This window comes from Klebsiella planticola ATCC 33531, from assembly GCF_000735435.1.
In the GTDB taxonomy this organism is placed as follows: Bacteria; Pseudomonadota; Gammaproteobacteria; order Enterobacterales; family Enterobacteriaceae; genus Klebsiella; species Klebsiella planticola.
In genome coordinates this window covers 113,310-309,355 of record NZ_JMPP01000067.1, presented here as the reverse complement: position 1 = coordinate 309,355, position 196,046 = coordinate 113,310, and the positions used below count along the sequence as shown (strand labels likewise).

Annotated in this window: 183 protein-coding genes, 1 tRNA gene and 1 pseudogene (1 of these 185 only partly in view); 87 read left to right on the top strand and 98 right to left on the bottom strand. The window is 55.0% G+C overall.

The annotated features are described in order from the left end of the window. Positions 1 to 37: 37 nt before the first annotated feature. Genes GRPL_RS00785 through GRPL_RS00840 form a run of 12 tightly spaced genes read right to left on the bottom strand, consistent with a single transcriptional unit; the run spans position 38 to position 13,612 of the window. Positions 38 to 544 (bottom strand): serine acetyltransferase, encoded by a 507-nt coding sequence (locus GRPL_RS00785; protein WP_032700750.1) that lies wholly within the window; start codon positions 542 to 544, stop codon positions 38 to 40. 2 nt (positions 545 to 546) lie between these two features. After that, positions 547 to 1,965, bottom strand: coding sequence for a DUF4832 domain-containing protein (locus GRPL_RS00790; protein ID WP_032700749.1), 1,419 nt, complete (start codon positions 1,963 to 1,965; stop codon positions 547 to 549). A 2-nt stretch (positions 1,966 to 1,967) separates the two neighbouring features. Continuing rightward, positions 1,968 to 2,375 carry a hypothetical protein gene (locus GRPL_RS00795; RefSeq protein WP_032700748.1) on the bottom strand — a complete coding sequence of 136 codons (408 nt, stop codon included), beginning with the start codon at positions 2,373 to 2,375 and terminating at the stop codon, positions 1,968 to 1,970. Continuing rightward, positions 2,375 to 3,487: a glycosyltransferase family 4 protein gene (locus tag GRPL_RS00800; RefSeq protein WP_032689363.1), complete on the bottom strand. Its 1,113-nt coding sequence runs from the start codon at positions 3,485 to 3,487 to the stop codon at positions 2,375 to 2,377. The genes GRPL_RS00795 and GRPL_RS00800 overlap by 1 nt, the downstream gene beginning before the upstream one ends. Then, positions 3,484 to 4,698 (bottom strand): glycosyltransferase family 4 protein, encoded by a 1,215-nt coding sequence (locus GRPL_RS00805; protein ID WP_032700747.1) that lies wholly within the window; start codon positions 4,696 to 4,698, stop codon positions 3,484 to 3,486. The genes GRPL_RS00800 and GRPL_RS00805 overlap by 4 nt, the downstream gene beginning before the upstream one ends. Then, positions 4,679 to 5,704 (bottom strand): glycosyltransferase family 2 protein, encoded by a 1,026-nt coding sequence (locus GRPL_RS00810; protein WP_032700746.1) that lies wholly within the window; start codon positions 5,702 to 5,704, stop codon positions 4,679 to 4,681. Before GRPL_RS00810 ends, GRPL_RS00805 begins: the two co-directional genes overlap by 20 nt. Before the next feature lies 1 nt (position 5,705). Then, positions 5,706 to 7,079 (bottom strand): hypothetical protein, encoded by a 1,374-nt coding sequence (locus GRPL_RS00815; RefSeq protein WP_032700745.1) that lies wholly within the window; start codon positions 7,077 to 7,079, stop codon positions 5,706 to 5,708. Further along, entirely contained in the window at positions 7,070 to 8,287 is a 1,218-nt protein-coding gene (locus GRPL_RS00820; RefSeq protein WP_032689360.1) for a lipopolysaccharide biosynthesis protein, read from the bottom strand. The genes GRPL_RS00815 and GRPL_RS00820 overlap by 10 nt, the downstream gene beginning before the upstream one ends. Beyond that, entirely contained in the window at positions 8,284 to 10,380 is a 2,097-nt protein-coding gene (locus tag GRPL_RS00825) for a GumC family protein (RefSeq protein ID WP_032700744.1), read from the bottom strand. Before GRPL_RS00825 ends, GRPL_RS00820 begins: the two co-directional genes overlap by 4 nt. A gap of 1 nt (position 10,381) precedes the next feature. Next, complete coding sequence (locus tag GRPL_RS00830; protein WP_032700743.1) at positions 10,382 to 10,936, bottom strand: polysaccharide biosynthesis/export family protein; 555 nt, start codon at positions 10,934 to 10,936, stop codon at positions 10,382 to 10,384. Then, a complete protein-coding gene (locus GRPL_RS00835; protein WP_032700742.1) occupies positions 10,933 to 12,219 on the bottom strand; it encodes an outer membrane beta-barrel protein in 1,287 nt (428 codons plus the stop codon). Before GRPL_RS00835 ends, GRPL_RS00830 begins: the two co-directional genes overlap by 4 nt. Further along, positions 12,209 to 13,612, bottom strand: coding sequence for an undecaprenyl-phosphate glucose phosphotransferase (locus GRPL_RS00840; RefSeq protein WP_032700741.1), 1,404 nt, complete (start codon positions 13,610 to 13,612; stop codon positions 12,209 to 12,211). The genes GRPL_RS00835 and GRPL_RS00840 overlap by 11 nt, the downstream gene beginning before the upstream one ends. 506 nt (positions 13,613 to 14,118) lie before the next feature. On the opposite strand from GRPL_RS00840, the gene GRPL_RS28380 reads away from it, so the two are divergent. Further along, entirely contained in the window at positions 14,119 to 14,484 is a 366-nt protein-coding gene (locus tag GRPL_RS28380) for a hypothetical protein (RefSeq protein WP_032696601.1), read from the top strand. A gap of 66 nt (positions 14,485 to 14,550) precedes the next feature. Here the strand turns inward: GRPL_RS28380 and gabD are convergent, their stop codons facing one another. After that, complete coding sequence (gene gabD, locus GRPL_RS00850) at positions 14,551 to 15,999, bottom strand: NADP-dependent succinate-semialdehyde dehydrogenase (protein ID WP_032689354.1); 1,449 nt, start codon at positions 15,997 to 15,999, stop codon at positions 14,551 to 14,553. Positions 16,000 to 16,565: 566 nt separating this feature from the next. Between gabD and GRPL_RS00855 the strand changes: the two genes are divergently transcribed. The 4 genes from GRPL_RS00855 to GRPL_RS00870 all read left to right on the top strand — a co-directional run bounded on the left by GRPL_RS00855 (position 16,566) and on the right by GRPL_RS00870 (position 20,908). Then, positions 16,566 to 17,522, top strand: a complete 957-nt coding sequence (locus tag GRPL_RS00855) for a TRAP transporter substrate-binding protein (RefSeq protein WP_223306609.1) — start codon at positions 16,566 to 16,568, stop codon at positions 17,520 to 17,522. A gap of 74 nt (positions 17,523 to 17,596) precedes the next feature. Next, on the top strand, positions 17,597 to 19,471 hold the full coding sequence (locus tag GRPL_RS00860; RefSeq protein ID WP_032689352.1) for a TRAP transporter large permease: 1,875 nt from the start codon (positions 17,597 to 17,599) through the stop codon (positions 19,469 to 19,471). A 207-nt stretch (positions 19,472 to 19,678) separates the two neighbouring features. Then, the gene (locus GRPL_RS00865; RefSeq protein WP_032700740.1) at positions 19,679 to 20,443 is read left to right on the top strand and encodes an SDR family NAD(P)-dependent oxidoreductase; all 765 of its coding nucleotides are present in this window, start codon (positions 19,679 to 19,681) and stop codon (positions 20,441 to 20,443) included. Positions 20,444 to 20,488: 45 nt separating this feature from the next. After that, the gene (locus GRPL_RS00870) at positions 20,489 to 20,908 is read left to right on the top strand and encodes an RbsD/FucU family protein (protein ID WP_032700739.1); all 420 of its coding nucleotides are present in this window, start codon (positions 20,489 to 20,491) and stop codon (positions 20,906 to 20,908) included. Between the two features lie 60 nt (positions 20,909 to 20,968). Here GRPL_RS00870 and GRPL_RS00875 read toward each other — a convergent pair whose 3' ends face one another. Further along, the gene (locus GRPL_RS00875) at positions 20,969 to 22,018 is read right to left on the bottom strand and encodes a LacI family DNA-binding transcriptional regulator (protein ID WP_032700738.1); all 1,050 of its coding nucleotides are present in this window, start codon (positions 22,016 to 22,018) and stop codon (positions 20,969 to 20,971) included. 424 nt (positions 22,019 to 22,442) lie between these two features. Then, on the bottom strand, positions 22,443 to 23,036 hold the full coding sequence (locus GRPL_RS00880; RefSeq protein WP_032689348.1) for a TetR/AcrR family transcriptional regulator: 594 nt from the start codon (positions 23,034 to 23,036) through the stop codon (positions 22,443 to 22,445). Positions 23,037 to 23,177: 141 nt separating this feature from the next. Between GRPL_RS00880 and GRPL_RS00885 the strand changes: the two genes are divergently transcribed. Genes GRPL_RS00885 through GRPL_RS00895 form a run of 3 tightly spaced genes read left to right on the top strand, consistent with a single transcriptional unit; the run spans position 23,178 to position 26,047 of the window. Continuing rightward, complete coding sequence (locus GRPL_RS00885; protein WP_032700737.1) at positions 23,178 to 24,233, top strand: sugar phosphate isomerase/epimerase family protein; 1,056 nt, start codon at positions 23,178 to 23,180, stop codon at positions 24,231 to 24,233. Between the two features lie 25 nt (positions 24,234 to 24,258). Then, the gene (locus GRPL_RS00890; RefSeq protein ID WP_032700736.1) at positions 24,259 to 25,155 is read left to right on the top strand and encodes an alpha/beta fold hydrolase; all 897 of its coding nucleotides are present in this window, start codon (positions 24,259 to 24,261) and stop codon (positions 25,153 to 25,155) included. Continuing rightward, entirely contained in the window at positions 25,145 to 26,047 is a 903-nt protein-coding gene (locus GRPL_RS00895) for an alpha/beta hydrolase (RefSeq protein ID WP_032700735.1), read from the top strand. The genes GRPL_RS00890 and GRPL_RS00895 overlap by 11 nt, the downstream gene beginning before the upstream one ends. Before the next feature lie 319 nt (positions 26,048 to 26,366). Here GRPL_RS00895 and GRPL_RS27940 read toward each other — a convergent pair. Continuing rightward, positions 26,367 to 26,528, bottom strand: a pseudogene (locus GRPL_RS27940) (Arm DNA-binding domain-containing protein); the annotation flags it as partial. 261 nt (positions 26,529 to 26,789) lie between these two features. Between GRPL_RS27940 and GRPL_RS00900 the strand changes: the two are divergent. Next, positions 26,790 to 28,052, top strand: coding sequence for a tyrosine-type recombinase/integrase (locus tag GRPL_RS00900; RefSeq protein ID WP_050500338.1), 1,263 nt, complete (start codon positions 26,790 to 26,792; stop codon positions 28,050 to 28,052). A gap of 60 nt (positions 28,053 to 28,112) precedes the next feature. On the opposite strand, the gene GRPL_RS00905 is transcribed toward GRPL_RS00900, so the two are convergent. From GRPL_RS00905 to GRPL_RS00940, 10 genes are all read right to left on the bottom strand, one after another. Further along, positions 28,113 to 29,939: a hypothetical protein gene (locus GRPL_RS00905; RefSeq protein WP_032700734.1), complete on the bottom strand. Its 1,827-nt coding sequence runs from the start codon at positions 29,937 to 29,939 to the stop codon at positions 28,113 to 28,115. Positions 29,940 to 30,313: 374 nt separating this feature from the next. After that, positions 30,314 to 31,333, bottom strand: a complete 1,020-nt coding sequence (locus GRPL_RS00910) for a major capsid protein (RefSeq protein WP_032700733.1) — start codon at positions 31,331 to 31,333, stop codon at positions 30,314 to 30,316. A gap of 39 nt (positions 31,334 to 31,372) precedes the next feature. Continuing rightward, a complete protein-coding gene (locus GRPL_RS00915) occupies positions 31,373 to 31,756 on the bottom strand; it encodes a hypothetical protein (RefSeq protein WP_032700732.1) in 384 nt (127 codons plus the stop codon). Between the two features lie 20 nt (positions 31,757 to 31,776). Beyond that, a complete protein-coding gene (locus GRPL_RS00920) occupies positions 31,777 to 31,980 on the bottom strand; it encodes a hypothetical protein (RefSeq protein WP_032700731.1) in 204 nt (67 codons plus the stop codon). Between the two features lie 485 nt (positions 31,981 to 32,465). Beyond that, complete coding sequence (locus GRPL_RS27935) at positions 32,466 to 32,729, bottom strand: hypothetical protein (RefSeq protein WP_155274648.1); 264 nt, start codon at positions 32,727 to 32,729, stop codon at positions 32,466 to 32,468. Continuing rightward, the gene (locus GRPL_RS00925; protein ID WP_032700730.1) at positions 32,713 to 33,003 is read right to left on the bottom strand and encodes a hypothetical protein; all 291 of its coding nucleotides are present in this window, start codon (positions 33,001 to 33,003) and stop codon (positions 32,713 to 32,715) included. The genes GRPL_RS27935 and GRPL_RS00925 overlap by 17 nt, the downstream gene beginning before the upstream one ends. Positions 33,004 to 33,029: 26 nt before the next feature. Continuing rightward, positions 33,030 to 33,389: a hypothetical protein gene (locus tag GRPL_RS00930; RefSeq protein ID WP_032700729.1), complete on the bottom strand. Its 360-nt coding sequence runs from the start codon at positions 33,387 to 33,389 to the stop codon at positions 33,030 to 33,032. Positions 33,390 to 33,403: 14 nt separating this feature from the next. After that, complete coding sequence (locus GRPL_RS26320; protein WP_050500337.1) at positions 33,404 to 34,873, bottom strand: DEAD/DEAH box helicase; 1,470 nt, start codon at positions 34,871 to 34,873, stop codon at positions 33,404 to 33,406. Between the two features lie 120 nt (positions 34,874 to 34,993). Continuing rightward, positions 34,994 to 35,173, bottom strand: a complete 180-nt coding sequence (locus GRPL_RS00935; RefSeq protein WP_032700728.1) for a hypothetical protein — start codon at positions 35,171 to 35,173, stop codon at positions 34,994 to 34,996. 936 nt (positions 35,174 to 36,109) lie between these two features. Further along, positions 36,110 to 36,547, bottom strand: a complete 438-nt coding sequence (locus GRPL_RS00940; protein ID WP_032700727.1) for a hypothetical protein — start codon at positions 36,545 to 36,547, stop codon at positions 36,110 to 36,112. An 858-nt stretch (positions 36,548 to 37,405) separates the two neighbouring features. Here GRPL_RS00940 and GRPL_RS00945 point away from each other — a divergent pair. From GRPL_RS00945 to GRPL_RS00950, 3 genes are all read left to right on the top strand, one after another. Beyond that, positions 37,406 to 37,963: a tyrosine-type recombinase/integrase gene (locus GRPL_RS00945; RefSeq protein ID WP_032700726.1), complete on the top strand. Its 558-nt coding sequence runs from the start codon at positions 37,406 to 37,408 to the stop codon at positions 37,961 to 37,963. Between the two features lie 4 nt (positions 37,964 to 37,967). After that, positions 37,968 to 38,174, top strand: coding sequence for a hypothetical protein (locus tag GRPL_RS28375; RefSeq protein ID WP_434799914.1), 207 nt, complete (start codon positions 37,968 to 37,970; stop codon positions 38,172 to 38,174). Between the two features lie 75 nt (positions 38,175 to 38,249). Then, the gene (locus GRPL_RS00950) at positions 38,250 to 38,534 is read left to right on the top strand and encodes a hypothetical protein (protein WP_050500336.1); all 285 of its coding nucleotides are present in this window, start codon (positions 38,250 to 38,252) and stop codon (positions 38,532 to 38,534) included. A 361-nt stretch (positions 38,535 to 38,895) separates the two neighbouring features. Here the strand turns inward: GRPL_RS00950 and GRPL_RS28135 are convergent, their stop codons facing one another. Then, entirely contained in the window at positions 38,896 to 39,045 is a 150-nt protein-coding gene (locus GRPL_RS28135; RefSeq protein ID WP_168157861.1) for a hypothetical protein, read from the bottom strand. A gap of 566 nt (positions 39,046 to 39,611) precedes the next feature. Then, a tRNA-Thr gene (locus GRPL_RS00955) sits at positions 39,612 to 39,684 on the bottom strand. 341 nt (positions 39,685 to 40,025) lie between these two features. Between GRPL_RS00955 and GRPL_RS0126095 the strand changes: the two genes are divergently transcribed. Genes GRPL_RS0126095 through GRPL_RS00965 form a run of 3 tightly spaced genes read left to right on the top strand, consistent with a single transcriptional unit; the run spans position 40,026 to position 43,379 of the window. Continuing rightward, entirely contained in the window at positions 40,026 to 40,400 is a 375-nt protein-coding gene (locus tag GRPL_RS0126095) for a GtrA family protein (protein ID WP_032700724.1), read from the top strand. Next, positions 40,400 to 41,359, top strand: coding sequence for a glycosyltransferase family 2 protein (locus GRPL_RS00960; protein ID WP_032700723.1), 960 nt, complete (start codon positions 40,400 to 40,402; stop codon positions 41,357 to 41,359). Before GRPL_RS0126095 ends, GRPL_RS00960 begins: the two co-directional genes overlap by 1 nt. After that, positions 41,349 to 43,379, top strand: a complete 2,031-nt coding sequence (locus tag GRPL_RS00965) for a hypothetical protein (protein ID WP_223849359.1) — start codon at positions 41,349 to 41,351, stop codon at positions 43,377 to 43,379. Before GRPL_RS00960 ends, GRPL_RS00965 begins: the two co-directional genes overlap by 11 nt. Positions 43,380 to 43,429: 50 nt before the next feature. Here GRPL_RS00965 and proA read toward each other — a convergent pair whose 3' ends face one another. Further along, positions 43,430 to 44,683, bottom strand: coding sequence for a glutamate-5-semialdehyde dehydrogenase (proA, locus tag GRPL_RS00970; protein WP_032700722.1), 1,254 nt, complete (start codon positions 44,681 to 44,683; stop codon positions 43,430 to 43,432). Positions 44,684 to 44,693: 10 nt separating this feature from the next. Next, entirely contained in the window at positions 44,694 to 45,797 is a 1,104-nt protein-coding gene (proB, locus tag GRPL_RS00975) for a glutamate 5-kinase (protein WP_004858334.1), read from the bottom strand. Positions 45,798 to 46,087: 290 nt separating this feature from the next. On the opposite strand from proB, the gene phoE reads away from it, so the two are divergent. After that, complete coding sequence (gene phoE, locus GRPL_RS00980) at positions 46,088 to 47,140, top strand: phosphoporin PhoE (protein ID WP_032689340.1); 1,053 nt, start codon at positions 46,088 to 46,090, stop codon at positions 47,138 to 47,140. An 89-nt stretch (positions 47,141 to 47,229) separates the two neighbouring features. Here phoE and GRPL_RS00985 read toward each other — a convergent pair whose 3' ends face one another. Then, positions 47,230 to 47,796 carry a C40 family peptidase gene (locus GRPL_RS00985; protein ID WP_032689339.1) on the bottom strand — a complete coding sequence of 189 codons (567 nt, stop codon included), beginning with the start codon at positions 47,794 to 47,796 and terminating at the stop codon, positions 47,230 to 47,232. A gap of 342 nt (positions 47,797 to 48,138) precedes the next feature. Here GRPL_RS00985 and GRPL_RS00990 point away from each other — a divergent pair, with 342 nt between their 5' ends. Continuing rightward, positions 48,139 to 49,083, top strand: a complete 945-nt coding sequence (locus GRPL_RS00990) for a LysR family transcriptional regulator (protein WP_032696594.1) — start codon at positions 48,139 to 48,141, stop codon at positions 49,081 to 49,083. On the opposite strand, the gene GRPL_RS00995 is transcribed toward GRPL_RS00990, so the two are convergent. Next, positions 49,080 to 50,147 carry an ABC transporter substrate-binding protein gene (locus GRPL_RS00995; protein ID WP_032700721.1) on the bottom strand — a complete coding sequence of 356 codons (1,068 nt, stop codon included), beginning with the start codon at positions 50,145 to 50,147 and terminating at the stop codon, positions 49,080 to 49,082. The two genes, GRPL_RS00990 and GRPL_RS00995, sit on opposite strands and share 4 nt — an antisense overlap. A gap of 220 nt (positions 50,148 to 50,367) precedes the next feature. Between GRPL_RS00995 and GRPL_RS01000 the strand changes: the two genes are divergently transcribed. The 3 genes from GRPL_RS01000 to GRPL_RS01010 are packed head-to-tail and all read left to right on the top strand — an operon-like array spanning position 50,368 to position 54,494. Then, a complete protein-coding gene (locus GRPL_RS01000) occupies positions 50,368 to 51,936 on the top strand; it encodes an ABC transporter permease (protein WP_032700720.1) in 1,569 nt (522 codons plus the stop codon). Beyond that, positions 51,933 to 52,676, top strand: a complete 744-nt coding sequence (locus GRPL_RS01005) for an ABC transporter ATP-binding protein (protein ID WP_032689335.1) — start codon at positions 51,933 to 51,935, stop codon at positions 52,674 to 52,676. The genes GRPL_RS01000 and GRPL_RS01005 overlap by 4 nt, the downstream gene beginning before the upstream one ends. Positions 52,677 to 52,700: 24 nt before the next feature. After that, positions 52,701 to 54,494 carry an aryl-sulfate sulfotransferase gene (locus GRPL_RS01010; RefSeq protein WP_032700719.1) on the top strand — a complete coding sequence of 598 codons (1,794 nt, stop codon included), beginning with the start codon at positions 52,701 to 52,703 and terminating at the stop codon, positions 54,492 to 54,494. 29 nt (positions 54,495 to 54,523) lie between these two features. Here the strand turns inward: GRPL_RS01010 and GRPL_RS01015 are convergent, their stop codons facing one another. Next, entirely contained in the window at positions 54,524 to 55,306 is a 783-nt protein-coding gene (locus GRPL_RS01015) for an AraC family transcriptional regulator (RefSeq protein ID WP_032689333.1), read from the bottom strand. A 102-nt stretch (positions 55,307 to 55,408) separates the two neighbouring features. On the opposite strand from GRPL_RS01015, the gene GRPL_RS01020 reads away from it, so the two are divergent. Beyond that, positions 55,409 to 56,218, top strand: a complete 810-nt coding sequence (locus tag GRPL_RS01020; RefSeq protein WP_032700718.1) for a sulfite exporter TauE/SafE family protein — start codon at positions 55,409 to 55,411, stop codon at positions 56,216 to 56,218. 178 nt (positions 56,219 to 56,396) lie between these two features. After that, positions 56,397 to 57,059, top strand: coding sequence for an HAD family hydrolase (locus tag GRPL_RS01025; protein WP_032696588.1), 663 nt, complete (start codon positions 56,397 to 56,399; stop codon positions 57,057 to 57,059). A gap of 61 nt (positions 57,060 to 57,120) precedes the next feature. On the opposite strand, the gene phnE (GRPL_RS01030) is transcribed toward GRPL_RS01025, so the two are convergent. The 6 genes from phnE (GRPL_RS01030) to GRPL_RS01055 all read right to left on the bottom strand — a co-directional run bounded on the left by phnE (GRPL_RS01030) (position 57,121) and on the right by GRPL_RS01055 (position 63,308). Further along, positions 57,121 to 58,002 carry a phosphonate ABC transporter, permease protein PhnE gene (gene phnE / locus GRPL_RS01030; RefSeq protein WP_032700717.1) on the bottom strand — a complete coding sequence of 294 codons (882 nt, stop codon included), beginning with the start codon at positions 58,000 to 58,002 and terminating at the stop codon, positions 57,121 to 57,123. Beyond that, on the bottom strand, positions 57,999 to 58,871 hold the full coding sequence (gene phnE, locus GRPL_RS01035) for a phosphonate ABC transporter, permease protein PhnE (RefSeq protein ID WP_032689330.1): 873 nt from the start codon (positions 58,869 to 58,871) through the stop codon (positions 57,999 to 58,001). Before phnE (GRPL_RS01035) ends, phnE (GRPL_RS01030) begins: the two co-directional genes overlap by 4 nt. A 67-nt stretch (positions 58,872 to 58,938) precedes the next feature. Then, the gene (phnD, locus tag GRPL_RS01040) at positions 58,939 to 59,880 is read right to left on the bottom strand and encodes a phosphonate ABC transporter substrate-binding protein (protein WP_032696585.1); all 942 of its coding nucleotides are present in this window, start codon (positions 59,878 to 59,880) and stop codon (positions 58,939 to 58,941) included. A gap of 23 nt (positions 59,881 to 59,903) precedes the next feature. Continuing rightward, entirely contained in the window at positions 59,904 to 60,746 is an 843-nt protein-coding gene (gene phnC / locus GRPL_RS01045) for a phosphonate ABC transporter ATP-binding protein (protein ID WP_032689391.1), read from the bottom strand. Positions 60,747 to 60,921: 175 nt separating this feature from the next. Continuing rightward, positions 60,922 to 62,103 (bottom strand): amidohydrolase, encoded by a 1,182-nt coding sequence (locus GRPL_RS01050; RefSeq protein WP_046853049.1) that lies wholly within the window; start codon positions 62,101 to 62,103, stop codon positions 60,922 to 60,924. 11 nt (positions 62,104 to 62,114) lie between these two features. Beyond that, positions 62,115 to 63,308: an MFS transporter gene (locus GRPL_RS01055; RefSeq protein ID WP_032700716.1), complete on the bottom strand. Its 1,194-nt coding sequence runs from the start codon at positions 63,306 to 63,308 to the stop codon at positions 62,115 to 62,117. Positions 63,309 to 63,441: 133 nt separating this feature from the next. Here GRPL_RS01055 and GRPL_RS01060 point away from each other — a divergent pair, with 133 nt between their 5' ends. Next, positions 63,442 to 64,350 (top strand): LysR substrate-binding domain-containing protein, encoded by a 909-nt coding sequence (locus GRPL_RS01060; protein WP_032689327.1) that lies wholly within the window; start codon positions 63,442 to 63,444, stop codon positions 64,348 to 64,350. Here GRPL_RS01060 and GRPL_RS01065 read toward each other — a convergent pair. From GRPL_RS01065 to GRPL_RS01080, 4 genes are read right to left on the bottom strand one after another with little or no spacing between them, the layout of a single operon-like run. Continuing rightward, a complete protein-coding gene (locus GRPL_RS01065; RefSeq protein ID WP_032689326.1) occupies positions 64,310 to 65,014 on the bottom strand; it encodes an amino acid ABC transporter permease in 705 nt (234 codons plus the stop codon). The genes GRPL_RS01060 and GRPL_RS01065 overlap by 41 nt on opposite strands. Beyond that, positions 65,004 to 65,756: an amino acid ABC transporter permease gene (locus GRPL_RS01070; RefSeq protein ID WP_032700715.1), complete on the bottom strand. Its 753-nt coding sequence runs from the start codon at positions 65,754 to 65,756 to the stop codon at positions 65,004 to 65,006. Before GRPL_RS01070 ends, GRPL_RS01065 begins: the two co-directional genes overlap by 11 nt. Then, positions 65,753 to 66,571: an amino acid ABC transporter ATP-binding protein gene (locus tag GRPL_RS01075; protein ID WP_032696583.1), complete on the bottom strand. Its 819-nt coding sequence runs from the start codon at positions 66,569 to 66,571 to the stop codon at positions 65,753 to 65,755. Before GRPL_RS01075 ends, GRPL_RS01070 begins: the two co-directional genes overlap by 4 nt. Before the next feature lies 1 nt (position 66,572). Further along, positions 66,573 to 67,382 (bottom strand): ABC transporter substrate-binding protein, encoded by an 810-nt coding sequence (locus GRPL_RS01080; RefSeq protein ID WP_032696582.1) that lies wholly within the window; start codon positions 67,380 to 67,382, stop codon positions 66,573 to 66,575. A 250-nt stretch (positions 67,383 to 67,632) separates the two neighbouring features. On the opposite strand from GRPL_RS01080, the gene GRPL_RS28130 reads away from it, so the two are divergent. Further along, the gene (locus tag GRPL_RS28130) at positions 67,633 to 67,809 is read left to right on the top strand and encodes a hypothetical protein (protein WP_015585065.1); all 177 of its coding nucleotides are present in this window, start codon (positions 67,633 to 67,635) and stop codon (positions 67,807 to 67,809) included. 106 nt (positions 67,810 to 67,915) lie between these two features. Here GRPL_RS28130 and eutC read toward each other — a convergent pair whose 3' ends face one another. The 3 genes from eutC to eat are packed head-to-tail and all read right to left on the bottom strand — an operon-like array spanning position 67,916 to position 71,469. Further along, complete coding sequence (gene eutC, locus GRPL_RS01090) at positions 67,916 to 68,695, bottom strand: ethanolamine ammonia-lyase subunit EutC (RefSeq protein WP_032700714.1); 780 nt, start codon at positions 68,693 to 68,695, stop codon at positions 67,916 to 67,918. Continuing rightward, the gene (locus GRPL_RS01095) at positions 68,692 to 70,080 is read right to left on the bottom strand and encodes an ethanolamine ammonia-lyase subunit EutB (protein WP_032689317.1); all 1,389 of its coding nucleotides are present in this window, start codon (positions 70,078 to 70,080) and stop codon (positions 68,692 to 68,694) included. Before GRPL_RS01095 ends, eutC begins: the two co-directional genes overlap by 4 nt. 9 nt (positions 70,081 to 70,089) lie before the next feature. Then, entirely contained in the window at positions 70,090 to 71,469 is a 1,380-nt protein-coding gene (gene eat, locus GRPL_RS01100; RefSeq protein WP_032689316.1) for an ethanolamine permease, read from the bottom strand. 223 nt (positions 71,470 to 71,692) lie between these two features. Between eat and mmuP the strand changes: the two genes are divergently transcribed. Together mmuP and mmuM are read left to right on the top strand one after the other, a co-directional pair. Then, on the top strand, positions 71,693 to 73,099 hold the full coding sequence (gene mmuP / locus GRPL_RS01105; protein ID WP_032689315.1) for an S-methylmethionine permease: 1,407 nt from the start codon (positions 71,693 to 71,695) through the stop codon (positions 73,097 to 73,099). Further along, positions 73,086 to 74,018 carry a homocysteine S-methyltransferase gene (gene mmuM, locus GRPL_RS01110; protein ID WP_032696580.1) on the top strand — a complete coding sequence of 311 codons (933 nt, stop codon included), beginning with the start codon at positions 73,086 to 73,088 and terminating at the stop codon, positions 74,016 to 74,018. Before mmuP ends, mmuM begins: the two co-directional genes overlap by 14 nt. 302 nt (positions 74,019 to 74,320) lie before the next feature. Here the strand turns inward: mmuM and fbpC are convergent, their stop codons facing one another. The 6 genes from fbpC to GRPL_RS01140 all read right to left on the bottom strand — a co-directional run bounded on the left by fbpC (position 74,321) and on the right by GRPL_RS01140 (position 82,314). Continuing rightward, complete coding sequence (fbpC, locus tag GRPL_RS01115) at positions 74,321 to 75,367, bottom strand: ferric ABC transporter ATP-binding protein (RefSeq protein WP_032689313.1); 1,047 nt, start codon at positions 75,365 to 75,367, stop codon at positions 74,321 to 74,323. Between the two features lie 11 nt (positions 75,368 to 75,378). Continuing rightward, positions 75,379 to 77,457, bottom strand: coding sequence for an ABC transporter permease (locus GRPL_RS01120; protein WP_032696578.1), 2,079 nt, complete (start codon positions 77,455 to 77,457; stop codon positions 75,379 to 75,381). Between the two features lie 75 nt (positions 77,458 to 77,532). Beyond that, the gene (locus tag GRPL_RS01125) at positions 77,533 to 78,564 is read right to left on the bottom strand and encodes an ABC transporter substrate-binding protein (RefSeq protein ID WP_032696577.1); all 1,032 of its coding nucleotides are present in this window, start codon (positions 78,562 to 78,564) and stop codon (positions 77,533 to 77,535) included. Then, positions 78,564 to 79,889 carry an MFS transporter family glucose-6-phosphate receptor UhpC gene (gene uhpC, locus GRPL_RS01130; RefSeq protein ID WP_265597017.1) on the bottom strand — a complete coding sequence of 442 codons (1,326 nt, stop codon included), beginning with the start codon at positions 79,887 to 79,889 and terminating at the stop codon, positions 78,564 to 78,566. Before uhpC ends, GRPL_RS01125 begins: the two co-directional genes overlap by 1 nt. Positions 79,890 to 80,143: 254 nt before the next feature. Then, positions 80,144 to 81,685 (bottom strand): MASE1 domain-containing sensor histidine kinase, encoded by a 1,542-nt coding sequence (locus GRPL_RS01135; RefSeq protein WP_032689309.1) that lies wholly within the window; start codon positions 81,683 to 81,685, stop codon positions 80,144 to 80,146. Beyond that, positions 81,685 to 82,314, bottom strand: a complete 630-nt coding sequence (locus GRPL_RS01140) for a response regulator transcription factor (protein ID WP_032696630.1) — start codon at positions 82,312 to 82,314, stop codon at positions 81,685 to 81,687. Before GRPL_RS01140 ends, GRPL_RS01135 begins: the two co-directional genes overlap by 1 nt. Before the next feature lie 300 nt (positions 82,315 to 82,614). On the opposite strand from GRPL_RS01140, the gene tauA reads away from it, so the two are divergent. The 4 genes from tauA to tauD are packed head-to-tail and all read left to right on the top strand — an operon-like array spanning position 82,615 to position 86,028. Then, the gene (tauA, locus tag GRPL_RS01145; protein WP_032689308.1) at positions 82,615 to 83,577 is read left to right on the top strand and encodes a taurine ABC transporter substrate-binding protein; all 963 of its coding nucleotides are present in this window, start codon (positions 82,615 to 82,617) and stop codon (positions 83,575 to 83,577) included. Positions 83,578 to 83,588: 11 nt separating this feature from the next. Then, positions 83,589 to 84,356 carry a taurine ABC transporter ATP-binding subunit gene (gene tauB, locus GRPL_RS01150; RefSeq protein WP_032689307.1) on the top strand — a complete coding sequence of 256 codons (768 nt, stop codon included), beginning with the start codon at positions 83,589 to 83,591 and terminating at the stop codon, positions 84,354 to 84,356. Then, positions 84,353 to 85,180, top strand: a complete 828-nt coding sequence (gene tauC / locus GRPL_RS01155) for a taurine ABC transporter permease TauC (RefSeq protein WP_032689306.1) — start codon at positions 84,353 to 84,355, stop codon at positions 85,178 to 85,180. The genes tauB and tauC overlap by 4 nt, the downstream gene beginning before the upstream one ends. After that, positions 85,177 to 86,028, top strand: a complete 852-nt coding sequence (gene tauD / locus GRPL_RS01160) for a taurine dioxygenase (RefSeq protein WP_032696575.1) — start codon at positions 85,177 to 85,179, stop codon at positions 86,026 to 86,028. The genes tauC and tauD overlap by 4 nt, the downstream gene beginning before the upstream one ends. A 57-nt stretch (positions 86,029 to 86,085) precedes the next feature. Here tauD and olsF read toward each other — a convergent pair whose 3' ends face one another. The 3 genes from olsF to ampH form a co-directional block, all read right to left on the bottom strand. After that, positions 86,086 to 87,804, bottom strand: a complete 1,719-nt coding sequence (olsF, locus tag GRPL_RS01165) for a bifunctional ornithine lipid synthase OlsF (protein WP_032700712.1) — start codon at positions 87,802 to 87,804, stop codon at positions 86,086 to 86,088. A gap of 173 nt (positions 87,805 to 87,977) precedes the next feature. Further along, positions 87,978 to 88,952, bottom strand: coding sequence for a porphobilinogen synthase (hemB, locus tag GRPL_RS01170; protein WP_004858446.1), 975 nt, complete (start codon positions 88,950 to 88,952; stop codon positions 87,978 to 87,980). Between the two features lie 115 nt (positions 88,953 to 89,067). Then, complete coding sequence (ampH, locus tag GRPL_RS01175; protein ID WP_032700711.1) at positions 89,068 to 90,225, bottom strand: D-alanyl-D-alanine-carboxypeptidase/endopeptidase AmpH; 1,158 nt, start codon at positions 90,223 to 90,225, stop codon at positions 89,068 to 89,070. Positions 90,226 to 90,446: 221 nt separating this feature from the next. Here ampH and GRPL_RS01180 point away from each other — a divergent pair, with 221 nt between their 5' ends. The 3 genes from GRPL_RS01180 (at position 90,447) to GRPL_RS01190 (ending at position 93,467) form a co-directional block, all read left to right on the top strand. Then, the gene (locus tag GRPL_RS01180; protein ID WP_463669585.1) at positions 90,447 to 90,959 is read left to right on the top strand and encodes an isochorismatase family protein; all 513 of its coding nucleotides are present in this window, start codon (positions 90,447 to 90,449) and stop codon (positions 90,957 to 90,959) included. A 119-nt stretch (positions 90,960 to 91,078) separates the two neighbouring features. Further along, the gene (sbmA, locus tag GRPL_RS01185; RefSeq protein WP_032689300.1) at positions 91,079 to 92,299 is read left to right on the top strand and encodes a peptide antibiotic transporter SbmA; all 1,221 of its coding nucleotides are present in this window, start codon (positions 91,079 to 91,081) and stop codon (positions 92,297 to 92,299) included. Between the two features lie 37 nt (positions 92,300 to 92,336). Next, positions 92,337 to 93,467: a DUF1615 domain-containing protein gene (locus GRPL_RS01190; RefSeq protein ID WP_050496808.1), complete on the top strand. Its 1,131-nt coding sequence runs from the start codon at positions 92,337 to 92,339 to the stop codon at positions 93,465 to 93,467. Here GRPL_RS01190 and GRPL_RS01195 read toward each other — a convergent pair. Continuing rightward, positions 93,464 to 93,766 (bottom strand): DUF2755 family protein, encoded by a 303-nt coding sequence (locus tag GRPL_RS01195; RefSeq protein ID WP_032700709.1) that lies wholly within the window; start codon positions 93,764 to 93,766, stop codon positions 93,464 to 93,466. The two genes, GRPL_RS01190 and GRPL_RS01195, sit on opposite strands and share 4 nt — an antisense overlap. Before the next feature lie 252 nt (positions 93,767 to 94,018). Between GRPL_RS01195 and GRPL_RS01200 the strand changes: the two genes are divergently transcribed. Further along, positions 94,019 to 94,228, top strand: a complete 210-nt coding sequence (locus tag GRPL_RS01200; RefSeq protein ID WP_004858472.1) for a DUF2754 family protein — start codon at positions 94,019 to 94,021, stop codon at positions 94,226 to 94,228. Between the two features lie 102 nt (positions 94,229 to 94,330). Here GRPL_RS01200 and ddlA read toward each other — a convergent pair whose 3' ends face one another. Further along, entirely contained in the window at positions 94,331 to 95,428 is a 1,098-nt protein-coding gene (gene ddlA / locus GRPL_RS01205; RefSeq protein WP_032689298.1) for a D-alanine--D-alanine ligase, read from the bottom strand. 303 nt (positions 95,429 to 95,731) lie between these two features. Between ddlA and GRPL_RS01210 the strand changes: the two genes are divergently transcribed. The 7 genes from GRPL_RS01210 (at position 95,732) to psiF (ending at position 102,747) form a co-directional block, all read left to right on the top strand. Beyond that, positions 95,732 to 96,931, top strand: coding sequence for a multidrug efflux MFS transporter (locus GRPL_RS01210; protein WP_004858477.1), 1,200 nt, complete (start codon positions 95,732 to 95,734; stop codon positions 96,929 to 96,931). A 179-nt stretch (positions 96,932 to 97,110) separates the two neighbouring features. Beyond that, a complete protein-coding gene (gene idnO / locus GRPL_RS01215) occupies positions 97,111 to 97,875 on the top strand; it encodes a gluconate 5-dehydrogenase (RefSeq protein WP_032700708.1) in 765 nt (254 codons plus the stop codon). Between the two features lie 104 nt (positions 97,876 to 97,979). After that, entirely contained in the window at positions 97,980 to 99,269 is a 1,290-nt protein-coding gene (locus GRPL_RS01220) for an MFS transporter (protein WP_032689295.1), read from the top strand. 65 nt (positions 99,270 to 99,334) lie between these two features. Next, on the top strand, positions 99,335 to 100,327 hold the full coding sequence (gene idnR / locus GRPL_RS01225) for a DNA-binding transcriptional regulator IdnR (RefSeq protein ID WP_032689294.1): 993 nt from the start codon (positions 99,335 to 99,337) through the stop codon (positions 100,325 to 100,327). Positions 100,328 to 100,556: 229 nt separating this feature from the next. After that, on the top strand, positions 100,557 to 100,817 hold the full coding sequence (gene iraP, locus GRPL_RS01230) for an anti-adapter protein IraP (protein WP_004858488.1): 261 nt from the start codon (positions 100,557 to 100,559) through the stop codon (positions 100,815 to 100,817). 87 nt (positions 100,818 to 100,904) lie between these two features. Beyond that, entirely contained in the window at positions 100,905 to 102,335 is a 1,431-nt protein-coding gene (gene phoA, locus GRPL_RS01235) for an alkaline phosphatase (RefSeq protein ID WP_032689323.1), read from the top strand. A gap of 91 nt (positions 102,336 to 102,426) precedes the next feature. Then, the gene (gene psiF, locus GRPL_RS01240) at positions 102,427 to 102,747 is read left to right on the top strand and encodes a phosphate starvation-inducible protein PsiF (RefSeq protein WP_032689293.1); all 321 of its coding nucleotides are present in this window, start codon (positions 102,427 to 102,429) and stop codon (positions 102,745 to 102,747) included. Positions 102,748 to 102,822: 75 nt separating this feature from the next. Here psiF and proC read toward each other — a convergent pair whose 3' ends face one another. Then, positions 102,823 to 103,632 (bottom strand): pyrroline-5-carboxylate reductase, encoded by an 810-nt coding sequence (gene proC / locus GRPL_RS01245; RefSeq protein WP_032689292.1) that lies wholly within the window; start codon positions 103,630 to 103,632, stop codon positions 102,823 to 102,825. 116 nt (positions 103,633 to 103,748) lie between these two features. On the opposite strand from proC, the gene GRPL_RS01250 reads away from it, so the two are divergent. Next, positions 103,749 to 104,207: a YaiI/YqxD family protein gene (locus tag GRPL_RS01250; RefSeq protein ID WP_032700707.1), complete on the top strand. Its 459-nt coding sequence runs from the start codon at positions 103,749 to 103,751 to the stop codon at positions 104,205 to 104,207. Here the strand turns inward: GRPL_RS01250 and GRPL_RS01255 are convergent. Then, the gene (locus GRPL_RS01255) at positions 104,204 to 104,905 is read right to left on the bottom strand and encodes a DUF2076 domain-containing protein (RefSeq protein ID WP_032689290.1); all 702 of its coding nucleotides are present in this window, start codon (positions 104,903 to 104,905) and stop codon (positions 104,204 to 104,206) included. The two genes, GRPL_RS01250 and GRPL_RS01255, sit on opposite strands and share 4 nt — an antisense overlap. Before the next feature lie 334 nt (positions 104,906 to 105,239). On the opposite strand from GRPL_RS01255, the gene aroL reads away from it, so the two are divergent. The 4 genes from aroL to ppnP all read left to right on the top strand — a co-directional run bounded on the left by aroL (position 105,240) and on the right by ppnP (position 107,387). After that, positions 105,240 to 105,797 carry a shikimate kinase AroL gene (aroL, locus tag GRPL_RS01260; protein WP_032689289.1) on the top strand — a complete coding sequence of 186 codons (558 nt, stop codon included), beginning with the start codon at positions 105,240 to 105,242 and terminating at the stop codon, positions 105,795 to 105,797. Between the two features lie 97 nt (positions 105,798 to 105,894). Then, positions 105,895 to 106,086 (top strand): YaiA family protein, encoded by a 192-nt coding sequence (locus GRPL_RS01265; RefSeq protein ID WP_004858514.1) that lies wholly within the window; start codon positions 105,895 to 105,897, stop codon positions 106,084 to 106,086. Positions 106,087 to 106,337: 251 nt separating this feature from the next. After that, complete coding sequence (locus GRPL_RS01270) at positions 106,338 to 107,015, top strand: AroM family protein (protein WP_099001304.1); 678 nt, start codon at positions 106,338 to 106,340, stop codon at positions 107,013 to 107,015. Positions 107,016 to 107,102: 87 nt separating this feature from the next. After that, positions 107,103 to 107,387 (top strand): pyrimidine/purine nucleoside phosphorylase, encoded by a 285-nt coding sequence (ppnP, locus tag GRPL_RS01275; protein ID WP_002890284.1) that lies wholly within the window; start codon positions 107,103 to 107,105, stop codon positions 107,385 to 107,387. A gap of 65 nt (positions 107,388 to 107,452) precedes the next feature. On the opposite strand, the gene rdgC is transcribed toward ppnP, so the two are convergent. Then, complete coding sequence (gene rdgC / locus GRPL_RS01280) at positions 107,453 to 108,364, bottom strand: recombination-associated protein RdgC (protein ID WP_032700753.1); 912 nt, start codon at positions 108,362 to 108,364, stop codon at positions 107,453 to 107,455. 91 nt (positions 108,365 to 108,455) lie between these two features. Here rdgC and mak point away from each other — a divergent pair, with 91 nt between their 5' ends. Then, positions 108,456 to 109,361, top strand: a complete 906-nt coding sequence (gene mak / locus GRPL_RS01285; RefSeq protein WP_032689286.1) for a fructokinase — start codon at positions 108,456 to 108,458, stop codon at positions 109,359 to 109,361. 46 nt (positions 109,362 to 109,407) lie between these two features. On the opposite strand, the gene GRPL_RS01290 is transcribed toward mak, so the two are convergent. The 3 genes from GRPL_RS01290 to sbcD form a co-directional block, all read right to left on the bottom strand. Beyond that, on the bottom strand, positions 109,408 to 109,770 hold the full coding sequence (locus GRPL_RS01290) for an NUDIX hydrolase (RefSeq protein ID WP_032689285.1): 363 nt from the start codon (positions 109,768 to 109,770) through the stop codon (positions 109,408 to 109,410). A gap of 325 nt (positions 109,771 to 110,095) precedes the next feature. After that, complete coding sequence (gene sbcC / locus GRPL_RS01295; RefSeq protein ID WP_032700705.1) at positions 110,096 to 113,254, bottom strand: exonuclease subunit SbcC; 3,159 nt, start codon at positions 113,252 to 113,254, stop codon at positions 110,096 to 110,098. Continuing rightward, complete coding sequence (sbcD, locus tag GRPL_RS01300; protein ID WP_032700704.1) at positions 113,251 to 114,453, bottom strand: exonuclease subunit SbcD; 1,203 nt, start codon at positions 114,451 to 114,453, stop codon at positions 113,251 to 113,253. Before sbcD ends, sbcC begins: the two co-directional genes overlap by 4 nt. A 209-nt stretch (positions 114,454 to 114,662) precedes the next feature. Here sbcD and phoB point away from each other — a divergent pair, with 209 nt between their 5' ends. The 5 genes from phoB (at position 114,663) to malZ (ending at position 121,861) form a co-directional block, all read left to right on the top strand. Continuing rightward, complete coding sequence (gene phoB / locus GRPL_RS01305) at positions 114,663 to 115,352, top strand: phosphate response regulator transcription factor PhoB (protein ID WP_004204861.1); 690 nt, start codon at positions 114,663 to 114,665, stop codon at positions 115,350 to 115,352. A 21-nt stretch (positions 115,353 to 115,373) separates the two neighbouring features. Beyond that, on the top strand, positions 115,374 to 116,669 hold the full coding sequence (phoR, locus tag GRPL_RS01310; RefSeq protein ID WP_032696562.1) for a phosphate regulon sensor histidine kinase PhoR: 1,296 nt from the start codon (positions 115,374 to 115,376) through the stop codon (positions 116,667 to 116,669). A gap of 414 nt (positions 116,670 to 117,083) precedes the next feature. Beyond that, a complete protein-coding gene (gene brnQ, locus GRPL_RS01315) occupies positions 117,084 to 118,403 on the top strand; it encodes a branched-chain amino acid transporter carrier protein BrnQ (RefSeq protein WP_032689281.1) in 1,320 nt (439 codons plus the stop codon). A 123-nt stretch (positions 118,404 to 118,526) separates the two neighbouring features. Continuing rightward, positions 118,527 to 119,900 (top strand): proline-specific permease ProY, encoded by a 1,374-nt coding sequence (gene proY, locus GRPL_RS01320; RefSeq protein WP_032689280.1) that lies wholly within the window; start codon positions 118,527 to 118,529, stop codon positions 119,898 to 119,900. A gap of 137 nt (positions 119,901 to 120,037) precedes the next feature. Continuing rightward, positions 120,038 to 121,861, top strand: coding sequence for a maltodextrin glucosidase (gene malZ, locus GRPL_RS01325; protein WP_032700703.1), 1,824 nt, complete (start codon positions 120,038 to 120,040; stop codon positions 121,859 to 121,861). Here the strand turns inward: malZ and GRPL_RS01330 are convergent. Further along, positions 121,852 to 122,754: a LysR substrate-binding domain-containing protein gene (locus tag GRPL_RS01330; RefSeq protein ID WP_032696560.1), complete on the bottom strand. Its 903-nt coding sequence runs from the start codon at positions 122,752 to 122,754 to the stop codon at positions 121,852 to 121,854. The two genes, malZ and GRPL_RS01330, sit on opposite strands and share 10 nt — an antisense overlap. A 337-nt stretch (positions 122,755 to 123,091) precedes the next feature. Between GRPL_RS01330 and GRPL_RS01335 the strand changes: the two genes are divergently transcribed. The 3 genes from GRPL_RS01335 to GRPL_RS01345 all read left to right on the top strand — a co-directional run bounded on the left by GRPL_RS01335 (position 123,092) and on the right by GRPL_RS01345 (position 126,354). Continuing rightward, a complete protein-coding gene (locus tag GRPL_RS01335; protein ID WP_032689277.1) occupies positions 123,092 to 123,733 on the top strand; it encodes a hydrolase in 642 nt (213 codons plus the stop codon). 182 nt (positions 123,734 to 123,915) lie between these two features. Continuing rightward, a complete protein-coding gene (locus GRPL_RS01340) occupies positions 123,916 to 124,461 on the top strand; it encodes an antibiotic biosynthesis monooxygenase (RefSeq protein WP_032700702.1) in 546 nt (181 codons plus the stop codon). A 24-nt stretch (positions 124,462 to 124,485) separates the two neighbouring features. Next, positions 124,486 to 126,354: an amidohydrolase gene (locus tag GRPL_RS01345; protein WP_032700701.1), complete on the top strand. Its 1,869-nt coding sequence runs from the start codon at positions 124,486 to 124,488 to the stop codon at positions 126,352 to 126,354. Between the two features lie 90 nt (positions 126,355 to 126,444). Here GRPL_RS01345 and fba read toward each other — a convergent pair whose 3' ends face one another. The 7 genes from fba to acpH form a co-directional block, all read right to left on the bottom strand. Next, positions 126,445 to 127,305: a class II fructose-1,6-bisphosphate aldolase gene (gene fba, locus GRPL_RS01350; RefSeq protein ID WP_032689274.1), complete on the bottom strand. Its 861-nt coding sequence runs from the start codon at positions 127,303 to 127,305 to the stop codon at positions 126,445 to 126,447. 17 nt (positions 127,306 to 127,322) lie between these two features. After that, positions 127,323 to 128,285 (bottom strand): carbohydrate kinase family protein, encoded by a 963-nt coding sequence (locus GRPL_RS01355; protein WP_032700700.1) that lies wholly within the window; start codon positions 128,283 to 128,285, stop codon positions 127,323 to 127,325. Positions 128,286 to 128,347: 62 nt separating this feature from the next. Next, the gene (gene ulaA / locus GRPL_RS01360) at positions 128,348 to 129,739 is read right to left on the bottom strand and encodes a PTS ascorbate transporter subunit IIC (RefSeq protein ID WP_004858563.1); all 1,392 of its coding nucleotides are present in this window, start codon (positions 129,737 to 129,739) and stop codon (positions 128,348 to 128,350) included. Positions 129,740 to 129,759: 20 nt separating this feature from the next. Continuing rightward, the gene (locus GRPL_RS01365; protein ID WP_004858566.1) at positions 129,760 to 130,047 is read right to left on the bottom strand and encodes a PTS sugar transporter subunit IIB; all 288 of its coding nucleotides are present in this window, start codon (positions 130,045 to 130,047) and stop codon (positions 129,760 to 129,762) included. Next, positions 130,041 to 130,496: a PTS sugar transporter subunit IIA gene (locus GRPL_RS01370; protein ID WP_032696557.1), complete on the bottom strand. Its 456-nt coding sequence runs from the start codon at positions 130,494 to 130,496 to the stop codon at positions 130,041 to 130,043. The genes GRPL_RS01365 and GRPL_RS01370 overlap by 7 nt, the downstream gene beginning before the upstream one ends. A 427-nt stretch (positions 130,497 to 130,923) precedes the next feature. Beyond that, a complete protein-coding gene (locus tag GRPL_RS01375) occupies positions 130,924 to 131,526 on the bottom strand; it encodes a peroxiredoxin (RefSeq protein WP_004858569.1) in 603 nt (200 codons plus the stop codon). A gap of 169 nt (positions 131,527 to 131,695) precedes the next feature. Next, positions 131,696 to 132,277, bottom strand: a complete 582-nt coding sequence (gene acpH / locus GRPL_RS01380) for an ACP phosphodiesterase (protein WP_032700699.1) — start codon at positions 132,275 to 132,277, stop codon at positions 131,696 to 131,698. A 292-nt stretch (positions 132,278 to 132,569) separates the two neighbouring features. Here acpH and queA point away from each other — a divergent pair, with 292 nt between their 5' ends. The 8 genes from queA to GRPL_RS01420 all read left to right on the top strand — a co-directional run bounded on the left by queA (position 132,570) and on the right by GRPL_RS01420 (position 140,690). Next, entirely contained in the window at positions 132,570 to 133,640 is a 1,071-nt protein-coding gene (gene queA, locus GRPL_RS01385) for a tRNA preQ1(34) S-adenosylmethionine ribosyltransferase-isomerase QueA (protein ID WP_032689270.1), read from the top strand. A 53-nt stretch (positions 133,641 to 133,693) separates the two neighbouring features. Then, positions 133,694 to 134,821, top strand: coding sequence for a tRNA guanosine(34) transglycosylase Tgt (tgt, locus tag GRPL_RS01390; protein WP_032689269.1), 1,128 nt, complete (start codon positions 133,694 to 133,696; stop codon positions 134,819 to 134,821). Between the two features lie 22 nt (positions 134,822 to 134,843). Continuing rightward, entirely contained in the window at positions 134,844 to 135,176 is a 333-nt protein-coding gene (gene yajC / locus GRPL_RS01395; RefSeq protein ID WP_004099423.1) for a preprotein translocase subunit YajC, read from the top strand. Positions 135,177 to 135,201: 25 nt separating this feature from the next. Continuing rightward, on the top strand, positions 135,202 to 137,049 hold the full coding sequence (gene secD, locus GRPL_RS01400) for a protein translocase subunit SecD (RefSeq protein ID WP_015585040.1): 1,848 nt from the start codon (positions 135,202 to 135,204) through the stop codon (positions 137,047 to 137,049). Between the two features lie 10 nt (positions 137,050 to 137,059). Then, positions 137,060 to 138,031 (top strand): protein translocase subunit SecF, encoded by a 972-nt coding sequence (secF, locus tag GRPL_RS01405; protein ID WP_032689268.1) that lies wholly within the window; start codon positions 137,060 to 137,062, stop codon positions 138,029 to 138,031. A 114-nt stretch (positions 138,032 to 138,145) separates the two neighbouring features. After that, positions 138,146 to 139,543, top strand: a complete 1,398-nt coding sequence (locus tag GRPL_RS01410; protein WP_032689267.1) for a M24 family metallopeptidase — start codon at positions 138,146 to 138,148, stop codon at positions 139,541 to 139,543. Between the two features lie 75 nt (positions 139,544 to 139,618). Continuing rightward, complete coding sequence (locus GRPL_RS01415) at positions 139,619 to 139,984, top strand: VOC family protein (protein WP_032689266.1); 366 nt, start codon at positions 139,619 to 139,621, stop codon at positions 139,982 to 139,984. Between the two features lie 25 nt (positions 139,985 to 140,009). Further along, positions 140,010 to 140,690: a helix-turn-helix transcriptional regulator gene (locus tag GRPL_RS01420; protein ID WP_032700698.1), complete on the top strand. Its 681-nt coding sequence runs from the start codon at positions 140,010 to 140,012 to the stop codon at positions 140,688 to 140,690. A 93-nt stretch (positions 140,691 to 140,783) separates the two neighbouring features. Here GRPL_RS01420 and GRPL_RS01425 read toward each other — a convergent pair whose 3' ends face one another. Next, complete coding sequence (locus GRPL_RS01425) at positions 140,784 to 141,668, bottom strand: nucleoside-specific channel-forming protein Tsx (RefSeq protein WP_032689264.1); 885 nt, start codon at positions 141,666 to 141,668, stop codon at positions 140,784 to 140,786. Positions 141,669 to 141,960: 292 nt separating this feature from the next. Next, positions 141,961 to 142,503 carry a SadB/YajI family lipoprotein gene (locus GRPL_RS01430; RefSeq protein ID WP_032696628.1) on the bottom strand — a complete coding sequence of 181 codons (543 nt, stop codon included), beginning with the start codon at positions 142,501 to 142,503 and terminating at the stop codon, positions 141,961 to 141,963. Positions 142,504 to 142,651: 148 nt separating this feature from the next. Here GRPL_RS01430 and nrdR point away from each other — a divergent pair, with 148 nt between their 5' ends. The 6 genes from nrdR to pgpA all read left to right on the top strand — a co-directional run bounded on the left by nrdR (position 142,652) and on the right by pgpA (position 146,881). Continuing rightward, positions 142,652 to 143,101 (top strand): transcriptional regulator NrdR, encoded by a 450-nt coding sequence (gene nrdR, locus GRPL_RS01435; protein WP_004858609.1) that lies wholly within the window; start codon positions 142,652 to 142,654, stop codon positions 143,099 to 143,101. Positions 143,102 to 143,104: 3 nt separating this feature from the next. Continuing rightward, positions 143,105 to 144,208 carry a bifunctional diaminohydroxyphosphoribosylaminopyrimidine deaminase/5-amino-6-(5-phosphoribosylamino)uracil reductase RibD gene (gene ribD / locus GRPL_RS01440; RefSeq protein ID WP_032689263.1) on the top strand — a complete coding sequence of 368 codons (1,104 nt, stop codon included), beginning with the start codon at positions 143,105 to 143,107 and terminating at the stop codon, positions 144,206 to 144,208. Between the two features lie 213 nt (positions 144,209 to 144,421). After that, a complete protein-coding gene (gene ribH / locus GRPL_RS01445; RefSeq protein ID WP_004858618.1) occupies positions 144,422 to 144,892 on the top strand; it encodes a 6,7-dimethyl-8-ribityllumazine synthase in 471 nt (156 codons plus the stop codon). A gap of 22 nt (positions 144,893 to 144,914) precedes the next feature. Next, entirely contained in the window at positions 144,915 to 145,334 is a 420-nt protein-coding gene (gene nusB, locus GRPL_RS01450) for a transcription antitermination factor NusB (protein ID WP_004858621.1), read from the top strand. A 76-nt stretch (positions 145,335 to 145,410) separates the two neighbouring features. Continuing rightward, positions 145,411 to 146,385 (top strand): thiamine-phosphate kinase, encoded by a 975-nt coding sequence (thiL, locus tag GRPL_RS01455; RefSeq protein WP_032700696.1) that lies wholly within the window; start codon positions 145,411 to 145,413, stop codon positions 146,383 to 146,385. Beyond that, positions 146,375 to 146,881 (top strand): phosphatidylglycerophosphatase A, encoded by a 507-nt coding sequence (gene pgpA / locus GRPL_RS01460; RefSeq protein ID WP_032700695.1) that lies wholly within the window; start codon positions 146,375 to 146,377, stop codon positions 146,879 to 146,881. The genes thiL and pgpA overlap by 11 nt, the downstream gene beginning before the upstream one ends. A 50-nt stretch (positions 146,882 to 146,931) precedes the next feature. Here the strand turns inward: pgpA and GRPL_RS01465 are convergent, their stop codons facing one another. The 4 genes from GRPL_RS01465 to xseB form a co-directional block, all read right to left on the bottom strand. Then, complete coding sequence (locus GRPL_RS01465) at positions 146,932 to 147,906, bottom strand: aldo/keto reductase (RefSeq protein ID WP_032700694.1); 975 nt, start codon at positions 147,904 to 147,906, stop codon at positions 146,932 to 146,934. A gap of 67 nt (positions 147,907 to 147,973) precedes the next feature. After that, positions 147,974 to 149,836 (bottom strand): 1-deoxy-D-xylulose-5-phosphate synthase, encoded by a 1,863-nt coding sequence (gene dxs, locus GRPL_RS01470; protein ID WP_032689259.1) that lies wholly within the window; start codon positions 149,834 to 149,836, stop codon positions 147,974 to 147,976. Positions 149,837 to 149,852: 16 nt separating this feature from the next. Beyond that, entirely contained in the window at positions 149,853 to 150,752 is a 900-nt protein-coding gene (gene ispA, locus GRPL_RS01475) for a (2E,6E)-farnesyl diphosphate synthase (RefSeq protein WP_032689258.1), read from the bottom strand. Beyond that, the gene (gene xseB, locus GRPL_RS01480) at positions 150,753 to 150,995 is read right to left on the bottom strand and encodes an exodeoxyribonuclease VII small subunit (RefSeq protein ID WP_032689257.1); all 243 of its coding nucleotides are present in this window, start codon (positions 150,993 to 150,995) and stop codon (positions 150,753 to 150,755) included. 302 nt (positions 150,996 to 151,297) lie between these two features. On the opposite strand from xseB, the gene thiI reads away from it, so the two are divergent. Further along, a complete protein-coding gene (thiI, locus tag GRPL_RS01485; protein ID WP_032689256.1) occupies positions 151,298 to 152,746 on the top strand; it encodes a tRNA uracil 4-sulfurtransferase ThiI in 1,449 nt (482 codons plus the stop codon). 68 nt (positions 152,747 to 152,814) lie between these two features. Here the strand turns inward: thiI and yajL are convergent, their stop codons facing one another. Together yajL and panE are read right to left on the bottom strand one after the other, a co-directional pair. Further along, positions 152,815 to 153,408 (bottom strand): protein deglycase YajL, encoded by a 594-nt coding sequence (yajL, locus tag GRPL_RS01490; protein ID WP_032696551.1) that lies wholly within the window; start codon positions 153,406 to 153,408, stop codon positions 152,815 to 152,817. Next, positions 153,371 to 154,282, bottom strand: a complete 912-nt coding sequence (gene panE / locus GRPL_RS01495; protein ID WP_032689254.1) for a 2-dehydropantoate 2-reductase — start codon at positions 154,280 to 154,282, stop codon at positions 153,371 to 153,373. Before panE ends, yajL begins: the two co-directional genes overlap by 38 nt. A 198-nt stretch (positions 154,283 to 154,480) precedes the next feature. Here panE and GRPL_RS01500 point away from each other — a divergent pair, with 198 nt between their 5' ends. Further along, a complete protein-coding gene (locus tag GRPL_RS01500; RefSeq protein WP_004858653.1) occupies positions 154,481 to 154,972 on the top strand; it encodes a YajQ family cyclic di-GMP-binding protein in 492 nt (163 codons plus the stop codon). Positions 154,973 to 155,039: 67 nt separating this feature from the next. Here the strand turns inward: GRPL_RS01500 and GRPL_RS01505 are convergent, their stop codons facing one another. The 9 genes from GRPL_RS01505 to GRPL_RS01545 all read right to left on the bottom strand — a co-directional run bounded on the left by GRPL_RS01505 (position 155,040) and on the right by GRPL_RS01545 (position 166,016). Next, entirely contained in the window at positions 155,040 to 156,404 is a 1,365-nt protein-coding gene (locus GRPL_RS01505) for an MFS transporter (protein WP_032696549.1), read from the bottom strand. A gap of 156 nt (positions 156,405 to 156,560) precedes the next feature. Continuing rightward, positions 156,561 to 157,739, bottom strand: a complete 1,179-nt coding sequence (locus GRPL_RS01510; protein ID WP_032696548.1) for a Gfo/Idh/MocA family protein — start codon at positions 157,737 to 157,739, stop codon at positions 156,561 to 156,563. A gap of 448 nt (positions 157,740 to 158,187) precedes the next feature. Then, complete coding sequence (locus tag GRPL_RS01515) at positions 158,188 to 159,216, bottom strand: Gfo/Idh/MocA family protein (protein ID WP_032700693.1); 1,029 nt, start codon at positions 159,214 to 159,216, stop codon at positions 158,188 to 158,190. Beyond that, entirely contained in the window at positions 159,213 to 160,577 is a 1,365-nt protein-coding gene (locus GRPL_RS01520; RefSeq protein ID WP_032700692.1) for an MFS transporter, read from the bottom strand. Before GRPL_RS01520 ends, GRPL_RS01515 begins: the two co-directional genes overlap by 4 nt. Before the next feature lie 10 nt (positions 160,578 to 160,587). Further along, positions 160,588 to 161,406: a sugar phosphate isomerase/epimerase family protein gene (locus GRPL_RS01525; RefSeq protein ID WP_032700691.1), complete on the bottom strand. Its 819-nt coding sequence runs from the start codon at positions 161,404 to 161,406 to the stop codon at positions 160,588 to 160,590. 66 nt (positions 161,407 to 161,472) lie between these two features. Further along, entirely contained in the window at positions 161,473 to 163,176 is a 1,704-nt protein-coding gene (locus GRPL_RS01530) for an FAD-dependent oxidoreductase (protein WP_032700690.1), read from the bottom strand. 10 nt (positions 163,177 to 163,186) lie between these two features. Next, positions 163,187 to 163,507 (bottom strand): NIPSNAP family protein, encoded by a 321-nt coding sequence (locus GRPL_RS01535; protein ID WP_032689247.1) that lies wholly within the window; start codon positions 163,505 to 163,507, stop codon positions 163,187 to 163,189. Next, entirely contained in the window at positions 163,504 to 165,198 is a 1,695-nt protein-coding gene (locus GRPL_RS01540) for an FAD-dependent oxidoreductase (protein WP_032700689.1), read from the bottom strand. The genes GRPL_RS01535 and GRPL_RS01540 overlap by 4 nt, the downstream gene beginning before the upstream one ends. Next, positions 165,195 to 166,016 carry a shikimate dehydrogenase family protein gene (locus GRPL_RS01545; RefSeq protein WP_032689246.1) on the bottom strand — a complete coding sequence of 274 codons (822 nt, stop codon included), beginning with the start codon at positions 166,014 to 166,016 and terminating at the stop codon, positions 165,195 to 165,197. Before GRPL_RS01545 ends, GRPL_RS01540 begins: the two co-directional genes overlap by 4 nt. A gap of 152 nt (positions 166,017 to 166,168) precedes the next feature. Between GRPL_RS01545 and GRPL_RS01550 the strand changes: the two genes are divergently transcribed. Beyond that, complete coding sequence (locus tag GRPL_RS01550) at positions 166,169 to 166,927, top strand: IclR family transcriptional regulator domain-containing protein (protein WP_032689245.1); 759 nt, start codon at positions 166,169 to 166,171, stop codon at positions 166,925 to 166,927. Positions 166,928 to 166,978: 51 nt separating this feature from the next. Here GRPL_RS01550 and cyoE read toward each other — a convergent pair whose 3' ends face one another. The 7 genes from cyoE to GRPL_RS01585 form a co-directional block, all read right to left on the bottom strand. Then, on the bottom strand, positions 166,979 to 167,866 hold the full coding sequence (cyoE, locus tag GRPL_RS01555) for a heme o synthase (RefSeq protein ID WP_004858694.1): 888 nt from the start codon (positions 167,864 to 167,866) through the stop codon (positions 166,979 to 166,981). A gap of 11 nt (positions 167,867 to 167,877) precedes the next feature. Beyond that, the gene (locus GRPL_RS01560) at positions 167,878 to 168,207 is read right to left on the bottom strand and encodes a cytochrome o ubiquinol oxidase subunit IV (RefSeq protein WP_004858696.1); all 330 of its coding nucleotides are present in this window, start codon (positions 168,205 to 168,207) and stop codon (positions 167,878 to 167,880) included. Next, on the bottom strand, positions 168,207 to 168,818 hold the full coding sequence (locus tag GRPL_RS01565) for a cytochrome o ubiquinol oxidase subunit III (protein ID WP_004129790.1): 612 nt from the start codon (positions 168,816 to 168,818) through the stop codon (positions 168,207 to 168,209). The genes GRPL_RS01560 and GRPL_RS01565 overlap by 1 nt, the downstream gene beginning before the upstream one ends. Continuing rightward, a complete protein-coding gene (cyoB, locus tag GRPL_RS01570) occupies positions 168,808 to 170,799 on the bottom strand; it encodes a cytochrome o ubiquinol oxidase subunit I (RefSeq protein WP_032689244.1) in 1,992 nt (663 codons plus the stop codon). The genes GRPL_RS01565 and cyoB overlap by 11 nt, the downstream gene beginning before the upstream one ends. Positions 170,800 to 170,818: 19 nt before the next feature. After that, entirely contained in the window at positions 170,819 to 171,766 is a 948-nt protein-coding gene (gene cyoA / locus GRPL_RS01575) for a cytochrome o ubiquinol oxidase subunit II (RefSeq protein ID WP_004858705.1), read from the bottom strand. A gap of 480 nt (positions 171,767 to 172,246) precedes the next feature. Further along, positions 172,247 to 173,722: a muropeptide MFS transporter AmpG gene (ampG, locus tag GRPL_RS01580; RefSeq protein ID WP_032689243.1), complete on the bottom strand. Its 1,476-nt coding sequence runs from the start codon at positions 173,720 to 173,722 to the stop codon at positions 172,247 to 172,249. 43 nt (positions 173,723 to 173,765) lie between these two features. Beyond that, positions 173,766 to 174,344: a lipoprotein gene (locus GRPL_RS01585; protein ID WP_004858708.1), complete on the bottom strand. Its 579-nt coding sequence runs from the start codon at positions 174,342 to 174,344 to the stop codon at positions 173,766 to 173,768. A 427-nt stretch (positions 174,345 to 174,771) separates the two neighbouring features. Between GRPL_RS01585 and bolA the strand changes: the two genes are divergently transcribed. The 9 genes from bolA (at position 174,772) to GRPL_RS01630 (ending at position 185,255) form a co-directional block, all read left to right on the top strand. Beyond that, a complete protein-coding gene (bolA, locus tag GRPL_RS01590) occupies positions 174,772 to 175,089 on the top strand; it encodes a transcriptional regulator BolA (RefSeq protein ID WP_015585028.1) in 318 nt (105 codons plus the stop codon). A gap of 342 nt (positions 175,090 to 175,431) precedes the next feature. Then, on the top strand, positions 175,432 to 176,730 hold the full coding sequence (gene tig / locus GRPL_RS01595) for a trigger factor (RefSeq protein WP_032696539.1): 1,299 nt from the start codon (positions 175,432 to 175,434) through the stop codon (positions 176,728 to 176,730). Positions 176,731 to 177,089: 359 nt separating this feature from the next. After that, positions 177,090 to 177,713, top strand: a complete 624-nt coding sequence (gene clpP, locus GRPL_RS01600; RefSeq protein ID WP_004858713.1) for an ATP-dependent Clp endopeptidase proteolytic subunit ClpP — start codon at positions 177,090 to 177,092, stop codon at positions 177,711 to 177,713. Positions 177,714 to 177,845: 132 nt separating this feature from the next. After that, a complete protein-coding gene (gene clpX, locus GRPL_RS01605; RefSeq protein ID WP_004858716.1) occupies positions 177,846 to 179,120 on the top strand; it encodes an ATP-dependent protease ATP-binding subunit ClpX in 1,275 nt (424 codons plus the stop codon). Positions 179,121 to 179,303: 183 nt separating this feature from the next. Continuing rightward, on the top strand, positions 179,304 to 181,658 hold the full coding sequence (gene lon / locus GRPL_RS01610; RefSeq protein ID WP_004858717.1) for an endopeptidase La: 2,355 nt from the start codon (positions 179,304 to 179,306) through the stop codon (positions 181,656 to 181,658). Between the two features lie 207 nt (positions 181,659 to 181,865). Next, positions 181,866 to 182,138 (top strand): nucleoid-associated protein HU-beta, encoded by a 273-nt coding sequence (gene hupB, locus GRPL_RS01615; RefSeq protein ID WP_002444653.1) that lies wholly within the window; start codon positions 181,866 to 181,868, stop codon positions 182,136 to 182,138. 213 nt (positions 182,139 to 182,351) lie between these two features. Continuing rightward, positions 182,352 to 184,226: a peptidylprolyl isomerase gene (ppiD, locus tag GRPL_RS01620; RefSeq protein WP_032700688.1), complete on the top strand. Its 1,875-nt coding sequence runs from the start codon at positions 182,352 to 182,354 to the stop codon at positions 184,224 to 184,226. Positions 184,227 to 184,374: 148 nt separating this feature from the next. After that, the gene (locus GRPL_RS01625; protein WP_032689233.1) at positions 184,375 to 184,743 is read left to right on the top strand and encodes a helix-hairpin-helix domain-containing protein; all 369 of its coding nucleotides are present in this window, start codon (positions 184,375 to 184,377) and stop codon (positions 184,741 to 184,743) included. 110 nt (positions 184,744 to 184,853) lie between these two features. Then, complete coding sequence (locus GRPL_RS01630) at positions 184,854 to 185,255, top strand: YbgC/FadM family acyl-CoA thioesterase (RefSeq protein WP_032696536.1); 402 nt, start codon at positions 184,854 to 184,856, stop codon at positions 185,253 to 185,255. A gap of 215 nt (positions 185,256 to 185,470) precedes the next feature. Here GRPL_RS01630 and queC read toward each other — a convergent pair whose 3' ends face one another. Beyond that, the gene (gene queC / locus GRPL_RS01635; protein ID WP_032689231.1) at positions 185,471 to 186,166 is read right to left on the bottom strand and encodes a 7-cyano-7-deazaguanine synthase QueC; all 696 of its coding nucleotides are present in this window, start codon (positions 186,164 to 186,166) and stop codon (positions 185,471 to 185,473) included. Between the two features lie 66 nt (positions 186,167 to 186,232). Beyond that, a complete protein-coding gene (locus GRPL_RS01640) occupies positions 186,233 to 187,933 on the bottom strand; it encodes an SgrR family transcriptional regulator (protein WP_032700687.1) in 1,701 nt (566 codons plus the stop codon). 461 nt (positions 187,934 to 188,394) lie between these two features. On the opposite strand from GRPL_RS01640, the gene cof reads away from it, so the two are divergent. Beyond that, on the top strand, positions 188,395 to 189,213 hold the full coding sequence (gene cof, locus GRPL_RS01645) for an HMP-PP phosphatase (RefSeq protein ID WP_032689229.1): 819 nt from the start codon (positions 188,395 to 188,397) through the stop codon (positions 189,211 to 189,213). Positions 189,214 to 189,257: 44 nt separating this feature from the next. Here the strand turns inward: cof and GRPL_RS01650 are convergent, their stop codons facing one another. Further along, positions 189,258 to 190,310, bottom strand: coding sequence for a PLP-dependent cysteine synthase family protein (locus GRPL_RS01650; RefSeq protein WP_032700686.1), 1,053 nt, complete (start codon positions 190,308 to 190,310; stop codon positions 189,258 to 189,260). Between the two features lie 115 nt (positions 190,311 to 190,425). On the opposite strand from GRPL_RS01650, the gene GRPL_RS01655 reads away from it, so the two are divergent. The 5 genes from GRPL_RS01655 to amtB all read left to right on the top strand — a co-directional run. Further along, entirely contained in the window at positions 190,426 to 190,884 is a 459-nt protein-coding gene (locus tag GRPL_RS01655; RefSeq protein ID WP_004858739.1) for an Lrp/AsnC family transcriptional regulator, read from the top strand. Positions 190,885 to 190,926: 42 nt separating this feature from the next. Further along, positions 190,927 to 192,699, top strand: coding sequence for a SmdA family multidrug ABC transporter permease/ATP-binding protein (locus tag GRPL_RS01660; protein WP_032700685.1), 1,773 nt, complete (start codon positions 190,927 to 190,929; stop codon positions 192,697 to 192,699). Beyond that, positions 192,692 to 194,470 (top strand): SmdB family multidrug efflux ABC transporter permease/ATP-binding protein, encoded by a 1,779-nt coding sequence (locus GRPL_RS01665; protein ID WP_004858742.1) that lies wholly within the window; start codon positions 192,692 to 192,694, stop codon positions 194,468 to 194,470. The genes GRPL_RS01660 and GRPL_RS01665 overlap by 8 nt, the downstream gene beginning before the upstream one ends. A gap of 242 nt (positions 194,471 to 194,712) precedes the next feature. Further along, positions 194,713 to 195,051 (top strand): P-II family nitrogen regulator, encoded by a 339-nt coding sequence (gene glnK / locus GRPL_RS01670; protein ID WP_004858743.1) that lies wholly within the window; start codon positions 194,713 to 194,715, stop codon positions 195,049 to 195,051. Between the two features lie 33 nt (positions 195,052 to 195,084). Beyond that, on the top strand, positions 195,085 to 196,046 hold the 5' portion of the coding sequence (amtB, locus tag GRPL_RS01675) for an ammonium transporter AmtB (protein ID WP_032689240.1). It continues 325 nt past the right edge of the window; the window shows 962 of its 1,287 coding nt (coding positions 1-962); it begins with the start codon at positions 195,085 to 195,087; its stop codon lies beyond the right edge, outside the window.

The following is a 196,046-nucleotide window of genomic DNA, read 5'->3' as shown; positions in this document are numbered from 1 at the left end:
TTTTTTTATCAGTCATCGGGCGGGACAGCGCGATGGTTTAGTCTGTTTTTAAAATACGATACGGCTGGCCTACGACAATCGCGCCGTCAGGCAGATCTTTGGTCACAACGGTTCCGGCGCCCACTTTGACATTATCACCCAGCGTAACCGGGCCAATCACAACCGCATGTGCACCGAATTCAACATTGTTACCGATGAGTGGGCTGATGCTTTCCTGCCCGTTGCTATCAGCGACGCTCCCGATCGTGACCCCCTGACGCAAAGTACAGTTGCTGCCAATGACCGTGTCCCGGTTAATTACGATGCAGTGTGGATGAAAGAGTTTTAATCCGTATCCTATACGTGCTTGCCAGGGAATTTCGACGCAAAATAGACATTCGTTAATGATCTTATTCAGGATCACAAACGGGAGAGCACACAGTTTCCAAATCGGATTGCGGCTGCGAAATAACGTTGCAAGACGATAAAGCAGGAGGGCGATTTTAGCTTTCATACCGCCGGCGTGCTTGATTTCCTCTCCAACCTGTCGAATGGATTCAAACATAGTTATTCCTTAATGTTAAATGAAGCCATCGGATACCATCCCTCGGCATTTCCACCTTCGTTGGCGAGGCGAATGCGCGGTGTACCCTGATCGTTGGTTAAAGCCACCTCCAGCTGGTATTTCCCGGAGGTCAGGGTTGCAGGCAGTGCAAGGGTGAACTGGCTCTGATAGCTGCCGGGCAGCCATTGGCGGATATCGTCCTGGGTTGTTTTCCGGGCAACGACCTCCCCCAGGGCATTAACGACTCGCCATTGCACCTGATAGGGGAGATAAACCGGCGCCACGCCGTCATTGTGCCACGTGGCATCCACGGTCAGGGGCAGGCCCGGTGGTACAGAGCTCTCCAGCTGAAGCTGGCTCACGCGGAAACGATAGCCGATGCGCAATAGCGCCCGATCGACGATATCGCGGTATTCCTCGGGGATCGGGCGGGATTTCAGATTCAACGTACTGGCATGTTGTTGTAAAGCCCAGTCAAAGGTTGCCTGAACCTCTTGGCGAGTGTAGTGCTGCACGCTTTGCCATTCGTGCATATAGCCGCAAATCTCCAGACTTACCGGTGCCTGTTGCCAGCGGGTTTGCAATCCAGAATATGCGGCCTGAGCTGCCGCCAGACGCTGGGGATAGTCATCGCGCATATGGCTCCATTCGGGCGTAAAGTTATGCCAGTCCCCCCAGCAGTCTGCGCGCCATCCTGCACCTTTTTGGCTTGCATAGGCCAGGGAACCACCGCCGCTGATGAGCATAATTTTGGGCGTTTTGGGAAAGCTGGAGAAGTGCATATCCACGTAGCGATTGAGCTGTTCCGGCGTATATTTTTCCAGTAAAGGCTGCACGTCGGTAAAATTGGAATTATGCCACTCGCCCCATGAACCCACGATACCAATATCGACGAACGCCAGTTCAGGATTGCCATCATAGCGGGCGCCCAGTGCGTTTAGCAGCTTCTGCACGTAGGCGACAAAGACGGGATCGCTGAGGTCCGGCACAAACGTTTTGCCGTTGGCGACCCACTGGCCTTTTATGCCTTTTGCAATTAGCCAGTCGGGTATTTTAGAACCTGACTGTGGTTCATCCAGCACCATAAAGCGCAGGCCGACGTTCATAGCCGGTTGATGGTATGCCGCGACGGCGAACGCATGGTCAATGAGATCAAAGTGATAGATCCCTTCCTGTGGCTCCAGTTCGTTCCAGTAAAAGCGATCGTATTCAAAGCCGGTTTCAGGATACTCCGCTGGCGTCGGTTTTTGCCCATAGCCATCATGAAAGCTGGCTACGCCCATACCGGGATTGGTCAATATGCCGTTGAAGGCAGGAAGAGAGACCGAGATCCGTTCAGCTTGCACGGGCAAAGAGGTGACTCCACCTGAGAGTAAAAGCGCCGCCAGGAGAGCTATCGCGCGAGGGGAAGTTACGGCCATCGTTAGTTCACTTTATCATGGAGGTTGACAAACCATGTCCAGATACCGACATGGAAGTTCTTAAAGAGGTCAATACCTAACGCGGACTTGAACATATACAGCATCAGCAGCACCGACAAAATACATATCAACAGGGCGATGGAGATCGCCAACGTCGAAAAAATACGCCCGAGGGTACTGTCCCGTGAAATTTTGCGCAGATCGCGGCCAAACAAAAACACCACAAAGTAACGTCGATGGAGAAAAGGAAAGCTGCGGCGAAAATCAATACGGTGGCGAGAAGAGAGCGTGGCTCTGACTAGCGCCTGCTCAATTCCGCGTTTTTGTTCCGGGGTCAACGAGGCTTCTACCTCCGCATCGAGCGAGGCATAGAAACGATCTACTACCAGTTCGGATGTCGGTTTCTCCACTATTCATTCCTGTCGGTCAAGCGCTGATACACTCGGGTGGTTTCAGCAGCAATTTCTGGCCAGCGATACTTCGGCATCAACAGGCTATAATCAACGGCGTCAGTAACGCTCCAGGCCTGCAGTTTTTGCGCCAGAGCTGTAACGTTGCCGACCGGGAAATAAACATCGGATGGCAGACCTATTTCCAGGTTTGCCGGAATGTCGCTGACCACCACCGGTAAGGACCACGACATCGCTTCCAGTAGCGCAATCGGCAGACCCTCATGGTACGAAGGCAGGACAAACAGCCCGGCTTGCGAAAATAACGTATGCAGAGGCTCGCCGCTGATAAAACCGGTCATGATTACATTCGGATTTGCCGCCGCCTGTGCTTTCAGCCGCTGGCTGTATTCATCAGGATGATCTGCGTCACCGATCAGCACCAGAGGAACCTGGCACTGTGCGGCTTCGTGGGCGGCTATCAGATCATGGAGGCCTTTTTCCTCAACGAAGCGGGCAACGGCCACAATATACTGACCTGTTTTCAATGCGTATTTATCCAACGTCGCAGCCAGAGACTCCGGCGAAGGCAACGCCTGCTGACGTACGCCATTGTAAATCACGTTAGCGTTGCTACGGCCATGTTTGCTCTTGATCAGATTGTTGATCACTTCTGAGATAACGATAACCTCGTTGGCATATTTAACGGCCCACTTTTCTCCCAGGCGTAACATCTCTTTGGCCATTTTTCCCCATTTCTGGCGATCGTAATCCGGGCCGTGATGGGTAAAAACGACGCGTTTGCCCAGCAGACGCAGCAGGGGAACAACCAGTCCTGGGCCAACGGCGTGGACGTGGACCACATTTGAACCATCAAACAGGGTGCTGAAAGCTGCCAGCGTCGAATGAATAATTGCCTCGAATTTCCGGCTCTTCGGCGCCCACAGGCTTTTCAGACGAACGCCTTTGTATTCACTATGGCGATAATTCACGTAGGGCGAACGGGCAATAACACAAATATCAGCATGACTCTGCTGATAAATTTCCGGATATAAATTCTGGCAATGTGTTTCTACGCCACCCTGAACGTCAGGAATTCCGCGGGTTCCAAGAACCGTCACTTTGAGCTTCATTGTTGTTCCCCCACGAGCTGCTGGTAGAGCGCTCGTAGCACCTGCATATGGTGGGCAAGATCGTATTTATCCTGCAAACGTTGGCGAGCATTGCTCCCCATTTCACGGGCTTTCTGCGGGTTGGCCGCCAGATCGTCCATCATCTGCGCCAGCGCATCGGCGTTTCCGGGTTCAAACAGATAGCCGTCAACACCATTACGGATCTGTTCAGGAATCCCGCCGATGTTACCGCCAACGACAGGCCGACCGAAGGCCATCGCTTCCAGGACAGACATCGAGCAGTTTTCATAGTATTCAGAAGGGACAATCACTGCCCTGGCGCCGCGTATCAAGTCGTTGAGGGCCTCTCCGTGGCGCATATAACCGAGGAATTCCGGGCCGGTGAACCGTGAACGCAGATCGGCATTTAATGGGCCATCACCGATGATTTTGAGCGGCATCTTTTGCTGCATTTTCTGCTGTGCTTGTGCCAGGGTGGCGACGCCTTTTTCCCGGCTCAGACGGCCAATATAGAGGAAATAATCTCCTGCGGTATCACCCGGGATGGTCGCGCTGGCATCGATTCCGTTGACGATGACGTCAATCCGCGCGTTGGGTAATTTTCGCAGCAGAGTCTGGCGCATAAATTCACTCGGCGCGACGATGGAATCGAGCATGGCGTAGTTTTTGGCAAATTTCTGCCAGTAGGCTTCCAGAGAGAGCAGCAGACTTTTACCAGTATCACCTTGCTGACAGCGATGACGGAAGGCATTCATTACTGAGCCAGTAATACAGTCATCGCAAACGTGACCATCACGCAACATCGTGTAGGAGGGGCAGACAATCTTATAATCGTGCGCGGTTAATACGGTTTTGCAGCCAAAGCGTTTGGCGATGCCAATGAGCGCTGGCGTGAGCTGATGATAAATATTGTGGAAGTGAACAATATCCGGCTGCTCCTGGAGCAACAAGGTATTGAGCTTTTCACATGCATCAGCATTATAAATAAAGTCGATACCGGCTTTTATCTTCCCCAGCAGACCATGACTACCATGATAATCTACGTTATGTACGAAAAACGGCTCCCAGGGCGAAGGCTTGTTCTCGGTATGTTTCATACTGAAATCAACAACCTGAAAACCAGATTGTAGCATGGCATCCCGTTCCTGGAAGAATACGGTTTCCGCTCCTCCTTTAATAAAGAAGAACTTATTAACGAATAATATTTTCATTTTCTGTCTTGATATGCTTTGGATTGGTAACGGTCACCGCCGGTCGTTTCATCGGATCTTTGGTTGAATTAATGACGCCGCGCAGCAGGCCCGCAGAAAAAAGCGATAAGTTGATGACGCTTTGTACTCCATCTCTCAGAGAGCGATTCTTGAGCGCTTTAAGGGCAATAAATGCCAGCAGAGGGAGGATAGCGATAGCGATCAGTTTGAGGTTCAAAGAAAGAAGGCAGATGAATAAGACGAGCAGATATACAGTAAATATCAGCTCATTGCGTACAATCCTAAACGCTGCCGGGAAATGGGGTTTTCCCCAGCAGTTACGCAATAACTCGCCTGGAGCCCATAAAAAACCATTTTTCCAGCGATAGGCGAGCATCTTAAACGTGGGCATGGTGTAAGAGGCATGGCTGAAATAGGGGACGGAAAGACGATGCAGTTTATAACCTGCCACCTGTAAACGAATGCCTAATTCCGCCTCTTCATAGCCATGCAGATTGAGGTTTGTCAGATAGCCAATTTTTTCTATGGCGGAGCGACGATAAAGACCGCCGCCGCCCAGATGGTCCGTGTCGCCCAGGGGATATATAAGATGCAGACGCTGCTTACGTGATTTGAATTCATAATTGGAAGCATCGTCCATTTCTACGCTACCGGCCACGCCCGCGTATTCCGGATGGGCCTCAAGAAAAGCGATCGCCGTGTCGAGGAAGCCAGGTTCCAGTTCCATGTCACCATCCAGCAGCAGCAGATAATCCCCTTCGCTGAAGAGCCAGCCCAACTGGTGGCCAATACCGCAGCAGCGGTCTTTGGCGTTATCCAGACAGACAACCATCGCATCTTTCGCCACCGCCAGTTCACGGGTGTTATCCGTGGAGAGGCTATCAGCGACGATGACCTGGTGAGGATAAGGCTGTAATTGCTTGCGCACGCTGTCGATCGTTTTTTCAATCCCCTGAGCTTCATTCAGAGTCTTAATGCTGACGGTAATGGAAGGAGTTTTATTCATATTAGATACCGGAATTCAAACGAACAGAGCGGTGGATGATAATCAGCGCCCCAAGGGCCAGCCATAATAAGAACTGTAGCATGGGAATGATCATCAGGATCTGGCTATAGGGAAGGCTAAGTAAACAGCCGATAGTAAAGACATAAAATGCCGGTGCTGAACTGAGAAGCTGTAAATCTTCCCGCTTCAGGTCGTATCGCGAAAATGTCTCTTTTGGCCGCATTGAGATAAGAATCGAGGTTATCATGGCAATAAAAATCACGACGCCAATAATGCCGACTTCCCAAAGCAGCATACTCAACGCCGTGGAGTCGAGAATTAAGTGGAACCAGGCGCCAATATAGCCAGGCGATACGGTACTCCCGCTGTTGGTGGCATTCAGGCCATAACCGAACAGCATTCCGCCGGGGCCGAAAAGTTCATTGTGCTGAAGCCAAAAGAAAATAGTGGTAAAGCGCCCCAGTTCACCGCTATCCATGATGTAGTTGGTGTCAAAAATATAACCGAGAGAGTCGATAAACACGGAGAATGCGCTTTTTGTCGGATCGCCGCCAAATGCGGCGGAATAGTTGGCGGCAAGAATGGTAATGGCAGAAAAAATTAATACCACCATTCCTGCGGCAATAATGAGCAGCGAACGCAGGCTGACTTTACTGACACCGCTGACATAGCCTGGCATGATCCAAAGCAAGACCAGCAGGAAAGGGGAGAGCAGAATAACGAATTTAACTTCACCAATGATACAGAGTACAAAAGCCAGCACGATATGTATGGACATGGATTTAAAGGAGCAAATGCCGTGCTTAAATTCGGACACTTTTAACAACATGATCAGCAGGCAAAACATCCCCATGGCCGCGGTATTCCCACCGCCCATCGGATCGCCGCCGAAGGTACCGACAACTGAATCCCACTTTTCATCTTCCCCGCGTATGGCAACCCGCTGTGGCACTACAAACAGAACCTGATAGATAGCAATCGGAAACTGTATGTAAAACAGCCAGTAAAATAACTGAATTAAGCGGTACAGTTGAGATTCACGGAACATACCGAGCAACATGCAAAACATGACCAGCGACAGCGCCAGCTCGTTCTTAAAACCAACGACAGTGGTCACGACTCCGGATTGCAAAACTGTCGAGGAAAGGCTCAGGATAATAAATGTCAGATAGAGGACAAGTACCAGCTTTTCACGTGTGCTGAGCCTCAGAGGCTGCGGATTGCTCTGCATCATCAGCAGCACAACCATGATCAGCACCATAAAAAACGGTATCCACAGTACCGCTACAATACCGGTGAAATACTGCACGGTCCCGCAGAAGACGATGGTCATCAGGGCGAATGCTTCCAGATAACGACCGGTATTCAGCTGCATGCCTTCTGCTCCTGCAATGAGAGTTTCTTCGCCCGGGCGTTCATTTTTAGCAGGATGAACAGGTAGCGTACGCTGGTGAGCAACGAAAAGGCCAGCAACGAAATGTCATAACCAATGCCCATTTTTGGCATCACGACAAATGCCACGCCGATGATCAGCAGCTGTTCCAGCTGGATGCGCAGGAAGTAACGTTTTGAGCCAAAAATCAGCTCAATGACGGTCAATGGACTGACGGCCAGGGCGGCAAACAGATAGGGCAGCATGTAGCGTGATGTCGGGATGGAGTTGAGCCATTCCTGGCTGAAGCCCAGGCGCATGACCAGAGGATAGAAAATCCAGATCCCCATGATGCAGACCATCGCCGCAGCCATCAGTAATAAACGAACCTTTTTATATTCATGATAATTAAAGGTATTGTTGCGAAAATCCATCGACCATTTGGAGAAGATAGAGTTACGTACCGCATTACCAATGATCATGACCGGCGACAGGCAGAAGCGGCTGACAACGGAAAAATAGCCGGCAACCAGCGGTGAAAACCAGACGTTAATCAGCATGGTTGGCAGGTTGTTGCTGGCCATGGCCAGTACTTCAGCGCTGCCAACCCGGCTGACATGCTGCCAGTGTTCGCGAAGAAAGCGACCATTCATGGTGGGAGAAAAGTGCGCCAGCGTCAGCGTTCTGAAGTTGAACAAACGTAGCAGGCAGGCGCCCAGGAGCAGCAGAATTCCCACCATCCACGCCAGATAGAACAAGGTGGTATTGGGCATGATCAGCAGTGCGATCGCCACTACCAGCGAGACTGCGATACGCTGAAAGGTCAAAAACTGATAATTTCCGCCTCTCAGCGAGAGGTTTTCCGCAATCAAGACCAGCGCATAGCCAAACGTCATCAGATAGAGAAAGGCGATATTTAGCTCAAAAATCAGCCCGGTGATGACCGCCCACGGAATTGCCATGATAAGGCTTTGCAGCAGGCAAAACACCACATTTTGCCCGAGCTCATAATCTTCCTGGCGGGGGATTAGCAACTGCGAAGCAAAGGTACAGACCTGCGCGCCAATCAGCACGTTACTGTAAATCATCGCGTAATGCCCCACTTCGGCCATGCCGTAGCGATGGGAGATCAGCCAGACAGAAAATGCACCGATCAGTTGTGACAAGACGGAAGAGCTCGCGATGGATGAAATGCTTTTTATTAAATTCATAGGCTCTGCTTCGGTGAGATAAGTTCGCGCATACCGCGTTCAGGCAGGCGTCGACCTTCCTGAGTTTGCAGATTTTCTTCTGTCACCTGGTTGAGCATACTGGCTACCTGCAGGCTTCCCGCTGCACGCAGTCGACTGTCAGCATCCCGGATTCGCCCCGCCTGTTCAGCAGCTTTGACCACCAACAGCACCACATCGACATGCGGGGCCAGCAGCAGGCTGTCCTGAGCCTGGCTCAGCGATGGCATATCGAGGATCAGCGTGTGGTACGTCTGCTGCAATGATTTCAGGAGGTCAGGGATCTTCCCGGACGACAGTAGTAATAAAGAGGAGTCGCTGAGCTCGCCGCGTGGCATTACATCAAGGTTTTCCCCCAACGCAATCACCGCCTGTTCCAACTGGCATCGCCCGTTAAGATACTGACTAAAACCGTCTTTATGCTGCGGCCATCGGGCTGATAATCCCGTATTCGTGAGGTAGTCCAGATCAATCAGCAGGGTTTTGTGGGCTTTACTGTTGGACCAGGCCAGCAGTTCGGCAATGAGGCTACTGCCCGATGGTGAACGAACGGCCGTGATCAGAATGGTGCCCGGGCGATCGAGTTTGTTTAGCAGCGCCAGGCGCAGACTGTGGATCATGTCGGCGTACACCACGTCGCGGAACGTTGCCAGCGCACTGTCCAGATGAGGCAGCCGCGGGAATTCACCGCTGGCATCAAGCATGGCTTTGGTTTTCAGTTCGCTGATGCTGTTCACCGTTTTATCCAGTGCGGTGCTGACTATCAGGTACATGACATACACCGCCAGCGCCATCATGGCTACCATGACAATCAGTAAGCCGCGGTTCGGTTTCGACGGTAAATCTGGCAGAACGGCGGCATCGTAAATAACTTCATCCGCAACGGAGAATTGTTCGGATAACTTTTGCTCATTGGCGCGCTGATACAACGACTTATACAGCTCTTCGGTTTTGTTCAGCTCCGTGGTCATGGTGTTGTACTTATCGCGTTTCGCCGCCAGTTCCTGGAAGTTACCTTTCTGTGCATTGAGCATCTGCTGATAACGTTGCTCATCATCCAGCGCAATCTGGTACTGCTGGCGTAAACCGTTTAACAACTCGCCGAGAACCTGCCCTATCTGGCTGTTGACCACCTGCAGCTGCGCTTGAGCCTGACGATATTTTGGATGATCGGGACCATAGTGTTTTGCCGCTTCCGAGAGGTTACGACGCGTCTGGGTTAACGCAATTCGCAAATCCTGAATTTGCGGGTGGCCAGAGATATCCGGCAGTGAAATGATCTCTTCCGGCGTTTTTCCCTGCTGGCGGCGGACTTTATCCCAGATTGTTTGCGCCTTAAGGCGACGCTGGGTGGCGTCGGCAAGATGGTTAATGGTGATACCGAGCTGCTCGGTTTCATAACCGTCCATACTTCGAAACGTTAATAATCCGTTCTGTTTCAGGAAATCATCGATGTCAGCTTTTTGCTGCGTCATCTTGTTTTTCAGGTCATCCATCATTTTTTCGTTCCAGCCCTGGGCCTGGAGTAACGATTTCTGCTTCAGCAGCAGACTGTAGTCGATGAATGCCTGGGCAACGCCGTTAGCGATGATCGCTGCTTTCTCAGCCGATTTGGCTTCCATAGAAACCGACACCAGCTGGGTGGTTCTCACGCCAGAAATGGTAATCCCTTTTTGCAAGGCGCGGATGGCGTTGTTCAGTTTTGTCGCGTCGTCGAGGTTGTTACCGCCATTAAATTCCTCATCCTGGTCGAGCTTCAGGTTTTTGATCGCGGATTCAAGAACAACCCGCGACTTCATTAACGCATACTTTGTTTCGTAGTAATCGCTACGAGTAGAATCATAGTTTTCTAGCCGCGGTAACGGTGTCACATCCTGGGCCTGAGCTTTAAACAGCACCGTCGCCGTCGCCGTATAGCTGGATGACATAAAACGCGTCAGGATAAAGGCAGCCGCTCCCGCCAGGATAACCACCAGCAGGCACCAGATAAGCTTGTGCTTAATTTTGTTGAAATAGGGTGTAAAGTCGATAACACCTTCTTTCTTCTTTCCATTTTCTACTAATGAAATTGCCATATCAGAAGAAGCTCATTCCAATAATAATGGTATCTCCGGCCTGAACGGCGGAGTCGGCGGCGACATTCTCCAGCAGCTTACCGCTGCGTACCTGGCGAATGCGGATATCCTGGCGGTCGGCGCGATCGGTGAATCCACCGGCCAGCGCAATGGCTTTTTCAGCTGTTAGACCGGGCTCCCAGGCATAGCCGTCGGGTTTCTTGACTTCTCCTAACAGGTAGATCTTACGGTATTCAGCAATGCTGACGGTCACCATTGGCGCCTGCAGATAACTGCCGCGCAGCTTGTCGGCTATCTCCTGACTAACCTGTTCTGGTGTTTTACCCTTCAGCATCAGGGAGCCAATGTAGGGATACGCAATGTTGCCGCTGCTATCGATTTTAACGCGCATTGTCAGATCCTGTTCACCTGAGACTGTAATGTTGACTTCATCCCCTTGATCCAAATGATAGACGGCATCCGGCGGGTTTTTGACCGTTTGTGGCGGTGTCGAGCAGCCTGTCAGCAGCCATGCCAGAAGAGGAATCACTGCCAGTTTCCTGCTAGTTAGGATCATATCTGTACCTGCGTCATAAAAATAATTGCCGAATCGTTGTAGCCCAGCGTGCGCTCGACGGCATGGTCGTAGTTCGGGCCAATATAAAAGACATCCGTATCTTTATTGGAATGCATCGTGTTCCATTGCAGCTTCAGCTTAAAATTAATGGATGGACGATAGTCATAGTTAAAGGTAAGCGACAAAAGATTTGACTGGTCTTTTCGCCCATTCGATTGATGTTTATAGTCTTCGGTGATGTAAGAATAATCTACCAGGGTTGAAAAACGATCCACCAGCCAGTGATGTTCATAACCGAGACCGAAATTAGAGACCAGGATATAGCCACCGGAGTCAGAAGGGTCCTTAATGCGTTGTGAACTGTGCAGGTTCAGCTTAATCTGCTCGAGTGGCTTCCAGTCGGCATTAATATCCCAGTTCAGGCCGTTAAATCCCTGTGAATCAGGGTTATGGATAAAATCTTTGTACAACCAGGCGACGTTGCCATTCACCTCAGTTTTACCGGAAAGACGGTTTTTCATACCGACCAGCAGATAGTATTCGTTGGTATCTTTTAAAGGATTAAGTTCATAGCGACGTTGGTTGGTGATAAAACTGTAGCGATAGCGCAACGTTTTGGCTTTCTGGTCAAAAATCTCAGCAATCAGGCTGTTCTCATGCCATTCCTGATCGTGCATATAGTAATAAAAGTCAGCATCGGCAGCTTGAATGTCAGAGAGATCGCGAAAGCGGAGCTGTTTATGGAGCAGCGCCAGTTCTACCTTACCGCGTCCCTCCGGAGCACCGTAGCTGTAGCGTAATTCGCTATTGAAAAAACGCGTACTGAGCGGTTTATTGATGCCAAACTCTTTAAACTGTTCCGGTAAAAAGCCCAGCGTGGTATCCAGTCCGCGCTCTTCATGACCGTATGTTTCATCAAGATCCAACGACAGACCGTGCATTTTTCCATAGCGCCAGCTGCCATTGAACATGAAAAAATGGTTACTGCGGTTGTCTGCGCTATCGCTGGTGTAGTTGCGATAATCCCCCGAGTACATCAGCAGATAGCGATCTTCATAACGCTGGCCAATAGCTTTCAAGATCGGTTTGATATTCTGATAACCTGAGGCAATCTTATTGTGGTCTGCGCGCTGCCAGGTCACGTTATCATTGTAACCGACGTCATAGCCTATCTGGCTCTCGAAATCGATGCCAGCGACGCCCGTATGCGGTTTTGCTTGTAGGTCAGCATATCCGTACGGGAGATACAGCAGACCGGCCAGAAAGATGAGCCTAGAACGCATTTTTCCCCACAAACCCTCGGAAAAAGGTCAGGAAGATAATTTTCAGATCGAGAAATAACGACCATGACTGGATATATTCCAGATCGTAGTGAATGCGTTTCTCCATTTTATCCAGGGTGTCCGTTTCGCCCCGGAAGCCACTGATTTGCGCCAGTCCGGTGATTCCCGGCTTCACTTTATGGCGAATCATATAGTTATCGACCAGAACACGATATTCCTCATTATGAGCAACCGCATGAGGACGGGGGCCGACAATCGACATTCTTCCTTGCAGGACATTGATAAATTGCGGCAGTTCATCGAGTGAGGTTCTGCGTAAAAATGCGCCAAAACGGGTAACGCGCGGATCTCCCCGGGTGGCCTGCTTAACCACGGCATTGTTTTCCATAACCCGCATCGTGCGGAATTTCCAGACCTGAATCTGTTTACCGTTCAGGCCATAACGGTTTTGCTTAAATAAAACCGGCCCGGGTGATGTTAACTTGATTCCGATGGCGATGAGTAGCATTGCCGGTAAGCTGAGCAGGGTGAAAAATGTACCGAGAATGATATCTTCGATGCGTTTTAGCAGCGCGCCATCACCATCAAAAGGTGACGTAAAGATACTGATTGTCTGAATATTGCCAAACATACGCAGCTGTGAGATATGCGAGCTATATGAAAACAGATCCGGAACCAGAAACACATCAACGGTGGTATCGGAAAATTCGTTAAGGAACTGACGGATGCGCTGTTGAGCGACCATGGGTAGGGCAATGTAGATTTCATCAACCTTATCCGCCTTCGCCAGCGCAAGTAAATCGCGTGAGTTGCCCTTTTGCTCAATGTTGATGAACCGACTATCGCGCTGAATATTCCGATCCTCAAAGTAGCTGATTTCGATGCTTTTCTTTGAAAACTCATGCAACAGAGCTTGTTCAATTGCCAGCCCGGCAGGGGTAATTCCCAGGATCGCTACATGGAGTTTTTTGCGGTTGAAAAAACATCTGATAATTAACCGGACGACCAGTACGCTGCTAAAGATAATAATTGAACATTGGCTAAGGGCTTTGGCCAGAAGGAGGGTATTTTCCGTTGAGTGTTTATTCAACAGTATCTCGGAGAGGACAAAAAATATGAACGAGAGAAGACTGCTTAAGCAAACGCTCAGAAACAGACTCACCGATTTCCTGAGTAAATTTTCTCTGAACTGACTTGCGTAAAGACGGAAATACTCATTACCGTGGATGAATATTAACGAGTAGATAACGCCGAGAAGGGCAGAGGCAGTTGATGGTTCGGTGTAAAAATACTTTAGATAAATAAATATCAGAGCGTTGACTGTAAAAAAATCCAGAAGCTTCATCAACTTGCTATAGCGGACGTTGTAAATTTTTATTTTGCTATCTGCCATTTTTTTCTCGTTTAATAGAGTTAATTAAACAAAATAATACATGCTTTAAATTAGTGACTGATATTCGATAATCATTCATATAATTAATGAATGATCAGCCCTTATCATTATAGCTTATAGTTCATATCATGTCGAATAGATGCGTATTTAAATTGAAATTTGTTTTGAAAAAAATGCTGTGAATTAAATGTAAATATATTTCACTATCAGCGTTATTTATAAACATGTTGTCTGTTTTATCATTCCATAATGGAAATAATTGGGTGCTAATAATAACAGTGTTATTTCGATGACGTATTGTGTCCGGGGGACTGGTTTACCCAGGCTGGTGGAAACCGCAGCATCAGAGGCGTGCTGCCCGTTATTGCAGCAAAAAGATCAACAAAAGAAAAGAGACAGGATTGTTCTTAGAAGCGCGCTGTCCCGAGAAAATGTGCTCCGCGAGAATGCCTGAACAGGCTATCCGTGTTACCGTCACCACATGGATCTGTAAACTAAAGATATTTATGAAAATTATATTACTAATGAGTCTGGTAAGCCTGTTTCTTTCTCCGGCATTTGCGGGTACTGCAGTGAAATTGTCCTGCTCGTTACGCAAAAGCGTGACGATCTCAAAATTCCATTACAAGCTGTCGACGATGAAATGGGGCGATCACTTCCAGGTTGCTTCCGGAATCAGACAGGCGCAAACCACAGGCAATGTCCCGTTTCGCGTGACGCGTTTTCAAAATGGCGATGATCTGGTCTTTTTCCCGGACAGCGAGGCCTATTATTTCTTCTATTCCGGGATGGCGACACCTGACCGCTGTATTGTACAGGAGACCTATTCCTACCCGGTTGTTGAGCTACCGCGCTATAAGAAAAGCGAGTAACCGGCGGCGCAAACGGAGCCCGAAGGGTTACCCCATCGGGACTCCGTTGCCCGGAACGGACGTGGATTAAAGGCCAATACACATGTATTTGATTTCTAAATAGTCTTCAATACCATACTTCGAGCCCTCGCGACCCAGACCGGAAGCCTTCACGCCGCCAAACGGGGCGACTTCGTTGGAAATCAGCCCGGTGTTGATGCCCACAATCCCATACTCCAGCGCTTCGCCGACGCGGAAAACGCGGCTTAAATCACGGGCATAGAAGTAGGCGGCGAGACCAAATTCGGTATCGTTGGCCTGGCGGATGACATCCGCTTCATCTGTGAAGCGGAACAGGGGAGCCAACGGGCCGAACGTCTCTTCTTTCGCCACTTTGGCGCCGTCGGGAACATCGACCAGAATAGTCGGCTGAAAGAAGTTGCCGCCGAGGGAAGACACCTTCCCGCCGGTGATGACCCGGGCGCCTTTTCCGACGGCATCGGCAATATGCTCTTGCACTTTGGCAATCGCTTTCTCATCAATCAACGGTCCGGTTGTGACGCCCGGCTGTAGGCCATCGCCGAGGTGCAGCTGCTCCACCGCCTGCTGCAGTTTTTCGGCAAAGCGCGCATACACCCCGTCCTGCACGTACAGGCGATTGGCGCAGACGCAGGTCTGCCCGGCGTTACGAAACTTCGACGCCATGGCGCCTTCTACCGCTTTATCCAGATCGGCATCATCAAACACGATAAACGGCGCATTACCGCCTAGCTCAAGCGAAACTTTTTTGATGTCCTGAGCACACTGTGCCATCAGCTGGCGGCCGATTTCCGTGGAGCCGGTAAACGACAGCTTACGCACCAGCGGGTTGCCGGTCAGTTCATTACCCACCGCGCTGGCGGAACCGGTCACCACGTTAAATACGCCGTCAGGGATCCCGGCGCGTCTGGCCAGTTCGGCCAGCGCCAGCGCGGAAAAAGGGGTCTGGCTGGCGGGTTTGAGAACCATTGTGCAGCCGGCCGCTAACGCCGGGCCGGCTTTACGGGTGATCATCGCCGCCGGGAAATTCCACGGCGTGATCGCGGCGGTAACGCCAATCGGCTGTTTAATCACGATCAGGCGCTTATCGGCCTGATGACCGGGAATGGTATCGCCATAAATGCGTTTTCCCTCTTCGGCAAACCATTCGATAAATGAAGCGGCGTAGCTTATCTCGCCTTTTGCCTCTGCCAGCGGTTTGCCCTGCTCCAGGGTCATCAGCCGGGCCAGATCGTCCTGGTTTGCCATCATCAGATCGAACCAGCGGCGCAGGATCGCGGCGCGCTCTTTCGCCGTGAGCTGTCGCCAGGCGGGAAGGGCGCGATGGGCGGCCTGGATCGCGTCGTGCGTCTCTTCTGCGCCCATTTTAGGTACTGAGCCCAGCACCTCTCCGTTCGCCGGGTTGGTCACCGTAATGACATCGCTGCTGAGGGCATCACGCCACTCACCATTGATAAATGCCTGCTGGCGGAACAAGGTTAGGTCATTCAGTTGCATGGTTATTTCCTGTCTCAGAACGTTAACGAGTGAATGGCGTACTCCAGCGTAGCGGAGAATCAAAAGCGGCGTTTGCGATGGCCTTCACGTTTAGCAACGGCTATGGTGCGAATCCGCGTTATGCCCGGTAAAGACTCTTTCGGCCCTCTTCTTGTACGCCAGCCAGGCACGCCTGTGTTTGTTTAGTGTAGTCGCCAGAGTCAGATGACAGCAGCGACTAAACAGTGACTAAACAGCGATGAGGGCGTTTTCACGATGTAAAACCTGAGCCTGAATTCGCGACGCCTGCCACAAAATTCACACATCATGCGCGATGACGGGGGGAAGCAACTTGCTTTTATCTGGCGAGGCGAATACGGTCTGTAACGTTACACTAAAACGTTACAGAAGAAATTTACCCTCCGGTTATGACTGAAGTCCCTGGCGATTTAGCGAGGCCCGAAGGTGCTACAGACACCTCAACGGTACGTGAAAGGATAACGATGATGAAAATGACACAGTTTTGTTCGGCCAGACGTATTTTAGCTTTTGCTTGTTTGAGCTCGGCCCTGATAGCGGGAAGTGCGGTGAGCACCTTAGCCCATGCGGCACTCAACTTCCGCGTTTACTCTTCTCTCCCCGCGGACGACTCCTCGGCGCACTACATCTGGTTCAGCCGTTTTCAGGAAAACATTAACAACAATGCGAAATTGAAAGGGCAAATTAAGCTCAATTATTTTGCCAACGGCATGTTGGGGAAAGAGGCCGATGCGACGCAGCAGGTTCGCATTGGCGCAATTAATATGATGATTTCCGGTACATCCATTTGGGCCACGCTGGTACCTGAAATGGGCGTCCTGGATCTGGGTTATTTATTTAAAGATTACAGTCAGGTAGGGAAAGCGCTGGATGGCAGCGCCGGGGAAAAACTCTCCGCCTTAATGATGGATAAAGCCAACGTGATGGTGCTCGGCTACGGCTTTAACTTAGGTGCGCGCAATATTTATACCAAAAAGGTGATTGAAAAGCCGGAGGATTTAAAAAACCTGAAAATTCGCGTGCTACCGGTGCCTAATTTTATCGCCACGTTAAACCATATGGGAGCAGTGGCGATCCCTATGCCGGGCGGTGAAGTCTATTCCAGCCTGCAAATGGGCGTTATTGACGGCGTAGAGCACGATGCCCCGACGATTTATGCGAGCAAATATTATGAAATCATCAAAAACGGCACCCTGACTCGCCACAGCTACAACCCGCTGATGATTGCGATGAATAAAAAGAGTTTCGAACAAATCCCGCCGGAACTGCGCGCGGACGTGCTGGCGGCGGCGAAAGAGGCGACGGACTATGAACGCATGCAAGCGGGTAAAAAAGAACAGGAAGCAATAAAGAACCTTGAAGCAAAAGGGGTGACGTTCCGCGAAACCGATCGCCAGTTCTTCTATCAGCAGGTGCAGCCCGTGTGGCAGTCGTTCCTCAAGCAGTATCCGGATATGAAGCCCATCGTTGATGAAATTACCGCGGCGGCAAAAGACCCGTCATGATCGGCGCCGCTTACCCGGCCGTGTCACGGTGGGGTTAAGCGGTGAGATTGGCAATCTTGTGGAGAAGATTCAACATGGCTGATATCTCTATTAAAGCAAAGGATGAGTGCTTCGTCCTTGCGCTATTGGGCAAGCTGAGCCGGTTTTTAACCACCTTAACCGCCTGGGCCGGAGCGCTGGTGCTGTTTATCAACGTGCTGGTGGTGTTCGCATCCGTTATCTGGCGCTATGCGCTGCACTCGCCCATTCATTGGGCCGAAGAGGTGGCCCGCGCGCTGATGATTGCGCTGGTGTTTTTCGGCGTGGCCACCTCGACGGCGAAAGGAGGCCATATTGGCGTCGATCTGTTCCTGCGTTTCCTGCCTGAACAGGTTCGGCCCTATGTCGTTCATGCCAGCCGCTGGATCCTGTTTCTGGTCTCGGTTGGGCTTGTCGTTTCCAGCTACGACCTGGTGCAGGCCGCGCGATTGCAAACCACGGAGACCGGTTTGCCGCAGACAATCTACGTCATTCCGGTGCTGATTGGTTCGCTGGTTATGATGGTGGCGGCGCTGGAGCTTGCCTTGCGGGAGCGCATTCGGGTTGTGCTGTTTAGCGGCCTTGGCATTGTGGTTCTGGCCGCCATTGGCTATATGAAACTCTCGCTGATGGCCGATCCCGCCAGCGCTGCAGCCGGGCTGATGCTGATCTGCTTTGTCCTCGGTATTCTCGCCGGCGTGCCGATTGCGTTTACCCTTGGTCTGTCGGCGATGGTGTTCTTTATCTGCGATCCGTCATTACCGTTTGTCTTTTTCTCCCAGCAGGTTGCGGCGGGGGTAGATCACTTCGTGCTGTTGGCCATTCCGTTCTTCCTGCTGGCCGGTGCCGCGATGGAGATCAACGGGATGTCAACGCGGCTCGTTGAACTTATCGTGCGTGGCATGGGGCGCTTTCGCGGCGGCCTCAACATGACCACCGTACTGTCGATGGCCTTCTTTTCCGGGATCTCCGGCTCCAAGCTGGCAGATGTTGCGGCGGTTGGCGGCGTGCTGATGCCGGCGGTGCGTCGGGCTAAACAGGATGGCGAAGAGGCCGCCGGGGTGTTCGCTGCCTCGGCCGTGATGGCCGAAACAATCCCACCTTGCGTGAATCTGATTGTTATGGGCTTTGTCGCGAACATCTCGATTGGCGCGCTGTTTATTGCTGGTCTGGTGCCCGCCGTCTGCCTGCTGGTACTGCTGATGATTGCCGCCAACCGGTTTGGCGGCAAAATCAACGTTAGCGAAGCGTATCCGGTATTACGGCCGCGCACGCAGCTCTACCTTGGCGCCGCCGTTGGGCTGGTGATGATTTTTATGATCGGCCGCGGCGTCATGATGGGGATCGCCACCTCGACAGAAATCTCCGCTTTTGCCGTGATTTACGCCATCGTCGTCGGTCGCCTTGCATTTCGTGAACTGACGTTCAAAGCAACGGTAAAAATGTTTATCGATATCGCCGCCATGTCCGGAGTGCTGTTGTTTATCGTCGCCTGCGCCACCAGCCTTTCTTATGCGCTCACGATACAGATGATCCCGCAGCAAATAGCGGAATTACTGGTCAGCATTGGGGTCGAGCAGGGAGCCTGGCTGTTTCTGCTATTAACCATCGTTATTCTGGTTATTTTTGGCGCCGTACTGGAAGGTGCTCCGGCGCTGATTATCTTTGCGCCGATACTGGTGCCGATCGCCGTTCAGCTGGGCTTCAGCCCGCTGCATTTCGGCATCATTATGATTATGGCAATGGGCTTTGGTCTCTTTTCACCGCCTATCGGACTTGGCCTTTATACCACTTGCGCCATTTGCGGCGTGGAGATGAAACACGTTATTCGGCCAATGGCAAAATATCTGGCGGTGGTCTTCGTCGGTATTATTATCGTAGCCATGGTCCCACCATTAACAACATGGTTGCCGGGGCTCGCTGGTTATTAATTGTGAATCCAGTAGTAAACCGCATTTTGTTATTTAAAGACGGTTAAAAGAGGCGTCCTGTCAATATCGACAGGGCGCAAGGTCAACATGTATCGCTAAGGTTCTGATATTTAACACGCCTGCAGGTGGGGATAACAACGTCCTGAATCTCTCGCTGATAAATATTATGCGCTGATGGCGGATTTATTCTGAAGAAAGGAGTATGCAATGGGGTCATTAACGGGAAAGAAAGTATTTATTACTGGCGCTGAGCAAGGTATTGGTAAAGAGACCGCGAGAAAACTGATTGAGGCCGGATGTGATATCTATATTCACTATTTCAGCGGTGAAGAAGGCCCCAGAGAATTAATCGCTATTGCCCAACAGCGGGGAGGCAAGGCCGCCTGCGGCTATGCGGATTTGACCAGCGAGGCGGATGCGGCACGCTGCGTTGCCGAGGCGGCGGCGTTCTTAGGCGGGATCGATATTCTGGTGAATAACGTCGGGGGAATTATTGCCCGAAAATGGCTCGGTGAAATTGACCCGCAGTTCTGGCGTACCGTCATTGATGTCAATATGACGACCATGCTCAATGTGACTCAGTCGGCGCTGCCGTGGTTAAAAGAGGCGACTGACGGCGCGAGTATCGTGAATCTCGCCTCGTTAGCCGGACGCTCCGGCGGGCACTCCGGATCGCTGGTCTATTCGATGGCTAAAGGCGCGGTGCTGACGTGGACCCGCTCCCTTGCCGCAGAGCTTGGTGAGTTTGGTATTCGGGTGAATGCCGTGGCGCCAGGGCTGATTCTGGGGACTCGTTTTCATAACCAGCATACCACTCAGGCCTCGGCCGATCGGACTATCGAAGATATTCCGCTGGGAAGAGCCGGTACGCCTGAAGATATCGCGCGCGCGATCTGCTTCCTGGCCTCGGAATACGATGGCTTTATCTCCGGGGCGACTCTGGATATTAACGGCGGTATTTATCGGGCATAAATCTCAGGGCGGGGTATATCCCGCCCATATTCAGAGAACGTCGTCATGATCAAATCAGAAATTATTCATCCGGACTTACTCCAGGCGTTGGCCCAGTGTGGCCATAAAGCCAATGTTCTTATCGCTGATGCTAATTATTCCTTTTTAACCAACTCGTCGCCGCGGGCGCGGATTATTTATCTGAATTTTTCCCCGGGTTTAATTAGCAGCGTGGTCATCCTGCAAAAAATGCTCGGCTACATCAATATTGAAAAAGCGTTGCTGATGTCCTGCCCGGATGATTTTGATAATACGATTGCGCGTGAATATCGCAGTCTGCTTGCTGAGTCGACCGGAGTGGAATATGTGGCCCGGGAGGACTTTTACGCGCAGGCGAAATCGTCGGATACCCTGTTGGTTGTCGCCTCCGGCGAAACCCGCCGCTTTGCCAATATTCTGCTCACCGTCGGTCCGACGCTACTGTGACGTGGGAGAAGGAGAATGTGTTTTTCTCCCGTCACAGGCACAAAAACAGCGGCGCGAGAGTCAGACCTCGGGCGCATCGCGTACCGACTGACGGCACACCAGGGAAGGGGTAAACAGAAATTCCTGCGGCGGGAGAGACGGGTTGTCCGTCCGTTCAATCAGGCGTTGTACCATGACCTCCGCCATCTCACTCAGCGGAGGCATCACGGAACTCAATCTGGGGTAAACCAGGCCGGATAGCGGGATGTTGTCGATGCCGATGATGGAGATCTCTCCCGGCACGCTAATCCCGGCTTCGTGCAGGCCGGCCATCAGCCCAATGCCGAGCGCGTCATTAATTGCCACAATACCATCAGGACAGCGCGACTGGCGGCAGATTTTTTGCGCCAGCGAACGGCCCAGTTCGGTCATTTCCGCATCGCCGTACGCCGCCTGCGTTTTCTCCTCAACAATCATGCCTTCACGAAATAGCCCGTGACGCTGCACCGCGCTGAGAAAGCCTTCGATTTTATGGGCGCGACTCGGGAACATACCGGCGACGGTGGCGAACGTCAGATGCCGACACCCGCGCTCAATCAGATGCTCTGTGGCTAAACGCCCGGCTTCGACGTTATCCATGGATACGCTGTCGAGCGCCAGGCCGCCGGAACCGGCGCTGGCCGGCATACGACTGTCGTAGTTGACCATAATCATGCCCTGAGAGGCGGCGCGCACAAAATGCGGTTTTTCAATATCACCGGCGGCGACAATAATGCCGCGCACGCCGTGGGCGAACATATCTTCCAGAAAGGCTTCTTCTTCTTCAATCTGACGGTAGGTGTTGCCGATCAGCACGCGATAGAAGCGCTTTTTTGCCGCCAGATCCACTTCACGGACCAGCGAGGCGAAGCTGGGGTTGACGATGGACGGAACCAGCAGGCCGATCATTTTGGCCTGGCCTGTTTTCAACTGCTGGGCGACGCGGTTAGGGAAGTAATTGAGCGTTTGCATGCTTTGCTGGATACGCGCCAGCGTCTCTTCGCGCATCTGGTCTGTACGGCCATTGAGCACGTTGGATACGGTGCTGACGGACACGCCAGCATGCTTTGCGACATCGCGAATGTTTGCCATACATCTCCTTTGCAGCGGTGGGCGAGGCGCGGAGGAGAGCGATTCTCCGCGCCGTTTTATACGGGGGTCGACAAGCCTGATCCTGCATCGCTTTCTGATGAGGAACATCAACAATAACGGTTTAGTGTAACGTTACAGTTGGTGCTGTCAATGTGCTTGCGAGCGACAAGTGATGTAAGCCACGCGACAGCGGTCCAGGGCCTACGGGAAATCGCAGGCCCTTTCTTTAACCCGGTTCGACCCTCCGTAGGGTATTTTTCCCGCCGGGATGGCTATCAACGCAGGCAGTGAGGTGTCGCGAAAGGAGACAAATGAGAGCGGGAGAGTCTCGGGGTCATCGTGAGGCATCCTTACCTGCGATAGTAAACACTGTGGGTGTTAATGACCCTTTGATATTAAAAGACTCATTGCTGGCTACAATGCATTATGCTGTACACGGCAGCGCGTTAAGCGCGACATTAACTGCCGCTAACAATCGCGCTTCTGTGATGCCATCTCGCGCCTGAACGGAAAGACCATGTAAAAAGACGGCGAAATAGTCTCCCAGGCTGTCGGCATCGGTCGTATCCGGCAACTCGCCGTTATACACCGCCTGCCTTAGGCGGTCGATGATCTGTTGCGTGCGTTGCAGGCGATGCTGGGCCAGCCAGGTTTTGATCTGATCATTTTCCGCGCTGACACTCGCAGCAGAAGCGACGACCATACATCCTCGCGGCAATTCCGCCTGGCTGTACAGGTGCACGGCGTCCACTAGCATCTTTTTGATCGCCTCCTGCACGTTATTCTCAGCGGCGAAGGCCCGATCTGCAAACCCGCCTTCCTGGCTTTCATAATGGACTATGGCTTGTCGGAACAACTGTTCTTTTGAACCGAACGCTTTGTAAATGCGCGCGGAAGCGATGCCAAGTTCTGCCACTAAATCCGACATTGACGTACCTTCATAGCCCTGTCGCCAGAAGAGATTGCGCGCCTTCAAAAGTGCATGTTCGCGATCAAATTCGCGCGGTCTACCTGCCATTATGCTGCTCCATTTTGCCTGCCTTTCAGTCACACAGGATCGCTTAAACCTGCGCTATTACCAAAGAATTTATAAATTATTCTTGTGGTTCTCCGATTTTACTCCTATTGTTTGCCAATCGACAAACAATAGGAGTTTACGATGAAAACCATCAAAGGCCCAAGCCTGCATCTCGCCCAATTCAGTGATGGGATAGCCCCGTTCAACAGCTTGCCTACGATTGCCCGATGGGCGTCGGAAACCGGCTTCAAAGCATTGCAAATTCCGGCATGGGATCGGCGTCTGTTTGATGTCGCCACCGCGGCGGAGAGCCAGGCCTACTGTGATGACCTCACCGGAATGCTGGCGGAACACGGCCTGGTTGTCAGTGAACTGACCAGCCATATTTTCGGTCAACTCATGGCGGTGCATCCGGCTTACGACGCCATGTGCGACAGTTTTGCGCCGTCGGATGTGCATGGTAATTCGCAAGCGCGCGGTGAATGGGCGCGGCAACAGCTGCTGTTGGCCGTCAAAGCCTCCGCACGGCTTGGTCTCAGCGAGCTGGGTACGTTCTCCGGCTCACTGGCCTGGCCCTATCTGTTTCCGTTTCCGCAGCGTCCGGCTGGGTTAATCGAAGCTGCTTTTGACGAGTTGGCCAGACGCTGGCTGCCGGTACTCAATGCCTGCGATGAACAGGGCATTAACCTGTGTTATGAAATCCACCCGTGCGAAGATCTACATGATGGCGTGACGTTCGAAATGTTTCATCAGCGGGTAGGGAAACATCCTCGCTGCCAGGTACTTTTCGATCCCAGTCACATGGTGCTTCAGCAGCTTAATTATCTGGATTTTATTGATATTTATAAAGATTTTATTGGCATGTTTCACGCTAAGGATGCTGAGTTTAATCCAGACGGTCGCCAGGGTATCTATGGTGGATACCAATCGTGGATAGACCGTGCAGGCCGTTTTCGCTCGTTGGGGGATGGTCAGGTTGATTTTAAAGGCATCTTCTCGAAGCTGGCACAATATGACTATTCCGGCTGGGCTACCCTGGAGTGGGAATGTTGCCTGAAACACCCGCAGGACGGCGCCCGGGAAGGCGCTGCGTTCATCCGCGACCACCTCATTAACGTCACTGATAAAGTGTTCGACGATTTCGCCGGGGCACAGGTTAATCCTCATCAGATCAATACATTACTCGGCATTCGCTAAGCCGTAATATCACAAGGAACCCCCCATGAAACCGCTATATGACGAGATCCTCGAACAGGATCCCGGGATGGAACACGTCTATACGAAGGTAAACGGACAACGCATCCATTGCGTTGTCGCAGGGAAAGGGCAGCCAGTCCTGCTGATCCCCGGATGGCCACAGACCTGGTATACCTGGCGCCATGTTATGCGCGCGCTGGCCGCGGCTGGTTTTCAGGCGATAGCCGTAGACCCGCCCGGCATCGGCGATTCGGACAAACCGCGCGACGGTTACGACACCGGGAGTATTGCCGTGATGCTGCATACGATGATGACGCAACTGGGGCATTCACGTTACCGTCTGGTGGGTCACGATGTCGGGATGTGGATTGGCTACGCTATGGCGAGCGATTTTCCGCAAGCAGTCGAACGCCTGGTGCTGACAGAAGCGGTGATCCCCGGTCTTGCTCCGCCACCGCCGATTTTTGTCGCGCCGGAGGAGAACATTTTTCTTTGGCACTTCATGTTCAATCAGTTGGTTGATTTACCTGAAACCTTGACCCACGGGCGTGAATCACAGTATCTCAACTATATTTTCAACCGCTGGTCTCATCGCCGCGATCGGGTTGCCGCAGAGGTTTACATTGCCGCTTATTCGACTCCGGGTGGATTACGAGCAGGTTTTGAGTACTATCGGGCGATTCCGGAAACCATTCGACAGAACCAATTACGCGCGCAAACGCCATTAACTATGCCGGTACTGACAATAGGTGCTGAGCACGCGACGGGCAATGCGCCGCTGGCCACTCTACAAGGCAACGCGCATGACTTGCGCGGCGAGACGGTGGCCGACTGCGGACATTTTATTACCGAAGAGAGCCATGAGGTTTTTATCGCGCTGATCGTGCCATTTCTGTCTGAGGGGACTCGTTATGCCGCTTGATGAGCATATTGCCAACTTTTTGACCTCTTTGGCGGGAATACCAGCGCCCGTATCGCTGACCGATATGAGAGCGACGACAGAAACGGGTTTGCGCCAGCTGCAGGGAAAAGGGGAAATGAGCGGAGGTATTAAGGATTATGTCGTTGTCGCTGATGACGGCCATCGCATTACGCTTCGCGCCTATAAACCCGTAGCGGCAAATGACGGGAGCGCACAGCCAGCAATGCTCTTCGCCCACGGCGGCGGTTGGTGCCTGGGATCTCTGGCGCTGTACGATCAACCTTGCCAGGCATTGGCCAACGCGACAGGCCGGATAATACTGTCGGTTGATTACCGACTGGCGCCAGAATATCCGTTTCCTCGCCCCCTGGAAGATGTCTATCAGGCGCTATGCTGGGTTAATGAGCAGGCGCGTCGTCTGGGGATTGATGCCAGTCGGTTAGCGGTGGGCGGCGATAGCGCTGGAGGAAATATGGCTGCGGCGACGGCATTGTTGGCTCGGGACCGCGGTGGCCCTCATATCGAGCATCAGCTGTTGTTATATCCGGCGTTAAGTCGCGATATGGCGACGGAGAGCTACCGAGAGTTTGCCGAAGGCTACTTTTTAACGCACGATGCGATGGCGTTTTGCTGGGACAACTATCTTGGCCTGCGTCGTCATCCCTACGCCGAACCGCTGCATGCCGCTTCACTTAGCGGCTTACCTCCGGCTACCATTTTGAGCTGTGAATATGATCCGTTACGCGATGAGGCTGAAGAGTATGCGCAACGGCTGCAGAAAGCTGGCGTTAAGGTGCGCAGCGAGCGATTGCAGGGCATGGTCCATGCCTGTATCCATATGTCAGGTCTGACTCCGGCGGCAGGCCAGCTATTCGAGCTCGCCCGCGGTTAGCGGAAGACGTGCAGCCAAAAAAGCACATTGCAATGGCGCGGCGGGTGGTTTACAGCCGCTGATAATCCCCCTCTCAGGCATTTTTGCCCTGCCGATTTTCAGCCCGCATTAGCGGTAATCAGTGCCGGTTCAACCCCACAATGTTTGCAAATGGACCGGCATTTATCCGCTGCGACATGCTGCAATTGTACGTAGCATGTTGAGCCGCTCTGACGGTTTAATCCAACCGACTGGCTGTGCCTGCTTACGGGAAAATAGCCCGTAAAATGCCTGCATACTGGCGGAGGCATCTCGTGCCGACATTTGTTTATCTTTTCAACAGCATTGCGGACTTACCCGCGTAATGATCACGAAACCGCCGGCTCTTGCTGCCATTCGGTTCTATAAGCAAAGATAATCCCCGGCCATCTTCAGGTGTACAGGCTTTAGCCTCAGGCTTCGTGCGGCGAATCTGCATATCGTTAAAAACACATATACACATTCCGTATCGGATTCTACTGGATGGTTGCGGACGATGATGGACTAAAAAGCGGTAAAATCTTTATAAATCAATGTGGTTATGGATGAATGCGGACGTTTGGGGAAGTTGAGATGGTGCCGATAATAGGAGTCGAACCTACGACCTTCGATTCCAATAACTTACTTCATAAGTTATTGATTCTACGAACCGAATGCGCTCACAGTACAATTTATACGTACAAAAACACAATACAAACGCCCGTTAACTTTAGCGGGGTAAAAGATGAAATTCAAGCATGGTCGCTACAGACCGAATCAATATCTCATTTGTGATCCGTATGGTTTTTACCATGTGAGAATTGCATTACCTGACTACATGCAATCCCTGTTTAGTGGAAGAAAAACGTTAGTTCGAACCCTATCAACCAATGAACTAAAAATAGCCAGAATGAAGCGTGATCAGATAGCGGATGAGTTTCACCGTTTGCGAGATGCCATCCTTCCAGACAGGCCAGATAGTGTGGCAGACGTGATCGAGTTACTTCGAAGCAAGGCAAAATACGCGAAGGCAGCAACAAAGGTGCAGGTTATTAATAAATGTCCTGCTTTACGTGGGATGTTGGATATTTACCTTTTACAAAATAGCAACAAAAAGAAAGTTACAACGCTATCTAAAACTAAAAAGGCGGTAGAGGTATTTCTCGATCATCTTCGTAAACGTGATATCGCACTCAACGAGGTAAACCGAACCACAGTTACAGCCTGGATTGATGTTCTTCAGAAGAAGCGATCGCAACAAACAATCGCTAATTATATCAGCGCCATGGCTCAAATTTGGGATTTGGCATCGTCACGATATGAAGATGCCCCGGAGAGGTCTCAATCACCCTGGAGGGGTCATAAACTGGATGTTGCAGAGAGTAGGGCTAGTTATGAGGTTTTTACTCCTACTGAACTGGCGAAAGTCTTCTCTGCCCTGGAAGGTGATGAAGAAATGCAGAATGTAACGCTGATCGGCATGTATAGCGGTATGCGCCTTAATGAAATCTGTTCGTTACGTGCAGCCAACATCCGAGAAATTGAAGGGGTATTATGTTTTGAAGTAACGGAAGGGAAGACAAGATCGGCATCCAGGGTCATCCCATGCCATAGCCTGATCACTCCGTTGGTGTTGTCGCTTCGTGAGAAGCCCTACAACGGCTTTTTATTCTATCGTGCCTCAATGATTGACCGTGCAGACGGGAAGCGCTCAACGTGGCACACACAGCGTTTTACACGTGCTAAACGCAAGGCATTGGGAGAGCAGGGGACTGAAAGAAAAGTTTTCCACTCGTTGCGTCATGGGGTAGCTCAAATTCTCGACAGGGGCGGGGTGGGAACCGGAAAGCTAAAGCCCGTACAAGAGGATAGAATTGCCCTTCTGCTCGGTCACGAGCGCGGCTCTACAGAAAGTTTCAAAACTTATAGCAAAAATTCCGCTTCTCCTGTTGAGCTACGGCAATATATCGAGTTGATACGCTATCCAGAAATAGAAAAAGGGGCTTGATGCCCCTTGTCCACTTTGTGGATTAGCAAAGCTAACCTGTATACAGGCAGCCCCTCTTATTTATTCCCCTAAAATGCTTTGACTGATTTGGAAATTCTGGTCATCGAATGCCCATTCAATCCGTTTATCAGCGACCGCCTCCACCATCATTCCAAATTCAGGAGATGGATTTACGGTAAGATTAAAATCAGCCTTTAAATCCGGGATAACAGGTTGATACTGCATAGCTGGGGTCTGCACCATCATTTGATTCATTAGCGCTCCACTCTGAGCCTGTGCAGCAACTGAGTTTCCCTCTGGCGTTAACCAGGTCTTCACTTTACCAGCCATATCAAGGACACCCGGTGGCAGCAGTGATTCCCCAACAAATGTAGCCCCTTGCTGAAGGATATTCCTGTCTTCTGGCTTATCAGTTCCGAGAAGTTTATTTTTCCATTCTGTGATAATAGAAAGGACATCGAGTAAATCTTTAAAGCCTTTCACAGTCTGAGCCGTCCCCGTCCCCAAATCTTTAACCAGAGGCACCAGTGAACCCATTTCAGAGGAAAGATTCTGCGTATTGATTCCAAGGTCTTCCAGTCCTTTGCTAAAAGAAGCAGCAAATTGATCACCTAATGCATTTCTGGCGTTATCGAATACAATCGACATCTGCGATAGATTATCGATGGATTTATGCTGTTGGCTATTAAGTGCCAGACCGCTATTAACAAGCAGATTCATAGTGTCAATTACATTTTTGCCAGAAGCATCGACAGATTTAGCTAAATAAGAAAAGTCGTTTATTACTTCGGCTAAAGCAGTGAATTCAGAGTCTGTAAGTTTTGCACTTTTACGTAACCCTTCCAGTAACACAGCTAACTCAACCGGACCTTTAACATTTCTCAATGTTGCTAATGCACCTTGCTGGGTATAGCCTCCGCGATTAACCATCATCTGGAGCCAATCTCCCATTTCGCCTCCGCCAGAATATGACGATTGCCCTGTTTTTTTATCTGTTTTCCACTCGCCAAGACTTAATTGGCCGATCTTGTCCTGGGTATCTTTTGCTATGTCAGAAATCTTTTCATAGCTCATATTAAAACCAGTTCGTTTTAGAGTTTCCTGGATGGCGGCGTCAGCTTCCAGAGGATTTAAACCCATGGAACTAATCATCTTCCTGCCCTGGTTTCTCTCAATGGCTCCCGCCAGGGTTCCAGAGATGATTTGATACGCCTGCTGTCCTAGGAATGCGGTTGCGGTTGGTCCCAACAACTGATCAACAGGGAGGATTGCTGCTGCATTGCGTGCAACCCAACCAGATGAACCCAATTTTTTCCCCTGAGCAGATTGTTTAGCTTGTTTTGAATTATTTCTGGAAATACTACGTTGGGTGACAAGATGTTGACTCAGAGCCTGGCTCATCGATTTGAGGCTTTGATTTCCTCGTGCATAGGCATCCACAATGGCATTAGCCTGCTTTATCGCAGCGTAGCGATCGGCTCCGCTCATATTCTGGAGGCGTCCAAGTTGGAAGGCAGCACGTTTTCTTGCTAGGTCTGCATTCTCGCTAACTTTGGCGGTTTTGGCTTGCTGCTGTTGCTGAATTTTTAAAGCGCGTGCTTGCGCTGCTGCCAGTTTCTTCTGTTCATTAGCTTTTGCTTTAGCATCTACAGCAGTCTGTTTTGCAGCTTGCTTCTGTTGTTTTTGAACCTGTTTCTGCTGCTGCATTTGTGCACTGTAGGCCTGTTTTTGAGCCTGCATTTTTGCTTTGGCTATAGTTCTCTCTGTCTTAGAGAATTCCTTTTGCAATTTCTTCATATCATTTCTGACAGCTTTTAGGCTTGCTTGGTCTGTTTTGAATTTGACGACGTTTACCAAAGTCGCGGCGGTTATTTTGCTTCCACTCATGTTTAGAGACTCCATAATAAAAAAGCCCCGCCCTTGACGGGTAGAGGCTTTAGATTAATATATTTTTTATTTATTTTTTTAGTGCTGTTACCAGACTTCGATACTCACCATCGGGGTATTGTCTGCATACCCGCGCGCTCAGTGTGTATTTGTTGAGGCCGACTTTTTGCGATAAGCGGGTAATATTAAATAATCTGAAAAGTTCGCCATCTGTAACATCCAGGGAATACTTATTTCCCTGGGAATCTGTAAGTTCTATTTTTGCCATTTGCTGTATAATCTCCAGAGAAATATTAAAATGATGTGGGCTGGTATTTGATGTTGACCAACCCAATATTCAAAAAACAGCACGACTAATGCTGCTGTGAAAATCATTAGCTGGAGACAGAACCAAATACAATTGAGTCTGGTACATTAACCTGTGGCAGGAATGCGCTTTCGGTATGGATAGCAGGCCATCCCATGCGGTCTACATCAGTCATATATTGATGCACAAGGCCTGGCTCACGACCCAGACGGCTATGCCTCACGCCAATCCCGGTATGGAGTTTGAATCCACCATCGACCATAGGCACAACAGCAAAGCCGTTTTCGCCAATATAATCTGTGATTTCAGTATAACCCGTGACGTCAATGACGTTTACAGTGTCCAGTTTCCAGGAACTAAACGCTGGGTTCTGACTAACGATTTTAGTAGCAAAGTTGTCAGAATCATTAAGGCTGAGGGTGTACACCATGTAATCTTTGATAGATTGATGATACTTCAAAGCTTTAGCGGCATTGCCAGCAGCAAGGATAACTGTACCTTTACGCTTTTTGGCGAGACCAGATCCTAATTTAACGTTGATGATTCGGTTAACTTCATCCAGTTGTTCAAATACGTTTGCGGTATTAGCAACATTCATCACGTAAGACGTTTTAGCATTGCCTGCCAGGAAGTCAATGTTTCCCTGACCTGCATACTGAGATTCAACTTTGAGACCAAACAGAGCATCAATCAGATATTGTTCAACAGTGTTGGAAATCTGCGAGTACTGACGTTGCGAGTACTCAGCCAGAACCATAGCAATATTTTCTTCATGGTCACTGCCGGGAGCGCGGAGGAGTTCGATATCACGGCTTGAAACGGTATTCAGACTATTTGTGTAAACCATATCATAGAGAATACTGGTATAGTCAGAGCGTTGGGCGCTGTTCCAGTCACTTTGAGCATAAGGCATTTTTTCAGGCGCCGTTTCATTTGATTCAATCAGGATTTTGTCCAGCAGGATTGAGTTTTTAGTGTGATTTTCCTCTTCGAACAGTCCCAAGTTGGTAATAATCAGGTTATTTTCGTTGGAATATTCGAATGGACTTGAATACTCGAAGGCATTGTTGCGGGTATCAAAAGGCATATTTTTAAATCCTCTTTATTATTTTAGTTATAGGATTGATCAGGTTGTGCGCAGCGCAACAGTGGCGAAATCTGCAAACGAATGGTGCAGCGCCTGGAGTTGTTCAACGACGCTATTGACGTCAACACCGTTGGTAATCAGACCTGATTTTTTTAAAATGGTATGATATGGATTCGCAACAACAATTGCGGTAGAACCAGCTTTAGCAAATTCAACTACAACATAATCAGCATCAGCAGCAGCGGTGATGAGTGCCCCGGTTGAGTCTACGACAGAACCAACAGGCAAATCGGCAGGAATAGCCGATGACAGCTTAACTAGTTCATCCTGTTTAACACCATCACTCACATAGGCAACAACGGTATCACGCACGTATCCACGGCGACCCGAAAAGGTTTCACCATATTTTTCAAAAAAAGACATATTTTAGAGTCTCCTATTTATTATTTTTTGGATGCAATCTTATCCAGATGTTTGAATACTGGATTGATTGTAGATTTTGAAATATCTTCTTCCTGCTCTACAACAGGAACATTTGCAGCTTTAGCGAGTTTGATTAGCTCGTTAGCCGTTTCGACATCATCAACCAACAGCGTAACTGGGATTTTCCCGCTGGCGGTAAATGTGCCTTTATGAATAGTTACCATTTTTAAAATCCTTTTACTTTGCAAAGTATAAAAGAAAGGCCACTATTTAGCGTGGCCTTGATACAGAAGAGAACGTTGATTGAATTGAACTTTTGGAGGAACAATTCTCAATATGCACTATTAAAATACACATTGAGAATTGCCCCATTATCTATCGTGGTGGGTGAACGAAGCCCGGAGCAATAATGGGGATTCCCAAGGAAGGCGCAATGCCAATAGACGCCTATTCTTTTTGGTTCGGCGATTTGCGCTCGCCCTTATCCGTAGAACCATCAGGAGAAAATCTGAGAATCACTACAAACTCAGATTTAAATTAACAAGGAGACGGGGAAGAGAGCCATTAAATATGCTCCCCATGTATTTATAATACCATTAAAACACATATTTGTCAACATTTAGAGTCTCTATTTAGAGACATTTTTAATATTTTTCAGTAACCACAAAATATACATAGAAAGGTGTAAAACTGGCATTCTAAGGCATTTTTATTTAATCTGATACAATCTACCGCCCTGCATACTAAAAGGCTGTCCTGACGTGTAGGAACTACGTAATTTGCCATTTTCAATCAGTCTGGCTATCCGCTCTAACTGTTCCTCGTAGGTGGTGCATCCGTACTGATTAGGAATAGCAGCGAGGTAGTTGACGTTCTGCCGCCAGTAGCCATCATCATATAAAATATAAATATTCCCGTCCTGTGTATGATATCTTCCAGAGGTGATTGTAGGATGTTCAGAGAGTTTCTTCATTATTCCCCACTTGGTCAAAAACGTTATCAATAGTTCTGGTGATGACAACTAATTCCATTAGATTAATATACAAAGCTGGATCCGCTTCCAGTAACCATTCTAAAAAGTATTCTGGATGTTCAGGGAGTGTATTCATTGCCCGCATGAGAATTTGGAAGTTTGAATAGTAAATCTCTGCATCTTTATAACTGTCAGCCATCAGGCTATGCGCCAGTGGGTAATGCTGTTCAACAAACTCTTCTACAATATTTTTATGCTGTTCAAAATCAATCATTTTACCTTCCTTTATTTTTATTATTATTAATCAGAGATGCCTGGTGCATCAAAATCTAATCCAAGATCATTTCCGGTAAAGTTTTCATTTTCTAGTCTATTGAACTCCAACCAACCCTCGTATTCATTTATATTATCAAATAGATATTCAAATTTGAGCGGTTCACGATTGAATTTAAAACCGATGTACTTTTGGCGAGATTTCCATTTAACACCACCCATAGAGTTAATTATTGATTGTTCTTCTGGTGTTAGTGGCGGGGATTCTTCGTAGAGTTTAATAATTGCTAATGGTTTTAGTTTTTTAGAAACTCTAACTTTTTTATTTCTGTTGTTAAATCCTAATTCAACCGATTCTTCAAACACTGTATTTCTCGCTAATGCCAATATTCCTCCTGTGTTTATGCTGCTTTTTTGAGTTTTAGTTTTATATTGCTAATATAGCGTGGTTCTAATCCGGTCAGTTGTGCAATCTGTTTTGGTTTTAGTCCCTGTTCGAGATAGTTTTTAACGATTTCCAGCGTATTATCACCCTTGCTTGTATCTCTTTTTTTCTTCTCTGTTTTTATCATTTCCGGTTTGATCACTGCATCACGGAAATAGTGTTGTTTTAAATACTCAGCACAACCAAGATCAGGAACGATATAGACCTGTTGATTGCTGTTCCCTCTGACACGAACAGAACAGCGGGAAACGAATTGATAGACCTTTTCATAGTTCAATGCTGCCTGGCGTTTTTCCTCCAACTCCTGCCAGTTCCAGCCATTCAAATCGCAATATTTTCGCCAGTGTCCAATAGTCGTCCTGTCCAGGTTTGCACACCCCAGGAACGCCGCTTTATGCATGTGCTGATAGTGGTTTAATCCGTATGAGGCCATGGAGACACGCTCACCAATCTCTAAAACGTCGTCAGCCCGTGAGGAGTAATAGAATCCGTTGCTGTGCTGTTCATCGTTGTTGCTCGTATAGATGAATCCGTCTCTCAGCGCTCTGCGTGTCCCGTTCAGAATGTCGCTGTAGTGTTCACTCAGAAGTTTTTTAGTGCATTTCTGGTTGAACACAGGGATCATTTCAATTCGTTTTGTGTCAGTATGAACGCGGCGCATCAGGTCCGGCTGCAATTCATCATCAGCCAGCGAGATTTCTGCATTCAGAATAGTTTTAGCGGCGTAGGCAAACTCACTAATTCCGACATTAGCCCCTAACACGGTGAATGATTTTGCCCACAGAGCGCTATACAGGATTGGGTTGGCGGTAAACGAGAAAAAATATTTGTCCTCTTCCAGGAGCATTCCCTGACCTGTCAGCATGGAGAATAGAGCCTGTTTCAACAGTTTGCTGTTGGCGTGTTCAGCGTCGTAGTATGCAAGAAACTTTTCTCTGTCCTCATCACGAATGAACCACAGTCCGTCCCGTTCCTCTACCCATCCGAGAAATGGGAAGTTTGATTTTTTATATTCCTCATTTTTGTAATCAATCTCTGCCCCATACCATGCAGAAGGGATTTCATCGATAAAGATATCAAACTGGCTTAATTTATACTGGGTTTTCTCATCACAGTAGGCATATAGACAAAAATGTAGCAGGCATTCATGGGTGACAATGACAACATTTCGCCCAAAATCATCATCCAGCGCGTTTATTAATGATCGTGTTGCGCTCTCGCCCCTGTCTACCTGATTGTGATACGCAGGAGTGCCGAGTTTCTGGAGGTCAGATTGTGTCTGGGAGGCTAAATCGTGAGTCGGGACAGCTATCAGAATTCGCCTGTCAGGATTGGTTTTTATATGCTGTTTGAGATTGTAGCTTTTTCCACTACCACAGATGGCATTAACGATTTTTAGTTTTGGAGATTGTTCCGTTTTGTTCATTTAGTTCCTCTTGCTTTAGGATTGCTGTGATTAGTTCGTTTACCAGTGCGGCTGCGGGCTTATCCTCTCGATTGGCACGAGCTATTAAGAGTTTGTGAGTATCGGGGCTAAAACGAATGTTCATGATTTTTTGTTCTCCTTTTTCCATTGATCGAAAATCTCAAGAGCAGTTTTAAATAGGGCTGCGCGTTCTGTGAATCCGCGATACCGTGCCTGAGCAAAATTGTCATAAATCTGGTGGCGGCGTGCTGCGCCAGTTTTTAATGCCTCTACTACCTGTTCAATTGTGAAGTATTTCAATAGGCCTCCGTTGGGTATGAATAAATAAAATCACACCTTGCAGCCAAGGAATGGCTCAAAGTGCTTTGCGTTTAGGTTTTTTGCTTTCCTACTACTATATTACATGAATGACAGAACTATGTCAACATCTATTTTAGATATATTTTTACGAATCGAATAATATCAAATTCCCTGTCCTGCTGTCAATCTTTATGATGGCTCACCCGCAAGCGGGCGGCTTTAGTTGACGTTTACGTTCTCCTCTCCGGTAGATCACAGCATCGTTAAAAATGTCATATTTTAAATCTAAAGACACTTAAGAAATAAAAAGTGACATTTTAAATTAGGAGAGGATAGAGAACGTGACTGATTGTTGGTTGATCACGAATGAAAATGAGTTATCAATTTATAATCAGTTATCACAATAATAGTGTTAATAATCAATAAGCAAGGTTTACCACGTTTGATTATTAATAGTGTTAGTGTGGTTATATCAGGAATAGATAATAGATTGAATAGTTTGTATCGTTCAATCGTTAGCTATGACGCTATGTGCATATCATCAGGCTATGTTAATGTTTTTATTAATCCTTTGTAATAGCCTGAATGTTCCCGCGACAGTGGAGTCGCGTATGATGATCATATTTAATAGTTTTATAAATAATATAAAGTTAATATAATTGAACTTATTAACTATTATGATTAATAACTATACGCTGACCTGTTCGCTATCGCTCCAGCATCGCGTATTATCTTTAATGCATTATGTGATTGTTAGCTATGGTAAACTATGCATTACCTATTATGCTATGGTGATCTATCCATTATACATTTTATAGCATAGGCAATATGCTTCTCTAAAGAGAATCATAAGGTCAACTAAAGCCGGAAATTCTGTTCACTGCATGGCAATTTCTCCATGGCTAAAGGGAGGTACGCCTCCCTTGAATGTTATATTTACTCAGCTATTATCTGATTAATTAGTTTTAAAAGAATTGTTCTGAAATGCTTTCTGAAATCTGAATCATCTAATACTTCTTCAACATCACTAAAGTTATTATGTGAATCGAAGGTGAATGAATAAGAATAAATATCACTTAAACATTCCTTTAGAAAACTTGTACTCTCATACAGGCGTAGCTCACCCTCTACGAATTTTATTTTGTTAATCAACTCAAATCTAAATTTCAAATCAGGACCAAACTTAAAAACAATATAATCAAGCTTTTCCCCTGTATCTATTATACTTGCCTGAGTTTTTAAAGATTCTAATACAGTCTTAGCTTCTTGATAATAAAAATTCTTATCATTATCAAGCTGTTCAGCTTCACGAGCGTATTCGGCGAGTACCCCAACACTGTCTCTAAACTCTGACGCTTTAAATCTCTCTGCCATATTCATCTTCCTTTTGCTTTGCTGTGTGTGAAGTTCACGTTTAAAGTTAACTTTCAACAATAAAAAGTAAAATGAAACTTTATTGAAATGTGATCATAACTACAGGTGGAGCAAAACAACTATTGACAGTTCATCCCCGTAAACCAAATCACGCTTGTTTTAGTTAACAGTTAAATTACTTAACAATATCATCCTTCCCCTCATTGTTATAATATAACAATTATAAAAATCTTCAATTTTTGAATAAATTTTTTGCTGTATAAATGATCAGTGCTTTGGGTGAGAATAATTCTTGATTGAGTGGTGATCAATGAGGGAAATATCATGACGCGATGTCGGTGATGTTGCGTGGAATGAGGGCAATATGACGTGGTGATCAGAGTGGTTAGATTACAATTTACCAAACAGTAATCTAAATTATTATTAACAAAATGCATTAAAATCAATCACTTAAAATAAATAACAGTTACCAAACACCCGTTTGACCTGTTATATGCATGATGTATTCAGTTCTTATGCAAGTAGTCACTATACGGCATCATGATATTTTGAAATTATTAGCGTGATTATTAAATGTGATGTGACGGTGTTAAGCACCTCGGATGTAGAGCAAAAAACCACCAAATTAAATCGATTAAAATAGGGGGTTAATTAGCGCCTAATTGCCCAGAAATGCCTCTGATATTTTTAGTCAGGTACAGGACAACCTATCCCCGTTTCTGCGTGGGCAGGGCTAAAAGTGGGAGTGACATTCACCTAAACTAAAGAAATCTAACTTTTAAACTAACTACTTGAAAATGATCTAAAAATGATCAATCATAATCTTCATTATGTAATCTAAATTAGAGGGTGGTAATCATGGCGAAAACATCAGCAGTTACCCCAGAACAGGCTAAACAAATCGAGGCTGTATTGCGTCAGCGCAGCGAGGTTGCTGCTGATGCCTGGAAGCTAAATCTACAACTTGCGTTGCGTATCAGTGACCTGTTGTCGGTTAGGTACGATGACGTACAAGGGAAGTTTCTAAGACTCAAGGAGGGGAAGACGGGCAAACAGCGTGAATTGGTTTTGAACACTGAGGCGCTAAAGCTACTTAAACGTCGCCAGAAACAGAATCCAGATGACGTCTTTGTCTTCCAGTCCAAGAGTAACCGTGTTAAGGGCCAGGAGCCTAAACCAGTGTCACGTGTGTTTGTAGCTCAAGCCATAAAGGAAGCGTCTCAGGGGATTGTAGAGCAGGGAATCAGTGTTGCTACCCACTCAGCCAGAAAAACTCGTGCTCGTGCTCTGCTGAAGGCTGGAACTCCTCTCGAGGTCATCTCTCGGATGCTCAACCATAGCAGCCCAGCAGTTACTATGACATATCTCGATATAACTCAAGATGAGGTTAATCTTACATATCAGATGGTGATCTAATATGATGAAAAAACTAATTTTAATCAGTCTAATGGCTGTCAGTAGTCAGGCTATAGCAACTCAAATAACAATGACAAACCCAGAGGAGGAACAGACGGAGAACGGTAGGACGTTATGTACGTATCAAAACAGGATGTACACATTCACCTACGTAACTAAGGGGAAATGTCCGTATACGAAAACATTCAATACAGAGGATTCAGAAGAGTGAACAAGGAAGAGAAGCCGATCACCAGCTTTATGTGGTGTGGGGTTACGGTGTGCGTTTATACGCAAGTGGTGAAATTTGCAGGGACGACGATACAGCGTCACCTGTTACCAACAAACCTTAGAAGAGCAGTTGATCAACAAGTGGCAGGGGCAGCCAACCACCAAGAAGCCCGCCCCCGCCGTATTCCACATTCCCAACGGAGAGAAGGAAATGCAGAACAGCAGCATTATGGCGTTACCGCTCGCGCTATGCAACGTAGAGCAAGGTCAAGCGGTTAAAGTGCCAGCAATGGCCGGGAGTAATTTCCATCTTGCCATTTACAAAACCTTACATTTGTGTGATTTTGAACCATTTTTTTAATAATTGCAATTTATACGATCAGAATAATTCTCTGTTTAACAGACACCTACAATCTATATCATTTTTTTGTTGACGTAGATTGAGCATATGAGTAAACTAATATCCTAAGATACCCATATTGCGCTTGTTGGAAGTGGTTGGGTAGAATCCTCCTATGAATTACCCCTTAGGAGGATTTATGCGTTTTCTTTCACCATACCGATACATTTTTGGCATAGTAATAAACACTATTAGTCTTCTAAGTATTTTCTATCTTATCTTTTTTGCCCCTGATACATCCATTGAAACAGTCGCAAATATAGCTACCGCAATGGCGAGCATGACAGATGCCATAACCAAACGTCTATAAAAAGCTAAGTTTTCAGACAAACTTCCTTAGCTCAGAAACAAGTTTCAACTCAGCCTCTTCGGCCTGCTTCCGCTCGAGCCAGGCCTTGCCCTCTGGTGTTGCCAGAAACTTACGAGCATGGATTTTGCGATTGTTGCGTTTAGTTGCCGCTGATTTGTTCATGATTGTGCCTCCTGAGTAGGTTCCTGTGGGTTACAAAGGCAGATTAAGAAACATTCAAGTTACAAGTAAAGATACAACGGGTTCGACATCAAAAGGCAATAAGTGACCATTACGTGCCGTGTTGGGCACATAAGAAAGGGCGGAGCGAAGCGACTCCCGCAGGTAATTTGATCCCTTCGCAGGGACGTTAGAGCCTTAGCAGGTTCTCTTATCAGGTGATCGTTATACTCCGGTGATCGAAACCGTGGCAGAGCCGGACTCTTTACCGATCCGGTTAGTCTTCCCAACATTACGCCTGTTTATTCTCTGCGACCTTTCACAAGGTGTTGCATCATTGAGCGCCGCACGAAGCGCGGAACTTTGCTAAGGGTTTTGGTATGAGGATTAGAGACGCTGGCGACGTCTTCTGGCTTCAAAGTGAAATCTGTACAGGGTTGAGCCTGGTAACTACCTGCCCATATGTTGTACGATACCAAAGCCAGTACAACACACAGGCGTTTGGATGTGATTTTAGAAGATACAATTTCTTGGGTATTTCAACCTAAGTTATTGATTTTCTTAGAGAGTGCCGATAATAGGAGTCGAACCTACGACCTTCGCATTACGAATGCGCTGCTCTACCAACTGAGCTATATCGGCCCTGAAGAGGACATCTTCACGAATGTGAATCACGGGGTAAAAGGTTAAAACTAAGTGGAGGGGGCGTCAATGCCCTCTTGTACCGAATGGCTATTTTTCCAGCGCCTGCATGGTATTAAGCATCAAATTGTCCACTTCTACGACGATCATTGACCTGAATTGTGCAGGGTATTGGCGCGAGCTGCTCTTTAGCTACACGCTTTCAAAACGCTATCACTGCAGCCTATAAGAGCCGTAAAAAATGCTAACTGTATGCAACTAAAGGTAATGGGCCAACCTTAGTAGTTGTCAGCTTTCCCCTAAATGATAAAATCAGTCGCGGTTAATAACAGGATGATGCAGTGAAAAAAATACTTTCTAATCCCGCATTGAAATATGTAATGGTGGGGTTATTGAATACAGCAATAACTGCGGTGGTGATATTTTTATTAATGTCTGCCGGGGTTGGAGTATATCTATCAAATGCCATGGGATATGTGGTAGGTATTCTCTTTAGTTTTGTGGTTAATTCGTTGTTTACCTTTTCAATAGCGCTGACCGGCAAACGGTTTATAAAGTTTCTGGCATCTTGTGCAATGTGCTGGGTAGCTAATATTATAACAGTTAAAATATTTTTATTAATATTCCCTGATTTGATTTATATATCTCAGTTATGTGGCATGATTGTTTACACAATTGCTGGTTTTTTAATTAATAAACTCTGGGTGATGAAATAATGAAACAACCAAAGTTGGCTATTGTTGTGCCATGTTATAACGAGGAAGAAGTATTCAGTCACTGCTTATCTGAATTACAAGCGGTTCTGGCGGAATTAGTCACGGCAACACTGATTTCAGCTGATAGCTATATTTTATTCGTTGATGATGGCAGCTGTGATTCAACGTGGCAGTTGATTGCTCAAGCATCGATGGATTACTCAACGGTTAAAGGGGTTAAGCTTTCAAGAAATCGTGGTCATCAGGTAGCCCTGGTTGCGGGTCTTGAGGCCGCCGAATCGGATATTACTGTGAGCATTGATGCAGATCTTCAGGATGATACTTCTGTTATTGCATTAATGGTTAAAGAGTACCTCAATGGTAATGAGATCGTATATGGTGTACGTAATGATCGGGCATCTGACTCTCCATTTAAAAGAAAAACCGCGGGTCTCTTTTATAGTTGTATGAAGTGGATGGGCGTTCAGCAGATTCCTCAGCATGCCGATTTCAGATTGTTAAGCGATCGCGCTAAAAAGGCGTTGCTGAGCTTTAAAGAGCAAAATTTATATTTACGCGGATTAGTGCCACTGATTGGTTATCGTTCCACTCAGGTTGCATATTCGAGAACAGTTCGTCTGGCTGGTGAGTCGAAGTATCCATTAAAAAAAATGCTTGCCCTGGCAATTGAAGGCATCACTTCTCTGACCATTACCCCATTAAGGATTATCGCTATCTCAGGGTTTGCGATCAGTATTCTTTCGGTGTTTGCAGCAATTTATGCGCTGTTTGAGAAATTCTCAGGAAATACCGTTGAAGGGTGGGCCTCAGTTATGATCGCTATTTTCTTCCTCGGCGGTGTACAGATGCTATCGTTAGGCATCATTGGTGAGTATGTCGGTAAGATATATATGGAGTCTAAAGGTCGTCCTAAATATTTTATCGAAAAAACAACGCAGCAGAAGGTTGATGATGAATAACGAAAAAATAATCAGTAGAATACAGTATGTGGTTTTCATCGCCATATTATCAGTACTTTGTTATTCCTTTGTGGCAAGTGAAAATCAGGCTTATACATGGGATTCCAGATTTTACTGGGTAGTATGGAATGAGTATACTGGCTTACTGCATGACTCATTTAGTCAATGGCTTGCTAGTATAAAATATTCAGTCTATTCAGCTGATTATAACCCTTTGCCAGTCATTGCACTGATCCCGTTTAACTATCTGCCGATAGGAAATCGGGAAGCTTACATATTGGGTGTGTATATTCTTTATTTTTTACCATTTGCTTATATTGCAATGCGTTTGTTTGCGACTGCTGCAGGTGTGGACAACAAATACCAGCCGTATATCTTTGTTTTTCTGGCAAGTTTTATTCCTTTTGTCACACCAACCTTGCGCGGCTATCCTGATATCATAGGAATGATTCCACTATCGCTGTGCTGCTTGATTTTGTTTAAAGTTAATATCTTAAAATACCAGGGAGCCCGTTTTGTATTACTTGCAATCGCAATGGGAGTATTACTATGGTTGCCCTTTGCATTCCGGCGATGGTATGCCTATAGCGTAGTTTCCTTGTTTGTTACGTTGCCTTTTTTGAATACATTTTTGTTTGGTGAAGCGGCCAGGTTTAGTAAGGAAAGAATATTTAAATACTTTATTTTCTTTACTCTTTCTGGGCTGGTAGTGATTTTTTTAGTCTGTGTTTTTCAGTTCGAACTGGCTGAGAGAATACTGACGACAAACTATTCTGATATTTATTCTGCATACAAGGCGACAGAGCAAGCAACGTTCTTTATAACCCTGAACTATGCTGGTTTATATTTGCTGCCATTAATTGTTTTGGGAGGCTTGTATATTGTTTTCGGAACCAGTTTTCGTCTTAAAGTTCTTTGTGCTTTTGCATTAGCTAATTTTATTATCACCTATATTATATTTACCCGAACACAGACACCAGGGATGCAGCATGGAATGCCATTCTGTTTTTGGTTGGCAATACTCGTGCTTTCGGCTTTAAAACTATTCTTTGACAGGTTAAACAAAGGACTGGCGATAACACTTACGATCGCATTCTCATTACTTACGGTTGCAGTCTTTATTAGCACATATTCAAAACCATTTGGTAAACCGGAATTAGTCAGCCGCTATCTTCCTGGCAAAGAGTATCCTCTCAGATTAGAAAACTTTGACCATTACCATGAGCTGATTGCCTTTATGAGTGCGCGTGTTGAGCCAGATGATAAGGTGGCTGTTTTTGCATCCAGCGGTTCACTTAATAATGATCTGTTTTCAGCCATATCACCGGCATCGTTTGTCAGCCATATCGCCAACGTCTCGCAGGTAGATTTGCGTGATAAGCTGGCTACTGAAGCCTTTAGTTCTCGTTATGCGATTGTGACCGATCCAGCTCAAACGCATCTTGGAATTCATGGACAACAGGTTATATATCTGCCAAATAATCTTATCCTGGAAGGTAAGGGAATTGGTGCCGCTTATAAAAGAGTCAGTCAGCCATTTATACTTAGCGGCGGTGTTCAGGCATACGTCTATGAAAAAATCAGACCGTATACAATCGATGAATACAGAAGCATGATTGATGAATTTTCCCGTTCCTACCCCTCATGGAAAGCGGAGTATGAAAATAATCTTACAGAGAGTTATCTAAGCGCGGCAGTGGAGAAAGGCGACACCTGGGGGCAGTTTAGTATGTATCGTGAAGGTCGAATCTACGCCCACCCAGGCGCAACAACACCGACTATTGTCAGGATGTTCGTCGGGGAATATGACACCTTACGTATTACGTCAGTCAATAAAAACTGCGGGAAAACTGACGGAGTGAAAGTGATTATCAAAGATGCGACGCATCGTGTAGAAAAGCATATTGCCACAGCAGAGAGCGTGGTTTTTGATATGCGCGACTTTCACAACAAAGATATTACCTTGATTATTGATAATAATGGTTCTTCTGCTTGTGATAGCCTGGATATTAACCAGTAAAGAAAAAATGGGGGCAATCGCCCCCATTTTACTACCGTTGCCGATTTGACTTAACCACGAATCGTATCGTTGCCGAAACCAATCCACTTGTAGGTGGTTAGCGCTTCCAGGCCCATCGGGCCGCGCGCGTGCAGCTTCTGGGTGCTGACCGCCACTTCTGCGCCGAGGCCAAACTGGCCGCCGTCGGTAAAGCGGGTAGAGGCGTTAATGTATACCGCCGAGGAATCCACTTCGTTGATAAAGCGGTTGGCATTGCTCAGCGTACGGGTCAGGATGGCATCAGAATGCTGTGTACCGTGCTCGCGGATATGGGCGATGGCCTCGTCGAGGCCAGCGACCACTTTGACATTCAGATCCAGCGACAGATACTCATCGTTGTACTGCTCCGCCTTCACCGGCTCGACGTTTGCCGGGCCGTTTTGCAATACCGGCAGGGTGGCGGCGTCAGCATGCAGCGTCACGCCGCTTTCCGCCATCTGTTGGCTCAGGGCTGGCAGGAAACGGTCGGCGATATGCTGATTCACCAGCAAGGTTTCTACCGAGTTACAGGCGCTTGGGCGCTGAACTTTGGCATTGACGATAATCTTCAGCGCTTCAGCTATATCGGCCGAATCATCAATATAGATATGACACACGCCAATCCCGCCGGTGATCACCGGGATCGTGGACTGCTCGCGGCACAGCTTGTGCAGACCGGCGCCGCCGCGTGGGATCAGCATATCGATGTACTTATCCATCTTCAGCATCTCGCCAACCAGCGCGCGATCCGGATTCTCAATCGCCTGGACCGTCGCGGCCGGCAGCCCGCACTCCTCCAGCGCCCGCTGAATCACTTTCACCGTGGCGGCATTGGTGCGCCAGGTCTCTTTCCCGCCGCGCAGAATCGCGGCATTGCCGGTTTTCAGGCACAGGGAAGCAACATCGACGGTGACGTTAGGACGGGCTTCATAAATTACCCCCACCACGCCCAGCGGCACGCGGCGGCGTTCGATGCGCAGACCGCTGTCCAGCAGACCGCCGTCGATCACCTGGCCAACCGGATCGGCCAGATTGCACACCTGGCGAACATCGTTCGCAATGCCGCTTAGACGCGCCGGGTTAAGCGCCAGGCGGTCGAGCAGCGCCTCGCTTAAGCCATTGGCGCGCGCTTCCGTCAGGTCTTCGGCGTTGGCGCGCAGAATCTCTTCACTCTGCGCTTCGAGATAATCGGCGATCTTTTCCAGCACCTGATTCTTTTCACGGCTGGAGAGTTGCGCGAGTTTGTAAGAGGCCGCCTTGGCAGCAATGCCCATTTGTTCCAGCATTTTCAGCTCCTTAACGGATAATCATATCGTCACGATGGACGGCAACCGGGCCGTATTCATAGCCCAGAATGGCATCAATCTGCTGCGAGTGCTGGCCGGCAATCAGGCGCAGCGCATCGCTGTTATAGCGGCTGACGCCGTGGGCAATATCGCGACCTTCGCTATTGCGGATGCGGATAACTTCACCGCGGGAAAAGTTACCGGTGACGGTTTTGATGCCTTTTGGCAGCAGGGAGCTGCCGCGTTCCAGAATCGCCTGGGTGGCGCCGGCATCCACGCTAATTTCACCCGCCGGCGGGGCACCGAAGATCCAGCGTTTGCGGTTCTCCAGCGGCGATTCCTGCGCGTGGAAGCGGGTACCGACCGACACGCTCTCCATCACATCGGCAATCACGCCGGGACGGTTGCCGGCGGCAATAATAGTGTCGATACCGGCACGACAGGCGACATCGGCGGCCTGCAGCTTGGTTCCCATACCGCCGGTGCCCAGGCCGGAAACGCTATCGCCGGCGATGGCGCGCAGGGCATCATCAATGCCGTAGACATCTTTGATCAGCTCTGCCTGCGGGTTATTGCGCGGGTCGGCGGTGAACAGACCCGGCTGGTCGGTCAGCAGCAGCAGCTTATCGGCGCCGGCAAGGATCGCCGCCAGCGCGGAGAGATTGTCGTTATCGCCGACTTTAATCTCGGCGGTCGCCACGGCGTCATTTTCGTTAATGACCGGCACGATGTTGTTATCGAGCAGCGCGCGCAGGGTATCGCGGGCGTTGAGGAAGCGCTCGCGATCTTCCATATCCGCACGGGTCAGCAGCATCTGGCCGACGTGAATACCATAAATGGAAAACAGCTGTTCCCACAGCTGGATCAGACGGCTCTGTCCGACCGCAGCCAGAAGCTGTTTCGACGCAATGGTCGCGGGCAGTTCCGGGTAGCCGAGGTGCTCACGCCCGGCGGCAATGGCCCCGGAGGTCACAATGACAATACGGTGGCCCATTGCGTGCAGCTGTGCGCATTGACGCACTAATTCGACGATATGGGCGCGGTTCAGGCGACGGGATCCGCCCGTTAAAACACTGGTGCCCAGTTTTACCACCAGCGTCTGGCTATCACTCATGATTCTCTGCCGTTCAAAAGGAATATCGATATCGAGCTGATGTTGTAACAGGACTCAGGCCGCTTGCCAACACCTGGCGTATTGGGCGAGCCACTTTATTGCGCGAGATCGGGCATTGTGGCGTAACACGATGACAAATTTATGACGGAAACATCTAAACACTCTTTTTTATAAAAAGTTCCACATTGTCATAAATTTTTAATATCGGAGCGTTAAAAAACCTCCTGTTTTTCACGGGGCCTTCGCCCGGAATTGATTAGCGCGTATAAATAAATCACCAGGACTGAATAATGAAAAAGAGCTCACTGGCATTAATGATGATGGGTCTTGTCGCTTCTTCAGCTACACAGGCAGCAGAAGTTTATAATAAAGACGGCAACAAACTGGACGTGTATGGCAAAGTCAAAGCGATGCACTACATCAGCGACTATGACAGTAAAGATGGCGACCAGACCTATGTCCGTTTCGGCATCAAAGGCGAGACCCAGATTAATGACCAGCTGACCGGCTACGGTCGTTGGGAATCTGAATTCTCCGGTAACAAAACGGAAAGCGACTCCACCCAGAAAACCCGTCTGGCCTTTGCCGGCCTGAAATTGAAAAACTACGGTTCTTTCGATTATGGTCGTAACCTCGGCGCCCTGTATGACGTTGAAGCCTGGACCGATATGTTCCCGGAATTCGGCGGCGACTCTTCCGCACAGACCGACAACTTCATGACCAAGCGTGCCAGCGGTCTGGCAACCTACCGCAATACCGATTTCTTCGGCGTGGTGGATGGCCTGGATATGACTCTGCAATATCAGGGCAAAAACGAAGGCCGCGAAGCGAAAAAACAGAACGGCGACGGCTTCGGCACCTCGTTAAGCTATGACTTCGGCGGCAGCGATTTTGCCATCAGCGCGGCCTATACCAGCTCTGACCGTACCAATGACCAGAACCTGCTGGCGCGCGGTGTGGGTAAAAAAGCGGAAGCCTGGGCGACCGGTCTGAAATATGACGCCAACAATATTTATCTGGCCACTATGTATTCTGAAACCCGCAAGATGACGCCAATCAGCGGTGGTTTTGCCAATAAAACGCAGAACTTTGAAGCCGTTGCTCAGTACCAGTTCGACTTCGGCCTGCGTCCGTCCCTGGGCTATGTGCTGTCAAAAGGCAAAGATATTGAAGGCGTTGGTAACGAGGACTTGGTGAACTACATCGACGTGGGTCTGACTTATTACTTCAACAAAAACATGAACGCCTTTGTTGATTATAAAATCAACCAGCTGAACAGCGATAATAAACTCGCTATCAACAATGACGACATCGTCGCTCTGGGTATGACTTACCAGTTCTAATCCGCGACCGCCGCAGGAGACTCCCGCGGCGGTTAGCAGGCTGAACAAAAAACCGCAGCGTTATTGCTGCGGTTTTTTATTGAAAAGGATTAATGATTTTTAGCCAGGTGCTGATGGTCGCTATTCATGGTGATCTGCGCGTTATATTCTTTCGGCAGGCGACGCGCCTGGTAGAAGACCGAGTTCCAGTAAGGGTTGTCCAGCGAGGAGCGCATGACGCCCTGGCTGCTGGAAGCGTGCAGGAAGTTGTGCTCGGTGTCATAGAAACCGACGTGCATCCCGCCACGAATACGGAAGAATACCAGATCCCCCGGACGGAGCTGCTGCTTGCTGACGCGGACGCCCATATGCAGGAGATCGCTCGTTGTTACGCGCTCCATGGGCAAATTGAAGCGGTCCTTGAGCGTTCGCCAGACGAAGCCGGAACAGTCGACGCCGCTTTGCTCGGTACCGCCCCATTCATAGGGGGTGCCGTGCCAGGTGTGCATTTGATCGTGCAGGGCGGCAACCACCGGAATCAGATCGTCAGATCCGCTATCGATCGGGGCGTATTGGTGTTTGGCGGCGGTTTTTGGCGGATGTTTAGATGAAGATGAGCATCCTGCCAAAATTAAAAAAGGCACCAATAATAAAGCGTGAGCAAGTTTAGGCGTCATATCGTTATTTTTCGTGAGGGGGAATGGGCCGTGGGTATTTATAGCGTATCCGCCATATTGTCAGAATGGTTCACTGAAAAATTTACGAAACCTTACGTAGAGTAAACTTGTTACTTCACGTTTTTCATTGCTCCAGTTAAATATAAGAGAAAAATCTGTGGTGTCGCTTGTTAATAAATTATTTCACCATGAAACACTATTTCGCGATCGCATATAAGACGCATCTGATGTTAATGACTCTCTTCTCTTCGCGGAAGGTGAAAGATCCTCATCATCCGGCCATTGCGCGCCGGGGGCGGCGTCCAGTACTTTGTCCGCTCCAGGTCCCTGTGAGGCAAGCTTATGCATCTCGATTTTCGCCAGCTGCGCAACTTTGTCGCGTTGGTTGAATACGGTAGTTTTCACCGCGCCGCCGAGGCGGTATGCCTGTCGCAATCGGCCTTCAGCCGCAGTATTCAGTCGCTGGAGCTGAGCGTCGGCCATCCCTTATTCGACCGGCAGAATAAGCTGCCGACGCTGACGCGACACGGGCAAACGCTGCTGCCTTACGCCCGCCGTTTCCAGGAGCTAAACATTGAGCTGAGCAGCCTGCTGGGAGAAACGGACGATAGCGAAAATGGCGAAGTGGCGTTCGGTTGCGGCCCGGCGCCAGCGGCGCGCCTGATCCCGGCGGCCATCGGTGAGTTTCATCGCCGTCTACCGCAGGCGAGGGTGCGTTTTCAGGTCGATAACTGGTTTGCCCTGCATCACGCGCTGACGACCCAGCAGTTTCCCTTCGTGGTGGCCGACAGCTGGCATGCGGAGCTGGATCCGCAGCTGCGGGTCCAGCCGCTCAGCCCGCAGCGCTGTTTCTTCATCTGTCATGCCGACCATCCCCTGGCGCAGAGCGGGCCGGTGGCTATTGAGGAGATGCTGCGCTACCCCTTTGCCGCGCCCTATCTGCCTCCGGGGGTGCGAAAAGTGCTGGCAACGCTCAGCCAGCAGCAGGATTTCACCCCGGCGATTCAATGCGATCACGTCTACGCCTTGCTGTCGACGCTGGCGCACACTCAGGCGATAAGCTTTGCCAGCGAAGACGGCTTCGCCCTGTGCCAGCACAGCCATCGGCTGGTGAAGCTGGAGCTCAGCAACCTCCCGGAAGAGTGGCGGCTGATGCAGACCCGCTTTGCGGTGATCTCCCCGGTTCATGCCGCGCTTTCGCCGCTGGTCGCCAGGTTTATCGATATTATCCTGCATACCGACCGCCAGCATCAGATCCCTCTGCTGGCGCAGGAGGAGGGGGCTTAGCCGGCGTCCGCCGCCTGGCCCTGGCTATCATACTGCGGCCAGTGGTTTTCCAGCTGCAGAGTCTTCAGCGCCCGTTCGACAAACTGCCCGTCTGCCCACTGCGTCACCGCAAAGGCGTTGCGAATGAGGCGACCGGTTTTGGCCTGCTCGACGCTGCTGCTGAAGCTGTCGGCCAGGAAGGGGTCGATGCGCGGCGAAGTGCTGAAGTTGAGATCCTGCGGCTGCAGATCCTCAAGGAACAGCGCCTGTGGAATCTGGCTCTGCTGCGCCATCTCCGCCGACCAGGCCTCGCGATTCGCCGGGTTGCTGATTTCCGCCGCGTTTTTCACCAGCACGTCAATAACTTGCTGGGTAGCCTGCGGCCAGGCCTGAATAAAGTCCTGAGTTCCGAGAAACCCCGCCTGGGTGGTATTCTGGCGGCCTGAATCACCGCTTTTCACCACCACGTCAATCTTATCGCCGCGCAGCGCCAGCAGCGAGACGCCTCCCCATACCGCATCCACGCGACCGGCGGCCAGCGCGGCTTTCCCGGCGCTCCAGTCCAGATTAATGACCTGCATATTGCGTTCGCTAAGTCCGACGGTCTGCAAAGCGCGATCGAAGGCCAGCTGGTCTGCGGTACCGCGATACACTGCCACGCGTTTCCCTTTCAGATCTGCCAGCTGTTTAATCGCCGATGCTCTGGTGACCGCGAGGTAGGACTCCGACCCGCGGCTGCCCAGCAGCAGACGGGTTGGCAGACCGTTGGCTTTGCCGATAATCGCCGCCAGATCGCCGAGATAGACAAAATCGAGCTGCCGGTTGGCCAGCGCTTCATTCACCGCCGGGCCGGCGCCCTTAAAGAACTGCCACTGCACCTCCACGCCCTGTGGTTTAAACACCGCCTCCAGCTGATGACGGATAAACGCCATCCCGACCGGCCCTTCAATAAACGGTTTGCTGCCGGCACTTTGATCCGGCACGCCAATGCGAATGGTTCGCAGACTCTCGGCCTGCGCGCTGGCCATCAGCGTGACCACGGCGACCAGCGCCAGCGCCGTACGGGTAAAAATAGCTTTCATCATTGGTGGTGACTCCCTGAGTTTTTTCTCACCCTAAAGAGGCTCACCGCGTACTGTTAAATGCTTTTATTCGCAGAGCAAAGGCAAAAATAAGCTAAATCAGAGCCCGCCTGTCCGCCAGGCTGAGATGCATTTGTTGCATCGGGATTATTCAGCAAACGCAATGACGACAGACGGTGAGGACGGTTTTATAGGGTGATGATTTCACTCAAAACGGACCGCTATGTCGCAGATGATCTTGAAAAGACGCAGGTACTCCTTGCCTGCTATCAGGCTAAACGGCTGGCCCCTGCTGCTGCCGGCGCTGATCGCGCTGCTGTGGCACATCGCCGCCGTAAAGCGCTGGATGCCGGAGCAGATCCTGCCCGCCCCGGCGGTCGTCGCCGATACCGCGCTGTCGCTTCTCAGCGGCGATCTGCTGGCGCAATGGGGGTTTAGCCTTGAGCACCTGGCCGTCGGGCTGCTGCTGGGCGTGGCGGCGGGTACCCTGCTGGGGGCGTTGTTTGGTCTCGTACCGGCCGCGGCTCAGCGGATAGAACCGCTATTTTATGCCCTCGCGCAGATCCCCACCCTGGGCTGGATCCCGCTGTTTATGGTGCTGTTTGGCATCGATAACGGCCTGAAGCTGGCGGTTATCGTCAAAACCACCCTTGTCCCGATGACCATCCATACGCAACTGGCGGTCACCAGCGTCTCGCCAGCGCTGGGGGAAGCGGCGCAGGTGATGAATTTTTCCCGCTGGCAGCGGCTGCGCTGGCTGGTGATTCCCGCGAGCCTGCCGGGCTGGTTTACCGGCCTACGGCTGGCGTTATCTCAGGCCTGGGTGTCGCTGATTGTTGTCGAGCTGCTGGCCTCGTCTGAAGGGATCGGCTACCTGATGGTCTGGGGCCGCCAGCTGTTTCAGCTGGATATTGTCTTCGTCACCATCGCGGTGGTCGGGCTGAGCGGGCTGTTGATGGAGTGGGCGACCAACCGGGTCTATGCCCGGCTGGTCTTCTGGCCGCAGCCCGCTACCGGGCGGTTGGCCTGGAAGCCGCAGGCCAGCTGGCATGCATTCCAGCTGCCGCTGATCCTGCTGGCGCTGTGGCAACTGGCCAGCGGCTGGGGCTGGATCGACAGCACGTTATTCTCCTCGCCGCTGGCGGTGGCGCAGCGCTTTATGGCCGGAGCGGCCAGCGGCGAGCTGCCCGCCGCGATGCTGGCCAGTCTCGGACGGGCCTTTGCCGGCGGCGCGCTGGGGATCGCTATCGGGCTGCTGTGCGGGTTGCTGCTGGCCCTGCGCCCGCGAGCCGGGCAGATATTGACCCCGACGCTGAACGTCCTGCGCCATATCGCGCTCTTTGCCTGGCTGCCGCTGCTGACCGCGTGGGTGGGCAACGATAACGGCGGCAAAATCGTGTTTATCGCCCTGGCTTCTTTCTTCCCGATGTTTTTTAGCACCTTGCAGGCCGTCAGCCAGCGCGATCCGCAGCTTGATGAAGTGGCGAAGGTGCTGCGCTTTGGCCCGTTGACCCGCCTGCGGACGCTGATTTTACCGGGGGCGGCGCCGGGCATATTTGCCGGTCTGCGCCTGGCGTTGATTTATGCGTGGCTGGGCAACATCGGCGCGGAATATTTCATGTCCTCCGGGACCGGTATCGGCAGCCTGATGATCAACGCCCAGCAGCTGCTGGATATGCCGACCATTCTCTGCGGCATGGTGCTGATTGGTATCACCGGCGCCGCGCTGGATAAAGCCGGACGTTTACTGGAATCTCGCGCCACCCGCTGGCGCCAACGGGAGCAACGATGACCGACTCGACCCTGGTCTCTTTTCGCCATGTGCATAAATCCTGGCAACAGGTGACGGCACTGCAAAACTTCAGCCTCGATATCGCCGCCGGCGAGCTGGTGGTGCTGGTGGGTAGCAGCGGCTGCGGCAAGTCCACGCTGCTGCGGATGTTGATTGGCCTGGAGCCGGTGACGCAGGGGGAAATCCGCGTTAACGGCGAGCCGGTACGCGGCGTGGGCAAAGAGCGCGGCATTGTCTTTCAGGAGCCGCGGCTGTTTCCGTGGCTGACGGTGATCGACAACGTGATGCTGGGCCTCGCGGATGAAAAGCTGAGTCGTGGGGTGAAGCGCCAGCGCGCGCTGGCGATGCTGGAGCGCGTGCAGCTACAGGAGTTCGCCCATGCGCTGCCATCCCGGCTTTCCGGCGGGATGGCCCAGCGGGTAGCGATTGCCCGCGGGCTGATCGCCCGGCCGCAAATTCTGATGCTCGATGAGCCTTTCGGCGCGCTGGATGCCCTGACGCGCCATACCCTGCAGCAGGAGCTGCTGCATATTCATCGCCGCACGGGGACCACCACGCTGCTGGTGACTCACGATGTGGAAGAGGCGGTGGCGCTGGCCGACCGGGTGGTGGTGCTCTCTCCCCGTCCGGGACGGATTCGTGAGGTGGTGACGCTGGCGTTGCCCCATCCGCGACAGCGCGATGATGAGTCGTTCTCCGCCGCCTGCCGGCAGATTCGTACCTTGATTACTTGTGCCTGATTTGACTATTTAAGGAGTGACAACATGGGACATCCTTCCGTCTACCCGACCGGCGCCACGCTCTACGATCCGCAGCGCGCGTGGAGCGGCTATACCGTTTTTCAGGCCACTGAACGCGGGGCGATTCTGGTCGATATGAATGGCAACGTGGTCCGCGAATGGCCCGAACTGCACGGCTTTCCGAATAAAATCCTGCCCGGGGGGGCGATCCTGGGCCACAGCGGCGAACGCGATCCCCGCTACGGGATGCAGGATATGCTCGACCTGATTCAGGTGGACTGGGAAGGCAATATCACCTGGAAATTTGACCGCTATGAACAGGTGAGCGACCCGGGTCACGCGCCGCGCTGGATGGCGCGCGCGCACCATGATTATCAGCGCGCCGGGAATCCGGTGGGCTATTACGCCCCGGGGCTTGAGCCGCAGGTTGACGGCGGCAACACCTTAATTCTGGCCCACACCAACCTGGTGAATGAAGAGATTTCCGATAAGCTGCTGCTTGATGACACCATTATTGAGGTCGACTGGCAGGGCAATGTGGTGTGGGAATGGCGCTGCAGCGATCATTTCCACGAGCTGGGCTTTGACGAGGCGGCGCGCGCGGCGCTGCGCAATAACCCCAATATGCGCGCCAGCGGCGGCGGGATGGGCGACTGGATGCACATCAACTCCATGTCGGCGCTGGGACCAAACAAATGGTATGACGCCGGCGATGCGCGCTTCCATCCTGACAACATCATCTGGGATGCCCGCGAATCCAATATCATCGCCATCATTGATAAACAGAGCGGTAAGATTGTCTGGCAGCTTGGCCCGGACTACAGCACGCCGCGGTTGAAGCATCTGGGGTGGATTATCGGCCAGCACCACGCGCATATGATCCCCCAGGGATTACCCGGGGCGGGCAATATTCTGATCTTTGATAACGGCGGCTGGGCCGGGTACGGCGCCCCCAATCCGGCGTCGGCGGACGGGGTGAAAAACGCCTGGCGCGACTATTCGCGGATCCTCGAGATCAACCCGGTGACGCTCGATATCGAATGGCGCTACTCGCCGTATGAGGCGGATCTCCCGCAGCCAACCGACTCGTATCGGTTCTATAGCCCGTATATCAGCAATATGCAGCGCCTGGAAAACGGCAATACCCTCATCAACGAAGGCTCCAACGGCCGCATTTTTGAAGTGACCCGCGACCACGAAATCGTCTGGGAGTATATTTCGCCATTCTGGGGCAATACCTTGAATAACAACATGGTTTACCGCGCCTATCGTATTCCGTATGCCTGGATCCCGCAGCTGGCGCGGCCGTCCGAAGTGCCGATTGCGGCGGTTGACGTGCGGACTTTACGCCAGCCCGGCGCCGCAGCGGCAGGTCCGGCGCAGAGCGTGGTGCGCGTCGCCGGCGTGCAGCCCTACAGTAAGAGCGCCGATGCGCTGTGCGTAGCGACTGACAACGACACCCTGCGCCGCAGTCCGAAACTGTTCCGCGTGGCGGAGAGCCGCTTCACGCCGCTGAACGCGGAAAGCGAGCTCTCCGGCGAGTCTGAATCTCCGCTGCTGTTGTTCGTCGGCGCTGAACGCTGCGTCCACTGCCGTAAGCTGTGGCAGCTGCTGGGTCATGCGAGTCTCTCGAACCACCTGGTGGCGCTGGAGACACGCTATCTCGATGCCGATCGCCATCAGCAACTGGCGACAGCGCTGGGGGTCCGTGGTTTACCTGCGCTGCTGATGGTGAAATCGGGTCAGCCGACGGCGCGGGCCCCGGCGGACCTTTCCGTGGAAAGCCTGCTGGACTGGCTGCAGAGCGCGGTGCTGTGACTCCGTCTGGATAGGGCGCGGCTGCGGCGTCAGACCGGGCCGCCGTTCATCTGGCGGACAAACGCGGTGGGCGCCTGGCCGATCGTTTTACGAAACATGCTGGTAAAGGCCGCCGGATGTTCATATCCCAGGCTGAGCGCCACGTCGGTAATGGTTCTGCCTTCCCGCAGCGCCGTCAGGGCGTACATCACGCAGGCCTGCTGGCGCCAGTCGCGAAATGCCATGCCGGTCTGCTGGCGAAACAGGCGATGAAAAGTCCGGGCGCTTTTATTCAGCCTGGCGGCCCACTGTTCCGGCGTGCTGTGAATATCCGGCTGGCGCAGAAAGTCGCTGCATAGCGCAACCAGCGGCGCACTTTGCGGAAGTGGGGTAAACATCGGTAGCGGAGAGGCGGCTTTCAGCTCATGCAAAACCAGTTCGATTAATGCGCCATCATGTCCGTCTTCGTGGTAAAGCAGCGGTAGCTGGCAGGCGCTCAGCAGCAGCTGATGTAACAGGGGAGAGACCTGCAACACCTCGCAGCGTTCTCCGGCACGCGGCGCCGCATCCGGTTCGATGTACAGGCTGTGGGTGCTGACCCCCGGCATCAGTACCCGATGCGGACGGGTGGCCGGGATCCACACGCCGCTGTAGGGGGGAACCAGCCACTGCCCGTCATCCGTCTCCACCTTCATCAGTCCGTTCATGGCATAGAGAAACTGCGCCCGGCGATGGCTGTGGCGCTCCAGCTGCGTATTCGCCGGGTAATCGCTGCCCAGCGCCAGCACCCGGCGCGGGAGGTCATCGACATCGTTCACCGCAATATTGCGCATGACACATCCTTCTGGCTGAAAATCGTAAGATGATGGCTTTTAATCGTAAGTCAGCCATGTCGCTATTCTATATCGTGATGACTCTGAACGGAGGAGAATCGAATGATAGGCTGGCTTTTTATCTGCGGTGTAGCGTGTGGCGTCACGACCTGGCTGTTTGGTTTTGGCGGCGGTTTTGTCACCGTACCGCTGATCTCGTTTCTGGTGACCGCAGTGTGGGGCGCGCAGAGCGATGTCGGCGGGCAGGCGATGCACATTGCGGTAGCCACCTCTGCGCTGGTGATGCTCTGTGCAGCGCTGCTGGCAACCTGGCGCCATCTTCGCGGTGGAACGCTGCGCTGGCGTCCTCTGCGGATGATGTTCGTGGGCATTGCCCTCGGGGGGATCGCCGGGGCGTTGCTGGCGCTCTCGGCGAACGGGCGGTGGCTTCGCTGGCTGTTCGTCGGCTATCTGCTGGTGACCATTCTCGACTGCTATTTTCGTCCGGGTTTTATGGCCCCTGGCGTCCGGCGTTCTGCGCCGGCTGCCGCGCGCGAGCTGACGACGGGCGGTGTGATTGGCCTGATTGCGTCGTTTCTTGGCGTCGGCGGAAGCGTCATGACCGTTCCGTTAATGCGTCGTCGTGGCGCGACGATGCCGGAAGCGGCGGCCACGGCCAATTTGCTGACGCTGCCGCTGTCGGCGAGCGCTACCGCCACGTGGGTGGCGATGAGCGGCGTGTCGCCCGCAGGGCTGCCGGCAGGATTTTTGGGCCATATCTGGCTGTCGGCCGCGGCGTTGCTGGTCGCCGGGAGCTGGCTGGGGCTGCGGTTAGCTGCCCGTTGGCTGACACGTCTGCCGGATCGCTGGCACGCGCGGATTTACCCGCTGCTGCTGATAGCGGTACTGCTGGTGATGATCTTTCAGGGATAGCCGAAGGGCGACATTTATGCCGCCACGGTGCGCGGCATATCGCCGCCGATCCGCTAATCTGCCCCGTTTTTCCTCTCTTTTTGCTACCCTTTGTCCGGTGCGCAGGCGAGTCATTCTCCTGTCATCTTGGTTAAGCATGCTCTGGCGAGCCAATTTTGCTGATTAGGGAAAATGAACAATGTCCAAAAATCTGACGATTTTCGATCTGGATAATACCTTGATTAAGGGCGACAGCAGCACGGTATGGAGCCGGTTCCTGGTGCGGGAAGGGTGGGTGAGCGATCCGGCGTATCTGGCGCGGGAGGCGATGTTGATGGACGATTACGATCGCGGCGAAATGAATATCGCCGACTACGTTGCCTTAATCCAGGCGCCGCTCATCGGCGTGCCGAAGGCGGAGGTCGATGCGCTGGTGGCGCGCTGCGTGCAGCAGGATATTATGCCGCGCGTCTATCCGCAGGCGTGGGATCTGCTGCAAACCCTGCGGGCGCAAGGCGAACAGATGCTGGTGATTTCGGCCTCGGTTAGCCTGCTGGTGCAGGCGGTGGCCTCGGCGTTGGGGATTGAGCAGGCGTTAGGTATCGACGTGGAGATGGCCGACGGCGGCTATAGCGGAGTGATTGCCGGTACGCCAAGCTACCAGCAGGGAAAGGTCGTGCGGCTGGCGGCGTGGCAGAAAGCCTGGCCGCACGAGAGCGGCGAGGTGACCTTCTATACCGATTCGATAAATGATCTGCCGCTGTGTCTGCATGCTGACCATGTCCGGCTGGTTAACCCGTGTCCGCAGCTGGCGGCGGTGAATGCCAGCCACAACTGGCCGGTGCTGGAATGGCGGCTCTGAGCAGGTCCCCAGGACCGCAGAAGCCGTAGCCCCGGTAAACGCAGCGCGACCGGGGAACGGGTTACTCCGCTTTGAACAAGGGCACCACGTTGCCGCCAATATAGCGGCGGCGTAACCATGCCGAGAGCGTATCCATCGCCATGACCACGATCACCAGCAACAGGGTGATAAACATCACCACGTCCCAGTTCCACAGGCGCATGTTTTCCGCATAAATCAGGCCGATACCGCCGGCGCCGACGAAGCCTAACACTGCGGCGGAGCGGGTATTCGACTCAATCTGATACAGGCTCAGCGCCAGAAACGTCGGGAAAGACTGGGTAAAAATGCCGAAGCGGTGCTTCTGCAAGCCGTTGGCGCCCACGGCGGTCAGCCCGCGCCCCGGTGAGCGGTCAACCGCCTCATGTCCTTCGGCATACAGCCGCCCAAGCAGTCCGGTATCCTGCATAATAATCGCCAGCACCCCGGCCAGCGGCCCGAGGCCCACGGCGCGGACAAAAATCAGCCCCCAGATGGCCATATCAATGCCGCGCAGCACGTCAAACAGACGGCGCATTAACAGAGCGATAAATCCGGGAATCAACCCGCGCATAATGTTACGTGCCGCGAGGAAAGAGAGCAGCAGCGCAATCACCGTGGCGGTCAGAGTCCCGACGAAGACAATCGCCAGAGTGATGCCGATTTGCGTGAAGTAGTAGGCAAACGGCCAGTTGAAAAAGTCGTGCCAGACGAACATCCGCAGCAGATAGCGGCTAATTTGCTGCAGGCCGCTGGTGAGCTGTTCGCCGCTGATGCCAAACTGGCTAAAAAACCAGACGTAGTAAAGTAAGCCCGCCAGCGTCAGCAGACCGACGAAGCGCAAATAGCGCCCCTGGGCTTGATACAGTTGTCGATGCTGGCGGCGGCTGGCGGCGACATCCGGTTGGCTTTGCCATTGACTCATTTTTTGCCCTCAAGAACCCACTGTCGCAGGCGGCCGGACAGCATATCCAGCAGCGACACCACGATGATGATCAGCAGCAGCGTGATGCTGACCTGATCGTAACGATCCAGCTTGATGTTGGTCATCAGTTCCTGACCGATCCCGCCGGCGCCCACCAGCCCAAGAATGGTTGACGAGCGAAAGTTAATCTCCAGACGCATAAAGCCGTAGGAGAGAAAAATCGGTTTGACCTGCGGCCACAGCGCGAAGCGAATGCGCTGGATCGGTGAAGCCCCGCAGGCCATCAGGCCGCGTACCGGTTTGTCCTGCGCGCTTTCCACCGCTTCGTAAAACAGCTTGGTCAGGCTGCCGATGGTATGCAGCATCAGGGCCAGAAATCCGGGAATGGCGCCGATGCCGAAGGCCATCACGAAAATCACCGCCCACGCCAGCTCCGGCATGGTGCGTAAAAATGCCACCACCACGCGGATGGCGAAACGCAGCGGCGGCGGTGACCAGGCGTTATTAGCGGCGAGGAACGCCAGCAGCGTCGCAATGACCACCGCAATCAGCGTGGAAGCCAGCGCCAGCTGTAATGTTTCCCAGATCAGCGGCAGTTGAATCGGCAGACGATAGCCCCAGTAGGCCAGCGAGCCTTTGGTGTGGACATCGGCGAACAGAGCGCTGACGTGGAGCGTCGGCAGCGTCTCAAACATGTAATCGAGAAAATTCGGCAGAGAGCGCCAGATAGTGAAGAGATTAAATTCCGCGGCGCTGCCGGCGGCGAAATAAAGTACCAGCAGGAGCACAGACCAGCTAAAGGTATCGCGCTTTTGTCGCGCTCGTACCTGCTGGTAATAACGTTCAAATTCGGTATTCGGCATATTCATACGTCGATGGGTCTTCAGTATGCCGCCGCCTCACGCGGGCCTACGCGGAGGCGGCGTTGGGGCGGGATTAACGGGCGCTGACCAGCTCGCGTTTCATATCGATAATCTGCTGGAAGTCAGCCACGCTGCCCGGGCCGATATGCTGAGTACCGCCCATGGCTTTCACAAAGCAGGCATGGTCGTCGGTATCCAGCTTTTTGATCGCGCTGATGACTTTGGCTTTAAAGTCAGCCGGCAGCGCGTTGCTGACCAGGATTGGCCCGTTGGGGATCAGCGGCGATTGCCAGATGATGCGGATCTGCTTCATCAGATCCGGGTGATCCATACGAATCAGGCGGTTGAAGGCACCGACGCTATAGCCGCTGTTGTAGTCGCCGACCATCGAAGTCCAGGTGACCGCCCCCGCGAACTGGCCGTTCAGCACGCCCAGGATGTCCTGCTCGTGACCGCCAGAGAAGGTCACGCTGGAGAAGAAGTTGTTGTATTTGTTATCTGAAGTGCCGCCGAATTTCTGTTTGAAGGCGTGGTTCGGGATCAGATAGCCGGAAGTGGAGTCCGGATCGGCGAAGCCGAAGGCTTTGCCTTTCAGATCGTCTAACGATTTATACGGGCTGTCGGCTTTGACAATCACCACCGAGTGGTAGCCGCGGGACTGATCTTTATCATCCACGGCGATACCGACAATATCCACCGCTTTCGGGTTATTGATATAAACCGAAGCGTAAGACGAAGGCGACATACTCAGCACGACGTCGACTTTACCGCCCAGCAGACCCTGAATAACGCCGGAATAGTCAGAGGAGTTGCGTAATTTGGTATCGACGTTCAGCTCTTTGTCGAGAAACTGTTTTACACACTGGTTATCACCAATTTGCTGAGTGGCGTTCTGGCCCCCCAGGATCCCCAGGTTTAATTCTTTTGGCTGCTCTGCAGCGCCTGCCTGCCATGCCATCATCATTCCCGCGACCGCGGCGGATATACGAACTGCACCAGTGATGTATTGTTTCATTATCTTGTCCGTGTGAGTGGAAATTAATGCAATTGGCTAATTTCATCCCCGTACAGCTGATGCAGAATATCCTGAGTCAGCTGTAAGGGATGGTCGTCAAAAATAATGTTGCCCTTCGCTACGCCAATAACCCGCGTGCAATACTCTTTCACCAGTTCCACCGAGTGCAGGTTCACCATCACGCTGATGCCCTGTTCGCTGATTTCGCGCAGTACGTTCATGATGCGCTGTGTGTTTTTCGGATCGAGAGAGGCGACCGGCTCATCGGCCAGCAAAATACCGGGGTTCTGCATTAGCGCGCGACAAATCGCCACGCGCTGCATCTGCCCGCCGGAGAGATTTTCGGCCCGCTGCAGGGCATGCGGCAGCATATTCATCCACTCCAGCAGCGAGATGGCGCGCGCCCGGTCGGCGTCAGGGAAGATCTTAAACAGGGATTTCAGCGTTGAAGTCTGGCTCAGCCGGCCCAGCAGCACGTTGGTTAACACGTCAAGACGCGGCACCAGGCAGAAGTCCTGGAAAATCATGCCGCACTTGCTGCGCCAGGCGTTCAGCGCGCGGCCTTTTAGCTTCGCCACATCGTGCGGCATGCCCACTTCAGGGTAACTGAGGATCTCACCACCGGTGGCGCTGTGGGTGCCGTTCAGCACATGCAGCAGGGTCGACTTACCGGCACCAGAACGGCCGATCACCCCCACCAGTTCGCCGGCATGGAGATCAAAACTGATGTTATCGAGTACGGTTTGCTGCGCACTGTAAGACTTATTCAGGTTGCGCACGCTTAAGACTTTCCGCTGCCGGGCGGTATTCGGCTGACCAAAATGCGGATAATCGGTGTCGGTTACCGCGGCAAGAGAACTATTCATAAGAGCGTCCAGATTCATCATTAAACTGGGCACTATTAATGGCGTTTTATGTGATCGTTAGATGACGGTAAGACGAAAAAACGGTGAATGGCGAGATTATTGCGCCGGCGATAGCGCGGGGGAAAAGCGGTGGAAGCCGCATCTGGCGTAGCGCGCCAGATGCGCAAAAAGCCCTTTATTCGTCATTCAGCAACGGGCTGACCAGCGCTATGTGGGTTTTGATACCGATGGCCAGGGCATCTTCGTCGATGCGGAAATGCGGATTATGCACGTTCCAGATGGCCCCTTTTTCCTTGTTACCGCAGCCGATAAACAGGAAGGTACCGGGAACCTTTTCCTGGTAGGAGGAGAAGTCTTCGCTGCCAAACAGCGCTCGATCCTCCAGCTTCAGGGTCCCCGCCGGGAAGTGGCGTTCGATGGCGGCGCGGGCGATGGCGTTGGTGCTGTCGTGGTTGTGACCGACGGCGTAACCCTGCTGCCAGCGAATGTCGCAGCTCGCGCCGTGGGCGGCGGCAATCCCGTCAATGATGCGTGACATCAGCTGCGGCACCGCTTCGCGGACCTGCTGGTTATGGGTACGCAGCGTGCCGGCCAGGCGGGCGCTGTCAGGGATGACGTTGTAGCTGTCACCGGCCTGGAAGGTGGCGATGGTCAATACCGGCGCCGTACCCGGATCGATATTGCGCGCTACGATCTGCTGCAATGCCCCGACCATTTCCGCACCGATGGTAACCGGGTCGATACAGTGCTGCGGCATTGAGCCATGACCGCCTTTGCCACGAATGGTGATATCGAAGTTGTCGCTGGAGGCGACGTAGACGCCTTCTTTCAGCGTCAGGGTGCCGACCGGGCTGGTGGGGAAGACGTGCAGACCGAAAATATGCTCCACGTCGTCGACCACCCCCAGCTCCACCAGCTCCCGCGCGCCGCCCGGCGGTACTTCTTCCGCCGGCTGGAAAATAAATTTAATGCTGCCGTGCAGGTTATCGCGCCGCTGGCACAGCACTTTTGCCGCCCCCATCAGCATCGCCGTATGGGCGTCGTGGCCGCAGGCGTGCATCACGCCAGGCACGGTGGAGCAGAAACTCTCGCCGCTCTCCTCCTGCAGCGGCAGGGCATCAATGTCGGCGCGCAGCGCCCACGTCGGCCCCGGATGCGGGCCGCGTAGCACGGCAATCACGCTATTATCCAGCGGGCGGCTAATCTCCAGCCCGGCAAATGACGCCAGCTCGCGGGCGATGTAATCGGCGGTCGGCTTCTCCTGGAAAGAGAGGTCCGGGTGGGCGTGGATGTGGCGACGCCAGCGCAGCGCCTCTTCGGCGGCGGCGGAAATCAGCAGTTCGGTGGCGTGATTCATCAGATTCTCCTTCAATCAGCAACGGGCAGGCCGGCGACGGTTTTGCGTTTCATCAGCGGCAGCACCGCTAGCGCCGAGCAGACCATCGCCAGTGACAGAAACAGGAACGCGCTGGCATAGCTGTGGGTTTTCGCCACCAGATAGCCAATCACGATCGGCGAAACAAAGCCGCCAAGGGTGCCGCCGGTATTAATCAGGCCGATAGCCGAGCCCATGATGTTCTCCGGCAGCCGCTTCATCGGCAGGGTAAAAGCGGTAACGAACGTGGCCATTAAAAATATCTCGCCGACGAACAGCAGCAGGCTGGCGGTCAGCGCCGTCCCGGCATGAAAAATCGCGAAAATGGCGGCGGCGCTAAGCAGGGCGCTGACGGCGATCACCAGCGGTTCACGATGAAGAAAATATTTCCCTACCAGCCAGCCGGTTCCCAGCGATGAAACCCAGATCCCGAGGCCGCCGGCGGCCACCACATAGCCTGAAGCTGACAGCGACATTCCCATGCTTTGGACGAAGAATTTCGGCAGCCACGCCATCAGGCCGTAGCTGGGAATGTTGACGCAGAATATAGAGATAAACAGCAGGATAACCGTCGGGTTACGCCACAGCGCGCCGCCGGCGGCTGCCTTCTTCGCCGCTGCGGGAGCCGGCGGGCGGCGCGGTACCCGCCAGGCAATAAGGGCGGCAGTGACGCAAACCAGCGCTCCGAGAGCGGCAAAGGAGCGGTGCCAGCCCAGCAGCGACAGGGCGTTCACCGCGATAATCGGCCCGATAGTCATCGCCAGCCCGGCCGAGGAGAGGAGAACTGACTGGGCGAAGGTGCGGTTTTCGACGCTGAAATTACTGACGACCGCTTTTGCGCATGAGCAGGGGTAGCCGGAATGGCCCACCCCTGAGAGAAAGCGAAACAGCAGCAGCAGACCGAAGCTCAGGCCCAGCGCGCCGAAGCAGAGGGCGAAAATCCCCAGCGCCGACAGCGACAGTACCAGCATCGTTTTATAGCCAATCCGGTCGTTCAACCAGCCCGCCGGGACCTGGAACAGGGAGTAGGCGAGGAAAAAGATACCGGTGATGTAGCCCAGCTGTTCGGCGTTGAGGCCAAATTCTTTTTCGATCGGCAGCAGCGCGAAGCCGGTGACGGTTTTATCGATATAAACGAAGACGTAGCCAATAAACAGCAAGAAGATCATTTGAGACTGACTTTTCATTTTTGTTTCCGCCTTTTGTCTCATGAGTGTGTTGTGTGTGCGGGAGACCCCATCCGCATCCTGGGGCTTTACTGCAACGGCGGGAAGATATAATTTTTCTATAGGTGATGCTTTTTTCTGATAGGGGCTGGCGGTGAAATATCTCCCAAAAGTGAGCCATCTGCAGGCGCTAAGGCAGGTGGCGCGCAGCGGCAGCATCCGTTCGGCGGCACGAGAACTGGGCCAGTCGCAGCCGGCGCTCAGCCGGACGTTGCGTGAGCTGGAGCAGACCCTCGGCACGCAACTTTTGCTGCGCAGCAAAGAGGGGATCACGCTCACCGAAGCGGGCAGCGCGTTTTCGCAGCGCGCGGAGTGGGTGCTGGAGGAGTTGCGCCGGGCGGCGGACGAGGTTGAACAAATTAATCAGGTGACCCACGGCCGCCTGACGATAGGCTTTTCATCGCTGATCGCGCTGACGGTGTTTCCGGCGGTGGCGGAGGGGTTTAAGCAGGCGTTGCCGCAGATGTTGCTGACGCTAAAAGAGGGGCAGCTCTCTTCCCTGTTGCCCGGGGTGCGCAGCGGCGAAATCGATCTGGCGATCGGTTCGGTGGACCCGATGCGGCCGCCGGAAGGGGTGATGATCGAGCCGCTGTTTACCGCGCCGTTCTGCGTGGTGGCGCGTAAAGGACATCCGCTGGCGAATGAAAGCGATTTGATGGCCTTACGGCGGGCGAAATGGTTGCTGCCGGAGTCGCCGATGGGCTACTACCAGCAGCTGCAAAACGAGCTGATTCATTTTTATCGCCAGGTAGCGATCACCCCGCTGCGTACGGACTCGGTGATCACCGGCCTCAACATGGTGCTGGAATCGGATTATCTGACCATTGTCGCCCGGGCCATGAGTCACCCGCTCCAGCTCGGGGATAAGCTGGTGACCCTGCCGGTTTCCTCGCTGCCGGCGGCGCAGTATTGCGCCGTGTGGTCGCAGAAATCGGCATTGACCGCGAACGCGCAGCAGTTTCTTACCCGCCTGCGTAGCGCCTGTCAGCGTTACGCCTGGTAAAGCGGCGGTTTGCCAGCAGGCTCAGGCCGCAGCACAGCAGGTAATAGACCGCGCCGGTGAAAACGAAAATCGCCAGCGGGTAGATCTGCACCCGGTTGTTCACCTGGCCGGCGACGGTGGTGAGCTCCGGCACGTTGACGATAAACGCCAGCGAGGTGTCTTTCAGCAGGTTGATAAAAATCCCCACCAGCGACGGCTGCACGTTGCGCAGAGCCTGCGGCAGCAGGATGAAACGCAGCGCTTGCCCGGCAGAAAATCCCTGGGTTCGCGCCGCTTCAAACTGCCCGGCGGACAACGACTGCAACCCCGCCAGCACCGAATGCATCACCGAGGCGGCGGTAAACCACGCCAGCGCCAGGGTGACCGTCACCGCCCCCGGCAGGTCGCTCCCGGTGAGCATCGGCAGCAGATACCAGAGCCAAAAAATGACGAAAATAAGCGGAATACCGCGAATCAGCTCCGCCCACAGGAACAGCAGTCGGCGCACCAGCCCGCCATAACGCCAGGCGGCGCCTGCCAGCAGAATGCCGAGAGGAAGCGCCAGCGCCGCGGCGCCGATCGCCATCATCAGGGTCAACGCCACGCCGCCGGGAATGCCATCCGCCAGCCGTCCCCACAGCAGGTAATCGAGGTTATCGGCGATCACCGCCAGATTAGCGTTCATGCTGCGCGCTCCTGTGCTGGGTTTTGCCCGGGCCAAGACGCGCCAGCGCCATCCCCATCACCACCCCAAGCGCCAGATACAGCACCGTGCCGACGGCAAAGGCCTCCAGCGCGTGGGCGTTATAGCTTTCGATTTGTCGTACCTGGTAGGTCAGTTCGGCAAAGCCGATGCCGCTGGCCAGCGACGAGAGCTTCATCAGGTTCAGATACTGGCCGATGATCGGTTGCCAGGCGTTCGCCAGCCCCTGCGGCAGCAGAATATGACGCAGTTCGCCCCATGGCGTAAAACCTTGCGCAAGAGCGGCTTCGCGCTGACCGTGGCTGACGGCGCGCAGCCCGGAGGCGATCTCTTCTACCAGAAACGCCGAGGTAAATACCCCCAGTCCCCACATCGAGCAGAGAAACTCCGGGGTCAGCCACCAGATGTTACCCGGCAGAATGGACCACGCGTGGTCGTCATTGATGAAATCCCGCGCCGCCAGCGGCAGCAGGTTCCAGGCGGCGAAATACCAGAACAGCAGCTGTACCAGCAGCGGCGTATTGCGAAACAGCGAGACCCAGCAGGCCACCAGCCCGCGGCCCGCTTTACCGCCGCCTAAGCGCAGCGCCAGCAGCACAACGGCCAGCACGGTCGCCAGTATTATTCCGGCGACGCTGACCCACACGGTGGTCAGAAAGCCGGAGATGATCCACTGCAGCGGCTGCCCGCTCAGGACGCCGTGCCAGTCGAGAACCGGGTTCACTCGAGACTCTCCTGGTGCAGCGGATTGAGCACCTTTTGCAGAAAACGCCGCGTGCGGTCGTGCTGTGGCCGGGCGAAAAAGTCCGCCGGCGGCGCCACTTCGAGAATGTCGCCGCCGTCGATAAACACCACCCGGTCGGCAATTTCGCGCGCGAACTGCATCTCATGCGTCACGACCACCATGGTAATGCCGCTGTGCGCCAGCTTCTTCATGACCAGCAACACTTCGCCGATCATTTCCGGATCGAGCGCCGAGGTGGGTTCATCGAAAAGAATAATTTGCGGCGACGAGGCGAGGGCGCGGGCAATGGCCACGCGCTGCTGCTGGCCGCCGGAGAGCTGGGACGGCATCTGGCGGGCTTTATCCTCCAGCCCGACCTGTTGCAGCAGCGCCAACGCGCGTTCATGCGCGGCGGTTTTTTCCCAGCCGTGCACGCGCTCCAGCGCCAGGGTGATATTTTCCTGCGCCGTCAGATGGGCATAGAGGTTGAACTGCTGGAAAACAAAGCCCACGCGGCTGCGTAGCTGACGCAGCGCACTGTCCGTAAGATGGCGAGTGGGTTTGCCGTCGATCAGAATCTCGCCTGCGCTGAGGGATTCGAGCTGATTGATCAGGCGGATCAGCGTTGATTTCCCCGATCCTGACGGCCCGAGGATCGCCACTACTTCCCCGGGTTCGACCTGCAGATTGATGCCGTTGAGCACCTGATGGTCGCCGTAGCGTTTTGCCGCCTGGCGAAATTCTATACTGGCGCGCTGCAAATGCGAAAAATCCGCGGACGAAGCCGCGGAGCGTGAAAACAGACCCGATAACATATTATTTAGCTTCTATGGTAAACGCACGCGGCTGTGGAGTTTTGGTGGCAGGGCCAAACCAGACATCATAGATTTTGGCGGCCTGACCCGATTTTTCCAGCTTGACCAGCTCGTCATTGACCGCTTTCAGCAGCGCCGGTTCGCCTTTCTTGACGCCAACGCCGATCTCCTCTTTGCTCAGCAAATCGGGGATGATTTTAAAGTTAGCTTTGTCCGGCGCCTCTGCCAGCAGGCCAGCGAGAATGGTGCTGTCCTGGGTGATGGCCTGGACGTTGCCGTTACGCAGGGCGGTCAGCGCCAGCGGAATATCGTCATAGGAGAGCACGCGCGACTGCGGGAAACGCTGATGCAGCGCCTGTTCGCCGGTAGTGCCTTTGACCGCGCCGATCCGCGCTTTGCTGTAGCTGTCGAGCTGGTCCGCTGATTTTGCCGGGACGAGGAACTGCTGGCCGGTGACAAAATACGGTGTAGAAAAATCAATGACCTGTGCGCGTTCCGGGGTGATGGTGATATCGGCGACGATCAGGTCGGCCTTCCCGGATTGCAGCAGCGGAATCCGGTTGGCCGGGTTGGTGGCTACCAGCTCCAGTTTTACCCCAAGCGATTTTGCCAGCGCCTGGGCGAAATCGACATCATAACCCACCAGCTGGTGGGTTTTCGGGTCGACGGAACCAAACGGCGGGTTGGCGTCGAAGGTGGCGACTTTCACCACGCCGGCGGCTTTGATATCCGCCAGTTGGTCTGCCTGAGCCTGTGCGGTCAGCGCCAGAATGCCCAGCGCCAGCGCGATTTTCGTTTTTGCAATGCGCATGATTATTTCCCCTGAATCCCTGTTTTTGTTTTGTGCTTATCACGCTCCCACAAACCGACCGTCTCCGGCAAAGAAGAAAAAGTTCTTATCTATATCAAAAAAGAACTTAGAGAATGCATGGGTATTCCCCGACGTGACCGGCGGGGCGATATGCGCCTTCCGGGATTGAAAACCCGGAATTGATATTTCCAGGCTTGCGCCATCTGTGGTTGAAATACGGTCAGGCAAATCGCTTCCCGACGGAGGAAAAATGAAAGTAGCACTATGGCAACGATTAACGCGCTGGCTGGCTTTTTTATCTAACGGTGAAGCCGGGCAGCAGGATACCCAACGAATGATGGAGGCAATATTGCCAGTCGCCAGCCTTTACGGCGTGGATATCGGCAATGTTGAAACACGGTGGTTCCGTCATGATAAGACATACTGAGCGACGCTGGACGCGTGAAGCCTACTGGAACGAGGTGTGCTTTGTGTAGCGCGAGGCTGCTGGAGGTTGCGGCGAGCGGGATGCCATGCCGCAGCCTCCAGCGGCTTTAAATCTGTTGCATCCCCAGCGGTTTTACCCTGCCATGCAGCGCCGGGTTATCGCTCTCATCCTTAAGACGTACGCCGGTCAGACGACGTAAAAAAGCCTGCTCCAGCAGCCACGCCAGCTTAAAGGCGGCGGCATCATAGCTCAGCCCGTCCGGGCGAATATTCGAAATACAGTTACGCTCCGACTCCAGCCGTTGACGATGCGGTTGCCAGGTCAGATAGACGCCAAGGCTATCCGGTGAAGAGAGCCCGGGCCGCTCGCCGATTAATATCGCCACCGCCCTGGCCTTCAGCGTTTCGCCAATATCATCCCCTAACGCCACTCGGGACTGATGGGCAAGCACGACCGGCGCAAGTCTGATGCCCAGCGTGTGCAGATAGGGCAGCAGCGCGCGAATCAGCGGCAGAGCCTGACGATGCACGGCATACGAGGAGAGCCCGTCGCCAATCACCAGCAGCAGATCCGCCGGCCGCACGCCGCTGGCGGCGAGATCGGCGCGGCTGGCCTCATCCAGTCGGCGCCCGAGATCCGGACGGTTAAGGTAAATATGCCGATCGCCGGCGGCGCTGTGGACCGTGAGCGAGGAGAGCCCCATTGCCGCCAGCTCCGGTTCCAGCTGTTCGCTGTCAAACGGCCGGTGAATCGCGTCCCGGGCTCTGGCATGAGCCAGACCAAAGTTGAGCACTTCGCGCGTGGGCAGGCTGGCGCCGCTGCGCCCCAGCGCAATGCGCGCATCGGTAAATTCACGCAGCGGGTTCCAGGCGTCGGGGGGATTCATACCGGTTCTCCTTGCGGCAGGACGGACAGCAGCGGATGGCGGGCATCGGTCAGACGCAGGGTGCCATCCGGATCGATAATGCGCATTTTTGTCAGCCAGGCGGCAAACTCCGGGGCGTGTTTCAGGCCAAGCAGACGACGGGCGTACAGCGCATCGTGAAAGGAGGTGCTCTGATAGTTGAGCATAATATCGTCCGCGCCCGGCACGCCGATTAAGAAAGTCAGTCCGGCGGTACACAGCAGGGTCAGCAGCGTATCCATATCATCCTGATCCGCTTCGGCGTGGTTGGTGTAGCAGACGTCGCAGCCGATCGGCAGCCCCATCAGCTTGCCGCAGAAGTGATCCTCCAGACCGGCGCGGATGATCTGCTTACCGTCGTAGAGATACTCCGGGCCGATAAAACCGACCACCGTATTGACCAGCAGCGGATCAAAATGGCGGGCAACGGCATAGGCGCGCGCTTCGCAGGTCTGCTGATCGACGCCGTGATGGGCGTTGGCGGAAAGCGCGCTGCCCTGGCCGGTCTCGAAATACATCACGTTGTTGCCGAGGGTGCCGCGATTAAGGCTTAGCGCCGCCTCACGCGCTTCCTGCAGTAAGGCCAGATTAATACCAAAACCGCTGTTGGCCGCCTCGGTCCCTGCCACCGACTGGAACACCAGATCGACCGGCGCGCCGCGCTCAATCAGCTGCAGGGTGTTGGTGACGTGGGTCAGAATGCAGGACTGGGTGGGGATGGCGAAGCGCTGAATAATATCGTCGAGCATATGGTTGAGCTGCGCCAGCACCGGCAGACTGTCGCTTGCCGGGTTAATGCCGATCACCGCATCGCCCGCGCCGTACAGCAGGCCGTCAAGCATACTGGCAGCAATGCCCTTCATGTCATCCGTCGGGTGATTAGGCTGCAGGCGCACGCTAAGATGTCCCGGTAGCCCGATCGTATTGCGAAAACGAGTTATGACCTGGCACTTGCTGGCGGCGAGGATCAGATCCTGATTGCGCATCAGTTTGCTCACTGCCGCCGCCATTTCCGGCGTTATCGCCCGCGCGACTCGTTGTAGGGTGGCGGTATCGGTGGCGTCATCCAGCAGCCAGTCGCGAAAATCCCCGACCGTCAGGTGGCGAATAGCGGCGAATCCACCGCTATCGTGGGTGTCGATAATCAGCCGGGTGACCTCATCCTGTTCATAGGGGATGAGAGGATTGGCCAGAATTTCGCTCAGCGGGACATCCGCCAGCGCGATTTTTGCCGCCATACGCTCCTCGGCGCTATCGGCGATCACGCCCGCCAGCGCATCGCCGGATCGCGCCGGCGACGCTTTCGCCATCAGCGTTTTCAGACTATCAAAGCGCCAGACCTGGCCCGATAGCGTGGTTTTATACATGCCGCCTCCTCAGGAGACAATGCGCAGCTGTGGGTCCGCCGGCGCGCGTTCGCGGGAGGAGGCGGTTTTGCGAAACCACAGATAGCCTCCCAGCATCATCGCTGCGAAAATCAGCGCCAGCAGCGGGTTGTACCAGACCATCGCCACCAGACAGAGTACCGCCATCGCCAGGGCGAACGCCGGTGCCCACGGGTAGAGCGGCGCGCGGAACGGACGAATCAAATTTGGCTCGCTGCGGCGCAGCTTAAACAGCGCCGCCATCGAGGTGATATACATAACAATAGCGCCAAATACCGACATTGTGACGATACAGGCGGTCAGCGGCATCCCGCTGATGGTAATCAGCGAGTCGGAGAAAATCGCGGCCACGCCAACTACGCCGCCGGCGAGGATCGCCAGATGCGGCGTGCGGGTTCGACGGTTGAGGGTGGCAAGACCGGCAGGGAGATAGCCCGCCCGCGCCAGCGAGTAGATCTGCCGGGAATAGCCCATGATGATGCCGTGAAACGAGGCCACCAGACCGAACAGACCCAGCCACACCAGCATATGCAGCCAGCCGCTGCTGGTGCCGACCACCATTTTCATCGCCTGCGGCAGCGGGTCGTTGATGTTGGCCAGAGTGCGCCAGTCGCCAACGCCGCCGGCAAACACCATCACGCCAATGGCCAGCACGGTGAGGGTCAGAATACCGCCGCCCAGCGCGCGTGGGATGGTACGCTGCGGATCTTTTGCCTCTTCGGCCGCCATCGATGCGCCTTCAATGGCCAGAAAGAACCAGATAGCAAAGGGGATCGCGGCAAACATGCCCGGCAGCGCCAGGCCGCTGAAACTCTCTGCGCCTGCCCAGCCGTTGGCGGTAAAGTGGCTCCATGAGAAGCCCGGCGCCACCACGCCCATAAACACCAGCAGTTCGAAAATCGCCAGCAGGGTGACGATCAGTTCGAAGGTGGCGGCAATGCCGACGCCGAGGATGTTCAGCGTCATAAAGATAACGTAGGCGCCGCAGGCGACCCATTTGGGGTCCAGCGCCGGGAACTGGACGTTAAGATAGGCGCCGATCGCCATGGCAATCGCCGGAGGGGCAAAGACAAACTCAATCAGGGTGGCGAAACCGGCAATAAAGCCACCGGTCGGACCGAATGCGCGGTAGGCGTAAGCGAATGGCCCGCCCGCATGCGGAATGGCGGTGGTCAGCTCGGTAAAGCTAAAGATAAAGGCGCAGTACATGGCGGCAATCGCCAGCGCCACAATCATAAAGCCCAGGGTCCCGGCCTGTGACCAGCCGTAGCTCCAGCCAAAATATTCACCGGAGATGACCAGCCCGACGGCGATCCCCCATAAACGGAAACTGCCGAGCGTTCTTTTTAATGTCGTGGTGTGCCCTGTCATATTCGCTGCCTCGCCAGATGAAGATACGCAGGACGCTGCAAAGAAGATGCCAGGACAGGGCTGGCGTCAGCGCTTCACCCGGCGGCACAGGATGAACAAAAATGGGGCAAGAGGCGGGGCAATCGCGCGACGGGATGGTGCAGCACGCTTTGCTTTTTCGCCATCGGCAGGGTATAACAGACCTTCTTTGGATGTTTAGATGTCCATACGTTTAGAAGGTAATATGCAAACAACACAACAACAAGGTGGGCAGTTAAAGCGCACCATGAAGACACGTCATCTGATTATGCTGTCGCTGGGTGGCGTCATTGGTACAGGGTTATTTTTTAATACCGGTTATATCATCTCCACCACCGGCGCCGCGGGTACGCTGCTGGCCTATCTGATCGGCGCGCTGGTGGTCTGGCTGGTGATGCAGTGTCTGGGCGAGCTGTCGGTGGCGATGCCGGAAACCGGCGCTTTTCACGTTTATGCCGCACGCTATCTCGGTCCGGCGACCGGTTATACCGTGGCGTGGCTCTACTGGCTGACCTGGACGGTGGCGCTGGGTTCAAGTTTTACCGCCGCCGGGTTTTGCATGCAGTACTGGTTTCCGCAGGTGCCGGTGTGGATCTGGTGCGTACTGTTTTGCGCGCTGATCTTTGGCCTTAACGTCATCTCCACACGCTTCTTCGCCGAAGGTGAATTCTGGTTTTCGCTGGTGAAAGTCGTCACCATCATTGCCTTTATTATTCTTGGCGGTGCCGCCATCTTTGGCTTTATTCCTATGCAGGATGGTTCACCGGCGCCGGGTCTGCACAACATCACCGCCGAAGGTTGGTTCCCCCACGGTGGATTGCCGATTCTGATGACCATGGTGGCGGTGAATTTCGCCTTCTCCGGTACTGAGCTTATCGGGATTGCCGCCGGTGAGACGCAAAATCCGCATCAGGTCATCCCGGTCGCTATCCGCACGACCATCGCGCGACTGATTATCTTTTTTATCGGCACCGTTTTTGTGCTGGCGGCGCTGATCCCGATGCAGCAGGCGGGGGTGGAAAAAAGCCCGTTTGTGCTGGTGTTCGAAAAGGTGGGGATCCCCTATGCGGCGGATATTTTTAACTTTGTGATCCTCACGGCCATTCTCTCGGCGGCGAACTCCGGGCTGTATGCTTCCGGGCGGATGCTGTGGTCGCTGTCGAATGAAAAGACGCTACCGGCCTGTTTTGCCAAAGTGAACAACAACGGCGTGCCGCTGATCGCCCTGTCGGTCAGTATGCTGGGCGGCGTACTGGCGCTGTTTTCCAGCGTGGTGGCGCCGGATACGGTCTTTGTCGCGCTGTCGGCTATCTCCGGCTTTGCGGTGGTGGCGGTCTGGCTAAGCATCTGCGCATCGCACTTTATGTTCCGTCGCCGCCACCTCCAGCAGGGGAAAGCGCTGAGCGAACTGCACTATCGCGCCCCGTGGTACCCGCTGGTGCCGGTGCTGGGCTTTATTTTGTGTCTGGTGGCCTGCGTTGGTCTTGCCTTTGACCCCAGCCAGAGAATTGCGCTGTGGTGCGGGATTCCGTTCGTCGCCCTGTGTTATGGTGCGTACTATCTGACTCGTTCACGGGCATTGACCCAGGAGCCTCAACATGTCGCAGAATAATCCGTTAACCACCATCCTGGACACCCGGCCCTTTATCTTGCTGGACGGCGCGATGGCGACGGAGCTGGAAGCGCGCGGCTGCAATCTCGCCGACAGCCTGTGGTCGGCAAAAGTGCTGGTCGACAACCCGGAACTTATCCGCGAAGTCCATCTGGATTACTTTCGCGCCGGCGCGCAGGTCGCTATTACCGCCAGCTATCAGGCTACCCCGGCGGGGTTTGCCGCCCGCGGGCTGGATGAAGCGCAGTCGAAGGCGCTGATCGGTAAAAGCGTTGAACTGGCGCGGAAGGCGCGGGAAGCCTATCTGGCGGAGAACCCGCAGGCGGGCACGCTGCTGGTTGCCGGTTCGGTCGGGCCGTACGGCGCGTTCCTGGCGGATGGTTCGGAGTATCGTGGCGATTATGTCCGGAGCCGCGAAGAGTTTCAGGCGTTCCACCGCCCGCGGGTGGAAGCGCTGCTCGACGCCGGGGCCGATCTGCTGGCCTGCGAAACCATGCCCAACTTTACCGAGATTAAGGCGCTGGTGGAGCTGTTGAGTACCTATCCTCGTGCGCGGGCGTGGTTCTCGTTTACCCTGCGCGATGCGCAGCATCTCAGCGACGGAACCCCGCTGCGGGAAGTGATTTCCATACTGGCGAACTACCCGCAGATTGTGGCGCTGGGAATTAACTGTATCGCGCTGGAAGACACCACCGCCGCGCTGGAGCATCTGCATAGCCTGACGGCGCTGCCGCTGGTGGTTTACCCTAACTCCGGTGAGCATTATGACCCGGTGACCAAAACCTGGCATCACCATGGTGAAGCCTGCGCCACCCTGGCGGGTTACTTGCCGCAGTGGCAGGCCGCAGGGGCGAAGCTGATTGGCGGCTGCTGCCGGACGACGCCGAAGGATATTGCGGAGTTGAACGCGCAGCGCTGAGTGGCTGCCGGGTGGCGCTGCGCTTACCCGGCCTACAAGGTATCCGACCTCCAGGTGCGGGGGCGCTGCGCTTACCCGACCTGCAAGCTACACGAACCGTAGGCAGGGTAAGGCGCAAGCCGCCACCCGGCATCAGTTACGCCGCATCGGCCAGCACAAGCATCCGCTACGTGTGGATTTCAAGGTTATCGGGTTGCAAAACCTTAGGCCGGGGGCGCTGTGCTTACCCAGCCTGCAAGGTACACGAGCCGTAGTACACGAACCGTAGGCCGGGTAAGGCGTAAGCCGCCACCCGGCGTCAGTTACGCCGCATCGGCTAATACAAACATCCCGTATGGGTGGATTTCGAGGTAATACTGCTCGCCGACATCCGGCTGCAGCCGCGTCGCATTCACCTGCAGCAAGATTTCCTGCCCGTGCCACTCCACCGTCACCTCATACTGCGGTCCCATATAGGCCACGTGGCGGATGGTACAGCGCTGGCTCTCCTCGCCGCGATCGCTCAGGGTAATCGCCTCCGGACGTACGCCGACGCTGCCTTCGCCCTCGGCGGCGAAATGCAGCGGTCTCGGCAGCCGATAGCCATAAATATCGACAAAATCCTCGCTGAAGGCGGCCGGGAACAGGTTGGCGTCGCCCATAAAGCTCGCCATAAAGCGCGACGCGGGCTGGCGGTAAAGATCCTGTGGCGAGCCGATCTGCATGATATGGCCCTTGTTCATCACCAGCACGGTATCGGAAACCGCAAAGGCTTCGCTCTGATCGTGGGTCACGTACAGCGAGGTGATATCAAACTGCTTTTGCAGCTCGCGGATCTTATCGCGCATGCTGCGCCTGAGGTTGGCGTCGAGGTTGCTCAGCGGTTCGTCAAACAGCAGCACCTTCGGCTTGAGGATCAGGGCGCGCGCCAGCGCCACGCGCTGCTGCTGACCGCCGGAGATCTGATCGACATAGCGGTCTTCAAATCCTTCCAGATCCACCATCGCCAGCGCCTCTTTCACCCGCGCTTTCACGTCGCTGCGCGACACGCCAAGCATCTTCAGACCGTAGCCGACGTTATCCCCCAGCGACATGTGCGGAAACAGGGCGTAAGACTGAAACACCATGCAGATGTCGCGCTGCTGAATCGAGCGATGGGTAACGTCCTCGCCATCAATGAAAATCTGCCCTGCGCTCGGTTTTTCCAGCCCGGCCACCAGGCGCAGAATGGTCGTTTTGCCGCAGCCGGAAGGGCCGAGCAGCGTCACCATTTGCCCCTGCGGAATGGTGAGATTGATATTGTCGATAACCCTGTTGCTGCCGAATTGCTTGGTGACATTGCGCAGCTCAACAAAATTTTTCTGACTCATAGTGCGCTCCATTATGCCTGGTTTTTGGCTTTTGACCGGGAGATACGCGCTTCCCCGATCAGCCAGTCAAAGATGAAAATAATCGCCAGCATCACTACGATCAGAATCGATCCGTAGGCGATCGCCACGCCGTATTCGCCGTCTTCCACCCGGTTAAGGATATAGGCGGTCGCGACGCGGGTGTCCGGGGTCACGAGGAACACAATGGCGCTGACGGTGGTAATGGCGCGCACAAAGCTGTAGATCAGCGCCGAGAGGATCGCCGGGCGCAGCAGCGGCAGCAGAATATGCGTAATGGTGCGTAGGCTTCCGGCGCGCAGGCTGAGCGAGGCTTCATCCAGCGATTTGTCGATCTGGCCTAAACCGGCAATGCCTGCCCGAATGCCAACCGGCACGTTACGCATCACCATCGACATAATCACAATCGCCGCCGTTCCGGTGAGGTACACCGGCGCGCTGTTAAAGGCGAGAATATAGGAGACGCCCGCCACGGTGCCCGGCACCGCGAAGCACAGCATGGTGGTGAACTCGATGGTCTTTTTACCTTTAAACTGCTGGCGCACCACAACCCAGGCGATCAGCAGGCCGAAAGCGGCGGTAATCGGCGCGGCGATCCCGGCGTACAGCAGGGTGTCGAGCAGTGAAGGCCACGCCCCGTCGCTCATTCCCTGGCCGAACAACTTGATAAAATTATCCAGCGTCAGGGTGTAGTCCACGCCCCAGTTGACGGTAAAGCTGCCGTAGAAAATGCTGCCGTAGAGCAGGGCGTTGAAGGCTACCCACACCGCCAGAATGGCGATCACGCTCCACACCAGGGTCACCGGCAGCGGCTGCACGTCGCCGCGATAGGACTTACCGGAGACCGTGACGTAGGAGCGCTTGCCGATCCACATATACTGAATACAGAACACCAGCAGGGAGAACAGCAGCAGGAACGCGCCCAGCGTACTCGCCGCCTGATAATCGAGCTGCGAACCGGTGATGTAGAAGTAGATCTGCGTTGCCAGCACGTCGAAGTTGCCGCCGAGCACCAGCGGGTTGCTGAAGTCGGCCAGCGACTGGACGATGACGATTAAAAACGCGTTCGCCAGCGCCGGTTTCAGCAGCGGGACGAAGACGCCGTTAAAGGTCTGCCAGCGGCTGGCGCGCAGGGTGTACGACGCCTCCTCCAGCGACGGATGGATAGTCTTAATCGCCCCGTCGAGGATCATAAACGCCATGGGAGTGAAGGCCAGCACCTGCGCCAGCCAGATGCCGGTAAACCCGTACAGCCAGTTGGTGTTGGTTAAGCCGAACCACTCCACCATAAACTCGGTGACATAGCCGGAACGGCCCATCATCAGGGTTACGCCGAGGCCGACGACGAACGGCGGGGTGACGATGGGCAGAATCGAGAAGATACGACCAATAACGGCGCTGCGCCTGGCGATGCGGGTGGTGTAAATCGCCAGTACCAGACCGAAGAAAGTGCAGCCGATGCCTACCGCAATCGACAGGGCGATGGAGTTGAGGATCACCTGGACAATATGCGCCTGCGACAGCACGGTCATAAACGCCAGCGGGGCAAACTCGCCGGCGTCGTTGGTGAACATCGGGATGAAAATAGCGATGCTCGGCCAGACGATAAAGACGCCAATTAACGCCACGATGGTGACCAGCGAACCAATCACAAAGCGGTCGCCGCCCAGCCATTCAAGGCGGGTGAGCGCCAGCGTCATGATGGCGCCCAGCGCGGCAAACAGCACGATGGTGGCGTAGCCTAACCCACGACCTTCAACGGTGGCGCTGATTACGATAAACGCCATGCATAATAACGCCCAGCCCGCGTCGAGGTAGTGGCGGCTGCGCTGCTCCCGCGCGGCTTCCTGCCAGGGACGAATCAGCAGCAGGCTCGGCAACAGATACCAGAGCCAGCTGATATTGAACTGTGACCAGCCGTAGGCCGCGAGGATTTCATCGCTCGTGGACTCCAGCAGACCGTAATCCAGGCTCCAGCTCGGCAGCAGGGCGAACGCCAGCCAGCCGAATAAAACCCAAAGGAATATCGCATCCCGTTTTTTCACGGGATGGAGTGCAAGTGTGTGTGACATAGCGGTTCCGGTGTTGAGGAAGTTGAAGGCCGGGTCAGGCGAAGCCGCCGCCCGGCATTAACCGCAAGAGTGGGCTTATTTGCCCATCTTCACTTCGCTGACCCATTTATTGATCAGCGCTTTACGCACGTCCGTTGAGCCGTATTTATCCATGTCGTAGTTGATGAGCTTCAGGTCGTCGAGCTTCAGCGAGTTCGGCGAGGTTTCGGCGGTGGTGTTGGTCAGGATCTGATAAGACTTGCCTTTTTTCCACGCCAGCTCCTGGGCCTCTTTCGACAGCACCCAGTCGACAAACAGTTTGGCGTTGTCGAGGTTGCGCGCGCCCTTCAGAATGCTGACGCCGCCAATTTCATAGCCGGTGCCTTCGCAAGGCGAGATCAGCTCCAGCGGTGCGCCCTGTTCTTTTTCCAGCGAGTAGTCGTGCAGGAAGCCGATGCCAATGGCCGTTTCACCGCGGGCGGCGTTACGCGCCGGGGCGATACCGGATTTGGTGTACTGAGAGACGTTGGCGTTGAGCTGTTTCAGGTAATCAAAGGCCTGATCTTCTCCCCACAGCTGGGCGAAGGTCGCCAGCGCGGTATAGGCGGTGCCGGAGCTTTGCGGGTCGGCGATCTGGATTTCGCCTTTGTATTCCGGTTTGGTCAGATCCTTCCAGCATTTTGGCACCGGCAGATTTTTCTCTTTCAGGCGCTGGGTATTGACGCCGAAGCCGAGGATGCCGACGTACACCGCCGAAGAGTAGTTGCCTTTCAGCTTCGCCGGATCGCGGAACTGCTCCATCACCTGCGTAAGATTCGGCGACTTATAGGGTTGCAGCAGGCCCATTTCACCGGCCTGGGACTGCGGATCAAGGGTACCGCCGTACCAGACATCGGCCTGCGGGTTTTTCTTCTCGGCATCGACCTTCGCCAGCGTGCTGCCGGAACCGTTGCGAATAAACGAGGTTTTGACATCATATTTGTCGCCGAAGGCTTTGGTTTCGGCTTCACACATTTCGTTGGTGGCGCTGCAATAGACCACCAGTCGACCTTTGGCGTGCGCCGCGCCGCTTAGCGTCGCCAGCGCAATGCCGGAAGCAATCAGGGTAGTGACCAGAGTTTTTTTCATTATTTTATCCTTTGAGCAGCAGAGGTAGTCATGCTCGCCATCAGCAGCGGCATCAGTAATAAACCCATCAGTACCGCGGCGACCGAAAGCAAACTGAACATGCCCGGCCAGCCGTAGCGTTCAATGACCAGCGACAGAGGCCAGCCCGCCAGCGCTGCCCCCAGATAGGCGAACAGGCCGAGAAAACCCGTAATCGAACCCGCCGCCGCTTTGTGTCCGCACTCCACCGCGGCGAGGCCAATCAACATTTGCGGGCCAAAAACGAAGAAGCCCACCGTAAAGAAACAGACCGCCAGCAGCGCGTAGTGATGCACCGGGGCCAGCCAGAGGGCGGCGACGGAGACCATCAGTCCCAGCGTGAATAGCAAAATCATCGGCGCCCGCTGGCCGCTGAACAGCAGATCCGAGCCCCAACCGGCGAACAGCGCGCCAAGCAGTCCGCCCGCTTCAAACAACATGACCGTGGCATTGGCGCTGAGCAAATTGACGCCGTGGCTCTCCGTCAGCCAGATGTTGCCCCAGTCGTTGAGCGCAATGCGGATCAGGTAGACCAGCACGTAAGAGACGCCCAGCAGCCAGATCATTGAGTTCTGCAACATCGTGGTACGCAACATCTGCCATAGCCCCATCGGCGGGCTTTGCTGCTCCTGGCGCAGCTCCAGCGGATCCTGACGCCAGGCGCCAACTGACGGCAGTCCCTCTTCCTGAGGCGTCCCTTTCAGCTGCAGCGTTAAACAGATCCCCAACGCCATGCTGATAATCCCCGGTGTCAGCATCGCCGACTGCCAGCCCCACCAGTGGGCGGCAAAGGCGCTAATCAGAGGGATAATCGCCCCACCGATATTGATCGACATATTCCAGCACCCCCACCAGAAACCGCGTTCGTTGCGCGAATACCAGTGGGTCAGCAGGCGGGCGCAGGGGGGCCAGCCCCAGCCCTGGAAAAATCCGTTCAGCGACCAGACCGCCAGCAGCAGCGTCAGCGACTCGCCAAAGGCGAAGACCACGTTCAGCAGGCCGGTAGTGAACAGGCCAACGCCCATAAACCAGCGCTGCCCGTGGCAGTCGTGCCACAGCCCGGCGGTAAACTTCGACAGGCCATAGGTCAGGTAAAACAGCGACCCCAGCAGGCCGATATCGCCTTTATCCAGCCCCAGATCCGTTTGCAGCGCTGGCAGCACGTAGTTGACGCTTTTGCGCGTCAGGTAAAACGCGGCATAGCCGATCACCATGTACATCAGCAGCTGTGGACGCAGCGTCCGGTAATGTTGGTTGATGTCAGTTGCTGAGCGTGCGTACATAGCCGTCTCCGTTTTGCTGACTATATAACCGTCATACTTCAAGTTGCATGTGCGTTAGCTGCACTTACTCACCCCAGTCACTTACTTATGTAAGCTCCTGGGGATTAATGAGAGACTCCTGCCTCTCACCGGAGGCCAGCCTTCGGCTGGTCAAATTCGTTCCCGACGAATTTGTTGCTCACTTGCTACCTTCCTGCAACTCGAATTATTTAGGTTATAGAGAAGTGAACTTGAAAAGGGATGAGAGAAAGTCCGGAGTGGCTAAGACTTTTTCCTGGTTAGCAGGCCGTTTGTTGCAAATTTGTGGGCAGGTTAACAATTACCCACGTTCCGCGCTGCGATTCCAGCGTCAGCTCGCCGCCCAGGGCGCTGACCCGCTCGCGCATGCCCTGAATACCGAATCCGGTAATTTTGTCCGGGCTGATACCGATACCGTTATCCTTCACTTCCAGGCGCAGCCACTCACCCTGCTGAAACAGGGTAATGGCGACCTCGCTGGCATCGGCGTGTTTACAGACGTTATTGAGCAACTCCTGCAGCAACCGATAGAGGGTAAAACGCACCGTTTCGCTCGCCGGGGTGGCGGTAAGCTGATAGTCAAAATGGCAGCGGATACCGCGCTCGGCAAAGGCAAACTCATTGAGCAGATGGTGTAGCGCCTCTTTAAACGACAGTTCGTCCAGGGCCGGGGGGCGCAGCTGGCGCAGCAGCTGGCGGGTGGAGTGGTGAATACGCCGCGCGAGCTCGTTAATCTGGCTGGCGGCGGCCTGGGTTTGCGCCGGATCGCGCGCCCGTTTCACCAGCTGCGACTGGATCTGAATGGCGGTGATGTTCTGGCCGATTTCGTCGTGCAGTTCGCGCGCCAGGCTTTTGCGGGTGTCTTCTTCGGTGTGGATCAGCTTTTCGGTCAGCGCCCGTCGCGCCGCCAGCTCCGTTTCCAGCCGCTGGCGATAGTGATGCAGGTTTTGCGCCAGGTGCTGCTGGCGGCTGATGGCAATGCCCAGCCCGATGCCGAGCAGCGCCTGAGTCGCCAGAAAAATTTCCAGCTCCACCAGATTGCTGAATCCGACGCCAACCTGGCGGGCGATGGTGATCATCATGCTGCCCAGCAGGCCGGAGAGGACGCCGCCCTGCCAGCCGAACTTCCACGCCATGACCACGTTGGGCAGAAACACCATAATTAACAGCAGGCGCTCGATTTCCGGCGACAGCACCATCTGGGTGCCGATGCCGATAATAAAGAACAGGCTGCACCAGATGATTAACGAAGTGCGCAAGGGCGGATTGTTGGTATCCAGCCCCAGCAGGTGGTAGCGGTGCTGCTGGCGCAGGAATTCAAAAATCAGATAGACAAACGGCGTCAGCAGCACGCCGCCGGTAAACGAGGCCAGGCCGAGCATCATCGCCGGACTTTTGACAAACGACGAGAGCAGGGCAGTGTTGAGTAATGCGCTGGCGGTCACCGTGGCCAGCAGCAGCGTCAGCCGCTGCCAGTAGAGGGGAAAACGATGCCAGCACTGTTGGGCGAGAGCGGCAGGGAGCAGGCTAATCAACGGCGCGGCCAGCAGAATATAGCCGTTCAGCAGCTGTTCGCTGCGCAGCCAGAGCAGTATCAGCAGCGGGGGGATCACCAGCGCGGGCCAGTAGCGGCGCGAAAGCAGGATCAGCAGCGCCAGATAGACGCCGTGCGGCAGGAACAGTGCCGCCTGCTGGCCGTTATGGGTCAGATAAAAGCCGAGCGTCCACAGCATCAGCCAGCCGCTTCCCCAGGCCAGCACAATGAACAGCGAAATGACCCCGTGGCGAAGGCTGCGCGACATTAATGCCCTGCCAGCAGCTGGTGGTCGAGAGCGAAGTGCACCAGTTCGATCGTGCTTTGGCAGTGCAATTTGCCCAGCACGTTGGCGCGATGGACATGCACCGTTTTGTGGCTGAGATCGAGTTTGAAGGCAATTTCTTTTACGCTATCGCCTTTGACCAGTAAATCAAACACTTCACGTTCACGCGGGGTGAGTCCTTCCAGCACTCTCGCCGGTTGTTCCCCGCCGCGCAGCGCCCGCAGCGCATCGGCGCACAGGTAGTGTCCGCCCATGCCGACAGAGCGGACCGCCTGAACTAACTCTTCCGGGCCGCAGCGCTTGGTCAGATAGCCGCTGGCGCCTGCATCGAGCGCGCTCTGTACAAAAGTCGGGGTGTCATAAATGCTGAGAATAATGGCGCGAAACTGCGGTTTTTGCGTGCGCAGGCGCTTGAGCAGACTCAGCCCGTTTTCATCCGGCATAGCGATATCCATGACCGCCACGTTGACGTCGTCGCGTAATAACGCCGGCCAGGCTTCCGCCGCGCTGCTGAACTGGCCAACGATGTCGAGATCCTCTTCGAGACTGAGTAGCTGCGCAAAACCGGAACGCACCACCACATGGTCATCGACCAGCACTACACGAATCATGTTCATACTCTCTTAGCGAATCATGATTGTATGATGCCTGCCGCCGCTGCGCTGGCAATCACCGGGGTGCGGATATGTAACGAATGTAACGAAATCTTAATAATTTGCCGGGTGCTATAGACCGGATAAGGCGCTTGCGCCGTCATCCGGCTGGGAAGGCTATCCGTAATGAGTGAAATAGCTAACCATTGCCGTTTTTTTTCTAAAAACGCTTTGTTCTTAGCAAGAATTTTTAATTACTTCATCAAATGCATCGCGCCGGAAATACTGCACCCATAACAACAACGGGAAGCAGACACTATGGCACTATCATCGCGTATCACACTTATTACCGCACTGGCACTGGCGGCATTCCAGGCCCAGGCGGTCAACGTCACCGTGGCGTATCAGACTTCCGCAGAGCCGGCGAAAGTCGCCCAGGCGGACAACACCTTTGCCAAAGCGAGCGGCGCAACCGTTGACTGGCGAAAATTCGATAGTGGCTCGAGCATCGTGCGGGCGCTGGCTTCCGGCGATGTACAAATCGGCAACCTCGGTTCCAGTCCGCTGGCGGTTGCCGCCACGCAGCAGGTGCCGATTGAAGTGTTCCTGCTGGCGTCAAAGCTCGGAAACTCTGAAGCGCTGGTAGTGAAGAAGAGCATCAGCAAACCGCAGGACCTGATTGGTAAACGCATTGCGGTACCGTTTATCTCCACAACCCATTACAGCCTGCTGTCGGCGCTCAAACACTGGGGCATTAAGCCGGGACAGGTGCAGATTATCAACCTGCAGCCGCCGGCGATTATTGCCGCCTGGCAGCGCGGAGACATTGACGGCGCCTACGTCTGGGCTCCGGCGGTGAACGAACTGGAAAAAGAGGGCAAAGTGCTGACCGACTCATCTCAGGTGGGGGAGTGGGGCGCGCCGACGCTGGATGTCTGGGTGGTACGCAAAGATTTTGCCGAGAAACACCCTGAGATTGTGAAAGCCTTTGCCAAAAGCGCGATCGATGCCCAGCAACCGTACATTGCCAACCCGGATGCGTGGCTGAAGCAGGCGGATAATATCAGCAAGCTGTCGCGCCTGAGCGGCGTGCCGGATGCCGATGTTCCGGGGCTGGTAAAAGGCAATACCTATCTGACCGCCGCCCAGCAGGCTCAGGAGCTGAATGGTCCGGTGAATAAAGCGATCGTCGACACCGCCAGGTTCCTCAAAGAGCAGGGTAAAGTCCCGGCGGCCGGCACCGACTACAGCCAGTACGTAACCGACCGTTTTGTGAAGTAAAGGAGGCCACGATGCTGCAAATCTCGCATCTTTCCGCCGACTACGGCGGTAAACCGGCGCTGGCGGATATCAACCTGACGCTGGACAGCGGCGAACTGCTGGTGGTCCTGGGGCCCTCCGGCTGCGGTAAAACCACGCTGCTGAACCTGATTGCCGGATTCGTGCCTTATCAGCACGGCAGCATCACCCTCGAAGGCCAGCGGGTAGAAGGGCCGGGCGCCGAGCGCGGCGTCGTCTTTCAGCATGAAGGGCTGCTGCCCTGGCGCAACGTACAGGATAACGTCGCGCTGGGACTCCAGCTGGCGGGTGTGGATAAAGCCGCGCGCCGGGAAACCGCGGCGCGGATGCTGAAGAAAGTGGGACTCGAAGGGGCGGAAAAGCGCTTTATCTGGCAGCTCTCCGGCGGCCAGCGCCAGCGGGTCGGCATTGCCAGAGCGCTGGCGGCAAACCCGCAGCTACTGTTGCTGGATGAGCCGTTTGGCGCGCTGGATGCCTTCACCCGCGAGCAGATGCAAACCCTGCTGCTTAACCTGTGGCACGAGACCGGCAAGCAGGTACTGCTGATTACGCATGACATTGAAGAGGCCGTATTTATGGCCACCGAACTGGTGCTGCTATCGCCGGGGCCGGGCCGGGTGCTGGAGCGGCTGCCGCTGAATTTTGGTCGCCGTTTTATCGCCGGCGAGTCCTGCCGCAGCATTAAATCTGACCCGCAGTTTATCGCACAGCGTGAATATGTCCTGAGCCGGGTATTTGAACAACGGGAGGCCTTCTCATGAGCGTGGTGATTAATGACAAACCACAGCCGCGGACGCTGAAGTGGCGCTGGCCGCTCTCCCGCCAGCTGACGCTGAGTTTCGTCACGCTGGCGGTGCTGCTGGTTGTCTGGTGGGGCGTGACGGCCCTGCAGCTGATTAGCCCGCTGTTTCTTCCGCCGCCGCAGCAGGTATTACAGAAACTGATCGCCATTGCCGGGCCGCAGGGCTTTATGGATGCCACGCTCTGGCAACATCTGGCGGCGAGCCTGACGCGGATCGCGATCGCCCTGGTTGCGGCGACGATCCTTGGCGTGCCGGTCGGGATCGCCATGGGCCTGAGCCCAACGATCCGCGGGATTCTCGATCCGCTGATCGAACTGTATCGACCGGTGCCGCCGCTGGCCTGGTTGCCGCTGGTGATCATTTGGTTCGGCATTGGCGAAACGCCAAAAATATTGCTGATTTATCTCGCGATTTTTGCGCCAGTGGTGATGTCGACGCTGGCGGGAGTGAAAAGCGCCCAGCAGGTACGGATTCGCGCCGCGCAGGCATTGGGCGCCAGCCGGGCGCAGGTGCTGTGGCTGGTGATTTTGCCCGGCGCATTACCAGAAATTCTCACCGGCCTGCGTATCGGGCTCGGGGTGGGCTGGTCAACGCTGGTGGCCGCTGAACTGATTGCCGCCACCCGCGGATTAGGTTTTATGGTGCAGTCCGCCGGTGAGTTTCTCGCCACCGATGTGGTGCTGGCCGGCATCGCGGTGATTGCGATCATCGCCTTTTTACTGGAACTGGGGCTGCGCGCGTTGCAGCGGCGCCTGACGCCCTGGCATGGAGAAGTACAATGAGCGAACGTTTAAGCATTACCCCGCTGGGCCCCTATATTGGCGCGCAGGTTTCCGGCGTCGATATTACCCGCCCGCTGAGCGACAACCAGTTTGAGCAGCTGTATCACGCGGTGCTGCGACATCAGGTGGTGTTCCTGCGCGAGCAGAACATCACCCCCGAGCAGCAGCGGGATCTTGCCCTGCGCTTTGGCGACCTGCATATTCATCCGGTTTATCCCCATGCGCCGGGCGTTGATGAGATTATCGTTCTCGATACCCACGACGATAATCCGCCGGATAACGATAACTGGCACACCGATGTTACCTTTATTGCGACGCCGCCTGCCGGGGCGATCCTCGCGGCAAAAGAGCTGCCTTCAACCGGCGGCGATACTCTGTGGACCAGCGGCATTGCGGCGTATGAGGCGCTCTCTGAGCCTTTGCGCCAGCTGTTAAGCGGCCTGCGCGCGGAGCATGATTTCCGTAAATCGTTCCAGGAGTATAAATATCGCAAAAGCGAAGAGGAGCATCAGCGCTGGCTGGAGGCGGTCGCCAAAAATCCGCCGCTGCTGCACCCGGTGGTGCGTACCCATCCGGTGACCGGCAAACAGGCGCTGTTTGTCAATGAGGGGTTCACCACCCGCATTGTCGACGTGACGGAAAAAGAGAGCGAGGCGCTGCTCGGCTTCCTGTTCGCCCACGTCACGAAGCCGGAGTTTCAGGTACGCTGGCGCTGGCAGCCGAACGACGTGGCGATTTGGGATAACCGCGTCACCCAGCACTACGCCAACGCCGATTACCTGCCGCAGCGGCGCATTATGCATCGGGCGACGATTCTCGGGGATAAGCCCTATTATCGGGCAGGATAATCAACATTAGCTTGTAGCCCGGCTAAGACGCAGCGCGCCGCAAGCCGGGAAAGGCTTTTATGCCGATTTTTGCGCGTCCAGATGTACCCCAATATAGCGCTGATAGCGGTTGGCCTTCAGATAGGTCAAATCCACCAGCACCAGACCATCCACGCAGTTGTTGAAATCCGGGTCGCTGCCGAAATCGATAAACTGCACGCCGCCCGGCTCGCAGACTTCCGAGTACTGCTTATACAGCGGCGGGATCGCGCAGCCGAGGTTGCCGAGCAGGGATTTCAACCGCGCCAGGTCGTCGTTGTAATCTTCCCCGCCAAACTGCGCCAGCACATCCGGCAGTGAGGCAGGATACGGGCGACGGGATTCCGCCAGCGGATGCGTCGCCGGGAACCACAGACGGTAGAATGCCACCAACAGATCGCGAGCCGCGGGCGGCAGGCCACCGGAAATGGAGACCGGGCCGAACAGATAGCGATAGTGCGGGTAGCGCGCCAGCCAGGCCCCGATGCCGCACCACAGATAATCCAGCCCGCGACGCCCCCAGTAGCGCGGCTGAATAAAGCTCCGACCCAGTTCAATCCCGTGGGTGAGGATATCCTCCATCCGCGCATCGTAGTGAAACAGGCTGTAGCTATAGATCCCTTGCAGGCCGCGTTTTTCCAGCTGCATGGCGGTAGGCATAAAGCGATAGGCACCGACGATTTCCAGGTCCTCTTCGTCCCACAGAATCAGGTGCAGGTAATCGTCATCATAGCCGTCGACATCGCGGCGTTTGCCGCTGCCTTCGCCGACCGCGCGAAAGGCAATCTCGCGCAGGCGACCCAGCTCGCGCAGCAGCGGCGCATCTTCCTTGCCGCCGCGCTGCCACAGATAGATGACTTTGCCATCTGCCGTGCGCCCAAGGCACTCCGCCTGGCTGAGTTCGCGCTTAAGCAGGGCGCGATCCTCGGGACGCGCAATTGCGCTTTCCGTTTTAAACACCCCCGGCATCCCTTTGCCCAGTCGCTCAACGTGGCGATAGACGCGATCCGCCAGTTCGCGCGTAGACGTTTGCGCGCTGTACCACGAGGACCAGGCAATTTGTTGGCCGATAGCGATCGGCAGGCTGCTGTTACGCCGGCGGAACATTTGCTGCATCAGCAGCAGCAGAGGAAGATTGTCGGAGAGCAGAGTGCTGGCGTAAAACAGCGCGCTGTTGTGCGCCCGGATCCATACCGGGAGCAGCGGGGCGCGGTACCTGGTTGCCAGTTTGATAAAGCCAGAGTGCCATTTTTTATCGCGGATCCCCCGGCGCGTCAGGCGCGAGACTTCTCCCGCCGGGAAAAAGATCAGTACGCCGCCGTTCTGCAACTGGTGATCCATCTGTTGCAGCGCGGTTTTGGCGGTACGGCCGTTGATATTATCAACGGGAATAAACAGCGAGCTCAGCGGTTCAAGATGGGTTAACAGGCGGTTAGTCACCACTTTGACATCGCGGCGCACGCGGGAAACGGCATAGAGTAGCGCAAGGCCGTCAAGCGTGCCGGTGGGGTGGTTAGCGACGATCACCAGCGGACCGTGTTCAGGGATTTGTTCCAGATCGTGCGCCGGAATTGCGCAGCGGATATTGAGATGTTCAAGCACCTGTTCGACCGTATCAAGCCCTTTCAGGTGGCGATGGCGAGCGGCAAATTGTTGAAACTCCTCCTCATGGAGTAATTTTTTGAGTAGTTTTTTTTGCCAGGGGGCAGGCCTCGCCTGAGGCCACAGGTCGTCGAGTACATTGTCGAGACTAAACATAGCGCTTCCTCCTCCGTCCTGCCCAGACAGTAGAAGGTGCAGATGTCGCTCAGATTACAGTTGAGTGAAGATTTGGGACTGGCGCAAGTCCATTGCCCCGGGCTGCGGCTGGCGCCTGGCCCGGGTTACCGGAGCCCCGGTAAGCGTAGCGCCACCGGGGGAATGACAGGGAATTAACGCAGGATTTTCTTTTCAGCCAGATCGAGGGCGAAGTAGCTGAAGATCAGATCGGCACCGGCGCGCTTAATGGCGCCCAGGCTTTCCAGCACCACTTTTTCTTCGTCGATAGCGCCGGCCTGAGCGGCAAATTTGATCATCGCGTATTCGCCGCTCACCTGGTAGGCGCCGAGGGGCAGATCGCTGCGCTCGCGGATATCGCGCAGAATATCAAGATAGGCGCCGGCCGGTTTGACCATCAGGCAATCTGCGCCCTGGGCTTCATCCAGCAAGGATTCGCGAATGGCTTCACGGCGGTTCATCGGGCTCATCTGATAGGTTTTACGATCGCCTTTCAGCGCGGTACCGGCCGCTTCGCGGAACGGGCCATAGAATGAAGAGGCAAACTTGGTGGAGTAGGACATGATGGCCGTCCGGGTAAAACCGGCGGCGTCCAGCGCCTGGCGAATCGCCTGCACCTGACCATCCATTGCCGCAGAGGGGGCAATAAAATCGGCGCCCGCCGCAGCGGCAACCACCGCCTGTTTGCCAAGGTTCACCAGAGTAGCGTCGTTGTCGACGCCGTGATCGCATAATACGCCGCAGTGGCCGTGTGAGGTGTATTCACAGAAGCAGGTATCGGACATGACAATCATCTCCGGTACTGCATCCTTACTGATGCGTGACATACGCGCCACCAGGCCGTTCTCATTCCAGGCATCGCTGCCGGTCGCGTCGGTGTGGTGCGAAATACCGAAGGTCATCACCGAGCGGATACCGGCGTTGGCGATACGCTCGATTTCCCGCGCCAGGTATTTTTCCGGAATGCGCATCACGCCAGGCATGGCCTCGATGGCTTTGTAATCGTCGATTTCTTCTTCAACAAAGATCGGCAACACCAGGTCGTTCAAACTCAGTGTTGTCTCTTCAAACATGGCGCGCAGCGCAGCGGATTGACGCAAACGGCGGGGGCGAGTGATTAAATCTGTCATGGTTTGCCTGATTTTGTGAAATGAAAACAACAAGTCTAACCGAAATTCCGGTGAGATGTTTCGCCAAAGGAAGCATTATGCCCACGTCACCCTGGAACCCATGCCGTGATGACGATCAGGACTCCGGGATTGACGCCGGCTGTCCGCCGCTGAGTTCGCTGACCAGATCGTTAATACCGTTGCTCATATTACTAAAGCGGGTCAGCGATGAACGGGTGACCACCACAAAAGCGCCGATATTGGCCTGCGGGTTCATGGCCATATAGGTAATGAATCCGCCGCCGCCGCCGGTCTTTTGAATAATCCCCGGTTGGCCATTTTTCGGCTTCATATAGACCCAGCCAAGACCCAGGGCGTCAGCTTTGCCAGGCACATCCATACCGATAACCCGTGTTAGCTGGCTACGTTGATAAATTAACGTCTGCATACGGTCAGCCTGCTGCCCGCGGGTGTAGAAATCGGAGGAAAGGAACTGCTGCATCCAGCGCATCATATCGCCTGGCGTCGAGTAGACGCCGCCGCTGCCGATCGCTGCCAGCGTATTGTTGCACGGGCTGGCGCCTTTCTCGGCGACCATCAGACGGCGGCACTGATCCGGTGAGGGGGTAAAGGTGGTGTCTTTCATACCCAGCGGCCGGGTGATTTGCTCTTCAAATAGCTGCGGATAGGGTTTCCCGGCAGCCGTAGAGAGGGCGTCTGCCAGCAGATCAAACGCGAGGTTGGAGTAGGCGGCCTGCGACCCCGGGGCTGCTTTCAGCGATGCTGTCGACAACCACGACCAGCGATCCTGGCGCGTTGGCCAGACGAAGACCGGACGATGCGGCGCACCACCGGGCTGTTCACGCGGCAGCGCGCTGGTGTGGGTCGCCAGGTTGACCAACGTAATCGGCGTGCCCTGATACGTCGGCACCCGGGCACCCGGCGGCGCGTATTTACTGAGCGGGTCGCTGAGCTTCACGACGCCCTGATCGAGCATTTTTACCAGCATCTCGCTGGTCATCAGTTTACTCAGCGAAGCAATGCGGATAACCGAATCCAGCTGCGGATGCTCATTGTTGCCCGGACGCGTTTCGCCAAAGCTGCGAAACACGCGCTGGTTGCCATCAATAACAACCAGCGCCATGCCGGTGGCACCGCTACCGTAATAGATATGGTTGGCGTAACGATCGACTACATTGGCGGCAAATTCCGGGTCAACGATCGGTTGAGCTGCCTGGACCGATGTCCATGACGCCGCACACAGCGCAGCAAAAATAAGCAGACTACGTTTCAACTGGGGTATCCATAATGATAAGAGGAGATATAGGGCATATTTATACTACGAAGCACGGCTGAACGAAGTGGAATAACGACAATATTTAGCAGAAAAACGTAACCGTGCGTAAAAAGGACTTTTTTATGCTTTCGGATATCCGCTTTCCCCGGTGGGCGCGTATGATGAGCGTTTGATGTATCGGGTGACGAGAGAGAAATATGGCGGCTCAACGAGTGGTGATGGTAGTAGATATGCAAAATGGCGTCTTTGCGACGCCGCGTATTGAGCGCGAACGCTGCGTCGCGCATATTAACCGTCTGATTCGCGCCGCGGATCGCGTGATTTTTATTCAGCATGCCGAGGACGGCGGTCTGGAAGAAGGGAGCGAAGGCTTTGCGCTGCTGGCGGAGCTGGAACCCCCCGCAGACGCCCTCTATGTCACGAAAACCGCCTGCGATGCGTTCTATAAAACATGTCTTGAGCAGGTACTGAGCGAGCAGCAAATCCACCAGTTCGTGATTTGCGGCTGCGCGACCGATTACTGTGTCGATACCACCATCAAAAATGGCGCCAGCCGCGGCTATGCCATCACCGTGGCTGAGGATGCGCACACCACGGCGAACCGTCCGGCTGCGCAGGCCGCAACGCTGATTGACCACTACAACGATGTCTGGCGTACGCTAACCGTACCCGGAAATCCTGTCCGCGTGAAATCCGTAGAAACAATTCTGGCCGAATGGCAGACGAACTAAGCTGCTGATATTTGGTCTCATCATCCGACCGCCCTCCCCAGGCTGCTACAGTGATGCGGCGGGCGTCTTCGTGGTACACAGCATAGCCAGAACGATAAAGAAGTTAGCAGGAGTAGATGATGTTTAAATCTTTTTTCCCCAAACCGGGGCCGTTTTTTCTTTCTGCCTTTGTCTGGTCGCTGCTTGCAGTGATCTTTTGGCAGGCGGGCGGTGGCGACTGGCTGCTGCGTTTAACCGGGGCATCACAAAATGTTGCCATCAGCGCTGCGCGATTCTGGTCGCTGAACTATCTGGTGTTTTATGCCTATTACGTTTTCTGCGTGGGCGTTTTTGCGCTGTTTTGGTTTACCTACAGCCCGCACCGCTGGCAATACTGGTCAATTCTCGGCACCTCTTTGATCATCTTCGTCACCTGGTTTCTGGTGGAGGTTGGGGTGGCGATCAACGCCTGGTATGCGCCGTTCTACGATCTGATCCAGACCGCGTTGGCCACGCCGCACAAAGTCAGTATTAACCAGTTCTATCAGGAAATTGGCGTGTTCCTTGGCATTGCGGTGATCGCGGTGATTATTGGCGTGATGAACAACTTCTTCGTCAGCCACTACGTTTTCCGCTGGCGTACGGCGATGAACGAACACTATATGGCCCACTGGCATCACCTGCGCCACATCGAAGGTGCCGCTCAGCGTGTGCAGGAAGATACCATGCGCTTTGCCTCCACCCTTGAGGATATGGGCGTGAGTTTTATCAACGCCGTCATGACGCTGATTGCCTTCCTGCCGGTGCTGGTTACGTTGTCTGAACACGTGCCGGATCTGCCGATTGTGGGCCATCTGCCGTATGGCCTGGTGATTGCAGCGGTGGTGTGGTCCCTGATGGGGACCGGTTTGCTGGCGGTCGTGGGGATCAAACTGCCGGGGCTGGAATTTAAAAACCAGCGCGTGGAAGCGGCATATCGTAAAGAGCTGGTGTATGGCGAAGATGATGAATCCCGCGCCACGCCGCCAACGGTGCGCGAGCTGTTTAGCGCCGTTCGTCGCAACTATTTCCGCCTCTATTTCCACTACATGTATTTCAACATCGCCCGCATTCTTTATCTGCAGGTGGATAACGTTTTCGGTTTGTTCCTGCTGTTTCCGTCGATCGTTGCCGGTACGATTACGCTGGGCCTGATGACGCAGATTACCAACGTGTTCGGCCAGGTACGCGGCTCGTTCCAGTATCTGATTAGCTCGTGGACGACGCTGGTGGAACTGATGTCCATCTACAAACGTCTGCGTAGTTTTGAACGCGAACTTGATGGTAAAGAGCTGCAGCCCGTTACCCAGACGCTAAACTGATTACCGATCCCCACCCATAGTAGAGGCAGACTGAAGGATGATACAGAGACAAGGAAAGTGCAGGGCAGTCGCGGTACCACGTCGAGTTTCCTGCGCCCTGACGCTGCTGGCTGGGGGGGTTCTGAGCGCCTGTACCAGCAACACGGCGCCGGTACTCAAAGAGGGCGAAAAGCCCGTTGACGTTGCCGCCGTGGTCAGGCAAAAAATGCCCGCCAGCGTGAAGGACAGGGACGAATGGGCGCAGGCGATTGCCAAAACCTTCGAAAGTCAGAAGCTGGCGCCGACGGAAGAGAACGTCTGTTCGGTGCTGGCGGTCGCGCAGCAGGAGTCCAACTATCAATCCGATCCGGTGGTGCCGGGGCTGAGCAAAATCGCCTGGCAAGAGATAGACCGCCGGGCCGAGAAGATGCATATCCCGGTTTTCCTTGTGCATACGGCGCTGAAAATTCCGTCACCCAACGGCAAAAGCTACAGCGAGCGGCTGGACAACGTGAAAACGGAAAAGCAGCTTAGCGCCGTGTTTGACGATTTTATCGGCATGGTGCCTATGGGGCAGAAGTTATTCGGTTCACTCAACCCGGTGCATACCGGTGGCCCGATGCAGGTGAGTATTGCTTTTGCCGAACAGCATACCGATGGCTATCCGTGGAAAATCAACGGCACCGTGCGCCAGGAAGTGTTCAGCCTGCGCGGCGGCCTGTGGTTTGGTACCTGGCACCTGCTCAACTATCCGGCAAACTACAGCGTGCCGCTGTACCGTTTTGCTGACTTTAACGCGGGCTGGTACGCCAGCCGCAATGCTGCGTTTCAGAATGCCGTCAGTAAAGCGAGCGGCGTGAAGCTGGCGCTGGACGGTGATTTAATTCGTTATGATAGCGATGATGCAGGGACGACGGAGCTGGCGGTACGCCGTTTAGCCGGGAAGCTGGCGATGAGCGATGATGACATCCACCGGCAGTTGAAAAAAGGCGACAGCCTGGCGTTTGAAAAAACCGAACTGTACCAGCAGGTTTTCCGTCTGGCGGATAAGAAAGCAGGCAAAGCGTTGCCGCGAGAGATACTGCCGGGGATTCAGCTTGAGAGCCCTAAAATTACGCGCAATCTGACCACGGCCTGGTTTGCGAAACGCGTTGATGAGCGGCGGGCCAGCTGTATGGCGCGCCGCTAGCGATTATCGCTCCAGCGCAGGATAAGCCCCAGCGCTCCGATCAACAGGCCGCCGAACAGGAAGGGGATCAGACCAAACAGGGTCCCCACCGCCAGCCCAATCTTAATTCGCGGCGAGCTGTTGTCCTGGATTTGCATCAGGTGCTCGAAAACGCCGGGGGCATGTATCAGCATACTTAACATCTGCGCGCCGGCCCAGAAACAGAACAGTACAAACAGGGCATAGGCAATATTGCTGCGGGTGATGGCGCTTCTTTTTTTAGCGGCAATAAGTGATTTTGAAAAGGCGAACTCAGCCATCTTACCCTCCGAACTTGACTGACCTGCTGGTTTTGCATCGCGGCATAGCGATTATTCTGGCAGCGGGAAGGGTTTCTCAGTATCAGATTGCTGGTAATTTACGACCAGGAATATTCCTGTTTTCTGTCCGGCGCGGGGGCGGATCATTGTGCAGAACTTAGAGCGATATCCCAATGTGTGATAATTCTCCCCGGGGCTACAGACCGCGGATTCCGGCTGTGCGAAGATGCTTTTTTTGTTGTCGGAGGGGCTATGAAACTCACTGAAAAAATCCGCCGTGACTGGCATTACTACGCGTTTGCGCTGGGATTAATTTTTATTCTGAACGGCGTGGTGGGGCTGCTGGGCTTTGAAACGCAAGGCTGGCAATCCTATGCCGTCGGGCTGGTGACCTGGGTGATTAGCTTCTGGATTGCCGGAAAGATTATCCGCCGCCGTCAGACCGGGGTGGAGGAAGCCTAGGCCGCACGCGTTCTCCGTGGCGGGAAGATGGGCCGGGCTTGAGGCGCTGCGCCTCAGATAGCCCGGGTAAGGCGCCACGCGCCGTCACCCGGGGAAAGAGCATCAGTTCATGGATGTTTTCAGCGCGCGGTCTGCCGCATGGCGCTCCAGCGCCAGTTCAATCAGGCGGCTGATCAGGCTGGTGTAGTCCAGGCCGCTGGCCTGCCACAGCTTCGGATACATACTGATGTTGGTAAAGCCTGGCAGCGTATTGATTTCGTTAATGATAACCTCGTTGTCTTCCGTCAGGAAAACATCAACGCGCGCCATGCCGCTGCAGCCCAGCGTCTGGTAGGCCTGAATGGCAACATCGCGGATTTTATCGTTGATATCGCTGGCAATGGCCGCAGGAACCACCACTTTCGCCCCCTGATCGTCGATGTACTTGGTATCGTAGGCGTAGAATTCGCTGTTCAGGACGATTTCGCCGCAGGTACTGGCCTGAGGATGATCGTTCCCCAGCACCGCACACTCAATTTCCCGTCCTTTAATCCCTTGTTCCACCACCACTTTATGATCGAATTCAAAGGCCAGCGCGACCGCCTGCTGGTACTGCTCTTCGGTGTTGACTTTGCTGACGCCAACCGAAGACCCCTGGTTGGCCGGTTTGACAAACAGCGGCAGGCCGAGTTTGTCTTTCACCTGCGTAAAGCTGAACTGCTGGCGATTGGCGCGGGTCAGGGTGATGAACGGGGCAATCGCCAGTCCGGCATCACGCAGCAGGCGCTTGGTGACGTCTTTGTCCATGCAGGCGGCGGACCCAAGGACGTCGGAGCCGACGAAGGGCAGGTTAGCCATGCGCAGCATCCCCTGCAGCGAGCCGTCTTCCCCGAGGGTACCGTGGACAATCGGGAAAATCACATCGATGGCGGCCAGCGGTTGGCCGCTGTCGGCGTCGATCAGCTGCTGCGCGTCACGGCCGGGAATTTGCGCCAGCGTGACGTCGGAAGGACGCAGGGCAATACGGGCAGGATCCTGCGGGTTTAACAGATAGTTTCCGGCATCGTTGATATGCCAGAGTCCCTGTTTATCAATGCCGAGCAGAACGACATCAAAGCGTGTTTTATCAATTGCTTCAACGATATTTTTCGCCGATTGCAGCGACACTTCATGTTCTGCCGACTTACCGCCAAAAACGATCCCAACCCTCATCTTAGCCATTTCAACTTCCATCCTGATGACAACAAAGCACATAACATAGCATGTGCAATGCGCGCATGGCTGCCAGAATGTTGCTCCCGGAAAGCGGCAGGCTAAAAGCTGTTCGATTGCCATCCAGTGCACCCTTCAGGTCAGCAGAACGCGCTGAAGGGGCGGCGGTTGGTCCTGATAATCTTCGATAAAAAATTTAATCGAGCGATAAAACACTAAACTCGGGCTCAGCGCATCTCTGGTAATACGTCGATGAGTGGAAATTGCTAAGCTAGGTAATAATTCACAAAAAATTAATGAATACGTGTAGTTATGGAATCCTGGAAGGTCAATCTCATCTCCGTCTGGTTTGGTTGCTTTTTCACCGGCCTGGCGATCAGTCAAATTCTGCCTTTTTTGCCGCTTTATGTTTCCCAGCTCGGCGTGACGTCTCACGAGGCTTTATCGATGTGGTCGGGGCTGACGTTCAGCGTCACCTTCCTGGTGTCGGCTATTGTCTCCCCCATGTGGGGCAGTCTGGCCGATCGGAAAGGGCGCAAGCTGATGCTGCTGCGCGCCTCCCTGGGTATGGCGATTGCCATTCTGCTTCAGGCCTTCGCCACCAACGTCTGGCAGCTGTTTATCCTGCGTGCGGTGATGGGGTTGACCTCAGGCTATATTCCGAACGCGATGGCGCTGGTGGCCTCTCAGGTGCCACGGGAACGCAGCGGCTGGGCGCTCAGTACGCTATCGACGGCGCAAATCAGCGGAGTTATCGGCGGGCCGCTGCTGGGCGGCTTTCTGGCCGACCATGTTGGGCTGCGGGCGGTCTTTTTTATCACCGCGATTCTGCTGACGGTCAGTTTTCTCGTCACGCTATTTCTGATTAAAGAGGGTGTCCGGCCGCAGACCAGCAAGGCCGATCGCTTAAGCGGCAGGGAAGTGCTGGCGTCGCTACCTTATCCGGGACTGGTGATTAGCCTGTTTTTCACAACCCTGGTCATTCAACTGTGCAATGGCTCTATTGGTCCGATACTGGCGTTGTTTATCAAGTCAATGGCGCCGGACAGCAACAATATCGCCTTTCTCGCCGGGATGATTGCCGCCGTGCCCGGGGTTTCCGCGCTGATCTCCGCGCCGCGTTTAGGCAAACTTGGCGATCGCATCGGAACCTCGCGCATCTTGCTGGCCACCTTGTGCTGCGCGGTGGTAATGTTTTTCGCCATGTCGTTCGTCACCACCCCGCTGCAGCTGGGCGTCTTGCGTTTCCTGCTGGGCTTTGCCGATGGCGCAATGCTGCCGGCGGTACAGACTCTGCTGCTCAAATACAGCAGCGATAAGGTGACCGGGCGTATTTTCGGTTATAACCAGTCGTTTATGTACCTGGGAAATGTGGTCGGGCCGCTGATCGGCGCTTCGGTATCGGCAATGGCCGGTTTTCGCTGGGTCTTTATTGCCACCGCCGTTATCGTGCTGATTAACCTTTGGCAGCTGGCCGTGATGCTGCAACGCAGTCGCCGTACCGCCGCCTAGTGCCTGTCTCCCGGCATTTACGCCTGCGCGTAAATGCCGCGTTCAGATCTCTCCCTTCCGCCCATCGCCGGCAAATGTCGCACTGATCACAAATTGATCATTTCTCTTCTTTTCCCTCTTTAAAATACAACTGTTACGCGTATACAGTTACGCATAACAGCACATGAAAAAGAGTTTTTATGAAAAATTTATTTGATTTATCCGGCAAGCGCGCGCTGATCACCGGCTCCGCCAGAGGTATTGGCTATCTGCTGGCGGAAGGCCTGGCGGAGTATGGGGCCGAGATTATTATCAATGACCGCACGCAGCAGAAAGCGGATGCCGCGGCACAGGCGCTGCGTGCGCAGAGCTATCGTGCGACGGGCGTGGCTTTTGATGTCACCCGCAGCGCCGAGGTTGAGCAGGCCGTTGCGCGGATTGAGGCGCAGATCGGGGCGATTGATATTTTGATTAACAACGCCGGGATCCAGCGTCGTTATCCCTTCACCGAATTTCCTGAGGATGAGTGGGACCAGGTTATTGAGGTTAACCAGAAAGGGGTTTTCCTTGTTTCTCAGCAGGTGGCTAAATATATGATGAGGCGCCGTTCCGGGAAAATAATTAATATTTGTTCAATGCAGAGTGAATTAGGTCGTAAGACTATTACACCGTATGCCGCATCGAAAGGGGCGGTCAAAATGCTGACGCGTGGAATGTGTGTTGAGCTGGCCGAATATAATATTCAGGTTAATGGTATTGCGCCGGGTTATTTTGCCACAGAAATGACCGCGGCATTAGTTAACGATCGGGATTTTTCTGCCTGGCTCTATCAAAGAACCCCCGCCGCGCGCTGGGGAAAACCGGAAGAATTAATTGGCGCCGCGGTCTATCTGGCCTCCCCGGCGGCTAATTTTGTGAATGGACATCTGTTGTTTGTTGATGGCGGGATGCTTGCCGCCGTGTGAGTCGTGCGTCGCCTTTTAGCGGCCGCACTCCGGCCGCCAGAAAGCTGATGAATATATAAAATAATGAACCCCGTTTGATTATGCACTTTATCTGAGGATGGCATATGCAAATGCTCGCGAAATTACCAGCGCGTCGCTGGTGGTATTTAATGCCGGTAATTTTTATTACCTATAGTCTGGCGTATCTCGATCGTGCGAATTATGGTTTCGCCGCCGCTGCCGGTATTGAAAGTGATTTAGGAATTACCAAAGGAACGGCATCGCTTATTGGTGCTCTCTTCTTCCTGGGCTATTTCTTTTTCCAGGTTCCCGGTGCCATGTACGCCGTAAAACGCAGCGTGCGAAAAATGATTTTCTTCAGCCTGGTATTATGGGGCTTTTGCGCGGCGGCCACCGGGTTTGTCAGCAATATTCCGATGTTAATGGTTATTCGCTTTACGCTCGGGATCGTCGAGGCGGCGGTGATGCCGGCGATGCTGATTTATATCAGCAACTGGTTTACCAAAACCGAGCGTTCACGCGCCAATACCTTCCTGATTCTTGGCAACCCGGTGACGGTATTGTGGATGTCGATTGTCTCCGGCTACCTGATTCAGTCCTGGGGCTGGCGGGAAATGTTTATTATCGAAGGCATTCCGGCGGTGCTATGGGCTATCTGCTGGTGGATTCTGGTGCGAGATAAACCGTCGGAGGTCTCCTGGCTGAATGCGCAGGAGAAACAGGTTCTGCAACAGGCGATGGATAGCGAACAGAGCCATATCAAACCGGTGCGCAACTATGGCGAGGCGCTGCGTTCACGCAACGTGATCATGCTGTGCGCTGTCCATGCGCTGTGGAGTATCGGGGTTTATGGTTTCATGATGTGGATGCCGTCGATTCTGAAAAATGCCGCGCAGATGGATATCGTCGCCGTCGGCTGGCTGGCGGCGGTTCCCTATCTGGCGGCGATTTGTCTGATGCTGACGGTCTCCTGGCTGTCGGATAAATTCCAGAATCGTAAACTGTTCATCTGGCCGCTGTTGCTGATTGCCGCCGTGGCGTTCTTCGGTTCCTGGATGATCGGCAATCAGTCTTTCTGGTTCTCCTACGGGCTGCTGGTTCTCGCCGCCGCCTGCATGTATGCGCCATATGGCCCCTTCTTCGCGCTGATCCCGGAGCTGCTGCCGCGCAACGTATCGGGGGTGTCGATGGGGTTAATTAATAGCTTCGGCGCGCTCGGTGCTTTCCTTGGCGCCTGGCTGGTGGGCTACCTCAATGGCATCATGGGCGGGCCTGGCGCGTCGTACACCTTTATGGCCATCGCGCTGCTGGCATCGGTGGTGCTGATGTACAACGTGCGGGCCAACGACGATCGAACTTCTGCGCTGATGACGACAAAAAAGCTTGCGGGTTAACAGAATCGAAGCGGCTGTGGTAAGGTTCTCTGCGAGCATATGAGTCGTTTGTCGCAGAGAACCCGATGAAAAACAACCGGATGACATTACAGGATATCGCGAACCTGGCCGGACTTAATAAAATGACGGTCAGCCGTTATTTACGAGACCCGGGCCAGGTATCGCAGCGTAGCCGTGAATTGATCGCTAAGGTCATGGAAGAGAACAACTATATTCCTAACCGGGCGCCGGAAATCCTGCTCAATGCTCGCAGTAAAACCATCGGCGTGCTGATTCCCTCCTTTCGCAACCAGATATTCGCCGATGTGCTCGCCGGCATTGAATCCGTCACTTCCGCCCACCAGTATCAGACCCTGATCGCCAATTACGGCTACGATCCGCAGCGTGAAGAGCGCGAAGTGCTCAATTTGCTCTCCTACAATATCGATGGGCTGATTCTCACCGGTAAGCAGCACACTGACCGCATGATCCAGTATGTCCGCGCCAGCGGTATCCCGGTAGCGGAGCTGATGGACATCGGCGGGCAGCCGCTCGATATCCAGGTGGGGTTTGATAACGAGAAAGCCGGCTGGGATATGGCTCATGCGTTTCTCGAAAGCGGCAAACGAAAAATCGCCTTTTTTGGTTCGATGGACGATCCCCGCGATCTGAGTCGTTTCCGTGGGACTGAACAGGCGGTGGCGGCCTGTGGCCTGAAGGCGTATCACATCACGCCGCGTACCATCTCCTCGGTAGCGCTGGGCCGTCAGATGTTCCTGCAAATGCAGCAATCGCACCCGGATATTGACGCGATTTTTTGTACCAATGACGATCTGGCGGTCGGCGTGCTGCTGGAGTGTCAGGCGCAGGGGATTGCGGTGCCGCAGGAGATAGCGATTGCTGGCTTCCACGGGCTGGAAATTGGTCGCGCGCGGCTGCAAAAAATCGCCAGCGTCATTACTCCTCGTTATGACATCGGTAAAACGGCGAGTGAAATCCTGATTGCCCGTCTGGCGGGGAAAGACGCGCCAGATAGCGTGAATTTGGCCTATCAGATATATTATGGCGATACGTTATAATTATTACCGGAATAGCAATATTCTTTTTTATTATTATCTATTGAATTTAGTTATGAAAAGTATTGTTCTCGCCTTGAGTTTATTCCTGGTGGCGATCGTCGAATGAGCAAAACGTTTCGCTTATTATATTGCGAGACAAACAATCATTTTTAAAAAATAATACTGGTATCCGAAGGCGAATGTATGACATAACTAGCAAATAATGGAACCCGCATAAGGATACAGTGCTGTGAAGAATCTCATTGCTGAACTACTGGTAAACCTGGCGCAAAAGGAGGAAGAAGCAAAGGAACTGACGGTGCAGGTTGAGGCGCTGGAAGTTGTCGTGACGGCGCTGCTCCGCCATATGGCGCAGGATGCGCAGCAGGCATTAATTAACGATATTGAGCACGCTATTGAGCAGGCAAGCCCCGGTCCGCTGGTGGACGATCGCGATGCTCAGCTGTTGCAGCAATATATAAAAAAGCTGTTGCGGCATCCGCGTAGTTAGTTCTTTTGACAGGACATGGATGCTGTCATTTTACTGTCATCTCGCTTTTATAAAGTCTCCCTCGTTTTGTTTTTTAAGTATTTTTACATGGAGACGACAAAAGTGAAATTAAATGCCCTCGTTATTGCCCTGTTACCTCTGCTGGGCTCCCCGGTTATTCATGCAGAAACCACGGCTGCCCCGGTTCTGGAAAATCGTGCCGCTCAGGGCGATATCACGACGCCCGGCGGCGCGCGCCGTTTAAGCGGCGATCAAACTGCCGCGCTGCAGGCCTCGTTAATCAACAAACCCGCAAAAAATATTATTTTGCTGATTGGCGACGGGATGGGCGATTCTGAAATTACGGCGGCGCGCAATTATGCCGAAGGCGCCGGCGGTTTCTTTAAGGGCATTGATGCGCTGCCGCTGACCGGTCAGTACACGCATTATTCTCTGGATAAGAAAACCGGCAAACCAGATTACGTCACCGATTCCGCCGCGTCCGCTACCGCCTGGACAACCGGCGTAAAAAGCTACAACGGCGCGCTGGGGGTCGATATTCATGAAAAAGATCATCAGACTATCCTCGAGCTGGCGAAAGCCGCAGGGTTTGCCACTGGCAACGTCTCCACGGCAGAACTGCAGGATGCCACGCCTGCGGCGCTGGTTGCACACGTGACTTCGCGTAAATGCTACGGCCCGAGCGTCACCAGCGAAAAATGTCCCGGCAACGCGCTGGAAAAGGGCGGTAAAGGCTCAATTACCGAGCAGCTGCTGAATGCCCGCGCGGACGTGACCTTAGGCGGCGGGGCAAAAACGTTCGCCGAAACCGCGACGGCCGGTGAATGGCAGGGCAAAACGCTGCATGAGCAGGCCATTGCCCGCGGCTACCAGATTGTCACCGATGCCAGCTCGCTGGCCGCGGTCAGCGAAGCTAACCAGGGCAAACCGCTGCTGGGCCTTTTCGCCGACGGCAACATGCCGGTGCGCTGGGAAGGGCCGAAAGCCTCTTACCACGGGAATATTGATAAGCCGGCGATAACCTGCACTCCGAACAGCAAACGTGACGCTTCCGTTCCGACGCTGGCGCAGATGACCGAGAAAGCGATCGGTCTTCTGAGCAGCAACGAGAAAGGATTCTTCCTGCAGGTTGAGGGCGCCTCTATCGATAAACAGGATCATGCGGCGAACCCGTGCGGTCAGATTGGCGAAACCGTCGACCTTGATGAAGCGGTACAAAAAGCGCTGGAGTTTGCCAAAAAAGAGGGTAACACGCTGGTCGTTGTCACCGCTGACCACGCGCACTCCAGCCAGATTATTCCGGCCGATTCCAAAGCTCCGGGACTGACTCAGGCGCTGACGACCAAAGACGGCTCGGTGATGGTCATGAGCTACGGCAACTCGGAAGAGGAGTCGATGGAACATACCGGCACGCAGCTGCGCATTGCCGCCTACGGTCCGCATGCCGCAAACGTGGTGGGGTTAACCGATCAGACCGATCTGTTCTACACCATGAAAGCCGCGCTGGGTCTGAAATAAGCCGCTGCCGATGGCGAATTGTGGCCATCGGCTGGTTTTTTTCCCATCAGCGACCAGACTTACAGAGATTGACTGACAAAAGGATGGTGTGATGAAAATAACATTGTTGGTAACCCTGCTTTTTGGTCTTATCTTTGTGACGGCGGTGAATGCCGCGGAAAAAACGCCCACGCCCCAGCAGCAAAAAATGACGACCTGCAACAAAGAGGCCTCGTCGAAAACGCTGAAAGGGGACGAGCGTAAAGCGTTTATGAGTCAGTGCCTCAAGAAAGATGCGCCGGCGCCGGAAAGTAAGGGGCTGACGCCTCAGCAGCAAAAAATGCGCGAGTGCAACGCTCAGGCGACTCAGCAGTCTCTGAAAGGGGACGATCGTAATAAGTTTATGAGCGCCTGCCTGAAGAAACAGGGATAAGCGTGCCTCTGTCGAAGCAGACGGCGTAAAAACGGGTGAGGAGACTCCTCACCCGATATCAACATGAGGCGGGGATCAGGAGCGGCTGAGCTTCTCTGATTTTTCCATGCATTTGACCATGGCCTCGATGACCGCAGAGCGGAACCCTTTCTCCTCCAGTACCCGCACGGCTTCGATGGTGGTGCCGCCTGGCGAGCAGACCATATCTTTCAGCGTCCCCGGATGTTCCCCGCTTTCCAGCACCATCTTTGCCGACCCCATCACCGCCTGAGCGGCAAATTTGTAGGCCTGAGCGCGTGGCATACCGCCGAGAACGGCAGCGTCCGCCATCGCTTCAATAAACATGAAGACGTAGGCCGGTGCGGAACCGCTCACGCCCACCACCGGGTGGATCATCGGCTCAGCGATAATTTCAGCCTGGCCGAAGCAGCGGAAAATCGTCAGCGTTTCGGCGACCTCTTCGCTGGTCACCAGCGCGTTAGGCGTCACTGAGGTCATCCCGGCGTTAACCAGCGACGGGGTGTTCGGCATCGCGCGGACGATCTTGCGATCGTGGCCCAGCGCCCGTGCCAGCTGATCGAGGGTGACGCCAGCGGCAATTGAGATAACCAGCGAGTCTTTATTCAGACTGGAGGCGACTTCGCTGAGCACTTTAATCATGATCCCCGGCTTGACCGCGCCGAAAATGATATCGGCGACCTGAGCGACTTCCTGTGCGCTCTGCGCGGCATTGATGCCGTACTGGTCGTGCAGGGCCGCCACTTTGTCCGGCGACGGGGTATAGACCCAAATTTGCCCAGGCTGCACCTGTCCGCTGGCGATCAGACCGCCCAGAATGGCCTTACCCATATTCCCGCAGCCGATAAAGCCAATTTTCTTCTCCATCACCGTTCCCCTTTGCTTATTTTGTCGTGAGTTCTCTAGCTTATCACTCCAGCGCTTCCCCGGGGGACAAAAGCAGGTGACAATGATGGCTCCCTTTTTCGTCGACAGGAGCCGGAATGGCTATTTGGGTTGATGCGGACGCGTGTCCGAACGTCATTAAAGAGATTTTATTCCGCGCCGCCGAGCGTACGCAGACCTCGCTGACGCTGGTTGCCAACCAGCCGCTGCGGGTGCCGCCATCGCGGGTGATCCGCACGCTGCGCGTGCCGCAGGGGTTTGATGTGGCCGATAACGAAATCGTCCGCCTCTGTGAACCGGGCGACCTGGTGATTACCGCCGATATTCCGCTGGCGGCGGAAGTTCTGGCCAAGGGCGCTGCAGCCATAAATCCGCGCGGCGAGCGCTACAGCGATGCGACCATTCGCGAACGTCTGACGATGCGTGATTTTATGGAAACGATGCGGGCCAGCGGCGTACAAACCGGCGGCCCGGATAGTTTGTCGCAGCGCGATCGGCAACAATTCGCCGCCGCGCTGGAGAAGTGGCTGTCAGAGACAAAACGCCCGCAGGGTTAAACCCAGCTGTCGTCATCGCCGCCGAAATCGTCGTCGTTACCCATACCCGCGTCGAAGTCAGAGTTCCAGGTGTTGTTATCCGCGAGGAACTGATTATCGTCCTGACGGAACGGATCGTCTGCGGCGGACAGTTCCTGCGTCTGGTTAAGGTCAGGCTGCGGTTTTTCTTCAATAATATTGACGATCTCCTGTGGATGCGAGCCGCTGAACATATTGGTCAGCATGTTGCCCAGCACCACGCCGCCTGCCACACCTGCCGCCGTTTGTAGCGCGCCGGCCATAAAGCCGCCGCCACTGCGCGCCGCCTGCGGCGCATAGTTTTGCTGCGGCATTTGCGGCGCATACTGCGGTTGCGCGCTGGCCTGAGGGCGGCCATATTGTTCGGCCCCGGGAATGGGGTCGGAGCCGCGGCTCTGACCGCCGCCAAACAAGCCGGAGAGGAACCCGCCGCTGCTCGGTTTTGCCGCCTGTAGTTGCGTCACCTGGCTTTCCAGCGCCTGGATACGATCGTTGAGCTGCTTGATGGCGGCTTCCTGGATCAGTATCGTTTGCGCCATGTAATAGGGCGCGGCGGGCTGCTCTTTCATGTGTTGCGCAATCCGCTCCTCGGCGCTGGCATCGCGCGAAGCGCTCTGCGTCCCGGCCTCTTTCAGGCGGGAAAACAGTCCATCAATAAGGCGTTGTTCTTCAGATTGCATGGTACTTTCCTCTGTCATACTGGTCGTTTAGCGTCAGAGTGCGACTGAACGCGCCATGTTGTAAATATGTTGATGCGTAAAGCTATGCATAAATGTGTTACCGTTTACGCCAGCCAGCGGCTGAAAAATAACCTTTTTGAATAAGTAAATCTGGAATAACACTTAATGCAATGATAGGTTTACGCGATAAATCCTTTTGTCATCTGTGGTGAACAGGTTTTGTTAGAGCGATGTAACGTTTGTTTTACGATCATTGCCGGCGATTTTGCCGGTGCCATTGCTTACTCTTCGTATTCATTTTCCCGCGATATGCGGAACCAGGGGGTCTTCGGTAATGACATTGCCAATCTTTCTCATCGGGCCGCGCGGCTGCGGTAAAACGACAATCGGCCATGCGCTGGCGCGGGCGCGTCATTACCAGTTCACCGATACCGATCATGCGCTGCAGGAGCGCGAGCAGCGTACGGTCGCGACTATTGTTGAGCAGGAGGGCTGGGCGCGTTTTCGTGAGCTGGAGTCAGAGGCGCTGAAAGCGGCCACGCGGCCGGAAACGGTGGTTGCGACCGGCGGCGGCATTATTCTGGCTGAAGTTAACCGCCAGTTCATGCGCGAAAACGGCGTGGTAATTTACCTGCAGGTGCCGGTTTCGGCGCTGATCGCCCGCCTTGAAGCGTATCCGAAAACCGAGCAGCGGCCGACGCTGACCGGCAAACCGGTACGCGATGAAGTCGGCGAAGTGCTGGCGCAGCGGGAAGCGCTGTATCGCGCAACCGCGCATCATATTATCGATGCCACCGCGACGCCGGATGACGTCGTCGGACAAATTCTGGCGACGTTGCAGAATGTCTCTGCGCCGCAAGAGGCTCAATGCGCCGAGACCGCAAGGGAGTAAGGGTAGCCGGCCGCGCGGCGAGTTAAGACTTTACTGACGGTAAACGACGCAGGGGCCCCTATACTTAATAGCTCTGATCGCCGAAGAAGGAAGAGCTATGCCAACCCAACCTCCATATCCGAGAGAAGCGCGTATCGTTGCCGTTGCGAAAGGGCCCGCAGGTCAGGGGGAGACCTGGTATCAGCTGCGTGCCGATTTCCCGACGCCCGATTCACTGATCAGTGAACACCCCACCGAGCAGGAAGCGCTGGACGCGAAACAGCGCTACGAAGACCCGGATAAATCATAATCTCGCCCGCCCGGAATTCTCTTTACGCAGAGTAATACCGGGCCTCCATCACATTTTTAATTCATCAGCCCTGCTGATGATTCCCTAAGGTACGGATTTTTCAGGCACGCGCCTGAGGTCACATCAATCTTTACATTCAACGGCGGCGGTAAGCTGCTACGCTTCTGGACGGTTGATTTTTAGTCAACAGGGGGGCGAAGTGGTGTGCAGTAAGCCTGTGCTGAAGCAGTGGTAGTGAAAAGGTACGTGATATGAGTACAACGATGGCAATTTTAACCGTTGGCGTGGTACCGGTGGCTGAAGTTTTGCCGCTTTTAACCGAACATATCAGGGAAGAGCAGATCACTCATATTAGCCTGTTAGGCAAAATGACGCGTGAAGACGTTATGGAAGATTATGCTGTTGATTCCGGCGATGAATGCCTGCTGACGTTATTGAATGACAACCAGCCGGCCGAGGTTTCGCGCCAGAAGGTCGAGCGTGATTTAAAGCATATTATCGCGATGCTCGACAGGCAAGAATATGATGTCATTCTGTTTTTGAGTTCCGAAATGCTCAGCGGCCTCACGGCGCGCAATGCCATTTTACTGGAGCCGCAGCGGATTATTCCGCCGCTGGTGGCGTCGATTGTTGACGGTCATCAGGTCGGGGTTATCGTTCCCGTTGAGGAGGTGCTGCCCATGCAGCGGCAAAAGTGGCTTTCGTTAGATAACGCGCCTTACTATGCGTTAGCCAACCCGATAAGCGGCAGCGATAGTGATTTATTGAGCGCCGGACGGGCGCTTCTGGAGCAGGGCGCCGATGTGCTGGTGCTGGACTGCCTGGGTTACCACCAGCATCATCGCGACGTATTGCAAAAAGCGCTGGATGTGCCGGTTCTGCTGTCAAATGTGCTGGTTTCCCGGTTGGCTGCAGAACTATTAGTTTAACATGGTCCGATAGATTAATTTTGCGTGACAGGGGCAAGGAGCGCCCCCTATATTGAGGCTTCAACAAAAGATCATAAGGGCTTGTTTATGCTTCAAAGCAATGAATACTTCGACGGAAAAGTGAAATCGATTGGCTTCACCAGCAGCAGCACCGGTCGCGCGAGCGTCGGGGTGATGGCAGAAGGGGAATATACCTTTGGTACCGCACAGCCGGAAGAGATGACGGTGGTGAGCGGTGCGCTGAATGTGCTGCTGCCGGGGGAAACCGAGTGGAAAGTGTATGCCGCCGGTGAAGTGTTCAATGTCCCAGGCAACAGCGAGTTTCATCTGCAGGTGGCTGAGCCAACCTCTTACCTGTGCCGCTATCTGTGATTCATTGCCTTCCTGCTGCGGCAGGAAGGCATGTTGCCCGCTTTGTCGGGCGCACCCGGCGCTGATTAGCGCTGTGCTTCTCCGCCCAGAGCTTCCACCAGATTCTGAATCAATGCCGCCAGTTCGCCGGTCATCAGAATAAAGTCGGCGTCAAAACGCTGAGCGAAATCTTCCCGGTCAATATCTTCATTCTGGTCACGCAGTTCGTCGCAGAACTTCAGACGTTTGATTGAACCATCATCGCACATCAGGAACTGAATACGCTGCTGCCAGTCGAGCGCCAGTTTGGTCACGACTTTCCCGGCTTCAATATGCACGGCGATTTCATCGCTGACCAGATCCTGTTTCTTCGCCCGAATGACGCCGCCGTCTTCAAGCATGGCTTTCAGTTCGGCTTCATCCAGCAGCTGGAAACCTTGAGCAACGGTCCCGGAGCGGACCCATTCGGTCAACGTCAGCTCGATCGGGTTTTCCAGCGCCAGCGGAACGACCGGCAGAGAACCTAAGGTTTTACGCAGCAGCGCCAGCGTATCTTCCGCTTTCTTGGCGCTGGCGCAGTCGACCATGATCAGCCCGTTGACGGTGTCGATCCACATCATTGTCTGGCTGAAACGGCTGAAGGCGCGCGGCAGCAGCGAGTGCAACACTTCGTCTTTCAGCGAATCTTTCTCGGTTTTTTTCAGCTTACGGCCCTGATCGGCTTCCAGCTTGAGGATCTTCGCCTCCAGCGCCTGTTTGATCACCGGTGACGGCAGGATCTTCTCTTCTTTGCGTGCGCAGATCACGATCTGGCCATTTGCGGTATGCGTCAGCGCATCGCTGTGCGAATCCATCGGCGATACCCAGCCGGTCTTCGCCATATCCTGGCTACCACAAGGGGTAAATGTCAGCCCGGCCAGCTGTTTTTCCATCTCCTCGGCACGCAATGAAATCTCGCGGCTGAGACGGTAAACCATTAAATTTTTGAACCACAGCATGATAATTTCCACGGCGTTGTCGTTAAATCCAGCGGGCATGATAGCGAATTGTCGCTATGCTTGCATTGTTAATCGGGGAGAGGAGCTTACAGTGCGTATTGGTATTGATCTGGGCGGCACAAAAACAGAAGTCATTGCTCTGAGTGACCAGGGAGAGCAGTTATTTCGCCACCGTTTGCCGACTCCACGAGAGGATTACCGGCAAACGATAGAGAATATCGCGACGCTGGTCGGGATGGCGGAGCAGGCCACCGGGCAGCGCGGCAGCGTTGGCGTCGGGATCCCGGGGTCGATTTCACCCTATACCGGGGTAGTGAAAAATGCCAATTCTACCTGGCTCAACGGTCAGCCGTTTGATAACGATCTGAGCCAGCGCTTAAATCGCGAAGTACGCCTGGCGAATGATGCCAACTGCCTGGCGGTTTCCGAAGCGGTAGACGGCGCCGCCGCCGGGGCGCAGACCGTGTTTGCGGTGATTATCGGCACCGGATGCGGCGCGGGAGTGGCGATAAATGGCCGTTCCCACATTGGCGGCAACGGTACCGCCGGGGAGTGGGGGCATAACCCGCTACCGTGGATGGATGAGGATGAACTGCGCTATCGCGCCGAAGTGCCGTGCTATTGCGGTAAGCAGGGATGTATCGAAACCTTTATCTCCGGTACCGGTTTTGCCACGGATTACCAGCGTCTGAGCGGCCAGTCGCTAACGGGCAATGCGATTATGCAGCGGGTTGGCGAGCAGGATCCGTTGGCCGAACAGGCGCTGAAGCGCTACGAGATGCGTCTGGCGAAGTCGCTGGCCCACGTGGTCAATATCCTCGATCCGGATGTGATAGTCCTCGGCGGCGGCATGAGCAACGTTGAACGCCTCTACCAGACGGTGCCTGAGCTGGTGAAACCATGGGTATTCGGCGGGGAGTGCGAGACGCCGATTCGAAAAGCCGTACACGGCGATTCCAGCGGCGTGCGCGGCGCGGCCTGGCTGTGGCCGCTGTAAAGCAGCGTGACCCCGTTGCCCTGCTCAGCAGGTGCAACGGGGGGAATTACAGAACGGGGATCTCGTCGAGGCGATAATAAATCGGCAGTCCCCTTTTTTTCCCTTCCTCGACATCAAGATCGGCACCCCGGGACTCCCCCGGTATACGCAAAATCGCGTCGCAGCGGCTAATCAAACGATGCGCGACGGGATATAAAAACTCTTCGCTGATCGGATCGCCTGTTTCTTTTGAACCTGCGGCTTTGGCAATAGGTAAAGCGAGCCACTCGCCAATAACAGGAATATGCCCTTTACGATAAATACTCAGCGCAACCTGTGCCATGGCGTCCAGGTTGGCAGCAATCAGTTCCGGGTGATTATTGGTACCGCTGCGGACGGGGCCCGCAACCAGAATAAGACAACTTTTCATCTCTAAGACCTTCTTAATATATGAGCGGGAAGACGGGAAACCCGATGGATATCCGGAAAGGCGCTTTTACCTGGCGCGTACCTGTCGGGTATGTTGATCTGCGCGTTTGTGCACGAATGACGGTGTTAATCGATTTTTCCGCTTTTGGGTGCCTGAAATGTCATGTCTATGCCTGTTTGTTCTCATTAAGGAAAGAGAGATGAAATTAACATGCATATTCGTGCATGATCAAGATAATTCGTGAAGTGGCGGCAGGAATAATGCGCCGGGGGAAATACGACCTTTCCCCTAAGGGAAAGGTCTTCAGCGGAGGAATCGCCGGGGGTTACTCGACGGAAAACATTTTATCCAGCCGGCTGTAGCCAAGGCCGTTGATTTTCTTAACTTTGATCTGCACCGGAATCCGTTCTTTCATTGCTTCAACGTGGCTTATCACGCCGATCACCTTGCCGCTGGCATTCAGGGCGTCGAGCGCATCCAGCGCAGTATCGAGCGTTTCGCTATCGAGCGTGCCGAACCCTTCATCAAGAAACAGTGAATCGATGCGCGTTTTGTGGCTCACCAGATCGGACAGCGCCAGCGCCAGCGCCAGGCTGACAAGGAAGCTTTCACCGCCGGAGAGGGTTCGGGTATCGCGTACCGCATCCGCCTGCCAGGTATCAACCACTTCCAGCTCCAGTGCTTCGCTGGCCTTGCGCTGAAGCTGGTAGCGCCCGTGCAGGCGATTGAGCTGATGGTTCGCCAGCCAGACCAGGTTATCCAGCGTTAGCCCCTGGGCGAATTTACGGAACTTATCGCCCTCTTTAGAACCGATCAGCGCATTAAGCCATGCCCAGTCCTCGAGCTGCTGCCCGGCCAGCGCGATCTCCTGATGTAATGTCTGCTGGCGTTGCTGGTTCCCGGCGTTCTGTTTCAGCTGTTGGCGGATCTCTCCCTGGCGGGCGCTGTTTTCCCGCAGCTGCGGCGCCAGCTGGAGCAGACGGGCCTGGACCTGCTCCAGCGGTTGGGTGAGGTCGACGTCTGCCGGCGGTTGCTGCTGATGCCGGGCAAGCGCATCGCGGGCGCGCAGCGCCAGGGCGTTATTTTGCTGTACCGCATTTTCCAGCGTCTGTTTAAGCCGCTCCAGCCGCTGGCGCGTCTCTTCGTCGAGCATGGCAGCGAGAAAGGCCTGCTGGTCGGCAAACGGGCTGCTGGAGAGTGCGGCAGCGAACCGGGTTTGCGTCTCCCGCAGCGCTTCCTGCTGCTGGCTCTCCTGCTGGCTCAGCGTCCGCCACTGGCTTTGCAATGCCAGACAGTCGTCGTGCACCTGACGCCAGCCCGTCAGCGGCGCCGGATCGGCTATCTCGTCCGTTGGCGGAAGGGACTCCGGCTCTGTCTGCGGAAGCGTATCCAGCAGCGGCGTCAGCTGTTGAAGCTGATCCTGAAGCGCAACAAATTGATTCTGTTTTTCCTGCCACAGGCGGCTCTCTGCTTCCCGCTGCGCCAGCCACTCCGCCGTCCGATCGGCCTGCGGAACGCTGAGCGCGAAGGGCGAGAGTTCCGCCTCCAGCTGCGCGCGCCGTTGTTCCTGCTCCTGCTGGAGCTGCCTGAGCTGTTGCTCGCCCGCCTGCTGCTGGGCCTGCCAGGCCAGTCGCTGCTGGTGCTGATACAGCTGCTGTTCGCTCTCCTGCTGGGCCGCCAGCCAGCCGGGAATATCATCCTGCGGCTGCAGTTCGCAATGGAGTCCGCTGACGGTTGTCTGCCATTGCGAGGTGAGCGCTTGCTCCTGCTGGAGGAGTGAGTCCAGCTCTTCTTTCTCTTTAACCTGTTGTTTAAGCAGTGCCTCAAGCTGACCGCGTAGCTGGGCGCCTTCTTCCGTCAGCTGTTTGACTTCACGCTCCAGACTATCCCGGCGGGCCTGATTCACGCCGGGTTCCAGCGCCCGGTATTGCGCGACCGCCGGGTGTTCGCTGGAACCGCACAGTGGACAAGGGCTCCCGGGCTGCAGGCGAGCGCGCTCTTCCTCCAGCCCGACAATGCGCGCTTCCAGCTCACAAATAGCCTTCACATCGCTGAATTGCTGATGTTTTTCTTTGTATGCCAGCCGGCGCTGGGCCAGGGTTGTTTCCAGCTTTTCCTGCTCCTCGCGGCGAGCCTGCTCCGCGGTTTGCAACTGCTGCTGACGCTGACGAAGCGGCAACAGGCGACTGTGCAGCGTTGAAAGCTGCTGGCGCAGCGGGCGAGCGGCGGCGTGCTGCGCCAGGCTGGCGGTAACCTGGTCGGCATCCAGCGTCAGCGCCGCAGGCGGCAGCTCCGAAAGCTTGCGAGTGGTTTCCGCCAGGCTCTGCTGCACGGCGTTCTGCTGTTGGGCATCGCGCGCCTGCTGCTGGAAGACGGCCCGCCAGCCCGCCAGCGAGTTTCCCCACTGGCGATAGCTATCGTGTTCTTTAAGCCACAGGTTGAGGGCGTGATGGGTATCCTGTAAGCGCGTCATCTGCCGGCTGGCGGCAAGGCGAATCCCGGCGCGCAGCCGCAGCCTGTCCTGTAAGCGAGTATTCACTTCCTCCACCTGGCGGTGGGTTTGCGCCAGCTCGGCGCTTTGCTCCTGCTGCCGGGTCCACAGCGGACGCAGCTGCTCTGCCGGCTGCGCGTTGAGCAGCGCCGCGAGCTGCGGCTGGGCCTGATCCAGCGCCTGCTGCGCCTCCTGTAGCCGGATCTGCGACTGCGAGGCTTCCGCGCTGAGCTCCTGCTGGCGCAGCAGCCACTGCTGCGTCGCCTGCAGGCGGGTTTGCTCAGCGAGCTGTAGACGCTCTTCATCAGTAAGTGCTTGCAAACTTTGCTGTAACGCCTGCTGTTGCTCATCGCTCAGCAGCAGAACGCCGGACGCCTGGGCCTGAAGTTTCTCCAGTTCATTGCGGGCAAGTTTATGCTTTTCAAACACCTGTGCTGAAATTTGACCGTAGATTTCGGTGCCGGTCAGCTCTTCCAGCAGCTCAGCGCGTTCTTTCGGTTTGGCATTGAGGAACGCGGCGAACTGGCCTTGCGAAAGCAGCATTGAGCGGGTAAAGCGACCGTAATCCAGTCCGGTGAGCGAAGCGGTAAGTTCGAGCTTATCTTTGACTTTATCGGCGAGGATCTGCCCATCGTCGCAGCGCGCCAGTTCAACGCGCGGGGCCTGCAGGTTGCCCTCCGGCTGATTGCGGGCGCGGTTCTGGCTCCAGAAGGCGCGATAGGCGGTCCCTTTGACCTCAAATTCCACTTCCGCCAGACATTCGGCGGTATCGCGGGTCATCAGATCGTTTTGCGATTGCGAGACGCTGCTCAGACGCGGCGTTTCGTGATACAGCGCGAGGCAGATAGCGTCCAGCAGAGTGGTTTTCCCGGCGCCGGTGGGGCCGGTGATGGCAAACAGCCCGTTGCTGGCGAACGGTTCTGCGGTGAAGTCGATTTTCCATTCGCCTTTTAACGAGTTGATATTTTTCAGGCGCAAACTCAGAATTTTCACAGGTGCTCCTCACCATTCAGACTATGCAGCGTTTCGTTGAACAGCTGCGTCAGGCGCAGCTGCTGCGCCTCTTCCAGCGTTTCCTGCGCCAGGCGGCGTTCAAACACCTCCTCGACCTGCAGTTCGCTCAGCGTCTCCCGCCGCTCGCCCGCCAGGATGCGTTCACGTTGGGCGCGGCTGCGGCGAACCAGCAGCACTTCCACCGGCAGATCTTCGGTCTGAGCCTGAATTTTGCGCTGAATATCATGGAGATATTCGTCACTGGTAATTTCAATATCCAGCCAGACGACCGGCTCCTGAGGGGCGTCCCGCCACTGGGTGAGCTGTTCGCTGATGCTGGAGAAATCGCCTTTCAGCACCGCCAGCGGCTGCGTCACCGGCACCGTCAGAGGAAGCACCTCCGTCAGTTGCCCGTCGGTGAAGGTCACCAGATTGACGCTTTTGCTTTTTCCTGTCTCATCAAAGCTGAGGGCGATGGGGGAGCCGCTGTAGCGAATATGTTCGCTGCCGCCAATCTTTTGCGCCCGGTGAATATGGCCGAGGGCAATATAATCAACGGGGGGAAAATGGCTGGCGGGAAATGCCTCCAGCGTGCCGATGTAGATATCGCGCACCGCATCGCTTTTGCTGGCGCCGACGGTGGTCAGGTGGCCGCTGGCGACGATCGGCAGCGGACGATCGCCGCGCAGGGCGCAGGCAGCTTCGTACTGCTGCTGATAATAGTCGCTGATGGCGTTCAACAGCAGCTGCTGTTTTTCGCCGCTGGAGTGTCCGGCCTGGCTGGTGACCAGCTCGCGCGGGCGCAGGTAGGGGACCGGGCAAAATATGGCGCCGGGGGTGCCGTCGCGCTGCGGCAGAATAAAGGGGGCATGGCCGGCGCTGGCCACCACCGTGGTTTTCAGAAAGGCCAGAATATCGCGGGATTCATTCAGCGTCGCCACCGAATCGTGGTTGCCCGCCAGTACCACCAGCTGGCAGCCGGTCTGCTGAAGCTGAACCACAAAGCGGTTATACAGCTCGCGAGCGTAGCTTGGCGGCGAGCCGGTATCAAAGATGTCGCCGGCGACAATAATGGCATCGACCTCGTGCGCCTGCGCGCTGGTCAGCAGCCAGTCGAGAAAGGCCGAGTGTTCGGCGGCGCGGCTCTTGCTGTAAAAATTCTGGCCAAGGTGCCAGTCAGAGGTGTGGATGATGCGCATAAGTATTCCCTGGCGAAAAAGCATGGGCGCATTATATACCTGTCATCCGGCAGGTTGTCCCTTTAACGCCTGCAGGATCGATTGTTACTCCTTGTCATTATTCAAAATCCGCTATCATATGACGGTCATTTTCTTCATAAATCTGTCACAAAACTGACGCATAATGGCGCCGCACTCTATACTGATGGCTAAAAAATACAGGGTAAATAATGGCGAGAAGAATTCTGGTCGTTGAAGATGAAGCTCCGATCCGCGAAATGGTCTGCTTTGTTCTTGAGCAAAACGGCTTTCAGCCCGTCGAGGCGGAAGATTATGACAGTGCGGTGAATCAACTCAATGAACCCTGGCCTGATTTGATTCTCCTCGACTGGATGCTGCCGGGCGGATCGGGTCTCCAGTTTATCAAGCTGCTCAAGCGTGAGGCGATGACCCGCGATATCCCGGTCGTCATGCTCACCGCCCGCGGTGAAGAAGAGGATCGCGTACGTGGTCTGGAAACCGGCGCCGATGATTACATCACTAAGCCTTTTTCACCGAAAGAGCTGGTGGCGCGAATCAAAGCGGTGATGCGCCGTATTTCGCCGATGGCTGTGGAAGAAGTGATTGAAATGCAAGGGCTTAGCCTTGACCCTTCTTCCCATCGCGTGATGACCGGAGAAAGTCCGCTGGACATGGGGCCGACGGAGTTTAAATTGCTACACTTCTTTATGACTCACCCGGAACGCGTCTACAGTCGCGAACAGCTGCTGAATCACGTCTGGGGGACGAACGTGTATGTAGAAGACAGAACGGTGGATGTGCATATTCGCCGTCTGCGTAAAGCGCTGGAACATAGCGGCCATGACCGGATGGTACAAACGGTCCGCGGCACGGGATATCGTTTCTCCGCCCGTTTCTGAATCTCGACAGGAGTGTGAACCGTGCTGGAACGGCTGTCATGGAAAAGGCTGGCGCTTGAGCTTTTCTTATGTTGTATCCCGGCCCTGATTCTTGGGGCGGTGGTGGGTTATCTGCCGTGGTTTTTGCTGGCGGCAGTAACCGGACTTCTCATCTGGCATTTCTGGAATTTATTACGTCTTTCATGGTGGCTATGGGTCGACCGTAGCATGACGCCACCGCCGGGAAGCGGCAGCTGGGAACCGCTGCTCTACGGCCTTCACCAGATGCAGATGCGCAATAAAAAGCGCCGACGCGAACTGGGCAGTCTGATCAAACGCTTTCGTAGCGGGGCGGAGTCGTTGCCCGATGCGGTGGTGCTGACGACGGAGGAGGGGGCCATCTTCTGGTGTAATGGTCTGGCTCAGCAGATCCTCAATCTGCGCTGGCCGGACGACAGTGGACAAAATATTCTTAACCTCCTGCGCTACCCTGAATTTGCTCACTACCTCAAAAACAGGGATTTCTCAAAGCCGCTCAATCTGGTCCTCAATACTGCTCGTCATCTGGAGATCCGCGTCATGCCCTACAGCGACAAACAGTGGCTGATGGTGGCGCGCGATGTGACGCAGATGCACCAGCTGGAAGGCGCGCGGCGCAACTTTTTTGCCAACGTCAGCCATGAGCTTCGCACGCCGTTAACGGTACTGCAGGGCTATCTGGAGATGATGCAGGAGCAGGTGCTGGAAGGGATGACGCGCGAAAAAGCGCTGCATACGATGCGCGAGCAAACCCAGCGCATGGAGGGGTTAGTCAAGCAGCTGCTGACGCTGTCGCGGATTGAAGCGGCGCCGACGCTGGCCATGAATGACAAAATCGACGTGCCGATGATGCTGCGGGTGGTGGAGCGAGAAGCCCAGACGCTCAGCCAGCAGAAGCAGACGCTCCACTTCCACGTCGATGAGACGCTGCTGGTGCTGGGCAACGAAGAGCAGCTGCGTAGCGCGATGTCCAATCTGGTGTATAACGCGATTAACCATACGCCAGCGGGGACGGAGATTACCGTCAGCTGGCAACGGGCGCCGCATGGCGCGTTGTTCAGCGTCGAGGATAACGGTCCAGGGATTGCGCCCGAGCACATTCCGCGTCTGACCGAGCGCTTCTATCGCGTGGATAAGGCGCGTTCGCGGCAAACCGGCGGCAGCGGTCTTGGGCTGGCGATTGTCAAACATGCGGTAAATCATCACGACAGTCGCCTGGAAATTGAGAGTACGGTAGGCAAAGGGACGCGTTTTAGTTTCTTACTCCCGGAACGTTTAATTGCCAAAAAAAGCGCCTGAACGCGCCCTTGTCAACATGACTTGCCAATGACCAGCTTCGGCTGGTCATTTTCGTTTGCAGTCACTTTTTAGCCGCGTAATTAATGAACGTCTGCTGCTTTTTTGTTCGCATGATTAGCCGGAGGTTTTCCTTAGATATGGTCAATAATCCCGCTTATAAAAATAGACTTAGCATAATCATCTGCTTTTGCGATCCCGCCTTGCATTAAAACGTTATAAGCGTTTAAATTGCCCCCCATGCAGTCGCAGACAGACTGTTTTTGCGTGGTAATTCAAAAAACAATTCTTTCCCACGCGTGTTCGGGAGCATATCCCGCTGATTTTTCCGGCAACCACCGCTGTATCCTCCCTCAGGGGAAGACACGGTATTTTCCGTTTGTTAACAACACCACATCCACAGGCAGTAATGAATTTATGACCCATCAGTTAAAATCTCGCGACATTATCGCGTTGGGCTTTATGACCTTCGCGTTGTTCGTTGGCGCAGGCAACATTATCTTCCCTCCGATGGTGGGTTTACAGGCTGGTGAACACGTCTGGACCGCCGCTATTGGCTTTCTGATTACCGCCGTGGGCTTACCGGTGCTGACGGTTGTGGCGCTGGCGAAAGTCGGCGGCGGCGTGGAAAGCCTGAGTACGCCGATTGGCAAAGTGGCCGGCATCCTGCTGGCGGTGGTCTGTTACCTGGCCGTTGGCCCGCTGTTTGCGACGCCGCGTACCGCAACGGTCTCTTTTGAAGTCGGGATTGCCCCGCTGACCGGCGACGGCGCGATGCCGCTGATGATTTACAGCGTGATCTATTTTGCGCTGGTGATCCTGGTTTCGCTCTATCCGGGCAAACTGCTGGATACGGTGGGGAATTTCCTCGCACCGCTGAAAATTATTGCGCTGATCATTTTGTCCGTTGCGGCAATTATCTGGCCGGCTGGCTCGATCAGCAATGCGCTGGAAGCTTACCGCACCGCGCCGTTCTCTAACGGCTTCGTTAACGGCTATCTGACCATGGATACGCTGGGTGCAATGGTGTTCGGTATCGTCATTGTTAACGCCGCGCGCTCTCGCGGCGTAACGGAAGCGCGCCTGCTGACTCGCTACACCGTCTGGGCCGGACTGATGGCCGGCGTGGGGCTGACGCTGCTGTATCTGGCGCTGTTCCGCCTCGGGTCTGATAGCGCGACACTGGTGGATCAATCCGCTAACGGCGCGGCGATTCTGCATGCCTATGTCCAGCACACCTTCGGTGGCGCGGGGAGCTTTATGCTGGCGGCGCTGATTTTCATCGCTTGTCTGGTGACCGCGGTGGGCCTGACCTGCGCCTGTGCGGAGTTCTTCGCGCAGTACCTGCCATTATCCTATCGCGCGCTGGTATTTATCCTCGGCATTTTCTCGATGGCGGTCTCCAACCTGGGGCTGAGCCATCTGATTCAGATTTCGATTCCGGTGCTGACGGCTATCTATCCGCCATGTATCGCCCTGGTGGTCTTAAGCTTTACCCGCAACTGGTGGCATAATTCGTCCCGCGTCATTGCGCCGGCCATGTTTATCAGCCTGATGTTTGGTATCATTGACGGCATTAAATCGTCGGCGTTCGCGGAGATGTTACCGGCCTGGACCTCGCGTCTGCCGCTGGCTGAACAGGGTCTTGCCTGGCTGATGCCTACCGCCGTGATGGTGGTTCTGGCGGTGATCTGGGACCGTGCGGCAGGACGTCAGGTGACCTCCAGCGCGCATTAACCGACGGTTTTAATCAGTGTTAAGCCACGGGACTTTGGGTCCCGTGGTTTTTTGTTTTTCAGGTAATCCTCTTTTGCGGCCTGCTCCGGCGAAGGTCTGAAGAGAAAAACGGCATGGAATACGATGGAAAGTAGTAACAAACTTAAGCGCGGGCTAAGTACCCGGCATATCCGCTTTATGGCGCTGGGATCCGCAATTGGTACCGGCCTGTTCTATGGTTCAGCTGACGCCATTAAAATGGCGGGCCCAAGCGTCCTGCTGGCCTATATTATCGGCGGCGCGGCCGCGTACATCATTATGCGTGCGCTGGGAGAGATGTCGGTACATAACCCTGCCGCCAGCTCCTTTTCCCGCTATGCGCAGGATTATCTCGGCCCGCTGGCGGGCTATATCACCGGCTGGACCTACTGCTTTGAAATTCTGATTGTCGCGATTGCCGACGTGACGGCTTTCGGGATTTATATGGGCGTCTGGTTTCCGACGGTACCGCACTGGATATGGGTGCTCAGCGTGGTGCTGATTATCTGCGCCGTCAACCTGATGAGCGTTAAGGTCTTCGGCGAGCTGGAGTTCTGGTTCTCGTTCTTTAAAGTTGCCACCATCATCATCATGATTCTTGCCGGTTTCGGCATCATTATCTGGGGGATCGGCAACGGCGGACAGCCTACCGGCATCCATAATCTGTGGAGTAACGGCGGCTTCTTCAGCAACGGCTGGCTGGGAATGGTGATGTCGCTGCAGATGGTAATGTTCGCCTACGGCGGGATAGAGATCATCGGCATCACCGCCGGTGAAGCGAAAGACCCGGAGAAATCCATTCCGCGCGCGATTAACTCGGTCCCGATGCGCATTCTGGTGTTCTATGTCGGCACGCTGTTCGTGATTATGTCCATTTATCCGTGGAATCAGGTGGGCACTGACGGCAGCCCGTTCGTTCTGACCTTCCAGCATATGGGCATTGCGTTTGCCGCCAGCATCCTTAACTTTGTGGTGCTGACCGCCTCGCTGTCGGCGATTAACAGCGACGTCTTCGGCGTCGGACGTATGCTGCACGGCATGGCCGAGCAGGGCAGCGCGCCGAAGATTTTCGCCAGGACTTCGCGTCGCGGGATCCCGTGGGTGACGGTGATGGTGATGACCGTTGCGCTGCTGTTTGCGGTCTATCTTAACTACATCATGCCGGAAAACGTCTTCCTGGTGATTGCGTCACTGGCCACCTTCGCCACCGTCTGGGTGTGGATCATGATCCTGCTGTCGCAGATTGCCTTCCGCCGTCGCCTGTCGCCGGAAGAGGCGAAAGCGCTGAAGTTTAAGGTACCGGGTGGCGTCGCCACGACTGCCGTGGGTCTGGTGTTCCTCGTCTTTATTATTGCGCTGATTGGCTACCATCCGGATACCCGTATCTCGCTGTACGTCGGTTTCGCCTGGATTGTGCTGCTGCTGGCTGGCTGGCAGTGGAAAACTCGCCGCGACCGCCAGCTGGCGCAGGCACAGTAACGCTTCCCCCGCGCCTGCCCGATTTGGCAGGCGCGCTCTCCACCCCCATTATCCTCCCCCAATAATTCCTGTGATGATGAGTCATCCGCCTGTGGGCTGTGGCAAGGTGTGCCCATTCTAAAGAGAGAGGAATGACGATGTTGAAGGCATGGCACCTGCCTGTGGCTCCGTTTATCAAGGAGCAGCAGGAACGACTCTTTATCACTTTATGGCTCAGCGGCGACGATCTGCCGCAGCGGGTGACGTTGCGTGCGGAAGAAGATAATGAAGAGCTCTCGCTGCCAATGCACCGACTGCGCCAGGAACCGCATCCGGGCGTTGTTGCGTGGCGGGGCGAAATCAATCTTGCCAGCGGCCAGCCGCGTCGGCGCTACAGTTTTAAGCTGCTGTGGGCGGATCGTCAGCGCTGGTTCACGCCGCAGGGCTTTAACCGTTTTCCGCCGGCGAGGCTGGAGCAGTTCGCCGTCGATCTGCCGGATCGCGGCCCGCAGTGGGTGGCCGATCAGGTCTTTTATCAAATTTTCCCAGACCGTTTTGCGCGCAGCGAGACGCGAGAAGCGGAACAGGATCGGGTCTATCATCATCACGCCGCCGGGCGCGACATTGTCCGGAAATCGTGGGATGAGCCGTTAACCGGCGAAGCGGGCGGTTCCACCTTCTATGGCGGCGATCTTGACGGCATCAGCGAGAAACTGCCGTATCTCAAGCAGCTTGGCGTGACTGCGCTCTATCTGAACCCGGTATTTGTCGCCCCCAGCGTGCATAAATACGATACCGAAGATTATCGCCGCGTCGATCCGCAATTCGGCGGCGACGGCGCGCTGCTGCGTCTGCGCCACAACACGCAGCGCGAAGGGATGCGCCTGATTCTTGACGGTGTGTTTAACCATACCGGCGATTCGCACGCCTGGTTCGACCGCCACCAGCGCGGCAGCAGCGGGGCGTGTCACCATGCCGATTCGCCGTGGCGCGACTGGTTTACCATCTCTCCCGAAGGGGAAGCGCATAGCTGGCTGGGCTACGCCAGCCTGCCTAAGCTGGATTATCAGTCCGCAAGCCTGGTGAATGAAATCTACGCCGGAGAAGACAGTATTGTCCGCCACTGGCTGAAAGCGCCGTGGAGCATGGACGGCTGGCGGCTGGACGTGGTGCATATGCTGGGTGAAGGCGGCGGGGCGCGCAACAACCTGCGCCATATTGCCGGTATTACCGCGGCGGCGAAGCAGACGCAGCCCGAATCCTTTGTCTTCGGCGAGCATTTTGGTGACGCCCGCCAGTGGCTCCAGGCGGACGCTGAAGATGCCGCCATGAACTACCGCGGTTTTACCTTCCCGCTGTGGGGATTCCTCGCCAATACCGATATCTCTTACGATCCGCAGAAGATTGACGCGCAGACCTGCGTCGCCTGGATGGATAACTATCGCGCCGGGCTGTCGCATCAGCAGCAGCTGCGGATGTTTAACCAGCTGGACAGTCACGATACCGCGCGATTTAAGTCGCTGCTGGGCAGAGATGTCGCACGCCTGCCGCTGGCGGTCGTGTGGCTGTTTTGCTGGCCGGGCGTACCCTGCATCTACTACGGCGATGAAGTGGGCGTCGATGGCAACAACGATCCCTTCTGTCGTAAACCCTTCCCGTGGGATCCCGCCCTGCAGGATACCGTGCTGCTGGGGCTGTATAAGCGGATGGCGAAGCTGCGCAAAGCCAATAAGGCACTGCGATACGGCGGCTGCCAGGTCATTTATGCCGAAGAGAACGTGGTGGTATTTGCTCGTGTGTATAAGCAGCTGCGCGTGCTGGTGGCCATCAACCGCGGCGAAGCCTGCGAAGTGGTTGTCGAGGATTCGCCGCTGCTGGACGTTGGCGCATGGCAGGTGCAAGAGGGCGCCGGTACGTTGCATGATGGCGTGCTGAGCCTGCCCGCTATTTCCGCCAGCGTCTGGTTCAGCCGTCAGGAGTAGAGCTGGTTCAGGAACGGGTCGCGGAGAATCGCCTCCCGCCACCAGCGCTGGGCGAGGCCGTCGTTATCGCTGCGCCAGGCGATATAGGTGAGATCTTTCTCGCGGCAGGAGAGAACCGGCTTTTCTATCAGCTCCCCGTTCTCCAGCCACGGCTGTGCGATATGGCGAGGTAAAAAACCGCAGCCCAGCCCGGCGCGCAGCAGCGCCACCTTGCTGGCAAAATCGTCGACGCGAATTTGCGGCTGTTCAGCGAGGAGGTTGCTGTTGAGCGGATGGCAATAGCGGGCGCTGTCGCTAATCACCACCGCGCGATGCAGGCTCAGCTGCTTGTTGTTGAGCGGCTGCGTCGCTTCGGCGAGCGGGTGAGCGGGGGCGACAACGAAGACATTATCCAGCGCGCCGACCATTTTCCACGACCATTCGGCGGAGGTGGGCGGTTCGTTGATGGCGCCGAGAATAATATCTGCGCCGTTACGGGTCAGCTCTTCCCAGGAGCCGGCAAGCGTATGGTGGGTAAAGTTGAGCCGGGTTTGCGGGTTTTGCGCGTAAAAAGCGTCGATCAGCGGCAGCAGACGTTCAAAAGGGAAAGAGGCATCGAGCGCGATATCCAGATCCCGCTCCCAGCCGGCTTCCAGCTGGACGGCCTGTTTTTCCAGATCTTTTGCGGCGTTGAGCAGCAAACGACCCTTTTCCAGCACCATTCGGCCGGTATCGGTAAATTTCGCCCGATGACCGCTGCGATCCAGCAGAGTGATATCCAGATCGCTTTCCAGCTTCTGGATCATATAGCTCAGGGCGGCAGGGGTCTTATACAACGACTCTGCGGCGGTGGCGAAAGACCCGTGGGTATCTAACGCGTCCAGAATCAGCAGAACATCAAGGTTTAAGCGCATCCATTACTTACCGGTTAACTAGGGTGACTCAGTTTTACCGAAGCCGGATGGTCAATGCCAGTGAATAATTTAGAACCCTTTCGCGTAAATTTTTGATAAGCATTGCTAACCAGACAGCCAGGTTTTTATATTTTTACCCCATTATCTTCCTCTCTTTCCGCCTTCATACGTCTGAAATTTATCGCCCGTAGCTTATACATTTAGCAATAGCACGGAGAATTTCTTTAATAACTCGTTAGAAATAACTGACTATACTCAGCATGCTTTATCCTTCACGATTCAGACCCACAGTAACTTGTTTTATATCTCTTTAACTTATTGATTAAGAAGGTATGTCATGTCTATTCGGGAACTGATCGATCCAACCAACTCTGCCCTAATCTTTATTGACCATCAGCCGCAGATGTCGTTTGGCGTTGCCAATATTGACCGTCAGACGCTGAAAAACAACACCGTTGCCCTGGCGAAAGCCGGCAAGATTTTTAATGTTCCGGTTATTTATACTTCCGTTGAGACCAAAAGTTTTAGCGGCTATATCTGGCCAGAATTACTGGCGGTCCATCCGCAGGTTAAACCGATTGAACGTACGTCGATGAACTCCTGGGAAGATGCCGCTTTTGTTAAGGCGGTCAAAGCCACCGGACGCAAAAAATTGATTATTTCTGCGCTGTGGACCGAAGTGTGCCTGACCTTCCCGGCGCTGATGGCTTTGGAAGAGGGGTTTGAAGTCTACGTGGTTACCGACACCTCCGGCGGCACCTCCGTTGACGCCCATGAACGGTCAATTGATCGCATGGTGCAGGCCGGCGCTGTTCCGGTCACCTGGCAGCAGGTATTGCTGGAATACCAGCGCGACTGGTCACGCAAAGAGACGTATGACGCGGTCATGGATCTGGTTCGCGAACACAGCGGCGCTTACGGGATGGGCGTGGATTATGCCTATACCATGGTACACGGCGCGCCGGAACGTAAAGCCTGAATACACTTCGTCCTTCAGGCTGTCTCTGTGTGGCCTTCGTTTGCCCGCCCCGGTCGCTGGCTTATGTCAGTGACCGGGGGCGTACAAGCTTGCCGCCTCGACGCAGCATGAATGATTTTATGTATTGTCATTGATGGAGAAGGGGGGAAATCCCGCCGTTCTCCGCAGCAAGGAGCCCGGTCATGACGCAACAGAAATCGGTGACCCTGGTAATAAGCCATACGCTCGACCCTGAACACGGGGAACGCTATGAGCAATGGTTAGGTAAAATTATGCCTGTCGCGGCAGAGTTTCCCGGCCATCTGGGCGCTAACGTGATTCGCCCGACCGCCGGGCAGAATTTATGGAGCGTCATTATTCGTTTTGACACCATTGAACACCTCTATGCCTGGACGCAGTCAGAAACGCGTCGCGAACTGGTCGCGGAAATTGCGCCGCTGCTCAATGAAGGCGATCGCACGGAAGTGCGGACCGAGTCGGCCTTCTGGTTCACTCCACCGGCGGCGAACGTACGCCAGCCGCTGCGCTGGAAGCAGTTTCTGATTACGCTGCTGGTGATCTTTCCCAGCACTAACCTGGTGCCCTGGCTGACCGGGATGTTCCTTCCCTCATTGCGGGGAAGCCTGCTGCTGCATTTGATAAATGATGCCTGTGTGGTCGCGCTGGTGGTCTGGTTCTGGATGCCCATCGTGACCCGTCTGTTTGCTGGCTGGTTAAAGAAAAACTGAGTCAGCCTCCTGAAGGAGAGCGTTATGTCGCAAACTGCCACACTGATCCTTACCAACGGCCGAATTCATACACTCGACCGCACTAATCCGTTGACCGAGGCGATCGCCATCGCCAACGGCAAGATCCTCGCCACCGGCAGCAGCGATCGGATCATGAGTTTTGCTGCGCAAGGGACACAGATAGTTGATCTACAAGGTCATACGGTGATCCCCGGTCTGAACGATTCCCACCTGCACCTGATCCGCGGCGGGCTGAATTATAATCTCGAGTTGCGCTGGGAGGGGGTTCCGTCGCTGGCCGACGCGCTGCGCATGCTGAAAGATCAGGCCGATCGCACGCCGTCTCCGCAGTGGGTGCGCGTTGTCGGCGGCTGGAGTGAATTTCAGTTCGCCGAACGGCGTATGCCCACCCTCGAGGAGTTGAACGAGGCGGCGCCGGATACGCCGGTATTTGTCCTCCATCTCTACGATCGCGCGCTGCTGAACCGTGCGGCGCTGAAGGCCGTGGGTTACACCAAAGAGACGCCGGATCCGGCCGGCGGTGAAATCGTGCGCGATAGCCACGGTAACCCCACCGGGATGCTGATCGCCAAACCTAACGCGATGATTCTCTATGCGACCCTGGCGAAAGGGCCGAAGTTGCCGCTGGAGCTGCAGGTCAATTCGACGCGTCAGTTTATGCGTGAGCTGAACCGGCTTGGCCTTACCAGCGCGATTGATGCCGGGGGCGGTTTCCAGAACTATCCGGAAGATTATGAAATTATTGAACAGCTGCATGCGCAAGAGCAGATGACCGTGCGTATTGCCTATAACCTGTTTACCCAGCGGCCAAAACAGGAGCTGGATGATTTCGAACGCTGGACCGATATGCTGAAACCGGGGCAGGGGACCGACTTTTTCCGTGCCAACGGCGCCGGCGAAATGCTGGTCTTCTCGGCGGCGGATTTTGAAGATTTCCTGCAGCCGCGTCCGGATCTGCCGCAAGGGATGGAAGATGAGCTGGAGCGGGTGGTACGCCATCTGGTGGAGCACCGCTGGCCGTTCCGCCTGCATGCGACCTATGATGAATCCATCAGCCGGATGCTGGATGTTTTTGAGAAGGTGAATCGCGATATTCCGTTTAACGGTCTGCACTGGTTCTTTGACCATGCGGAGACCATTACCGAGCGGAATATTGAACGCGTGAAGGCGCTCGGCGGCGGTATCGCGGTGCAGCACCGAATGGCTTTTCAGGGCGAATATTTTGTCGATCGCTATGGCAAAGATGCGGTCAAGCATACGCCGCCGGTGGCGAAAATGCTGGAGCTGGACGTGCCGGTGGGGCTGGGGACCGATGCGACGCGTGTCGCAAGCTACAACCCGTGGACCGCGCTCTACTGGCTGGTCTCCGGGCGTACCGTGGGCGGCATGGCGATGTATGACGAGAGTAACCGTCTGCCGCGCGAGGTGGCGCTGGAACTGTGGACCGCGGGCAGCGCCTGGTTCTCCAGTGAACAGGGCAAAAAAGGGCGTATTGAGAAAGATCAGCTGGCCGATCTGGTGGTGCTGTCCAAAGACTATTTCAGCGTGCCGGAAGAGGAGATCAAAGACATTGAGTCGGTGCTGACGGTGGTCGATGGCAAAGTGGTTTATGCCGCAGGGCATTTCTCCCCGCTGGCGCCGCCGCCGATTCCTGTTCTGCCGGAGTGGTCTCCGGTGGTTAAGGTGCCGGGCCACTATCGTTCCGCTCCGCCTGCGGCGGCGAAAATCGGGGCGATAGTACAGATGCACCAGTGCTGCGGCAGCTGCGGCGTGCACGGTCATCAGCATGATATTGCCCGTAAGTCGTCGGTGCCGGTGTCGGACGAACAGGCGTTCTGGGGCGTGATGGGCTGTTCCTGCTTCGCGTTTTAGCCTCTTCCAGGTTTACGCGCTCCTCAGGCCAGATCGCCGGGGGAGCGCGTAGCGCAACCATCTGCTTGTGCATCAATGATAATGCCGGACTTAGCCTCGGTTCTGAGAGCCAAATAGCTGGATCCGGCGGGCAACCATCTCGCGTACGGGCAGCAAGCCTTGCTGGATAACTTTGCGCGGATCGTTAATATCGTGGCCGTTATCGGCGGCAAACAGCGCTTTCACGGCTTCACACCAGGCGTACATATTCTCGGTGTTGACGTTAATTTTTGCCGTACCGCAGGCAATCGCTTTGCGTATATCGTCGTCAGCAATGCCAGTCCCGCCGTGAAGTACCAGCGGCACCTTGACCAGCTCTGATATGGCTTTCATTTCGGCAAAGCCGAGTTTAGCCTTCCCTTTATAAAGCCCGTGCGTAGAACCGAGCGCGGCGGCGAGGCAGTCTACCTGCGTTTCGCTGACCAGGGTAAAGCACTCCTGCGGATCGGCATAGATAACCTCAGAATTCACGATGCCATCTTCACTGCCGGCAATGGTTCCCAGCTCGGCTTCGACGGAGATGCCTCTGCTGTGCGCCAGGTCGACCAGATGGCGGGTGATCGCCAGGTTTTCCGCAAACGGTAAATGGGAGCCATCAAACATAATTGAGCTAAAGCCAGCTTCAATGGCCGCTTCACAGGCCTCGCGCGTGGTCCCGTGATCGAGATGCAAGGCGACCGGAATATCAATCTGTAGATAGTCCATCGCATTCACCACGATGTCGTGAATGCATTTCAGGCCCAGCATATGTTTTACCGTGCCGCCGGAAACGCCCAAAATAATGGGGGAGCGGAGCTGTTGCCCGGTGCTTAATACGGCGCCAACCCATTCCAGATTATTAATATTGAACTGCCCTACGGCATAACCGTCCCGTAGGGCATGCTGAAGCATGTCCTTCATAGAAACTAACATAATCACCTCGGAATTAATTATTCATCAAAATACTGCGTTAAGTTTCTTTCGTAGCTGTTTAATGCGTTATGAACAACGGCAAGATCCGGCATGGATTCACGAACACCTTTTTTCTCAATAGAGATTGCGGCGGTCAGGCTGGCAAAAAGAATAATATTATCGATATGCCATGAATAATGAACGCCGTAAGTGAAAGCACCATGAAAAACATCGCCGGCGCCGGTCGTATCGACGGCCTGACATTGCCAGGCGGGAACAATATGCAGCATCCCGCTCTTTAAAAAGGCACAGCCTTTTTCTCCAAGAGTAATAAAAGCCTCGCCCCGGCAGATTTTATTCAGTTCGAGAAGCGCTGTTTTTAGCTCTTTCTCTGTGCTCAGCGCACGGTAGCTCATATAGTCTCTGGCGAAATGTTCGCTGACGACGAAATAATCTGTCCAGGCCGCCAGTTTGATATTACTGGCGCGTAACGAACCGCCATCCATGACCACGCGGGCCGAGGGGAGTTTTTTAATTAAATACTCGCTGATTTCGGCTTCGTGACCATCAATTAACAGAGTAACCGGCTCTTCTGAAGCAATAAGGCGCTGTGCGAGATCGTCAAGTTTCAGTTTTTGATCGTAGGTCAGCGAAGGTGGCGTTTGCATTTTACGGGTAATAATGGTTCGCGAGCCCGTTAAACGGTTAACCAGCACCGACGCCAGCGGGGTGATCATCTCATCGGAAAAGACGATGTGGCTGGTATCGACTCCGGCCTGAGCAAATTCATCGACGATACGCTGACCGTAAATATCCGCATTTAGATGACCGATGTAATAGACATCCTCGCCCCATAATCCCAGCAGCCATGCGGCATTTGCCGCCGGACCGCCGCCGCTTTCAATAAAGTCGTGGCAGAAGTTTTTGGTGTTTTCCTGCGGCCACTCATTCAGAAAGAAGAACTGATCAAAACATGAAAAACCTATGGACAATATAGCCATAACTACTCCTGATAATGTCGTCAGCTGCGGGAAGAATGCTTCCCGCAGGGAAAAATGAAACCCTATTCATTTTTCTTATTCGCCGTGAGCGCTTCGTAGCTGAGCGTATCTCCTACCACGCGCACTGAGCGGAAGCAGAAAGGCACCAGCAGCGCGATGAGCAGGGCGAGGCAAATCAAATAGATGGTTATCTGGCCAAACTGGGTAAACGCATTACCGATAATGATGCCCCATACCGCGAAATCGAAATCGGCAAAGGTACTGTTCTCAAAGCCCAGGCTGCCTAAAGCCGGTAGCAACATCGCCGGCAGGAAGGCGAGGAAGATGCCGCCAATGAACGAGGCAATGACGCAGCCCCGCTTGCCGCCCAGCTTGTCGGCGAAAACGCCGGAGGTCCCGCCGCAGAAGAAATGCGGCACCATACCGGGAATGATCAGCGCCATGCCGAAGGCGCCCAGCAGCAGCATCCCGACCAGACCGCCGATAAAGGAGCTGATAAAACCGACGACCACCGCCGTTGGGCTAAACGTAAAGAACACCGCGCAGTCAACGGCCGGAATCGAATCGGGAATCAGCTTCTGGCTAATCCCCTGGAATGCCGGTACCAGATCGCCAAGGATCAGACGCACGCCGTTGTAGACGATGGCGACGCCGACGGCAAACTGCAGGCCGGTCAGGATAGAGAAGATCAGCATGTTCTGGTCAGTGATTGTCCGCAGGTATTCGGTGCCGGCCACGGCGCTACAGACAAAGTAGATAACGAACATCACGATCCCGGTAGTGACCGTGGTATCACGCAAAAAGCCCCATTTCTCAGAGATTTCGGTATCGGCGAAAGAGTTCGCCGGGTTGCCGGTTTTGCTGGCGATCCATGCGGAGATGTAATACCCCAGCGAGCCAAAGTGCCCCATCGCAATGCCGCCATCTTCGGTGACCTGCTTGGTATAGCGTTGGCCAATTGCCGGAGAGATCGCCGACCAGGAGCCGAGTAAGAATCCGCCAATCAATACCAGCATCCAGCCGCGGAATTCTGCCGCCTGCAGTACCGCCGAGAACAGACAGGCGAGGAAGAAAGAGTGGTGACCGGTAAGGAAGATATATTTATACTTAGTGCAGCGGGCAATCAGCAGGTTAAAAATAAAACCTAACAGCAATATACTCATGGTTTCCACACCCAGTACCTTCTGGGCGACGGAAACAATAGCCTCGTTGTTAGGAATAACGCCGCGAATATTAAATCCGGCTTCGATAATTCCGCCGAGCGGATTGAGGTTGGCAACGATAACCCCAGCGCCGGCGCTGAGCATTAAATAACCGAGGATGGGCTTTAAGGTACCGGTGAGAAGTTTATTTCCGGGGGAGCGCAGTGCCACTAAACCGACAAATGCGATAATCCCCATCAGAAATGCGGGTTGGCTGAATATTTCTGATAAGAATGTGAGTATAGCCTGCATGATCGTGTCCTTAATAATGATTAAGAATGAGTCGCAGCAATTTTTGTCAGAGCGTCGGTAATATCTTCAGCAATTTTTGCTTTGTGTACATAGCTGCGAATGATGGCGACCTGACAATGTGCAGGGAACTGATTGGCTAATTCTTTGATGGTGATATAGAGATCGGCTTTCTCTCCTACGGCATTGGCAAAATCAACGGAGGCGACGTCAGCTTTGATCCCTAATTCATCACATATTTTTTTGACATTGCTTGCGGCCATTAATGAACTGCCAATCCCGTTACCACAAACTGTTCTGATAACTAACATAATGACGACTCCATTTTATTGTGGATGAAATTGAATACGGCATTGATGTCATGCTCTTCGCGAAGGAACGACACAATATCTGATTCAATCAGTGCGGCGATTATCTGGATCATTTTTATATGGTTATCGGCATCGGCGCCGGCGATACCGATAATGACGCTCACCGGGTCAAACTCCTCGTGACCAAAGTGAAGCGGCTGGCGGGTGGTGATTAAAGAAAAACCGGTGCGGATGGCCCCCTTTTCGGGGCGTGCGTGGGGCATCGCCAGCCCGCTATCAATAACAATGGCGGGACCAAAATCCTTATAGACGTCGAGCATCGCGGTGATGTATTCGGGGCGACAAATTTGCTGGCGGGCCAGCAGCGTCCCGGATAATTCGATAGCCTGACTGGCGCTGGTAATGTTCTGATCAAGTGCGATTAACCGGCGATCAAAAATGATTTCCATAATCCAATCCTTAACGCATTTATTTTCTGAGTTAAATCATGACGAAATAGAACGCAGGAAATCATGGTTCAGGTCACATTTGAATTTTTAAACCTTGAAGTTGATCACAGTGGAATGATCTTTGCGTTATTTTTTAAGGGAAAATAACATTTATTATTATGTTAATTATCAATTGGTTATAATTGGAGTATGGAATTTTAAAAAAATATCAGGCGGGACAGAACAAAAATAAGAGAGAATTATTTTTTAGAAGTGCTTCGCGTATCACAAATATCATGGCAGTTTTTTACCAAAGCTTGAGTTTGATAACAAAAAAGCCGTCTGGAAAGCATGAGGGGGCGGCGACTGCGCGCGCGAGCGCAACATGTGCTGCGGCAGAAGATAAAAAAGGCCCGCATGCGCGAGCCTTTTTCTGAACATGGGCCGATTACAGGCTGGACACGTTCTCGGTCAGGTATTTAGCAACGCCTTCCGGAGAAGCAGCCATACCTTCTTTTCCTTTTTCCCACTGTGCCGGGCAAACTTCACCGTGCTCTTCGTGGAACTGCAGCGCGTCAACCATACGCAGCATTTCGTCGATGTTACGACCCAGCGGCAGATCGTTTACTACCTGGTGGCGAACGACGCCGTTAGCGTCGATCAGGAAGGAGCCGCGCAGCGCCACGCCTTCGTCCGGGTGTTCGATACCGTAAGCTTTCTGGATTTCACGTTTGATATCAGCAACCATCGCGTATTTAACCGGACCGATACCGCCCTGGTCTACCGGGGTGTTACGCCATGCGTTGTGAACGAATTCAGAGTCGAAGGAGACGCCAACAACTTCTACGCCGCGTTTCTGGAATTCTTCGTAACGTTTGTCAAAAGCGATCAGCTCAGACGGGCAAACGAAGGTGAAGTCCATCGGCCAGAAGAACAGGACGGTCGCTTTACCGTTGGTGTGTTGTTTGAAGTTGAATTTCTCAACGATTTCGCCGTTACCTAAAACAGCTGCTGCGGTAAAATCCGGAGCCTGACGAGTGACCAGAACCATATGATTCTCCTGTTAATAATAAGGTTAATTGGAACGCAACGCGGGCAAGTATAGGGACTGGTTCATGCGAACTCAACGTGACGTTGACAATCAATGAGATAGGTTTTACCTATCAATTTATATCGGAAAACGTTGTTCAGGATAGCCTTTCTGTGAGAAAGCGCAATCTTTATAGTTCGCGCCTGGCGGCCTGCGCCATCATTCGCGGATAAAAAGTCCAGAACTGCTGCTCGAGTTTATCGTAGTGCGTATCCAGATCCTGCCAGGAGTCGCGCAGGGCATCAAGGCGCGGACGACGGCTGGCCATGCCGTTGAGGACGCTCTGAATAAAGTCCATATCTTCATAGCGTTCAAGCCAGCGCTCCGACCACAAATAGGCATTGAGATTCACGAAACGCGGCGGCGAATCGGGTAATACCGGCGTTACCTGTGCCTGGGCGTAGCGGACAAACTCATTGAGCGGCATATCGGGTGAAATGCGCGCCCAGTGATACGACAGGAAGTGATCCCACATCACATCCAGCGTAATGGGCGCCACGCGGCGGGTCTGCGGGCGAAACCAGTCGCGCGCTGCTTTTACTTCCGGCAGATTATCGGTCATGACATCGATGCGCCGGTGCATAAAAATGCCGTCGACAATGTCGGCCGGGAAGTCCGACTGGGGATTGCCGCGAACGAAATCGGCCAGAAGATTGCCGGGCAGGGAACTGTCGGCGAGATGGGCTAAGTGCAGGTGTGCAAGAAAATTCATAGACCTTTTATCCTTCAAACTGCCTCTTTGTTGGCTTCAGCTACCCGGCTCATCTTTGAGCCTCGCCCTCGCGGGCCGCCACTCCGCGGCGTTCAAATCTGTTCCTGACAGATTTATCACTCACCCGGTCATAGACACCTGTCTGCTCCCGGGGACGCATTCAGCTGCCGCGTCGATGCATCTTGAATGGTTTTGTGTATAGATTATGTTATTCATCCAGAGGGGTAAAGGTTGCAGGGAGGACGCCCCGGCACTAGACTACCCGCCTCTTTATTTCGTCTGAGCCACCGTCATGCGCGTTACCGATTTTTCCTTTGAACTACCCGAATCCCTGATCGCCCACTACCCGCAGCCGGAGCGCAGTCGCTGTCGCCTGCTGTCGTTAGACGGTCCGACGGGAGCGCTGACGCATGGGACTTTCACTGATTTACTCGACAAACTTAACCCGGGCGATCTGCTGGTCTTTAACAATACCCGCGTGATCCCGGCGCGCCTGTTTGGCCGAAAAGCCAGCGGCGGCAAGATTGAAGTGCTGGTCGAGCGCATGCTTGATGACAAACGTATTCTGGCACATATTCGCGCATCTAAAGCGCCGAAGCCGGGAGCGGAGCTGCTGCTGGGCGATGATGAAAGCATCAACGCCACGATGGTGGCACGTCACGACGCGCTGTTTGAAGTCGAATTTAACGACGAACGCCCGGTACTGGATATCCTCAACAGCATCGGCCATATGCCGCTGCCGCCGTATATCGATCGTCCGGACGAAGACGCCGACCGCGAACTGTATCAAACCGTATACAGCACCAGGCCGGGGGCTGTGGCCGCGCCGACCGCTGGCCTGCACTTTGACGATATGATGCTGGAGAAGCTGCGCGAGAAAGGGATTGAAATGGCGTTTGTGACGCTGCACGTTGGCGCGGGGACTTTCCAGCCGGTGCGCGTGGAGACTATTGAAGATCACATCATGCACTCCGAGTACGCCGAAGTGCCGCAGGAGGTCGTTGATGCGGTGCTGGCGGCGAAAGCGCGCGGCAACCGGGTCATCGCGGTGGGCACCACCTCCGTACGTTCGCTGGAGAGCGCGGCGCAGGCGGCGAAAAACGACCTGATTGAGCCGTTTTTCGGCGACACGCAGATTTTTATCTATCAGGGGTATCAGTACAAAGCGGTTGATGCGCTGGTGACCAACTTCCATCTCCCTGAATCGACTCTGATTATGCTGGTTTCAGCCTTTGCTGGCTATCAGCACACCATGAATGCCTATAAGGCTGCGGTAGAACAAAAATATCGCTTTTTTAGCTACGGGGACGCGATGTTTATCACGTACAATCCGCAGGCTATTTTTGAGCGTGTCGGGGAATAACTCCGCGACATGAGTGTTTAACGTCAGACTGTTTTTCTGACGCAGGAGTTAAAATGAAATTTGAACTGGATACGACCGACGGACGCGCCCGCCGCGGCCGCCTGGTGTTTGATCGCGGCGTGGTTGAAACGCCAGCCTTTATGCCCGTTGGTACCTACGGCACCGTAAAAGGGATGACGCCGGAAGAAGTTGAAGCCACCGGCGCGCAAATTATCCTCGGCAACACGTTCCACCTGTGGTTACGTCCGGGCCAGGAAATCATGAAGCTGCACGGTGACCTGCATGATTTTATGCAGTGGAAAGGACCCATCCTGACCGATTCCGGCGGCTTCCAGGTGTTCAGCCTGGGCGATATCCGCAAAATTACCGAGCAGGGCGTCCACTTCCGCAACCCAATTAATGGCGACCCCATTTTCCTCGATCCGGAAAAATCGATGGAGATTCAGTACGATCTCGGTTCCGATATCGTGATGATCTTCGACGAATGTACGCCGTATCCGGCGGACTGGGATTACGCTAAGCGCTCGATGGAAATGTCTCTGCGCTGGGCGCAGCGCAGCCGCGACCGTTTTGACTCTCTTGGCAATAAAAATGCGCTGTTTGGCATTATCCAGGGCAGCGTTTACGAAGATTTACGTGATATCTCCGTTAAAGGTCTGGTAGATATCGGCTTTGATGGCTACGCTGTCGGCGGTTTGGCTGTCGGTGAGCCGAAGGAAGACATGCACCGTATCCTGGAGCACGTTTGCCCGCAGATCCCGGCCGACAAACCGCGCTATCTGATGGGCGTCGGCAAGCCAGAAGATCTGGTTGAAGGGGTGCGTCGCGGTATCGACATGTTCGACTGCGTCATGCCCACGCGCAACGCGCGCAACGGCCACCTGTTCGTCACCGATGGCGTGGTGAAGATTCGTAATGCGAAGCATAAAAGCGACACCGCGCCGCTGGATGCCGAGTGTGATTGCTATACATGTCGCAATTATTCACGCGCTTACTTGCATCATCTCGATCGTTGCAACGAAATATTGGGCGCGCGCCTCAATACCATTCATAACCTTCGCTACTATCAGCGTTTAATGGCTGGTTTACGTAAGGCTATCGAAGAGGGTAAATTAGAGAGCTTCGTGACCGATTTTTACCAACGTCAGGGGCGACCTGTTCCTCCTTTGAACGTTGATTAATTTTAATAATGAGGGAATTTGAATGAGCTTTTTTATTTCTGATGCGGTAGCAGCAACCGGTGGCGCGGCGCAGGGTAGCCCGATGTCTCTGATTCTGATGCTGGTGGTGTTCGGTCTGATTTTCTATTTCATGATCCTGCGCCCACAGCAGAAGCGCACCAAAGAACATAAAAACCTGATGAACTCTATCGCCAAGGGCGATGAAGTGCTGACGAATGGCGGCCTGGTTGGTCGCGTCACGAAAGTTGCTGAAAGCGGATACATTGCTATCGCGCTGAACGACACCACTGAAGTGGTTATCAAACGTGACTTCGTAGCTGCCGTTCTGCCGAAAGGCACCATGAAGGCACTGTAATCCACTTTTCCCTAAGGGAACTGCCGTGTTAAACCGTTATCCTTTGTGGAAGTACATCATGCTGGTCGTCGTTATTATCGTCGGCCTGATGTATGCGCTCCCCAACCTGTATGGTGAGGATCCGGCCGTTCAAATCACTGGCGCGCGCGGTGTCGCCGCCAGTGAGCAAACGCTGATCCAGGTCCAGAAAACGTTACAAGAAGAAAAAATTACCGCTAAGTCTGTGGCACTGGAAGAGGGCGCAATCCTTGCGCGCTTCGACACCACCGATGTCCAGCTGCGCGCACGTGAAGTGCTGGTGGACGTGTTAGGTGATAAATACGTCGTGGCGCTGAACTTAGCTCCGGCGACTCCTCGCTGGTTAGCGGCTATCCATGCCGAGCCGATGAAGCTGGGTCTTGACCTGCGCGGCGGCGTACACTTCCTGATGGAAGTGGATATGGACACCGCGCTGGGAAAACTGCAGGAACAAAATATCGACAGCCTGCGCAGCGAGCTGCGTGAAAAAGGCATCCCTTACTCCACCGTGCGTAAGGAAGACAATTATGGTCTGAGCATCGCTTTTCGCGATAGCGCCGCACGCGATCAGGCCATCTCCTGGCTGAGCCCGCGTCACCGCGATCTGGTTATCTCCACGCAGGGCGCTACCGGCCTGAAAGCGGTGATGACCGATGAGCGCCTGAAAGAAGCCCGCGAATACGCCGTGCAGCAGAACATCAACATTCTGCGTAACCGTGTTAACCAACTGGGTGTTGCCGAGCCGCTGGTACAGCGTCAGGGCGCCGACCGTATCGTGGTTGAACTGCCGGGTATTCAGGATACCGCTCGGGCGAAAGAAATTCTTGGCGCCACGGCGACGCTGGAGTTCCGTCTGGTTAACAGCAACGTTGACAGTGCCGCCGCCGCTTCCGGCCGTGTCCCTGGCGACTCTGAAGTGAAAGATACCCGTGAAGGCCGGCCGGTTGTGCTGTACAAGCGCGTGATTCTGACCGGTGACCATATCACCGACTCCACTTCCAGCATGGACGAGTTCAACCAGCCGCAGGTTAACATCTCGCTGGACAGCGCAGGTGGTAACATCATGTCTAACTTCACCAAGGACAACATCGGTAAACCGATGGCGACCCTGTTCGTGGAGTATAAAGACAGCGGTAAGAAAGATGCTAACGGTCGTGCCATTCTGGTGAAAGAGGAAGAGGTGATTAACATCGCCAACATCCAGTCTCGCCTGGGTAACAGCTTCCGTATTACCGGTATCAGCAACCCAAATGAAGCGCGTCAGCTCTCTCTGCTGCTGCGTGCGGGTGCGCTGATTGCGCCGATTCAGATCGTTGAAGAACGTACCATCGGCCCGACTCTGGGTATGCAGAACATCAAACAGGGTCTGGAAGCGTGTCTGGCCGGTCTGGTGGTCTCTATCCTGTTCATGATTTTCTTCTATAAGAAATTCGGTCTGATCGCGACCTCTGCGCTGGTGGCTAACCTGGTCCTGATCGTCGGTATCATGTCCCTGCTTCCTGGGGCCACGCTGAGTATGCCGGGGATTGCGGGTATTGTGTTAACCCTGGCGGTAGCGGTCGATGCAAACGTACTGATCAACGAACGTATTAAAGAAGAGTTGAGCAACGGACGTTCCGTTCAGCAGGCGATTGATGAAGGTTACCGGGGCGCATTCAGCTCGATCTTCGATGCGAACATTACGACGTTGATCAAAGTTATCATCCTGTACGCGGTCGGTACCGGTGCAATTAAAGGGTTTGCGATTACCACCGGTATCGGTGTGGCAACCTCGATGTTTACCGCTATCGTCGGCACCCGTGCCATCGTGAACCTGCTGTACGGCGGCAAGCGCGTTAAAAAGCTGTCTATCTGAGGAGTGCGTTGTGGCACAGGAATATACTGTTGAACAATTGAACCACGGCCGTAAAGTCTATGACTTTATGCGCTGGGACTACTGGGCTTTCGGCATTTCAGGTTTTCTGCTGATTGCTGCCATTGTCGTGATGGGCGTGCGCGGATTTAACTGGGGTCTGGATTTCACCGGCGGTACGGTAATCGAAATTACCCTCGAAAAACCGGCCGAACTGGATCAGATGCGCCAGGCGCTGCAGAAGGCGGGTTTTGAAGAGCCGCAGGTGCAGAACTTCGGCAGCAGCCGCGACATCATGGTACGTATGCCGCCGGTACATGATGCCAACATCAGTCAGGAGCTGGGCAGCAAGGTCGTTAGCGTGATTAACGAATCGACCAGCCAGTCGGCGACGGTTAAGCGAATCGAGTTCGTGGGGCCGAGCGTCGGGGCTGACCTGGCTCAAAGCGGCGCGTTGGCGCTGCTGGCGGCGTTAATCTGTATCCTGGTGTACGTTGGTTTCCGTTTCGAGTGGCGTCTTGCCGCCGGGGTAGTTATCGCCCTGGCGCACGACGTGGTCATTACGATGGGCATCCTCTCGCTGTTCCATATCGAGATTGACCTGACCATCGTTGCCTCGCTGATGTCGGTTATCGGCTACTCGCTGAACGACAGCATCGTGGTATCTGACCGTATCCGTGAAAACTTCCGTAAGATCCGCCGCGGTACGCCGTATGAGATCTTCAACGTGTCGTTGACCCAGACGCTGCATCGTACCTTGATCACCTCCGGAACCACATTGGTGGTGATCCTGATGCTGTATCTCTTTGGTGGCCCGGTACTGGAAGGCTTCTCGCTGACCATGCTGATCGGTGTCTCCATCGGTACGGCCTCATCTATCTACGTTGCGTCCGCACTGGCGCTGAAGCTGGGCATGAAGCGTGAGCATATGCTGCAGCAGAAGGTCGAAAAAGAAGGGGCGGATCAGCCGTCAATTCTGCCGTAAATCCGGCGCGTTCAGATAAAGCAATCCCGGTCGCAAGGCCGGGATTTTTTTATTACAGCCCGGCCAAATTTCGCTACTCTCCACTCTTAGCGCTTAATGAGATGGAGATTCCCCATGCCCGCCATAGTCCTTTCTGCCGTCGCCCAGCCCACCGTCTGGCACGATGTGCCTTCCGTGACGCTCAGTGATGAAACCCTACGCCAGCGTAAAGCCAGGGTGCTTGCGCAAATGCACCTGCATGGCTACGACACGCTGATCGTGTATGCCGATAAAGAGCACGGCGGGAACTTCGAATATCTCACCGGCTTTATCCCTCGTTTTGAAGAAGCCTTGCTGGTATTGCATCGCGAAGGGGAGGCGGTGCTGGTGCTGGGTAATGAAAACCTCAAGCTGGCGGCCTTTGCCCGGCTGGAAAACCGGGTGGTCCATGCGCCGTGGTTCTCGTTGCCGAATCAGCCAATGAGCAATGAAAAGAGTCTGCCTCAGCTGCTGCAGGATGCCGGTATACGCAGCGGGAGAACGCTGGGCCTGGTAGGCTGGAAGCTGTTTACCGGCAGCGCTGACGACCGCTCACAGATGTTCGATCTGCCTGCTTTTATCGTTGACGCGATTCGGCAGGCTGCGGGGCAGCAGGCGGCTGTGGCCAATGCCACGGCAATATTTATCGCGCCAGATGGCGGAGTGAGAACGGTAAATTCTGCTAATGAGCTGGCGCACTATGAATATGGCGCCAATCTGGCGTCGACGGCGATCCTCACGGCTTTGAATGCCATCGCGCCGGGAAAAACGGAAAAACAGATCGGCGCGCTGCTGGCAGCAGAAGGCCAGCCCAACAGCGTGGTAATGATTGCCGCTACCGGCGATCGCTTCGCCGATGCCCGTCTCTATCCTGGCGATAAGGCTATCCGTCGCGGCGATAAGTTTTCGCTCACCACCGGGTTTAAAGGCGGCTTAAGCAGCCGGGCAGCCTACGTGGTCGGCGATGAAACGGAGCTGGCGCCGGAGGTGGCGGACTACCTCGATGTGGTGGCGAAGCCCTATTTCCGGGCGGTGGTCAGCTGGCTGGAGAATCTGCGTATCGGGATGCGCGGCGGTGAGATGTATGCGCTGATCGAGCGGGTGTTACCGCAAGCAGAGTATCACTGGCATTTGAACCCCGGCCATCTGGTCGCCGACGAAGAGTGGCTGTGTTCTCCCATAGGGCCGGACTCCCAGGCCTGTATCCGTAGCGGCATGCTGCTGCAAATCGATATCATCCCCTCACGGGCGGGCTATGCCGGGGCCAGTATTGAAGATACCGTAGCGGTTGCGGATGTGGCGCTACGTGAGGAGCTGGCGGAGAACTGGCCGGCGCTCTGGCAGCGCATCGTCACCCGGCGGGCCTATATCCGCCAGCAGCTGGGGATTGTCCTGCCGGAGGAGGTCCTGCCGCTCTCGAATACCGTTGGCTATTTACGTCCCTGGCTGCTTGATAACGCACGGGCATTGGTTTGCACAACGCCCTCCGCGTAAAACACTCCTGACAGTATGCTGTCAGGAGCCTTGTCATACACTCCTCCTGAACCCAAACAATGGACAGGAGGATGTATGCATAATGTAATTAACTGGTTTGAAATTCCGGTCGTCGATATGGATCGTGCCATCGCGTTTTATGAGCCGGTCATGCAGGTGGCGCTTCGCCGGGAGAGCATGGATGTTGCCGAACTCGCTGTTTTCCCACATCAGGATCCGGCCACCGGCGGGGCGCTGGCAAAATTTGATGGCATCACACCGTCGCTGGATGGCGCTATCATCTATTTGCATACCCACGATCTTGCCGCCACGCTTGACCGGGTAGCCTCTGCTGGCGGGCGATGCGTTTTTGGCCCGCTGGCGCTGCCGCATGATATCGGGACTATCGCCCTGTTTACCGACAGTGAAGGAAACCGCGTCGGCCTGCACCAGCCGGCTTAATCTTCAGAGCTTATGTGAAAAGAAAATGACCCGACGCGCCGACCGTTTATTTCAAATCGTGCAGATTCTGCGAGGCAGGCGGCTGACAACGGCCGCCCTGCTGGCGGAGCGGCTCGGCGTATCGGAGCGGACCATCTACCGTGATATTCGCGATTTATCGCTTTCGGGCGTTCCGGTTGAGGGCGAGGCGGGCAGCGGATACCGGCTGATGTCGGGGTTTGATCTGCCGCCGCTGATGCTGACACATCGTGAGTCGGAGGCGCTGATGGTGGCTATCCGTTTGCTGAAAACCTGGGGCGGCGATTCGCTGTCGCGGGAGCTGGAGTCGGCGCAGGAAAAAGTGCTGGCGATTCTGCCGGAGGAGAGCCGTCGCAAGGCGGAGCAGACGCGGATTTTTGCCCCGGATTTCGGCAATCAGCACTATTCCCGACGCGATTTCGATGTCATGCATCAGGCCATATCCACGCAGCGGGTGCTGGCGCTGCACTACCGTGACGAAGCGGGGAAGTTGACGCAGCGGGAAGTGATGCCGCTGGGGCTGTTTTTCTGGGGGGAGCGCTGGATGCTGGTTGCCTGGTGCGAGCTGCGCGATGATTACCGCTGCTTCCGCCTTGACCGCTGTCTGGATATCACCCCGACGGAGCGGCGCTTTCATGAGTGTGCCGATCGCTCATTGAGCGATTTTTTACGCAAGGTGAAATGTTAAGCGAAATGTCTCCCGTCTGGCTGGCGCTAAACCGGCTTTCGGGAGAAGAAACGGACCCGACGGCATAGCCGCCGGGTCGGGGATCAGGCTGGATTAGAAGTTGTAGCCGACAACAAAGTAACCGCCCCAGCCGGTAGAGCGTACGTTGAAGTCGCCATCGCCGAAGTTCAGCTTCGCATCATCGGCCCACTGACCGCCGTTATGCCAGTAACGAGCCACAACGGAGTAGTGCCAGTGCGCGTAGTTCAGCGCCAGGATGTGGCTGGAGGCGATGGAGTTGCTGGTGCGCGCGTGCTTGCCGTTCATGTCATAGAAGTTGTCATCGCCCAGATCGGAACCCCAGTCAAAGTTGGTGAAGCCGATGTAGCTCAGCGAGCCGCCCCACAGGTCGGTCAGCGGGACAAAGTATTTCACTTTGAAACGGTAGCCATCCCATTCGTTTTCGTTGGATGCGCCATAGTTCTGCCACTGATATTTCGCATACACGTTCAGAGACAGGCTCATCGGCAGACCGGTATCGATATCGGTACCCAGACCCATATACCAGGTGCTCTGCTCCTGAGAATCGTTACGACCCATATCGTAGATATAGTTGTTGGCGAAATACCACTCTTTGAACGGGCCGAAGCTGAGATCGGTGTTGGTCAGCTTATCGATAGAGAAACGCGGTTCGATTTCCATAAACAGCGGGGAACCGTTGTTCCAGATACCTTTTGCCGTGCTGTTGCCGCCAAAGAATACCGGTGCATCGATATAGCCATAGAAATCAAACCAGTCTTTTTTAGCAAACGCTTCGTATTCCAGATAGGTATCGTTACGGATTTGCGGTCCAAAACGGGTGTGGTAGCTCCCCACCACGTTTACACTCTGGTGCCACCAATCAGACAGGTACTGCGGTTTATCGTTTTCTGCCGCGCCAGCAGTGAACGATGTGGACAGCGCCAGTACGGCGCCTGCTGCCAGTAATGTTTTTTTCATAATGATGCCACTGTTTAAATTAAGCCAAAAGGCGTTAAGAACGTTGCCGAAGCGTTGCTAAATATTTCGTATTTCTGTGGGGGTCTATTATAGAAATCATTGCTCACAAAAATACGTGTTGTTTCACATAACGTAAACATACGTAATCGATTGCGTTCACGATTCTATGCATTTCCTGACAGAATGCCACTGAAATTCATCCATACAGTCAATTTTTACTGAACTGTTTAGAAAAATTGTAAATGGATTTTTGGCTGGGGGGGCGGGTGTCGGCGACACCCGGTGAAGACGATTATTGCGCGGTTGCGGGCTGGATATCGTGAATGCGCAGGAAGCCGAGCTGCTCCGGCGTGATGCCGTTCAGACGTAGCGGAATATCAACGTCACTCGGCGCCAGGATGCTGGCGGGGGCGCTAATCAGCCGATCGTGTACGTTAACTTCCTGATAATTCTGCGTGGTGCCGGTGATTTGCCCCCAGGCAACGGTGGCGCTAAACGCCGGCAGCGGGTCGTTTGACTCCCCCTGGATACGCAGCGTCAGGCGGGTACCGTCGGCGTCGGCGGCGATGTCACGCAGCGACATACGCAATGTGCCGATTTGGCTTTCGAGGCGCGCCGGGGTATTGGCGCCGGGCAAAAGATAAACGCCGCTGCTGGATTTCGCATTCAGCGCGTTTTGCTGAGTAATTTTCACCGTCTGCTGATTAAGCTGAGTCATCTCTTTGCTCAACGTGCTTACGCTTTCATGCATTTGACGGACTTCACTTTGCTGCGCGCAGGCGCTGAGTGTGAACAGAGTGGTCAGCATTGCCAGCTTCAAATAACGTCTTGTCATGGTCATGGATTCCGTTTTCAGGGGATACTTCATGGTAGAACGTCTCCGTCCACGAGCCATAGATCCTTTGTCTCAAAAGCTCTTTCTTTGTTGTCGGGGCACTTCGCGGTAAACTACCTGTCAGTTTAACTTCCTGTCAGGACGCGCTATGCATTGCCCTTTCTGTTTCGCCGTAGATACCAAAGTGATCGACTCTCGTCTGGTGGGTGAGGGCTCTTCTGTGCGTCGTCGTCGGCAGTGCCTGGTTTGTAACGAACGTTTCACCACGTTCGAGGTGGCAGAGCTGGTGATGCCGCGTGTGGTCAAGAGCAACGATGTGCGGGAACCCTTCAATGAAGATAAGCTGCGCAGCGGAATGCTGAAAGCGCTGGAAAAACGGCCGGTCAGCGCTGATGATGTGGAAATGGCGCTCAATCATATCAAAACCCATTTACGCGGCACCGGCGAGCGCGAAGTCCCGAGCAAAATGATCGGCAACCTGGTGATGGAGCAGCTGAAAAAGCTCGATAAAGTTGCCTATATCCGCTTTGCTTCCGTCTATCGCAGTTTTGAAGATATCAAAGAGTTCGGCGAAGAGATCGCCCGCTTACAGGACTAAGCCATGCATGACGAAATGTACATGGCGCGAGCGCTTAAGCTGGCGCAGCGCGGGCGCTTTACGACCCATCCCAATCCGAATGTCGGCTGTGTGATCGTCAAGGACGGTGAGATTGTCGGCGAAGGTTTTCACTATCGCGCCGGCGAGCCGCATGCGGAAGTGCATGCGCTGCGCATGGCCGGCGAAAAAGCCCGGGGCGCTACTGCCTATGTGACGCTGGAACCCTGCAGTCATCACGGCCGAACGCCGCCGTGCTGCGACGCGCTGATTGCCGCGGGCGTTTCCCGCGTCGTGGCCGCCATGCAGGACCCCAACCCGCAGGTGGCGGGGCGCGGCCTGTATCGCCTGCAGCAGGAAGGGATTGACGTCAGCCACGGCCTGATGATGGGCGAAGCCGAAGCGCTGAACAAAGGCTTTCTTAAGCGGATGCGCACCGGTTTCCCTTACATACAGCTAAAAATGGGCGCTTCTCTGGATGGTCGCACCGCGATGGCCAGCGGCGAAAGCCAGTGGATTACCTCGCCGCAGGCGCGACGCGACGTGCAGCGTCTGCGTGCGCAAAGCCATGCGATCCTGACCAGCAGCGCGACCGTCCTGGCAGACGATCCGGCATTAACCGTACGCTGGGAAGAGCTCGATGCCGATATTCGCGCCCGCTATCCGCAGGAAAACCTGCGCCAGCCGCTGCGTATTGTGATCGATAGCCATAATCGCGTTACCCCTGAGCACCGCATCGTGCAGCAGGCGGGAGAGACGCTGTTTGCCCGCACTCAGGCCGATGACCGCAGCTGGCCGGAAAGCGTGCGAACGCTGATGGTGCCGGAACATAACGGCCATCTCGATCTGGTGTTACTGATGATGCAGCTTGGCAAACAGCAGGTTAACAGCATTTGGGTGGAAGCGGGGCCGACGCTCGCCGGCGCATTATTGCAGGCCGGGCTGGTGGACGAGCTTATCGTCTATATTGCGCCTAAACTGTTAGGCAGCGACGCACGCGGGCTGTGCGTGCTACCGGGGCTTGAGAAACTGGCCGCAGCCCCCCATTTCAAATTCAACGAGATACGCCAGGTAGGCCCCGATCTTTGCCTGCATTTAGTGGGCGCATGATCTTCCCTTTTGCAAGGGAAAACAGCATCGCTACGCGAAATCATTCAAGATGCGTCGAGGCGGCCAATCCGGGAATCCCCGTCGGCTTACAGCCGTAAGTGACCGGGGGCGACGGGCTCCGCCAACGCGGAGGCAGTTTGAAGGATGAAGTGTATAAATTATTATGATAGAATCCGCCCCCCTTGCGGGGCTATATGAACCCGAAGGAAGAGTATGAACATTATTGAAGCTAACGTTGCTACCCCGGACGCTCGCGTCGCCATCACCATTGCGCGTTTCAACAACTTTATCAATGACAGCCTGCTGGAAGGTGCTATTGACGCACTCAAGCGCATCGGTCAGGTAAAAGATGAAAATATTACCGTTGTTTGGGTTCCAGGCGCGTATGAGCTGCCGCTGGCGGCTGGCGTGCTGGCTAAAACCGGTAAATATGACGCAGTGATTGCTCTGGGTACGGTGATTCGTGGTGGTACCGCGCACTTTGAATATGTGGCTGGCGGAGCAAGCAATGGCCTCGCACATGTCGCGCAGGACAGCGAAATCCCGGTAGCCTTTGGTGTTCTGACGACAGAAAGCATTGAACAAGCCATCGAACGCGCTGGTACCAAAGCCGGTAACAAAGGCGCAGAAGCTGCGCTGACCGCGCTGGAAATGATTAACGTATTGAAAGCCATCAAGGCCTGAATTTTTTTGTAAGGGGAATTCCGTGAAACCTGCTGCTCGTCGCCGCGCCCGTGAGTGTGCCGTCCAGGCGCTTTACTCCTGGCAGTTGTCCCAGAACGACATCGCTGATGTTGAATACCAGTTCCTGGCGGAACAGGATGTCAAAGATGTCGACGTTCTGTATTTCCGCGAACTGCTGTCCGGAGTGGCGACTAACAGCGCATACCTCGACGGCCTGATGAAGCCGTACCTGTCCCGCCTGCTTGAAGAGCTGGGTCAGGTGGAGAAAGCGGTACTGCGTATCGCCTTGTTCGAGCTGTCTAAACGTGACGATGTTCCGTACAAAGTTGCGATTAACGAAGCTATCGAACTGGCGAAAACCTTCGGCGCCGAAGATAGCCATAAGTTTGTTAACGGCGTGCTGGACAAAGCAGCCCCGGCAATTCGTCCCAACAAAAAGTAAACTCCAGGCCGGGTCTCGCGGGATGTCATCCACGCAAGGTCCGGCCTTATTCTTTTCTTTTGCTGAGGCATAACGTATGGCATGCGGCGAATTTTCCCTGATTGCCCGTTATTTTGATCGCGTAAAAAGCATGCGTCTCGATGTGGAAACCGGCATCGGCGACGACTGCGCTCTCCTGAACATTCCCGAGAAAAAAACGCTGGCAATCAGCACCGACACCCTGGTGGCGGGCAACCATTTTTTACCTGATATCGATCCTGCCGATCTGGCTTACAAGGCGCTGGCGGTCAATCTGAGCGATCTCGCGGCGATGGGCGCCGAACCGGCGTGGTTGACGCTGGCGTTAACGCTACCGGAAGCGGATGAAGCGTGGCTGGCAGCGTTCAGCGATAGCCTGTTCATGCAGCTCAACTATTACGATATGCAGCTGATCGGCGGTGATACTACCCGCGGTCCGCTGTCGATGACCCTGGGTATTCACGGTTTTGTCCCGCCAGGACGCGCTCTGAAGCGTTCCGGTGCGAAGCCTGGCGACTGGATATACGTCACCGGCACCCCCGGCGACAGCGCCGCAGGATTGGCCATTTTGCAGGATCGTCTGGTGGTGGAGTCAGCGGCTGACGCCGACTACCTGCTGGCGCGCCATTTGCGCCCGATGCCGCGCGTGTTACAAGGACAGGCGCTGCGCGATCTGGCCAGCTCGGCCATCGATCTGTCCGACGGTCTTATCTCCGATCTGGGGCACATTCTGAAGGCCAGCGGCTGCGGCGCGCGGATCGATCTTGACGCGATGCCGGTATCCGATGCGCTGCTGCGCCATGCGGAGAGGGAGCAGGCGTTGCGCTGGGCGCTCTCTGGCGGTGAAGACTACGAACTGTGCTTTACCGTGCCTGAACTTAACCGCGGCGCGCTTGATCTGGCTATCGGCCAGCTTGGGGCGCGCTTTACCTGCATTGGACAGATTAGCGCCGAGGCGGACGGTTTGCAGCTGATGCAATCCGGTAAACCGGTCCAGCTGGATTTACAGGGGTACGATCACTTTGGTGCGTAGTAAAGATATCGCAAAAAGCCGCCTCAATATGCTGAATCCCTGGCATTTGCTGGCGACCGGTTTTGGCAGCGGGTTAAGCCCCGTGGTGCCCGGCACAATGGGGTCGCTGGCGGCGATTCCGTTCTGGTATCTGATGACCTTTCTCCCCTGGCAGCTCTATTCGCTGGTGGTGATGATGGGCATCTGTATCGGGGTCTATATCTGCCATCGCACGGCGAAAGATATGGGCACGCACGACCACGGGAGCATCGTCTGGGACGAGTTTGTCGGGATGTGGATCACCTTGATGGCGCTGCCGACGCTTGACTGGCAATGGGTCGTCGCCGGGTTTGTTATCTTCCGTATTTTTGATATGTGGAAACCGTGGCCGATTCGCTGGTTTGACCGCAATATCCACGGCGGGATGGGGATCATGGTCGATGATATTGTCGCCGGGGTAATCTCCGCCGGCGTGCTGTATCTGATAGGCCACCACTGGCCGATTGGTCTTTTCTGAGCTCACTTCCCGGGGTGAGTTTGCCCGGGCCTGTGGCCCGGGCGGCTCGCTTATTTAAAACCCACAATCGGATGCGGCTTGTACGGCGCCTCCAGCTTTTCTACCTGTTCGGGCGTCAGCGTTAAATCCACCGCCCCCAGCAGCTCGTCGAGCTGCTCCTGTCTGGAGGCTCCGACGATTGGCGCGGCGACACCGGGCTTGCTCAGCAGCCAGGCCAGCGCCACCTGGGCGCGGTTGGCACCGAGTTCTTCCGCCACTTCAGCAAGATTCTGTGCAATCTGCGCATCGTTTTCATCGCTGGCGCTGTAGAGCGATTGACCAAACTCATCAGAGACCAGCCGGGCCGTGGTTTCGCCCCACGGACGGGTGAGGCGACCCCGCGCCAGCGGGCTCCAGGGGATGACCGATACGCCAGCACGTTGGCACAGCGGCAGCATCTCGTTCTCTTCTTCACGATAGATCAGGTTGTAATGATCCTGCATGGTGACAAAGCGCGCCCAGCCGTTGCTCTCCTGAAGCTGTAGCGCCTGCGCAAACTGGCGGGCGTGCATCGATGAGGCGCCAATATAACGTGCTTTCCCGGCCTTAACGACCTCATTCAGCGCTTCCAGGGTCTCTTCAATCGGCGTGCTGTAATCCCAGCGATGGATCTGCAGCAGATCGACATATTCCATACCTAAACGGCGCAGGCTGTCGTCGATAGAGCGCAGGATTTGCGCACGCGAGAGGCCCTCCGGCAGATCCCCGACCTGGTGATATACCTTCGTGGCCACCACCACTTCGTCGCGGCGGGCGAAATCGCGTAGCGCGCGACCGACAATCTCTTCGCTGCTGCCGTCTGAGTAGCTGTTTGCGGTATCAAAAAAGTTGATGCCGCCTTCCAGCGCACGTTGAATGAGCGGTCGGCTGCTCTCTTCAGGCAGGGTCCAGGCGTGCTTGCCCCGATCCGGCTCGCCAAAGGTCATACAGCCGAGACAAAGCCGGGAGACCCGCAGGTGGGTTGCTTCAGGTGTGATGTAGTGCATGAACGGCTCCTGCTATCAACAAAAAGGGTATCCTTTAAGCATAGCAGGCGCCGTTAGCGGAGAGGATTCAGACCAGCCAGGCGGTGATTTTGGCTTCGATACCGGCGGCATCAAGGCCGAGGTCGGCGCGCACTTCTTCCTGGGTTCCCTGGGGAATAAAGAAGTCCGGCAGGCCGATATTCAGCACCGGAACCACACGGCGATGGGCCATCAGCAGCTCATTCACGCCGCTACCCGCGCCGCCCATAATGGCATTCTCTTCCACAGTTACCAGCACATCGTGGTCGGCGGCAAGCTGCAAAATAAGCGCATCATCAAGGGGTTTGACAAAACGCATATCGACCAGCGTGGCGTTGAGCTTGTCTGCCACCTGCGCCGCTTCCGGCAGCAGAGTGCCGAAGTTGAGTATCGCCACCTTTTCGCCCGTGCGTTTCACCACGCCTTTGCCGATCGGCAGTGAAGCCAGCGGCTCCAGCGTGGCGCCGGTGCCGGTACCGCGCGGGTAGCGAACCGCGCTCGGCCCTTCATTGTAGTGATAGCCGGTGTAGAGCATCTGACGGCACTCGTTTTCGTCGCTCGGCGTCATGATCACCATATCCGGGATACAGCGCAGGAAGGAGAGATCGAATGCACCCTGGTGCGTTTGTCCGTCGGCGCCGACGATTCCCGCGCGGTCGATGGCAAACAGAACCGGCAGCTTCTGGATAGCGACATCGTGGATCAGCTGATCGTAGGCGCGCTGCAAGAAGGTGGAGTAGATGGCCACCACCGGCTTGTAGTCGCCGATCGCCAGGCCGGCGGCGAACGTCACCGCGTGCTGTTCCGCAATCGCCACATCGAAATACTGGTCAGGGTATTTTCTGGAAAACTCGACCATGCCCGAGCCTTCGCGCATAGCCGGCGTAACGGCCATCAGCTTGCTGTCTTTCGCCGCGGTTTCGCACAGCCAGTCGCCAAAAATTTTCGAGTAGGAGGGCAGGCCGCCGCTGCTTTTCGGCAGGACTCCGCTGGTATGGTCAAATTTCGGCACCGCGTGGAAGGTAATCGGGTCTTTTTCCGCCGGCTCATAGCCGCGACCTTTTTTGGTCATAATATGCAGGAACTGCGGCCCTTTCAGGTCGCGCATATTTTTCAGCGTATTGACCAGACCGAGTACATCGTGACCGTCCACCGGGCCGATGTAGTTAAAGCCCAGCTCTTCAAACAGAGTTCCGGGAACGACCATCCCTTTGAGATGTTCTTCGGTACGTTTGAGCAGCTCTTTAATCGGCGGCACGCCAGAGAAGACCTTTTTACCGCCTTCGCGCAGCGTAGAGTACAGTTTTCCGGAGAGCAGCTGCGCCAGATGATTATTCAGCGCGCCGACATTTTCGGAGATCGACATTTCGTTGTCGTTCAGCACCACCAGCAGATCGGGTTTGATATCGCCCGCATGGTTCATCGCCTCAAACGCCATACCTGCGGTAATGGCACCGTCGCCAATGACGCAGACCGCACGCCGCTGTTTGTCTTCTTTCGCCGCGGCAATCGCCACTCCGATACCCGCAGAAATGGAGGTTGATGAGTGGCCGACGCTCAGAACGTCATATTCGCTTTCGCCGCGCCACGGGAACGGATGCAGCCCGCCTTTCTGACGAATGGTGCCGATTTTATCGCGGCGCCCGGTCAGAATTTTATGCGGGTAGGCCTGGTGGCCCACGTCCCAAATTAAACGGTCAAAAGGCGTGTTATAGACGTAGTGAAGCGCCACGGTCAGTTCGACCGTGCCGAGGCCGGAGGCAAAATGCCCGCTGGAACGGCTGACGCTGTCCAGCAGGTAGCGCCGGAGTTCGTCGCACAGTTTCGGCAGGCTGTCTTTCGGCAACAAACGCAACTCCTGGGTGGAATCCACCAGTGCCAGGGTCGGGTATTTGGCAATATCAAAACTCATCAGAGACTCTTATTGTTTATTTATCGCGCTGAATTATGTAATTCGCGAGCGCTTCCAGTGCCGTAGTATCCAGAGATTGCGCGGCCAGCTCACTCAGCGACTGACGGGCGTCTTCAATCAGGTCATGCGCTTTTTTACGCGCTTGTTCAAGTCCCAGAAGCGCAGGATAGGTACTTTTGCCTAGCTGCTGGTCAGCTCCCTGACGTTTGCCAAGGGTCGCAGTATCCCCTACCACGTCAAGAATGTCATCCTGGACCTGGAAGGCGAGACCGATATTTTGCGCAAAGCGATCGAGCGCCGGCAGGGCCGCGCGGCCGCGTTCACCTGCGCTCAGCGCGCCCATGCGCACCGCGGCGCAGATCAGCGCGCCGGTTTTGTGGCGATGAATCCGCTCCAGCGCCTGCAGGTCAACCTGATGACCTTCGGCTTCCAGATCCAGCGCCTGTCCGCCGCACATTCCGGCGACGCCGCTGGCGTGAGCCAGCGTCGAAACCATCGCCAGACGATCGCTGTCCGGCACTTCAGGCATCGGCGCATCACTCAGTATAGAAAATGCCAGCGTTTGTAGGGCATCTCCGGCAAGAATTGCGTTCGCTTCGCCAAATTTAATGTGGCAGGTCGGCAGACCGCGGCGCAGATCGTCGTCGTCCATAGCGGGCAGATCGTCATGCATCAGAGAGTAAGCATGGATGCATTCGACGGCGGCGGCCGGCGCGTCCAGCGTTGTCCGGCTGACGCCGAACATTTCGCCGGTGGCATAGACGAGGAACGGACGCAGGCGTTTTCCGCCTAATAGTGCGCCGTACTGCATGGCTTCAACCAGTGGAGTGTTCTGAAAAGGCAGCGGAGCGAGGAAACGGCGTAGCGCGTCGTTGGCCTGCTCAACGCAAGCGTGTAATTGTTGCGAGAAGTCCATTTATTCAGCATCCGGTGTCAACGGCGTCAGCGGGCTATCCTCGCTGTCGGCCAGCAGAATCTGGACGCGCTGTTCGGCCTGCTGCAATCGGGCCTGCCCCTGGCGCGCCAGCTGTACGCCGCGCTCAAATTCGCTGAGCGCCTCTTCTAACGGCAGCGCGCCGCTTTCCAGACGATTAACAATCTGCTCCAGCTCGCCCAGGGCGGTTTCAAAGCTGGCCGGGGCCTCATTTTTCTTTGGCATAGTGAATATAGACTCTTGTAATGTCGCGACACCAATATGGTAACGAAGTCACGTGGTTAAGCAAATATACACCTCATCCTTTCGCGGAATCGTTGCCGAAAGCGCGCAAACGGGTGGCTGGCAAGTGGGTTATGCCCCCGTCGCGCGGGAGCATCCTGAATGATTTTATGTAAAACGCGCAATGCGAGGCGCAATGTACTCAATGGTGATATACTGCGCTCCCTGGATGCAGGCACCGCGGTGCACTGCAGTACAACTTTTGCTTAAAGCCCCGTCGGGCTTGCCAACGAACTATTGTCGCCATGAAGTTTATCATTAAATTGTTCCCGGAAATCACCATCAAAAGCCAATCCGTGAGATTGCGCTTCATTAAGATCTTAACCGGGAACATTCGTAACGTTCTCAAAAACTATGATGAGACGCTTGCCGTCGTTCGTCATTGGGATCATATCGAAGTTCGCGCGAAAGACGAAAATCAGCGTCCGATTATTCGCGATGCGCTGACCCGAATCCCGGGTATCCACCATATTCTGGAAGTCGAAGACGTCCCGTTTACCTCACTGCACGATATTTTTGAGAAAACGTTGCCGCTGTGGCGTGAAGCGCTGGAAGGCAAAACCTTCTGCGTGCGCGTAAAACGTCGCGGCAAGCATGAGTTTACCTCTATCGAAGTGGAACGCTACGTCGGCGGTGGCCTGAACCAGCATATCGAAACGGCGCGCGTGAAGCTGACTGACCCGGATATTACGGTCAATCTGGAAATTGAAAACGATCGTCTGCTGCTGGTAAAAGGGCGCTACGAAGGGATCGGTGGTTTCCCGATCGGCACTCAGGAAGATGTGCTGTCGCTGATTTCCGGCGGCTTCGACTCCGGAGTTTCCAGCTACATGCTGATGCGTCGCGGTTGTCGCGTGCACTACTGCTTCTTTAATCTTGGCGGCGCGGCGCATGAAATTGGCGTTCGTCAGGTGGCGCACTACCTGTGGAACCGCTTCGGCAGCTCGCACCGCGTTCGTTTCGTGGCGATTAACTTCGAACCGGTCGTGGGGGAGATCCTCGAAAAAGTCGACGATGGCCAGATGGGCGTGGTGCTGAAGCGCATGATGATCCGTGCGGCGTCGAAAGTAGCCGAGCGCTATGGCGTGCAGGCGCTGGTGACCGGCGAAGCGCTGGGCCAGGTGTCCAGCCAGACTCTGACCAACCTGCGTCTGATTGACAATGTCTCCGACACCCTGATTCTGCGTCCGCTGATTTCGCACGATAAAGAGCACATCATCGACCTGGCCCGTGAAATCGGTACCGAAGATTTTGCCCGCACCATGCCGGAGTATTGCGGCGTGATTTCGAAGAGCCCGACCGTGAAAGCGGTGAAGGCGAAGATTGAAGCAGAAGAAGAGAACTTCGACTTTAGCATCCTCGATAAAGTGGTGGCGGAAGCGAATAACGTGGATATTCGCGATATCGCCCAGCAGACTCAGCAGGAAGTGGTGGAAGTTGAAACCGTGACCGGCTTTAGCCCGAACGACGTCATTCTGGATATTCGTTCCGTAGACGAACAGGATGAAAAGCCGCTGAAGGTTGAAGGCGTTGACGTTGTGTCATTACCGTTCTACAAGCTGAGCACCCAGTTCGGCAATCTCGACCAGAGCAAAACCTGGCTGCTGTGGTGCGAACGCGGCGTGATGAGCCGTCTGCAGGCGCTGTACCTGCGTGAGCAGGGCTTTGAGAACGTGAAGGTTTACCGCCCGTAAACCGCGAACAATCACGGTCATCCCGGATAGCGGCGCTCCTGCCTTATCCGGGCGACCGTTTCGCCAAATCAGGCTTCGTAGTAGTTATAAATTCCCGCCGCCATCACCAGCTGTGACGCAACCTCATGGGCTTTTTCACGCCCGACCAGCAGGTCGATCATTTTGAGCGCAAAATCAATGGATGTTCCTGGCCCCTGGCTGGTGAGCAGGTTGACCCGCGGGTCCCAGACCACGCGCTTGTCCTGCCACTGCTCTTCAGGGATGCGATCCTTAAGGGCCGGAAAACCGGTCATATTGCCGATGGGGAAAAGGTTATGCGGCACCAGTACGGTCGCCGCCGCCGCGCAGATGGCGGCGACAATGCGTCCGGAAAGATGAAACTGGCGGACCGTTTCCACCAGCAGCGGGCTGTCGCGGAAATACTCCGCGCCTTTTATCCCACCGGGAAGGACGATAATGTCATAATCGCCGTCGGCGACCTCTACCAGCGGCGCATCCGCCAGCAGCTTGACGCCTCGCGAGCAGACGATAGTCAGGCCGCCATCGCTGGCGACGCTGGCCGTGGTGACCTGCACGCCGCCGCGGACCAGTAAATCCATTGTGGTGACCGCTTCGGTCTCTTCGCTACCAGGGGCGAGGCAAATCAGTGCCGACGCGCTCATATTCATTCTCCTTACGCTTTACCAGTTCAAACAAACGGGCGTTTTCCGGTACGGCAAGGCCGTGAGCGCGGGCGCGCTTCAGTAGAAAACCGGTGATATAGTCGATTTCCGTACGACGCTGCGCGCGGATATCCTGCAACATCGAAGAGATATTTTCTGCCGTACTTTCAATTACCTGATGGACATAAAATAACAGGTTTTCCGGTGAAGTATGAATACCTTCGCGCTCCATGACCGCAGCGACCTCCCGGCAGATGACCTCAACTTCCTGCGGATAGTCGCGCAAATCGCCGTTGTGGCACTCTTTCAGCGCCGTCAGCGGGTTAATCACGCAGTTAACCGCCAGCTTGCTCCACGTTGCCGGGCGGATATTATTGTGCCAGGCGACGTCCGGCAGGACCCTTTGCAGGGTATCGGCAAGGTCGCTGTAATCCTGCGGATAGTCTTTCGCCGGGCCGATATGCGTCGTGCCGTTGGCGACGTGCACAATGACGTTGCCGTCGCGGCGTGCGGCCTGGGTTGTCGAGCCCAGCAGCAGCGGCTGCTGCACGCCTTTCAGTTCATCGACGGTCCCCATCCCGTTATGGATAAGCAGGATCGGCGACGAGGCGGGGAGAGTTTGCGCCAGATTTTTTACCGCGTTGGAGACCTGCCAGGCTTTTAGCGTCACCAGCAGCAGGTCGCTGCTGGCGAGAAAGTCAGGATCGTTGGCGGTTAACGACTCATTAAAAATCGTCCCGTCAGTCTCGATCAGATTGACGCTACAAAAGGGTTGTGGGACGCGTAACCAGCCCTGGACATCGTGTCCGTGTTTGCATAACGCGGTTAGCCATAGCTGCCCCAGCGCACCGCATCCGAGTACGGTTACTTTCATTCTTCCTCCTCACCTGCGACTACCCCAGGCATTTATAGCTAAAGTATATACTCGTTGCGCTGCCGGCTGCAGCCCACGCCTCGGTGGCCTGGCGTGCATTGAGCATCGGAACATCGGCTATGCTTGCGGGATAACCAGTTGAGTTATGTCGCGTTGCGGGTATTATGCAACGCAAAAGAAACAGAAGGAGAGGAAAAGATGCCATCTTTCGATATTGTCTCTGAAGTCGATCTTCAGGAAGTTCGAAACGCCGTAGAGAATGCGACCCGTGAAGTGGAGTCGCGTTTTGATTTTCGTAACGTTGAAGCGAGCTTCGAACTGAACGAAAAAAACGAGACCATCAAGGTCCTCAGCGAATCTGATTTCCAGATTAACCAGCTGCTGGATATTCTGCGTGCGAAGCTGTTAAAACGCGGCATTGAAGGCAGTTCTATCGAAGTGCCGGATGAGTTCGTACACAGCGGGAAAACCTGGTTTGTCGATGCGAAGCTGAAGCAGGGGATTGAGAGCGCGACGCAGAAAAAAATCGTCAAGCTGATCAAAGACAGCAAGCTGAAGGTGCAGGCGCAAATTCAGGGCGAAGAGATTCGCGTCACCGGTAAAGCGCGCGACGATCTGCAGGCGGTGATGGCGCTGGTGCGCGGTGGCGACCTGGGACAGCCGTTCCAGTTCAAAAACTTCCGCGACTAAGTCGGGGCTGCTGGCGTATCATCTGCAAAGGTCGGCCAATAAAAAAGCGGGGATTTCCCCGCTTTTTTTATACCCCTTTGATGGCCTGCTCAATTTCGAAGCGGTTGGTCACCTTGCTGTCGATTTTGATATACACCGACCGTTCGTCGGGCACCACCAGAACCTGTTTTACCCCATCGGTGCTCTGCAGACGCTCCTGCAGCGCGCTATCGGCCACCACATCACCGGGAATTTCAACCCGCAGGCTGCTGACGTACGGCGGTTCGCTCATCGTCCCGGCAACCAGCAGCCACAGCATCGCCAGCAGCGCGCCAAGCAAGAATACGGTTTGCGAATCAAAGAAGCCGTCTACCCAGCCTCCCAGCGCGCCGCCAATCGCCACGCCAAGGAACTGGCTGGTCGAATAGATGCCCATCGCGGTACCTTTATAGCCCGCCGGCGACTCTTTACTGATTAAAGAGGGGAGCAGGGCTTCCAGCAGGTTAAAGGCGAGGAAGAACAGCTGAACGCCGGCGACCAGTTCCCAGAAATAGCCGCCTGCGCCCCACAGGACGATTTCGGCCACCAGCAGCAGCGCGACGCAGAACAGGAACACGTGTTTCATCTTGCGCTTCACTTCGGCATAGATGATAAACGGCACCACCGAAACAAACGAAATCAGCATGGTGACCAGGTAAATTTTCCAGTGCTCGGCGGCGGGGAAACCGGCGGCTTCCAGCTGCCCAGGCAGGGCAACAAAGGTGGACATCAGCATGATATGCAGGCACATAATGCCGAAGTTGAGCTTCAGTAGTTTCGGCTCAGCAAGCACTTTGCTAAAGCAGCCTTTGACCATCCCTGATTCACGGTTCAGCACGTGATTATGGCTGTTGGGCACCACCCACAGGGTCAGCAGGATACCGATCGTCGCGAGGATGGCGATCATCCAGAACAGCGCATGCAGGCCGAGCTGGTGAGTAATAATCGGCCCCAGCACCATGGCGATGGCAAAAGTAACGCCAAAACTGACGCCGATAAAGGCCATCGCCTTCGTACGGTTCTGTTCGCGGGTTAAATCGGAGAGGAGCGCCATGACCGCTGCGGCAATGGCGCCGGAACCCTGCAGCGCGCGCCCAAGAATGATGCCCCAGATGGAGTCGCTGAGCGCGGCGATGACGCTACCGATAACGAAGATTAACAGGCCGCCGACAATCAGCGGTTTACGACCAATACGGTCGGAAAGCAGGCCGAAGGGAATCTGGAATACGGCCTGAGCCAGACCATAGATACCAATAGCCAGGCCAATCAGCGCTTCGCTGGCGCCCTGTAACGCCATGCCATAGGTGGTCAAAACCGGCAGAACCATAAACATGCCGAGCATACGCAGCGAGAATACGGTCCCCAGACCCCAGGTCGCGCGCAGTTCACCTGGCGTCATTTTATTGTCGTTCATTACCACCTCAATCTAAAAACTGCGACTAGTGTAGTGGTGGCAGGCAGAAGCGTAAATAAATGTTTGTTTAACAGATATTACCGCTGTGTTGCATGATGAGGTAAACGCGGGGAAAACAAAGAAACCAGTGGAGAAGGCCCCACTGGTTGATGGCATTTATTGTAAATTAAAGTCAACCCATTGGCTGCCGGCGTCGGCGGATTTCACGCATTGCTCTACCCAGTAGACGCCGTGCAGACCTGCTTCAACGTCCGGGTACCAGAAGCTCTCCAGAAACGCGCGATCGCCCCGATCCATCGCATCGATGGCTATCGCATAGCGCCGGTAGAGGTTTGCCCACGCTTCAAACAGTCCCTCCGGGTGGCCGCCGCCGATACGATCGTCTGCCAGGGCCGCGGCGCTGAGATAGGGCATGCCGCGCTCAAGTACCCGCGCCGGCTCACCTTGTACCTCGTAGCTGAGCTGGTTAGGATGCTCATCCCACCACTCGATGCTGGCTTTCTCACCGACGATCCGCACCTTCTGCGAGTGCATGGCGCCGCTATTGACCGCGCTGGTCCACATTGAGCCCACGGCGCCGTTATCGTATTCCATCAGCACAAACGCGTTATCTTCCAGCGGTGCGCGCGATGCAACGAAACTCTGGCGGGAACACATCAGACGGCGAATGTTGAGATGCGGCGCCATCGTTTCGGCCACAAAGAGCGGATGCGTTGCCAGGTCGCCCAGCACGTAGCTTGGCCCGGCATACTTCGGCGTAACGCGCCAGCGGGTTGACTCCGCCTGCAGCTCGACGGCTTCATTATGAAAACCGTGGGCAAACTGCATATTGATAATTCGAATCTGTCCGAGCAGCCCGTCGGCAATCATCTGGCGCGCCTGCTGAATCATCTGATACCCGGCATAGCCGTAGGTGACGCCGACGATTTTGTTATGCTTGATGCTCAGCTCCCGCAGCTCCTGGGCTTCCGCGGCGGTAAAGCAAAGTGGTTTTTCGCAGATGACGTGCAGTCCGGCTTCCAGCGCCGCTTTGGTAATGGCGAAGTGGGTATTGTTCGGCGTGGTTACCGACACCACTTCAATACCGTCAGGGCGCAGCGCCTCTTCGCGGAACAGCGTTTGATAATCGGCATAGCAGCGCCCCGGCGCGATCCCGAGCTGTTCACCAAACTGACGTCCGCGTTCGGCATCAATATCAAAAGCGCCGGCCAGCAAGGTAAAGACATTGTCACGCAGCGCGGCTGAGCGGTGGCTGTAGCCGATCTGGCTGGTGGATCCGCCGCCGACCATTCCCCAGCGCAGGGAGCGAGACAGGGGTTTCATGCCGTTTAACATGGTGTTCTCCTTGATACAAAGTACGGATGTCTGATGAAAATCGCTCCCTGCTCCAGGAAGCGGGACAGGACCCTGGCGCCACGCCTGACGATGAAACTGTCGCCTGAGGAGTGACAAGGTAAATTTAAAAATGTTTATTTCATTTTTTATATTATATGAAATTAAATTTTTATTTATGAGAGAAGGATCGAAAAATTATCAAGATTATCCTCACCGTCGAGTGTGCCTCTGAAAAGTGACGATTTGGCTAAAAAGCGTATTAAATGAGATGATTAACCCTGCTTTTATTGGTGTTTCTGGCCAGGGATGTGTGATAGTGCGGGTGAAACCGCTGAGGTAACGAGCGATGTAATTTCATTTTGTGTTTAAATGAAACTTATTTTTCTTTTTCTTCCGTAGTAAAGATAGCAGGAAAGTCGGCGCAATGCGGTATTGCGCCGACATCTGTTTATGCGGATCCGGTCGTCTGGCCTGCCGCCCACTGAATGGCGGCAACGATCTCCAGTGAGCGCAGCGCATCGGCAGCATCGATCAGCGGTTTCTCCTCGCCCGTGATGACCTGCAAAAAGTGGTCAAGCTGCAGCATGAAGGGATCGATAGCCTCGACGTGAAGCCTGTCACTCAGCAGCGGGTGGAGCCAGCCGCGCGCTTCGCCATAGCGCCACCGCTGCATCTGCGGGATCGCCAGCGCGCCGCCGGTACCGGAAATCAGATAGCAGTTTTCCGGCGCATGGGCGTAGATCGCATTTTCTCCTGAGTTCATCTCCCAGCTCCACGGGCCTACGCCGCAATCGGTGAGTACCGCGCTACCTAATGCCCCGCTGGCGAACCGCAGGTTTACCACCGCGCTGTCTTCATTGGCGAAGCGGCGTACGGCATGGGAGGTAAAGGCCTGCACCTGGTCGATTTCGCCAAACAGATAGCGCATCAGGTCAATATCATGGACCAGATTGACCAGCAGCGGTCCCGCGCCGGGCTCGCGTCGCCAGGCAATGTCAAAATACTCATCCGGCTTTTGCAGTACCCAGTGCGCGGAGACGGTGACGATTTGCCCGAGTTCGCCGCTGTCGATCGCTGTCTTCGCCGCGGCGATCAGCGCGTTATGCCGCCGGTGGTGCCCTACCAGCACCGCAACCTGATGGCGAGCAGCGGCATCGACCAGTTCCCTGGCGCGTTGCGGCGAGTCGGCGACGGGCTTTTCGACCAGCACCGGGATCCCGCGTTCGATGCAGGCCAGAGCACAGGGCAGGTGCAGAATATTGGGCGTGGCGTTAATCACCCCCTGCGGCTGGACCGCGTCCAGCAGGGCTTCAACGCTGTCAAACCCTGGGATATCCAGCGATTGCGCCAGCGCCTGCGCCTGGGGTGAAGGATCGGCCAGCGCGACCAGCTCAGCCCGTGGGTTAGCGCGAATTACCGCAATATGTTTGCGTCCGATGGCGCCCGCGCCAATGACGGCAAGACGTATTTTGCTCACGACAGACTCCTCAGCGTGGGGGAAGGGGCAGGGGAGGCCGTTTCGGCATCGCTGGCAAACAGCCCCTTCACCACCAGACCGACGACGGTTAATGCCGCCGGGATCCCAAGGATTAAAAAGACGTTTTCGAAGCTGAGATTCAGCGCCATCATTTCCGCGCCGGCAAAGGCGCTGAGGATGGCGCCCATTCGGCCGACGCCGTGCATCCAGCTGGAGCCGGTCGCGCGCGCCTGGGTCGGATAATAGCGGGCGGAGAGCGCATTCATGCCGGTATTCGCGCCGTTCAGGCAAGCGCCGCTGACGAAGGCCAGTAGGCACAACAGCGCAAAACTGGCGGCGGCATAGCCCATGGCCATCGTAAACAGGCCGCCGATGGCATAAATCAGCCCCAGCGCCCGATGGGGATTGATGCGATCCATTAGCCAGCCAGCGAACAGAGAGCCTACGGTGCCGCCGGCCTGATAAATCGCCGTCATCACCGCCGCCTGACTGACGGTCAGCCCAACCTCTTTGACCAGCGTCGGCAGCCAGCTGCCGAGGATATAAACCAGAAACAGGCCCATAAAATAGACCAGCCATAACATCAGCGAGCCGAGGCGGTAGTGGCGCGAGAGGACAAGGCGCATGGTGTTGGCGTTGACGGGCTGCGCCGGGAGCGTGAATTCAGCGTTATCCGCGATTTGCCCCGGATAGAGGCGTTGTAATATCGCCCGGATACGTGCCGCCGGCGCGCGTTTAACCACCAGAAAGCGCACCGACTCCGGCAGCAGCCAGATAAGTAACGGCGCGAACAGCAGCGGAAGAATCCCGCCGAGCGCCATCAGCGAATGCCAGCCAAAACGCGGGATTAGCCATGAGGCAGAAAAGCCGCCTGCCGCTGCGCCAAAGGTAAAGCCGCAAAAAATCACCGTAATCAGAAATGAGCGCTGGCGCTCGGGGGCATACTCCGATACCAGCGTGCCGATATTGGGCATCGCCGCACCGAGCCCCAGTCCGGTCATAAAACGGAAAAAAATCATCTGTTCGATGTTCTGCGAGAAGGCGGTAACGATGGTCCAGAAGCCAAAGAAAAAGACGCTGTTGACGATGATTTTCTTTCGCCCCAGCCAGTCGGCTAGCGGGCCTGAGAGGATCGCCCCCAGCGCCAGGCCAATCAGCGCCGCGCTGATGACGAAGCCGAGCTCGTAGTTGGTTACCCCCCATTCATGCTTCAGCGTCGGGGCGATAAACCCCATAATCGCAATATCAAAACCGTCGAGGGCAATCACGCAAAAGCCTAAGAAAACCACCAGTTTCTGGAAACGGCTAAGCGGATTACCGTTGATTAACTCTCTGACATCCAGGCGTTGGATCTGAGTCATAGGGTTTTCCTTATGCGCAGGGGCGCAGGTAAGACTGCGCGGCATTGAACAGCAACTGCGCGCGGTTGAGGGCGGGCAGAGCGCCCTGGGCGCCGCTTAACGGGACTTCCAGCGATACCGGCAGCGTTGTCGGCAGCGCTGACATCAGACCATGCAGATCCAGCCCGCCTTCGCCCGGTACTTTCCGCGCGGCGCGGGCCTGGTGGATCAGTTCCTGTTCGTTATCGGGAATCTGCGCCGGGGCGTCGCACAGCTGCATATAGTTGAGGCACGCTGGCGGCAGGTCGGCGAGGCTGGAGAGCGACTCTCCCGCGCGCCAGAAGTGGATGGCGTCGATCAGAATCCCGATGTCCGCCCGCCCGCTGGCGGACATCAGCCGCCTGGCGTCAGCGATAGTGCGTAGCTGGGTCCACGGCATCGGCTCCAGATTCATGGTTAAGCCATACCCCCGGCCGGCTTCGGCGAGCGCGGCAAGATTTTCAGCGCTGCGGGTCAGGTGGTTATCGTTGCCGGCCACCAGCACCTGACGGGCGCCCAGGCGCGCGGCGGTTTCCAGAAAGCTTTCCAGGCGGGCATTAAGCGAAAAGTCGCTCGTCAGACGGACGATTTCGACATCTGATACGCGAATACCGGTCTCCATCAGCGCAGAGAGGGTTGCGCGAACGGTCGCGGTATCGCCGAGCATATCGTAATCAGGATCGGTCGGCGTGGCAGGGAGCAGACGCAGGCCGACATGAGTAAAGCCGGTTTGTGCCGCGATCCGCACCTGTTCCGGTGGCGGAACGTCGAGCACGGTGAGCGCGGCGAGGGACAGGGTTCGCATGTTCATAAAAGACTCCGGTACAGTTGCAGGTGATTGTTGTTATGTGTACTGCCGTCCCTGGTAAGATGTCGGTTACGATGCTGTTTTTGTTATATTGGCGGCCAGTGTTTTTCCCACCAGATAGCCAAAGGTCATGGCCGGACCGAGCGTAATACCGCCGCTGGGGTAGTACCCCTGCATCACGCTCGACATATCATTGCCAATGGCGTAGAGGCCAGCGATCGGCTGCTGGCGCGCATCCAGCACTCGCGCCTGTTCATCGGTTTTCAGTCCGCTAAAAGAGCCCAGCGACCCCGGTAAAATACGCACCGCATAAAAGGGCGCGTGGCGCAGCGGGCCCAGCGTTGGGTGATGAGGATGCCTGGCATCCCCCTGAGCCCGGTTATAGGCCGAGACGCCGCGCTGAAATTCCGGGTCCTCTCCTTGCGCGGCGTAGTCGTTAAAACGGGCCACCGTCTCCGTCAGCTGCCTGCCATCAATGGCACACTGTTCCGCCAGCGCCTCCAGCGTGGGTGCCGAGCGGAGATAGCCCGTGCGCAGCCATGCCGCGGGTGAAAACGGAAAGGGGCGGGCGTGGCCCAGGCCATAGCGGCGCAGCGTCCGGCTATCGGCCAGCAGCCACGCTGCCGGCTGCTCTCCCTCAGGCGTTGCGGCCAGCAGCGCGGCAATAAAGTCGTGGTAGGAGTCGGCTTCATTAGTAAAACGCTTTCCGTTGGGCAATACGGCGATAAACCCCGGCTTCGCGCGTTCAACCAGGTGCGGGAAGACCAGCTGCAGGCCGCTCGCGAGGGTGACGCGGGAGACCGGCGCCCAGGCCATGGCGTGTTTGAGCGAGGCGTCGAACTGACCGCCGACCGATTCCCCGAGCCGGATCCCGTCCCCCTGATTACCCGGCGGCGCGGCGGAGAAGTGGCCATAGCCGTCCGCCGCGTGGGGAACCTGCTGCGCCAGGCGTTGGCGATCGTGCGGAAAGCCGCCGCAGGCGAGGATTACGGCGCCGGCATGCACCTCAATATCGCCATCATCGCTGCGCAGTATCGCGCCGCTGACCCCACTCGATGATGTCAGCAGGCGAGCAACAGGGGCATTCAATTGAATACTGACGCCAGCGTCGAGCGCCGAACGCAGCAGGCGGCCCATCAACGCGTTACCGTTAACCAGATACTGCCCGCGGCCTGCTCGCAGTCGTTGCCAGCCGTGGCGCAGCAGACGCCGGGCGGCATACAACGCCGATCGCGGGGAGCGGGTTGCGTTAAAAAAGTGCGCCATGTCGCTACCGCCGGCGATGCCCATGCCGGCCAGGCTGATGGTTTCCAGCGGCGGGCGCAGACGATGTAACCAGTCGCCAAGCAAGCGTCCGTCAAACGGTTGTGCCGTCACCGAACGTCCCCCCTGGGCGTAGCCCGGCGACATATGAAAATCCGGCATCTTACTGCCGGAGAGAAATTGCACCGCCGTATGGCGGCGGAAGAAGTCGATCATCTCCGGGCCCTGCTGCAGGAAGGTGAGCAGGCGGGCATCGGCGGGCTGGCCGCCCATTTCGTGCTGCAGATAGGTTAGCGGCGCGTCCTCTTGCTCCTGAATGCCCTCTTCGCAGGCGAGCGGATTGCGCGGTATCCACAGCCAGCCGCCTGACCAGGCGCTGGTGCCGCCGATGACCGGCTCTTTCTCGGCCAGCAGGACGCTGGCGCCCTTGAGGGCGGCGGTCACCGCGGCGGAAAGCCCCGCCGCGCCGGAACCGACGACCAGCACATCCACCTTTTTATGCCCGCTCATCTCCGTCCCCTTATTGCAGTGGTGAAAAATCAACAGGACGCAGCAGGACCGACTCCAGCCGCTCAACGGCCGCCAGTTCGCGGTTTTTACGCGAGAAGGTCAGCCAGCGTTGGTCTTGCGCCATGCGCGCCCGACGTACCAGGCGATCGTCGAGGCTTTCGTAAGCCCAGATATGCACCACCTGATTCACCACGCCGATTTCGGTGAAGAAAAAGCCGATCAGCTTACCGAGATGCTCGGTCTGGACGGCGTAAGCATCGCTTTTGTACAGCGCCAGCCAGTCGGCCATTTTCAGCGGATTAATGGTGTAGGTGCGTTTTTCATAGATCATGGTGTTTCTCCTGTTGATGGGGTCGGTTGTTGTGCCATATGGCGGGCAGAGAGATAGCCGAAGGTCAGCGCCGGGCCGAGCGTAATGCCGGGACCGGGGTAGGTGCCCGCCATCATGGAATCCATATCGTTACCAACGGCATAAAGGCCTCTGATCGGCTGACGTTGTTGATTAAGGACCTGGGCGTTTTCGCTGGTGACCAGGCCGCGCGACGTGCCTAAATCACCGGTGTAGAGGGTGATGGCATAAAACGGCGCCTTCAGCAGCGGGGCATTGCAGGCGTTCGGTTGATGGCGCGGATCGCCCATCGCGCGGTTATAGCTGTTGCCGCCTTTGGCGAATTGCGGATCTTCTCCCTGCGCGGCGTCGCGGTTGTAGCGGGCCACCGTCCCGGCGAGCGCTTGTGCGTCAAGCCCTAGCTGTTGAGCAAGCCGGGCGAGGGAGTCCGCTTTGTGCAGGTAGCCGGCCTCGATCAGCGCATCGTTGTTAACCGGCGCGGGCCGCGCAAGACCGAGGCCGTAGCGTTTCATCGCCAGGGCATCGCAGATCAGAAAACAGGGGGCGTTTTCGGACTGGCTTTGCATGGCGCTGGCGAAGTGGTGGTAAGAGTTTGATTCGTTGACGAAACGTTCCGCCTTTTGGTTCACGGCGATAACGCCCGGCTTGGCCCGGTCGGTGACCAGGTGCGGGAAGCGTTCTTCGCGCCCGTCGGCGTGGCGCAGTACCGAGACCGGCGCCCAGAAAAAATTGGACGACAGGTCGGCTCCTTCACAGGCGTTGAGTGCGCTGGCAAGACGGAATGCGGCGCCATCATTGCCGGCCGGCGACATGGAGTAATGCTCGCGGGTATGCGGCCGGTAGCGTGCCGCCAGCTCTCCTGCGGCAAAGCCGCCGGCGGCCAGCACGACGCCGCAGCGCGCCTGTAAGGTCTCTTGTTGGCCATCACATTCAATATTGACGCCGGTGACCGCGCCCTGGTGCTCAACCAGAGAAAGGACGTTGACGTTCAGCCGGAGCGTCATGCCTTTGCGCAGCGCTACGGTGGCCATGCGGGCAATTAAGGCGTTGCCCATCGCCAGCCGGGTGCCGCGCGGGTGACTGATGCGGTCGCGCGCGTAGCGCAGCAGCAGCTTCGCGCAGTGCGATAACGAGCGCAGCGAGCGGCGCATCTCCAGAAAATGCTGGATATCCACGCGGTTGACCATCATGCCGCCAAATAACAGCATCCCCGGCGGGGGAGAGCGCAGGTCGCGAAAGCGGTCGCCGAGCTGGCGTCCGTCGTACTCCACGACCTCCAGCGCGCGTCCGCAATCAACGGCGCCCGGCTCATCAGGATAATAGTCCGGTGACAGGGGGCGCAGACTGTACTTCACCGCGCCCTCTTTTTCGAGGAACGCCAGCGCTTCGCGTCCGGAAGCGACAAACGCATCGACAATGTCCGGACGATAGTTCTGTTCACCGATGATCGTTTTCAGGTAGGTTTTGATCGCGTTCGCCGCACCGCTTTTTCCCTGTGCACGCGCCTGATCGGTATCGTTGATCCATACCGCTCCGCCGGAAATCGCCGAGGTGCCGCCAAACTGCGGCGCTTTTTCCAGCATCAGCACCGACAGCCCTTTGCAACAGGCCGTGACCGCGGCGGCAAACCCGCCGGCGCCGCTGCCGATGACAATCACATCCCAGCTTTTCATGCCGCGGCCCCCTGTTCCTGGGGGATGGCTCCGATGAATTGCCCCATGAGTTTCATCTGCGCCAGCGCCATTTCGGGGCCGGTTTGTATTACGCAGCCGCGCGCCTGTGCGAAAGCCAGCAGCGGCGTGAGCGCCGGGGCGGTAACGACATCGGCGACGTGGGTTGCCGCGTCGAGAGTCTCCAGTAAGTGTGGCGGTAGCGGCAGAGGATCGAAATTCGCCATTCCCGCCGGAGAACCGTTTACCAGCAAATGAATGCCACTCAGGGTGTCGGGCAGGGGAGTGAGGATAACCTCAGGGAAATGGGTAGCGAGACGGTTATGCAGCAGCTGTAACGTAGCCGGATTCTGGTCATGTAGCGCCAGCTGGCGAATGCCGGCTTCACACAGTCCCCAGGCGATGGCGCTGCCGACGCCGCCGCAGCCGGAGAGCAGCGCCGTCTTTCCTTCAGCCTGAAAACCGTGGGCCGCCGCGGCAAGAGAGAAGCCGACGCCATCCAGCATATCGCCCTGCAGACGGCCATCCGCCAGTTTGCGAATGACATTCACCGCGTTGAGATGGCGGGCGCGCGGCGTTAATTCGTCAACCAGCGTGGCGGCGCGCTGTTTGTGCGGCACGGTGACCAGTACGCCGCTCATGTTCAGCCATCCGCGTAACGCCAGCAAATAATCCGCCACCGCTTCCGGGGCGATATCGACCGGGATCATCACGCTGTCCATCTGCTGCTCGGCGAAGTAGCGGTTGAAGTTCTCCGGTGATTTAACCTGCGTAATCGGATGACCGATAACGGCAACGACCTGCGTGAATCCACTGACCATTTCAAACCTCATTTGTTAAATGAATGTTGTGAAAGTATTTCAGCGGAACCTGAGAGCAACAACGCAGAATTCGGACGTATTGGTTGTTAATCGCACCACCACTGCGATAATCGCAGTGAATCGATGGCAATGTTGCAGAAATGTGAGCTGATATGCAAAACACAATACATCCGCGCGATTTGATAGTCGGTCTGCAAAAAGGACTGGCATTGATCCAGCTTTTCTCCAAAGATTTTCCCCGACTCAGCGTGCCTCAGGCGGCGAAAATGAGCGGCCTGACGCAGAGCGCCGCGCGTCGTTTTCTGCTGACGTTGCTGCACGAGCGCTATGTACAGACCGACGGGCGCTATTACTGGCTGACGCCAAAAGCGCTGCGCCTGGGGCAGGCCTATGTTGATTCGGCACAGTTTCCGCGCATGGTCCGCCCCATCGTTGAGTACATTGCCAGCCGGACGGAAGAGCATGCGTCGGTCGGGGTGATTGATGAAGATGAACTGGTGTATATCGCGCGCAGCAAACATACGCCGTTTAACTCGACCTCGGTGAGGTTAGGGGAGCGGGTGCCAATATTCTGCACCGCCGGCGGGCGACTCTGGCTGGCTTCGCTGCCGGAAGACGAGTGCGAGGTGATTCTGCGACGTATCAAGCGTGAACAGCGCACGCCGTATACGGTGACGGACGTGGCGATGCTGATGGAAAAAATTGCTCTGGTGCGGCGCCAGGGGTTTGCCACTATCGAGCAGGAGTTTGAAATTGGGATGCTGGTGCTGGCGGTACCTCTGTCTGACAGGGAAGGGATGTACTGGGGCGCGCTGAGCCTGACCTCTCACCAGTCGCGGACGTCGCTGGATGCGTTGTGTCGCGACCATCTGGATCTGCTCTATAGCGCGCAGGCGATGCTGGTGGGGTAATTCCGGGCAATAAAAAACCCCGCCGGAGCGGGGTTTGTCAGAGCGACAATCTTATCTGACGTAGGCCAGCAGATTGTGTGAATCCGGCACCATAAAGTCGACGGACATCATCACCGACAGTGCGGTAATGGCGACGATGGAAAAGACGAACAGCTTACGCGCCCAGACTTTGTCATCCGCCACTTTGTAACCGCGCAGCGCCATCCCCAGCCACCAGACGCTCACCGCGGCGGCAACGACCAGGTATTTATACCCGGCGTAGCCACCCAGTGACAGCATCAGCGTGGCGACAGCAAAGGCCACGATGTACAGCGTAATGTGGTTCTTCGCCACGGAAATGCCTTTCACCACCGGCAGAACCGGAATGTTCGCCGCCTGATAATCCTTGAAGCGGAAAATCGCGATGGCGTAGGAGTGAGGCATCTGCCACAGGCTGAAGATAGCCAGCAGAATCGCCGCGCCGCTATCGAAATTACCGGTCACCGCGCAGTAGCCAATCACCGGCGGCGCAGCGCCGGAGAGAGAACCAATCAGCGTACCGTAGACGGAGTGGCGTTTCATGTACAGGCTGTAGACGCCGACATAAACCACGAACCCCATCACCCCCAGCCAGCAGGCCAGAGGGTTAGCGCCAAACCACAGGAGCATGAAGCCAGCAATACCCAGCAAGGTGGCGTATACCAGCGAAACTTGTGGCGAGATCAGCCCTTTGACCAGCACCCGGTTTTTCGTCCGTTCCATCTTACGATCGATGTCACGGTCGATGTAGTTGTTGAATACACAACCCGAGGCGACCACCAGGGACACCCCAAGGAGCGTCCATGCAAACAGCGGATAGTCGATGTGGCCCTTGGAGGCCAACAGGAAACCGCCGATCACGGAGATCAGGTTGCCAAAAATGATGCCAGGTTTCGTTACTTGCAGGTATTGCTTAAACATACTTGCCGCTCTTAGTGCATCATCATGTTGTAGTTCAGGTTCCACATAATCCAGATGGAGCCAACAACAACGATAGCAATGATGATTACGGTGAAGATAAACGCGGTCAGGTTCCAACCTTCGTCAGACTTGCTGTTCATGTGCAGGAAGTACACCAGGTGTACCAGAATCTGCACAACAGCGGTGACCAGGATAGTTCCCAGAATAGCCGCATGCGATGCGGAGCCACTCATAACCATAGCAAACGGGATAACCGTCAGAATGATCGACAGGACGAACCCTGTCATGTAGCTCTTTACGCTGCCGTGAGAAGCGCCGTTATGATCGCTAGAATGACTCATTACATTGCCCCCATCAGATAAACAACCGAGAACACGCAGATCCACACAACGTCCAGGAAGTGCCAGAACAGGCTCAGGCACATGATACGGGTGCGGTTCGTGTTGGTCAGGCCACGACGTGAAACCTGAACCATCAGCACCGCCATCCAGATCAGGCCGGAGGTGACGTGCAGACCGTGGGTTCCGACCAGCGCGAAGAACGCTGACAGGAAGCCGCTGCGATCCGGGCCCATACCTTCAACAATCAGATGATGGAATTCATAGAGTTCCATCGCGATGAACCCTGCCCCGAAGAGGAAGGTCAGCGCCAGCCAGGAAACAACCTGGCTCTTATTGTTTTTGTACATGGCGATAGCCGCCATGCCGTAGGTGATGGAGCTGAACAGCAGCAGCGCGGTTTCAACCAGAACGAACGGCAGTTCAAAAATATCTTTACCGGTCGGTCCGCCAGCCGTGCCGTTCACCAGAACGGCATAGGTAGCAAACAGGGTGGCGAAGATAATGCAGTCGCTCATCAGGTAGATCCAGAAGCCGAATACCTTCATCGGCCCTGTATCGTGGTGCCCGTGTTCATGCGCGTGGGCGTTATGCGCAAGAGTATCAGTTGCCATTTTTCAGCCCTGCTTTGTTAATCTCATCGAAATGCTGATTTTCCAGTTTTTCGACTACTGCAACCGGCACGTAGTAATCCACGTCCTCGTCAAAGCTCTTAATAATCCAGGTCACCAGGATACCGACGAAGCTTGCAATCGCCATCCACCAGATGTGCCAGATCATCGCGAAACCAAACACCGTTGCGAAAGCAGCAATAACGATGCCTGCGCCGCTGTTTTTCGGCATATGAATCTCTTCATAGCCAGCCGGTTTCTTATACGCTTCGCCTTTTTCTTTCATTTCCCAGAACGCGTCACGCTCGTGAACGACAGGAACGATAGCGAAGTTGTAGAACGGAGGCGGAGAAGAGGTTGCCCACTCCAGAGTACGGCCGCCCCACGGGTCACCGGTCAGGTCGCGGTTCTGATCGCGATCGCGGATAGACACGTAGAACTGAATCAGCTGGCAGAGGATACCGCAGGCAATCAGCGCCGCACCGCATGCCGCAACAACCAGCATCGGGTGGAACTGCGGGTCAATCTGCTGGCTCAGGCGACGCGTCATACCCATGAAGCCCAGTACGTACAGCGGCATAAATGCGACGAAGAAGCCGATGATCCAGAACCAGAAAGCGCGTTTGCCCCAGGTTTCGTTCAGCGTGAAGCCAAAGGCTTTCGGCCACCAGTAGGTCAGGCCAGCAAAGCAACCGAATACCACACCGCCGATAATAACGTTATGGAAGTGGGCAATCAGGAACAGACTGTTGTGCAGCACGAAGTCCGCGCCCGGTACCGCCAGCAGAACGCCGGTCATACCACCAACAGAGAAGGTCACGATGAAGCCGATAGTCCACAGCATGGCTGAGTTGAAGACGATACGGCCCTGGTACATGGTGAACAGCCAGTTGAAGATCTTAACCCCGGTCGGGATTGCGATAATCATGGTAGTAATACCGAAGAAGGCGTTGACGTTCGCGCCGGCACCCATGGTGAAGAAGTGGTGCAGCCAAACGATGAACGACAGAACGGTAATACACACTGTTGCCCATACCAGCGAGGTGTAGCCAAACAGACGCTTACGCGAGAAGGTTGCGGCGATTTCGGAGAAGACACCGAATACCGGCAGCACCAGGATATACACTTCCGGGTGGCCCCAGGCCCAAATCAGGTTGATGTACATCATCATGTTGCCACCCATCTCGTTGGTAAAGAAATGGGTGCCCAGGTAGCGGTCCAGGGTCAGCAGCGCGACGGTGACGGTCAGGATTGGGAAGGAGGCGATAATCAGGATGTTGGCGCACAGAGATGCCCAGCTAAATACTGGCATCTTGAACATCGTCATGCCAGGGGCACGCATCTTGATAATGGTCACGAAGAAGTTAATACCGGTTAACGTTGTACCAATACCGGATAGCTGGAGAGCCCAGATCCAGTAATCGACCCCAACGCCCGGACTGTACTCGATTCCCGACAGCGGCGGATAGGCCAGCCAACCGGTCTGTGCGAATTCACCGACGCCCAGAGACAAGTTAACCAGAATTACGCCGACAACGGTGAACCAGAAGCTCAGGTTGTTGAGGAACGGGAAGGCAACGTCGCGCGCACCGATCTGCAGCGGAACCACGAGGTTCATCAGACCGATAACAAACGGCATCGCTACGAAGAAGATCATGATAACGCCGTGGGCGGTAAAGATCTGATCGTAGTGGTGAGGCGGCAGGAACCCTGCTTCCCCGGCCGAGGCCAGCACCTGCTGGCTACGCATCATAACGGCGTCAGCGAAGCCACGCAGCAACATCACGATTGCTACGATGACATACATGATACCAAGTCTTTTGTGGTCGACCGAAGTCAGCCACTCATTCCAAAGGTAGGACCACTTACCGAAGTAAGTGATTGCCGCCAGAAGCGCCAGTCCCCCGATGATAATCGCAGCCACCGTAACCACAATAATGGGTTCGTGGTAGGGCACTGCATCCAGTGTAAGTTTTCCGAACATCGTTTTCTTCCTCGGCCCCTTAGTGAGCGGTTTCCGCGTGGCTCATGTCCATGCCTTCCATCCCTTCGTGCGCTGCGTGCTCGCCTTCAGGCTGGGACATATCCATGCTCTTGCCATGAGACATAAATTTGTTCACAACATCTTTAAACAAATCCGGTTTCACGTCAGAGAAGTATTCCACTTTGTTGTATTCGCTAGGCGCAGCCAGTTTGTCGAAAGCCGCCATGGAGTCCATGGTGTTCGACGACTGTTTCGCTTTCGCTACCCACTGATCGAAGGTTGCACGATCCGGCGTGGCGATAGCTTTGAACTTCATACCAGAGAAGCCCGGGCCGCTATAGCTTGCGGAGATACCGTCATAAGTGCCAGTTTCATTCGCGATGAGGTGCAGCTGAGTCTGCATCCCGGCCATTGCGTAAATCTGGCTGCCTAAACGTGGGATAAAGAACGAGTTCATCACGGAGTTAGAGGTCACTTTGAAGTGTACCGGTACGTTCGCCGGGAAGGCGATTTCGTTGACGGTAGCAATACCCTGTTCCGGATAGATGAAGAACCATTTCCAGTCCATCGAAACAACTTCGATGACGATCGGTTTCTCTTCGTGAGCAAGCGGTTTGCTTGGCTCAAGTGCGTGAGTGGTTTTCCAGGTCAGAACGGCCAGGAACAGGATGATCAGAATAGGAACCGTCCAGACCACAGCTTCAACTTTGTTGGAGTGTGACCAGTTCGGGCTATACTTCGCATCTTTATTACTCGCACGATACTTCCAGGCAAATCCTACTGCCATTAAGACGGCGGGAATAACGACAATCATCATCAGGCCAAAGGCCGTCAGTATCAGAGAACGTTGCTCCAGTCCAATCTGTCCTTTTGGGTCAAGGAGTGCAGAATCACAACCACTGAGTAATACAGTACCTGCGATTAATGACATCCATCCCAAACTTTTATTGTATTTCCTAAGTCTCATTGAACGACCTCAATTCCACGGAATCTGGTGGCGCTTAAAGTGTACGGGCATTTTACGGGAAGGTTGCATTACTGTAAACATGATTGGGGCTGTGTCAGTTCTGTGTTAGCGGGTTCTGCTCGCTTTGTCACATATGTAACCGAGTGTGACGCTGATGCTTGCAAAGCACGCTATATGCAGGATCTATAACGAAAGAGATAAGAATGGATGGGCTTATGGGGGAATGAGTATAAACACTCGAAAAATAACACAACTAATTAACAATTAATTATCAAATAACAGACATTGCTCGGCGGCGATATTAAATCGCTTTTGCTGAATCGGTTAAATTATTTAATGTTTTGAATAAAAGTTGTCAATAACTTCCCAAAATGTAAAGCGCACAAAACAACAAATGAAAAATGAACAATATAAAATCGTTAATAAGCCGTTATAATTACGTTCAGTGATTACAACGGCTAATAACCCCGCGATTATGCGTTAAATCAGCGCTCTCTTCCGTAACGCCAGATAATCAAGCAGACTTCCGAGCAAAACGCCGGCGATGGCGGTGATGGCCGCAATTTCCAGCAGCGCGGGCAGGAAGGAAAACGAGGTGAAGTCGAGGGCATTAAGTATCAGCAACAGCAGCCATATGCCCAGCATCAGCGAACCCACGGCCAGAATCAGCAGCGCCAGCGTATAGGTCTGTGGATAGTCCGTGCGCGGAATAAAGCTTCCGGTGCGTTGCGTGTACTCCAGGGTTTGCCGGCAGAGCAGCAGGAGCACAATCCCCGGGACGGCGGCAAAGACGGAGAACAGATAAAACGTAGGCCAACCGTGAGCTTCGACGAACCAGCCGGCAATCGGCCCGACGTACACGCGACCAACTGCCGAGAGCGCGGACAGCAAAGCAAACTGGGTGGCGGAAAACGATTTATTACACAGGGTCATTAACAGGGCGACAAATGCCGCCGTGCCCATACCGCCGCACAGGTTCTCGAAAAAGACCGCCGTCGCCATGGAATAAAGATGTTTATCGGTAATCGACAGCAGCCAGTAGCCGGCATTGGATACGCCCTGTAGCACGCCGAAAATCAGCAGGGCGCGAAACAGGGTGAGGCGCTGCATTAATACGCCGCCGTAGAGTGCGCCAACAATCGTCGCGAAAAGTCCCAGCGTTTTATTGACCATTCCGACCTCGCCGGCATCAAAACCGACGCCACGAATCAAAAACGTGGTGGTCAGACTCATCGCAAAGGCATCGCCGAGCTTATAAAGGACGATGAGCAGCAGGATCAGCCAGGCGTTGTTGCGTCCGAAGAAATCGCGCAGCGGTTCGGCGACCGCCTGTTCGAGGCTTTTCGGTACCGGAATCACATCGCTCGGTTCTGGCGCCAGCAGGGTGGCGATAATGCAGGGAATCAGCAGCACGGCCATCAGCCAGTACATTCCCTGCCAGCCGAGCCAGCGATCGGCCAGCCACAGCGCCAGACCGCCGGAGACCAGCATCCCCAGGCGATAGCCCAGCACGCTGATGGCCGCGCCTGCGCCACGCTCCTCTGCCGGCAGCACATCGGTTTTCCAGGCGTCGAAAACGATATCCTGCGATGCGGAGCAGAAGGCGATAACTACCGCTAATGCCGCCATCCAGCGGAGCTGGGTGGAGGGCTCAAGGAACCCCATGGCGGCGATGGCGATCAGCAGCAGAAACTGGGTGGTCAGCAGCCAGCCGCGGCGCCGGCCAAGAAACGGCGGCGTGTAGCGGTCCATTAACGGCGACCAGAGAAACTTAAAGACGTAGGCCTGACCAACCAGCGAGAAGAAGCCGATCGTTTTCAGATCGATATTTTCAACGGTCATCCACGCCTGGAGCGTGCCGGAGGTCAGCGCGAGAGGCAGGCCGGAAGCAAACCCAAGGATCAGCAAAATAGCTGATTTAGGCTGCTGGAAAATGCGTAAGTAGTGGTTGGACATGGCTTATGGCGCAAACCCGGCGCGAGGCCGGGTTTGCGAACGATCAACGCGCGTTTTGCTTGATGAAATCATGAATGCTGGTGTCCTGCGCCATATCGGCGATGGTATCGGTCAGGACGCTGTTCACTGCATTGGCGATATTCTGGTTAGAAGCCTGGAAGGCGCCTTCAACAGAGTAGCTTGCGCGATAGTTTTTGGTCATTTTGGTGCCGTTCGCGGCAGTGGCGATAATCGCGATATCTGCTTTCGTGGCGATGTTGTAGCGCACGTTGCCCTGTGAAACGTCGGCATACAGTTTGTTGACGATGATCTGCAGATCGACCGCGCCGTTCGGCCCAATCATATAACCGCGCGCGGTCATTTGTTTTTCCAGCACTTCCTGCAGCAGGAAGCGCAGATCGCGAGAGGCGGTCAGCGTAACCTGTTGGTTATCGCGGGTGACCTTCGCCAGCGCCTGATCCGGACGCTGATCCGCACCGTTAATGCTGACGGTGACGCCCATCAGACTTGGGTCCTGCTGCGGCAGGCTCATTTTCGGCGATACATCAATGGTGGTCGGAGGCGTCGCGCATCCTGCCAGCATAAACATCGCGACCAGCGGGAAAAGAATTTTCTTAAACATGTTCAGGGTCTCAGCGCATGGTGTTGTTATACCCGTCATACTTCAGGCAACGGTTGCGTTAGCGGCTCTTGTTCGCCCTCGTCACTCGCTTCAGCAAGCGCCTGAGGACTCTCCCGTTTGTAGCCTTTCCGTCGCGCAAATTTATTTCGGGTCATTGAGGAAAATTACCGCCATCATAACATCGCCAACGGCGAGGGGAAGTGGCAACGCATGTAAATTCATCGCGTTGTACATTTTATCGCCGCCTCCCATTTTTATCGCGATCCAGGCGGACGTTCTGGGGGAGAGAGTAAGTAAACTTGATACTTTTGAATGAAAATATCAGAACAATGCTAATTTTTTGTTGTTTTCCCCTAATGGAAGCGGTAAAAGCGGCTAACATTTAAAAGGAATGGCGGCATCTCAGCGTTGTCGGAGGAGAAAATTCATGATGATACGTGAACAGATCGAAGCAAAACTTAGGGCAGCGTTCGACCCCGTGTATCTCGAAGTCGTGGATGAAAGTTATCGCCACAATGTCCCGGCTGGCTCTGAAAGTCATTTTAAAGTGGTGTTGGTGAGCGATCGTTTCACCGGCGAGCGTTTTCTGAACCGTCACCGTATGATCTACGGTACGCTGACTGAGGAGCTGTCGAGCACCGTGCATGCGCTGGCGCTGCATACCTATACGATTAAAGAGTGGGAAGGGCTTCAGGACACGGTATTTGCATCTCCTCCTTGTCGCGGTGCGGGAAGTATCGCCTAGAAATCGTATTTGCAACCGCGGGAACTTTTCCAGTATGTTGCGTGAAGATTTATTAAAAAACGGCCTACGGGCCGTTTTGTTTTGTCTGAAAATGTGTGCAGTGGGCGCTTTTAAAGGCAAATTTGCGCGGGAAATGTGAAAAATGCCGCAGCAGTGGGCGACAACCGTTCTCGACTCACAAAAGTGATGCCGCTATAATGCCGCGTCTTATATGAATGTCTTCGGGATGATTCTGGCGACAGGGAATGTGTTTCTGATTGAAGAGGGCATCCCGGTTCTGCGAAGCAACGTACACGCGCTTCCAGAGTTGACCGAGCACTGTGATTTTTTTGAGGTAACAAGATGCAAGTTTCAGTTGAAACCACTCAGGGCCTTGGGCGCCGTGTAACGATTACTATCGCCGCTGACAGCATCGAGAATGCTGTCAAAAGCGAGCTGGTCAACGTGGCGAAAAAAGTTCGCATTGACGGCTTCCGTAAAGGGAAAGTGCCGATGAATGTTGTTGCTCAGCGTTATGGCGCATCCGTTCGCCAGGACGTGCTGGGCGACCTGATGAGCCGTCATTTCGTTGACGCGATCATCAAAGAGAAAATCAATCCAGCCGGCGCACCGAACTACGTTCCGGGCGAATACAAGCTGGGTGAAGACTTCACCTACGCGGTAGAGTTCGAAGTTTATCCGGAAGTTGCTCTGCAGGGTCTGGAAACTATCGAAGTTGAAAAACCGGTTGTTGAAGTGACCGAAGCTGACGTCGACACCATGCTGGACACTCTGCGTAAGCAGCAGGCTAACTGGAAAGACAAAGATGGCGCTGTTGATGCAGAAGACCGTGTAACCATCGACTTCACCGGTTCTGTTGACGGCGAAGAGTTCGAAGGCGGCAAAGCGTCTGACTTCGTACTGGCGATGGGCCAGGGTCGTATGATCCCAGGCTTTGAAGACGGTATTAAAGGCCACAAAGCGGGCGAAGAGTTCACTATCGATGTGACCTTCCCGGAAGAATACCACGCAGAAAACCTGAAGGGTAAAGCGGCTAAGTTCGTTATCAACCTGAAGAAAGTTGAAGAGCGCGAGCTGCCGGAACTGACTGCTGAATTCATCAAACGTTTCGGCGTTGAAGATGGTTCTGTCGAAGGTCTGCGCGCTGAAGTGCGTAAAAACATGGATCGCGAGCTGAAAGGCGCCGTGCGTAACCGCGTGAAGTCTCAGGCTATCGAAGGTCTGGTTAAAGCGAACGACATCGACGTGCCGGCTGCCCTGATCGACAGCGAAATCGACGTTCTGCGTCGTCAGGCTGCTCAGCGTTTCGGTGGCAATGAGAAGCAGGCTCTGGAACTGCCGCGCGAACTGTTCGAAGAGCAGGCTAAACGCCGCGTAGTTGTCGGTCTGCTGCTGGGCGAAGTCATTCGCACCAACGAGCTGAAAGCTGACGAAGAGCGTGTTAAAGGCCTGATCGAAGAGATGGCTTCCGCTTACGAAGATCCGAAAGAAGTTGTTGAGTTCTACAGCAAAAACAACGAACTGATGGACAACATGCGTAACGTCGCGCTGGAAGAGCAGGCTGTTGAAGCCGTTCTGGCAAAAGCGAAAGTGTCTGAAAAAGCCACTACCTTCAATGAACTGATGAACCAGCAGGCGTAATTTCGCCCCGCGGTTTAAAGTTCAGGTAAAACCCGTTGCCGAGAGGCGGCGGGTTTTTTTTTATCGCAGCAATAGCTTCACGATGAGTGCGAAAACGCGATATCAATGATAGCGTTACGACAAAAGCTTGTTATGCTTGAATTATGGTTGCATCGTCCCCACTACGAGGAGACGAAACTGCACGCGTGAAATCATGCATAATGACGAAGCGTATCTGTCGGGAGTGGTTCAGGTTGCGGGCGTAAGGCCGATATTCAGGTAATTTGAACGATGACGGACAGAAGACTCTGGCTGATAATCCGTCCATAAGGTTACAATCAGTGCGGCAGGTTTATTCAAAATTAATCCAGGAGACGGAAATGTCATACAGTGGCGAACGAGATAACTTTGCACCCCATATGGCCCTGGTGCCGATGGTCATTGAACAGACCTCGCGCGGTGAACGTTCTTTTGATATCTACTCCCGTCTGCTCAAGGAACGCGTCATCTTTCTGACCGGCCAGGTGGAAGACCACATGGCGAATCTGATCGTGGCGCAGATGCTTTTTCTGGAAGCAGAGAACCCGGAAAAAGACATTTATCTGTACATTAACTCTCCGGGCGGGGTGATCACCGCCGGGATGTCGATTTACGACACCATGCAGTTCATCAAGCCTGACGTGAGCACCATTTGTATGGGCCAGGCGGCTTCGATGGGCGCGTTCCTGCTGACCGCAGGGGCAAAAGGCAAGCGTTTCTGCCTGCCGAATTCCCGCGTGATGATCCACCAGCCGCTGGGCGGCTATCAGGGTCAGGCGACGGATATCGAAATTCACGCCCGCGAGATCCTGAAAGTGAAAGGGCGGATGAATGAACTGATGGCACACCATACGGGTCAATCCCTTGCGCAGATTGAGAACGACACCGAGCGTGACCGTTTCTTGTCAGCCTCCGAAGCGGTGGAATACGGCCTGGTCGATTCCATTTTGACCCATCGTAATTGATGCCCCTGGCGCAAGGGGGCCGCTATACTTGTCTGGAGTAGGGCGGCACAACGCTTATCAGCGACTTGCGCCTGAGAATGGCATTTGCGTCGTCGTGTGCGGCACAAAGAACTTAATAAGAGGTTTGGACTCATGACAGATAAACGCAAAGATGGTTCGGGCAAACTGTTGTATTGCTCTTTTTGCGGCAAAAGCCAGCATGAAGTGCGTAAGCTGATCGCCGGGCCATCCGTGTATATCTGCGACGAATGCGTTGATTTATGTAACGACATCATTCGCGAAGAGATTAAAGAAGTCGCGCCGCATCGTGAACGCAGTGCGCTGCCGACTCCGCACGAAATCCGCCACCACCTGGACGATTACGTTATCGGTCAGGAGCCGGCGAAAAAAGTGCTGGCCGTTGCGGTATACAACCACTACAAACGCCTGCGCAATGGTGATACCAGCAACGGTGTTGAGCTGGGTAAAAGTAACATTCTGCTGATCGGGCCGACAGGTTCCGGTAAAACGCTGCTGGCGGAAACGCTGGCGCGTCTGCTGGATGTGCCGTTCACCATGGCTGACGCCACCACCCTGACCGAAGCGGGTTATGTCGGTGAAGACGTCGAAAACATCATTCAGAAGCTGTTGCAGAAATGCGACTACGACGTACAAAAAGCGCAGCGCGGAATCGTGTACATCGATGAAATCGACAAAATTTCCCGTAAATCGGATAACCCGTCGATTACCCGCGATGTCTCAGGTGAAGGCGTGCAGCAGGCGCTGCTGAAGCTTATCGAAGGGACCGTTGCCGCGGTACCACCGCAGGGCGGGCGTAAACATCCGCAGCAGGAGTTCTTGCAGGTTGATACCTCCAAGATTCTGTTTATATGCGGCGGTGCGTTTGCCGGTCTGGATAAGGTCATTTCCCATCGTGTTGAAACCGGTTCAGGTATTGGTTTCGGCGCGACGGTAAAAGCCAAATCTGACAAAGCGAGCGAAGGCGAGCTGCTGTCTCAGGTTGAGCCGGAAGATCTGATCAAATTTGGTCTGATTCCAGAGTTCATCGGTCGTCTGCCGGTTGTCGCAACGCTGAATGAGCTGAGCGAAGAAGCGCTGATTCAGATCCTGAAAGAGCCGAAAAATGCCCTGACCAAACAGTATCAGGCATTGTTCAACCTGGAAGGCGCTGAACTGGAGTTCCGCGATGAAGCGCTGGACGCGATCGCCAAAAAAGCGATGGCGCGTAAAACCGGCGCTCGTGGTCTGCGCTCCATTGTTGAAGCCGCGCTGCTCGATACCATGTACGATCTTCCATCAATGGAAGACGTGGAAAAGGTGGTCATCGATGCTTCTGTTATCGACGGCCAAAGCAAACCGTTGCTGATCTATGGCAAACCGGAAGCGCAGCAGGCGTCTGGTGAATAATTAGCCAACTTGCTCAAGCAGTTAACAAAAAGGGGGGATTTTATCTCCCCTTTTATTTTTCCTGCATTCCCGCCGTTGAATGTGTGGAATACATCCCCATATACTGGATTACATATTAACGGCGTCGCGATGACGAGTCGTGCCGCTGGCTACCTGGCGGACTTTAAACTAAGAGAGAGCTCTATGAATCCTGAGCGTTCTGAACGCATTGAAATCCCCGTATTGCCGTTGCGCGATGTGGTGGTTTATCCGCACATGGTCATACCCCTGTTTGTAGGGCGGGAAAAATCTATCCGTTGTCTTGAAGCGGCTATGGACCATGATAAAAAAATCATGCTGGTTGCGCAGAAAGAAGCTTCGACGGATGAGCCGGGTGTAAATGATCTTTTCACCGTCGGGACCGTGGCGTCAATTTTACAGATGCTGAAGCTGCCTGATGGCACCGTCAAAGTGCTGGTTGAAGGCCTGCAGCGCGCGCGTATTTCTGCACTGTCTGATAACGGCGAGCATTTTTCAGCGAAAGCGGAGTACCTGGAATCGCCGGCGATCGACGAACGCGAGCAGGAAGTGCTGGTGCGCACCGCGATCGGTCAGTTTGAAGGCTACATCAAGCTGAACAAGAAAATCCCACCGGAAGTGCTGACGTCGCTCAACAGCATCGACGATCCTGCGCGTCTGGCTGATACCATTGCTGCGCACATGCCGCTGAAGCTGGCAGATAAGCAGTCCGTCCTCGAGATGTCCGACATTAACGAACGTCTGGAATATCTGATGGCGATGATGGAATCGGAAATCGATCTGCTGCAGGTTGAGAAGCGTATTCGCAACCGCGTGAAAAAGCAGATGGAAAAGTCTCAGCGTGAGTACTATCTGAATGAGCAGATGAAGGCCATCCAGAAAGAGCTTGGCGAGATGGATGACGCGCCGGACGAGAACGAAGCGCTGAAGCGCAAGATCGACGCGGCAAAAATGCCGAAAGAGGCGAAAGAAAAAACCGAAGCGGAACTGCAAAAGCTGAAGATGATGTCGCCGATGTCGGCAGAAGCGACCGTCGTACGCGGCTATATCGACTGGATGGTGCAGGTGCCGTGGAGCGCGCGCAGCAAGGTCAAAAAAGATCTGCGTCAGGCTCAGGAGATCCTCGATACCGACCATTACGGCCTGGAGCGCGTGAAGGATCGTATCCTTGAGTATCTCGCAGTGCAGAGCCGTGTCAACAAGCTGAAAGGGCCGATTCTGTGCCTGGTTGGACCGCCGGGGGTGGGTAAAACCTCGCTGGGTCAGTCCATCGCTAAAGCGACCGGACGTAAGTACGTGCGTATGGCGCTGGGCGGCGTGCGTGATGAAGCGGAAATCCGCGGTCACCGCCGTACCTATATTGGCTCAATGCCGGGCAAACTGATCCAGAAAATGGCGAAAGTGGGCGTCAAAAACCCGCTGTTCCTGCTTGATGAGATCGACAAAATGTCCTCCGACATGCGCGGCGATCCGGCTTCAGCGCTGCTGGAAGTGCTGGATCCTGAACAGAACGTGGCGTTTAACGACCACTATCTGGAAGTGGACTACGATCTGAGCGATGTCATGTTTGTGGCGACCTCTAACTCCATGAACATTCCGGCGCCGCTGCTGGATCGTATGGAAGTGATTCGTCTTTCCGGTTATACCGAAGACGAAAAACTGAACATCGCCAAACGTCACCTGCTGTCTAAGCAGATTGAGCGTAATGCGCTGAAGAAAGGCGAGCTGACCGTAGAGGACAGCGCGATCGTCGGGATTATTCGCTATTACACCCGTGAAGCGGGCGTGCGTGGGCTGGAGCGTGAAATTTCCAAGCTGTGCCGTAAGGCGGTTAAACAGCTGCTGCTGGATAAATCACTGAAGCACATCACGATTAATGGCGATAACCTGCATGATTTCCTTGGCGTGCAGCGCTATGACTACGGTCGTGCGGATAGCGAAAACCGCGTCGGCCAGGTCACCGGTCTGGCATGGACGGAAGTGGGCGGCGATCTGCTGACCATCGAAACCGCCTGTGTGCCGGGCAAAGGCAAGCTGACCTATACCGGTTCGCTGGGCGAAGTGATGCAGGAGTCTATTCAGGCTGCGCTGACCGTGGTACGTTCGCGTGCGGATAAGCTGGGGATTAATTCGGATTTCTACGAAAAACGTGATATTCACGTTCACGTTCCGGAAGGGGCGACGCCGAAAGACGGTCCGAGCGCCGGTATCGCGATGTGTACCGCGCTGGTCTCCTGTCTGACGGGGAATCCGGTACGCGCTGACGTCGCGATGACGGGGGAAATTACCCTGCGTGGTCAGGTGCTGCCAATCGGCGGTCTGAAGGAAAAACTGCTGGCGGCACATCGCGGCGGCATTAAGACTGTTCTGATTCCTGATGAAAATAAACGTGACCTTGAAGAAATTCCAGATAACGTTATTGCCGATTTAGATATCCATCCGGTGAAACGAATCGAAGAAGTTCTGACACTTGCGTTGCAGAACGAACCATTCGGCATGCAGGTCGTCACGGCAAAATAGTGATTTCGCGCAAATAGCGCTAAGAAAAGTGGGGCTGGGAAGTAAATTCGTACTTGCCAGCCTTTTTTTGTGTAGCTAACTTAGATCGCTGGCAGGGGGTCATCTACAACTCTGTTGTAAGGGCATGACAGTCCTGATATAACTGCTGCGCGGTCGCACCACGAAGGATTCTGGTGCGATATAAATTATAAAGAGAGGAAGAGAACAGTGAATAAATCTCAACTGATTGACAAAATTGCTGCGGGTGCGGACATTTCTAAAGCTGCAGCCGGACGTGCGTTAGATGCTTTAATTGCTTCTGTTACTGAATCTCTGCAGGCTGGAGATGACGTTGCGCTGGTCGGGTTTGGTACCTTTGCTGTGAAAGAGCGCGCTGCCCGTACTGGTCGCAACCCGCAAACAGGTAAAGAAATTACCATCGCTGCTGCCAAAGTACCGGGTTTCCGTGCCGGTAAAGCGCTGAAAGACGCGGTAAACTGATCGGCTTCCCATCAGGGAATGTGACGAAGTACAAGGGCGCATCGCGAGATGTGCCTTTTTTATTTGCCCGGAACCCGACTTTATGTGTGTTTGTACGCACTTGTGGGCTGACAATCACCCCATTTTCTTGTCAAAATAGGTCCTCACGCGCGGCAGCCATCACGTGCTATGCTGCGCGAGCTAAAGTCATCTACAGCGGAGCGTTGTTACACCATGATGGACAACCTACGCACGGCCGCCAATAGCGTCGTGCTCAAGATTATTTTCGGTATCATCATTATCTCGTTCATTTTGACCGGGGTGAGTGGTTACCTGATTGGCGGCAGTAACAATTATGCCGCGAAAGTTAACGACCAGGAAATTGGTCGCTCACAGTTTGAAAATGCCGTTGCCAGCGAACGTAACCGTATGCAGCAGCAGCTTGGCGATCAGTTCTCTGAACTGGCGGCCAACGAAAACTACATGAAAACCATGCGTCAGCAGGTGCTGAACCGTCTGATTGACGAGTCGCTGCTTGACCAGTACGCCCGCGAACTTGGACTGAGCGTCAGCGATGCTCAAGTCAAACAGGCTATCTTCCAGACTCAGGCTTTCCAGACTGACGGCAAATTTGATAACGAACGTTTTAGCGGTATCGTGAATCAAATGGGCATGACCACCGATCAGTACGCGCAGGCGCTGCGCAACCAGCTGACGACTCAGCAGCTGATTAATGCGATTGCCGGTACCGACTTTATGCTGTCCGGTGAATCCGATCAGCTGGCTGCGCTGGTATCCCAGCAACGCGTAGTGCGTGAAGCCACCATCGATGTCAACGCACTGGCGGCGAAGCAGGCGGTGACCGATGAGGAAGTCAACGCTTACTACCAGCAAAACCAGGCCCGTTTCATGGCGCCGGAGCAGTTCCGCGTGAGCTACATCAAAATGGATGCAGCAGGCATGCAGGAGAACGCTTCTGACGAAGAAATCCAGTCCTGGTATGATCAGCATCAGGATCAGTTCACGCAGCCGCAGCGTAACCGCTACAGCGTGATTCAGACCAAGACCGAAGCCGATGCCCAGACCGTTCTGGATGAGCTGAAGAAAGGGACCGATTTCTCCACCCTGGCGAAAGAAAAATCTACCGACATTATCTCCGCCCGCAACGGTGGCGATATGGGCTGGATGGACGATGCCGCAACGGTACCAGAGCTGAAAAATGCCGGTCTGAAAGAAAAAGGCCAGCTTTCTGGCGTGATCAAATCTTCCGTTGGTTTCCTGGTTGTCCGTCTTGATGATGTTCAGCCGGCGAAGGTTAAACCGCTGGCCGAAGTTCGCGATGATATCGCGGCGAAAGTGAAGCAGGAAAAAGCGCTGGATGCTTACTACGCGCTGCAGCAGAAAGTGAGCGATGCAGCCAGCAATGATAACGAATCGCTGGCCAGCGCCGCACAGGCTGCGGATGTGAAAGTCAGCGAAACCGGCTGGTTTGGGCGTGACAATCTGCCAGAAGAGCTGAACTTTAAACCGGTCTCCGATGCTATCTTCAACGGCGGTCTGGTGGGCGAGAACGGTACGCCGGGCAGCAACTCCGATATCATCACCGTCGATGGCGATCGCGCATTTGTTCTGCGTATCAGCGAGCACAAAGCGGAAGCCGTGAAGCCACTGGCGGACGTGAAAGCACAGGTTATCGATATCGTAAAACATACCAAAGCTGAACAGCAGGCGAAGCTGGATGCAGACAAGCTGCTGGCCGCGCTCAAAGATGGCAAAGGTGACGAGGCGATGAAAGCCGCGGGTTTAAGCTTCGGCCCGGCGCAGACGCTGGCACGTACCGGTCAGGATCCCTTGAGCCAGGCGGCGTTTGCTCTGCCGCTGCCGCAGCAGGGTAAACCTGTCTACGGTATGGGGAGCGATATCAAAGGCAACGTGGTGCTGCTGGCGCTGGATGAAGTGAAAGCCGGCGACATGCCGGAAGCGCAGAAAAAAGCCATGGTTCAAGGCATCACGCAGAACAATGCTCAGATTGCTTTCGAAGCGCTGATGAGCAACCTGCGTAAGTCCGCGAAAATTAAACTCGGCGATGCTATCGACCAGCAGCAATAATTTCGTGACGCTTCGCAAAAATCAGTAACCTGATGTAATCCTCAAAGGCCGCTTTCGCGGCCTTTTCCATTTCTGCGGTTTGTCTTTTGTACTCCTTTTCCACCCTCGCTATTGTGACCTTGCTGTCTACAAACAAGGAGATAACAGCATGAAACGTGGATTGAAAACGCTTATTGCCGCCGCCGTACTGGTTTGTGCGGCAGGACATCAGGGTGTACTTGCCGCCCCTTCCAGCGGGAAGACGTCGGCGACGGCAAAAGAGAGCGTACAGACGCCGCAGGCGAAAGCGCCTGATGCGTTAAATACGACTGAGAATGATGGCATCAGGGTAAGTATCAATAGCGCCAGCGCAGAAGAGCTGTCAAAGGCTCTGAATGGCGTCGGTCTGAAGAAAGCGCAGGCTATCGTAAGCTATCGCGAAGAGTACGGGCCATTTAAAACCGTTGACGATCTTAAGCAGGTCCCGGGGATGGGTCACTCGCTGGTGGAGAGAAACCTGTCACATCTGAAGCTGTAAATTTTCAGTACAAGTTTGCACAGTCGTTATTATTTGCCAGAATGAAGAGGTCACTTAAGTGGTGTGACCTCTGACCTCAATACAACAATGCAAGATAAGGCATGTGCGCTATGCAGACACAAATCAAAGTTCGCGGCTATCATCTCGACGTCTATCAGCACGTCAATAATGCGCGTTATCTGGAGTTTCTCGAAGAGGCGCGTTGGGACGGCCTGGAAAGCAGCCCGGCTTTTCACTGGATGACCGCACGCAACATCGCTTTCGTGGTGGTAAATATCAATATCAACTATCGACGCCCGGCGGTGCTAGGCGATGTGCTTACCGTCACCAGCAAACTGGAACAGCTGAACGGAAAAAGCGGAACGTTAAGCCAGGTGGTAACCCTTAACCCTAACGGCGAGGTGGTAGCCGATGCGCTAATCACCTTTGTCTGCATCGATCTGAAAACGCAGAAGGCGCTGCCGCTGGAGGGTGAACTGCGCGAGAAACTGCTTCAGCTGGAGCCTTGCTGACGGGCCAGTCGGAGGAGTATGTCCCGGATGCGCTGCCGCGCATCTGTCTCAGCTAACGGTCATAGAGAAAATGCCGGGTGGCGGCTGACGCCTTACCCGGCCTACGGTTCGTTGCGGACTGGGTACTGGAATTGCGCTGACCGGCTAAGGGCTTGATGCGATGCGCAGATCTTGCAGGCCCGGTAAGGCGCCAGCCGCTACCGGGAAGCCACCGGTTACTGTAGTCCGGTTTTGTGTTTCATCACTGCCATAATACCCGGCCGATCGGCCTCGTACTGGCTTAGCCCGTTGGCGCGCAGGTTACAGGCCGCACACTGTCCGCAGCCGTCGCCTTTAATGCCGTTATAGCAGGTCAGGGTTTCATGGCGCACCAGTGCTAACTGGCCCCAGTAATCGGCTAAAGCCCATGTCTCGGCTTTGTTAAGCCACATCAGCGGCGTCTCGAAGCGAATATCTTTTGCCATTCCGAGGCTGACGGCATGGTGCAGTGCTTTCACGAACTCGTCACGGCAGTCCGGGTAGCCGGAAAAATCGGTTTCGCACACGCCGGTAATGATCGCTTCCGCCTTAACCTGGTAGGCGTAAATCGCCGTCAGGGTTAAAAACAGGATATTACGCCCGGGAACGAAGGTATTCGGGATACCGCTGGCTTCCGGCTCATAGTCCGGCACCGGGATGTTATCGCGGGTCAGGCTGCTGACGGCAAGCTCGTTAAGCAACGTCACGTCGAGCACCTTATGGGCAACGGCGCCCAGCTTTAACGCCAGAGAGCGAGCGACGTCAATTTCCGCGCGGTGGCGTTGGCCATAATCAAAAGTGACGCAGTGCACTTCATCGTACTGTTGCAGAGCCTGCACCAGGCAGGTCGTTGAATCTTGTCCTCCGCTGAAGACAACTACGGCGCGTTTCATGGCAATTCCTGACAATCAAAGTGAAAGCGATATGGTAGCGCCTGACGGGCGCGGCGACCAGCTTCATCACGGCGGCGATGCCGGTAGCCAGGCGCTGGCGAAATCAAACCAGCCTCGGGCGTTAAGCTGCAGGCCGTTTACGCCCGGTGGGGCGCTGATGCGATAATTGTAATTAAATAGCGGCGTCATGATGGCATCGTCCATCAGGATATTGAAGACATTGCGCAACGCTTCGTTGCGGCTGCGTTCTTCAGGCTGCGCCTGGACGGCATCGAGGGTGGCCTGCAGATGAGCATACTGTGCCCCGGTCAATAAATGAGGCCACATCGTATCGCAGCGCAGCCACTGTTCCAGCGTGTATTCCGGGGCTTCGCCGATCAGCCGATCGCCCATGACCAAATCCGCCTGCGCCAGCTCCTGGCAACCGTGCCAGTTTTTGGCGTCGTGAAAAATGAGTTTCAGTTCACAGCCGAGAGCGGCAAGCCGTAGGCGAAGCTGTTCTGCCATCGTGTGCAGTTCGACCGGCAGGTGATACAGCAGCGTAAGCTGTTCAGGCAGAGGAACATCCTGATTCTCTGGCCCCAGGGGAATGGTCCAGCCGGGCAATACCTCGTTGCTGGGGGTAATCAAATCTTCGTCAAGCGGAAGTGTCTTCAGCAGTGAAGAGCGGTGAATAAGCGATACCAGACGTTGCGCCTGAGCTTTGCTGAGGCGAGGGCTTTGCCGCAGCGCCAGGTAGCAAAACCCGAGGCTGATGCTATTGCTGACCTGACGTAGATTTGCCAGCTTATCCGGATCGCCAATGGTAATCTGCACCGGGTGGCGGCAGCTGGTGCCCAGATTATGCTCAAACAGCTGGGGGGCTATCCAGTACTCCACCGCCTGGATCAGCGGATGGTTCAGATGATAGCGCGGATGATTCTCCAGCCGCACCAGCTCCGGGCTGAACAGTTTCAGACGGAACGGCCCGCTACCGACCGTTGGTTCATCGGGGTGCGCCAGTACGCTGCCGTCGCTGGCGAGGCGGAACGGTAGCCAGTAATCCGGGCGATGCAGCGTAATCGTCAGACACTGCGCATGGGTGACATCGATCCGGTTAATGTTGGCAAACAGGGTGCGCAGGGCGGGCAGCTCCAGCAACATCAGCAGCCGCCGCCGAAGCTGTGGCGTTTCTATCGGATCGCCATTATGCCAGAACAGCGTTGAGCGGATATAAAACTGCCAGCGCAGGCCGTCCGGCGATACCTGCCAGTGATGGGCTAAATCACCGACCGGAGCGCTGCTTTGCGCCCCGAAGCGCGTCAGACCGGAAAAAATTTGCCCGGCAAGATGTTGTTCGGCGCGGCCGGGTAAAAAACCCGGCTGCAGCGCCTCAAGCGGGCGATAGTAGGGAATGCGCAAAGTCGGCGTATTGTTTTGCCACTGACCGCCAAGAAAAGGCGAAAGCAGCGCCTTCAGCTCTTCCGTCGCCAGCTGAGCCAGCTCAAGTGCGTTTTTCTGCTGGCCTTGACTCAGCGCCAGCTCCATCATCTCATTACGTAAGGATTCCGGCGCGGTGTGAAAAACCAGCGTGCCGCGTTTTCCGCGCCCGGGAGTCGCCTGCCAGCTCAACCAGCCGGCCTCCTGAGCCTGACGAAGCAGCGTTCGAATATGGCGCTCGCTGCAAAAACAGCGTTCTGCCAGCTCGCTCACGGTCACCTGCTGTGGCGCGCCGGAGGAGGGGAGCCACAGGCGCTGGTACTGGTTCAGCCTGTTCAGTAATCTCATATACACTTCATCCTTCAACCTGCCTCTGCGTTGGCTACGCTTGCTCACCCCGGTCACTTACTGGAGTAAGCTCCCGGGGATTCGCGCACTTGCCGCCTTGATGCAGGCTGAATGATTTTGTGTATATTCACCCCACCTGACAAGGCTGCCTCTGTGCTGTTGCGCTTGCTCGCCCCGGCTACTTACTGGAGTAAGCTCCCGGGGATTCGCGCACTTGCCGCCTTGATGCAGGCTGAATGATGTTGTGTATACTCACCCCACCTGACAAGGCTGCCTCTGTGCCTCTGTGCCTCTGTGCTGCTTGCGCTTGCTCACCCCAGTTACCCGAGCGGCCCTTCGGGGCCTGCGCGAGTGCGGTTTATAAACCCGGAACAATAAAATTTATCTATTCACTATTACTTCCGTATATCTCAGGCAATACTGGAACTCAAGTAAAACTCACCGTGCTTTTGGGAGCTCACATGGCAAGACTCGCTGCTTTTGATATGGACGGTACGCTGCTGCTGCCGGACCATCGTCTGGGAACGTCAACGCTCTCAGCGCTGAAGCGCCTGCGCGATCGTGACATCACCCTGACCTTTGCCACGGGACGCCATGCGCTGGAAATGCGCCACGTCATCGGTGAGTTCTCGCTGGATGCCTACTTAATTACCGGCAACGGTACGCGGATTCATGCGCTGGATGGAGAAGAGCTGCATCGCAGCGATCTCGATCCTGGCGTCGCCGAAGCGGTGCTCCACCGTCGCTGGGACACGGCGGCCAGCATGCACGTCTTTAATGACGGTGGCTGGTTTACCGGGCAGGAGATGCCCGAATTGCTGAAAGCGCATATTTTCAGCGGCTTTCGCTATCAGATTTCCGATCCCCGGCGGATGCCGACGGATAACGTCACCAAAGTCTGCTTCTGCGGCGATCACGACGATCTCCAGCGGCTCAACGTTCAGCTGGCTGAAGCACTCGGGGATCGCGCGCATATTTGTTTTTCAGCGTTCGACTGCCTGGAAGTGCTGCCGAATGGTTGTAATAAAGGCGCTGCGCTGGCGGTACTTAGCCAGCATCTGGGCCTGTCGATGCAGGATTGTATGGCGTTTGGCGACGCCATGAACGACCGCGAAATGCTCGGTAGCGTCGGGCGCGGGGTCATTATGGGTAACGCTATGCCGCAGCTCAAAGCGGAACTGCCGCATTTGCCGGTTATTGGAGACTGCCGCCATGAAGCGGTCTCCCATTTTTTAACTCATTGGCTGGATAATCCCGATCTTCCTTATTCCCCCGAATAAACAGACCCTTCCAGCAAGCCAGGCACCACGGTGTCTGGCTTTTTTTATTGTGTATTCACCATCGCCGCGATTTTTGCCTGCCACGGAGTGATATCGCCGATCTGACTCGCGACCCACTGCGGGTTGTAATAGCTTTCCAGATAGCGTTCGCCGCTATCGCACAGCAGTGTGACGATAGAACCGGTACGCCCCTCAGCGCGCATACGCACGGCAAGCTCAAGCACGCCCCACATATTGGTGCCGGTGGAGGCGCCGACTTTGCGACCAAGCAGCGTTTCCAGCCACAGGGCGGTGGCGACGCTGGCCACGTCCGGCACCCGCAGCATCTCATCGACGACGTCAGGAATAAATGATGGCTCGACGCGCGGACGACCGATACCTTCTATTTTGCTTCCTACCGGGCTGCGCAGGCCGGCATCGCGGCTCTGCCAGTAGTCGAGGAACACCGAGTTTTGCGGATCGACGACCAGCAGCTGAGTATCATAGCCCTGACAGCGGATATAGCGGCCAATCGTGGCCGATGTCCCGCCGGTCCCTGCACTCATCACGATGTATGAGGGCTGCGGATGCGGTTCATGGGTCATCTGCCGGAAGATGCTGTCGGCAATATTGTTATTGCCGCGCCAGTCCGTTGCTCGTTCAGCGAAGGTAAACTGATCCATATAATGGCCGTTCAGTTCGCGAGCCAGTCTCTCGGAGGCGGCATAGATTTCGCACGCGCTCTCGACGAAGTGACAGCGACCGCCATAAAACTCAATCTGCTCAATTTTACGTTTTGCCGTACAGGAAGGCATGACGGCGATAAACGGCAGACCGAGCAGACGCGCAAAGTAGGCTTCAGAAACCGCCGTCGAGCCGGAAGAGGCTTCGATAATCGTCGTCCCTTCTTTAATCCAGCCGTTACACAGGCCGTAAAGGAACAGCGAGCGCGCCAGGCGGTGTTTCAGGCTGCCGGTAGGATGGGTGCTCTCATCCTTCAGGTAGATCTGAATACCCGGGAACCCGGGCAGCGCCAGGCGAATAAGGTGCGTGTCGGCGGAACGCTGATAATCGGCGTTGATTTCACTGATTGCATGTTTTACCCAGGCGCTATTCATCGTCATTTCCTGTTTGTCATTTTGTGCCCAGCTTAGCGGAAGTGTGAGGAAAAATTGTTGCTATTTAGCCTTTCAATTACAATGAAGGGAGAAAATTTTTCTCCAGAGGTGCCCTGTGTTAGATAAAATTGACCGTAAGCTGCTTTCTTTGCTGCAAACTGACTGCACCCTCTCTTTGCAGGCGCTGGCTGATGCCGTTAATCTGACCACCACGCCCTGCTGGAAACGGCTGAAGCGGCTGGAAGATGAGGGGATCCTGCTCGGGCGCGTGGCGCTGCTGGATGCCGAAAAGCTTGGGCTCGGTCTGACGGCATTTGTGCTGATTAAGACCCAGCATCACAGCAGCGACTGGTACTGCCGCTTCGTCAGCGAAGTCACGCAGATGGCGGAAGTCCTCGGCTTCTGGCGTATGGCGGGAGAGTATGATTACCTGCTGCGAGTGCAGGTGGCGGATATGAAACGCTACGATGATTTTTATAAACGGTTGGTGAACAGCGTACCCGGGCTGTCTGATGTCACTTCGAGTTTCGCGATGGAACAGATAAAATACACCACTGCCTTACCTATTGATTAACGGCGTTTGCCGCGACGATTTATACACTCAGGATTTAACTGCTTGCGATTATTTGCTCAACTTAGCTGGTACTTCCGTCGGGAGTGGCGCCGTTATCTCGGTGCGATTGCCCTGCTGGCCATTATCGCCGTTTTACAGCTGATTCCGCCAAAGGTGGTGGGAATCGTGGTTGACGGCGTCACCAGACAACATTACACCGCGGAGAAGGTGTGGATGTGGATCGGCGCGTTAGTCCTGATCGCGGTGATGGTCTATCTGCTGCGCTACGTCTGGCGCGTGCTGCTTTTTGGCGCCTCTTATCAGCTGGCGGTGGAGCTACGGGAGGACTTTTATCGTCAGCTCAGCCGTCAGCATCCGGCCTTTTACCTGCGCCACCGCACCGGCGACCTGATCGCGCGCGCCACCAACGATGTTGATCGGGTGGTCTTTGCCGCGGGGGAAGGGGTGCTGACGCTGGTGGACTCTATGGTAATGGGCTGTGCGGTGTTGATCGTGATGTCAACGCAAATCAGCTGGCAGCTCACTCTGCTGGCGCTGTTGCCGATGCCGGTGATGGCCCTGGTTATCAAGCGTAACGGTGATGCGCTCCATGAACGCTTCCGCGTCGCGCAGGCGGCATTCTCCAGCCTGAACGATCGTACTCAGGAGAGCCTGACCAGCATTCGCATGATTAAGGCCTTTGGCCTGGAGGACCGGCAATCGGCGCAGTTTGCTGCCGATGCGGCGGATACCGGCAGGAAAAACATGCGTGTGGCGCGCATTGATGCGCGCTTTGATCCGACTATCTATATTGCGATTGGCACGGCTAACCTGCTGGCGATCGGCGGAGGGAGCTGGATGGTGCTGCAGGGCAGTATGACCCTTGGCCAACTGACCAGCTTTGTGATGTATCTCGGTTTGATGATTTGGCCGATGCTGGCGCTGGCATGGATGTTTAACATCGTAGAACGCGGCAGCGCGGCCTACAGTCGGATCCGCACGATGCTTGAAGAGGCGCCGACCGTCAACGATGGTCATGAGCTGGCCCCGGAAGGGCGCGGTGCGCTTAGCGTCGCCGTACGCGAATTTATCTATCCGCAGGCGAATAAGGCCTCGCTGGAGAAGGTCAACTTCGTGCTCCAGCCAGGGCAAATGCTGGGCATTTGCGGGCCAACCGGCGCAGGGAAAAGTACGATTCTGGCGCTGATTCAGCGCCACTTTGACGTCACGCAAGGGGATATTCGCTTCCATGATATTCCGCTGACGCGGCTGCAGCTCGATAGCTGGCGCGCCCGGCTGGCGGTCGTGAACCAGACGCCGTTCCTGTTTTCCGACACCGTCGCCAACAACATCGCGCTCGGCAGGCCCGATGCGACGCCGGAGCAAATTGAGCATGTTGCGCGGCTGGCCAGCGTACACGACGATATTCTGCGCCTGCCGCAGGGATATGAAACGGAAGTCGGCGAACGCGGCGTGATGCTGTCCGGCGGGCAAAAACAGCGCATTTCCATCGCCCGCGCGCTGTTGCTGGAAGCGGAGATTCTGATTCTTGACGATGCGCTGTCGGCGGTGGATGGTCGGACCGAGCATCAGATATTGCATAATCTGCGGCAGTGGGGAGAGGGGCGAACGGTTATTATCAGCGCCCATCGCCTGTCGGCACTGACTGAGGCCAGCGAGATTCTGGTGATGCAGCATGGTCATATTGTCCAGCGCGGTCGTCACGATGGACTGGTGGCGCAGCCCGGCTGGTATCGCGATATGTATCGCTATCAACAGCTGGAAGCGGCGCTGGACGATGCGCCGCAGGATCAAGAGGAGGCCGCTGATGCGTAGTTTTTCCGAGCTCTGGCCGACTTTAAAACGGCTGCTGGCCTACGGTTCCCCGTGGCGTAAACCGCTGATTATTGCGGTGGTGATGATGTGGATTGCCGCGGCCGCCGAGGTCAGTGGTCCGCTGCTGATCAGCTACTTTATCGATAATATGGTGGCGAAGAACTCCGTGCCGCTGAAGCTGGTCTGCGGTCTTGCCGCGGCCTATCTCGGCCTGCAGATCCTCGCAGCGACTCTGCACTATAACCAGTCGCTGCTGTTTAATCGCGCCGCCGTTGGCGTGGTGCAGCAGCTGCGCAGTGATGTGATGGATGCCGCGCTGCGCCAGCCGCTGAGCGAATTTGATACCCAGCCGGTCGGACAGCTCATCTCTCGCGTCACCAACGATACGGAAGTGATCCGCGATCTGTACGTCACGGTGGTGGCGACGGTACTGCGTAGCGCGGCGCTGATTGGCGCTATGCTGGTGGCGATGTTCAGCCTTGACTGGCGCATGGCGCTGGTGGCGCTGACGATTTTCCCGGCGGTGTTGATCGTGATGATGATTTATCAGCGCTACAGCACGCCGATCGTACGTCGGGTGCGGGCCTGGCTGGCGGATATCAACGACGGCTTTAATGAAGTCATCAACGGCATGGGCGTTATCCAGCAGTTCCGCCAGCAGGCGCGTTTCGGCGAGCGGATGCGCGAAGCCAGCTATGCGCACTATCTGGCGCGGATGCAAACGCTGCGCCTCGATGGTTTCCTGTTGCGCCCGCTGCTGAGTCTGTTCTCAACCCTGGTGCTCTGCGGGCTGCTGATGCTGTTCGGATTTAGCTCGGCGGGCACAATTGAAGTCGGGGTGCTGTACGCCTTTATCAGCTACCTGGGGCGCCTGAATGAGCCGCTGATCGAGCTGACGACCCAGCAGTCGATGCTTCAGCAGGCGGTCGTCGCCGGCGAGCGCGTTTTCGAATTGATGGATCGCCCGCGCCAGGCGTGGGGGCAGGATAGTGCGCCGCTGCGCAGCGGCACGGTGTCGATTGAGAATCTCTCTTTTGCTTATCGCGGCGATCGTCTGGTGCTGCAGGACATTAACCTGGATATTCCGTCCCGTGGTTTTGTGGCGCTGGTCGGTCATACCGGCAGCGGTAAAAGCACCCTGGCCAGCCTGATGATGGGCTACTACCCGCTGAGCAAAGGGGAAATTCGTATCGACGGTCGTCCGCTCGCTTCACTGAGCCACAGCGCCTTGCGCCAGGGCGTCGCCATGGTGCAGCAGGATCCGGTGGTGCTGGCGGATACCTTTTATGCCAACGTCACGCTCGGTCGCGATATCAGCGAGGCGCAGGTCTGGGAGGCGCTGGAGTCGGTGCAGTTGGCAGAACTGGCGCGCGGGATGAGCGAGGGGATTTATACGCAGCTGGGCGAGCAGGGGAATAATCTCTCGGTGGGACAGAAGCAGCTGCTGGCGCTGGCGCGGGTGCTGGTGGATACCCCGCAGATTTTGATTCTCGATGAAGCGACGGCGAATATCGATTCCGGCACCGAACAGGCGATTCAGCAAGCGCTGGCCAAAGTTCGTCAGCACACCACGCTGGTGGTGATTGCGCATCGTCTGTCGACGATTGTTGAGGCCGACACCATCCTGGTGCTCCACCGTGGTCAGGCCGTCGAGCGTGGCAATCATCAGCAGTTGCTGGCAGCAAAAGGGCGCTACTGGCAAATGTATCAGCTGCAGCTGGCTGGTGAAGAGCTGGCTGCCAGCGCGCAGGAAGAGTCGCTTATTGCCTGATGCACTATAAGCAAGCAGTCGTGCTGGCGCGGTTTAGCATGGTGCAAAAATGCAACGCCTTATGCACTGAAATGGTGCGTTTTGGGCGGTGGTCGGCGCTTTTCCGCTATCTTCTGCCACCGTTCTTCTGTTTTCTTCGTTAAAAGGGCCGCTATGCGGCCCTTTTTCATTTCTGGCATAGCCCTTGCTTTATTCCCTGTGTGTTAGCTGCTGCCATTACGAATTCAGAGCGGAGGGGACTTATGAAGCTGGTTACCGTGGTAATCAAACCATTCAAACTGGAAGATGTGCGTGAAGCGTTATCTTCCATCGGCATTCAGGGCCTGACGGTCACTGAGGTAAAAGGGTTTGGCCGTCAGAAAGGCCATGCCGAGCTGTACCGTGGTGCCGAATACAGCGTCAATTTTCTGCCAAAGGTGAAGATTGATGTCGCGATTGCCGACGATCAGCTTGATGAGGTCGTTGATGTGATTAGTAAAGCGGCCTACACCGGAAAAATTGGCGATGGCAAAATTTTTGTCGCCGAGTTGCAACGCGTTATTCGCATCCGCACCGGCGAAGCCGACGAAGCGGCACTGTAACGTCCAGACCACACAGTGATGGGGATCGAGAAAATGAAAATAGCAACAATGAAAACGGGTCTGGGTTCGCTGGCACTGCTTCCGGGGCTGGCGATGGCCGCACCGGCAGTGGCAGATAAAGCCGACAACGCCTTTATGATGATTTGCACCGCGCTGGTGCTGTTTATGACCATTCCGGGCATTGCGCTGTTCTATGGTGGCCTGATTCGCGGTAAAAACGTGCTCTCTATGCTGACCCAGGTCATCGTCACCTTTGGGCTGGTATGCGTGCTGTGGGTGGTTTATGGCTACACCCTGGCGTTTGGTACCGGCGGCAGCTTCTTCGGCAGCTTCGACTGGGTATTATTGAAAAACATTGAGCTGAAAGCGCTGATGGGAACCTTCTATCAGTACATCCACGTCGCTTTCCAGGGCTCCTTCGCCTGCATCACCGTTGGCCTGATCGTGGGCGCGCTGGCTGAACGTATTCGGTTCTCCGCGGTGCTGATTTTCGTCGTCGTCTGGATGACGCTCTCCTATGTGCCGATTGCACACATGGTATGGGGCGGTGGTCTGCTGGCGACGCACGGCGCGCTGGATTTTGCCGGCGGTACCGTGGTGCATATCAACGCCGCCGTGGCCGGTCTGGTTGGCGCCTATATGATGGGCAAACGCGTTGGCTTTGGCAAAGAAGCGTTCAAACCGCATAACCTGCCGATGGTCTTCACCGGTACGGCAATTCTGTATGTTGGCTGGTTTGGCTTTAACGCCGGTTCCGCGAGTGCGGCGAACGAAATTGCCGCGCTGGCTTTCGTCAACACCGTTGTGGCGACCGCCGCGGCTATTCTGGCCTGGACCTTCGGCGAATGGGCGACCCGCGGTAAACCTTCTCTGTTAGGTGCCTGTTCCGGGGCGATTGCCGGTCTGGTTGGCGTTACTCCGGCATGTGGTTACATCGGCGTAGGCGGCTCACTGATTGTGGGTATCGCCTCCGGTCTGGCGGGTCTGTGGGGCGT

Excerpts from the sequence above, each read along its gene's own strand:
- GRPL_RS00890 (WP_032700736.1), top strand. The coding sequence starts at position 24,259 with ATGAAACCGCTATATGACGAGATCCTCGAACAGGATCCCGGGATGGAA.
- GRPL_RS00820 (WP_032689360.1), bottom strand. The coding sequence starts at position 8,287 with ATGAATTTAATAAAAAGCATTTCATCCATCGCGAGCTCTTCCGTCTTG.
- GRPL_RS01550 (WP_032689245.1), top strand. The coding sequence starts at position 166,169 with ATGCAAAACACAATACATCCGCGCGATTTGATAGTCGGTCTGCAAAAA.
- tauC (WP_032689306.1), top strand. The coding sequence starts at position 84,353 with ATGAGCGTGGTGATTAATGACAAACCACAGCCGCGGACGCTGAAGTGG.
- GRPL_RS01650 (WP_032700686.1), bottom strand. The coding sequence starts at position 190,310 with ATGAATAGCGCCTGGGTAAAACATGCAATCAGTGAAATCAACGCCGAT.
- GRPL_RS01585 (WP_004858708.1), bottom strand. The coding sequence starts at position 174,344 with ATGTTTAAGAAAATTCTTTTCCCGCTGGTCGCGATGTTTATGCTGGCA.
- GRPL_RS00800 (WP_032689363.1), bottom strand. The coding sequence starts at position 3,487 with ATGAAGCTCAAAGTGACGGTTCTTGGAACCCGCGGAATTCCTGACGTT.
- GRPL_RS00990 (WP_032696594.1), top strand. The coding sequence starts at position 48,139 with ATGCATCTCGATTTTCGCCAGCTGCGCAACTTTGTCGCGTTGGTTGAA.
- eutC (WP_032700714.1), bottom strand. The coding sequence starts at position 68,695 with ATGAATCCCCCCGACGCCTGGAACCCGCTGCGTGAATTTACCGATGCG.
- GRPL_RS28380 (WP_032696601.1), top strand. The coding sequence starts at position 14,119 with ATGAAAATTATATTACTAATGAGTCTGGTAAGCCTGTTTCTTTCTCCG.
- GRPL_RS01210 (WP_004858477.1), top strand. The coding sequence starts at position 95,732 with ATGGAATCCTGGAAGGTCAATCTCATCTCCGTCTGGTTTGGTTGCTTT.
- GRPL_RS01270 (WP_099001304.1), top strand. The coding sequence starts at position 106,338 with ATGAGTACAACGATGGCAATTTTAACCGTTGGCGTGGTACCGGTGGCT.
- phoA (WP_032689323.1), top strand. The coding sequence starts at position 100,905 with ATGGAGACGACAAAAGTGAAATTAAATGCCCTCGTTATTGCCCTGTTA.
- GRPL_RS00865 (WP_032700740.1), top strand. The coding sequence starts at position 19,679 with ATGGGGTCATTAACGGGAAAGAAAGTATTTATTACTGGCGCTGAGCAA.
- GRPL_RS00995 (WP_032700721.1), bottom strand. The coding sequence starts at position 50,147 with ATGATGAAAGCTATTTTTACCCGTACGGCGCTGGCGCTGGTCGCCGTG.
- GRPL_RS01195 (WP_032700709.1), bottom strand. The coding sequence starts at position 93,766 with ATGGCTGAGTTCGCCTTTTCAAAATCACTTATTGCCGCTAAAAAAAGA.
- idnR (WP_032689294.1), top strand. The coding sequence starts at position 99,335 with ATGAAAAACAACCGGATGACATTACAGGATATCGCGAACCTGGCCGGA.
- GRPL_RS01510 (WP_032696548.1), bottom strand. The coding sequence starts at position 157,739 with ATGTTAAACGGCATGAAACCCCTGTCTCGCTCCCTGCGCTGGGGAATG.
- GRPL_RS01625 (WP_032689233.1), top strand. The coding sequence starts at position 184,375 with ATGAAACGTGGATTGAAAACGCTTATTGCCGCCGCCGTACTGGTTTGT.
- psiF (WP_032689293.1), top strand. The coding sequence starts at position 102,427 with ATGAAAATAACATTGTTGGTAACCCTGCTTTTTGGTCTTATCTTTGTG.
- tig (WP_032696539.1), top strand. The coding sequence starts at position 175,432 with ATGCAAGTTTCAGTTGAAACCACTCAGGGCCTTGGGCGCCGTGTAACG.
- GRPL_RS01080 (WP_032696582.1), bottom strand. The coding sequence starts at position 67,382 with ATGCGCATTGCAAAAACGAAAATCGCGCTGGCGCTGGGCATTCTGGCG.
- cyoE (WP_004858694.1), bottom strand. The coding sequence starts at position 167,866 with ATGTTTAAGCAATACCTGCAAGTAACGAAACCTGGCATCATTTTTGGC.
- GRPL_RS01665 (WP_004858742.1), top strand. The coding sequence starts at position 192,692 with ATGCGTAGTTTTTCCGAGCTCTGGCCGACTTTAAAACGGCTGCTGGCC.
- GRPL_RS00790 (WP_032700749.1), bottom strand. The coding sequence starts at position 1,965 with ATGGCCGTAACTTCCCCTCGCGCGATAGCTCTCCTGGCGGCGCTTTTA.
- fba (WP_032689274.1), bottom strand. The coding sequence starts at position 127,305 with ATGTTAGTTTCTATGAAGGACATGCTTCAGCATGCCCTACGGGACGGT.
- GRPL_RS01420 (WP_032700698.1), top strand. The coding sequence starts at position 140,010 with ATGACCCGACGCGCCGACCGTTTATTTCAAATCGTGCAGATTCTGCGA.
- thiL (WP_032700696.1), top strand. The coding sequence starts at position 145,411 with ATGGCATGCGGCGAATTTTCCCTGATTGCCCGTTATTTTGATCGCGTA.
- phnE (WP_032700717.1), bottom strand. The coding sequence starts at position 58,002 with ATGAGTCAATGGCAAAGCCAACCGGATGTCGCCGCCAGCCGCCGCCAG.
- GRPL_RS00920 (WP_032700731.1), bottom strand. The coding sequence starts at position 31,980 with ATGGTAACTATTCATAAAGGCACATTTACCGCCAGCGGGAAAATCCCA.
- GRPL_RS28375 (WP_434799914.1), top strand. The coding sequence starts at position 37,968 with ATGAAAAAACTAATTTTAATCAGTCTAATGGCTGTCAGTAGTCAGGCT.
- ribH (WP_004858618.1), top strand. The coding sequence starts at position 144,422 with ATGAACATTATTGAAGCTAACGTTGCTACCCCGGACGCTCGCGTCGCC.
- GRPL_RS01050 (WP_046853049.1), bottom strand. The coding sequence starts at position 62,103 with ATGAATCACGCCACCGAACTGCTGATTTCCGCCGCCGCCGAAGAGGCG.
- nrdR (WP_004858609.1), top strand. The coding sequence starts at position 142,652 with ATGCATTGCCCTTTCTGTTTCGCCGTAGATACCAAAGTGATCGACTCT.
- GRPL_RS01355 (WP_032700700.1), bottom strand. The coding sequence starts at position 128,285 with ATGGCTATATTGTCCATAGGTTTTTCATGTTTTGATCAGTTCTTCTTT.
- GRPL_RS01340 (WP_032700702.1), top strand. The coding sequence starts at position 123,916 with ATGACGCAACAGAAATCGGTGACCCTGGTAATAAGCCATACGCTCGAC.
- GRPL_RS01335 (WP_032689277.1), top strand. The coding sequence starts at position 123,092 with ATGTCTATTCGGGAACTGATCGATCCAACCAACTCTGCCCTAATCTTT.
- GRPL_RS00810 (WP_032700746.1), bottom strand. The coding sequence starts at position 5,704 with ATGAATAAAACTCCTTCCATTACCGTCAGCATTAAGACTCTGAATGAA.
- GRPL_RS01540 (WP_032700689.1), bottom strand. The coding sequence starts at position 165,198 with ATGAAAAGCTGGGATGTGATTGTCATCGGCAGCGGCGCCGGCGGGTTT.
- ppiD (WP_032700688.1), top strand. The coding sequence starts at position 182,352 with ATGATGGACAACCTACGCACGGCCGCCAATAGCGTCGTGCTCAAGATT.
- cyoA (WP_004858705.1), bottom strand. The coding sequence starts at position 171,766 with ATGAGACTTAGGAAATACAATAAAAGTTTGGGATGGATGTCATTAATC.
- malZ (WP_032700703.1), top strand. The coding sequence starts at position 120,038 with ATGTTGAAGGCATGGCACCTGCCTGTGGCTCCGTTTATCAAGGAGCAG.
- GRPL_RS01190 (WP_050496808.1), top strand. The coding sequence starts at position 92,337 with ATGATACAGAGACAAGGAAAGTGCAGGGCAGTCGCGGTACCACGTCGA.
- GRPL_RS01055 (WP_032700716.1), bottom strand. The coding sequence starts at position 63,308 with ATGAAAAGTCAGTCTCAAATGATCTTCTTGCTGTTTATTGGCTACGTC.
- GRPL_RS01370 (WP_032696557.1), bottom strand. The coding sequence starts at position 130,496 with ATGGAAATCATTTTTGATCGCCGGTTAATCGCACTTGATCAGAACATT.
- proY (WP_032689280.1), top strand. The coding sequence starts at position 118,527 with ATGGAAAGTAGTAACAAACTTAAGCGCGGGCTAAGTACCCGGCATATC.
- ppnP (WP_002890284.1), top strand. The coding sequence starts at position 107,103 with ATGCTTCAAAGCAATGAATACTTCGACGGAAAAGTGAAATCGATTGGC.
- bolA (WP_015585028.1), top strand. The coding sequence starts at position 174,772 with ATGATGATACGTGAACAGATCGAAGCAAAACTTAGGGCAGCGTTCGAC.
- GRPL_RS01640 (WP_032700687.1), bottom strand. The coding sequence starts at position 187,933 with ATGAGATTACTGAACAGGCTGAACCAGTACCAGCGCCTGTGGCTCCCC.
- GRPL_RS01255 (WP_032689290.1), bottom strand. The coding sequence starts at position 104,905 with ATGCAATCTGAAGAACAACGCCTTATTGATGGACTGTTTTCCCGCCTG.
- phoE (WP_032689340.1), top strand. The coding sequence starts at position 46,088 with ATGAAAAAGAGCTCACTGGCATTAATGATGATGGGTCTTGTCGCTTCT.
- GRPL_RS00815 (WP_032700745.1), bottom strand. The coding sequence starts at position 7,079 with ATGCAGCTGAATACCGGTCGTTATCTGGAAGCATTCGCCCTGATGACC.
- GRPL_RS01015 (WP_032689333.1), bottom strand. The coding sequence starts at position 55,306 with ATGCGCAATATTGCGGTGAACGATGTCGATGACCTCCCGCGCCGGGTG.
- GRPL_RS01000 (WP_032700720.1), top strand. The coding sequence starts at position 50,368 with ATGTCGCAGATGATCTTGAAAAGACGCAGGTACTCCTTGCCTGCTATC.
- hemB (WP_004858446.1), bottom strand. The coding sequence starts at position 88,952 with ATGACAGATTTAATCACTCGCCCCCGCCGTTTGCGTCAATCCGCTGCG.
- fbpC (WP_032689313.1), bottom strand. The coding sequence starts at position 75,367 with ATGAGTCAGAAAAATTTTGTTGAGCTGCGCAATGTCACCAAGCAATTC.
- ampG (WP_032689243.1), bottom strand. The coding sequence starts at position 173,722 with ATGTCCAACCACTACTTACGCATTTTCCAGCAGCCTAAATCAGCTATT.
- olsF (WP_032700712.1), bottom strand. The coding sequence starts at position 87,804 with ATGTTTAGTCTCGACAATGTACTCGACGACCTGTGGCCTCAGGCGAGG.
- GRPL_RS00830 (WP_032700743.1), bottom strand. The coding sequence starts at position 10,936 with ATGATCCTAACTAGCAGGAAACTGGCAGTGATTCCTCTTCTGGCATGG.
- GRPL_RS00985 (WP_032689339.1), bottom strand. The coding sequence starts at position 47,796 with ATGACGCCTAAACTTGCTCACGCTTTATTATTGGTGCCTTTTTTAATT.
- sbcD (WP_032700704.1), bottom strand. The coding sequence starts at position 114,453 with ATGCGCATCATCCACACCTCTGACTGGCACCTTGGCCAGAATTTTTAC.
- GRPL_RS01330 (WP_032696560.1), bottom strand. The coding sequence starts at position 122,754 with ATGCGCTTAAACCTTGATGTTCTGCTGATTCTGGACGCGTTAGATACC.
- sbmA (WP_032689300.1), top strand. The coding sequence starts at position 91,079 with ATGTTTAAATCTTTTTTCCCCAAACCGGGGCCGTTTTTTCTTTCTGCC.
- GRPL_RS01345 (WP_032700701.1), top strand. The coding sequence starts at position 124,486 with ATGTCGCAAACTGCCACACTGATCCTTACCAACGGCCGAATTCATACA.
- GRPL_RS00840 (WP_032700741.1), bottom strand. The coding sequence starts at position 13,612 with ATGGCAGATAGCAAAATAAAAATTTACAACGTCCGCTATAGCAAGTTG.
- GRPL_RS01250 (WP_032700707.1), top strand. The coding sequence starts at position 103,749 with ATGGCTATTTGGGTTGATGCGGACGCGTGTCCGAACGTCATTAAAGAG.
- phnE (WP_032689330.1), bottom strand. The coding sequence starts at position 58,871 with ATGAATATGCCGAATACCGAATTTGAACGTTATTACCAGCAGGTACGA.
- GRPL_RS01180 (WP_463669585.1), top strand. The coding sequence starts at position 90,447 with ATGGTAGTAGATATGCAAAATGGCGTCTTTGCGACGCCGCGTATTGAG.
- cof (WP_032689229.1), top strand. The coding sequence starts at position 188,395 with ATGGCAAGACTCGCTGCTTTTGATATGGACGGTACGCTGCTGCTGCCG.
- GRPL_RS01375 (WP_004858569.1), bottom strand. The coding sequence starts at position 131,526 with ATGGTTCTGGTCACTCGTCAGGCTCCGGATTTTACCGCAGCAGCTGTT.
- GRPL_RS28135 (WP_168157861.1), bottom strand. The coding sequence starts at position 39,045 with ATGAACAAATCAGCGGCAACTAAACGCAACAATCGCAAAATCCATGCT.
- queC (WP_032689231.1), bottom strand. The coding sequence starts at position 186,166 with ATGAAACGCGCCGTAGTTGTCTTCAGCGGAGGACAAGATTCAACGACC.
- clpP (WP_004858713.1), top strand. The coding sequence starts at position 177,090 with ATGTCATACAGTGGCGAACGAGATAACTTTGCACCCCATATGGCCCTG.
- GRPL_RS01530 (WP_032700690.1), bottom strand. The coding sequence starts at position 163,176 with ATGAGCGGGCATAAAAAGGTGGATGTGCTGGTCGTCGGTTCCGGCGCG.
- dxs (WP_032689259.1), bottom strand. The coding sequence starts at position 149,836 with ATGAGTTTTGATATTGCCAAATACCCGACCCTGGCACTGGTGGATTCC.
- cyoB (WP_032689244.1), bottom strand. The coding sequence starts at position 170,799 with ATGTTCGGAAAACTTACACTGGATGCAGTGCCCTACCACGAACCCATT.
- GRPL_RS01140 (WP_032696630.1), bottom strand. The coding sequence starts at position 82,314 with ATGATTCGTGTAGTGCTGGTCGATGACCATGTGGTGGTGCGTTCCGGT.
- GRPL_RS01415 (WP_032689266.1), top strand. The coding sequence starts at position 139,619 with ATGCATAATGTAATTAACTGGTTTGAAATTCCGGTCGTCGATATGGAT.
- GRPL_RS01120 (WP_032696578.1), bottom strand. The coding sequence starts at position 77,457 with ATGTCACACACACTTGCACTCCATCCCGTGAAAAAACGGGATGCGATA.
- GRPL_RS00825 (WP_032700744.1), bottom strand. The coding sequence starts at position 10,380 with ATGGCAATTTCATTAGTAGAAAATGGAAAGAAGAAAGAAGGTGTTATC.
- GRPL_RS01200 (WP_004858472.1), top strand. The coding sequence starts at position 94,019 with ATGAAACTCACTGAAAAAATCCGCCGTGACTGGCATTACTACGCGTTT.
- proB (WP_004858334.1), bottom strand. The coding sequence starts at position 45,797 with ATGAGTGATAGCCAGACGCTGGTGGTAAAACTGGGCACCAGTGTTTTA.
- GRPL_RS01565 (WP_004129790.1), bottom strand. The coding sequence starts at position 168,818 with ATGGCAACTGATACTCTTGCGCATAACGCCCACGCGCATGAACACGGG.
- GRPL_RS00940 (WP_032700727.1), bottom strand. The coding sequence starts at position 36,547 with ATGGCAGAGAGATTTAAAGCGTCAGAGTTTAGAGACAGTGTTGGGGTA.
- thiI (WP_032689256.1), top strand. The coding sequence starts at position 151,298 with ATGAAGTTTATCATTAAATTGTTCCCGGAAATCACCATCAAAAGCCAA.
- panE (WP_032689254.1), bottom strand. The coding sequence starts at position 154,282 with ATGAAAGTAACCGTACTCGGATGCGGTGCGCTGGGGCAGCTATGGCTA.
- GRPL_RS26320 (WP_050500337.1), bottom strand. The coding sequence starts at position 34,873 with ATGAACAAAACGGAACAATCTCCAAAACTAAAAATCGTTAATGCCATC.
- GRPL_RS00870 (WP_032700739.1), top strand. The coding sequence starts at position 20,489 with ATGATCAAATCAGAAATTATTCATCCGGACTTACTCCAGGCGTTGGCC.
- brnQ (WP_032689281.1), top strand. The coding sequence starts at position 117,084 with ATGACCCATCAGTTAAAATCTCGCGACATTATCGCGTTGGGCTTTATG.
- GRPL_RS00895 (WP_032700735.1), top strand. The coding sequence starts at position 25,145 with ATGCCGCTTGATGAGCATATTGCCAACTTTTTGACCTCTTTGGCGGGA.
- GRPL_RS01005 (WP_032689335.1), top strand. The coding sequence starts at position 51,933 with ATGACCGACTCGACCCTGGTCTCTTTTCGCCATGTGCATAAATCCTGG.
- aroL (WP_032689289.1), top strand. The coding sequence starts at position 105,240 with ATGACATTGCCAATCTTTCTCATCGGGCCGCGCGGCTGCGGTAAAACG.
- GRPL_RS01125 (WP_032696577.1), bottom strand. The coding sequence starts at position 78,564 with ATGAAAAAAACTCTGGTCACTACCCTGATTGCTTCCGGCATTGCGCTG.
- lon (WP_004858717.1), top strand. The coding sequence starts at position 179,304 with ATGAATCCTGAGCGTTCTGAACGCATTGAAATCCCCGTATTGCCGTTG.
- acpH (WP_032700699.1), bottom strand. The coding sequence starts at position 132,277 with ATGAATTTTCTTGCACACCTGCACTTAGCCCATCTCGCCGACAGTTCC.
- GRPL_RS00875 (WP_032700738.1), bottom strand. The coding sequence starts at position 22,018 with ATGGCAAACATTCGCGATGTCGCAAAGCATGCTGGCGTGTCCGTCAGC.
- GRPL_RS27935 (WP_155274648.1), bottom strand. The coding sequence starts at position 32,729 with ATGAAGAAACTCTCTGAACATCCTACAATCACCTCTGGAAGATATCAT.
- phnC (WP_032689391.1), bottom strand. The coding sequence starts at position 60,746 with ATGAATAGTTCTCTTGCCGCGGTAACCGACACCGATTATCCGCATTTT.
- GRPL_RS00960 (WP_032700723.1), top strand. The coding sequence starts at position 40,400 with ATGAAACAACCAAAGTTGGCTATTGTTGTGCCATGTTATAACGAGGAA.
- proC (WP_032689292.1), bottom strand. The coding sequence starts at position 103,632 with ATGGAGAAGAAAATTGGCTTTATCGGCTGCGGGAATATGGGTAAGGCC.
- queA (WP_032689270.1), top strand. The coding sequence starts at position 132,570 with ATGCGCGTTACCGATTTTTCCTTTGAACTACCCGAATCCCTGATCGCC.
- GRPL_RS01025 (WP_032696588.1), top strand. The coding sequence starts at position 56,397 with ATGTCCAAAAATCTGACGATTTTCGATCTGGATAATACCTTGATTAAG.
- GRPL_RS01500 (WP_004858653.1), top strand. The coding sequence starts at position 154,481 with ATGCCATCTTTCGATATTGTCTCTGAAGTCGATCTTCAGGAAGTTCGA.
- tgt (WP_032689269.1), top strand. The coding sequence starts at position 133,694 with ATGAAATTTGAACTGGATACGACCGACGGACGCGCCCGCCGCGGCCGC.
- GRPL_RS01020 (WP_032700718.1), top strand. The coding sequence starts at position 55,409 with ATGATAGGCTGGCTTTTTATCTGCGGTGTAGCGTGTGGCGTCACGACC.
- GRPL_RS00900 (WP_050500338.1), top strand. The coding sequence starts at position 26,790 with ATGAAATTCAAGCATGGTCGCTACAGACCGAATCAATATCTCATTTGT.
- ribD (WP_032689263.1), top strand. The coding sequence starts at position 143,105 with ATGCATGACGAAATGTACATGGCGCGAGCGCTTAAGCTGGCGCAGCGC.
- GRPL_RS00805 (WP_032700747.1), bottom strand. The coding sequence starts at position 4,698 with ATGAAAATATTATTCGTTAATAAGTTCTTCTTTATTAAAGGAGGAGCG.
- GRPL_RS01290 (WP_032689285.1), bottom strand. The coding sequence starts at position 109,770 with ATGAAAAGTTGTCTTATTCTGGTTGCGGGCCCCGTCCGCAGCGGTACC.
- GRPL_RS01425 (WP_032689264.1), bottom strand. The coding sequence starts at position 141,668 with ATGAAAAAAACATTACTGGCAGCAGGCGCCGTACTGGCGCTGTCCACA.
- ulaA (WP_004858563.1), bottom strand. The coding sequence starts at position 129,739 with ATGCAGGCTATACTCACATTCTTATCAGAAATATTCAGCCAACCCGCA.
- GRPL_RS00925 (WP_032700730.1), bottom strand. The coding sequence starts at position 33,003 with ATGATTGATTTTGAACAGCATAAAAATATTGTAGAAGAGTTTGTTGAA.
- GRPL_RS01520 (WP_032700692.1), bottom strand. The coding sequence starts at position 160,577 with ATGACTCAGATCCAACGCCTGGATGTCAGAGAGTTAATCAACGGTAAT.
- GRPL_RS01545 (WP_032689246.1), bottom strand. The coding sequence starts at position 166,016 with ATGGTCAGTGGATTCACGCAGGTCGTTGCCGTTATCGGTCATCCGATT.
- GRPL_RS01560 (WP_004858696.1), bottom strand. The coding sequence starts at position 168,207 with ATGAGTCATTCTAGCGATCATAACGGCGCTTCTCACGGCAGCGTAAAG.
- GRPL_RS01010 (WP_032700719.1), top strand. The coding sequence starts at position 52,701 with ATGGGACATCCTTCCGTCTACCCGACCGGCGCCACGCTCTACGATCCG.
- GRPL_RS00885 (WP_032700737.1), top strand. The coding sequence starts at position 23,178 with ATGAAAACCATCAAAGGCCCAAGCCTGCATCTCGCCCAATTCAGTGAT.
- ddlA (WP_032689298.1), bottom strand. The coding sequence starts at position 95,428 with ATGGCTAAGATGAGGGTTGGGATCGTTTTTGGCGGTAAGTCGGCAGAA.
- GRPL_RS01430 (WP_032696628.1), bottom strand. The coding sequence starts at position 142,503 with ATGACAAGACGTTATTTGAAGCTGGCAATGCTGACCACTCTGTTCACA.
- GRPL_RS01075 (WP_032696583.1), bottom strand. The coding sequence starts at position 66,571 with ATGTTATCGGGTCTGTTTTCACGCTCCGCGGCTTCGTCCGCGGATTTT.
- GRPL_RS01135 (WP_032689309.1), bottom strand. The coding sequence starts at position 81,685 with ATGTCGCGCAGCCTTCGCCACGGGGTCATTTCGCTGTTCATTGTGCTG.
- GRPL_RS00965 (WP_223849359.1), top strand. The coding sequence starts at position 41,349 with ATGATGAATAACGAAAAAATAATCAGTAGAATACAGTATGTGGTTTTC.
- GRPL_RS00915 (WP_032700732.1), bottom strand. The coding sequence starts at position 31,756 with ATGTCTTTTTTTGAAAAATATGGTGAAACCTTTTCGGGTCGCCGTGGA.
- GRPL_RS01220 (WP_032689295.1), top strand. The coding sequence starts at position 97,980 with ATGCAAATGCTCGCGAAATTACCAGCGCGTCGCTGGTGGTATTTAATG.
- GRPL_RS01410 (WP_032689267.1), top strand. The coding sequence starts at position 138,146 with ATGCCCGCCATAGTCCTTTCTGCCGTCGCCCAGCCCACCGTCTGGCAC.
- ispA (WP_032689258.1), bottom strand. The coding sequence starts at position 150,752 with ATGGACTTCTCGCAACAATTACACGCTTGCGTTGAGCAGGCCAACGAC.
- xseB (WP_032689257.1), bottom strand. The coding sequence starts at position 150,995 with ATGCCAAAGAAAAATGAGGCCCCGGCCAGCTTTGAAACCGCCCTGGGC.
- yajL (WP_032696551.1), bottom strand. The coding sequence starts at position 153,408 with ATGAGCGCGTCGGCACTGATTTGCCTCGCCCCTGGTAGCGAAGAGACC.
- gabD (WP_032689354.1), bottom strand. The coding sequence starts at position 15,999 with ATGCAACTGAATGACCTAACCTTGTTCCGCCAGCAGGCATTTATCAAT.
- mmuM (WP_032696580.1), top strand. The coding sequence starts at position 73,086 with ATGTCGCAGAATAATCCGTTAACCACCATCCTGGACACCCGGCCCTTT.
- phnD (WP_032696585.1), bottom strand. The coding sequence starts at position 59,880 with ATGAAACAATACATCACTGGTGCAGTTCGTATATCCGCCGCGGTCGCG.
- GRPL_RS01365 (WP_004858566.1), bottom strand. The coding sequence starts at position 130,047 with ATGTTAGTTATCAGAACAGTTTGTGGTAACGGGATTGGCAGTTCATTA.
- GRPL_RS01535 (WP_032689247.1), bottom strand. The coding sequence starts at position 163,507 with ATGATCTATGAAAAACGCACCTACACCATTAATCCGCTGAAAATGGCC.
- tauA (WP_032689308.1), top strand. The coding sequence starts at position 82,615 with ATGGCACTATCATCGCGTATCACACTTATTACCGCACTGGCACTGGCG.
- yajC (WP_004099423.1), top strand. The coding sequence starts at position 134,844 with ATGAGCTTTTTTATTTCTGATGCGGTAGCAGCAACCGGTGGCGCGGCG.
- tauB (WP_032689307.1), top strand. The coding sequence starts at position 83,589 with ATGCTGCAAATCTCGCATCTTTCCGCCGACTACGGCGGTAAACCGGCG.
- GRPL_RS00910 (WP_032700733.1), bottom strand. The coding sequence starts at position 31,333 with ATGCCTTTTGATACCCGCAACAATGCCTTCGAGTATTCAAGTCCATTC.
- glnK (WP_004858743.1), top strand. The coding sequence starts at position 194,713 with ATGAAGCTGGTTACCGTGGTAATCAAACCATTCAAACTGGAAGATGTG.
- GRPL_RS00785 (WP_032700750.1), bottom strand. The coding sequence starts at position 544 with ATGTTTGAATCCATTCGACAGGTTGGAGAGGAAATCAAGCACGCCGGC.
- phoB (WP_004204861.1), top strand. The coding sequence starts at position 114,663 with ATGGCGAGAAGAATTCTGGTCGTTGAAGATGAAGCTCCGATCCGCGAA.
- mmuP (WP_032689315.1), top strand. The coding sequence starts at position 71,693 with ATGCAAACAACACAACAACAAGGTGGGCAGTTAAAGCGCACCATGAAG.
- GRPL_RS00860 (WP_032689352.1), top strand. The coding sequence starts at position 17,597 with ATGGCTGATATCTCTATTAAAGCAAAGGATGAGTGCTTCGTCCTTGCG.
- GRPL_RS00880 (WP_032689348.1), bottom strand. The coding sequence starts at position 23,036 with ATGGCAGGTAGACCGCGCGAATTTGATCGCGAACATGCACTTTTGAAG.
- GRPL_RS28130 (WP_015585065.1), top strand. The coding sequence starts at position 67,633 with ATGAAAGTAGCACTATGGCAACGATTAACGCGCTGGCTGGCTTTTTTA.
- GRPL_RS01065 (WP_032689326.1), bottom strand. The coding sequence starts at position 65,014 with ATGAACGCTAATCTGGCGGTGATCGCCGATAACCTCGATTACCTGCTG.
- GRPL_RS01265 (WP_004858514.1), top strand. The coding sequence starts at position 105,895 with ATGCCAACCCAACCTCCATATCCGAGAGAAGCGCGTATCGTTGCCGTT.
- GRPL_RS01525 (WP_032700691.1), bottom strand. The coding sequence starts at position 161,406 with ATGAACATGCGAACCCTGTCCCTCGCCGCGCTCACCGTGCTCGACGTT.
- GRPL_RS00945 (WP_032700726.1), top strand. The coding sequence starts at position 37,406 with ATGGCGAAAACATCAGCAGTTACCCCAGAACAGGCTAAACAAATCGAG.
- GRPL_RS00905 (WP_032700734.1), bottom strand. The coding sequence starts at position 29,939 with ATGAGTGGAAGCAAAATAACCGCCGCGACTTTGGTAAACGTCGTCAAA.
- eat (WP_032689316.1), bottom strand. The coding sequence starts at position 71,469 with ATGACAGGGCACACCACGACATTAAAAAGAACGCTCGGCAGTTTCCGT.
- tauD (WP_032696575.1), top strand. The coding sequence starts at position 85,177 with ATGAGCGAACGTTTAAGCATTACCCCGCTGGGCCCCTATATTGGCGCG.
- clpX (WP_004858716.1), top strand. The coding sequence starts at position 177,846 with ATGACAGATAAACGCAAAGATGGTTCGGGCAAACTGTTGTATTGCTCT.
- rdgC (WP_032700753.1), bottom strand. The coding sequence starts at position 108,364 with ATGCTGTGGTTCAAAAATTTAATGGTTTACCGTCTCAGCCGCGAGATT.
- proA (WP_032700722.1), bottom strand. The coding sequence starts at position 44,683 with ATGCTGGAACAAATGGGCATTGCTGCCAAGGCGGCCTCTTACAAACTC.
- GRPL_RS01505 (WP_032696549.1), bottom strand. The coding sequence starts at position 156,404 with ATGAACGACAATAAAATGACGCCAGGTGAACTGCGCGCGACCTGGGGT.
- GRPL_RS00835 (WP_032700742.1), bottom strand. The coding sequence starts at position 12,219 with ATGCGTTCTAGGCTCATCTTTCTGGCCGGTCTGCTGTATCTCCCGTAC.
- GRPL_RS01095 (WP_032689317.1), bottom strand. The coding sequence starts at position 70,080 with ATGTATAAAACCACGCTATCGGGCCAGGTCTGGCGCTTTGATAGTCTG.
- GRPL_RS01465 (WP_032700694.1), bottom strand. The coding sequence starts at position 147,906 with ATGCACTACATCACACCTGAAGCAACCCACCTGCGGGTCTCCCGGCTT.
- idnO (WP_032700708.1), top strand. The coding sequence starts at position 97,111 with ATGAAAAATTTATTTGATTTATCCGGCAAGCGCGCGCTGATCACCGGC.
- GRPL_RS01630 (WP_032696536.1), top strand. The coding sequence starts at position 184,854 with ATGCAGACACAAATCAAAGTTCGCGGCTATCATCTCGACGTCTATCAG.